The sequence below is a fragment of the Shewanella sp. FeAMO genome (assembly GCF_053653955.1).
The window spans coordinates 1-230,686 of the sequence record NZ_CM132201.1 but is presented as its reverse complement, the minus strand read 5'-3'; the positions used below and the strand labels follow the sequence as shown (position 1 = coordinate 230,686).

204 protein-coding genes, 2 tRNA genes, 3 rRNA genes and 2 pseudogenes (2 of these 211 running past the window's edge) are annotated in these 230,686 nt (G+C 53.2%); 101 read left to right on the top strand and 110 right to left on the bottom strand.

Annotated elements, in window-relative coordinates:
• A pseudogene (locus ACWAU4_RS01055) lies at positions 1-49 on the top strand (transposase); its annotated part reaches 290 nt to the left of the window's first position; the annotation flags it as partial.
• Here ACWAU4_RS01055 and fabR read toward each other — a convergent pair.
• A protein-coding gene (gene fabR / locus ACWAU4_RS01050; RefSeq protein WP_025010659.1) for an HTH-type transcriptional repressor FabR crosses the window boundary here: on the bottom strand, positions 1-603 show its 5' portion. The gene continues 12 nt to the left of window position 1, outside the view; 603 of the gene's 615 nt are visible here — the first part of the coding sequence; it begins with the start codon at positions 601-603; the stop codon falls past the left edge of the window. The pseudogene ACWAU4_RS01055 and the gene fabR sit on opposite strands and share 61 nt — an antisense overlap.
• A 143-nt stretch (positions 604-746) precedes the next feature.
• On the opposite strand from fabR, the gene ACWAU4_RS01045 reads away from it, so the two are divergent.
• The 3 genes from ACWAU4_RS01045 to mnmH all read left to right on the top strand — a co-directional run bounded on the left by ACWAU4_RS01045 (position 747) and on the right by mnmH (position 4,141).
• Positions 747-1,853 (top strand): acyl-CoA desaturase, encoded by a 1,107-nt coding sequence (locus ACWAU4_RS01045; protein WP_025889498.1) that lies wholly within the window; start codon positions 747-749, stop codon positions 1,851-1,853.
• A 132-nt stretch (positions 1,854-1,985) separates the two neighbouring features.
• Positions 1,986-3,029, top strand: coding sequence for a selenide, water dikinase SelD (gene selD / locus ACWAU4_RS01040; protein ID WP_045283933.1), 1,044 nt, complete (start codon positions 1,986-1,988; stop codon positions 3,027-3,029).
• Entirely contained in the window at positions 3,026-4,141 is a 1,116-nt protein-coding gene (gene mnmH / locus ACWAU4_RS01035) for a tRNA 2-selenouridine(34) synthase MnmH (protein ID WP_025010657.1), read from the top strand. The genes selD and mnmH overlap by 4 nt, the downstream gene beginning before the upstream one ends.
• 89 nt (positions 4,142-4,230) lie before the next feature.
• Here mnmH and ACWAU4_RS01030 read toward each other — a convergent pair whose 3' ends face one another.
• The 17 genes from ACWAU4_RS01030 to gspC all read right to left on the bottom strand — a co-directional run bounded on the left by ACWAU4_RS01030 (position 4,231) and on the right by gspC (position 20,596).
• Entirely contained in the window at positions 4,231-6,102 is a 1,872-nt protein-coding gene (locus ACWAU4_RS01030; protein WP_101060225.1) for an MFS transporter, read from the bottom strand.
• Positions 6,093-6,707, bottom strand: a complete 615-nt coding sequence (locus ACWAU4_RS01025; RefSeq protein ID WP_045283931.1) for a TetR/AcrR family transcriptional regulator — start codon at positions 6,705-6,707, stop codon at positions 6,093-6,095. The genes ACWAU4_RS01030 and ACWAU4_RS01025 overlap by 10 nt, the downstream gene beginning before the upstream one ends.
• A 314-nt stretch (positions 6,708-7,021) precedes the next feature.
• Positions 7,022-7,459: a GNAT family N-acetyltransferase gene (locus tag ACWAU4_RS01020; RefSeq protein ID WP_208241256.1), complete on the bottom strand. Its 438-nt coding sequence runs from the start codon at positions 7,457-7,459 to the stop codon at positions 7,022-7,024.
• Positions 7,460-7,463: 4 nt separating this feature from the next.
• Complete coding sequence (gene cysQ / locus ACWAU4_RS01015; RefSeq protein ID WP_025010653.1) at positions 7,464-8,276, bottom strand: 3'(2'),5'-bisphosphate nucleotidase CysQ; 813 nt, start codon at positions 8,274-8,276, stop codon at positions 7,464-7,466.
• A gap of 61 nt (positions 8,277-8,337) precedes the next feature.
• The gene (nudE, locus tag ACWAU4_RS01010; protein WP_025010652.1) at positions 8,338-8,901 is read right to left on the bottom strand and encodes an ADP compounds hydrolase NudE; all 564 of its coding nucleotides are present in this window, start codon (positions 8,899-8,901) and stop codon (positions 8,338-8,340) included.
• Between the two features lie 215 nt (positions 8,902-9,116).
• Positions 9,117-9,878, bottom strand: a complete 762-nt coding sequence (locus tag ACWAU4_RS01005; protein WP_071238913.1) for a type II secretion system protein N — start codon at positions 9,876-9,878, stop codon at positions 9,117-9,119.
• Between the two features lie 9 nt (positions 9,879-9,887).
• Complete coding sequence (locus ACWAU4_RS01000; protein ID WP_025010651.1) at positions 9,888-10,367, bottom strand: type II secretion system protein M; 480 nt, start codon at positions 10,365-10,367, stop codon at positions 9,888-9,890.
• Positions 10,368-11,558, bottom strand: coding sequence for a type II secretion system protein GspL (gene gspL, locus ACWAU4_RS00995; RefSeq protein ID WP_454290415.1), 1,191 nt, complete (start codon positions 11,556-11,558; stop codon positions 10,368-10,370).
• A 48-nt stretch (positions 11,559-11,606) separates the two neighbouring features.
• Positions 11,607-12,599, bottom strand: a complete 993-nt coding sequence (gene gspK / locus ACWAU4_RS00990; protein ID WP_454290414.1) for a type II secretion system minor pseudopilin GspK — start codon at positions 12,597-12,599, stop codon at positions 11,607-11,609.
• Complete coding sequence (gene gspJ / locus ACWAU4_RS00985) at positions 12,599-13,336, bottom strand: type II secretion system minor pseudopilin GspJ (RefSeq protein ID WP_025889490.1); 738 nt, start codon at positions 13,334-13,336, stop codon at positions 12,599-12,601. Before gspJ ends, gspK begins: the two co-directional genes overlap by 1 nt.
• Positions 13,317-13,700: a type II secretion system minor pseudopilin GspI gene (gene gspI, locus ACWAU4_RS00980; RefSeq protein ID WP_045283929.1), complete on the bottom strand. Its 384-nt coding sequence runs from the start codon at positions 13,698-13,700 to the stop codon at positions 13,317-13,319. The genes gspJ and gspI overlap by 20 nt, the downstream gene beginning before the upstream one ends.
• Positions 13,687-14,262 carry a type II secretion system minor pseudopilin GspH gene (gene gspH, locus ACWAU4_RS00975; RefSeq protein WP_025010648.1) on the bottom strand — a complete coding sequence of 192 codons (576 nt, stop codon included), beginning with the start codon at positions 14,260-14,262 and terminating at the stop codon, positions 13,687-13,689. Before gspH ends, gspI begins: the two co-directional genes overlap by 14 nt.
• A gap of 1 nt (position 14,263) precedes the next feature.
• Positions 14,264-14,698, bottom strand: coding sequence for a type II secretion system major pseudopilin GspG (gene gspG, locus ACWAU4_RS00970; RefSeq protein ID WP_025010647.1), 435 nt, complete (start codon positions 14,696-14,698; stop codon positions 14,264-14,266).
• 49 nt (positions 14,699-14,747) lie between these two features.
• Entirely contained in the window at positions 14,748-15,971 is a 1,224-nt protein-coding gene (gene gspF, locus ACWAU4_RS00965; RefSeq protein WP_025010646.1) for a type II secretion system inner membrane protein GspF, read from the bottom strand.
• A 3-nt stretch (positions 15,972-15,974) separates the two neighbouring features.
• Positions 15,975-17,540 (bottom strand): type II secretion system ATPase GspE, encoded by a 1,566-nt coding sequence (gene gspE / locus ACWAU4_RS00960; protein WP_044733376.1) that lies wholly within the window; start codon positions 17,538-17,540, stop codon positions 15,975-15,977.
• Positions 17,533-19,656, bottom strand: a complete 2,124-nt coding sequence (gene gspD / locus ACWAU4_RS00955; protein WP_144165326.1) for a type II secretion system secretin GspD — start codon at positions 19,654-19,656, stop codon at positions 17,533-17,535. The genes gspE and gspD overlap by 8 nt, the downstream gene beginning before the upstream one ends.
• Before the next feature lie 25 nt (positions 19,657-19,681).
• On the bottom strand, positions 19,682-20,596 hold the full coding sequence (gene gspC / locus ACWAU4_RS00950) for a type II secretion system protein GspC (protein WP_025889485.1): 915 nt from the start codon (positions 20,594-20,596) through the stop codon (positions 19,682-19,684).
• A 258-nt stretch (positions 20,597-20,854) separates the two neighbouring features.
• Between gspC and hslR the strand changes: the two genes are divergently transcribed.
• The 21 genes from hslR (at position 20,855) to ACWAU4_RS00845 (ending at position 41,792) form a co-directional block, all read left to right on the top strand.
• Positions 20,855-21,253 carry a ribosome-associated heat shock protein Hsp15 gene (gene hslR, locus ACWAU4_RS00945; RefSeq protein WP_045283928.1) on the top strand — a complete coding sequence of 133 codons (399 nt, stop codon included), beginning with the start codon at positions 20,855-20,857 and terminating at the stop codon, positions 21,251-21,253.
• A 19-nt stretch (positions 21,254-21,272) separates the two neighbouring features.
• Positions 21,273-22,136: an Hsp33 family molecular chaperone HslO gene (gene hslO / locus ACWAU4_RS00940; RefSeq protein WP_025010642.1), complete on the top strand. Its 864-nt coding sequence runs from the start codon at positions 21,273-21,275 to the stop codon at positions 22,134-22,136.
• Positions 22,137-22,302: 166 nt separating this feature from the next.
• Positions 22,303-23,844, top strand: a complete 1,542-nt coding sequence (locus ACWAU4_RS00935; RefSeq protein ID WP_144226601.1) for a phosphoenolpyruvate carboxykinase — start codon at positions 22,303-22,305, stop codon at positions 23,842-23,844.
• 362 nt (positions 23,845-24,206) lie between these two features.
• Positions 24,207-24,503 (top strand): Flp family type IVb pilin, encoded by a 297-nt coding sequence (locus ACWAU4_RS00930; protein ID WP_144133197.1) that lies wholly within the window; start codon positions 24,207-24,209, stop codon positions 24,501-24,503.
• A 70-nt stretch (positions 24,504-24,573) separates the two neighbouring features.
• Positions 24,574-24,876 carry a Flp family type IVb pilin gene (locus ACWAU4_RS00925; RefSeq protein WP_025010639.1) on the top strand — a complete coding sequence of 101 codons (303 nt, stop codon included), beginning with the start codon at positions 24,574-24,576 and terminating at the stop codon, positions 24,874-24,876.
• Positions 24,877-24,914: 38 nt separating this feature from the next.
• On the top strand, positions 24,915-26,300 hold the full coding sequence (locus tag ACWAU4_RS00920) for a Tad domain-containing protein (protein WP_037474985.1): 1,386 nt from the start codon (positions 24,915-24,917) through the stop codon (positions 26,298-26,300).
• Positions 26,300-27,148, top strand: a complete 849-nt coding sequence (locus ACWAU4_RS00915) for a hypothetical protein (protein WP_071238906.1) — start codon at positions 26,300-26,302, stop codon at positions 27,146-27,148. The genes ACWAU4_RS00920 and ACWAU4_RS00915 overlap by 1 nt, the downstream gene beginning before the upstream one ends.
• 2 nt (positions 27,149-27,150) lie before the next feature.
• Positions 27,151-27,807: a hypothetical protein gene (locus tag ACWAU4_RS00910; RefSeq protein WP_208125378.1), complete on the top strand. Its 657-nt coding sequence runs from the start codon at positions 27,151-27,153 to the stop codon at positions 27,805-27,807.
• Position 27,808: 1 nt separating this feature from the next.
• Entirely contained in the window at positions 27,809-28,000 is a 192-nt protein-coding gene (locus tag ACWAU4_RS00905; RefSeq protein WP_025010636.1) for a hypothetical protein, read from the top strand.
• A 14-nt stretch (positions 28,001-28,014) separates the two neighbouring features.
• Positions 28,015-28,923, top strand: a complete 909-nt coding sequence (gene cpaB, locus ACWAU4_RS00900; protein ID WP_107353027.1) for a Flp pilus assembly protein CpaB — start codon at positions 28,015-28,017, stop codon at positions 28,921-28,923.
• Positions 28,920-30,221 carry a type II and III secretion system protein family protein gene (locus ACWAU4_RS00895; protein WP_028780579.1) on the top strand — a complete coding sequence of 434 codons (1,302 nt, stop codon included), beginning with the start codon at positions 28,920-28,922 and terminating at the stop codon, positions 30,219-30,221. The genes cpaB and ACWAU4_RS00895 overlap by 4 nt, the downstream gene beginning before the upstream one ends.
• Before the next feature lie 9 nt (positions 30,222-30,230).
• Positions 30,231-31,937: an ATPase, T2SS/T4P/T4SS family gene (locus ACWAU4_RS00890; protein WP_025010633.1), complete on the top strand. Its 1,707-nt coding sequence runs from the start codon at positions 30,231-30,233 to the stop codon at positions 31,935-31,937.
• On the top strand, positions 31,930-32,781 hold the full coding sequence (locus tag ACWAU4_RS00885) for a type II secretion system F family protein (RefSeq protein ID WP_025010632.1): 852 nt from the start codon (positions 31,930-31,932) through the stop codon (positions 32,779-32,781). Before ACWAU4_RS00890 ends, ACWAU4_RS00885 begins: the two co-directional genes overlap by 8 nt.
• Positions 32,782-32,795: 14 nt before the next feature.
• Positions 32,796-33,653, top strand: coding sequence for a type II secretion system F family protein (locus tag ACWAU4_RS00880; protein ID WP_454290413.1), 858 nt, complete (start codon positions 32,796-32,798; stop codon positions 33,651-33,653).
• 2 nt (positions 33,654-33,655) lie between these two features.
• On the top strand, positions 33,656-34,003 hold the full coding sequence (locus tag ACWAU4_RS00875; protein ID WP_208125376.1) for a DUF192 domain-containing protein: 348 nt from the start codon (positions 33,656-33,658) through the stop codon (positions 34,001-34,003).
• The gene (locus ACWAU4_RS00870; protein WP_025010629.1) at positions 33,988-34,455 is read left to right on the top strand and encodes a tetratricopeptide repeat protein; all 468 of its coding nucleotides are present in this window, start codon (positions 33,988-33,990) and stop codon (positions 34,453-34,455) included. Before ACWAU4_RS00875 ends, ACWAU4_RS00870 begins: the two co-directional genes overlap by 16 nt.
• Positions 34,452-35,132: a TadE family protein gene (locus ACWAU4_RS00865; protein ID WP_028780577.1), complete on the top strand. Its 681-nt coding sequence runs from the start codon at positions 34,452-34,454 to the stop codon at positions 35,130-35,132. The genes ACWAU4_RS00870 and ACWAU4_RS00865 overlap by 4 nt, the downstream gene beginning before the upstream one ends.
• Positions 35,133-35,156: 24 nt before the next feature.
• Positions 35,157-39,191, top strand: a complete 4,035-nt coding sequence (locus ACWAU4_RS00860) for an IPT/TIG domain-containing protein (protein ID WP_208125375.1) — start codon at positions 35,157-35,159, stop codon at positions 39,189-39,191.
• Positions 39,192-39,240: 49 nt separating this feature from the next.
• The gene (locus tag ACWAU4_RS00855) at positions 39,241-39,654 is read left to right on the top strand and encodes a hypothetical protein (RefSeq protein ID WP_025010627.1); all 414 of its coding nucleotides are present in this window, start codon (positions 39,241-39,243) and stop codon (positions 39,652-39,654) included.
• Between the two features lie 36 nt (positions 39,655-39,690).
• Positions 39,691-41,430 (top strand): hypothetical protein, encoded by a 1,740-nt coding sequence (locus tag ACWAU4_RS00850; protein ID WP_208125374.1) that lies wholly within the window; start codon positions 39,691-39,693, stop codon positions 41,428-41,430.
• Positions 41,431-41,450: 20 nt separating this feature from the next.
• On the top strand, positions 41,451-41,792 hold the full coding sequence (locus tag ACWAU4_RS00845) for a DUF5713 family protein (protein WP_144165319.1): 342 nt from the start codon (positions 41,451-41,453) through the stop codon (positions 41,790-41,792).
• A gap of 62 nt (positions 41,793-41,854) precedes the next feature.
• Here the strand turns inward: ACWAU4_RS00845 and urdA are convergent, their stop codons facing one another.
• The 5 genes from urdA to ACWAU4_RS00820 form a co-directional block, all read right to left on the bottom strand.
• The gene (gene urdA, locus ACWAU4_RS00840) at positions 41,855-43,609 is read right to left on the bottom strand and encodes a urocanate reductase (protein ID WP_025010623.1); all 1,755 of its coding nucleotides are present in this window, start codon (positions 43,607-43,609) and stop codon (positions 41,855-41,857) included.
• Between the two features lie 42 nt (positions 43,610-43,651).
• Positions 43,652-44,416, bottom strand: a complete 765-nt coding sequence (locus ACWAU4_RS00835; protein WP_208125373.1) for an outer membrane protein OmpK — start codon at positions 44,414-44,416, stop codon at positions 43,652-43,654.
• A gap of 266 nt (positions 44,417-44,682) precedes the next feature.
• The gene (locus ACWAU4_RS00830) at positions 44,683-45,906 is read right to left on the bottom strand and encodes a sensor histidine kinase (RefSeq protein ID WP_208125372.1); all 1,224 of its coding nucleotides are present in this window, start codon (positions 45,904-45,906) and stop codon (positions 44,683-44,685) included.
• Between the two features lie 2 nt (positions 45,907-45,908).
• Positions 45,909-46,571: a response regulator transcription factor gene (locus tag ACWAU4_RS00825; protein WP_144133209.1), complete on the bottom strand. Its 663-nt coding sequence runs from the start codon at positions 46,569-46,571 to the stop codon at positions 45,909-45,911.
• A 1-nt stretch (position 46,572) separates the two neighbouring features.
• Positions 46,573-47,313, bottom strand: a complete 741-nt coding sequence (locus ACWAU4_RS00820; protein ID WP_025010620.1) for a helix-turn-helix transcriptional regulator — start codon at positions 47,311-47,313, stop codon at positions 46,573-46,575.
• Between the two features lie 343 nt (positions 47,314-47,656).
• Here ACWAU4_RS00820 and ACWAU4_RS00815 point away from each other — a divergent pair, with 343 nt between their 5' ends.
• A complete protein-coding gene (locus tag ACWAU4_RS00815; protein ID WP_101060204.1) occupies positions 47,657-48,352 on the top strand; it encodes a hypothetical protein in 696 nt (231 codons plus the stop codon).
• A 67-nt stretch (positions 48,353-48,419) separates the two neighbouring features.
• Here ACWAU4_RS00815 and ACWAU4_RS00810 read toward each other — a convergent pair whose 3' ends face one another.
• Together ACWAU4_RS00810 and ACWAU4_RS00805 are read right to left on the bottom strand one after the other, a co-directional pair.
• Positions 48,420-50,072, bottom strand: a complete 1,653-nt coding sequence (locus tag ACWAU4_RS00810; protein WP_208125371.1) for an HAL/PAL/TAL family ammonia-lyase — start codon at positions 50,070-50,072, stop codon at positions 48,420-48,422.
• Between the two features lie 352 nt (positions 50,073-50,424).
• Positions 50,425-51,729 carry an IS1380 family transposase gene (locus ACWAU4_RS00805; RefSeq protein WP_454290565.1) on the bottom strand — a complete coding sequence of 435 codons (1,305 nt, stop codon included), beginning with the start codon at positions 51,727-51,729 and terminating at the stop codon, positions 50,425-50,427.
• A 454-nt stretch (positions 51,730-52,183) separates the two neighbouring features.
• On the opposite strand from ACWAU4_RS00805, the gene ACWAU4_RS00800 reads away from it, so the two are divergent.
• A complete protein-coding gene (locus tag ACWAU4_RS00800) occupies positions 52,184-54,004 on the top strand; it encodes a M14 family metallopeptidase (RefSeq protein ID WP_208125370.1) in 1,821 nt (606 codons plus the stop codon).
• Between the two features lie 32 nt (positions 54,005-54,036).
• Positions 54,037-54,453: a GFA family protein gene (locus ACWAU4_RS00795; RefSeq protein WP_208125369.1), complete on the top strand. Its 417-nt coding sequence runs from the start codon at positions 54,037-54,039 to the stop codon at positions 54,451-54,453.
• 74 nt (positions 54,454-54,527) lie between these two features.
• Here the strand turns inward: ACWAU4_RS00795 and ACWAU4_RS00790 are convergent, their stop codons facing one another.
• The 14 genes from ACWAU4_RS00790 to ACWAU4_RS00725 all read right to left on the bottom strand — a co-directional run bounded on the left by ACWAU4_RS00790 (position 54,528) and on the right by ACWAU4_RS00725 (position 71,582).
• Positions 54,528-55,865: a coproporphyrinogen III oxidase family protein gene (locus ACWAU4_RS00790; protein WP_025010617.1), complete on the bottom strand. Its 1,338-nt coding sequence runs from the start codon at positions 55,863-55,865 to the stop codon at positions 54,528-54,530.
• 257 nt (positions 55,866-56,122) lie between these two features.
• Positions 56,123-57,709, bottom strand: coding sequence for a methyl-accepting chemotaxis protein (locus tag ACWAU4_RS00785; protein ID WP_025010616.1), 1,587 nt, complete (start codon positions 57,707-57,709; stop codon positions 56,123-56,125).
• 429 nt (positions 57,710-58,138) lie between these two features.
• Positions 58,139-59,119: a formate dehydrogenase subunit gamma gene (locus ACWAU4_RS00780; RefSeq protein ID WP_044733397.1), complete on the bottom strand. Its 981-nt coding sequence runs from the start codon at positions 59,117-59,119 to the stop codon at positions 58,139-58,141.
• 53 nt (positions 59,120-59,172) lie between these two features.
• Positions 59,173-59,742, bottom strand: a complete 570-nt coding sequence (gene fdh3B / locus ACWAU4_RS00775) for a formate dehydrogenase FDH3 subunit beta (RefSeq protein ID WP_025010615.1) — start codon at positions 59,740-59,742, stop codon at positions 59,173-59,175.
• 29 nt (positions 59,743-59,771) lie between these two features.
• The gene (locus ACWAU4_RS00770) at positions 59,772-62,624 is read right to left on the bottom strand and encodes a molybdopterin-dependent oxidoreductase (RefSeq protein WP_025889567.1); all 2,853 of its coding nucleotides are present in this window, start codon (positions 62,622-62,624) and stop codon (positions 59,772-59,774) included.
• A gap of 18 nt (positions 62,625-62,642) precedes the next feature.
• A complete protein-coding gene (locus ACWAU4_RS00765) occupies positions 62,643-62,840 on the bottom strand; it encodes a twin-arginine translocation signal domain-containing protein (RefSeq protein ID WP_025010614.1) in 198 nt (65 codons plus the stop codon).
• A 372-nt stretch (positions 62,841-63,212) separates the two neighbouring features.
• Positions 63,213-64,217 carry a formate dehydrogenase subunit gamma gene (locus ACWAU4_RS00760; RefSeq protein ID WP_454290412.1) on the bottom strand — a complete coding sequence of 335 codons (1,005 nt, stop codon included), beginning with the start codon at positions 64,215-64,217 and terminating at the stop codon, positions 63,213-63,215.
• Between the two features lie 45 nt (positions 64,218-64,262).
• Positions 64,263-64,859, bottom strand: a complete 597-nt coding sequence (fdh3B, locus tag ACWAU4_RS00755) for a formate dehydrogenase FDH3 subunit beta (protein WP_025010613.1) — start codon at positions 64,857-64,859, stop codon at positions 64,263-64,265.
• Between the two features lie 27 nt (positions 64,860-64,886).
• Positions 64,887-67,736, bottom strand: coding sequence for a molybdopterin-dependent oxidoreductase (locus ACWAU4_RS00750; RefSeq protein ID WP_044733399.1), 2,850 nt, complete (start codon positions 67,734-67,736; stop codon positions 64,887-64,889).
• An 18-nt stretch (positions 67,737-67,754) separates the two neighbouring features.
• The gene (locus ACWAU4_RS00745; RefSeq protein ID WP_025010612.1) at positions 67,755-67,952 is read right to left on the bottom strand and encodes a twin-arginine translocation signal domain-containing protein; all 198 of its coding nucleotides are present in this window, start codon (positions 67,950-67,952) and stop codon (positions 67,755-67,757) included.
• Between the two features lie 75 nt (positions 67,953-68,027).
• Positions 68,028-68,684 (bottom strand): TorD/DmsD family molecular chaperone, encoded by a 657-nt coding sequence (locus ACWAU4_RS00740; RefSeq protein WP_025889566.1) that lies wholly within the window; start codon positions 68,682-68,684, stop codon positions 68,028-68,030.
• A gap of 10 nt (positions 68,685-68,694) precedes the next feature.
• On the bottom strand, positions 68,695-70,359 hold the full coding sequence (locus ACWAU4_RS00735) for a 4Fe-4S binding protein (RefSeq protein ID WP_208136419.1): 1,665 nt from the start codon (positions 70,357-70,359) through the stop codon (positions 68,695-68,697).
• Positions 70,360-70,509: 150 nt separating this feature from the next.
• A complete protein-coding gene (locus tag ACWAU4_RS00730; RefSeq protein ID WP_025010610.1) occupies positions 70,510-71,124 on the bottom strand; it encodes a DUF3306 domain-containing protein in 615 nt (204 codons plus the stop codon).
• Positions 71,124-71,582 (bottom strand): DUF3305 domain-containing protein, encoded by a 459-nt coding sequence (locus ACWAU4_RS00725; protein WP_025010609.1) that lies wholly within the window; start codon positions 71,580-71,582, stop codon positions 71,124-71,126. Before ACWAU4_RS00725 ends, ACWAU4_RS00730 begins: the two co-directional genes overlap by 1 nt.
• 278 nt (positions 71,583-71,860) lie before the next feature.
• Between ACWAU4_RS00725 and ACWAU4_RS00720 the strand changes: the two genes are divergently transcribed.
• The gene (locus ACWAU4_RS00720) at positions 71,861-72,691 is read left to right on the top strand and encodes a formate dehydrogenase accessory sulfurtransferase FdhD (protein WP_025889561.1); all 831 of its coding nucleotides are present in this window, start codon (positions 71,861-71,863) and stop codon (positions 72,689-72,691) included.
• A gap of 24 nt (positions 72,692-72,715) precedes the next feature.
• The gene (locus ACWAU4_RS00715; RefSeq protein WP_025010607.1) at positions 72,716-73,621 is read left to right on the top strand and encodes a helix-turn-helix transcriptional regulator; all 906 of its coding nucleotides are present in this window, start codon (positions 72,716-72,718) and stop codon (positions 73,619-73,621) included.
• A gap of 42 nt (positions 73,622-73,663) precedes the next feature.
• On the opposite strand, the gene rlmF is transcribed toward ACWAU4_RS00715, so the two are convergent.
• Complete coding sequence (rlmF, locus tag ACWAU4_RS00710; protein WP_454290411.1) at positions 73,664-74,743, bottom strand: 23S rRNA (adenine(1618)-N(6))-methyltransferase RlmF; 1,080 nt, start codon at positions 74,741-74,743, stop codon at positions 73,664-73,666.
• The gene (locus ACWAU4_RS00705) at positions 74,736-75,143 is read right to left on the bottom strand and encodes a flagellar basal body-associated protein FliL (protein ID WP_025010605.1); all 408 of its coding nucleotides are present in this window, start codon (positions 75,141-75,143) and stop codon (positions 74,736-74,738) included. Before ACWAU4_RS00705 ends, rlmF begins: the two co-directional genes overlap by 8 nt.
• 105 nt (positions 75,144-75,248) lie before the next feature.
• On the opposite strand from ACWAU4_RS00705, the gene ACWAU4_RS00700 reads away from it, so the two are divergent.
• Positions 75,249-75,827 (top strand): chorismate--pyruvate lyase family protein, encoded by a 579-nt coding sequence (locus ACWAU4_RS00700; RefSeq protein WP_025889557.1) that lies wholly within the window; start codon positions 75,249-75,251, stop codon positions 75,825-75,827.
• A gap of 62 nt (positions 75,828-75,889) precedes the next feature.
• Here the strand turns inward: ACWAU4_RS00700 and ACWAU4_RS00695 are convergent, their stop codons facing one another.
• The 4 genes from ACWAU4_RS00695 to ACWAU4_RS00680 form a co-directional block, all read right to left on the bottom strand.
• Positions 75,890-78,709 carry an immune inhibitor A domain-containing protein gene (locus tag ACWAU4_RS00695; RefSeq protein WP_454290410.1) on the bottom strand — a complete coding sequence of 940 codons (2,820 nt, stop codon included), beginning with the start codon at positions 78,707-78,709 and terminating at the stop codon, positions 75,890-75,892.
• Positions 78,706-78,993, bottom strand: a complete 288-nt coding sequence (locus tag ACWAU4_RS00690) for a hypothetical protein (protein ID WP_454290409.1) — start codon at positions 78,991-78,993, stop codon at positions 78,706-78,708. Before ACWAU4_RS00690 ends, ACWAU4_RS00695 begins: the two co-directional genes overlap by 4 nt.
• A 99-nt stretch (positions 78,994-79,092) precedes the next feature.
• On the bottom strand, positions 79,093-81,222 hold the full coding sequence (locus ACWAU4_RS00685) for an MGH1-like glycoside hydrolase domain-containing protein (RefSeq protein WP_454290408.1): 2,130 nt from the start codon (positions 81,220-81,222) through the stop codon (positions 79,093-79,095).
• 32 nt (positions 81,223-81,254) lie between these two features.
• Positions 81,255-81,842 (bottom strand): YhgN family NAAT transporter, encoded by a 588-nt coding sequence (locus ACWAU4_RS00680; RefSeq protein WP_028780556.1) that lies wholly within the window; start codon positions 81,840-81,842, stop codon positions 81,255-81,257.
• 186 nt (positions 81,843-82,028) lie between these two features.
• On the opposite strand from ACWAU4_RS00680, the gene ACWAU4_RS00675 reads away from it, so the two are divergent.
• A complete protein-coding gene (locus ACWAU4_RS00675) occupies positions 82,029-83,663 on the top strand; it encodes a ZIP family metal transporter (protein ID WP_454290407.1) in 1,635 nt (544 codons plus the stop codon).
• 78 nt (positions 83,664-83,741) lie between these two features.
• Entirely contained in the window at positions 83,742-84,521 is a 780-nt protein-coding gene (locus ACWAU4_RS00670; protein WP_208182494.1) for an NRDE family protein, read from the top strand.
• On the opposite strand, the gene ACWAU4_RS00665 is transcribed toward ACWAU4_RS00670, so the two are convergent.
• Positions 84,484-85,053: a Tll0287-like domain-containing protein gene (locus tag ACWAU4_RS00665; RefSeq protein WP_054745070.1), complete on the bottom strand. Its 570-nt coding sequence runs from the start codon at positions 85,051-85,053 to the stop codon at positions 84,484-84,486. The genes ACWAU4_RS00670 and ACWAU4_RS00665 overlap by 38 nt on opposite strands.
• 62 nt (positions 85,054-85,115) lie before the next feature.
• Positions 85,116-85,541, bottom strand: a complete 426-nt coding sequence (locus tag ACWAU4_RS00660; RefSeq protein WP_096142427.1) for a YybH family protein — start codon at positions 85,539-85,541, stop codon at positions 85,116-85,118.
• A gap of 443 nt (positions 85,542-85,984) precedes the next feature.
• Between ACWAU4_RS00660 and ACWAU4_RS00655 the strand changes: the two genes are divergently transcribed.
• Complete coding sequence (locus tag ACWAU4_RS00655; protein WP_025010597.1) at positions 85,985-86,542, top strand: lysophospholipid acyltransferase family protein; 558 nt, start codon at positions 85,985-85,987, stop codon at positions 86,540-86,542.
• A 64-nt stretch (positions 86,543-86,606) separates the two neighbouring features.
• Entirely contained in the window at positions 86,607-87,227 is a 621-nt protein-coding gene (locus ACWAU4_RS00650; protein ID WP_045283906.1) for a LysE family translocator, read from the top strand.
• Between the two features lie 30 nt (positions 87,228-87,257).
• Here ACWAU4_RS00650 and ACWAU4_RS00645 read toward each other — a convergent pair whose 3' ends face one another.
• Entirely contained in the window at positions 87,258-88,538 is a 1,281-nt protein-coding gene (locus ACWAU4_RS00645; protein WP_025889546.1) for a mechanosensitive ion channel family protein, read from the bottom strand.
• A gap of 129 nt (positions 88,539-88,667) precedes the next feature.
• Positions 88,668-89,102, bottom strand: a complete 435-nt coding sequence (locus ACWAU4_RS00640) for a hypothetical protein (protein WP_054745069.1) — start codon at positions 89,100-89,102, stop codon at positions 88,668-88,670.
• 511 nt (positions 89,103-89,613) lie between these two features.
• Here ACWAU4_RS00640 and ACWAU4_RS00635 point away from each other — a divergent pair.
• Positions 89,614-90,297, top strand: coding sequence for a DUF3157 family protein (locus ACWAU4_RS00635; protein WP_208192665.1), 684 nt, complete (start codon positions 89,614-89,616; stop codon positions 90,295-90,297).
• 129 nt (positions 90,298-90,426) lie between these two features.
• Here the strand turns inward: ACWAU4_RS00635 and hutH are convergent, their stop codons facing one another.
• Genes hutH through hutC form a run of 3 tightly spaced genes read right to left on the bottom strand, consistent with a single transcriptional unit; the run spans position 90,427 to position 94,408 of the window.
• On the bottom strand, positions 90,427-91,968 hold the full coding sequence (hutH, locus tag ACWAU4_RS00630; protein WP_454290406.1) for a histidine ammonia-lyase: 1,542 nt from the start codon (positions 91,966-91,968) through the stop codon (positions 90,427-90,429).
• Positions 91,968-93,638, bottom strand: coding sequence for a urocanate hydratase (gene hutU, locus ACWAU4_RS00625; protein ID WP_208125362.1), 1,671 nt, complete (start codon positions 93,636-93,638; stop codon positions 91,968-91,970). The genes hutH and hutU overlap by 1 nt, the downstream gene beginning before the upstream one ends.
• A gap of 47 nt (positions 93,639-93,685) precedes the next feature.
• On the bottom strand, positions 93,686-94,408 hold the full coding sequence (hutC, locus tag ACWAU4_RS00620) for a histidine utilization repressor (RefSeq protein ID WP_025889536.1): 723 nt from the start codon (positions 94,406-94,408) through the stop codon (positions 93,686-93,688).
• A gap of 146 nt (positions 94,409-94,554) precedes the next feature.
• Here hutC and hutI point away from each other — a divergent pair, with 146 nt between their 5' ends.
• On the top strand, positions 94,555-95,781 hold the full coding sequence (gene hutI, locus ACWAU4_RS00615) for an imidazolonepropionase (RefSeq protein WP_144224349.1): 1,227 nt from the start codon (positions 94,555-94,557) through the stop codon (positions 95,779-95,781).
• 320 nt (positions 95,782-96,101) lie between these two features.
• On the top strand, positions 96,102-97,328 hold the full coding sequence (locus ACWAU4_RS00610; RefSeq protein WP_208125361.1) for a DUF3644 domain-containing protein: 1,227 nt from the start codon (positions 96,102-96,104) through the stop codon (positions 97,326-97,328).
• 2,297 nt (positions 97,329-99,625) lie between these two features.
• On the opposite strand, the gene ACWAU4_RS00605 is transcribed toward ACWAU4_RS00610, so the two are convergent.
• Positions 99,626-101,812: an OsmC domain/YcaO domain-containing protein gene (locus tag ACWAU4_RS00605; protein ID WP_107111055.1), complete on the bottom strand. Its 2,187-nt coding sequence runs from the start codon at positions 101,810-101,812 to the stop codon at positions 99,626-99,628.
• 389 nt (positions 101,813-102,201) lie between these two features.
• Between ACWAU4_RS00605 and hmpA the strand changes: the two genes are divergently transcribed.
• A complete protein-coding gene (gene hmpA, locus ACWAU4_RS00600) occupies positions 102,202-103,392 on the top strand; it encodes an NO-inducible flavohemoprotein (RefSeq protein WP_144133272.1) in 1,191 nt (396 codons plus the stop codon).
• A gap of 21 nt (positions 103,393-103,413) precedes the next feature.
• Here the strand turns inward: hmpA and ACWAU4_RS00595 are convergent, their stop codons facing one another.
• From ACWAU4_RS00595 to ACWAU4_RS00585, 3 genes are all read right to left on the bottom strand, one after another.
• On the bottom strand, positions 103,414-104,325 hold the full coding sequence (locus ACWAU4_RS00595; RefSeq protein ID WP_025010789.1) for a cation diffusion facilitator family transporter: 912 nt from the start codon (positions 104,323-104,325) through the stop codon (positions 103,414-103,416).
• A 41-nt stretch (positions 104,326-104,366) separates the two neighbouring features.
• Positions 104,367-104,771 (bottom strand): hypothetical protein, encoded by a 405-nt coding sequence (locus ACWAU4_RS00590; RefSeq protein ID WP_208125360.1) that lies wholly within the window; start codon positions 104,769-104,771, stop codon positions 104,367-104,369.
• A gap of 140 nt (positions 104,772-104,911) precedes the next feature.
• Positions 104,912-105,775 carry a DJ-1/PfpI family protein gene (locus tag ACWAU4_RS00585; RefSeq protein ID WP_208125359.1) on the bottom strand — a complete coding sequence of 288 codons (864 nt, stop codon included), beginning with the start codon at positions 105,773-105,775 and terminating at the stop codon, positions 104,912-104,914.
• A 222-nt stretch (positions 105,776-105,997) separates the two neighbouring features.
• Here ACWAU4_RS00585 and ACWAU4_RS00580 point away from each other — a divergent pair, with 222 nt between their 5' ends.
• Positions 105,998-106,969, top strand: coding sequence for a GlxA family transcriptional regulator (locus ACWAU4_RS00580; protein ID WP_208125358.1), 972 nt, complete (start codon positions 105,998-106,000; stop codon positions 106,967-106,969).
• 101 nt (positions 106,970-107,070) lie between these two features.
• On the opposite strand, the gene ACWAU4_RS00575 is transcribed toward ACWAU4_RS00580, so the two are convergent.
• Positions 107,071-108,669 carry an AbgT family transporter gene (locus ACWAU4_RS00575; RefSeq protein WP_028780867.1) on the bottom strand — a complete coding sequence of 533 codons (1,599 nt, stop codon included), beginning with the start codon at positions 108,667-108,669 and terminating at the stop codon, positions 107,071-107,073.
• 629 nt (positions 108,670-109,298) lie between these two features.
• On the opposite strand from ACWAU4_RS00575, the gene ACWAU4_RS00570 reads away from it, so the two are divergent.
• From ACWAU4_RS00570 to ACWAU4_RS00555, 4 genes are all read left to right on the top strand, one after another.
• Complete coding sequence (locus tag ACWAU4_RS00570) at positions 109,299-109,868, top strand: LemA family protein (RefSeq protein WP_025010793.1); 570 nt, start codon at positions 109,299-109,301, stop codon at positions 109,866-109,868.
• A gap of 21 nt (positions 109,869-109,889) precedes the next feature.
• Positions 109,890-110,924 (top strand): DUF3137 domain-containing protein, encoded by a 1,035-nt coding sequence (locus ACWAU4_RS00565; protein ID WP_208125357.1) that lies wholly within the window; start codon positions 109,890-109,892, stop codon positions 110,922-110,924.
• Between the two features lie 176 nt (positions 110,925-111,100).
• On the top strand, positions 111,101-111,748 hold the full coding sequence (locus ACWAU4_RS00560) for a lytic transglycosylase domain-containing protein (RefSeq protein ID WP_243756862.1): 648 nt from the start codon (positions 111,101-111,103) through the stop codon (positions 111,746-111,748).
• Positions 111,749-111,773: 25 nt separating this feature from the next.
• Positions 111,774-112,205: a hypothetical protein gene (locus ACWAU4_RS00555; RefSeq protein ID WP_044733421.1), complete on the top strand. Its 432-nt coding sequence runs from the start codon at positions 111,774-111,776 to the stop codon at positions 112,203-112,205.
• Positions 112,206-112,370: 165 nt separating this feature from the next.
• Here the strand turns inward: ACWAU4_RS00555 and ACWAU4_RS00550 are convergent, their stop codons facing one another.
• The gene (locus ACWAU4_RS00550) at positions 112,371-113,228 is read right to left on the bottom strand and encodes a 23S rRNA (adenine(2030)-N(6))-methyltransferase RlmJ (protein WP_025010798.1); all 858 of its coding nucleotides are present in this window, start codon (positions 113,226-113,228) and stop codon (positions 112,371-112,373) included.
• Between the two features lie 131 nt (positions 113,229-113,359).
• Between ACWAU4_RS00550 and ACWAU4_RS00545 the strand changes: the two genes are divergently transcribed.
• From ACWAU4_RS00545 to ACWAU4_RS00530, 4 genes are all read left to right on the top strand, one after another.
• Positions 113,360-114,118: a class I SAM-dependent methyltransferase gene (locus ACWAU4_RS00545; protein ID WP_071237275.1), complete on the top strand. Its 759-nt coding sequence runs from the start codon at positions 113,360-113,362 to the stop codon at positions 114,116-114,118.
• Between the two features lie 177 nt (positions 114,119-114,295).
• Positions 114,296-116,041, top strand: a complete 1,746-nt coding sequence (locus tag ACWAU4_RS00540) for an ankyrin repeat domain-containing protein (protein WP_208125356.1) — start codon at positions 114,296-114,298, stop codon at positions 116,039-116,041.
• Between the two features lie 211 nt (positions 116,042-116,252).
• Positions 116,253-116,780, top strand: a complete 528-nt coding sequence (locus tag ACWAU4_RS00535) for a DUF2937 family protein (protein WP_454290405.1) — start codon at positions 116,253-116,255, stop codon at positions 116,778-116,780.
• A gap of 81 nt (positions 116,781-116,861) precedes the next feature.
• Positions 116,862-117,335 (top strand): peroxiredoxin, encoded by a 474-nt coding sequence (locus ACWAU4_RS00530; protein ID WP_028780860.1) that lies wholly within the window; start codon positions 116,862-116,864, stop codon positions 117,333-117,335.
• Positions 117,336-117,342: 7 nt separating this feature from the next.
• Here the strand turns inward: ACWAU4_RS00530 and ACWAU4_RS00525 are convergent, their stop codons facing one another.
• From ACWAU4_RS00525 to modA, 6 genes are all read right to left on the bottom strand, one after another.
• Complete coding sequence (locus tag ACWAU4_RS00525) at positions 117,343-119,268, bottom strand: methyl-accepting chemotaxis protein (protein ID WP_454290404.1); 1,926 nt, start codon at positions 119,266-119,268, stop codon at positions 117,343-117,345.
• A 90-nt stretch (positions 119,269-119,358) separates the two neighbouring features.
• Positions 119,359-120,675 carry a two-component system sensor histidine kinase EnvZ gene (envZ, locus tag ACWAU4_RS00520; protein ID WP_044733425.1) on the bottom strand — a complete coding sequence of 439 codons (1,317 nt, stop codon included), beginning with the start codon at positions 120,673-120,675 and terminating at the stop codon, positions 119,359-119,361.
• Positions 120,672-121,397: an osmolarity response regulator transcription factor OmpR gene (gene ompR / locus ACWAU4_RS00515; protein ID WP_025010803.1), complete on the bottom strand. Its 726-nt coding sequence runs from the start codon at positions 121,395-121,397 to the stop codon at positions 120,672-120,674. Before ompR ends, envZ begins: the two co-directional genes overlap by 4 nt.
• A gap of 135 nt (positions 121,398-121,532) precedes the next feature.
• The gene (gene modC, locus ACWAU4_RS00510) at positions 121,533-122,621 is read right to left on the bottom strand and encodes a molybdenum ABC transporter ATP-binding protein ModC (protein ID WP_208125355.1); all 1,089 of its coding nucleotides are present in this window, start codon (positions 122,619-122,621) and stop codon (positions 121,533-121,535) included.
• Positions 122,615-123,307 (bottom strand): molybdate ABC transporter permease subunit, encoded by a 693-nt coding sequence (modB, locus tag ACWAU4_RS00505; protein WP_044733466.1) that lies wholly within the window; start codon positions 123,305-123,307, stop codon positions 122,615-122,617. The genes modC and modB overlap by 7 nt, the downstream gene beginning before the upstream one ends.
• A 16-nt stretch (positions 123,308-123,323) precedes the next feature.
• Positions 123,324-124,091 carry a molybdate ABC transporter substrate-binding protein gene (gene modA / locus ACWAU4_RS00500; protein ID WP_071237269.1) on the bottom strand — a complete coding sequence of 256 codons (768 nt, stop codon included), beginning with the start codon at positions 124,089-124,091 and terminating at the stop codon, positions 123,324-123,326.
• 160 nt (positions 124,092-124,251) lie between these two features.
• On the opposite strand from modA, the gene ACWAU4_RS00495 reads away from it, so the two are divergent.
• The 4 genes from ACWAU4_RS00495 to ACWAU4_RS00480 all read left to right on the top strand — a co-directional run bounded on the left by ACWAU4_RS00495 (position 124,252) and on the right by ACWAU4_RS00480 (position 126,333).
• Entirely contained in the window at positions 124,252-125,037 is a 786-nt protein-coding gene (locus ACWAU4_RS00495) for a TOBE domain-containing protein (protein WP_025010805.1), read from the top strand.
• Between the two features lie 126 nt (positions 125,038-125,163).
• Positions 125,164-125,658 (top strand): transcription elongation factor GreB, encoded by a 495-nt coding sequence (gene greB, locus ACWAU4_RS00490; RefSeq protein ID WP_025888206.1) that lies wholly within the window; start codon positions 125,164-125,166, stop codon positions 125,656-125,658.
• A 129-nt stretch (positions 125,659-125,787) separates the two neighbouring features.
• On the top strand, positions 125,788-126,093 hold the full coding sequence (locus ACWAU4_RS00485; protein WP_025010806.1) for an NINE protein: 306 nt from the start codon (positions 125,788-125,790) through the stop codon (positions 126,091-126,093).
• A gap of 9 nt (positions 126,094-126,102) precedes the next feature.
• Entirely contained in the window at positions 126,103-126,333 is a 231-nt protein-coding gene (locus tag ACWAU4_RS00480) for a TM2 domain-containing protein (RefSeq protein WP_025010807.1), read from the top strand.
• Between the two features lie 39 nt (positions 126,334-126,372).
• On the opposite strand, the gene ACWAU4_RS00475 is transcribed toward ACWAU4_RS00480, so the two are convergent.
• On the bottom strand, positions 126,373-126,612 hold the full coding sequence (locus tag ACWAU4_RS00475) for a hypothetical protein (RefSeq protein ID WP_093981636.1): 240 nt from the start codon (positions 126,610-126,612) through the stop codon (positions 126,373-126,375).
• 285 nt (positions 126,613-126,897) lie between these two features.
• On the opposite strand from ACWAU4_RS00475, the gene ACWAU4_RS00470 reads away from it, so the two are divergent.
• Entirely contained in the window at positions 126,898-127,872 is a 975-nt protein-coding gene (locus ACWAU4_RS00470; RefSeq protein WP_208125354.1) for a ribonuclease T2 family protein, read from the top strand.
• 4 nt (positions 127,873-127,876) lie between these two features.
• Here the strand turns inward: ACWAU4_RS00470 and ACWAU4_RS00465 are convergent, their stop codons facing one another.
• The 6 genes from ACWAU4_RS00465 to plsB form a co-directional block, all read right to left on the bottom strand.
• Entirely contained in the window at positions 127,877-128,674 is a 798-nt protein-coding gene (locus ACWAU4_RS00465; protein ID WP_107111066.1) for a VOC family protein, read from the bottom strand.
• 391 nt (positions 128,675-129,065) lie between these two features.
• A complete protein-coding gene (locus ACWAU4_RS00460) occupies positions 129,066-130,142 on the bottom strand; it encodes a PepSY-associated TM helix domain-containing protein (protein ID WP_208125353.1) in 1,077 nt (358 codons plus the stop codon).
• Between the two features lie 15 nt (positions 130,143-130,157).
• Positions 130,158-132,230: a TonB-dependent siderophore receptor gene (locus ACWAU4_RS00455; RefSeq protein WP_208125352.1), complete on the bottom strand. Its 2,073-nt coding sequence runs from the start codon at positions 132,228-132,230 to the stop codon at positions 130,158-130,160.
• A gap of 166 nt (positions 132,231-132,396) precedes the next feature.
• Positions 132,397-132,470, bottom strand: a tRNA-Gly gene (locus tag ACWAU4_RS00450).
• A gap of 98 nt (positions 132,471-132,568) precedes the next feature.
• Positions 132,569-133,816 carry a tryptophan permease gene (gene mtr, locus ACWAU4_RS00445; protein WP_025010813.1) on the bottom strand — a complete coding sequence of 416 codons (1,248 nt, stop codon included), beginning with the start codon at positions 133,814-133,816 and terminating at the stop codon, positions 132,569-132,571.
• On the bottom strand, positions 133,816-136,242 hold the full coding sequence (plsB, locus tag ACWAU4_RS00440) for a glycerol-3-phosphate 1-O-acyltransferase PlsB (RefSeq protein ID WP_208125351.1): 2,427 nt from the start codon (positions 136,240-136,242) through the stop codon (positions 133,816-133,818). Before plsB ends, mtr begins: the two co-directional genes overlap by 1 nt.
• 266 nt (positions 136,243-136,508) lie before the next feature.
• Between plsB and lexA the strand changes: the two genes are divergently transcribed.
• The 6 genes and pseudogenes from lexA (at position 136,509) to ACWAU4_RS00410 (ending at position 142,273) form a co-directional block, all read left to right on the top strand.
• Positions 136,509-137,129, top strand: coding sequence for a transcriptional repressor LexA (gene lexA, locus ACWAU4_RS00435; protein ID WP_025010814.1), 621 nt, complete (start codon positions 136,509-136,511; stop codon positions 137,127-137,129).
• Positions 137,126-137,617, top strand: coding sequence for a cell division inhibitor SulA (locus ACWAU4_RS00430; protein ID WP_037475197.1), 492 nt, complete (start codon positions 137,126-137,128; stop codon positions 137,615-137,617). The genes lexA and ACWAU4_RS00430 overlap by 4 nt, the downstream gene beginning before the upstream one ends.
• Positions 137,618-138,085: 468 nt before the next feature.
• Positions 138,086-139,207 (top strand): annotated as a pseudogene (gene coxB, locus ACWAU4_RS00425) (cytochrome c oxidase subunit II); the annotation flags it as partial.
• An 18-nt stretch (positions 139,208-139,225) separates the two neighbouring features.
• Positions 139,226-140,836: a cytochrome c oxidase subunit I gene (gene ctaD / locus ACWAU4_RS00420; RefSeq protein ID WP_025010816.1), complete on the top strand. Its 1,611-nt coding sequence runs from the start codon at positions 139,226-139,228 to the stop codon at positions 140,834-140,836.
• Position 140,837: 1 nt separating this feature from the next.
• Complete coding sequence (locus tag ACWAU4_RS00415; protein WP_412496982.1) at positions 140,838-141,401, top strand: cytochrome c oxidase assembly protein; 564 nt, start codon at positions 140,838-140,840, stop codon at positions 141,399-141,401.
• Positions 141,398-142,273, top strand: coding sequence for a cytochrome c oxidase subunit 3 (locus ACWAU4_RS00410; RefSeq protein WP_025888193.1), 876 nt, complete (start codon positions 141,398-141,400; stop codon positions 142,271-142,273). Before ACWAU4_RS00415 ends, ACWAU4_RS00410 begins: the two co-directional genes overlap by 4 nt.
• Here the strand turns inward: ACWAU4_RS00410 and ACWAU4_RS00405 are convergent.
• Complete coding sequence (locus ACWAU4_RS00405) at positions 142,270-142,488, bottom strand: DUF2909 family protein (RefSeq protein ID WP_025010819.1); 219 nt, start codon at positions 142,486-142,488, stop codon at positions 142,270-142,272. The two genes, ACWAU4_RS00410 and ACWAU4_RS00405, sit on opposite strands and share 4 nt — an antisense overlap.
• On the opposite strand from ACWAU4_RS00405, the gene ACWAU4_RS00400 reads away from it, so the two are divergent.
• The 5 genes from ACWAU4_RS00400 to ACWAU4_RS00380 are packed head-to-tail and all read left to right on the top strand — an operon-like array spanning position 142,460 to position 146,350.
• The gene (locus tag ACWAU4_RS00400; RefSeq protein WP_107006021.1) at positions 142,460-143,206 is read left to right on the top strand and encodes an SURF1 family protein; all 747 of its coding nucleotides are present in this window, start codon (positions 142,460-142,462) and stop codon (positions 143,204-143,206) included. The two genes, ACWAU4_RS00405 and ACWAU4_RS00400, sit on opposite strands and share 29 nt — an antisense overlap.
• A gap of 51 nt (positions 143,207-143,257) precedes the next feature.
• Complete coding sequence (locus tag ACWAU4_RS00395) at positions 143,258-143,800, top strand: thioredoxin domain-containing protein (RefSeq protein ID WP_054745309.1); 543 nt, start codon at positions 143,258-143,260, stop codon at positions 143,798-143,800.
• Positions 143,800-144,783, top strand: coding sequence for a COX15/CtaA family protein (locus ACWAU4_RS00390; protein WP_412496980.1), 984 nt, complete (start codon positions 143,800-143,802; stop codon positions 144,781-144,783). The genes ACWAU4_RS00395 and ACWAU4_RS00390 overlap by 1 nt, the downstream gene beginning before the upstream one ends.
• Positions 144,784-144,796: 13 nt before the next feature.
• The gene (gene cyoE, locus ACWAU4_RS00385) at positions 144,797-145,702 is read left to right on the top strand and encodes a heme o synthase (protein ID WP_028780842.1); all 906 of its coding nucleotides are present in this window, start codon (positions 144,797-144,799) and stop codon (positions 145,700-145,702) included.
• 3 nt (positions 145,703-145,705) lie between these two features.
• Positions 145,706-146,350, top strand: coding sequence for an SCO family protein (locus ACWAU4_RS00380; RefSeq protein ID WP_208125349.1), 645 nt, complete (start codon positions 145,706-145,708; stop codon positions 146,348-146,350).
• Positions 146,351-146,386: 36 nt separating this feature from the next.
• On the opposite strand, the gene ACWAU4_RS00375 is transcribed toward ACWAU4_RS00380, so the two are convergent.
• Positions 146,387-147,418 carry an IS630-like element ISSen5 family transposase gene (locus ACWAU4_RS00375; protein ID WP_208124907.1) on the bottom strand — a complete coding sequence of 344 codons (1,032 nt, stop codon included), beginning with the start codon at positions 147,416-147,418 and terminating at the stop codon, positions 146,387-146,389.
• A gap of 191 nt (positions 147,419-147,609) precedes the next feature.
• Here ACWAU4_RS00375 and ACWAU4_RS00370 point away from each other — a divergent pair, with 191 nt between their 5' ends.
• Genes ACWAU4_RS00370 through ACWAU4_RS00340 form a run of 7 tightly spaced genes read left to right on the top strand, consistent with a single transcriptional unit; the run spans position 147,610 to position 155,428 of the window.
• A complete protein-coding gene (locus ACWAU4_RS00370) occupies positions 147,610-147,927 on the top strand; it encodes an STAS domain-containing protein (RefSeq protein WP_025010824.1) in 318 nt (105 codons plus the stop codon).
• A complete protein-coding gene (locus ACWAU4_RS00365) occupies positions 147,905-148,267 on the top strand; it encodes a response regulator (protein WP_025010825.1) in 363 nt (120 codons plus the stop codon). Before ACWAU4_RS00370 ends, ACWAU4_RS00365 begins: the two co-directional genes overlap by 23 nt.
• Before the next feature lie 21 nt (positions 148,268-148,288).
• A complete protein-coding gene (locus ACWAU4_RS00360) occupies positions 148,289-150,355 on the top strand; it encodes a chemotaxis protein CheA (RefSeq protein ID WP_123115444.1) in 2,067 nt (688 codons plus the stop codon).
• Between the two features lie 12 nt (positions 150,356-150,367).
• Positions 150,368-150,919, top strand: coding sequence for a chemotaxis protein CheW (locus tag ACWAU4_RS00355; protein ID WP_025888185.1), 552 nt, complete (start codon positions 150,368-150,370; stop codon positions 150,917-150,919).
• Positions 150,920-150,937: 18 nt separating this feature from the next.
• Positions 150,938-153,523, top strand: a complete 2,586-nt coding sequence (locus ACWAU4_RS00350; protein WP_412496979.1) for a methyl-accepting chemotaxis protein — start codon at positions 150,938-150,940, stop codon at positions 153,521-153,523.
• A gap of 10 nt (positions 153,524-153,533) precedes the next feature.
• Positions 153,534-154,406: a CheR family methyltransferase gene (locus ACWAU4_RS00345; RefSeq protein ID WP_335901561.1), complete on the top strand. Its 873-nt coding sequence runs from the start codon at positions 153,534-153,536 to the stop codon at positions 154,404-154,406.
• Between the two features lie 2 nt (positions 154,407-154,408).
• Entirely contained in the window at positions 154,409-155,428 is a 1,020-nt protein-coding gene (locus ACWAU4_RS00340) for a protein-glutamate methylesterase/protein-glutamine glutaminase (RefSeq protein ID WP_243890766.1), read from the top strand.
• On the opposite strand, the gene ACWAU4_RS00335 is transcribed toward ACWAU4_RS00340, so the two are convergent.
• On the bottom strand, positions 155,418-156,473 hold the full coding sequence (locus ACWAU4_RS00335; protein ID WP_025010830.1) for a polysaccharide deacetylase family protein: 1,056 nt from the start codon (positions 156,471-156,473) through the stop codon (positions 155,418-155,420). The two genes, ACWAU4_RS00340 and ACWAU4_RS00335, sit on opposite strands and share 11 nt — an antisense overlap.
• Positions 156,474-156,492: 19 nt before the next feature.
• On the opposite strand from ACWAU4_RS00335, the gene ACWAU4_RS00330 reads away from it, so the two are divergent.
• Positions 156,493-157,833, top strand: coding sequence for an MATE family efflux transporter (locus ACWAU4_RS00330; protein ID WP_144224322.1), 1,341 nt, complete (start codon positions 156,493-156,495; stop codon positions 157,831-157,833).
• A 56-nt stretch (positions 157,834-157,889) separates the two neighbouring features.
• On the opposite strand, the gene nfuA is transcribed toward ACWAU4_RS00330, so the two are convergent.
• Both nfuA and ACWAU4_RS00320 read right to left on the bottom strand, forming a co-directional pair.
• A complete protein-coding gene (gene nfuA, locus ACWAU4_RS00325) occupies positions 157,890-158,468 on the bottom strand; it encodes a Fe-S biogenesis protein NfuA (RefSeq protein ID WP_028780834.1) in 579 nt (192 codons plus the stop codon).
• 195 nt (positions 158,469-158,663) lie between these two features.
• Positions 158,664-159,200: a ComF family protein gene (locus ACWAU4_RS00320; RefSeq protein WP_243756812.1), complete on the bottom strand. Its 537-nt coding sequence runs from the start codon at positions 159,198-159,200 to the stop codon at positions 158,664-158,666.
• Between the two features lie 226 nt (positions 159,201-159,426).
• Between ACWAU4_RS00320 and bioH the strand changes: the two genes are divergently transcribed.
• Both bioH and ACWAU4_RS00310 read left to right on the top strand, forming a co-directional pair.
• Positions 159,427-160,206, top strand: coding sequence for a pimeloyl-ACP methyl ester esterase BioH (bioH, locus tag ACWAU4_RS00315; protein ID WP_208125344.1), 780 nt, complete (start codon positions 159,427-159,429; stop codon positions 160,204-160,206).
• 38 nt (positions 160,207-160,244) lie between these two features.
• On the top strand, positions 160,245-160,748 hold the full coding sequence (locus ACWAU4_RS00310) for a hypothetical protein (RefSeq protein ID WP_044733444.1): 504 nt from the start codon (positions 160,245-160,247) through the stop codon (positions 160,746-160,748).
• Here the strand turns inward: ACWAU4_RS00310 and ACWAU4_RS00305 are convergent.
• Positions 160,700-162,700 (bottom strand): LTA synthase family protein, encoded by a 2,001-nt coding sequence (locus ACWAU4_RS00305; protein WP_062793569.1) that lies wholly within the window; start codon positions 162,698-162,700, stop codon positions 160,700-160,702. The two genes, ACWAU4_RS00310 and ACWAU4_RS00305, sit on opposite strands and share 49 nt — an antisense overlap.
• Before the next feature lie 336 nt (positions 162,701-163,036).
• Positions 163,037-165,379: a Tex family protein gene (locus ACWAU4_RS00300; RefSeq protein ID WP_208125343.1), complete on the bottom strand. Its 2,343-nt coding sequence runs from the start codon at positions 165,377-165,379 to the stop codon at positions 163,037-163,039.
• A gap of 319 nt (positions 165,380-165,698) precedes the next feature.
• Here ACWAU4_RS00300 and ACWAU4_RS00295 point away from each other — a divergent pair, with 319 nt between their 5' ends.
• Positions 165,699-167,849 carry a TonB-dependent receptor gene (locus ACWAU4_RS00295; RefSeq protein ID WP_208126062.1) on the top strand — a complete coding sequence of 717 codons (2,151 nt, stop codon included), beginning with the start codon at positions 165,699-165,701 and terminating at the stop codon, positions 167,847-167,849.
• 283 nt (positions 167,850-168,132) lie between these two features.
• Here the strand turns inward: ACWAU4_RS00295 and ACWAU4_RS00290 are convergent, their stop codons facing one another.
• Positions 168,133-168,696: a NapC/NirT family cytochrome c gene (locus ACWAU4_RS00290; RefSeq protein ID WP_025010834.1), complete on the bottom strand. Its 564-nt coding sequence runs from the start codon at positions 168,694-168,696 to the stop codon at positions 168,133-168,135.
• A gap of 384 nt (positions 168,697-169,080) precedes the next feature.
• On the opposite strand from ACWAU4_RS00290, the gene ACWAU4_RS00285 reads away from it, so the two are divergent.
• The 6 genes from ACWAU4_RS00285 to ACWAU4_RS00260 all read left to right on the top strand — a co-directional run bounded on the left by ACWAU4_RS00285 (position 169,081) and on the right by ACWAU4_RS00260 (position 175,815).
• On the top strand, positions 169,081-169,449 hold the full coding sequence (locus ACWAU4_RS00285; RefSeq protein ID WP_146144481.1) for a hypothetical protein: 369 nt from the start codon (positions 169,081-169,083) through the stop codon (positions 169,447-169,449).
• Positions 169,450-169,517: 68 nt separating this feature from the next.
• Positions 169,518-169,973 carry a DUF2057 family protein gene (locus ACWAU4_RS00280; RefSeq protein ID WP_208125342.1) on the top strand — a complete coding sequence of 152 codons (456 nt, stop codon included), beginning with the start codon at positions 169,518-169,520 and terminating at the stop codon, positions 169,971-169,973.
• A 248-nt stretch (positions 169,974-170,221) separates the two neighbouring features.
• Positions 170,222-170,560, top strand: coding sequence for a hypothetical protein (locus ACWAU4_RS00275; protein WP_243756811.1), 339 nt, complete (start codon positions 170,222-170,224; stop codon positions 170,558-170,560).
• Between the two features lie 115 nt (positions 170,561-170,675).
• On the top strand, positions 170,676-170,999 hold the full coding sequence (locus ACWAU4_RS00270; protein WP_208125341.1) for a heavy metal-binding domain-containing protein: 324 nt from the start codon (positions 170,676-170,678) through the stop codon (positions 170,997-170,999).
• Positions 171,000-171,025: 26 nt separating this feature from the next.
• Complete coding sequence (locus ACWAU4_RS00265) at positions 171,026-172,663, top strand: efflux RND transporter periplasmic adaptor subunit (RefSeq protein ID WP_208125340.1); 1,638 nt, start codon at positions 171,026-171,028, stop codon at positions 172,661-172,663.
• Positions 172,664-172,671: 8 nt separating this feature from the next.
• Positions 172,672-175,815, top strand: coding sequence for an efflux RND transporter permease subunit (locus ACWAU4_RS00260; protein WP_208193832.1), 3,144 nt, complete (start codon positions 172,672-172,674; stop codon positions 175,813-175,815).
• Positions 175,816-175,875: 60 nt separating this feature from the next.
• Here ACWAU4_RS00260 and ACWAU4_RS00255 read toward each other — a convergent pair whose 3' ends face one another.
• From ACWAU4_RS00255 to ACWAU4_RS00240, 4 genes are all read right to left on the bottom strand, one after another.
• On the bottom strand, positions 175,876-177,066 hold the full coding sequence (locus tag ACWAU4_RS00255) for a BaiN/RdsA family NAD(P)/FAD-dependent oxidoreductase (RefSeq protein WP_190534050.1): 1,191 nt from the start codon (positions 177,064-177,066) through the stop codon (positions 175,876-175,878).
• Positions 177,067-177,144: 78 nt separating this feature from the next.
• Positions 177,145-178,161, bottom strand: coding sequence for an NAD(P)H-dependent glycerol-3-phosphate dehydrogenase (gpsA, locus tag ACWAU4_RS00250; protein WP_025888167.1), 1,017 nt, complete (start codon positions 178,159-178,161; stop codon positions 177,145-177,147).
• Positions 178,162-178,168: 7 nt separating this feature from the next.
• Positions 178,169-178,654, bottom strand: coding sequence for a protein-export chaperone SecB (gene secB / locus ACWAU4_RS00245; RefSeq protein ID WP_025010842.1), 486 nt, complete (start codon positions 178,652-178,654; stop codon positions 178,169-178,171).
• Between the two features lie 206 nt (positions 178,655-178,860).
• Entirely contained in the window at positions 178,861-179,295 is a 435-nt protein-coding gene (locus ACWAU4_RS00240) for a rhodanese-like domain-containing protein (RefSeq protein ID WP_025888165.1), read from the bottom strand.
• Between the two features lie 228 nt (positions 179,296-179,523).
• Between ACWAU4_RS00240 and gpmM the strand changes: the two genes are divergently transcribed.
• From gpmM to ACWAU4_RS00220, 4 genes are read left to right on the top strand one after another with little or no spacing between them, the layout of a single operon-like run.
• A complete protein-coding gene (gene gpmM / locus ACWAU4_RS00235) occupies positions 179,524-181,065 on the top strand; it encodes a 2,3-bisphosphoglycerate-independent phosphoglycerate mutase (protein ID WP_101058651.1) in 1,542 nt (513 codons plus the stop codon).
• Positions 181,066-181,075: 10 nt separating this feature from the next.
• Complete coding sequence (locus ACWAU4_RS00230; protein ID WP_208125339.1) at positions 181,076-182,212, top strand: murein hydrolase activator EnvC family protein; 1,137 nt, start codon at positions 181,076-181,078, stop codon at positions 182,210-182,212.
• Between the two features lie 32 nt (positions 182,213-182,244).
• On the top strand, positions 182,245-183,450 hold the full coding sequence (locus tag ACWAU4_RS00225) for a S41 family peptidase (RefSeq protein ID WP_045283938.1): 1,206 nt from the start codon (positions 182,245-182,247) through the stop codon (positions 183,448-183,450).
• Positions 183,451-183,464: 14 nt separating this feature from the next.
• Positions 183,465-184,214, top strand: a complete 750-nt coding sequence (locus ACWAU4_RS00220; protein WP_025888163.1) for a divergent polysaccharide deacetylase family protein — start codon at positions 183,465-183,467, stop codon at positions 184,212-184,214.
• On the opposite strand, the gene ACWAU4_RS00215 is transcribed toward ACWAU4_RS00220, so the two are convergent.
• The 6 genes from ACWAU4_RS00215 to ACWAU4_RS00190 all read right to left on the bottom strand — a co-directional run bounded on the left by ACWAU4_RS00215 (position 184,215) and on the right by ACWAU4_RS00190 (position 190,278).
• Positions 184,215-184,667 carry an Rrf2 family transcriptional regulator gene (locus ACWAU4_RS00215; RefSeq protein ID WP_025888161.1) on the bottom strand — a complete coding sequence of 151 codons (453 nt, stop codon included), beginning with the start codon at positions 184,665-184,667 and terminating at the stop codon, positions 184,215-184,217.
• 9 nt (positions 184,668-184,676) lie between these two features.
• Positions 184,677-184,931, bottom strand: coding sequence for a YkgJ family cysteine cluster protein (locus ACWAU4_RS00210; protein WP_025010846.1), 255 nt, complete (start codon positions 184,929-184,931; stop codon positions 184,677-184,679).
• 241 nt (positions 184,932-185,172) lie between these two features.
• Positions 185,173-185,249: transfer RNA gene (locus tag ACWAU4_RS00205), tRNA-Asp, on the bottom strand.
• A gap of 37 nt (positions 185,250-185,286) precedes the next feature.
• Positions 185,287-185,402 (bottom strand): 5S ribosomal RNA (gene rrf / locus ACWAU4_RS00200).
• Between the two features lie 101 nt (positions 185,403-185,503).
• Positions 185,504-188,396: ribosomal RNA gene (locus tag ACWAU4_RS00195) — 23S ribosomal RNA — on the bottom strand.
• Between the two features lie 337 nt (positions 188,397-188,733).
• Positions 188,734-190,278: ribosomal RNA gene (locus tag ACWAU4_RS00190) — 16S ribosomal RNA — on the bottom strand.
• The 16S, 23S and 5S rRNA genes sit together here with 1 tRNA gene alongside, the layout of an rRNA operon.
• A 452-nt stretch (positions 190,279-190,730) precedes the next feature.
• Between ACWAU4_RS00190 and ACWAU4_RS00185 the strand changes: the two genes are divergently transcribed.
• Positions 190,731-191,282 (top strand): gamma carbonic anhydrase family protein, encoded by a 552-nt coding sequence (locus tag ACWAU4_RS00185; RefSeq protein WP_454290403.1) that lies wholly within the window; start codon positions 190,731-190,733, stop codon positions 191,280-191,282.
• Here the strand turns inward: ACWAU4_RS00185 and ACWAU4_RS00180 are convergent.
• Positions 191,279-191,542 carry a DUF1488 family protein gene (locus tag ACWAU4_RS00180; protein WP_028780916.1) on the bottom strand — a complete coding sequence of 88 codons (264 nt, stop codon included), beginning with the start codon at positions 191,540-191,542 and terminating at the stop codon, positions 191,279-191,281. The two genes, ACWAU4_RS00185 and ACWAU4_RS00180, sit on opposite strands and share 4 nt — an antisense overlap.
• Positions 191,539-192,360, bottom strand: coding sequence for a shikimate dehydrogenase (aroE, locus tag ACWAU4_RS00175; protein ID WP_208125338.1), 822 nt, complete (start codon positions 192,358-192,360; stop codon positions 191,539-191,541). The genes ACWAU4_RS00180 and aroE overlap by 4 nt, the downstream gene beginning before the upstream one ends.
• A gap of 125 nt (positions 192,361-192,485) precedes the next feature.
• Between aroE and ACWAU4_RS00170 the strand changes: the two genes are divergently transcribed.
• Entirely contained in the window at positions 192,486-192,917 is a 432-nt protein-coding gene (locus tag ACWAU4_RS00170) for a group II truncated hemoglobin (protein ID WP_208125337.1), read from the top strand.
• A gap of 33 nt (positions 192,918-192,950) precedes the next feature.
• Here ACWAU4_RS00170 and hemF read toward each other — a convergent pair whose 3' ends face one another.
• The 3 genes from hemF to ACWAU4_RS00155 all read right to left on the bottom strand — a co-directional run bounded on the left by hemF (position 192,951) and on the right by ACWAU4_RS00155 (position 195,100).
• Positions 192,951-193,865, bottom strand: coding sequence for an oxygen-dependent coproporphyrinogen oxidase (gene hemF / locus ACWAU4_RS00165; protein ID WP_208125336.1), 915 nt, complete (start codon positions 193,863-193,865; stop codon positions 192,951-192,953).
• A 25-nt stretch (positions 193,866-193,890) separates the two neighbouring features.
• The gene (locus ACWAU4_RS00160; protein WP_107006259.1) at positions 193,891-194,454 is read right to left on the bottom strand and encodes an L-threonylcarbamoyladenylate synthase; all 564 of its coding nucleotides are present in this window, start codon (positions 194,452-194,454) and stop codon (positions 193,891-193,893) included.
• 82 nt (positions 194,455-194,536) lie between these two features.
• Complete coding sequence (locus ACWAU4_RS00155; protein ID WP_025889805.1) at positions 194,537-195,100, bottom strand: DNA topoisomerase family protein; 564 nt, start codon at positions 195,098-195,100, stop codon at positions 194,537-194,539.
• A 162-nt stretch (positions 195,101-195,262) separates the two neighbouring features.
• Between ACWAU4_RS00155 and ACWAU4_RS00150 the strand changes: the two genes are divergently transcribed.
• Positions 195,263-197,020 (top strand): collagenase, encoded by a 1,758-nt coding sequence (locus tag ACWAU4_RS00150; protein ID WP_208125335.1) that lies wholly within the window; start codon positions 195,263-195,265, stop codon positions 197,018-197,020.
• 205 nt (positions 197,021-197,225) lie between these two features.
• On the opposite strand, the gene ACWAU4_RS00145 is transcribed toward ACWAU4_RS00150, so the two are convergent.
• The 3 genes from ACWAU4_RS00145 to ACWAU4_RS00135 are packed head-to-tail and all read right to left on the bottom strand — an operon-like array spanning position 197,226 to position 199,905.
• On the bottom strand, positions 197,226-197,702 hold the full coding sequence (locus ACWAU4_RS00145; protein ID WP_025889803.1) for a DUF494 family protein: 477 nt from the start codon (positions 197,700-197,702) through the stop codon (positions 197,226-197,228).
• 2 nt (positions 197,703-197,704) lie between these two features.
• Positions 197,705-198,808: a DNA-processing protein DprA gene (dprA, locus tag ACWAU4_RS00140; protein ID WP_454290402.1), complete on the bottom strand. Its 1,104-nt coding sequence runs from the start codon at positions 198,806-198,808 to the stop codon at positions 197,705-197,707.
• Positions 198,805-199,905: a LysM peptidoglycan-binding domain-containing protein gene (locus ACWAU4_RS00135; protein WP_025889800.1), complete on the bottom strand. Its 1,101-nt coding sequence runs from the start codon at positions 199,903-199,905 to the stop codon at positions 198,805-198,807. Before ACWAU4_RS00135 ends, dprA begins: the two co-directional genes overlap by 4 nt.
• A 126-nt stretch (positions 199,906-200,031) precedes the next feature.
• Between ACWAU4_RS00135 and def the strand changes: the two genes are divergently transcribed.
• Genes def through ACWAU4_RS00110 form a run of 5 tightly spaced genes read left to right on the top strand, consistent with a single transcriptional unit; the run spans position 200,032 to position 205,689 of the window.
• Complete coding sequence (gene def / locus ACWAU4_RS00130) at positions 200,032-200,541, top strand: peptide deformylase (protein ID WP_025011820.1); 510 nt, start codon at positions 200,032-200,034, stop codon at positions 200,539-200,541.
• A 27-nt stretch (positions 200,542-200,568) separates the two neighbouring features.
• The gene (gene fmt / locus ACWAU4_RS00125; RefSeq protein WP_144166260.1) at positions 200,569-201,522 is read left to right on the top strand and encodes a methionyl-tRNA formyltransferase; all 954 of its coding nucleotides are present in this window, start codon (positions 200,569-200,571) and stop codon (positions 201,520-201,522) included.
• Positions 201,519-202,817, top strand: coding sequence for a 16S rRNA (cytosine(967)-C(5))-methyltransferase RsmB (gene rsmB / locus ACWAU4_RS00120; protein ID WP_144128917.1), 1,299 nt, complete (start codon positions 201,519-201,521; stop codon positions 202,815-202,817). Before fmt ends, rsmB begins: the two co-directional genes overlap by 4 nt.
• Positions 202,818-202,826: 9 nt before the next feature.
• Positions 202,827-204,236, top strand: a complete 1,410-nt coding sequence (gene trkA / locus ACWAU4_RS00115; protein ID WP_025011823.1) for a Trk system potassium transporter TrkA — start codon at positions 202,827-202,829, stop codon at positions 204,234-204,236.
• Positions 204,237-204,246: 10 nt separating this feature from the next.
• Complete coding sequence (locus tag ACWAU4_RS00110) at positions 204,247-205,689, top strand: TrkH family potassium uptake protein (protein ID WP_208125334.1); 1,443 nt, start codon at positions 204,247-204,249, stop codon at positions 205,687-205,689.
• A gap of 6 nt (positions 205,690-205,695) precedes the next feature.
• On the opposite strand, the gene speG is transcribed toward ACWAU4_RS00110, so the two are convergent.
• Both speG and hemG (ACWAU4_RS00100) read right to left on the bottom strand, forming a co-directional pair.
• Positions 205,696-206,229, bottom strand: coding sequence for a spermidine N1-acetyltransferase (gene speG / locus ACWAU4_RS00105; RefSeq protein ID WP_454290401.1), 534 nt, complete (start codon positions 206,227-206,229; stop codon positions 205,696-205,698).
• Between the two features lie 139 nt (positions 206,230-206,368).
• A complete protein-coding gene (gene hemG, locus ACWAU4_RS00100; RefSeq protein ID WP_054745270.1) occupies positions 206,369-206,908 on the bottom strand; it encodes a menaquinone-dependent protoporphyrinogen IX dehydrogenase in 540 nt (179 codons plus the stop codon).
• 228 nt (positions 206,909-207,136) lie between these two features.
• Between hemG (ACWAU4_RS00100) and ACWAU4_RS00095 the strand changes: the two genes are divergently transcribed.
• Positions 207,137-207,442, top strand: coding sequence for an ArsR/SmtB family transcription factor (locus ACWAU4_RS00095; RefSeq protein ID WP_025011827.1), 306 nt, complete (start codon positions 207,137-207,139; stop codon positions 207,440-207,442).
• A 3-nt stretch (positions 207,443-207,445) separates the two neighbouring features.
• Here the strand turns inward: ACWAU4_RS00095 and hemG (ACWAU4_RS00090) are convergent, their stop codons facing one another.
• The 4 genes from hemG (ACWAU4_RS00090) to pepQ form a co-directional block, all read right to left on the bottom strand.
• Positions 207,446-207,973: a menaquinone-dependent protoporphyrinogen IX dehydrogenase gene (hemG, locus tag ACWAU4_RS00090; protein ID WP_025011828.1), complete on the bottom strand. Its 528-nt coding sequence runs from the start codon at positions 207,971-207,973 to the stop codon at positions 207,446-207,448.
• Complete coding sequence (locus ACWAU4_RS00085; RefSeq protein WP_454290400.1) at positions 207,973-209,430, bottom strand: TrkH family potassium uptake protein; 1,458 nt, start codon at positions 209,428-209,430, stop codon at positions 207,973-207,975. Before ACWAU4_RS00085 ends, hemG (ACWAU4_RS00090) begins: the two co-directional genes overlap by 1 nt.
• A gap of 64 nt (positions 209,431-209,494) precedes the next feature.
• Entirely contained in the window at positions 209,495-210,109 is a 615-nt protein-coding gene (locus ACWAU4_RS00080) for a YigZ family protein (protein WP_454290399.1), read from the bottom strand.
• Entirely contained in the window at positions 210,102-211,424 is a 1,323-nt protein-coding gene (gene pepQ, locus ACWAU4_RS00075) for a Xaa-Pro dipeptidase (RefSeq protein ID WP_096142804.1), read from the bottom strand. Before pepQ ends, ACWAU4_RS00080 begins: the two co-directional genes overlap by 8 nt.
• Before the next feature lie 236 nt (positions 211,425-211,660).
• On the opposite strand from pepQ, the gene fadB reads away from it, so the two are divergent.
• The 5 genes from fadB to ACWAU4_RS00050 all read left to right on the top strand — a co-directional run bounded on the left by fadB (position 211,661) and on the right by ACWAU4_RS00050 (position 219,344).
• Positions 211,661-213,811, top strand: coding sequence for a fatty acid oxidation complex subunit alpha FadB (gene fadB / locus ACWAU4_RS00070; RefSeq protein ID WP_208125332.1), 2,151 nt, complete (start codon positions 211,661-211,663; stop codon positions 213,809-213,811).
• 21 nt (positions 213,812-213,832) lie between these two features.
• Complete coding sequence (gene fadA / locus ACWAU4_RS00065; protein ID WP_044735608.1) at positions 213,833-214,996, top strand: acetyl-CoA C-acyltransferase FadA; 1,164 nt, start codon at positions 213,833-213,835, stop codon at positions 214,994-214,996.
• A gap of 331 nt (positions 214,997-215,327) precedes the next feature.
• The gene (tusA, locus tag ACWAU4_RS00060; RefSeq protein ID WP_454290398.1) at positions 215,328-215,573 is read left to right on the top strand and encodes a sulfurtransferase TusA; all 246 of its coding nucleotides are present in this window, start codon (positions 215,328-215,330) and stop codon (positions 215,571-215,573) included.
• Positions 215,574-215,596: 23 nt separating this feature from the next.
• Positions 215,597-216,067, top strand: a complete 471-nt coding sequence (locus tag ACWAU4_RS00055; RefSeq protein ID WP_144221316.1) for an MOSC domain-containing protein — start codon at positions 215,597-215,599, stop codon at positions 216,065-216,067.
• Positions 216,068-216,167: 100 nt separating this feature from the next.
• Complete coding sequence (locus ACWAU4_RS00050; protein WP_454290397.1) at positions 216,168-219,344, top strand: amidohydrolase family protein; 3,177 nt, start codon at positions 216,168-216,170, stop codon at positions 219,342-219,344.
• 52 nt (positions 219,345-219,396) lie between these two features.
• Here the strand turns inward: ACWAU4_RS00050 and ACWAU4_RS00045 are convergent, their stop codons facing one another.
• Together ACWAU4_RS00045 and ACWAU4_RS00040 are read right to left on the bottom strand one after the other, a co-directional pair.
• The gene (locus ACWAU4_RS00045; protein WP_146226013.1) at positions 219,397-219,645 is read right to left on the bottom strand and encodes a hypothetical protein; all 249 of its coding nucleotides are present in this window, start codon (positions 219,643-219,645) and stop codon (positions 219,397-219,399) included.
• A gap of 103 nt (positions 219,646-219,748) precedes the next feature.
• Complete coding sequence (locus ACWAU4_RS00040) at positions 219,749-220,312, bottom strand: DNA-3-methyladenine glycosylase I (protein ID WP_234555090.1); 564 nt, start codon at positions 220,310-220,312, stop codon at positions 219,749-219,751.
• Between the two features lie 109 nt (positions 220,313-220,421).
• Between ACWAU4_RS00040 and glyQ the strand changes: the two genes are divergently transcribed.
• The gene (gene glyQ / locus ACWAU4_RS00035) at positions 220,422-221,327 is read left to right on the top strand and encodes a glycine--tRNA ligase subunit alpha (RefSeq protein WP_028780936.1); all 906 of its coding nucleotides are present in this window, start codon (positions 220,422-220,424) and stop codon (positions 221,325-221,327) included.
• A gap of 11 nt (positions 221,328-221,338) precedes the next feature.
• Positions 221,339-223,408 (top strand): glycine--tRNA ligase subunit beta, encoded by a 2,070-nt coding sequence (gene glyS, locus ACWAU4_RS00030; RefSeq protein ID WP_165564222.1) that lies wholly within the window; start codon positions 221,339-221,341, stop codon positions 223,406-223,408.
• 54 nt (positions 223,409-223,462) lie between these two features.
• Here glyS and ACWAU4_RS00025 read toward each other — a convergent pair whose 3' ends face one another.
• From ACWAU4_RS00025 to dnaA, 5 genes are all read right to left on the bottom strand, one after another.
• Entirely contained in the window at positions 223,463-224,515 is a 1,053-nt protein-coding gene (locus tag ACWAU4_RS00025; RefSeq protein WP_234555092.1) for an HDOD domain-containing protein, read from the bottom strand.
• A gap of 130 nt (positions 224,516-224,645) precedes the next feature.
• Positions 224,646-227,063 carry a DNA topoisomerase (ATP-hydrolyzing) subunit B gene (gyrB, locus tag ACWAU4_RS00020; RefSeq protein ID WP_165564221.1) on the bottom strand — a complete coding sequence of 806 codons (2,418 nt, stop codon included), beginning with the start codon at positions 227,061-227,063 and terminating at the stop codon, positions 224,646-224,648.
• Between the two features lie 16 nt (positions 227,064-227,079).
• On the bottom strand, positions 227,080-228,162 hold the full coding sequence (gene recF / locus ACWAU4_RS00015) for a DNA replication/repair protein RecF (RefSeq protein WP_234555093.1): 1,083 nt from the start codon (positions 228,160-228,162) through the stop codon (positions 227,080-227,082).
• Positions 228,163-228,181: 19 nt separating this feature from the next.
• On the bottom strand, positions 228,182-229,282 hold the full coding sequence (gene dnaN, locus ACWAU4_RS00010) for a DNA polymerase III subunit beta (RefSeq protein WP_234555103.1): 1,101 nt from the start codon (positions 229,280-229,282) through the stop codon (positions 228,182-228,184).
• Between the two features lie 15 nt (positions 229,283-229,297).
• Positions 229,298-230,686, bottom strand: a complete 1,389-nt coding sequence (dnaA, locus tag ACWAU4_RS00005; protein ID WP_039035678.1) for a chromosomal replication initiator protein DnaA — start codon at positions 230,684-230,686, stop codon at positions 229,298-229,300.

Genomic DNA, 230,686 nt, shown 5'->3' with positions numbered 1-230,686 from the left:
ACGCTTTTGCTGCAACGCTTCTGCGCCCGTTGCCACCATTCGCAGCTGAGTCACCAGTCGGTCGGCCAGAATCTTGCGATCGGCACGTTTCATATCCAGGGCGGCGGCGCCGGCATTGAACACCAGAGTCACCAATGCCTCGGCCTGTGCCCTGGCCAACTCAGGGCTGCGGCCGGCGGTGTCCTCGGTGTAGTGTGCCAGTTCCGAGATAAAGTGTTCAATCTCCCGCGCCACAGCGGCACGAAAGGCGGCCGAGGTGCCCGAGCGTTCATGCAGCAGGATCCTGAATACGTTGGGGTTGGATTCCAGTACTTCCATAAAGGTGTCGACCGAGATGCGGATAACACTGCCGCCGGCTTCGGCGCGCTGACGTCCCTTACGCATCATCTGTCTCAGCGTCAGGCCACCTTCATCGACCATGGTCAGCCCCAGTTCATTCATATCCTTGAAATGACGGTAAAAAGAGGTTGGCGCTATATTGGCTTCCCTGGCCACTTCCCTAAGACTCAGGCTGGAAAAACTGCGCTCGGCACTCAGTTGATTGAATGCTGCATCCACCAAGGCGCGGCGGGTTTTCTCTTTCTGCTGTGCTCTGATACCCATCTTTATTCCATTCACTGGATCTGTTGCGCAAATAATACAGGCTTTACTCAATAATCACATCCTCGGCTGGTGTCACTGTGATTGTGCTCCAATAGCAACTTAGCGTACACTTGTTAGCTTAAAGCGTTTTGGAAGTCATCATAATGAAAAAACCTCCCCTCATCTGGACCAACCTGATCCTCTTCCTGCTGACGTTTGCCGGTGCCTGTATTCTGGTGCCTTGGCGAGGCATCAGCCATGGCTTTGAGCTCAGCGAGTGGCTCACCTTCGTACTGTTGGCCTTCGCCAGTGGTTTGTCTATCACCGCCGGTTACCATAGGCTGTGGTCACATAAGGCTTATAAGGCTCACCCGGCCGTGCGTTTCCTGTTTGCCTTGGGCGGTGCGCTGGCGTTGCAGAACAGTGCCTTGCATTGGGCTTCGGATCACCGTATCCATCACAAGCATGTGGATGACAATGACAAGGATCCCTACTCAGCGAACATGGGTTTCTGGTACAGCCATATTGGTTGGATGCTCAGGGAATATCAGGCACAACGTTATCACGACTATAACAACGTCAGAGATCTGCAAAACGATGCCATAGTCATGTGGCAGCATAAGCATTATCTGCTGCTGGCGCTATTGATGAATGTGGGCCTCCCCGCTCTGCTTGGTTGGTTGAACGGCGATATCCTGTCGATGTTGCTGCTGGCTGGGCTGCTCCGCTTGGTGGTAGTGCATCACTGCACCTTTTTTATCAACTCGTTGGCGCATATCTGGGGTAAGCAACCCTATACAGACCGTAACACCGCCCGAGACAACGGTGTGCTGGCACTGTTTACTTATGGTGAGGGTTACCATAACTTCCACCATATCTTTGAAAACGATTACCGCAATGGTATCCACTGGTGGCATTACGACCCCACCAAGTGGTTGATCCGTTTCCTGTCCTGGTTTGGCCTGACCAAAGACCTGCGCAAGAGCCCTCAGGAGCGCATCGAAGCCGCCAAACTGCAGATGCAACTCAAGCGCGCCCAGAATAAAGTAGCCCATCTGCCCAATTGCGAGGAAATCCTGGAAAAGCTGCAGGCAGAATACGAGGAATTGAAGAGCCACTTGCTGGCCTACTTTGAAGCCAAGAAGGCACTGCTTGAGGCCCGCAAGCAGCAGTTGGCGGATAAGCATCTGCTGTCTCAGGTGGCGGAAATGCGTTTACGTTTTCGCGCCCAACGAAAACAATGGCGCCAACTGCGAGCCAGCATAGCCTAAAACCTTGTCGTAGCCTCCCAAGGCCTGGCGATCGGCTTAACAGAATTTACCTGAGTTGTGAAACGGTCGGCTTGTACTGCGGCCGTTTCTGTTTATGATCAGGGGTTATTTCAATCACTCAGGGACCCGGCTATGTCAGATCAGTCAGTAAAACTCACGGAATACAGCCACGGCGCAGGTTGCGGTTGCAAGATTTCTCCCAAAGTCCTCAGCACCATTTTGGCGTCTCAACTGCCGGACTTTAAAGATCCCCGCCTGTTGGTCGGCAACCAGAGCCGGGATGATGCGGCCGTGTATCAGTTGGATGATCACACGGGCATTATCAGCACCACAGACTTCTTTATGCCGATAGTCGATGACCCTTTCACTTTCGGCCGTATCGCTGCCACCAATGCCATCAGCGATATCTATGCCATGGGCGGCAAGCCTATTATGGCAATTGCCATTCTCGGCTGGCCGGTGAACAAGCTGTCACCCGAGATTGCCCAGCAGGTAGTGGATGGCGGACGCCAAGCCTGCATGGATGCCGGGATCATGCTGGCCGGAGGCCATAGCATAGACGCGCCTGAGCCTATTTTCGGCCTGGCAGTCACCGGCACAGTGGCGCTGGAGCACCTCAAGCAGAACGATACCGCCAAGGCGGGTGACAAGCTCTATCTCACCAAACCTCTGGGAATTGGCATACTGACCACGGCACAAAAGCAGAAGAAGCTGGCGCCACAGGACGTCAATATCGCCCCCGAAGCTATGTGCCAACTCAATAAGATAGGTGCCGAAGTCGCCAAGATAAGCGCGGTTCACGCCATGACAGATGTGACGGGCTTTGGTCTGGCAGGCCACCTGCTGGAAATGTGTCAGGGTTCCAACCTCAAGGCCAGCATAGATACTGCCAAACTGCCGTTGCTGGAAAAAGCCTCCGAGTATCTGGCTATGGGCTGTATCCCGGGCGGCACCCACAGAAACTTTGACAGCTACGGTGAGCACCTCCCCGAGGTTTCCGAGCAACAAAAAGCCTTACTGTGCGATCCGCAAACCAGCGGCGGCTTACTTATCGCCGTCGGCGCCGAGGGTGAGGCAGAACTGCAGCAACTGCTGACCGGTCAAGGGCTGGAGCTACACTGCATAGGTGCGCTCGACTGCCGCGACGATAGTCAGCAGTGGGTGGAGCTTATATGAGTCGACAGATAATCGCGCCTGCAGAGTACCGGGAGATCTTCCTATCCGATCGTCCCCTGGTCGATCTGCGGGCGCCGGTTGAGTTTGCCAAGGGTGCCTTTCCTGCCAGCACCAACCTGCCATTGATGAACGACAGCGAAAGGCAGAAGGTGGGCACCTGTTATAAAGAGCATGGACAGGCTGCCGCCATAGAACTCGGCCATTCGCTGGTCAAAGGCAAGATCAAGGCCGCACGTATTCAAGCCTGGCTGGATTTCTTCAGCGCCCACCCTGATGCCAACCTCTACTGTTTTCGGGGTGGTCTGAGATCTCAGCTGACCCAGCAATGGATCCGCGAGGCCGGTCTTGAAGTGCCCTATATTCAGGGCGGCTACAAAGCGATGCGCCAATACCTTATCGATACCATAGATAACACCCCGCAGCAGCAACAGTTGTTGATCCTCAGCGGTATTACCGGCTCAGGCAAGACAGAGTTTATTCTCAGTCGCAGCGAGTCAGTGGATCTGGAGGGCACTGCCAATCACAGAGGGTCGAGCTTTGGCAAGAATGTCACGCCGCAGCCCAGTCAGATCAATTTTGAAAACAGCTTGGCTCGGGAACTGTTGAGGCATCAAGAGAGGCAAGAGTCCTGCCTGCTGCTGGAAGATGAAAGCTTCCTGATTGGCCGCCGCGCCATACCCAAAGTCTTCTTCAGTGCCATGCAACAGGCCCAGGTATTGGTGCTGGAAGAGCCACTGGAGGCCAGACTCCCTCGCCTTCTGGATGAGTATGTGCACAAGATGCAGCGGGGTTTTGAACAGCATTATGGCGCCGAAGAAGGCATGGCGGTGTTCGGCGCCTATCTGCGTCAGAGTGTCGAGGGCATACGTAAGCGCCTTGGGCACCAGCAAACTGATCAACTGTTGCAGTTGGTCGACTCAAGCTTGCAGACCCAGCTGCAGCGCAACACTACAGAGCAACATCTGGAGTGGATCTCACTGCTGCTGGAGAAGTATTACGACCCCATGTATCAGTACCAGCTGGAGAAAAAGGCCGAGCGGATCATCTTCCGCGGTGACCGCCAGGCCATTCATCAGTGGCTGGATGAGAGGCGGTCAAACCGCTCCGAATGAATTCAAAAGCAAGAGAGATTCAATCCGAAGAGCCCGGCAACTGCCGGGCTCTGTCCGTTATCTCCTACCTTCCTCAACAGCAATACCGCTCAGCTGTCGGGTTTGGCCAGCAGATCGGCTACCCGCTGCTGCAGTGAGTGACGGCTCTCCTCCGCGCCGGGTACCTGAGATGCGATATTGACCTTAAGCCTTGACCAGAAACGTCTTGGTCGGGTCGTCAGGGCATGTCCATCTTTGTGGCTAAAGAAAGATCCCCACAAACCTTTGAGCGCCATAGGCACCACAGGCACAGGATCCTTTGCCAGTATCTGTTCGATACCGGGCCGAAACTCATGCAACTCACCATCGGGAGACAACCTGCCCTCAGGGAAAATACACACCAATTCTTCATTGGCCAGCGCCTGGTGGATACGCTCGAAGGCCCGGGTATAGGTATCAATGCACTTTTTCGGTGAGCAGATAGGGATCACCCCGGCGTGGCGGAACAGATACTTGAGCAAGGGCATTTCACTTATGCTCTTGTCCATCACAAAACGCACCGGACGAGTGGATGCTCCCAGCAGCACCAAGGCATCGACGTAACTGACATGGTTACACACCAGCACGGCGGCCCCCTGCTTGGGAATATTTTCCCGGCCTTCAACCTTGAGACGATACAACAAATGGCTCAGCAGGTAACTGATAAACCTCAGCGTAAACTCAGGCACCTGGCTATAGACATACAACGCCACCACGGCGTTGAATACCGCCAACAGAGTAAATAACTGAGGAATCGATAGGCCGACCAGCTCCAGCAATATTATCGACAATATCGCCGAGCACACCATAAACAGGGCATTGACTATATTATTGGCGGCTATGGCCTGGGCACATTCACCGGGGGCCGAGCGAGACTGAATAAAGGCATAAAGAGGCACAATAAACAGGCCGCCACTGACCCCTACCATAAACAGTGCGAACATCAGCCTGAAGTGTTCACTGCGGCCGACAAACTCGGCTATGTCGTAGAGATATCCCGCCGGCAGTTGGCTGTAGTCAGGAATGGCCCACAGCAGATCCAAGCCAAAGAAGGTTAACCCTGCTACCCCGAAAGGCAGCAACCCCAGCTCTACATGGCCAAAGGAGAAGCGTTCGCAGACAAAGGAGCCGACCGCAATACCTATGGAAAACAGCGCCAACAGCAGCGACACCACAGTGGCGTCCGAGTGCAGCGAGCCTCTGGCAAAATTGGGGAACTGGGTCAGGTAGGTGGCACCCAAAAACCAGAACCAGCTGATCGCCAGAATCGCCATCCAGATTGACGGCGTTTGCCGTACCCGCTTGATACTGGCCAAAGTACCGGACAAGGGGGCAAAGCGTACCTTGTCTATCGGCAACGGCGCCGGCAGTGATGGAATCGCCCGGCTGGAGAGGAAACCGGCCAAGGCCAGCATACATACAGTTATCGCCGCCCACATCAGGCCGTTGTCACTGGTTACCAGCAGCCCGGCACTCAGGGTGCCTATCAAAATAGACAGGAAGGTGCCCATTTCCACCCAGGCATTACCGGTTACCAACTCATCCTCTCTAAGCGCCTGCGGCAGCAGCGAGTATTTTACCGGACCAAAGTAGGCCGATTGGGTGCCGGTAAGAAACAACAGCAGCAACATCAACAGATAGCTTTGCGCCATAATCGCCGCGGCGGCGCAGGACATGATGATAAGCTCCAGCAGCTTTAACCTGCGGATCATCAGCGCCTTGTCCATATTGTCTGCCACCATGCCCGCATGGGCGGAAAACAGAAAGAAAGGCAGGATGAAGATCCCCGCCGCCAGATTAACAAACAGATCGACACTCATCGGCAGGTTATCGACCTGGCTGTAGGTCACCAGCAACAGCAACACATTCTTGTAGATGTTGTCGTTGAGCGCCCCCAAACATTGAGTGGCAAAATAGGGTAAAAATCGTTTGCTCAGGAACATGCTCCCTCCTCCTGTTGCATTGCCGTCCACCACAAGTGCACCTGAAATGTCAGTAACTGCAACCAAGAAGCCTGACTGAAAAGCTTATCGTCCAGCGCCAGGCCGGTCAGCCCATGGATACTGCTCCAGAAGCTGCGACTGGCGAGTGCCAGCTTGGATGAGGACAAGTTTGGCAACAAGTCACCGAGTTGCTGCTCGAGTAAGCCTATCAGCTCAGCAATCAACTGTTGTTGCGATTCGGGCAGAGGTTCTTCCGGCCCCAGATGTAAGGCAAACACCAAGCGAAATGCCTGTGGTTGGATATGGGCAAACTCAGCATAGGCCTTACCTAACGCCAACAGCTGCTGCTCAGCGGATGTGAATGTTTGTTGGCACACCAACTGCATTTGCTCAAGCAGACGCCCCAAGACCCTGGCGGATACACTCAAGAGCAGATAGTTATAGCTACCAAAGAGGTTGATTAGGGTACTGGGGGCATAGCCCACTTGGGAGGCGATCCGCCTAAGACTCAGGCTGGTATATTCCTCCTGCGTCAACAACTGTTCAACGGCATCCAGTGCCATGAGGCGGATCTCTTGATGACTGTGTTCCTTGCGTCTTGCCATAGTGTCCATTCCTGAGAAGAGATGGCAGCAGACTAACAGCCTTCAAAATAAAAAACAATGTTCACAATATGATATTTTTTAGACACCCGTGCTGAATACCATTAATTAACCTTGGAAAATATCTTCAAAAAAAGCTAACGAAAATCGGGCGATCAGCCTCTGGAGCATAAGAGCCCCAAGCGTATCAGGGCTCCAGCACAAAGGCGCACTGTGCAAAACAGATTCAAAGGTTCGGGAATATGGCTCTATATTGAATCGAAGGGCGTTTTCAACCACGGCCCAGGCGCGTTCACTCAAACCACAAGTGCCAGCGCCTATTGACCCTGCCAGCGCAGCAGTAACCTGTGCTCACCGACGCCGAAATAGTCGGCTTCCTGCCCCAGGTTTTCAAACCCCATGCGGCTGTAGATATGGCGGGCGGGATTATCCGGCGCTACCGTCAGTAGCAGTTCATCGACACCATGGCGGCAGTCTTCCAGGCACGTACTGAGCAAGCTTTTGCCTATCCCTCGGCCCTGTTGTGCAGGAGACACGGCCAGTGACAGCAACCAGTGTCGCCCCGGCTGTTCAGCGCTCACCCGCAGCAGATAACCGGCCAGTTTCCCGTCGACAAAGGCCCCCAGAAAACCTGTGGGCCAGGCATCCAGTGCTTGACGGAAGAAGAAGTCCGGGTAGCAGTGCTCACCGAAGGTTGCCAACTCCAAGGCCAATACGGCATCCAGATCGGCTCTGGATATTGGTCTTATCTGCATCCGATTAATCTCCGGCCAGTATCTTGTCCCACTCGAGGTTAGGGGAGCCGACCACGATAAAGTTGGGGTTTTCCAGCGATTCGCGCTCGTTGTAGGTCAAGGGCTGCAGCTCGGTATCCATCAACTGGCCACCGGCTTCTTCTATGATAATCTGCGCCGCCCCTGTGTCCCATTCACCCGTGGGGCCCACCCGCACATAGCAATCTGCCCTGCCCTCTGCAACCAGGCAGCTCTTGAGTGCCGCACCGCCGAGCACCACGAGTTCACAATGCTTGGGTTGGTTGAACAGCTTGAGCACAGACTGAGGGTCCTGACGCCGACTGACCGCTAGGCGCAACGAATTGTCCTGCTCTTTCGGCAACTGCTTACTGTGAATTCTCAGCTCTGCCTGGAGGGTACGTTTGTAAGCGCCAAGACCTGCTATGGCGTAGTAACATACTTCAGTCATGGGCACATAAACCACACCCATGATGGGGCGGTTATGCTCAACCAGGGCAATGATGACCGAGAAGTCGCCGCTGCCGGCGATGAACTCTCCGGTACCATCCAAGGGATCTACCAGCCAGTAGCGGCGCCACTGGCTACGCTCAGAGAGGGGAATATCGGCGGCTTCCTCGGACAAAACCGGGATCTCCGGGGTCAGCGCCTTTAAGCTGCTGCAGATAATCTCATGGGCCGCGATGTCGGCCGAAGTGACAGGGGTGTTGTCTTCCTTGGTTTCCTTGCTGAAACTGCCTTGTTGGTAGATCTGGCGAATTTTCTGTCCCGCTTCCGTTGCAATGACAATAACGTGATCTATCAACTCTTCTGGCTTCATAACTACTCCAAACGCCTTCCATCGGATAAGCAAAAGTCAGTGGCCGGGTGTGGCCAATTTTTTAGGGTGACTCAGTCAGTTTCAGCTGTTTCATCGCCAAAAACAAGGCGCTGACGCTGCGTCCTTCTGAAAAATCATTCATATCCAGCAGTTCTTGCCAACGCTCCAGGGGCCAGGGAACCAGTTCTATCGGTTCAGGTTCATCGCCTTCCAGGCGACTCTCGTAGAGATCTTCGGCCAGGAAAATCTGCATCTTACTGGCGAAATACCCGGGAGCCAGGCTTAACTCTTTCAGTTTAGTCAGTTTGCGGGCGCCATAGCCTATCTCTTCCTGCAATTCACGGTTGGCGGCTTCGGCGGCTGTCTCTCCCGGGTCGATCAGTCCCTTGGGGAATCCCAGCTCATAGTTATGGGTACCCGCGGCATACTCGCTGCCCAGCAGTAACCATTCACCATTGAGAACCGGCACCACCATCACGGCGCCGCGGCTGGCGCCTTTCATCCGTTCGTAGTGGCGTTCCTCTTGATTGGAGAAACGCAGATGTACCTGTTCTATTTGAAACAGACGACTGCGGGCAACAACTTCGGTGTGCAATATTTCCGGCTTCTTCTGCCGCTCTGTCATAGAGGCCTCTGACGCTGACAAACTGAAAATGTGACTCAGGCTACAATGTTATACCAATTCACACGAAATAACAGAGCCGCAGAGTTTGTCAGGACGATGGGAATTTTCAGATTAGTCGACTTGGATGCAAGCGCTGGCGGGTTACCGCAGGGGTTTTAAACGGGAAAGCTCAACTGAACAAACGGCAGCCGAGAGAAACCCGGCTGCCAGCCTCTTTAAAGGCCCGGGATCTTGCCGTTGTAATTGATAGGGAAATATCCCTGGGCATCTCGCTTGCCCAGAAATGGCAAAGCTTTTTTTAGATCTTCAGACTGAGCCTGAGTCTCACGAATGCGGGCCTTGACCTCAAGTTGTTCATTAGCCTTGAGCAGCAAGGTGCCGGCCACGCCTATGGCGTTTTTCTCTTCATCAGTCGCCAGTTGCACCTGACCGGCAACACACTGCAGGCCGAGTTCTATGTCTCCCAAAGGATACTGGCCAAACTGATTCCTGATGCCGACCCGGTTGAGAAAGACTTTGCCACTGAGCGCCTCACACCAAGGCTGCCCCTGCGCCAGGGTGTCGAGCAACACTGAGATATCACCGCTTACCTGAGTGCGAAATGGCAGACGACTGCCGGCCATTAAAAACTCGGCCGGAGCTTCAAAACGCAGCTTCTCGGCGCTGATACCGCCGGCAGCTAAGGTGACTTGGCCCTTGGCATTGACGGCACTGGCGCGGCTGCCCAGTTGGAAGTCCAGTTTGGCTCTGCCGGTCAGCAGCGCCCAGGGGCTGAGCTCCCAACTCAGTTGCTCCAACTGACGTTGCTGCAACTTAATCACATCAATACTGCCACTCCAGATGGTGCCGCTGACACCGCCAAGCTGCAAATTGGCCGGCAGGGGGGCCAGCGAAACCGCCAAGCGTGCAGGGAAGAGTGCCAGCATAAACGCCAGGTAGATCAGCACACAGAGTATTATTTTACTAATCAGTTTCAAGACAACACCTTACGACTGAGATAACTGGATTCGTCTAACTTTCACCATGCCAGGGCTATCACCTTCGGCCAGATCCAGGCTATCCAGCGACAAGCCCTGTTTCTGTACCAGATCACCAAGATAGGAGATCAGGCTATCGAAGGGCACTTCATCCATCCAGATCTGGATCTGTTTTCCCTGCGGTGCCATGCGGGTGATCTCCAGGTCATAGCTGGCGGCGCTCTGGGTCACCACTGTGCTGAGACTCCCCTTGAGAGCCGGTCTATTACCGCTCTGTTTAATACCGGCAATCTTATTGGCCGTCTGTTTCACAAAGCTGAGCATCTGGGTCTGAGCATTGAGGCTATTCTGCGCCTTCTGCTCGGCATTGCTTATCGGTGTCCAGATCCCCCAGTAAAGGATACCAACAGCCACTATCACCGCCATGGCAGCGACCAGCTGTTGCTCCCTCTGTGCCAGTGATTCCCACCAGTTACGCAAATTTTCCATTTATTTGCTCCTTAGGGTCAGGGTACTGGTGACCGCATTTTCAGTACTGTTCATCGCCCCGCCCTCGAGACGGAATTTACGCCCGGCCAGCTCTTTAAACTGCTCTATCTGGGCATAGCTCTTGGCCGTCACCTGCATACGAATTTCACTGCGTCCGGCATCAAACCTCAGGCTGTTGGGCTTGAGATCCGGCACTTGTTTGAAAGCACCTTCGAGCCCATCCAGCATGGCAAAGAACTCACCACCCGAACCACTGCCCTGCAGGGTTCTGAGTTGAGATTCCAGCTGCGAGCGCAAGTTAACTATCCGCGAACTGCCGGGAACCACCTGACGATAAATACTTTCGCTCTGGGCCCTCAGTTCATCGGCCTCTGTCTGCATCTGATGGATATTGAGTCCCTTGTTGACCAAACCGAGCAGCAGCGCGACAGCGGCGACGATAGCCACCCGCTTCCATAGCAGCAGGTGCTTGCTGTATTCACGCTTGGGAACATAGGGGCCGGACAGCAGATTGATAGGCGACTTGTGTAGCCCCTTGGCCAACACCAGCATGGGCATTTCCAGTGGCATCTGCCGACACTCAAGCTCTGGCCATTGAAATTCGGTATAGCAGGCCAGACTCGGCGCCGTTTGCTGCTCTTCGAGCAACCCGGGCAGCAAGGGCTGCAGCCAGTCTTTGGGCATACTCATACCCATGCCTTCGCCGGTACGCAACAACAGCTGATCTTCATAGGCCATCAGGGCCCAGTCACTGTCTTCCCGTTCCAGTGCCAGACAATCCGGCACCATTTTACGCACCTTGAGCCCGGCCTCATCCAACCAGGAGAGCCAGTTTTGCATCTGCTCATGAGCAACCACAGCCACACTCAGGCTCTCGCCATCGCGGGGACCAACCACAAAGTGCAGTTCATCAACATTTTGGGCTAGGGTGTCTTCAAGCAGGAAAGGCAACGCCTTTAGAGCCTGGCGTTGCCCCTTCTCCGGCAGATTAACCGAAGTGAGCTGAAGGGCACTGGCCGGCACCAGTACGTCGACCGGGCGATTACCGGCTCGCTGCGCCAGAGTCTCCAGTGACCGCGCATCAGCCAGCTCTCCCGAGGCAATAATCTCCTGTTCCTGCTCAGACCATACGACCCAGGCGCAGGGCGAGCCCAGGTTTTTGCCTAAACGGATAAATAAGCGTTCACTCACTATTGTTCTCCACAATCCCTGGCCTTGGTGGCTTAGGGGCTTGTCCTGTTATTCTTGTCCGCCATATTGCCGGGTCAACACTTCGAGCTGATTACCACCCACTATGTGCAGCATGCTCTCCAATCGGAACAGGGCATCATCCACCCTGGCCTTGGCGTCCAGTTTGAAAAACTTACTGTCGACCACGAAACTGGACTTGAGCTGATCATTCTTACTGGCAATAGTGGTCAGCGATCCCAGCGCCCAGAAATCTTCTATCTTGTCGAAGCCCCCCGCAGGGCGCTGGTTAATAATACTTTCGGCCTCACCTACCGAGATTTGATTTTCCAGCATTCCCGCCAGCAGTGCTGCCTGCTCGACCTTGATGGTGTTGACGTTCAGCAACTGTCGGTCATTTCCCGGTATGGCGCAAACATAGGGCCTTAAAATGCGATAAGTCTCTTGGTTAAAGCCAAAAACGGCCCGTAACTCACTGCTGTGACTCATTAAGGTATTGGCCGCCCGATAAGGGACCACCCTTGCTTCATACTCGGCATCTTCGGCACCAAAGGGCGAGGCTATCGAGTCCTCGTCCAGATAATCTTTCAAGGTATGGGTCAAACGCTCGGCGCCGAACTCATCCATCCCCAAGGATTCCAACAATCCCTTGAACTGTCTGGCGGCCAGCGGCATCTTTTGCGGCTGACCATCTGCCGCCTCTTTGCTGCTGACACTCAAGGCATTGAGGTTAAAACAGCTGCGAAGGTCGGAAATGGTGCCACCAATCTCGCCGTTCTCCGCCGGAAAAACCACATCCGCCATGGCCCAGTATTGTTGCAGATGCACCCGACCTTCCGAGTCATCCAAATCCTGCTTCAATACCTTACGCGCCAATTCTTCGGCCGAAATAGCGTACCAGTAAGCCTGGTCATACTGCGCCAGATTCAAGGTTCTGCGCACCGACAACTGGTTGCGCCCGGTGATACTGGTAGCCAGCACGGCCACAATCGCCACTATCAGCAATACCACTATCAGGGCGACGCCTCTTTGCTTGCCTCCCATCAGAACTCCTCCTTGCCTTGGCCTGAGTTATTGCCGTCCTGGCCGTCGGAGTCCTGCTTGTCGTCGTTCTGATTGCCGTTGTTGTCACCCTTGTTGGTGTCGCCACCATTGTCGTCCTGTTTGTCGGCCGCAGGTGCCCCGACAGGCAACAGGAATTTGCGGGTGATAATGCCTCTGTCCTCTGTCTCTATCTCTATGGCGATCGCCTTGGGCAACTTGCTGGCCTCAACCTTGCGTTGCCACTTGTCCTCGACAAAAAACGCGTATTTGACCGATAACACCTTGTCCATCAATACGGTTTTAATCGGTTCGGCACCAAACTCCGGCTCGGGGTAAGGGTAGTACCAACGCTCGAGCCGCCCCTCCTGCACTACATAGGCCACAGACTGCAGACTGCCTCTTGGCAGCAAGCCGCCCGGATTGAGCCACCCCAGGCGGAAAAACACCAGCGCCTCGGACTCAGAGTCCAGAATATCTGTCCCGGTCTGAAACACTGTGCTGCCGCGGCCACCTTCCAACAGCCTGGGAGTACGGGCAACCATCTGCCCTAGATCCCGCTCCAACACCCCAAAGCCCTGCTGCAGGTACTTGAGCTGTTTTGAAAAGTCGCGGGTGACCTCATCGTTTTTCAGCACAGTTTGTAATACGGCGTTAGCCGCCAGGCCCAGCATGGCGAAGATCGCTATGGCGATCAGCATCTCCAGCAGGGTAAAACCGCTATTCCTGCTTGAGTACATACGAATTCACCTGAGCGACGATCCGCCCGAATCTGTCATCATCACTGACACTGATACGGATCATCCGAAAATTATCATCTGTGGTCTTGACCACTTCTTTGCGCCAATACCAGGTTTGGCCGGCCAGTTCGCTGCGACCATCTTTACGCCCAAGGGCCGGAAAACCCTTTTCCAACCTGGCATCTACCATCTGGTTATCTGCTACCCACTGCGCCAGGGTGCGTTCCTCCAGTATCGGCATATTGGCAATCTGATCGCCTATGCTTTTGGTAATAGCCACGGCCGCAATGGCAAACACCGCCAAGGCGACTATGACTTCCAGCAGCGTCATCCCCTTTTGCCGGGCAGGTTTATTCAAAATCATCGAACCTCCCCAGTTTGAGGCGACCCAGGCTATCACCGCTGACCAGTACCTCTACGGTTTCGCCTTGGCTATCGCGGGCGATAAAGCTGAGCTCGAAAGCGGTCATTTCGCCACTTGGCAACAGCATGATCTGCGGCTCGGGAAACTTCTTTTTGTCCGCGTCCGATTCCTCAATAAAGGGCTCGTCGAACCAGGAGTCCTGCTCTTCATCCTCCTGCACCAAAGGCAGGCCTTCGAGTTCGACCGACAGGCTGATGCCTTCCGGCAACTGCTTTTCGGCCAGCAGTCGGTCCTGTTCCAGCGGTTGCCATTTGTTCTCTTTAAACAGCACGAAGTGGTACTTGTCCTTGTCCACCACTATGCCGATAAACTGACCACTGAGCACAGTTTCATCCAGCACTGTCTCGGTGGCCGCCATAAACCTCTGCGCCTCACGGGTTAACTGCTGCTTGGGGCCACTGTTCCCCATGGTCATGGTCACAGCCGTAGCTGCCAGCCCCATCAGCAGCACCACCAACATCACTTCCAGCAGGGTAAAACCCCGTGAGTGCCTGATTTGCATCTTATTGGAAGTCTTGCAGATTCCAGTTGCCTATGTCGTCTTCTGTGCCGGGTTGGCCGTCAGGGCCTGAGCTGAAGACGTCGATCTTGCCGTGTTCACCCGGGCTCATCAGCAGATAAGGGTTGCCCCAGGGATCCATAGGCAAGCGCTTAACGTAACCGCCGTCACGATAGTTGCGTGGCTCAGGAGAAATATTGGGCTTCTCGACCAGAGCTTCCAGCCCCTGTTCGGTTGTGGGGTACACGCTGTTGTCCAGCTTGTACATATCCAGCTGGTTTTCCAGCGCGACTATGTCAGACACCGCTTTTTGCTGGTCGGCCTTGTCCTTGTTACCCATCAGATTGGGCACCACCATGGAGGCCAGGATCCCCAGGATCACTATCACCACCATCACTTCCAGCAGGGTAAAACCTTTCTGTCTGTTGTTGCTTTGCATTAACTTACTTCCTCCTAAAAAACCTCAAATGGCTGCGGTGAAATGAGACTCAGCCACTAATCATATTGTTGAGCGCCAATATCGGTTGCAAAATCGCCAGAACAATAAACAACACTATCCCGGCCATACTCACCACCAACAGAGGTTCAAACACCCCCAAGGCGATATTGACGTTGGACTCGAACTCCCTGTCCTGGTTATCTGCGGCGCGCTCGAGCATCTGCTCCAGCTCACCACTCTTCTCGCCCGAGGCTATCATATACAACATCATGGGCGGGAACAGCTTGGTATTAGTCAGTGCCGCCCCCAGACTGGTTCCCTCACGCACTCTGGCCGTGGCCTCTTCCACCGCCTGACGCACCCGTACATTCAACAAGACCTCACTGGCAATCCGCATGCCATCGAGCAGCGGCACTGAACTGGCACTGAGGATACTCAAGGTTCGGGCAAAGCGTGACGTATTCAGCCCCTTGCTGACCTTGCCAACCACAGGCAAACGCAGCAACAGCTTGTGATACTTGAGTTTGAAGGCGGGCTTGGTGAGCATCTTCTGAAACAGCAGCGCCAGCAATACTATGGCGCCCAGGACGAACAGTCCGTAGTGTTGAACAAAGTCAGAAGCGGCGATCAAAAACTGAGTGGTACCGGGTAACTCCTGGCCCATATGTTCAAATTGGCCAACCACCTTGGGCACCACGGCCGCCAGCAGCACGGCGATAACACCGATAGCCACTGTGGTCAGCACTATGGGGTAAATCATCGCCTGGGTCAGCTTGGTCTTGAGTTGTTGGCGCCGCTCTGTGTAATCTGCCAGGCGATTGAGTACGATTTCCAGATGGCCGGACTTTTCACCCGAGGCCACCATGGCGCGGTAGAGATCATCAAATACATGGGGAAACTCGGCCATGGAGTCGGCCAGAGAATAGCCTTCCACCACTCGCGAGCGTACCGCCATTACCATGGAGGCGAGACGGTCTTTCTCGCACTGTTGGCCTACGGCCTTGAGGGCCTCTTCCACCGGCAAACCGGCGGCGACCAGAGTCGCTATCTGGCGGGTGATCAGCGCCAGTTCGGCCACGGAGATCTTCTTGCGCCGGTTCAACCAACTGCCACTGCTGGCCTTGGCTTCCTTTTCTGTGACCGGGGCAATATCCAACGGCATCAGCTTCTGTTCACGCAGCTGACTGCGGGCCTGTCTGGCGGTATCGGCTTCGATAACCCCTTTGACCTGCTTACCGGCTTGATTGAGCGCCTTATACTCGAATGCCGCCATGAATTACTCCTCGCGGGTCACGCGCAGCACTTCTTCCAGGGTAGTGATCCCCGCCAGCACCTTGACCATGCCGTCATGGCGAATGCTTGGGCTGTGCTGACGAATATATTTTTCAATCGCCAGTTCGCCACGGCCGCCGTGAATGAGTTCGCGGACGTTGTCGTCCACCAGCAGCAGTTCATGGATCCCGGTACGGCCACGATAGCCGTTATGGCCACAGCTCTTGCAGCCCTTGGCGCGATAGATCACCGCTTCTTCATCGCCTATGCCCAGGAGCTCACGTTCGCGAGCATCCGGGGCATGGGCTTCCTTACATTCGTTGCATAGAGTCCGCACCAGGCGCTGGGCCAGCACTCCCAGCAGACTGGAAGACACCAGGAAAGGCTCAACGCCCATGTCCTGCAAACGGGTAATGGCGCCGGAAGCCGTGTTGGTGTGCAAGGTAGAGATCACCAGGTGGCCTGTGAGTGAGGCCTGCACCGCGATCTGGGCTGTTTCCAGGTCACGGATTTCCCCTATCATCACCACATCAGGATCCTGACGCAGAATGGCCCGCAAACCGCGGGCAAAGGTCATGTCCACCTTGGTGTTGACCTGGGTCTGGCCTATGCCTTCCAGCTCGTATTCTATCGGGTCTTCAACTGTGAGTATGTTGATGTCGTTGTGATTGATTTCGGTTAGACCGGCATAGAGGGTAGTACTCTTGCCCGAACCCGTAGGGCCGGTAACCAGAATAATGCCGTGGGGTTTACGGATCAGCTCATCAAACTGGCGGCGGATGCTGTCTTTCATCCCCAGCTGTGCCAAATCCAGATTACCGGCGTTCTTGTCCAACAGACGCAGCACGACCCGCTCGCCGTGGCTCGATGGCATGGTCGATACCCGCACATCCACGGCGCGACCACCGATACGCAGCGAGATCCGGCCGTCCTGCGGCACCCGCTTCTCGGCGATATCCAAACGGGCCATTACCTTGATCCGCGATACCAGGAGTGAGGAAAGCTTACGGTTCGGCTTGAGCACTTCCTTGAGCACACCATCGACCCGGAAACGCACCACAAGCTGCTTCTCGTAGGTTTCAATATGAATATCCGAAGCCTCTTCTTTGATGGCTTCAGACAATAAGGCGTTGATCAGCTTGATGATAGGTGCATCATCTTCCCCTTCCAGCAGATCTTCGGTCTGCGGCATCTCTTCTGCCAGGGTAAAGAGATCCATCTCATTGCCTATGTCTTCCATCAGCTGCTGCGCCTCGGAAGAGTTACTCTGATAGGCCTGGGTCAGGTAGCGCTCAAACTCATTGGCTTCCAGCTTGTGCAGCGGTAACTCCTGACCGGCATAACGACGCACCTCAAACAGCACAGACAAAGGTGTTGCCTGGGTGTAATACAGAGTCAGCCGTTCCTCCGGGTCTTTGCTGAGCACCAGGTTGTATCTGTGGGCAAAGGCAAACGGCAGCCGCTCACGGCTGTTTGAATGAAACAGCTCGTCACTCTCGGCCTCGGCGACCAGCGCCAGCTCACTGGAAACCTGAGCCAGCTCTTCTGTTGGCGGCTGGACTTCACTCATCGGCTTCGCCCTGTTTGTTCTCATCCAATGTCTTCAGGGTGGAGTCCGTCTTGCGCATCTTGGTATCCAGCCCCTTACCTTGCTTATAGCGCTCGAGGATCTCATTGACCTCGGGTGGCAGATACTCTTCCTGGCTCCATTCTTCCAACATAGGCACATTGGTGTTTGGCATAAGGTTAATGCCGCGCTTCTGTTGCTCCAGCTGCAAGGCACGGAAGTAGTTATACTTACGGCCGGCAATGCCTTCCATGGTGACACCATCACGAATAATGGTCGGCTTGATAAACACCATCAGGTTCTTTTTCTTCTTGCCGCTGCTGGACGATTTGAACAGGTGTCCCAGAATTGGAATATCACCCAGGAAAGGCACTTTCTGTACGCTCTCCTGCACCTCTTCATTGATCAGTCCACCCAGCACCACGATTTGGCCCGAGTCGGCCATCACAGTAGTGGTCAGGCGACGGGTGGCAAAGGTCACGTCCACATTGGTCTTGCCGTTGATGCCGGACACTTCCTGCTCAATGGTGAGCTTGACCGCGTTGCCTTCGTTGATCTGTGGCACCACCTTGAGCTTGACCCCGACTTCCTTACGTTCAACGGTTTGGAACGGGTTACTGTTGCCATTGGTAGAGTTTTGCGCACCTGTGAGGATAGGCACTTCGTCACCAACAATGAAGGAAGCTTCCTGGTTATCCAGGGTGGTAATAGAAGGCGTCGCCAACACGTTGGAGTTGGTATCGCTGGACACGGCCTGAACCAGAGCGCCAAAGTCTCCCATGGTCACGCCCCAGGCCATACCGTTCACCTTACCGAGCGCCTGAGCCAACAGGGTGATATCACCCTTGGTGTCAGGGTTTTGGGTACAGGTCAGGTTGTCACCCGAACCGGTACAGGTCTGGGAAGCCTTCTGATCCTGCGCCGCCCAGATACCCGCACCAATTTCACCTATGGTGGGGCCAAGGTTATTGAACTGAGTACCGCCACCGGCCTCGGTGGCCCACTGAATGCCGAAGCCAACGTCATCCCCTTCGGCCACCTCGACTATGATGGCTTCCACCAGTACCTGGGCGCGGCGGATATCCAACTGGTTGATCACACTCTCAAGGGTGCGCATCTGATCCGGCTCGGCGCTGATCACCAAAGCATTGGTGTCTTCATGGGCCATGATATTGATTTCGTTGCGGCGTTTGCCACCGGCGCTGCCGGGGGCTGGTGCGACACCATCTTTACCTTCCAGTTTTTGGGCAAAGCCGGTCAGGACTTCCACCAGGTCTTCGGCCTTGGCATAACGCAAGTAGCGAACCTTGGTGTTACCCGTGCTGGCCTGCTCGGCGTCGAGACGATGAATAAGCTCCACCACCCGCTGACGGCTGCGTTCATCGCCACTGACCACCACGGCGTTGATACGCTCGTCGGCCACCACTTTGGGCGCCTGGCCCGGCAGTTGTGCCTGGTTGGCACTGGCGCGATAGAGGGTATCTATGATACGTACCATTTCACCGGCAGAGGCGTATTCCAAAGGCACCACCTGCACTTCGGTGTCACCCTGTTTATCCACCCGACGTACAATCTCCACCAGCTTGTTGACCACATTGGCGCGGCCGGTGATCATCAAAACGTTGGAAGGATCATAGTTGACCACGTTGCCGCCACCGGCGTTGTCATTGAGCTGACGCAGCAAAGGCGCCAGCTGTTTGGCTTCTGTGTTGTACAGCGCCACAATGCGGGTCACCATCTCATCGCCAAGTCCCGGGGTATTGTCATCGGCAACCCGAATGGAAGAGGTCTTGGCGTCTTTGTCTTTAATTACCTTGATGACATTGTTTTCCAGCTCGACCACGGCATAACCGTAGACCTGCAACACGTTGAGGAAGAACTGGTAATACTGCTCATCGTTGAGCATGTCATAGCTGCGGACATTGATTTTGCCGCGAATAGTAGGATCGACAATGATGGTCTTATTGAGGTTCTTACCAACTATGTTGATAAACTCCTGAATATCAGTGCCTTTAAAGTTCGCCGCATATTGCTCAGACCAAGCGCTTTGTTGGGTCAGCAAGGCCGCTGTGGCTACCAGACCAGCGATAAGCTTGGTTCGAATCCGTTTGTTGTTCATTATTGTACTTTCCCCTAAACCTGCTTTATTGCGGCAAACTGAACATGATTTCAACCAACTGACCTTCGCGCTCTACCATCACAGAGACCTCGGTCAGATCCGGCAGCTGGCCCATCACCTCCAGCGCCTGGCTCATATCAGTTAAATCATAACCATTGATGGATTTTGCCAGGTCATTGGGCTGGAACCCGGCATCCTTGAATAATCCGGCATCTTTACCCGGGTTGAGTCTGTACCCTTGTACTTCACCATCCTTTTGTACCGGAGAGATCGCCAGGTAATCGGTAATCTTGCTGGGATCGGCCAGCAACTCATCGCGGGAGGCCACCAACTCGCGGCCGATGTCGGCATCACGGCGGTCAACCTTGGTCACATCACCACCGCTGCGGGCCTGTTGCAGTTGGGCGTTGGCTTGTGACTGAGTGGTATATTGCAGGCCGTCGAGCATCAGAGTCTCGTAACGGCCGGCATTGGTAATAATGATGCGGTCGGCATACACCTCTTTCAGCGATGCCGAGGTACCCTTAATCTTGTCGCCCAGGCTGTAGGTTTCCTGACTGCCTTGAGACTCGATGATAGCCAGGCCTTTCTGCTCGGCACTGGATGCCACCACCCCGGTCAACAAAATCGACAGTGAAGTTTTTGGGGCATCTGTGATCATTTCGGCGGCTGGCTCAGACTTGGGCTTGGTGCTGCTGGCATCTTTCTTGCCGAACAGTGCCAAGCCGTTGATAGTGCCGATATCGACATTCTGGGATTGGGTGCCAGAAACCGGGATTGGTGTCCAGTTGGCTGTCGGTTTGCCTGTTGGGATCAGCTTCCAGCTGATCTGTGCCATCAAATACAGAACCAACAGCATCAGTAGCCAAAACACGGCAGAGCTGGCGGGTTTTTGCGGTATGCTGCCCGTCTTGGCGATAATCTTATCCAATAAATCCATATTTTCCGGACCCTCTAATCAGGTCTCTGTTCTGATTATGATAGTGACTGAACCCTTCGCCATGCTAACCCACACTCTTGTTTGCAACAAGACCATAACAGGGAGTAGATTGGCGAAAATTGTACGATTATGCTACCTTTGCGCGCCTGGAAAGGGTGTGAAGCGCTCCACTGTTTAACCCCGTATCGACGGCTTGGACAAGGGATTTATCCCCGAGTTGTGAGCTCATCCCCTTTTTCATTTATGACAGGAGTATCCATGGCCAATAGCAATGACAACGCCGAGGCGATCCGGCTCGATAAATGGCTCTGGGCAGCGCGTTTTTACAAGACCCGCGCCCTGGCCAAAGAGATGATCAACGGCGGTAAAGTACATTACAACGGCCAAAGGACCAAATCCAGCAAACTGGCAGAAGTCGGTGCGCGCATTAGGTTACGCCAGGGATATGACGAAAAAGAGATCGTCATAAAAAAAGTTTCCGGTGTCCGTCAGGGGGCAGCTATCGCCCAGAGCCTGTACGAAGAAACACCGCAGAGCATACAAAAGCGGGAAAGTAATGCTGAAGCCAGAAGGCTCAACATACTGCATAATCCGGCGCCCGATACCAAGCCGGACAAGAAACAGCGGCGGCAAATCATCCGCTTCCGCGAGACCTGAATTAACTGTGAGAAACCCAATGAACCAAGATACTCTCCATCGCTATCTGTTTGATAACGCCGATGTAAGGGGTGAACTGGCCCAGCTCAGTGATAGCTACCGCCAGATAGTTAACACCCACGATTACCCGGAGCGCCTTAAGGTACTGCTGGGTGAATTGCTGGCCGCCACCTCGTTGCTGACAGCCACCCTGAAATTTGAAGGAGATATCAGTGTGCAACTCCAGGGTCAGGGTGGCCCCGTGTCACTGGCAGTGATCAATGGTAACAACCGCCAGGAATTGAGGGGCGTTGCCCGTTGGCAGGGCGAGATTGCCGCCGATACGCCACTGGAACAGCTCTTTGGTCAAGGCTATATGGTTATCACCCTTACCCCGACAGAAGGCGAGCGTTACCAGGGCGTAGTGGCTCTGGATAAGCCCAGCATCGCCGAATGTCTGGAGAGCTACTTTGCCCAATCTGAGCAATTGCCCACTGGCATCTGGTTATTTGCCGATGGCGAACATGCCGCCGGTATGCTGCTGCAAGTATTGCCGAGTGAGCAGAGTGAAAATACCGAGTTTGAACACCTGACTCAGCTGACTGCGACTATTAAGGCTGAAGAACTGTTCAGCCTGCCGGCCACCGAAGTCTTGCATCGCCTCTACCATCAGGAGCAGGTGCGACTGTTCGATCCGGTGAGCGTCAGCTTCAAGTGTACCTGCTCCCGTGAGCGCAGCGCTGCAGCCATCCGCACCCTGGCAAAAGAAGAGATAGACGCCATCATCCAGGAAAAAGGCCTGGTAGAGATGGGCTGTGAATACTGCAACAGCCACTATCGCTTCGACGCTATCGATATCGAAGCCATCTTTGCCAACGCTCAGGCACCGGATACTCCCCAATAATGGGGCGATAAATCTGTCGTTTTTCAAGAGGGCGAGTGATCGCCCTCTTTTTTTCACCATTTTCCAGATCTTGCTCACACTTCAGCCAGCGCTTAAGTTACAATCGCGCCAACCCGGCAGCAGACCGGGACCATACCAGACCTCACAATAGATGGAGACCTTACCTATGGCGGCAGAAGCAAACCGCATCCAACTCAATCTCAACAGTGCCCAACTGGTCGAGCAGGCTATTCTGCGCGGCGAAGGCACTCTGACAGCCAACGGCGCCCTGGTGGCCCAGACCGGCGAGCGCACCGGCCGTTCACCCGCCGACCGTTTTATTGTCAAGGAGCCGGGTACCGAGGCCGATATCGAGTGGGGCGCGGTCAACCAGGCGTTTGAACCTCAAAAATTTGCTGCCCTATGGGAAAGGGTAGAGGCCTATCTGGCCGACAAGCAAGTATTTGTCTCTGAGCTGGAAGTCGGCGCCGACGCCGATCACTACCTGCCTATCAGAGTCACGACTGAATACGCTTGGCACCAATTGTTTGCCCGTAACCTGTTTATCGTGCCAGAGCACTATAACCAGAGTCAGAAACCCGAGTGGCAGATTATCAATGCCCCAGGATTTGTCTGCTCACCCGAGCGTGATGGCACCAACTCAGACGGCACAGTTATCATCAACTTCGCCGAGCGTAAGGTACTGCTGGCCGGTATGCGCTATGCCGGTGAAATGAAAAAATCCATGTTCTCGGTACAGAACTTCCTGCTGCCGGCCAAAGACGTACTGCCGATGCACTGCTCGGCCAACGTCGGTAAAGATGGTGACACTACCCTCTTCTTCGGTCTCTCAGGTACAGGCAAGACCACACTGTCTGCCGATCCCAAGCGCTTCCTTATCGGTGATGACGAGCACGGCTGGGCCGAAGGCGGCGTCTTCAATATTGAAGGTGGCTGTTATGCCAAGTGTATCGATCTCAGCCAGAAGAATGAGCCGGTGATCTGGGATGCCATTCGCTTCGGTACTGTGCTGGAAAACGTGGTACTGAACGCGCAGCGCGTGCCCGACTACAAGGATGCCAGCCTGACCGAGAACACCCGCGCCGCTTATCCACTGGAGCACATCGCCCAGCGCAAGGAAGACAACCGTGGCAACGAGCCGCACGCCGTGGTGTTCCTCACCTGTGACGTTTCCGGTGTCCTGCCCCCGGTAGCCAAACTCAGCAAGGAGCAGGCAGCCTATCACTTCCTCTCAGGTTATACCGCCAAGGTGGGTTCCACCGAAGTTGGCTCAACCGCCGCGATTCAGTCAACCTTCTCCACCTGTTTCGGTGCCCCCTTCTTCCCTCGCCCTGCCGGGGTATACGCCGAACTGCTGATGAAGCGTATCCAAGCCTTCGGCAGCCAGGTTTACCTGGTGAACACAGGCTGGACCGGTGGCCCTTACGGCGTGGGTAAGCGTTTCGACATTCCTGTCACCCGCGCCATTGTTGATGCCATCGTCAGCGGTGAACTCAAAGAAGTGCCGACCGAACATATCGAGCAGTTGAACCTGGATATCCCGGTTGCCGTCCCCGGTGTTGACAGCACGTTGCTGAACCCGGTCAACACTTGGGCCGATAAGGAAGAATATGCCAAGTACGCCAAGCAGCTGGCAGAATCCTTCCAGAGCAACTTCGCCAAGTATCAGGTGTCTGATGCCATCAAGGCCGCTGGCCCTAAAGCCTGATAACGACAGTTGATGATGAAAACGGCTCCATTAAGGAGCCGTTTTCTTTTCCGAGAATTATATGTTCAATACCAAACCTAAGAGCCACAATACATTAATCGTTTCATCATCCATTAGGCATTAACTTAGTATTAGCATAAGTTGAGTTATCAAGTTAATCAGCCTGTCTTATTACTGTCATATATATACTTTAAGTTGCTCACTCCTGATTAATCATTAAACAATTCCCATATAAAAATAAGGGTATAACCAGTTACCGTACGACGATACAAATATACACTTTTGGGTAATTGTTATGACTAATATGTAACGGGAAAATTACGCGACAATTTTGTCTCAAGCAAATGCATCAAGGAGTGATAATGTACAAAGGTAAAATTCGCGGTCAAGGTATGACCGAATATATCATTATAGTAGCGCTTATTGCTGTCTCCGCCATTGGCGTATACAGCTTCTTCGGTAAAACCATTCGAAATCAAGTGGCTGGTCTGGCAACAGAGATGTCTGGTGTTGATTCGTCAGCTCAGATTGGTGCTGCCAAAACTGCTGCGGGGACAACCTCTACTGTTGCCAACGGTGATTATAACTTGGGTAACTATAACGCTGCTGCAAATAAGGCTGCGACTGGTGGTTCTTCTGGTGGTTCAGGCGGTAATTAATACCTCTCTTACCTATAAAATGGGGAATACGTCTGGTGATTCCCCTTCTCATTCGTTAAAGGATTAACTCATGGCATCTAATAAACAGATGGGCCAAGGGATGACGGAATATATCATCATAGTGGCTCTGATCGCGATTACTGCAATTGGCGTATACAGTTTTTTTGGAAAAACAATACGCAACCAAGTGGCCGGACTTTCAAGTGAAGTTTCGGGGCAAGACTCCTCTGGACAAATATCCAATGCCAAGACAGCTGCCGACGATGCCAGCAATACAGCCGATAGCAACTACAACCTGAGCAACTATAACGAAGGGGCCAATAAGGCTGCCGGTGGTTCAGGTCAAGGCGGTGGCGACAGCGGAATCGACTAAACCAATACCAAGACCAGAGAGCAGGCAGGAGCAAAGGAATGATGCCTTCCCGTCAACAGGGGCAAGCCATGATAATGTCATTGATTCTTATGGCATTTGCACTAATGGTAATCCTCTTTAGTTTCAATGTGTCCCAACTGAATATCAAGGGCACTAAATTACAAAATACCGCAGATAATACAGCCTACAGTGTTGCCACTCTTGCTGCCAGGGACATGAATTTCAAGGCGTACACCAATAGAGCTGCGGTTGCCAATCAGGTCGCAGTAGCCCAACTCGTTGGCCTTTCATCTTGGTTCAATATGGCTGAAGTATTTTCACAGAATGCTTGCCGGGTATTGTGTGCAGTTCCCTACGTTGGCCAAGTGGTCAACGGTATCGCGCAAGTGGTAAAGGGGCTGAATCAAGGTGTGCAGCCTGCCATCAAAGTACTGGTCAATGTAGAAAATACCGTACTTAAAGCCATAAGTATCGCTCAGCAATCCATGCACTATGCAGGGGTAACGGCAGCGTTCGATAGCGCTGGCGATATTGTCAAAGCCAATGATCCAAATGCTCGTATGGATTTGATGCAAAACCCGCTATTGATACAAGATCTAAAGAATGTATGGGTAGACTTTCAAACTCTTCAAAAAAGACAAAACAGAAATAAGGGTGGCAGTCAGTATAAGGACTTTATAGGTGTCACTCTTAAATCCCGAGATCCTTTCAGCAACAAACGCACCTATAAACTGCCTTTCCCTTGGTCATTCCACTTTTTTCCGATCAAAGCCAAGACTTATAAAGCCGGCGGCAGCGAGCTTGTCAGCAACGGGAATCGTCCAGAATCATGGACATCCATGGATACCTTGAGTGTGCACTTTTCCAAGTTCAGATGTAAACGTTGGCGCTGCAAATGGCGTACCAGAGAAATTCCTGCCGGTTGGGGTGGAACCGTGTCCGACAATAGAGCCATTCTCAGCAGGTTGAACGATAGAACTTACTGGGGAAGCAGCAGAGGACATAATAGAAGCGCATCCAACTTTGCAGCCGCCGATCAAGTGACCCGTGGCAGCTATGATGGCGTACAACCTTTCTATTCCCTGTCGAATTCCGCAAAAGGGAAAAGTGAAACCAGCAATATTCTGGTCGTGGTATCCAAAAAACAAGACAAAGTGAGAACCAGCAACAGCGTACCTCTCGGAGGGGACATGGTTGACCCTGCGACCAATGAAAAAATGCTGGGTGACAGAATGACCGCATTGGCCGCGGCACAAGTCTACTACTCGCGGCCAAGAGATCTGATGAAATCAGGTTCTGCCTGGGCCAGAAAAGATAGTAAGCATGAGTACGGCAACCTCTATAACCCATTCTGGCAAGTGCGCCTGAGCCAATCTACTCAAGGGGAGAGGGCCGCAGTTCAGGCTCTGACAAGGTTACTCTAATGCAGTTCATTCATCGACAACGGGGCCAGGCCCTGGCTGAATCAATCATAGGGATGAGCTTTGTGATAATCCCATTGCTACTGTTGCTACCTTTCGTCTCAAAAATAACCGGGGTCCAACACAGAGCTAATCAGGCGGCTCAATATGCTGCTTGGGAACGCACGGTATGGAAGGAGCAGGCACCGTCACGCATGGTCACTGGCAAGGGAATTTTCCTGGCAAAAAAAACGGAACAACAGTTATCAGCCCAACTACCATGGCGCTTCTATCAAGGAAAAGGCCAGGTAATAGATAGTCGTCCACCTAAGCAATGGAACTGGGAACAGAATGTTCACCCCTTGCTGAAACACCAGACTCGCCATGATGGTTCTCTATCTGGCTTGATCAAGGATAAGGGGGAAGGAAAGAACCGTCTAAGCTTCGCCGAGCCGAGCTCCAAGATACCGGGTACGGTGAACTCTTTGATAGGCAAAGCACTTGGGGTGCTGGCCTATACCGGCTTCTCCCTTGAGCAAGATCAGTTCTACCGCACTCGCGTGGAAACTGACCTGGTACAGATGCACCTCGAGCCATTCGACAGCATGCAGCTGACTTATAAGGGCAACAGCGCCTTACTCGCCTCAGGATGGAATGCAGCTGGCCCTGAGCATCTGCGTCGTAGAGCCGAACGCCTGGTACCAACCAACTACGCAGATGTCAGTTGGGTGAGAACCGCCCAAAAGGTTGCCAGCTTCATTCCCTTTGGTAAAGAACTGCACCCCAACTCCCTGAAGCTGGGCCATGTGGAAACTGAAGTACTGCCTGCCAACCGTCTTTGTAATTATGGTTCTAAAGGATGTGGAGGTTAACTATGAAACAACTCCTTTTGGGCTGTTGGTTTCTCAGCCTTCCTCTGCTGGCCGCTGAATGGCCTGAAATACAGTTTCCCGATTCCGCCACCGTGGAAGTGGTAGCTGAAGAAATGGTTTATCAAGGCACTCCCATGGCAACTTGGGTGATGCGGGATAAAAGCAATCAGATGATGACCGCAGCCTTCTTCAAACGCCAATGGCAGGGCAAAAGTGAACGCTTTGATGAACAGATGTTTGGCCAGGACTACATCATCAATAGCTTGCAACCACCTTTCCTGTTAACGGCCCGAATAAGGAAAGACTTTGATGGTGTTCTAGCTTACATAGGCATAAGTAAAGATCCCGGTAGCCCAGTCCATAGTAAGTTGGCATTTCCAATGCCGAGCGGTAGCACTGTGTTGTCTGATGTCAGTTCAAAGGATCTCTTCAAGAGTGGCCGAACCTTGGTTTTCAACAGCAACCGCACACTGGCAGATACCTTCCATTACTACCAACGTCACTTTCAACGTCAGGGTTGGAGCGAAGTTGGTACCTATCTGGATAGCGAAATCGGCACCCTGATGTTCACCAAGGGAAGCAACACTCTGGACATTAGCATAAACCGAAAAAATGGCTTGGTTTACGTGGTCGCTAACCAAGTTATGGAAGGGATTTAAGGTGTTAAACAAAAACCAAAAAGGACAAGCAAGCTTTGAGTATCTCGTGGTGTGCGGTGCCTTGGTCGCCGCACTCTTGACCCCAATAGAATCTCAAGGCGACCAGAATGTGGTCGAGCTGTGCCTGGAGGCTCTCAGAGCTTGGTATACCGCATTCGCCTATGCCAAATCACTGCCTGCATTACCTCTTTAGTATTGAGACAAAAGATGAAACTGAAATCGATAGACTTTAACTGGATCCTGCTGCTGGTTGCCATCGCCTTGGGTGGTGTCGCAGCCTTTGCAACCAAATCATATTTCGAGCAGCGGGAAGCCGAGCTCAGAGCTGAACTCAGTGACAGTGATGTCATGATGGCTGACGTGCTTGTAGCCAATCAACCTCTTGAAAAAGGTATGATCATTTCTGAGCAGAATATGACCGTACGGCAAATACGAGCCGATATAGTCCCCTTGGAGGCCTACCATCCCAGTCAATTCGGTGAGGTGGTCGGCAAGATGCTATTACACCCGATGGCTCCCGGCAGACCCCTGCTTACTGCTTATGTACCCGGCCATGGTGTCAGTAAATTTTCCGACATGCTTGATGAAGGCCAACGTGCAGTGACTATCGAGATTGATGTCATTAACTCAACAGCCGGAATGTTGGTTCCATCTGATCATATCGATCTATTGTTGGCGTATGACGAACCGCTGGGTGACAACAACAACAATCGCAAGAAGTTACAGCTACTTCTGGAAGACGTCACTGTATTGGCAACCGGCAGACGCAGCCAGGAAGTACCTGATGAACTGGCAGACACCCTATTTGAAGATCCCGCCTCCTACAATACTGTGACCTTGGCTTTATCCGTGGATGATGCAGCCAGGGTGTCCTTGGCCCGCAACAAAGGTTCATTTGTCACTCTATTGCGTAATCAACAGGAAACTTTGCCACTGGAGTTTGCTTCCCTGTATCAGGATGAAATATTTGAAAAATCAGCTTCTGACAATAGTCGCCTGGTAGAGATTATTGTCGGTGGCGGCGGCGTTCAAACCCAATATCAAGAATACCCAAATCCAGATGCAGCCGAGCCTAAGCTGCAAATCACCCAACAAGAGACAAGAACCGCATTATGAGAAGTTTCATCCTCTTTCTGGCAGCCTTGCTGTTGCCATGGCAGACCTTTGCCCATAACAACCCTCCTCTCTCGCTTTATGTCGGCGCAGTGGAGCTCTATAAGGTCAACAATGTTGAACGCGTTGTGGTCGGAAATGGTGCAATTCTCAGTGCCAAAGTCATTGATGATAAAGGAGTATTGTTAATAGGTGAGTCTGAAGGTGTCTCAGACCTTCAGCTGTGGCAAAAAAATGGGAAACTCATCAAGCGCAGTGTCACTGTTTATGCCAAAAACCAACTGACCAGCATCCAGAATATCCAGCACCTACTGGCTTCTTTCCCCAAGCTAAGCGTGACTCAATCCAATGAGCTACTGGTCGTTCAGGGAGAAGTCGATGAGAAACATAAAGGCGTCGTTGAAAAAATACTGGCCAGTCACCCAAACCTGATTTCACTTGTTGAGTTCAAACAATATGCCCCGGACATGGTTCCCATGGTGAAAATGCAGGTGCAGATAGTCGAGTTCAATAAATCTCGTCTTAACAACATTGGTATTCAATGGGATTCAGTTATGTCAGGCCCAGCCTTTGGTGCAGCTAAAGCCTTTACTGCCAACCCCATTTTCAGTGTGACATCTCCTGGCAATTATGTCGGCACCATCAGTGAGGCTATTTCAGACAGCATTGGTGTTCTGGATACCAGAGGATGGAGTTATTTCGGCATAGTTACCGGAATTGGATCCAAGATTCAGTTGATGGCCGAAAAGGGGGATGCCCGCATGCTGGCGCAACCCAACCTCACCACTCGAAGTGGTGAGGCTGCCAGCTTCCTGGCCGGAGGCGAGTTCCCCATCCCTATGACCTCAGCCCTGGGCGTCGTCACCGTAGAATTCAAGGAATATGGGATCAAGTTGGATATCGAACCTGAGGTGGACGAACATCAAAATATCATTAGCCGAGTGCGAGCCGAAGTCAGTGCGATTGACCCTTCAGTTGCTATTGATGATGTTCCCGGCCTACTCACCCGTAAAGCAGAGTCCGTAATCAACGTCAAAAACAAAGAAACCATGGTGATTTCAGGGCTGGTCAACAGCGAAATGTCAAAGTCCGTTTCCCGTTTTCCACTGCTTGGTGATATTCCCATCCTGGGAGAACTATTCAAGTCACGTAATTTTAGGGAAAACAAGACCGAACTGGTTATTTTCGTTACCCCTACAATAGTTTATCCGGGTCATGAAGAGCACGAAGCACAGTTGGCCCGGGGTAAAGAACTGGCGGCAGAAGCTGACCAGCTAGAAGCCTTCTACATCCTGGACTAGGAGCGGTATATGTTCAGTATTATGGTGAGCACCAATAAAGGTACCCGGGTCGGTGAGTTTCAATGTATTCATTCCCAGTGCCAAATAGGCAAAGATCCAGACAACCTTATCGTCTTGAGAGGATTCAAAGTTTCACGCTTGCACGCCACGCTCATACAGGATGAAGAAGGCATCTTCGTGGAAGACAACAAGAGCCGCACCGGTATCAGGGTGAATGACGAAAAGCGGCAGCGTTTCGGTCCACTCAAGACAACAGACAGGATACAGGTAGGGGATTATCAGCTTCGCGTGATTAATCAAGATCCCGAATACCAGTTCGACAATAAAGATTCGTCAGCAGAATGCCCACCGGAGAATCCTGCTGACAAGCAGGTTGCAGACGTTGAAAGCACTAGGAACATGAAACCACTGGCTATGACCAATGCCAAGCTGGATCATATTCAATTCAGAAATGAGTGGCGCCGACGGGTACACAGAGAACTGCTGAAACAGATGGATCTTCGCAGGGTCAACGTCAACGAGATGAGCGACCAGGAGCTACGCCAGCAGAGTGAGTCTCTTATCCAGCAAATCATTAGCCAAATGCAGCTTCCTGCAGAGATTGAAGTCAACTCTCTAATAGAAGAAGTTCTGGATGAAACCATAGGGCTTGGCCCCTTGGAAGGCTTGGTTGCAGACCCTGAAGTGTCTGAAATCATGGTTAATAGTCATGATCAGATCTTTTATGAAAAAGCCGGCCAGCTGTTTCTTTCAGACGTTGCCTTTTCAGATGATCAGGCCGTATTGGGCGCCATAGAGCGAATAGTCACACCAATAGGCAGACGCATAGATGAAAGCTCACCCATGGTGGATGCGCGCCTTAAAGATGGTTCCCGGGTTAATGCAGTAATACCACCTTTGGCTCTTAAAGGCCCATGCATCACCATACGTAAATTTATGCAGCAGCGACTGAACTGTAGTGATCTGGTGCGCTTTGGTTCTATGAGTCAGGCAATGGCTGACTTTCTGGAAATTGCAGTTAAGCAGAAGCGAAATGTCGTTATCTCTGGTGGTACAGGTTCAGGGAAAACAACCCTGTTGAATGTTCTCTCCAACTTTATTCCGGAAAGCGAGCGAATTATCACAGTTGAAGATGCCGCCGAGTTGCAACTCTATCAACCAAATCTGGTTTCACTGGAAGCTCGCCCAGCCAACCAGGAAGGTAAAGGCGCCATAGAGATCCGTGACCTGGTCAAAAACTGTCTTCGGATGCGTCCTGACAGAGTCGTTATCGGTGAATGCCGTGGAGGTGAGGCACTGGACATGCTTCAGGCCATGAATACGGGGCATGACGGCTCGCTGACTACAGCCCACTCAAACTCACCACGAGACTGTATCTCAAGGCTGGAAGTCATGGTGATGATGGCTGGCATGGAATTACCGGTACAAGCCATTCGTGAACAGATATCTTCAGCCGTCAATATCATAGTCCAGCAATCACGTTTCGCCGATGGTTCTCGTCGCGTTACCAGCATTTGCGAGGTCACCGGCATTGAAGGCTCCATAGTGCAACTCTCGGAGATATTCCGTTTTCAACAGACGGGTTTCAACGAGCACGGCAAAGTACAGGGTTACTATACGGCAACCGGTTCTGTCCCGGAGTTTTATGAGCGCTTAAGGCAACAAGGAATCAAGGTCAAACTGGATATTTTTGAGCGGGAGTCTCGCCATGAGTAGTCCGTTGTTCATCATAGGTTGCATTGGTATCAGTGCGGTGCTGCTGGTGTGGTCATTGAGACATCTGTCGTCTAATTGGGCCAGAGAATATCAGGACAAATTCACCACATCAGCCAGTACAAACCTTGCCGATATGTTCATGTTCATCGAACCGCAGCAACTGTTTTTGATGAACATTATTACTTTGGTATCAGTGCCATTTCTAGTTTGGTTGCTGTTTGGTTCTTTGATACTGGGTATTGTCCTCAGCATAATATTGGCTCTGCTGCCACGCTTTGCATATCGCTATCTACGTAAGCGTCGCCAACGTAAGTTTGTCGAACAGTTGCCTGATGCACTTAATATGATCGCCTCTTCAATGCAGTCCGGCGCCAATACCACCTCAGCCATTGAATTTATGGCTGAGGAAATGGATGCCCCCATACGGCAGGAATTTCAGTTGTTTCTGCGGGAGCAACGCTTGGGGGTAGAGTTCAATACCGCTCTGAACAACATGTATGCTCGAATTCCTGAACCCGAATTTCAGTTAGTGATTGCCGGTATGCAAATATCCCGAGAAGTAGGGGGAAACCTGGCTGAAGTACTGTCAAGGCTGTCCAGTACACTGCGAAAAAAGCTGGAGATGGAAGGCAAGATAGACGCGCTAACATCACAAGGTAAGCTTCAGGGATTAGTGATGACCTTGCTACCAGTGTTTATCGGGGTAGTACTCAATCACATGGAGCCGGATGCCATGGGACGCATTTTTACCGAGCCCTTGGGCTGGCTCACCATCGCAGTCGTCGTATTGATGCTGTTCTGCGGTTACATATCCATTCGTAAGATAGTCACTATCGATGTGTAGTAGGAGCCGCAATCATGGTTAATCTGATCATCCTCTGCTACGCCTGTGCTTTGGGCTTCACCATTATCAGTTGCACAAGGATTTATCGCCGGGTTCCTCCCGATAACAGGGAGTTCATGGATCCGCTTTCACCTGGGTTAAAAATAATTTGGCCACTGGTGCAAGTATTGGCTTTCTACATCAGTGAGAAGCTCAGTGTCGACTATCTGGAACGGGTTTCCAAGAAACTACAGATATCCGGCCTGTCATACATCATGAGCGCCGAGCAATACTTCGCCATCAGGATCCTCAGCACGCTATTTGCAGTGGGACTGATGCTGGCAGCAACCGCGATGCTGGGAGAGGTCAACAGCCGCTACCTGCTCTTTGCTGCCATTGTTGGTTATTTCCTCCCCGTGATGACACTGAACGATCTGCGTAAGAAGCGTCAGCTAGACATTGTTAAAGTGCTGCCTGTGTATCTGGACTATCTGACCATGTCCATCGAAGCCGGTTTGAATATGACTGGTGCGCTAACCCAAGCGGTTGAGCGCGGTCCAGAAGGGCCTTTAAAAATTGAAAAGGTTATCCGCGATATGCGCGCCGGGATGTCCAGAGCTCAGTCTTTTAGGAATATGGCCGAACGGGTACAAATAACCGAAATCAACAGCTTGGTAAGTGCCTTGGCTCAAGCAGAAAGAACCGGAGCAAGCCTGGGTAAAACACTTAGAATTCAAGCAGACCAGCGCCGAGTAGAACGTTTCCAACGTGCCGAAAAGAAGGCCCTGGAGGCTCCAGTAAAGTTGGTCTTCCCACTCATAGTGTTCATCTTCCCTGTCACCTTCATGATTCTTCTCTTCCCGATAGTTATGAAGTTTATGTACGAGCTATGAAGATGGAAACCAAGACACTTATTACAGCCTCAGGCTATGAATTGGAGCAAGTATTTCTGGCCAACAATCCCTGGCTGCGTCTAAGAGGGTTACTGGGAAGGCCAAAATTAACACCTTCTCAGGGAATGTTAATCAGCCCCTGCAGCTCGGTACACACTATAGGAATGCGTTATCCGCTGGACATAGTGTATCTGGATGCCCAGCACACAGTCCTCAAAGTGGTTTCCGAACTCAAACCCTGGCGCAGCAGTTTTTGCCATGGCGCCCATCACACACTTGAGCTGGTAAATGGAACAGCAGCCAAGGCCCAAATCCATGAAGGAGAAACACTCAGATGGAAAAGTTCCTAATCACGCTTATGTGCACCCTGATGTTGATTATGCAAGGGTGCGCTTCTCAAACACAGCACCAGGGCAACCAGGCTATCATGGAGATACAAGCCAGAGCTGAACATGCCTACAAGCTGGCGATGATGGATCAGGCCGAAAGTCTGTACCTCGAAGTGTTGAGATCTGTTCCCAATTACGCTCCCGGTTGGTTTCGTCTGGGCAACATCTATACCCGAACCGGACGTCAAGATGCTGCCATAGCGGCCTATCAACGTTGCATTGAGCTTGAGCCAGACAATCAAAAAGCTTGGTATAACATGAGCCTGGTACGCTTGAAACAATCTGCTCAGGTATTGGAAATAGCCCAACAGCATGGTGACACTAGTTCTGTGGTTCATAGGCAAATAAAAGCGTTGCTCCAAGCCATCTACGAACTGCAACGTGAACCCAGCCCGGAGCAGGCCGCGAGATGAAACGGTTAACATCGCAAACAGGCCAAGCGATGATGGAGTTTAACCTCGCTCTGCCCTTTCTGATGCCACTGGTATTGGTTGCCATGATGTTGCTAGTTCAATGGGGATTTATCTATTCCGCCAAGAGCACCTTGGATGCTGCAACCGTCAAAGCCGTGCGCTCAGGAGCCCTCAATCACGGTAGTTTGAGTGCCATACGTAAAGGGCTGAGCGAAGGTATGATGCCCCTTTACAATCAGGATCCCAGCCTGACAGGTACCTTGGGAGCGTTAGCCAAAGCCAGGATTGCGGTGACAACCCAAGCCAAGATAACCATTCTCAGCCCGGATAAGAAGGTCTTCGATCGCTTTAAAGTAAGGTCCACCTACCAGGGCAAGAGCCTCTATGAAATCCCCAACAATAACCTTATGTACCGTAATCCGGCGTTACAAAACCTTGGGAATAACCGACAACTGAACATCCAGGATGCGAATCTTCTACAAATAGAAGTTCGCTGGTGCCAAAAGTTAATCGTTCCCTTTGCCAACTATGTACTCAGAGAGATTGTCAGTTCGCCACTATACATGCCCAGCAAGGAGCAACTGGAGTGCAATCTGCTCAGCCGAGCTACCGGGGATATTTATCTTGCTATGGTCTCTGATGGCCTTATGCGTATGCAAACTCCTTTCAGGATGTAACCAACACTTATAGGGAAGTAAATCATGTCCAAAAAAACTTACCTGGCTCTGCTGATAGCCGGGATAATGCTGACCGGTGGTTGTAATGGTGAGCTAGAGCCAGATGAAGGCCCGGGTCAGGAAGTTCCAACTGACCCAACAGATCCAACCGACCCGACGGATCCAACTGACCCAGACCCGGTTGACCCACCCAGCCATGAAGGTAGCTGGGAAATACGTGATGAGGACAATGACGGTATTCTGGATGAGAGGGATGATTACCCTTTTGATCCAACAAAACATCAATTTCCTCAAATTATTGAGCAAGAACCCAACGATAACCCCTCAATCGCAACCCAGGCAGGAATGGCTCCCCCATTTACGGTGCGAGGAGCCATTTCTCAAAAATCAGACAATGGCGATCTGTTTTCCTTTGAAGGAGAAGCCGGTCAATTCTATACCTTGATGCTCAGCTATGAGGATCCGGATTTCAAACCCAATATCTACTTTTCTGATGCTCAGGGTAATGCACTCAACTTTGGTGAGTTGGAAATAGATCCTGTGCTCAAGAAAGTCGCTATCAGCGTTGAAATTCTCAAAGATGGCCTTTATCACATTGGCGTCAACGATATTAACTTTGATGGCCGTCCGAGCTTCAGCTACAGCGCCCGTATTTTTGCTGATCGTGACAGTGATGGAGTTTATGATCAGCAAGAACTGGCACTGGGCATGGATCCAGAGAGTGATGACTCAGACCAAGATGGTATACCCGATACTCTGGAGTACCTGTACGGTTTAGCAGCCGATGACTTTGATCCAGATGGCGATGGTATTCCCAACTGGTATGACACAGATAGTGATGGTGATGGCCTGAGTGATGGATTTGAGGGTGGCGCCGATGCAGACGGCGATGGCCAGGGGAACTTCCTCGATTTGGATTCCGATGGCAATGGCATCGCTGATGCCATTGAGGCCGGCGACAATCCCAAGCACCCTTTGGACAGAGATCTTGATGGAGTCCCTGATTTTCTGGACTTGGACGATGACAATGATGGCGTCCTGGATATCAATGATCAGGACAGGCTGACCGCCGTCAGTATCAGCTCCGTAGCTATCCTGGGGCAGGCCTATACAGTCCATAACGATACCAAAGTCAGGTTTTTCCGCGAAGGCGATACACTGAACGTAGAATTGGATTCTCCCTTATCTGCCGGTCAACACTTTTTGGTTATCACCCGGGAAGGTTTACCTCCAATCAACTTACCTTTAACTCAAGCCTCAGGTCTTATCACTACAGTACTGCCCAAAGGTGCCAGTGAAGTTTTTGTCTCTGATGGTACTCTGCGCACCAATGCGAGAGCTTTGAAACTTCAGCCTGCAGGCACCCCGGTTATCAGCACAGCCGGCGCAGTGATGCTTGACGAAAACGCCCAGGTGACTCTCTATGGTGACAGCCTAAATGGCAATATCACAGTGACAGCCAATGGAATACCTTTAGAGGTCATTTCAAATACAGCCCATTCTGCGAGAGTGAACGTCCCAACAGGACTTGTCGACGGTACGCTGCAAATCAATAACGCTCAGGGACAGAGCAACCAAGTACAATACTATGTACTCAAAGAAGCAGAAGTTACCCTCACCTCTGTAGGCGGTGTTGATCCCTTAGGTGTACGTGTAGAAACACTGCTGAATACCACAACGACACTGGATTACAACGGTCGGGCAAACATTAAAGTCTTTAAGAATCGGCTGACTCCTGTCACAGCCTTTGTTCCTACTGCAGATAATAGTCAGGGATATGTTTATCTAAACAGTTACTTGTTACCAGGCGAACAACAACTGACATTGGATATAAACAGTACGACTTTTAAGTACGTGCTGGACTTTATTGGCATTGACAAGATCCCACAAGCTTCGTTGGTTAATTTTCGCGACACCATAGTGACTTATCCTGAGTTCATAGAACTGCAGGAACACTTCGCTGGCATGCTGCAAAGTTCTCCAATGGCACTGGAGCAATTATCTCAAGCAACAAACCTGTTGCTAATAAGCAACAGCAACAAGATATATCAGCGTTATAGTCAGAACCAGGTTAGCAACACAGCCAAAGCCCAGTCATTCAATGCTTCTCCAATGGCTATGGCCATGGTCAAGCGGGCTTCAGCAACCGGAAGCATTAAACCAAACATCACCAATTATGGTACGGCTTACTTTGACTATAGTCTTGCGGCCACTAACTTCCTCGATAATTGGCTACCGTCGGATCCAAGCTGTCCCAATAACAGCGAGATCACCCAAGAACAGAAAAACAAACTCCAATACGATGGCTGCTCAGAGCTGCAAAATCGTACCCGGCTTTATTTGAGTACCATGATTATCCCTCTGGGTGAAAATGGACAGTATGATGAGTCCAAGCTGGATAGTCCGCTGCGCAAGCACGCTCAATCAGCTTGGGATGGCAATATAATAGGACCGCAATCTGGAACATACTTTGGTCTGGAGTTTTGGTCCAAAGATCAGTACTACAATGTTTGTCCCTATCAAGATTGCCTTTACCAAGTTCTCGCTCCGGGTGTAGATACTCCTTTGGGGCCTTCACCATTTAGCTTTCGTAATCAGTCTGCCTATGATGAGGCCAACCTCAAAGCTCGCCAATACTTGGCAATTCGCACCGTCATAGACGGTATCTTGCTTAAGTTTTTTGACCTTATTTTAATCGGGGTAGGTTATGAACCGGCAGGATTCGACCCCGTGGTCATCACCAAGTTAGTGATCCAGTACTCACCCAAGCTGATAGAGGAAACTGAAAAACTTTATAAGGATGACAATGTTACTGGAACCGACCTTGCCAACTTCCTGGAACAGCTTGCGATAGAATTCTATAAAAATGAAATAGAAGTCTTTTACGATCCTGCCAATAGAGGCAAATTGGGCCCCATCACTACAGCAGTGCTGCAAAGTATGGGAGTAAAGCCCGAAGACCTGGCAGCCTTGGCTGCCGGAGCCGCGTTACGCAAATGGGCTCCTTTTATTGGCCAAATGGAAGCGATAAAAACTGGCGCCCAGGTCGCAGACATACTGATCGACCAGCTCAAGACCATTACAGATATGGTCGGCGTACCGGTGAAGTCTGACTTTACCCTCACTTGGGGGATGCAAATTGTCGACATAGACCCTGCCATTATGAAAGCCGAGCCTATAGACAAGCCGTTGTCTATCATCGGCACAGGGTTTGGCATTAACGAACGTTGGTATTGGTTTGATGAAGAACCCTTAACCGAACTGAAAGATGAGGGCAACAATGCTTATGAAGAGCGTGAATATGAATCTGTCTCCGAGGATGGCACTCTGCTGAAAATAAGCGTTCCAGGCTCTATGTTGAAAAACGCTGTCGGTCCTATCGCCGTTGCTGTTGAGCACAGAGGGCAGCGCGCTGAGTCACCTGTAAAAATCAAGATTGGTGATGGCCTTGAGATCATACGTTTGAAAGCAAGTAGCGGCCAACCCGGTGACTTAGTCGTCATCGAAGGCTTGGGATTCAGCCAAACCAAAGCAAATAATAGAGTCACATTCGCCGGTAAGAATGGTGAACGTATCGTTGCCTTTATCAACAAGGTCGAGCCAGGGAAACTAACGGTGAAAGTCCCCAATAATGTTGTCTCGGGTAATGTCACTGTGGAAGTAGATAACGAGCTCAGCAATGGACTCAAGTTTGAAGTCCCCCATCTACTGGAAATCACTTTCGGTGATAACGGCAACTTCAACGACGATATCTTTAAACTGGTTGTCGATGATAAAGTACTGACCGATGGCAGTAGCCCGCAACGCCAGGTTGGCCCCTTATCAATACCGCTTACCTCAGGCACCCACACAGTAAAACTGGTAGGGATCCGGGCTGAAGATGAGATAGGCACCTATTACATCCAGTTTGAAGGCGATGTTCTCTCTGTCTCGGGGGATGAATTGGAAGGCCGTGACCTATTGAAAGATAGCGTCAAACAATTCCAGGTCGAAGTCGGAACTCCCCAACAGAAGGCTCGTAGTCAATATCAGCCGTTGCGCAATCTGCAGCAGGAATAAAATCAAGGGAAGAGCCGTAAGGCTCTTCCCTGTTTCAAGGAGTTGAACAATGAAAATTCCATTTGCATATCTTTCACTTGGAGTAACCCTTTTCACGCTGCCAGTGGCGGCCAAACCAAATGAGAAGCTGACTCAACAGTGCTTGGATAGTTTTGAAATCATCAAAAACCAGGATGTACAAGCCTTTGTGGCACTAATGCCCTACGAAGCGAGTGCCAAGGAACAAGAGCATGCGGCCCAAATACTGGCCCGTTCACACAAGCGTTGGTATCAAGATAAGACTCTCGGCACCATTACGCCCCAAGATGTGAGTTACAGCGAACCCAGCAAAAGCAAGCAACAGAAAGGTGCGCTTCAGGAAGCGCGGGTTAAGCTACTGATAGAAGGAGAAAACTACCGTTCTTCTGTCAGCTGCAAATTTCTCCAAACCGATAAAGGCTGGTTTCTTTCCAAGTTGCCTTAACCCGTTTTGACGAACTTAACTCAAGGATGAATCAATATGCGTAAACTTTCCCTCCTGTCGGTAGCACTCAGTGCTACGCTGCTCTCTGCCTGTGGCGGCTCCGATTCAGATGACAATCAACCACCTGTTACGACTGATATTAGTGTTCAGGGCCAGGTTAGTTATTTGGGTGCTGTGCCGGGGGCCGATGTCTGCGCCGATCTCAATCGTAACCTGTCTTGCGATGCTGATGAGCCCACAACAACTACCGACAACGATGGCAAGTATCAGCTCGATTGGCGCAGCGATGACCCAACGCCCGACTATTATCTGCTGGCCAGCTGGTTACCGCAGGCCAGTGACAATACCTCAGCCAAACAGCAACACAACAAGCAGGGTGTCGCTGCCCAGACTGCTGATGACGGCAGCCTGGTACTCTTTGCCCTGAACCAGCATACGGGTGCCATCAACCTAGTGACCCATTTGGAATTCAGTCGTTTACAGCAGATGTTGCAAGCGGGCATTGGTGACGCCCAGCGTGATAACCTGCTTCAGGAACTCAGGCAGCTATATTCCCAGCTGTTCGCCCCGGAGAGCGAGAACCCTTACCAGCTTGCTGCCGAAGTCACAGCTGCGCCGGCCTTTGCCGAGGCATTTTGGTTACTGCAGCACATTCACGCTTTGACTGAAGCTCAGATAGAAAAGCTACTCGGTGAAGGCAATCATGAGGCCATTCTGGCGGCCGAGCAGACCCTCGCCATGACCCTGAATGAGCTGCGACAGTTGATCGCCGCCAGTGGTCAAACAGCGGAGACATTCCTGGCCACAGATCCCCAAGAGGTGCGTAACAAGGTAAACAACGCCATGGTTGCCCTGGGTTACCTGGAACCTCTTGATGACAAAACCATGAACGACAATGATTGGGTGATAGTACTCAATGGCTTGATGGAAGATGATGAGCAAGCTCATCTGCTTGATCTGGGGCTGACTGGCGGATCGGAGGTGTTCACCCTGCAATATGGCGACCCCTCCAAGTTTCTGACCGGAAGTGTCAACCAAGGCAAGGTTCTGGCCCAGGATGTCACTCTGGGAGATGAGGTCGCCAACGAGTGCTGGAATACTCAAATGGAGCGCTGGATAAATGCCGATCGCAAGGATCAGGGCTATAGCCCAAGCGCGCCGGTTATCGAAGGCAATCAACTACATACCTTCTATGATGGTACTCAGGTACCAATCACTATGCAGGTGGACAAGTACCAGGCCGGCGCCGAAGACTGGCAAACCTTGCTGGCAGCGACCCCGGCCGCGCTGCAGTTGGCCAAGCTAGAATGGCCTGGGCAGGTTTACCGCATCTGGACGGCGCAGCAAGCCGATGTAATGTGCCGGAATGAAGAGTTTGTTTCCTGGGAGATGCCGGTTGCCAACGCCGAAGATCTCGACTCCAGGGCGCTGATTACCCTCTTCTGGCCTATAGCAACAGAGGATGAAATTACCCTGGATGGCGAGCAGCGTTTCACGCTGAACTTTGGCGATACCCCTGAAAGCTACGAGTGGCAGCTAATCCAAAGCCCGAGTGGTGCGCCTTTGTTGCAGATCACAGAGCTGCTGGACAATCCAGAGCTGGCCGACAAGGTTCTGCCCAGCCAATATCTGATCCAAGGTGACCAACTCATTGAAGTGAATATTTACCGCGCCTTTGATTTCGATACCGGCAGGCAGCAATTGCGACTTACCTACGAGCAAAGCTTCAGCGATTCCCTGTATCAACATCTGAAACAACTGGCGCAGGCCAATTGAGCAAGTAATGAGGAAGACTAATGTCTGTTACCAACCCCGTCATCCAGCAGCGGCAATTGTTGGCACCTATGTATCTGGACGGCTATTTTCCGGATTTTCTGGTCGATAAACTCAAAGGCGTATTGCTGCAACTGTGCAGCGAGATAGAAGCCCTTAAGCCCGAGGATGAAGGCGCCTTGCTGCAACTGACTCACGCCGCTACGCTGGCCATCAATGAGCTGCAAGATGAGTTTGAAGCCAACGGCAGTGAACTGGAGACAGTCGCCCGGGATTGCATCGCCGATGAGTTTTACATCATCAGCCGTGCTTATGGCTTCGACAGTCTGGATATCGAACAAGCCATCTCCCCCAGAGATTGGTGATAAAAAAACGGCCCTTGCGGGCCGTTTTTGTTTTCAGGGGAGATTATGAGTAGCTCGAAGGCTTAGTTGGCGGCAGCCTGCTGACCGGCGATACGGCCAAAGACAATGATGTCTGTATAGGCGTTGCCACCCAGGCGGTTGGTACCGTGAGTCAAACCTGTCACTTCACCGGCGGCAAACAGACCTGGGATCACCTTGCCTTGTTCATTCAGTACGTGGGTCTTGGTATCTGTTACCAAACCACCCATGGTGTGGTGTACCGATGGCGTAGCTTTCAGGATCCAGTATGGGCCCTTGCTCAAGTCCACCAGCCCGGCTCTGTGATTGAAGGCTTCATCCTTACCGGTTTTCGCATAGTGGTTCACATCTTTGATGGTCTTCTTGAGGTTTTCCAGCGGAATGTTGAACACCTTGGCGGCTTCTTCAATGCTGTTCACTTCATACATCAGACCACGGCTGGTGAAGTCTTTGTATTCACCTTGGTGCATACCAATGGTACCGGCCACATCGTCGATGTCCTTGTTCCACAGCACATAGGTGTAACGACCGGGTTGTTCCAGAATCGCATGGGAGATCACATCGCGACGTTCCAGCTCTTCCACAAATCGCTCACCGTTTTGGTTGACCAGAATCGCACCGAAGAAACGGGAGTCGGCGATCAGGGCAATGGCGCCAGTCTCTGGGTTACAGATCGGATAGGTTTGGATATAGCCCAGGTTGCGGGTGTCGGCGTGGATCTTCTCACCCATGACAATACCGTCACCTGTGCCACCTGCAATACCCGTAGTACCGTAACGCTCATCCAGCTCTGGGTTGTATTGCTTACGCATGGCCACGTTGGCAGAGAAACCACCGGTAGCGACAACAACACCGCGCTTGGCATGATAAGTGATCTTCTTGCCGTTTTTGGTCGCTTCAACACCGACGACCCGACCATTGTTGTCCATCAGCAGACGCTCGGCGGTAGTGTTGGTGTGAATAGGCAGACCGACTTCTTCGGCCTTCTTGGCAAATTTGCCAATCACTTCGGCACCCGTGTGGCCTTTGGGGATCAGGGCGCGCTTGACGCTGTGACCACCAAACTGGAACAGCTGGTTGGGATAGTACTCAACCTTGACATAGTCACGCAGCCATTCGGCGGCATCGACGGCATTGTCTACCATCACCTTGACCATCTCAGGATCACCCTTGAAGTCGCCCCCTTTGAGTGTGTCCTGGATAAACAGCTCTTTGGAGTCAGTAATTCCCATGCTCTTCTGTACCCAGCTACCGGCTACGTTCATCTCGGCGCCGGAGATCAGCGAGTTACCACCTATGATAGGCATCTTTTCGATAATGACGGCAGAAGCACCGGCTTCCATGGCCTCCAGACCGGCACTGAAACCGGCACCACCAGAACCTATCACAACCACATCATAGGTGTATTCGGCCGGAGTCAGGGCTTCACCATGCTTGGCGGTGGCCGTGGCGGCCACCAGAGTCACACCTGCGGCTTCAACACTGGCAGCCACGGCTTTTTTGAGGGCATTGGAAGTCACGGTCGCACCGGAAACCCCGTCAACATCTACAGAGTTGTTGTCTATGATGGCCTGTTTCACATCTTTGAATGCGGCGGCGGCCAACACAGGGTTTTCTTTCTGTTTCAGCACATCGATAGCCACAATACGGCCATCCTGAATGCTGGTTTCTACCTGGATCTCACCATGCTTGCCCTGGGCAGTCCCCTGACTCTTGATGATCTCATGGGTCACCTGACAGCCGGTAATCACCACGGCAGTGGATACGGCCACGCCCAAAACGGATTTGTTCAACTGCATATTCAGTTCCTGTCGATTAAAAAAGGGAGCCTGGCTCCATTGTTAAAACTGGTATCCAAAAGCCAACCCATATTCGATACCGTCGTTGTACTGTGCACCCCAACTGTCGTACTGAGTCAGGTGCAACTTGCCGTAGAAGGCATCGGTAAATTGGGTCTGCCAACCCAGAATGATCTGGTGCCCATAGCTGTCGTAACTGAACAGCTTTTGGTGGTCTTCATCCCTGTCTATCTGCGCTTCGTAGTTGACGGACAAGTTGTGCTTCAATCCGGCAAAACTCAGCGGGTATTTGGCATTGAGCACCAGGGCATAACCTGAAATGTCATTGAAGTTCTCATCTGTTGGTGAGAAATGACCAAAGGTATAGTTGAAACCAACCCCGTAGTTCAGCGCCAAATCGCCAAACTTACTGTTGTGCGTAACCCCCAGATACAGGTTGTCTTCGACCAGAGTCTCACTGGCAGAGATAAAGTTCTGGGCCCAAAAGTTAAAACCGCTTTCACCCAGCTTATACTCTATGATTGCCAATGATTTTAAAGTGGTTTTACCATCTTCATTCTTCTGGTTTTCCGCGACTTCACCCGGGTTTTCCAGCTTGATATTGGCGAAATAACTGCCCCAATCGGCCAAACCCAAATGATTCAGCTTGAGAAAGGGTTGGTTAAAGACGCCAGGGTTATCATCCTTGGTATCACTGGTATAAAACTTATAACCAAGATCCAGACTTGTTTTGGTTACATCGGCCTGCACATTGGCAGAAAATGCCATAGCCAGTGCCACCCCACTCAACAACCATTTTGAGCTCATAATATTTCCTCAGACAAATACAATGCCAAGTAATTGAAAACTTTAAACACATGAATTGGACGAGAAAATAATAATTAATTGCCACCAATAGCAGCTGTGATCTTGGTCGATTACAATCCTTAAAAAAATAAACTCTGTGGTTTAAGGAAGTAGATAACAGGAGACCACAAGTTAAGTGAAAATTCCGTCAAACAAATTAAAAAGAGACAGACCAAGCTATCTCTTTTTAAAATATTAATAGCCAATCTATAAATATAAGCCTAAGCTCACACATTCCTATAATCTGTAATTTCTATCTCGGCAATAAACATCTGCGGTGGCCGATATTCCTTGAACTGCCAACCCAGCTGTTTCGCCAGTCGCTTGACCAACATCAGCCCCAGACCAAAACCTCCCATGCCATCCTGTAAGCTTGAGTTGCTGACTCGGATGCACTTGCCCCGCTGCTCCACCTTGACTTCGCCGGTGCCATGCTCGAGCGCATTGCGCAGCAGATTATTGAGCATGATGCACAGAGGCTCTTTCAGCACCAGTAGTTGGGTATCGTCACAATCCAATTGAATAACCCCCTGCTTGCCTTGGGCGTGCTCCTGCTCAGTTGCCAGCTGCCGCAACAACTCGGCCGGAGCCAAGCGCTGTTTTTCCAGCCGAGTGCTGCTCTTGTTGGTGAGCCACAACAGGGTTTCTATGATGGACTTCATCTGCGCCGTCGCCTGGCTGGCAGCCAGTACTGGCCCGGTCAACTTGCCCTTTTGCAAGGTGAGCAGCTCAAAGGATGACTGGCAGATAGCCACAGGAGTGCGCAGCTCGTGGCTGGCAAAACGCAGGAAGTTGAGTTCCCGCTGCTGGGCCTTTTGTAGCTGCTGCAGCGAAGTATTGAGCGCATCCACTATCGATTGCAGCTCGGCATAGCCTTGTTTGGGAAAACTGAAGCCATTCATGCTTTGCCAGTCGTGCTGTTTGATCGCCTGACTGATTTTGTGCACCGGGGTGATCACTTGCTTTTGCATATGAAACGCCAGGCTGGCCACCACCCCGAAGGTCATCACTATCAGCAATAAAATGGCGGTCATGTTCTTGGGCGCAAAAACAAGATCATGGGTGGCATCATAATGTAGCCATAGATACAGCGGCTGGCCTGAAGCCGTGTAATGCACACTCAGGGCATCGATATAGGGGCCATCAAGATGCTGATAACGAATACCCGTTTCTGCAGTGGGAGGCTGAAAGTCATTGATAGCTTTGATCTTATCCGGTACCCGCTGCCAGTCGGCAAACACACTGATGTTGTCGGTATCCAGCTCTGTGCTGCCCTGAAGGAACACCGCTTCAGCCGCCTGCCCTGCGTTACGCAGAGTGATCTCATGCATGGAAAACATGCCGGTGCACATCATGCAAAGGGGGATGATGCTATTGATGGCCAGAGTGACCGCCAGAAAAATAAGCCCGTAAATTTGATAGCTGCGCTTGAGGCTGAACTTGGGCATCATCTTCAGTCACTCCTCAGGCAGAGTCCTACCCCGCGAATGGTGTGGATCAGTTGACTGTCGAACGGCTTATCCACCACCCGCCGCAACAGATGCAGATGGCTGCGCAGGCTGTCGCTGTCAGGTGGGCAGTCGGGCCAGAGCATACGCTCTATCTCTTCCCGCTCCACGGTTTCCGGGCTGCGGCGAGCCAGCAAGGCCAGTATCTGCCAGCCGGTGCGGCTCAGGGACAACAACTGCCCTTGGCGATAGGCCTCGTGTTTGCCAAAGTCCATCTCCAGCTCACCCAGTTGTAATCTTGGTGGTGCCGGACGGCGCTGAGCCACGACTCTTAGGCGGGCCACCAGCTCCTCCATGGCGAAGGGTTTGATCAGATAATCATCGGCGCCGGCATCGAAGCCGCTCAACCTGTCATCCAAACCGCTGCGGGCGGTCAGCATGATCACCGGCGTGGCCATACACTGGGCCTTCCAGCCCTGGCATGCTCGAACACCGTCCCCGTCGGGCAAGTTAAGATCCAGCACCACCACATCGAAATGCTGCTGTCTCAGCAGTTCATTGGCCTGAGCCAGGGTTTCGGCATAGTCACATTCAATGCCTTTTATCGCCAGGTACTGAATAATATTGTTTGCCAACAGACGATTATCTTCGACCAGCAGAATTAACATGTCAGATCAACTCAAATTGATGGGCCAGATGGATCAGATTTGCCCTGTTGCTGGCACCCAGTTTCTTGCGCATTGACTCCATATGGTATTCAACCCCACGAACACTAATGTGCAGTCGATCAGAGATCTCATGATTTTGTAGTCCGGTTGCGGCCATTCGCAGCACTTTTCTGGCATTGGCCTTGAAGATCCGGCTCTGCAGAAAGGGGTTGAACCTCTGCCTGTCATGTTCAAACAGCAGACTTTGCACCAAGATCAAGGTCTGCTGTACCCGTTCCGGATCCGGCTCGGGACGGCCCGATGCCAGCAATATGAAACGACCAAACCAGGTCGGGTTGGCATAGCTGGGGACAGGAAAGCTCAGAACAGTGTCGTAACCATGTTTGGCAAACAGAGTTTTTACCGGGTCGTGCTCTTGCCAGCGATACCGCCAGGCTTTATCTGCGCTTAAAGACTCGGCAAAGTTACTGTCGCTGCGGGCAAAATGTTCCAGATAGTACTGTTGCAGGGTCGCTATCCTACCGGAGGAAGCCAGTGAGGCTATTGGCCTTCGCAGCCACACAGGGGCGAACAAGCCTTGATTTTCCGGGTGTTCCAAATACTCCCTGGCATTGCTTGGCAGCCCCTGAAACCAGAACCCCTGGAACCCCAGCCTGGCGATCAGCGGGCCGACGGTTTGCAGTACTTGTCTGAAACTGCTCTGTGCTTCCGTGAGTGCAGCCTGATTCAATACTGTACTCATGCGATTACTCCTCAAGAATAAGAATCAAAGCCAACATAACTCAGGCTACGAATTGAACAAAGACAGTTGAAACAGATATTTAGAATAGGCTGCAAAAATGTAACCCCATGTAAAAACTACGGAGTTTTTGACGTTATTTTCACGTCACCTCCACTATGCTGATAAGGCCAGCTTCGAGCCGCTGTTTATAGCGCATGCCTGCCGCCAATGGCAGCGATAGTGGCCTCGAGCTCACTGAACCCCTGTCTGTTTGCTGTTGAATTTCCGAACAATGAAACCGTTGACCCTGAAAGCCAAGGCTGTTAATTATATTCGTACTCAGTAAAGTATAAGGATATACAAGATGAACAAATGGATATTATTAGCATGCTTTTCAGCAGGTTATACTTCATCTACCGCAATCGCAGAACCTGTCTCGGGTACGCTGCAACGCATTGAAGCCCATGCGGAATATTTTGGCTTTCAAGATCCGCAAGCCTACCTTCACTTCTCCGCCGAACTGAACCGGCTGATGGCCGGTGACAAGACACTGGGCGAGCCGATACTGTCTTCAACCACTTACAGCCAAACTCTGGGGGCCGGAATGGCCTTCTCGGCTCTTTCCAGTCAGCAACGAAGCGAACTCAGGGAGCTGGTTCAGGCGCGTAGAGCCAATATGGCCAAGAGCCTGGGGGTGAGCGAAGCGGCGCTGCAACAGAGGGTTGCGCAATATGCTGCCTATTCACGGCTGAATGCCAGGCTGCATGAGATCCCCATTGCCAAGGTAGTTCAAAACGCCTCACTCAGTGACAGCCCCAGACATCTGGAACTCAGTACAGAACAGCTGGCTGAATTGGGAGAGCCAGACTCACCTATAGCCCAGTTGGCCATTACTCAACTGGCGGCGCAGGCAGGTGTGCCCCAATTCACTCCGTTCGTGGTGCACTTCAGCGCCCGCGGTTCAGAGCAGAGATTTATCTACAATGACTTCTCCGGAGCCTGGAGCATTTCCGCCGAGACGGTGTGTCCAAGCCGCGAATGTGGCTCGAAAACCCAGTGAGCAAAGGCTATTCCCGATTCCCTAAACAAAGAGCCCCGGTGGTTAATCCTACCGGGGCTTGGTTTCCTTAGAACTTCATCAGGAACTGAGTCGAGGCCTCGACATCCGGGGTAAACAACCTGTCCTTGTCGTAGTAAGCCACCTGTTTGCGCAGCGCCTTTAACAGTTGCTCATTCTGGGGTGACAACTGCCTGTGGTTCACTTTCTTCTGCAGATCCATCGCCTGGGCCACCTGCATCAGCTCAAAGCCATAGATGCGTGCCACGCCATCCACCACCTTGCTGAGATTCTTGCCGGCCTGGAAGTAGTTGCTGAAGTTATCCTCGATACCGCCTTGGTTGGCTATACCATAGAAGGACACGGGATTGGCCGCATGGGCTATCTCGACAAACAGGGCGGTGAAGCCATTCTGCAGGGTATAAAAGGCCTGGCCATTGGCATCATCAGGGTCGACCAAGGCTCTTGGCAAACCCGTGAAGTAAGGGTCAATCAACTTGATCTGGCGATTACTGGAGTATTTGCCCAACTGCGCCATGGCATTGATAAAGGCCTCGGTTTGGGACGCCAATTGGATGGTATCGAAGTTGGCCGAGGAGTTAATCGCCCCCGATACCGTCCCTTGGGTAAAATACTGTGCCACTTGAGGGGCATCGGCGTAACGTCCGGGTTTGGCATTGATGTAAACCGTAGGATTATCATCAGAGCTGTTAATCTGAATATTCACCAAGGTTTCCAACTGCTGCAGCTGCGACATGGCATGGGCCACAGGCCAGTGAGCACCGCGATAAGATAGCGCATCCTGCAACGGCCGCTTCTCGTCACGCTGGAATAGATATCCCCCCTCCAGATTGGCCAAAATCTCTTGACCTACCTTCTCGACATTCGGCATAGGTCTGGCCGCCAGGGTATGAGGCAGCAGAGGGCTGATATTGCCGTTGATCCCTTCAAGGGCCGCGGCAATGAGTCTGGGAGAGAATTGAATGATCTGGCGGGCATCACCAATGGCGTTGACCACCTGTGCCGTTGCCAGGGCGTTGTTGGACAGAATCGAGAGTGAGTCCTTGCCAAAGGGCACCATCGGCTTGATCCCGGCTTGCTTCATCGCCTTGGCGGCAGACATCCGCTGACCTTTGTAGAACACATCCCACTCGCCCATCATGGCGGCGCCTATGTGTGAGGCCAACAGGATGTCACTCAACCCCACAGAGCCATCTTCCGGCACCACGGGAATAATGTCTTCGTTGATAAACTCCTGGTAGATGCGGGCCACGTCCGGCTGCACACCCACATGGCCCGTGGCTATCTGATTCAGGCGAATCGTCATCGCCATTTTCACGGTTTCCGGCGCTATGGGTTGGCCACTGGCCGCCGAGTGGGTAAACAGCATATTGCGGTTAAAATCTTCCGACAGTTTGCGGGCTTCGGCACTCAAAGAACCGTCTTTACCAAATACCGGGGTATCCTTGTTCTTGCCCACCCCAACGGTGAGCCCGTATACGGGAGTGCCTTTACGGGCAGAATCTATCAGGAGTTCATGGCTTGCATGAATTGTCTTTTGCGCTTCTTTGCTGAGAGCCACCTGCACTTGTTTATCTTTCAGCTGCAGTAGCTGCTCTATCTTGAGTGACTGACCATCCAGGGTAATCACCTCTGCCGCAGAAGCGCACCCCAGGGGTAAAGCCACTGCCGAAACTATCAATATATTGGATAAGCCTCTCATCAACACTGTTCTCCAAGAATAAAACGACTTAATCAGAACTTATTAATGTGAACGCCAAAAGCACTATTGATAATTTAAATGGCTGCCACATTAAAGCACTACTTTACTTATATCCTGAATCCGTGAATTAATCCGCCAACACCGCGCAGCCGCACCCAAATCGGCGAACGCTCTTTAATAATATGATCTCATCTGTATTCTGACGGCTACTGCGGGTCTGTCGCCGCGATTTTTGCTCTTGACCAGCCTGATCGCTGGTTGTTTTTTGATCATTTTTATCCCCAAGACCATAGTACCCCCTGAGCCTCTTGGCTCCGCGGCGTTTTCTCGGCGGGTTTCTCGGCGGGTGCGGTCAGACCGATCCGTACACGCTACCAAACGCCTTGAAACCCGGGCAGTGTCGGCCAAAGCGCAGGGTCAGTCGGCGGCCGCTGCTGACCAGGCGACAGGCCATGTAGATCAGTTCCTGCATCACGGTTTTGATGCGGCGGCGTTTGGCCTTATGGCGCACCGGTGCATCCGGTCCCAGCAGTGCCCGCTGCCCCATCCAGCGCAGGATGTTGTAGCCCAGCACTGCAAAGGCCATCACCAGATCATTGGTGTCGAACTTGCCAGAAGGCAGGCGCTCAAGATCCAAATCGCTCTTGAATTCGCTGTGGAACTGCTCGCAGGTGGCATGATCGCGGTAGAGGTCGATCACCGTCGCATTGTCCGCGACCTCGGGCTTGAGTGAGGTGGTCCAGCCTTCCAGACTGATCTCGGGTTCCAGAAACAGTTGCCCCTTGGCATCGCTATGGCGCACGGTGACCTTGACGATCAGGCGGTCGGCGGTGCCATCCAGCGGCTCACTCACCAGCGTTTCCATTTTTCCCGGTCGGGTGTAGCACCAGAGTGATCCGGCCGCATTGGCCTTGTCGACCCAGTCCAGTCCATCCTGCTTGCGGGGGTTCCACTTGATCAGATAATCGACGCCGTGCGATCGGAAGTACGCGCGGTTCTCGGCGGCATCATGGGCGCTGTCGAGACGCACCAGCAGCGGCGCATCGGTCATGCGACGGGCCCGCGGCAGCACGCGGTCGAGGGTGTGGATAAACTCATTGTTGGCGTGCTGGTTCCCCGGTCGCAGCTCACAACCCAGGCACCAGCCATCCGTGCCCAGGTAGGCCGCGATGGGAGCGTAACCGTCATGCCCCTTGTAGGTATAGGCCACGCCCTCTTTTTTACTGTTGCTGTTGTCCATGGGGAAGACGTCTATATCCAGAGGTACATGACCGGTGGCGAGGCTGCCGATGGACACCGAAGCGTTACACAGAAATTCGACGCTGGCCTCATCCAGCAACGGGATCAGCGCACGGGCATCCTCGTCAAAACGCTGCCGCAACCGGGCCGATGAGGGTGACTGCTTGATCCCCATGGCCGCTTTGAAAAAGGGATCATGGCGTGCGTGCTCGACCGCTTCGAAGTCGCTCTTACCAAGGCAGATCAGCCCCAGATAGGTGCGGATGAGATCAATGTTGGCGATGCCGTGACGCTTGACGATGGAACGGGAAGTTTTGGCCAGGGAGGTCATCCTGTTCAGGCTGTGCCCAACCAGCGCCAGACCGCCATGCGGTGTGATAATCTCGGTGTTGGACTGTTCGAGCTGGAAGGTGCGCATAGCCATGGTAAAAAGTCACTGCCTGGGTGAATGCAAAACAACGCCCATTCTACCGCCGCAGGCTCCGTAGTTATAGGCTTTCGGGGGAATTGGCGGGATTTGAAGTCACGGAATCAGGTTATATAAGTTATTTATCCAGCCGCTAATAAACACTGGTATAAATATAAAATTCTTTTTTAGTTAACTCAGTTAGGAAATTACAACACAGAAAATAACTTAAAAAGCGAGATTGGGTATTTATTCAGACTGGATTGCAAATATGTAAATTACTGCCCTTGAGTGCCGTTTTTTGACATTACTTTGACAAAACAAAATTTAGGGAGGTGCAGTTTGCTTTCATTGCTATAACCACAACAGAAAGGGAGAGTCACTCCGGGTGACTTGCAGGGCTCGGCAAATTGGTGAAAGATAGAGCGCTTCAACAATAACAATTATCCTGTATCCGGAGCCTTTCATGCGCATGCTGTCCCTGCTCTGGCTCGCTGTCGCGACGTTACCCGGCGCCGCTCTTGCCGAACCAGCCACCCAAGCCAACACCTATATCAATGATGCCATTTTGCCGCCGCTCAAACCCTGGAGTGGTGCCAGCGAGGCCTTAATGCGTGCAGCCGACGACGGCTGGGCCACGCCTTTTGAGCAATCCGGCGGTATTGAAAGCCCAAGCTATCAGCAGACCTTTGCCTGGCTGGATAGGCTGATGACCCAAAGCAACAAGCTTAACAAGGTGAGCCTGGGCAAGAGCCCCCAGGGGCGGGATATCTGGATGATAGTGGCCAGCGCCGAAGGTGCTGCCACCCCGGCACAGCTGAGACGTAACCACAAGCCCAATGTTCTGGTGCAAGCCGGGATCCACTCGGGTGAAATTGACGGCAAAGATGCCGGCATGATGTTATTGCGGGATATCATAGTCGGCGACAAGGCCGAGCTGTTGGAACAGGTCAACCTGCTGTTTGTGCCGATTTTCAGTGTCGATGCGCACGAACGCTCCAGCCAAAGCAACCGGGTTAATCAACGTGGCCCACTGAACATGGGCTGGCGAACCACCAGCCAAAACATCAACCTCAATCGTGACTACGCCAAGGCCGACAGCATGGAGATGCAACACATGCTGACCGCCATCAACGACTGGCAGCCGCAGCTGTATATCGATGTGCATGTCACCGACGGTATCGACTACCAATATGATGTGACCTTTGGTTACAACCTGTCTCAGGGGCTGAGCCCCGCCGGCTACAATTGGCTGCAGCAGGAATATCGCCCGGCGATAGAACAGGCGCTGACCCAGGCAGGTCATATCCCGGGGCCTCTGGTCTTCGCCTTGGACAATACCGATTTGAGCAAGGGCATGTCACTGTGGAATGCCTCGGCCCGCTACTCCAACGGTTACGGCGATGCCAGACACCTGCCGACCATATTGATTGAAAACCACAGCCTCAAGCCGTTTCGGCAACGGGTACTGGGCACTTATGTGATGCTGGAGCAAACCCTCAAGACTGTGGGGGCCAAAGCGACCAAGCTGCGCGCAGCGATAGAGAAAGACAAGTACCGCTATCCACGGCTGGTGACCCTGACCTGGAAGTCACAAAAGCAGGAGCAGGGCTGGGATTTCAAAGGCATAGACTATCAACTGGAACAGAGCCCTATTTCGGGCAAACAAGTGGTGCGCTGGACCGGCGAGCCCAAGCTTTATCCCAACCTGCCGGTAATAGGCAACACAGAGGCGGATATCCGTGTCAGCCGCCCGGCCGCTTACTATATTCCGCCCCAGTGGCAGGAGGCGATTGCCAAGCTATCGCTGCACGGCATTCGTATGAGCCGCCTGGAGCAACCTCAAACACTGAAGCTGCAACAGTATCGCCTCAGCGAACCCCAGTTTGCCGCCAGTGACTATGAAGGCCGCCAGAGAGTCAGTGCCAAAGCCAAACTGGAAAAGGTTGAACTCACCTTGCCCACCGGTACCGTCAAAATAAGCACTGAGCAGCCGCTTGGCGATCTGGCGATGATACTGCTGGAGCCGCAATCGCCCGACTCATTGCTGCAGTGGGGCCTGTTCAACACCATATTCACCCGCACCGAGTATATTGAGGACTACGCGGTTGAACCTTTGGCACAACAGATGCTGGCCAACTCCAAAGCGCTCCAGGCCGAATTTGACCAGGCGCTCAAAGACCCGGCCTTTGCCGCCGATGCCAAGGCCAGGTTACGTTGGTTCTACGAGCGCAGCCCTTACTATGACAAGGCTTACCAGGCTTATCCCGTTTATCGCGCCAGATAGGCCCTGACAATAAGCTATCCAGGAGTAGAGCGATGAAGCAACAGAATGAGTTACAGGGAGGCTGCCTATGCGGCGCCATACGTTATCGCCTCGAGGGTGAACCGTTCGATGCCGACCACTGTTACTGCAGTCAATGCCGTAAGAGCACAGGGGCTGTAGTGGGCAGTTGGATGGACTTCAAACTGGAGCAACTCACTTGGCAGGGTGAAGCCGTGCGGGAATACGCCTCTTCGGCCAAGATCCGCCGCGGCTTTTGCCCAAACTGTGGCACCAGCCTGAGTTATCGCAGTCTCGACCATCCCGAATTTATCAGCTTGAGTATTGCTTCTTTGGATGACCCAGACAGGGTGGCACCCAGATATCATATCTACTGCGCCGACAAACCCGCCTGGCTGGAGATTAGCGACGACTACCCCCGTTATCCCGGTAATCGCAGTCAAGGCGACTAGCCGACGGCAGAAGCGTTATTGCGCAATAAAAAATCCGCCCTGTGGCGGATTTTTATCATTCATTGAACCAAAGATTACATATCACAAGGCTTCAGCGGCTTACGCAGCTGCGCCCGGACATTATCCATACCGGCATAAAACTCTTTCATCATCAGCAGACCCATCATCTTGCCGTTGTCTGTAATGATCAGCTCATCCGGGTTGCTGGGATCATTCTTGATGGCGCCAATCAGCTTCATCGAGCTCATCTCTTTGAACAGGGCTGTGTCCAGATTAACGCCGAAGGTGTCGCGGAAATACTTGCGCGACAGACGACCGGAGAACATCCCCAGCAGGAAACGATACTGCATTACATCTTTCTTGCTGTACTGCTTTTGTTGCTCAACACCCATCTTGCCGCTGGCGATCCGCTCCTGATACTTGCGCAGCGAGAAAGTATTCACATGCAGGGTATCGTTGAGGAAACTGAATGAGCCTGAACCCACACCCAGATATTCGTCGTAGTCGATAACGTACTCGTCAAAGCCCTCATCGTTGGCCTTACCAAAGGCCCAGGCCGACAACTGGTTGTACTGGCCATTGAGGGTATTGAGGATCATCCGGTACTGGTTGGCCATATCGGCCTGAGGCGCAGCCAGTTTCCCTTTGACGCTCTTGCGGGTCTGGTGGGTGATCATCAGGGGATAAGTGGTGATTTGGCGTGGATCCAGTCTGGAAGCCATATCCAAGTCATGCTGGATCACTTCGTCTGTCTGACCGCGGAAACCGAAGATCAAATCGACATTGATAATAGGAAACAGCTCTTTGGCAGCCATGATCTTGTCGAATGTTTGCTGGCCGGTGCCGAACTTTTCCAACCTGTCTGTCATCTTGAGGATGTCATCATTAAAGCTCTGCACCCCGATGGACATGCGGTCAACCAATCCCTTGAGCTGTTTAAAGCCGGGGCTGTCCAAGTGTTGGGGATCCGATTCACAGGAGACTTCCTTGATGGAAGGGAACAGGGTCTTGGCATACTCGATGGTTCGCGCCAGTTCATCTTCCAGCACGGTCGTAGTGCCGCCGCCTATGTACATGGACTCGAAGTCATAGCCCAACTGCTTGACCATATCCATCTCTTTACGCAGCGCCACAAAATAGGCACGGGCCTTGTCTTCCTTGAACAGGAAGCGGTGGAAGGTACAGTAAGAGCAAAGCGTGTGGCAGAAAGGCACATGGGCATAGAGCATGTATTTCTTGCCCTCTACCGGAGCCGGCATCACATCAGCAGAAATAGTGTCCAGCCTCAGGTTCTTGTCAACATAGTACTGCATCACCCGCTCCATGGCCCCCAGCATCCAGTTGGGTACTGTAATATTGGCTTGGTATGGAGTGACCAGTTGGCGATCGAGAGTTTGGATAATTGATGACATAAGGCTTCCTGTTAGTTTTGCTAATCCTTAGATACCACAAACAGTTAGGTGATTTCCAAGGTACTGCCAGCTGTTTGTAGACTACCTCCTGCACAGGAGTCAAAACGTGAACTGGCTAGAAGTTAACAATACCTATCAGTATCGAGAGTGGCGTTTTGTTAAGCAGATCATGTTTTAGCATTAACGGATGAAAAATCAACCTTTCGAGGGGTGCCTCTACACCAGGCAGCAAAAAGGGGTCCGCAGACCCCTTATTTTCAGCTGAGCTTAAACTGTCTGACCACACTGGAGAGCTGATCTTTGGCAGCGGCCAGTGCCGCGGTGCTGCCGAGTGTCGCCTTACCACTCTGATTCAGCTCTTCCACCATTTCGCGAATGACACTGAGGTTGCGGGTAATCTCTTCAGAAACCGAGCTCTGCTCTTCGGCAGCCGTGGCTATCTGGCTACTGAGGCCATTGATATCAAATACATGCTCGGTCAGCCCCTGCAAACTTTCGGCCACCAGAGTCGTGGTATCGGCCGTTGCCTGACAGCTCTGGCGGGTACGATTCATGGCATTCACCGCCGAATCTGCTCCCTGACGCAGCTGTTCCAACATATTGTTGATCTCTGAAGTGCTGGCCTGGGTGCGTGCCGCCAACGCCCTGACTTCGTCTGCCACTACGGCAAAGCCACGTCCCTGCTCACCGGCTCGGGCCGCTTCGATGGCCGCATTCAGCGCCAGCAGGTTGGTTTGCTCGGCAATCTCACCTATCACATCCAGCACACCGGCAATTCTACGGGTGCTTTCATCCATCTCGGCAATGGTCTGGGAGGCACTGTCGACTTCGCTGACCAGCGCCATCACATTGTTGGAAGCCTGTTCGACCGCCTGACGGGACTCATCCCCTTGAGCTCTGGCCTTATCGGTCAACTGTGCGGCGGAGGCAGCATCGTTGGCAACCCCTTGAGCGGTAGCGCTCATCTCTTCAACCGCGGTGACAACCTGGTCGGTTTCCAAGGCGTGGGCCTGCAATGCCGCCGAGTTGGACTCAGACTGCACATTGAGCTCACCGACCTGCTGCGCCATATGTTCCGAGGCTTGGGCGATTTCACGGATCATGACTTGTAATCTGTCGCTGAGCTGATCCAGATCGGCCGCCAGAGTGCAGAGTTCATTCTTGCCCTGGATCCCTATCTTGTGGGTCAGGTCGCCGACCGCCAGCTTGGCGACAGATTGTTGGATCCGGCTGACAATGGCCACCAGATGGCGGCTCATAAGGAGTGCCATCAGCAAGGAAGCCACTATGGCAAACAGGATCAGACCGAGCAGAATAGCTTCGGCATTATCCACCTCGGAAACCGTCATCTGCCCCAATTCCTGGTTACGCTCGGTTATCTGCGCCACCAGCAGATTGATCTCGGCACTCACCTCAGGGCCCAGATCTCGTCTTACCGGAGTGAGAACCGGCTCTGTGCCGGTTCGCTCGGCCAGCGCCAGCTCATCGAAGTAGAGACGGGTGTATCTGTCGATTCCGGGTTTGAGAACGGCGATTCGCGCACCACCATTCTTCATAAAGGCTGTGTCGAATTTACTCAGGCGGGCTATCAGGTCATGCACTCTGTCTTGATGCTGGCGTACCCCTTGAGTGTTGTGCACCAGGGAAGCCAGTCGCAGTTGATAGAACTCTTCGCGGATCCCGGCGAAAGTCTCGGTCAGATTGTTGTTGTTCACCAGACGTTCGCTGACGTCATTGAGTTGGAAAAAAGCACGATAAGCAAAGATGCCGATCACTATAAGTAGCACACTGGACAGCAAAGACGGCAGCATGGATAACACACTGGTTCTGGTATTGTTGATCATGATGGTATCTGATTGAATGAAGAAAAAGACGCGTAACTTTGTTACGTTTGTAGAACCATTTTACATATTGGTGATTAAATAAGCAATCCATCATAATGTCATTAAAAATTGAAATAACTCTTAATAAACATGATGTTGTTTTATTTGAATTGTATTTTTTACACTTTGGAAGTCAAATCGTTAACTATTTTACGGATCAAGTCAGAAATTTTGTTACAAAAACAGTTAAACAGCAGAAGAATTAAGCTAAGGATTAAAATAATTTAATGATTAAAAACAGTTAATTAATGCCAATCACTCAAGAAAATGGCACTTTGACCACCTATTTAGAGGTATAAGTGCCATAAATAAAATAATCACCGCTTTATTTTTCATTATTGATAAAAAAAGCCGTGTCGACTGACACGGCTTTTCTGCAAAGGGCTGGCCTCAGTCTCTGTATTTCAGAGTACCGTTGGCCTTGATCTCGTCATACCACAGGTTGTGGTGCTGAGTTGCCCAGTTTTCATCACAGTAACCGGAAACCATACACTCCATACCACCTTCAGACATAACAGTTGCCATGAAGATATGCACTATGGAGAAGGCACAGATGATGATGGCACTGATTGAGTGCAACACCAGAGCTATCAGGCTCAGGGTACGGCTGGGTTCAAACAGGTTGGGGAACAGCAGCAGCATGCCTGAGGCAGAGATGATCAGCCCAAAGAAGGCAAAGGCCCAGAACCACATCTTCTCACCGGCGTTGGCAAAGCCGGCATCAGGGTGTTTGCCCTTGAAAGGACCGAAGTTGATGTACCCGCCCACGACCATAAACCACTTGACGTCATACATCTTGGGTAACTGGTTCTTGGCCCACAACAGAGTCATCAGCGCCCAGCCGAACATGAAGGGAATCGCCATCACGTCGTGCACTTGCTTGGCACCATTGACCATGGATGCCCAGAAGCCTTCACCCAGATAAGGCTGGAAGAAGAAACGCCCGGCCAACAGCACCAAGCCGGTGAGGATCAGCAGCAAGCAGGGAATCGCCCCCAGCCAGTGAATGCTCACATCAAACTTGGACCAACGATGTACCATCTTGCCGGAGAAACCATGGTGCAGTTTGGAAATACCGTTAACCATGATAAACAGGGCAAAAATGATGATCATGCCGAACAGGGCCAGCATCAACCCGGGGGCCAGCCAGTCGCTGCGCAGTTCCAGTACCCGCAGATCATAGGTGTTGATCGGCTGGTTGTGGAACTGGCTCTGGGACGTGGTGTAACCCGTTGCCCCATCCTTGAGTTGTGCCCAGATCTGGGCGTCGCTCGCTTGTGGTTCCACAGGTGCATCAGCACCATTGGCAAAGCAAACCGCACTGAACAAGAGCGCAATAGCCAAGCCTATGTGTTTGAACCATTTGTTCATATTAACCTCTCTCACCGACCCGGTAGTACCGGGTCGGATATTCGTGCCGTCTGTTACTTCCAGGCGCCGTTTTCGGCACCGCGATAAGCCACACGCTCGCGGTAGATGCCGGAAACCACTTCCGCATCACCGGCCAGCAGGGCCTTGGTTGCACAGAGTTCGGCACACATAGGCAGCTTGCCTTCTGCAATACGGTTGGCACCGTATTTCTGACGCTCGGCATCCGAATGGTTTTCTTCAGGACCACCGGCACAGAAGGTACATTTGTCCATCTTGCCACGGGAGCCGAAGGCACCTGATTTCGGGAACTGAGGTGCGCCGAATGGGCAAGCATAGAGACAGTAACCACAACCGATACAGGTATCTTTGTTGTGCAGCACTATGCCATCTTCGGTGCGGTAGAAGCAGTTGGCAGGACATACGGCCATACAAGGCGCGTCGCTGCAATGCATACAAGCCACAGAGATAGAGGCCTCGCCGGGCTGACCATCTTTGATGGTCACTACACGGCGACGTTGGATACCCCACTCGAGAGCGGAGTCGTTTTCGTTTTTACAAGCGGTGACACAGCCATTACATTCAATGCAGCGCTTGGTATCACACAGAAATTTCATTGTAGCCATAGTGGCAATTCTCCTCGCTTAAGCTGCACTTATGCTTTGACGATCTGACAAAGCGACGCCTTGGTTTCCTGCATCTGAGTCACTGGGTCATAACCATAGGTCAGCGCAGTGTTACAGGATTCACCCAATACGTAAGGCACTGTGCCTTCCGGATAGTTGGGTTCCAGGCTCTCGCCGTGCATGATCCCGGCAAAGTGGTAAGGCATCCAGGTCACACCAGGTTTAACCCTTGGGGTCACCATGGCTTGAACCAGAATTCGGCCGCCTTCGGCGCCTTCCAGCCATACCTTCTCACCGTCACGGATACCGCGGTCGGCAGCATCACCAGGGTTGATCTCAACGAACATCTCCTGCTGCAGCTCGGCCAGCCATGGGTTGGAACGTGATTCTTCACCACCACCCTCGTATTCCACCAGACGACCGGAAGTCAGTACCAGTGGGTACTTGCCACTGACATCTTTCTCCTGAATAGACTTGTACAGAGTCGGCAGACGATGTACCTGCATGTCGTCATAAGTTGGGTACTTGGCTACCAGATCGCGACGGGCTGTGTACAGCGGCTCGCGGTGTACTGGCACCTGATCAGGGAAGGTCCACACGATACAACGGGCCTTGGCGTTACCGAATGGGATACAACCGTGCTTGATGGCAACCCGGACAATACCGCCTGAAAGGTCGGTCTTCCAGTTCTTACCTTCGGCTTCGGCTTTCTCTTCAGCAGTCAGCTCGTCCCACCAGCCCAATTGCTTGAGCAGCTTGTCGGAGAACTCAGGATAACCGTCCTGGATTTCAGCACCTTTGGAGAAGGAGCCTTCGGCCAGCAGGTTCTTGCCTTGATATTCCACACCGTAACGGGCACGGAAGTTACCGCCACCGTCTTTGACGTGCTTGCTTGTGTTATAGAGGATCTGGGTACCTGGATGCTTCATCTCAGGTGTACCCCAACATGGCCAAGGCAGACCATAGGTTTCGCCCTTGCATGGCCCACCTTCGGCTTCCAGAGTCTTGTTGGAGAAAGTGCCCCAATTCATTGTGTGTTGCTTCAAACGCTCAGGGCTTTGGCCGGACATACCGATAGTCCACATACCGCGGTTGATTTCGCGAGTGATGTCTTCGATCAGAGGCAGACCATTCTCTTTCTTGATACGCTTGGTGTACTGCTCGGCGAAGCCCAGTTTCTGTGCCAGACGATACATGATTTCGATATCTGTCTTGGACTCAAACAGCGGCTCGATAACCTGCTCACGCCATTGGATAGAACGGCCTGAGTTGGAGATGGAACCACGGGTCTCAAACTGAGTCGCGGCAGGCAGCAGGTAAACGCCATCCTTACGACGGTGCATAACACCGGCCATAGTTGGGAATGGGTCAACAACAACGACTGTATCCATCTTGTCCAGTGCATCACGCACGTCACGCTGACGGGTTTCAGTGTTGACAGACTGACCCCAGAAGAAGGCCAGGCGCACGTTGTCTTTCTGTGCCAGCTTCTGCTTGTCTTCCAACACACCGTCGTGCCAACGGGAACAAGGAATACCCGGAGTCGTCATAGGTTCGCGGCCCAGGTAGGTACCCTGGTCGAAGCGGCTCTTCATCCACTCCATATCCAGATCCCATACGTGGGTCCAGTGTTGCCATGCCGCAGAGGTCAGGCCGTAGTAACCTGGCAGGTTATCGAACAGCAGACCCAGGTCGGTAGCGCCCTGTACGTTATCGTGACCACGGAAGATGTTGGTACCACCACCGGAAACACCCATGTTACCCAGAGCCAACTGCAGGATACAGTAAGCACGGGTGTTGGCATTACCTACGTGGTGCTGGGTACCACCCATACACCAAACCACAGTGCCTGGACGGTTATCGGCCATCATCTTGGCGGCCTGGTACAGGTACTCTTCGCTACAGCCAGTGATGTTGGCCACTTCTTTAGGTGGGAACTTCTTGGCTTCTGCACGGATGGTTTCCATCTCGAACACACGTTCTTTGATGAAAGTCTTGTCTTCCCAGCCGTTTTCGAAGATATGCCACAACATACCGTAGATAAACGGAATGTCGGTACCCGGACGGATAGAGCAATGCAGATCGGCATGAGCCGCGGTGCGGGAGAAACGTGGATCAACCACGATCAGCTTGGCATTGTTCTTCTCTTTGGCGATCAGAATGTGCTGCATGGAAACAGGGTGTGCTTCTGCAGGGTTGGCACCAATGAAGAAGATGGCGCGGGCATTCTGAATGTCGTTGAAAGAGTTGGTTTGCGCACCATAGCCCCAGGTGTTGGCCACACCGGCTACAGTGGTAGAGTGACAAATACGGGCAGAGTGGTCGACGTTGTTGGTACCCCACATGGCGGCCAGCTTACGATACATGTAGCAGCCTTCGTTGGAGAACTTGGCACTACCCATAAAGTAAACAGAATCCGGACCAGATTCCTGGCGGATCTTCAGCATCTTGTCACCAACTTCGTTGATGGCCTGATCCCAGCTGATACGCTTCCACTTACCGCCTTCAAGCTTCATTGGATACTTGAGACGCTTCTCACCATGGCCGTGCTCGCGCAGTGCAGCACCTTTGGCACAGTGACCACCGGCGTTGAATGGGTGATCGAAGGCAGGCTCCTGACCAGTCCAAACACCGTTTTGTACTTCGGCATACAGACCACAACCTACGGCACAGGCACTACAAATAGTACGCTTGACTTCGATAGGCGCATCATGAGGTACATCTTTGGCTTCGGCACGACGCATCATGCCGGCACCCAGCATAGAGGCGGCAGCGATACCACCGGCAGTAATACCGGCATTCTTCATAAACTGACGACGGCTGATCCCCAGTTTTGGTTTGTCAGCCTTAGGGGCGACATTGGATGTGCGAGTTAACTTCATCGCTTGAGATCTCCTGGATTAGCTACGCAGGCTGTTGTAATAGCTGCGGATATGCGCTGTTTCGTGATAGCCCTTTTTTGCGGACTTCGCTTCAACAGGCTCATTGGCCTGAGCGGCGCTCACCCCTGTAGCAGCAATCGCGGCACCCGCGGCACTGCCTATGGTGATAGCCTTCAGCAGGGATCTGCGGTTCAGATCTGGCTTCTGGTCTTTCATCTTCGCTCCTGATAATTTTCACCCGCGTTGCGGGTGACACGACTCTCTTTTGTGCACTCCAGCCTATTAACAACTCAAGCTGCGCTTATGTACAAAAAAGGTAAAAATTCCGTTACATATGAATAGAGTCCTTCTATAAGCGTGGGCAATATAAGGCTTTGCAACTGGATGGATTTTGATCTGGGACAGTTTGAATGTAAGCCCCATGGGAACGGCTGTTCAAAGCGTTAACTGCTTCAAACTTTCAATAAAAGGAAAATAGCGAAAGTATCAGTGACGCGCGGATTTTGAAGTAAACAATGTTAAAAAACAGATCATAAAAAAACACCCCGGCAGGCCGGGGTGTTTGCAGTCTTTAATCAGCTCAGGGGCTCAATTATCTCGATATTTGAGCGTACCGTTGGCTTTGATTTCGTCATACCAAACATTGTGATGCTGCATCGCCCAGTTCTCATCACAGTAACCGGACTTCATACACTCCATACCGCCCTCGGACAGTACGGTTGCCATCCAGATATGCACTATGGTGAAGGCGATAATGAGCGTGGCACTGACACCATGCACCAACAACGCCGCCATTGAGGCTTCACGGGGCAAACCCAGGTTGGGCAACACCATCATGATGCCGGAAATGCTGATAAACAGACCGAAAATGGCCAGGGTCCAGAACCACATCTTCTCACCGGCGTTGGCAAAGCCCGAATCCGGGTGCTTACCCTTGAAGGGGCCGAAGTTGATGTAGCCACCCACCAGCATGAACCACTTGAGGTCATAGCTCTTGAACAGCTGATCCGGCATCCATTTCACCACCAGTACCGCCCAGGAGGCGATAAACAGTGGCCCGACCCAATCGTGGATCGTCTTGGAGCCATAGATCAGTGCCGCCCAAATATCGCCACTGACATAGGGTTGCAGCACATGCTTGCCCAACATGATGTTGAGTCCGGTGAAGATCAGGATAAGACAGCTGATCGCCACTACCCAGTGGATGATCAGGTCCGCCTTACTCCAGCGGAACACCAACTTGCCGGAAAAACCATGGTGCAGCTTGGATGGTCCATTCACCAGGTAAAAGAGCACGAACGCCCCAAACACACCGACTACGGCAATCGCCATAATGGGTGTCAGGTACTGATTGCGCAGCTCCTTGCCCTGATTACCGGCCACGTTGATCAGCACGCCGGTTTCAACCCCCTTGGCAGTGGTATAGCCGGATTCACCGGATTTTACCGCGCGCCAAAGATCGGCCTCACTGGTTTGCGCCTGCGCCTGTTGCTGGCTCGACTGTTCATCGGCGGCCATGGCTGTGGAAGCAAACCCCAGCCCGGCAACCAATACCAGCAGAGCGAACAGACTGCGCAGTGATTTGATTAACATAGTCACTCCTCGTCAGGGTGGGCCTTAGCCCACCCCCGCTCTGTCTCAGTTGATCTCACCGGTCTTGGGATTGTAGCCCCAAATCACATTGGGGTTACCCCTGGCGGCCATCCGCTCACGATAGATGTTGGATACCACTTCCGCGTCACCGGCCAGCAGTGCCTTGGTGGAGCAAAGCTCGGCACACATAGGCAACTTACCTTCGGCGATACGGTTGGCACCGTACTTCTTACGCTCAGCTTCAGAGAAGTTTTCCTCTGGACCACCGGCACAGAAAGTACACTTATCCATCTTGCCGCGACTGCCGAAGGCGGTCTTTTTCGGGAACTGAGGCGCCCCGAAAGGACAGGCATAGAAGCAGTAGCCACAACCGATACAGGTATCTTTGTTATGCAGCACTATGCCATCGTCAGTACGGTAGAAGCAGTCTGCAGGACAAACGGCCATACAAGGCGCGTCGGTACAATGCATACAGGCAACTGAAATGGACGCTTCACCGGGCTGACCATCATTGATGGTCACCACGCGGCGACGCTGGATACCCCACTCGAGCGCGGAGTCGTTTTCGTTTTTACAGGCTGTGACGCAACCGTTACACTCGATGCAGCGCTTGGTGTCACATAAGAATTTCATGACTGCCATAATGGCTTATCTCCTCATCAAGTACGGTTAGGCTTTGGTGATCTGGCACAGGCTGGATTTGGTTTCCTGCATCTGTGTCACCACATCATAGCCGTAAGTCAGAACCGTGTTGGCCGATTCACCCTGAACGTAAGGTACAGTACCTTCCGGATAGTTCTTCACCAGGCTCTCGCCTTCGAAGATACCGGCGAAGTGGTACGGCATGAAACATTCACCGTTGATCACCCTTGGCGTTACCATGGCCTTGACCTTGATCTTGGCGCCTTCTGGGCTGTGTACCCAAACATCGTCGCCATCGCGTAGACCGCGGTCGGCTGCATCGCCTGGGCTGATCTCGATAAACATCTCCTGCTGCAACTCGGCCAGCCAGGGGTTGGAACGGGTTTCTTCACCGCCGCCTTCATATTCCACCAGACGACCAGAGGTCAGTGCCAGCGGGAAGTCTTTGGCGAAGTCTTTGTCCTGAATTGACTTGTACAGGGTCGGCAGACGCGCCACCATACGGTCTTCGTAGGTGGGGTACTTGGCGACCAGGTCACGACGAGGCGTGTACAGAGGTTCACGGTGCAACGGAATGTCGTCCGGGAAGTTCCATACGATACAACGAGCCTTGGCGTTACCATAAGGGATACAGCCGTGAGCTATGGCCACACGCTGAATACCACCGGAAATATCGGTTTTCCAGTTTTTGCCTTCGGCGTGTTTCTTCTCTTCTTCGGTCAGGTCATCCCACCAACCCAGCTGCTTGAGCATCTTGTCGGTAAACTCAGGGTAACCATCCTGAATCTCACTGCCTTTGGAGAAGGAACCTTCGGCAAGTATGTTGTTGCCATTGTGCTCAACACCGTAACGGGCACGGAAGTTACCACCGCCGTAGCGGACTTCACGGTCGGTACGATAGAGGATTTGGGTACCTGGATGTTTCATCTCAGGCGTGCCCCAACATGGCCATGGCAGACCATAAGTTTCACCCTTGGCTGGGCCGCCGGGTGCTTCGAGGGTATCAAAGTCGAAGGTACCCCAGTTTTCCTGGTGCATCTTCAGACGCTCAGGGCTCTGACCTGTGTAACCTATGGTCCACATACCGCGGTTGAACTCGCGGGTGACATCTTCAACCAGCGGTTCTTCACCGTTGACCTTGATGTGCTTACAGAACTCTTTCTCAACGCCCCACTTCTTGGCCAGCTTATACATGATCACATGGTCAGGCAGCGATTCGAACAGAGGGTCGATGACCTGAGAACGCCACTGCAGTGAACGGTTGGAAGCTGACACAGAACCATAGGTTTCGAACTGAGTCGCTGCCGGCAGCAGGTAAACGCCATCTTTACGCTGGTGCATAACACCGGCCATGGTTGGGAATGGGTCAACGACTACCACAGTGTCCATCTTGTTCAGTGCTTCACGCACCTCACGGCCACGGGTTTCGGTGTTGACAGACTGACCCCAGAAGAAGGCCAGACGGATATTGTCTTTCTGGGCAATCTTGTTCTTGTCTTCCAGCACACCGTCGTGCCAGCGGGAACAAGGGATACCGGCTGAAGTCTGTGGCTTCTGGCCCAGATACTCGCCTTGGTCGAAACGGCTGCTGACCCAGGCAGGATCCAGATCCCACACATTGCTCCAGTGCGCCCAGGCGCCGGAAGTCAGACCATAGTAACCAGGCAGGTTATCGAACAGCAGACCAAAGTCAGTGGCGCCCTGTACGTTGTCGTGACCACGGAAGATGTTGGTACCACCACCGGAAACACCCATGTTACCCAGAGCCAACTGCAGGATACAGTAAGCACGGGTATTGGCGTTACCTACGTGGTGCTGAGTACCACCCATACACCAAACGATAGTGCCGGGCTTGTGCTCGGCCATCATCTTGGCGACGCGACGCATCTGAGCTTCACCGACACCGGCAACATGCTCAACCTCGGCAGGGTTGTACTTCTTCACCTCTTCGCGGATACGTTCCATGCCGTACACACGCTGATCGATAAAGCTCTGATCTTCCCAGCCGTTTTCGAAGATATGCCACAGCAGACCGTAGATGAAAGGAATGTCGGTACCGGGACGGATATGCACGTACTCGTCAGACTTGGCTGCAGTACGGGTGAAACGTGGATCAACCACTATGACTTTGGCACCGCGCTCTTTACCTACCAGAATGTGTTGCATCGCCACAGGGTGAGCTTCACTGGGGTTGGAGCCGATAAACAGCATGCACTTGGCATTGTGCATATCGTTGAAGGAGTTGGTTTGCGCACCATAGCCCCAGGTGTTGGCCACACCGGCTACAGTGGTAGAGTGACAAATACGCGCCGAGTGGTCGACGTTGTTGGTGCCCCACATGGCTGCGAGTTTGCGGTACAGGTAAGACTGTTCGTTGGAGAACTTGGCACTACCCATGAAGTACACAGAGTCAGGGCCGGATTCTTCGCGGATCTTCAGCATCTTGTCGCCGACTTCATTGATAGCCTGCTCCCAGCTGAGACGCTTCCACTTACCGCCTTCGAGTTTCATTGGATACTTGAGACGTTTCTCACCATGGCCGTGCTCACGCAGTGACGCACCCTTGGCACAGTGACCACCACGGTTGAATGGATGGTCCACGGCAGGCTCCTGCCCGGTCCAAACACCGTTTTGCACTTCGGCGTAGATACCACAACCTACTGAGCAGTGAGAGCAGATAGTACGCTTCACTTCAGTGGGTGCATCGTGAGGAACATCTTTGGCTTCGGCTTTACGCATCATTCCTGCGCCCAGCATAGATGCTGCGGCAATCCCACCGGTAGCCAAACCGGCAGACTTAAGGAACTGACGACGATTCAGACCCAGAGCGGGCTTTTCAGCCACTGCGACCTGGTCTGTTTTGCGGGTTAATCGCATCACACACTCTCCTTATCGTTATTTGTTACGCAGTGAGGCGTAATAATTGCGCACATGGTCAGTCTCACGGTAGCCCTCACCCTTTGGCACTTCTGGTGCTTCAGGCTTGGCCGCCAAGGCTTGACCACTGACAGTCGCAACCGCGCCTGCCGCACTGCCGATCGCCAATGCCTTGAGCAGTTGACGACGACCCATGTCGGAAGCTTGCTTCTTCATAGTGTCTCCTCGTGTTGAAGGTAGACGGGGGAAACTCCCCCGCATGCTTTAGCCCGTGTTGCCACGGGCAAATTCTCAGGCCAACTCGCTGGCCTTGGGCTGGATCTGTACCGCTGGGGTTTCCACCACGGGCGTGCTCAGCACCAGCTGTTCAAACTCATTGATTTCGGTTTCAAAGAAGGCCCGGCCGAGTTGTGCCACCACGGCGTAAAACGCGGCGGAGGGACAACGGGACAAGGTATCAAAGAAACGTATGATCCAGCTGCCGATATGGCGGCGGTAGAAGGCCAGTTGCTGGTGGGCCGGAGCCTCCAGCAGCAATACGCTCATCACCTCGCACAAGGCGGCAACATGATCTTCCGGCTCCTTGACGTTTTCTTCGCGCTCGAAGCCCAGCTGCATCAGATCCTGACGCAGCAAAGCCAAGGGCTTGTCCATCAGCGAACCTGTCATAAACCAGCTGCCATAGGGCAGGATTTCCCCCGAGCCCACGCCGAGGAAGATGTTGAAATACTCATCTTCCAACTGGTTACTGTCGAACTGGACGGCCGCCAACTTGAGCGCCAACCAGGCCTTGGTCATATCACTGTCGTCATTGGCGTCGACTTCGAGGTCGCCAAGAAAACTCAGCAATTCCGGGCTGGGGTGGCGCCTCAGCAGCGCCGCCAGCAGCTGATAGATATCTGCTCTAAGCTGATCGTTTTCTGATACTTCTCTTACTGTTTCGGTCATAGCGGATCTCTTATCTCAGTTGCTTTTCCGGATCCTGGAGTATGTCTTCAAACATATCCTTAACCCGGCAATCACCACACATCTTCAAACGCTCAATGTTGGCGCTGAAGGCGCTGTGGCTTCCGACCATATCCAGCATCCGGTGCACCATAGACTGGGTCGCGAACGGCGCTCCACAACGAATACATTCGAACGGAGCTTCTTCTTTCAGGATCCGGTGCTGCTGCCGTGCAGCCTTATCCAGATTGACCTGAGGAGTCAGGCTGATCACCTTCTCCGGACAGGCGGCCTCACACAGACCACACTGCACACAATCCTGCTCGACAAAATACAGTGCCGGAGTGTCACCACCGTCGGTCAGCGCCTGGGTAGGACAGGTCGCGACACAAGACATACACAAGGTGCACTTGTCGGCATTGATATTCACCAAGCCATAAGGAACATTGCCCATGGCAAGTTGGGTATCAACATTAGCAGCCTGCTCATTGAGGTGATCGATAGCGGCATACAGCTGGGTGCGCTTGTTACCCTCAGTGAGCGCCGCAGGCACTATCACAGGCCAGTCCAGACTTACATCCAGTATAGGCCAGAGATTGGCAAGCTCGGCTTCGTCGATAACCCGAATCCTTTGTGGCTGCCCCATCTCATCCAAAATGGCATTGGCCAATCCCAGTTCACCCTTGAGCATCTGAGTCAGAGTCGGTGCTGTGGCACTGGTGTTGAGGATCAACACCTGGCGCGCACCCCAGGCCAAAGAAGCCATCCAATGATCCATGCTGGCAACCGTGACTTCTTCAAGTGCTACCGGCAGAACCTCGCCCGGCAACTCGTCGTTGATCAGGGCGCCGCCCTGTCCCATGTCATGAAACAGCACCACAGGCGCGGTTTGGGCCTGCTCGCGGAAGCGGGAAATCAACTTGTTCAGGTATGAATGCAGCGCCTGAGGGGTTGGCTGGTCGTAGGCAATGGCCCCGGTTGGACAGGCATTGGTACAGCTGCCGGCGCCGTGGCACAGATAGGGGTCTATCTCAATCTGCTTGGCCACGCTCTTGATAGCATCGGCCGGACAGAAGTTGAGGCAGCGGTTACAACCATTATTGCCGTTGCGATTGTGGGCACAGAGATCGGCGTTGACCTTGACATAGCGAGGCTTGTCAAACTGGCCGATCATCTGGGGCAACTCTTGCAAGGCTTCGGCCAGTTTCTGCGGGTCCTGACCCACATAGAAATAGCCGGGCGGCAGCATTTCCAGCTGAATTTGCGGCTCGCGGCTCAGGTCGAGGATCAGATCAAAATGCGGCTTGCGCAGTGCAACCACACTGAGCTCGGCGGCGCCATTGTCATGTTCGACACTCACCTGGAATTGACCGAGGAAGCCTTTGATACCAATCAGCTTGTTGTAGTAGCTCTCGACATCTTCGGCGGCAGCCATTACGGCTTCGAGATGGGCCTCTTCCTGGCTGGTGATAGGCTCGTTGGCCAAGACCACTCTACCGGCCATGGCAGACAGTTTGTCTGCCGCCAGCCGAGCCAGATCCTCGGGGCCTATTACCAGGACATTCCCCTCTGTGGTGTAACTTACGGTCGGCGGGATCAGGTTTTGCAGAATCTGAGTCTGCTGGCTGACCTCACGACGCACCTGCCGCAGCGCTTGCTGGGCGGGATTATTGCTCACACTATTGTTCACTTTGCGTTCCTGAACAGTTTATGGCGGTGGCCGTATTCTTTATCTTGCTGCTTTTATTATTGATTTACAGCTTGCTATAGCCTGAACACAGCAATTCACATACCAAAATTATGGGCATTAAAGGCTGTTAAACTGACGTCAAACAACCGGCTTATGAGTTTCGGCCACTGCATCTGTGGCATTTTGGGCCTCTGCAGTCACATCCCCGTCCAAATTGTCCGTTGGCGACTGTGGCGCAGATTGTTCGGCCAACTGTGGCGTGTCGGCCTCGGCATCCCCTAGGGAAGCATCGGTTTCGGCCAGGGCTTCCTCAGCCTCTTCCGGCTCCTCTTTTTCCAGTACGTGACGGAAAACTTTCTTGGCCAATTCAGCCGAAGCTTCAGCGGTTAGCTTGGGTTGATTGCTGTAATCGAGTGCGTACTCGAGTAAGCCGTCGATTTCATTGAAGTGAGGTTGTTTCCAAAGGGTACGCAGTGCGGCGGTCTTGACTGCCGGGTCGACATTCTTGGCCATAAAGCTGGCGAAACTACCGCCAACCTCGATACCGCTGGGGTCGGGCAAGTCTTCGGCAGTCAACAGTTTTTCTTCCTGCAACTCAGTCTCTGGCTGAGTTTCGAGCACAGCCTGAGTTTCCGGCTCTGCCTCTGCAACAACTTCCGCTTCTTGCAGCGGTTCATCGATAGGGGTTTCACCGTCCAGAACTTGCTGCTTACGCAGTGCCCAGCGGCTGAGGAATCCACTCTTTTCGGCCATCAGTGCCTCCGAATGTTGTCTTCGGCCAATTCCTTGCGGCGGTTAACATGTTTACGTCTGTGGGCGGTGATTTCCACTTCACCGTGGCGGGTAATGAAGGCTTCAATCCAGCAGGCAATCGCCTCCGGCATCGGCATGTTCAGTACCGGGGTATCCCCTTCGAGACAACCGGCTGCGACATTTTGGTCGGCGGAGATGGCGGCTGGGATCCAGTTGCCCTCGACATCTTCGTCGCAAACTATGTAAAGCATGGGATTGTCCATATCCAGATTAAGGCGGTAACTGGCACGCTCATCACGAAACAACTCCAGCAGGACCAGCTTGGCTCCCGGAGGCGCCTCATGGGTGGCGGGCACGATTTGGTCCAGCTCCCAGCTGATGGATGTCCAACGACCGACCTGTTTCTCCACTTTTTTCAGTGAAACGTACATGGGCCATACGCTTTCGGAATGTTGCATACTGACTCTCCCTCCCGATGGGATTATTTTCGGGCATAAGTAAGATCCCCAAGACTTTGCAATTTTAGTGCCAGTTGCCATTTGAGAAATAAGTTTGAACTTGATCATCTATTTAAGGCTAAAAATAGGACATTTTGTCCAATATGCAATCTGGTTTGGGACATTCATGACCTGAGTGCCGCCGGCGCTTGCTGCGGATCACGCATTTTGCAGCCTGAATCCTGTGACGGTATAAATATTGCTATGCTGTGGCCCATGCTCTCTGTGAAGGTTCGATAATGACCAGTGCCAAACCCCAATTGATCAAGACCAATACCCAGGTGCCTTTGACCATTGCCGTGACTGCGGTCGATGAAAATGGCCAGTTGCAGGAGAAGTATGTTGCCTGTGAAAGACCACTGACGGTTTACCTCAACTGGCGACCGATAGTCACCCTGATGACCTTGGGTGCAAGAGCCGAGGCCCTGGCACTGGGTTACCTGAAGAATCAAGGCTTTATCAATGATGTATCGCAACTGGAATCTGTGATTGTCGACTGGGACGTGGCTTCCGCTGCCGTGATCACCCGTGAGCAGACTGAGAATCTGGACGCCAAGCTGGCCGACAAGACAGTTACCACAGGCTGTGGCCAGGGCACTGTCTTCGGCGGCTTTATGGAAGGATTGGACGACATAGTCCTGCCGCAACCGAAACTGAAGCAGAGCATGCTCTACTCCCTGTTGAAAAACATCAGTGAATACAACCAAACCTACAAGAATGCCGGCGCAGTTCACGGCTGTGGCCTGTGTGAAGCGGATAAGATAAAGTCCTTTGTCGAAGATGTTGGCCGCCACAATGCGGTGGATACCCTGGCCGGTGAGATGTGGCTGGAGCAGGACAGAGGCGACAACAAGATTTTTTACACCACGGGGCGGCTCACATCCGAGATGGTTATCAAGGTCGCCAAGATGGGGATCCCTGTGCTCTTGTCCCGCAGTGGTGTCACCCAAATGGGCCTGGAACTGGCACAAAAGCTGGGGATCACCATGGTCGCCCGCGCCAAGGGACGCCATTTCCTGGTGTACAATGGTGCCGACAATATCGAGTTTGATGCCAGCAATCCACGCTGATACCCAAGATACCAAGGAGATGTGATGACGGAGCCCAGCGAACTTGTCTATATGAGCGCCAAGCAGGTGGCCGAGTATCTGGACCTCAACGAAAAGAAGGTCTATGCCATGGCCAACGAGCGTATGCTGCCGGCGACCAAAATCACAGGTAAATGGCTGTTTCCAAAAATATTAATCGACCGTTGGATCATGGACTCCTGCCACAGTGGCATGTTAACCGACCGACTGTTGATCACCGGCAGTGATGACCCCTTGCTGTCGATGCAGGTGGCCAGATTGATGGCCCAGGTAGGCAGTCGAGAACTGATCAGCTACAGTGCCACAGGTTCCCGCCTGGGGCTGGAGCTCTTGTCCAAGGGCTACGCCGATGTCTGTACCTTGCATTGGGGCAGTTTAGAGGAGCGCAATATCCGTCATACGGCGTTGCTGAAGGGGTATCCCAACCACCAGCAATGGATCATGGTTCACGGCTATAACCGCCAGCAGGGGCTAATTGTGCGGCCGGATATGCACCACAGGTGTCAGGAAGAAAGCAAGGTACTGCAACTCTCCTGGCGTTGGGTTACCCGCCAAGGCGGCGCCGGCAGCCAGCAACATCTGGAACATTGGCTGTTGAAACAGGGCGCCAAGCTTGAGCAGCTCAACTCAGTACTCACCGCCTTCAGTGAGCGGGAGTTGGCCGGTTATATTGCCCGAGGCGATGCCGATATAGGTTTCGGCTGTCAGGCTGTCGCCATGGAAAGCGGCCTGAGCTTTGTGCCCTTGGTGACTGAGTCTTTCGACTTCGTCATGCCACAGGGGATCTACTTCCGCCGCCAGTTGCAGCAGCTGTTCAAGATGCTCGGCGGCAGCCACACCCGGCAGATGGCCGCCCTGCTCGGCGGCTATGACCTCACCGACTGTGGTCAGTTGCTTTGGAGTCCGGAGTAACTCGGATTTTCAATCCACTTTGAGGCCTGCCAGCGGCGGGCCTCAAGCCTTGAACTTCCACCATTGGCGTCTGGCGGCGGCATCAAAGAAACTCCAGGCCAATACCCGGGTCTGCTTATTGCCCTGCTGCATCTCCAGTATCTTGACTTCTTTGGTGCCAAGTTGCTTTAACGCCTGCTGACAAGGTTTGAGGTTGTCACCCTTGGACACCAGCGAAGAAAACCACAGCACTTGTCCGCCATAGTCGCGGCTTTCGTGAATCATCCGCAGCAGGAACCCCAGCTCACCACCATCGCACCAAAGCTCGGCCTGACAACCGCCGAAGTTCAGCTTGTGCTCCTGACGCTGATGTTGTTCACCGCGACTTGCCGCCAAATTGCGCTGTTTGCGTTCACTGCCGCTAAGGGCATCGGCAGCCGAGCCATGAAACGGCGGGTTACAGAGGCTGAAATCAAAACACTCTCCCGCCTGCAAAAGACCATGAAATATCTGTTCCGGTTCGGGCTGTAGCCGCAGTTCAATGGCGCTGACCAACTTGGGGTTGTGCTGTAAAACGCCGGCGACATTATCCAGCGCCACGGGGTTGATATCGGCCCCGACAAACTGCCAGCCATAGACACTTGAGCCAAGCAAGGGGTAGACGCCGTTGGCTCCCGTGCCTATATCCAGGCCGCGAATACGCCGGCCTTGGGGAATTTTACCGCCTTCGGCCAGCAGGTCGGCGATATGATGCAGATAGTCCACCCGCCCGGGGATGGGCGGGCACAGATAGCCCTCGGGCAACTGCCAACCCTGGATATGATAATGGTGCTGCAACAAGGCGGCATTGAGGGCCAAGACAGCTTGCGGCTCGGCAAAGGGAATCGAAACCTGGCCATAGTCTGTGGTGATAAGGTGAGGCGCAAGCGCAGGATAACTGGCGGCCAGGGCGGTAAAATCATAGCCCTGGCGGTGCAGGTTGCGCGGATGGAGGCCCTTGTCCTTGGCTTTTCCGCCCGTTTTAACCGAGGTTTTGCCGGCCGTCGTCTCTTGGGTCTTTTTCTTTACTCTTGTCCTAACCTTTATCTCGGCCCTGGCCTTGCCTTTCGAGGCGTTGAGCCGATGCTTTTTTACCTCAGTCATACAGGTATTTGGTAAACAGCAGATTCACCACCAGCGCCCGACCGGTTTCCTGCTCCAGCAAACGATTGACTGTGTCGTAACACTCACGGCGGATCTCTTCTCTGCCGGTAAGCGACTTGACCCTGTCCTCGGGTTGGTTACCGAGAATCTCCACTATCGCGGCCCGCAGCAGGGGATCATGGTGTTGCAAGGCCACCAGGTCCTGGGGATCTTTCACCATCAGCTCAACACTGATGCGCACAAACCCCAACTTCTTGCGGTTGGAGATATAGTTGGTCACTATTTCAGGCTCGAAGCCATAGTAAGCATAAGTATCTTCGGCGGGCTTTTCATCGGCCGCCATCACAGGCTGCAACATGCCTGCCAGCATAAAAAACAACAGTGTCAAAACGCGTTTCATATTGAGTATCAAGCTCCCGTGACTTGTGCCGACGCCCCTTGCGATCTATCTGCCTGTGGGCAAGCGTGATAGACTCCCGGGTTGTAATATTGTACCGGGTATCCGATGAGTGTGACCAGTTTAAGCTTTCCTTATGGTGAATCAATTCAGTGGTTTTCGCCAGAGCAATCACAGCAACTTCCCGCAGCGCCATTGCACGATTGGCTGCTGGCGACCGGCAGTCTCACCAAGAGACTCAAGAGTTGCTGCAACCACTTTGAGGTCAAACTGCTCGGCGAAGCCATGCTGCCCTCATCCACTCGGGAGTGGCAGGGTAAGGAACATAAAGCCATCTGGATCAGGGAAGTATTGCTCTGCCTGGACGGTACTCCCTGGGTCTTTGGCCGCACCCTGATCCCGGCAAAGCTGCTGGAGCAACAGCAGAGACTGGGCAAGTTGGGCACCCGCCCACTGGGAGAGTTGTTGTTCGGCGATATCGGCTTTGAACCCGGCGCCATAGAAGTCGCCAGTTTCGACAGCCAATCCAGGATTGCCTCCCTCGCCGATTCACTGTCACAACCCACCACTGAGGCAATATGGGGCAGAAGACGTTATTTTCACTTCCAGGAGCAACAGCTGATTGTCGGTGAAATTTTCCTGCCGGCGGCGGTTGCCGCCATTAACCAAGGCCCACTAGCCCCCTAATCAAACAAAGCCTTTGCTGAACTCCCCAAAACATAAGGGACGCCAAGGCGTCCCTTATTCTGTCAACGCCTGCGCCGCCAGGCGATTAGCGCCAGCCCCAATAGGCTCAGGCCACCGAGACTGCCACCACCGCCGCCGGAACTGCTTTCAGTCGTATTGGGTGCAACCGGGTTGGAGACCACCAAGGTGCGACTATTACTGCTCTGATTATTCTGTGAGTCAGTCACTGTCAGGCGCACACTGTAGCTGCCCGCCGCACTGTAGGTATGCGAGGGAGAAGCAACTGTGCTGCTCTGGCCATCACCAAAGTCCCACTGATAACTGAGTTCTCCGCTGCCACCGCGGCTGAGATTATTGAACTGCACGGTTAAACCTGTACCACTGATATCGAACAGCGCCGACAGAGGAATGCTGACAGTCAGTTGCAAGCTGGTCACGGTCTGCCGGTTATTGGCGTCTGTCACCGTCAGTGTGACTGTGTAGGTGCCGGACTCACTGTAGCTGTACTGAGGCGTCGCTTGAGTGCTGCCAACGCCGCCGACACCAAAGTCCCACTGATAAGTGTAAGGTGCAGTACCGCCACTGAGATTGGCGCTGAAACTGACATCACCACCTTCCTGCTGGGCCGAAATGCTGGCGCTGAGTTCTGTGCCGTTGCTGTCGCCGCGTTTACTCACCAACAGCTGCGCCTGACTGCTGTCTTGCTCCTGGGTCAGCAGCTGCACCATAAGACCCAGCTTGGGCAGCACCAGGCCAGCCTGAGGCTTGAGTGGTGCACTATAGTCATCGCTGTCATCAAACAGACTATTGTTACCAAGATGGGTATCACCGAAGAAAGCCGACTGTGGATAGAGACTGAAACTGGCATCACGGACCTGCACCTCAGAGTCCCGGTTACCTATCAGGTTTTGATCCGCATCTACCACCCCAATGAGGCCGTATCCAGGATGCTCGGCCACCTTGTTATCGCTGTAGGCCAAGTTTTCGTACCAAACCAAGAGCCCCGGCTCATAGCTATCCTGCTGCAGTCCGGCATCAACGCCCTGATAGTTGCGCAGTTGCAGCAGATAACGCCGCGGCGCGCCTGGGCGAGTATCGTCGGTGCGAACAAAACCGGAAAGCACCACAGTCTCCAGAGCCGTCTCGGCATCATCGCTATAGACCAGATTGCCGTCACTCTCGAGACGTATATCGTCGACAGCAAAGCCATAGCCACCGACCGCCTCATCGGTACGATACACCAGGCTTATCTGCTTGCTCATACCGGCATAGGCGCTGAGATCAAAGCTTATCTCCTGCCAGCCCTGTTCCCCCTCACCACCGGACAAGGCCGCCGAGTCACCACTAATAATATTGGCGGCATTGTTGATGCTGTTGCTGCTCTTGGTATGGCTTCCCGCCAATGGCACCCCATCCACCAACAGCTGCACATAGTCGTAGTCCTGCTCTATCTGCCAATGGGCCTTCATCTTCAGGGTCAAACTGGTACTCATGGGTAGTTGCAACTCGAACGACAATGCATTGTTGAGCTGATCGCCCTGATTCGAATAGTACTGGTATTGCCCCTGATAGGCAGGGGTGAAGGAAATAGAATCGGACGGCAGCTTGATGGCCAACTGGTTTACACCACTGCTATTGGCATGCTCCAGCGTCACTTGAGTACCGTTGCTATCCAGCGCCTGATAATCCAGGGATTGTTCGTTGACCCAGCGGCCCTTGTATCTGTCCTGCAGGAATGAGCGGGCATAGGGGCTGAAACCACTTGGCTGCGAGCCTCTCGGAGAACCTGCCCAGCTGCCGCCGGACATCAGAGACCAGAGGCCCACAGGCGAGCCATCGCTGGCTTCGGTACTGGTGTCATACTCATCCGGTAAACCGAGGTCGTGACCAAACTCATGGGTACAGACACCGGTTCCGGCATCCAGCGGCTGAATGGTGTAACCGAACAGACGCATATTGCTGCCCGGGATAGCCTGGCCATATTGACCTGGCGCCGAGGGAACAAAGAATCTGTGTGACCAGATGGCATCATCACCGAGCACGCCGCCACCGGCCTCTTCACCTATGCTGGAATGGAAGATCATCACATGATCCAAAATCCCATCGGGTTCATCCAGGTTGCCATCACCGTCGATATCATAAGGATCTTCAATATCATACTGCGCCAGCTCATCGGCGCTCATGGTAGCAACTGCAGCCGCGACCGCCTCTTCCACCAATTCGGTGGCAGCCTTGTCGTCATTGTTGTTATTCGGGTCGTTGGCACCATAGTAGGCGGCATTCTGGCTGGCTCTGAACCAACCTTTCACATCACCGTTGAAGAAAAAGCTCTGGCCGGAAACGGCTTGATAGTACTGATAGGCTGAGGGCAGTGTTTGCCCCTGGGGCCCAGGGAAACCTGCATCGGAAAACAACAGACCACGGTAATGGGCTACCGGGTAGTTGGCGTAATACATCTCGGTATCGCCTGGACTCAGGCGATTGTTGTTATAGGGCAAGTCGGGAAAATCCACCAGCACGGCCAACACCTTGACCCGCTTGGTTACATCGGTATCGGCCACCCGCGACTGTGCCCGCATTAACTTGCTTTGACGCAGGCTATTACTTCGTGCCTGTTGCAGCAGTTGCTGTTCTCTGGCCTTGAGCACTTGTGCGGCCTTGCTGCCTGCACCAGTAGATTTGGCCGTATAGGCCGCCAGCGCCTGCTGCCGTTCCTCTTCAGAGGCCTCGGCATCAAGTTCACCGCGTTTCACCAGCCAATAGAGGATCTGCTCTTTATTGATCACTCCGGGATCCGCCGGAGCCGTAGCGGCTAAAACATTCGTTGCCCCAAATAGGCAAGATGCCCCCAAGGCCAGGGCCAGTAACGACTTCAAACTCATGACTTGGGCTCCTTAATACACTTTTCAAACTTCTGATTGCGCTGCTGGATATACTCAGAGACCTTGGCTTCGGCCTCTTGCTCACTCATTTGCGGAGTGATGATGTTGCGCTCTATCAGACTGGCTTTAATTTTAGCCCGATTTACTACAGGTGCCCCACTGCCACAGGGCAACAAAGGTTTAACCTCTCGGTTTCCTTCCTGAACGACATCGGTTCCCGTGCCTTCCCCGGCCTGACAGGCACCCAGAAACAAACAGATAGCAAGAGTTGATGGCAGTCGCACCGGTCGCACCTTATCGTTAACAGAGATAGTACAGAAGATTAACAGCAGCACATGAGATTGCACAGCAGAAAGTCGCGACCAATTCGCCTCATTCAGGGATTATTCAGCCTCAGACAACAAACCTTCACTATAAAGCAACAACAAGACCGAAGCTGACCAGCTGAAGTTGGTGCAATGCAGTCCTTCTCCACTGAGCGGATGGTAATTTTCCCGTATCGGCAGATCCCGGCTATCGGCGGCAGTGGCCGCCAGCAAACGCCGCGACATTGCACTTGCCTGTTGCCGGTAACCGTAATGCTGCAACCCCTTGATGGCAAAGAAGGCCTGATCCAGCCATACCGGCCCGCGCCAGTATCTGTCGGGGGCAAACTCTGGGCTGTCGCGGCTCACGGTCGGAAACGGCACCTGGGTGCCGAAGCTTTCTGGCCTAAGTTGCCGCTTTACCAGCGCTTCGGCCTGCTCAGGCGAAGCGACACTGGCCCACAGCGGGATCCAACCTTCAGTGCCCTTATTGTCGCTGAGCAATCGCCGCTTGCCCTCGGCATCGAAGCGTACATCGTAGAAGAAACCGCTGGCAGGGTCGTAAAACGTCTGCCGAATCGCTTGTCCCAGTCGCTGGGCCTGTTGCCGCAGTTGCATTGCTTCGGCTTCCCGCCCCAGCAGACTGGCCATTTGCGCCAGATACTGCTTATCGGCATAGAGAAATGCATTGAGATCGACACTCTCCTGATTGAGTGAGTAGCCGAGCAAACGCCCCTTGGCGTCGCGATTTTCCAGTACTTTCAAGCTGTTATCTGCATCGAATCTGGGCGCATTGTCCATCCCGGACTCCCAGGCTGCTGCCTGAATGATGGCATCACGATTAAGCGACCCGGGCTCACCGTGCAGCGGATGCAGATTGGCGCCATATTCTGCCAGGCCATTGCCGTCATGATCCCGGTTGCGATACCACCAGGCATGCAGGGCCATCAGTCTTGGGTAAAGCTCGGCGACAAATGCCTTGTCACCGTCCTGAAGGTAAATCTCCCATACGGCCCAGGCCGCCAGCGGCGGTTTGCCATTCCGCTCATTCCAGTTGCCGCCGTCACCGCCGCGGGCCGCATCTTGGTTGTAAAACACCGCATCCGGCATGCTGCCGGCATCCTGGGGCCTGACGGGATCCTGCTCATCAAATTGATAGTCAAACATCGCCCGCACATTGGACTTGGCAAGCCAGGGCTCGACTCGCGCCAAGGCCACCGCCTGTTTCCAGCTATCCCAGGCCCAGAGACCATTGAACCATTGGTAGGTGACCGAAGGCGTTACCCCGTGGTGACGCAGGGCCCCGGCCGGGCTGCGCCAGTTATGTGCCAGGGTGCTGATGGCCCTGGCCGCCATGCGCTTTTGCCCCAAGTCACCATCGGCTAACTTGGCCAGACGCCAACCCCAGCGACTATGGTTGCGCTCGGCGCTCTGCAACAACTTAGGCCACTGCAGCGGCTTTGCCTCAGCTGCGGTGTGAAAATATTGTTGGGCACTGAGAAAACTGCGCCGCTCAGAGGGGGCCAGGTTCAGCACTTCAGAACTGGCTCGGTACCCCCGAGCCCCCCGCTCTTCCAGGAAGGTGGGTTCACGGAAGCTTATGCGGAATTTGGCATCATCGAGCAGCAGCGACCAGGTTTTTCTCAGTGGCCGAAACTGCCACTCCAGTTGATTGGTCGCAAATTGTCTGCCGGCAATCCAGGGCTTGCCTACCGCCTTGTCGAAGGGCTCTCCCTGCCACTGCAATTGCCACTGACCGGCTTGGGAGCCGGTATTTTCCAGTACAGTCTCAATCAGAGAACTGCGCTCATCGGCGAAATAGAGCCTGGTACTTAGGCTGAGATCTTTCCAGCGATATTCCTGATACAGGCCATCCGGGCGACTGAACAGGCGTCTCTCCGCTTCGGCAAAATTCTTAGCCTGCCCTGTGCTCAACTCCAATACACTGAGGTGCTGCAAGCTGGGCGCCAGATGTAGGCTGTATTCCTGGGCGATGATCAAGGGGCCGGTGAAGCTGCCATAAAATGCAGGATCGTCCGGCAGGTGGTATCCATGCCAAGCGCCCATATCCATGTAGACAGCGGGGATCTTCAGATTCCCGGCGACGTCCCGCTCCTGTGCTTGTTGCGGCGTGCCTTGATAGGGCAAGAGATTGTCATAATCTCCGGCGGCCAGACTCAAAGCACAGATCAGGGCACAACTAAGCACTTCTACCTCGACTCAACAAAACGGTTAACAACTCAGGGATTCAAATATCGGGAGACACCATCGAGGAACATCTGCACCGAAATCATCACCAGCACCATGCCCATCAAGCGCTCGACCGCCGTGAGCCCCTTGTCACCCAACACCCGGGTAAATAGCTTATAGAACATCAGGATAACCACACTGGCGCCCCAAGCCGCTACCAGGGCTATGGTCCAGTCCGTCATACGGCTGCTATCCGTATGGGCCAGCAGTATCAGCGCCGCCAGAATCGAAGGGCCCGCCATCAAGGGAATCGCCATCGGCACAATGAAAGGCTCTTCACCGGCGGCCAGGCCCACCACCCCACCGGGTTGGGGGAAGATCATCCTGATGGCTATCAGGAACAGGATAATGCCACCGGCAATACTGACCGATTCTGACTTGAGGTTGAGGAAACTCAGGATGGCTTCACCGGCGTAAAGAAACAACAGCATGATCAACAAGGCAAAAATCAGCTCTCTGATCAGCACTCGGCGGCGTTTCTTGGGCTCTATATGACGCAATATAGAGGCAAAGATAGGCAAGTTGCCCAAGGGATCCATAATGAGAAACAGCATTACGGCAGCCGACAGAGTATCCATAAATATCCATTCACCAACAAAACAACATAGAGTCGACTATTGTATAACTTTTTGGTCACCGGCAGTGGACTTTTATCCTTGGTCTCGGGTGGAAAATCCTTCAAGGTAAATTCCAGGTAACGGCACTGCTCATTTGCGCAGCTGCTGGTATACTATGGCGTTCTCTAAACTTCAGCCGTGAAATTCATGCTCTATCTCGTCGCCAGTTGTATCGCCCTGCTCCTGGGTCCACTGTTTTATCGCTACTTCTCTTCAGGAAGCGGTTTGCAGAAGGGTCTGGACGGCTTTATTTTTGTTTCCCTCGGCGGCCTGGTACTGATCCATATCCTGCCGGAACTGCTGGAACACGGCGGCATACTGGCGATCATCTTCGTAATCCTCGGCCTTTGGGGCCCGAGTGCCAGCGAGAAGTTGTTTCATCGCTATTCAGAGATCACCCATAACCTAACCCTCACGCTGGGGATCGGCGGCTTGTTGCTGCACACCATCACAGATGGTGGCGCCATGGTGCTGGCACAACAGGAAGGCAACTCCAGCCTGTTGGCGCTTGGGGTAATCATGCACAGGCTGCCTGTGGGCCTGGCGATTTGGTGGTTACTCAAACCCCAGGTCGGCACCCGTTGGGCCAGCCTGGTTTTGTTGGCCATGATGGCGCTGACTTCTGTGGGCTACTTCGCCGGTGAGCAGCTGCTCAGCCATCTGAGCCTGGATAATACCGTTTACCTGCAAGCCTTTGTCACAGGTTCTATTTTGCATGTGGTGCTGCATCAGCCCCATGGCCATGGGCAGCAAACCCCAAGCAGCAAATATGAATACCATGCCGGCATAGGCAGCCTGCTGGGGATAGGCCTGCTGGCATTGCTGCTGATGATGGATTCCGGCGGCCACCAACACGCTCATCATGACCACAGCACAGATCAACTGCTGCACTGGCTGTTGTTACTGGCCCCGGTATTGCTGGCGGCCTACGCCCTGGCCAGCATACGTTTTGCCGCGGGGCTGTCACCTACTCAAGCCTCACTACCGGGGCGCTGGCTGCAACGCCTCGCCGGCCCCGAAGCCTTGTTGCTGACCTTGATACTGCTGGGCTGGCAATTTGCCCTGCTGCAAGCACTCGCTCTTGTCGCGTTGGGACTGTTTTTGAGCCGTGCCCACGTCGAATTGACCGATCCCCACGCCAAGGTGCCGCAGTCGCCCTGGCATTTCGGTTTTACCCATCTGGTGGATAGAAGCGCGCCCTGGATCTTGCTCAGTCTGATCCTCGCCAATCTGATAGGCCATCCGTCAGTGCCGCTGTCGCATCCGGTGGCGCAAGTGCTGGTGCTGGCCTTGCTGTTTCTGCCGCTGCGTTTCTGTAATCTGGGCGCCACCGTGTTGGCTATGTCGCTAACCTACAGTGGCTGGAGCCCCTTGGCAGTAGCCTTGACCCTGATAGCCGCACCTGTGCTTAACCTGTCACAACTCAAGTTGATGAGCTGGAGCCAACGGCTCGGTATGTTACTGCTGCTACTCATTTTGCTTAGCGGCATTGCCTGGTGGCAACCACAGTGGCGTGAACTGGGCGATCTGCCGAAAGAGATAAGCTACCCGGCGCTGACGCTGCTGTGTCTGCTCTACTCCAGCAGCTTGCTTCGTCAGGGGCCACGCAAGTTTTTGCGGGGAATGTGGCTGGCCAAAGGCCACAGCCATGATCATGGCTCGGGACAACACAATGACTCAGGCCACAACCATGGTTCACATAGCCACGGTTCGAGCAGCCATGACTCACACAGCCATGCTCACCATAATGGCCATGAGCATCAAGACAAAGGCTCTCACTGATTTAACCCTGTCAATTGGCGCCTTTGTTGGCTAACTTGTGGGATAAGCCCGCATTTAGACCAGGCATAAGGACAGCCCATGTGCATTCTGTTTCTGGCGCTGGATCAGCACCCGGATTATCCGCTGATCCTCTGCGCCAATCGCGATGAGTTTCATCACAGGCCCACGGCCCCGGCACACTTTTGGCCACCACAGCAGCAACTGCTGGCGGGTAAGGATCTGCAGGCCGGGGGTACCTGGCTTGGCTGTAATCGCCTGGGAACGGTGGCCGGCCTCACCAATATCCGTCAGCCGATCACTCAGCCGGATGGTATGCGCAGCCGCGGGGAGTTGGTACTCAAGGCGCTCGATAGCCAAACGCCAATAGAGCCGCAATGGCTCAGCGAGCACAGCGACAACTATAATCCTTTCAATCTGGTTTTCGGCCAGGGCAAGCACTTTTGGTGTTATCACAGCCCGGATAAGTCATTGCGCCGCTTGAACAGGGGCTTTCACGCCATCAGCAATGGTGCCTTGGATGATATCTGGCCCAAGATGGCCCGCGGCGAGCAGGCGTTGGAGCGATTGATAAGCCAATCGGCCAAGCCGGATATAGATAAGCTGCTGGCAATAATGCGTGATGAGACCCCGGCGCCGGACACCAGCCTGCCAACCACAGGTGTCAGCCTGGAATGGGAGCGGCGTCTGTCGTCCATCTATATTCGCCACCCGGAATACGGCACCCGGGCCACCAGCCTGATATTCCTCTCCCGCGAGGGTCAGCTGAACTTTTACGAAGCCAGGTATGATGGCAAGGGGCGGCAATTGAGGTTGGAGCAGTTCAGTTTTGCGCTGACAAACGCGGAGCCACTATGCTGATAGCGCCGCGGATCTGCCCCGGCTGATAACCTCTGGCGCTGTCATTCGGGTAGTACTTATCCAATGCGGTTTTGACCTCGGGCGCCAATTGGCTACCGTGGCAGGTGAGGCAAAGCGGCGCTACACCCTGGGCCTTCATAAAGCGCAGCTGTGACTCTGTCTGGGCAACCTGGCTCAGAGTCTGCGGGTCTTCACCGGCTGCGGCCCGCGTATCAAATGACAGCAAAACCTGTCGCTGCCAAGCCTCCGGCTCGGCCGCCGGATTACGGGGTTTCAGACTGACACGTTTCACCTGCCAACCACTCTCGACCGAGAGCTGGCGGGCAATTTCCGGCGCCTTATGGGAACAAACCTCGATGGCTGCCACCGGGCCACCTTCGGCCAGAGCTTGCTGCAGTTGCGGCTTGAGTGTTTGGGCAAAGCGCTTGGCCAGCGAGGCTGCCTCAGTTTTGAATTCTGCCGTTGCCGGCTCGGCTATGGCTTGATTCACCAAGGCGAAAGCCACCAAGGCGATAAGTGTAGGTTTCAACATAGGGCACTCCATTAGATTTTTTTAATGGATAGATATTAGATAAATCTAATTCCCTATGCAAGTCATGATGAGTGATCGTGAGTGATTACCCAGTGGTCGTCTTTCTTCTCCAGCAACAGGGTAAAGACCCCGGATGGGCTGTCCTTTTGCCTTAGCAGTACCCAACGACCGGCCACCAAGGCGGAATAGTTACTCAACATCTGCACATCCTTGAGCTCCAGCTTGAGCTGGCCCATAGTCGCGCGATCCGGATAGCTGCGCTTATAGGCGGCCAGCATCTTGTCCCAGCCATATCTGAACTCGCCTTTGGAGACAAATCTCAGCTTGGGATCGTGCCAGTAGCCCAACATATAGGCATTGATGTCGCCTTGATTCCAGGCTTGTTGCTGACGATTGAGCAACTCGGTAATTTCATCTGTCGGTACCGCTTTGGCCGGGGCGATCGCAAGCAGCAGTACAGACAGGAGCCCAAAGATTAATTTTTTCATACTCCCTCCTTTGCACCTCCCTGAACAAGACCCGGAAACTGTGTCGCCACAATCACTGGGCTTCTATGTATGATACTAACCTATCTGTTTGGGAAGTGCTTCTTGCAAAGGACCAGGGCCATTTGCTGCGAACCATGCCTTGCATCCAGTCCTGTAAGCCGACGCAGAGCACATATGAGATTCGTTCGCATCTTACCTTGTACGATAGGGACAGATCTGGGTAAATCATCGTCTTGGTATGATGTGGACGGCCAGGCTGTGTTCAGGAAGAAGAACCCAGGCTTGCACAAACGGGATAATGCTGAAATCATGTTTTCCCTCGGCCACTGCTTAAGTGAAGGTTTATGTTAAGTCAATGAAAGTCTTCGCCAAGCACAGGACTGACGTCTCCCTGACCACTTTTGGACTATACCTTTAATCAACCCAAGGTTTGGCATCTCTCTATGTTTAAAAAAATCTGCCAATGGCTGCTTTCTCTGTTCGGCTGGCAAATTCGCGGACAACTGCCAGACTCCCCGCAGTATCTGGTGATAGTGGCCCCCCACACCAGTAACTGGGATTTTATTCTCGGTGTGCTCGCCCGTGGGGCTCTGGCGGTCAAGATCCACTTTCTCGGCAAGCATCAACTCTTCATTCCTCCCTGGGGCTGGTTTTTCAGAGCCATAGGCGGCAGCCCGGTAGACAGACGCAAGAACAACAATCTGGTCGATGCGGTCAGCGAGTTGTATCGTCAGGATCCCAACTTCAAGCTGGCGCTTGCTCCGGAAGGCACCCGCAGCCCGGTGAAGCGTTGGAAGACAGGCTTCTACCATATCGCCTCCAAGGCAGGGGTACCGATTGTGGCCGTGGGGTTGGACTTCAGCCAGAAGGCGGTAGTGATCAATCAGCCTTTGATACCGAGTGCGGACATGCAGCAAGACATGGATCAGCTTATCGCCTTCTACCGCGGTATTCGCGGCCGCTTCCCCAAGGCGATTCCGGACTATTCAGCGGACAAGTGAGTCTTGTCCGGCAGGCGTCACGGGACTATAGTGACGCTTACCCGGAAACTTTGTATACAAAATTATGGATCACCAGACCTTCCTGCTGTACCTGTTTGCGATCTTACTGATAGCCATCTCCCCCGGCCCGATCGCCATGTTATCTATCTCTCACGGGATCCATTTTGGTAAACGCCGCAGTCTGGCCACGGCCTTGGGGAGTGTCACAGCAGCCTTGCTGTTGATGCTGGCTTCCATCGCTGGACTGAGCGCCCTGCTGCATGCCAGCGAATACGGCTTTACCCTGCTCAAATGGTGCGGTGCCGCTTACCTTATGTATCTGGGGATTAAACTGCTGCTCACCAAGCCCCATGCGGCCGAGCAAAGTGTCGGCCCCAAGGGACATGGCCATCCTCTCAGTCTGTTTCGACAGGCGTTTCTGGTGGGGATCAGCAATCCCAAGGATCTGCTGTTTTTCGCCGCCCTGTTTCCACAGTTTATCGACGTAAGCGCACCCCAGGGACCTCAGTTGGCAGTATTGGCTTCCACCTGGGCCTTGGTAGACTTCAGCTTTGTGATGATTTACGCCTCTATGGCCAGTGTGCTGGCCTCATGGCTTAAGCGCAGCCAACGGCTGCATTGGTTGGATCGCGTCAGTGGCGGGGTGTTTGTCACCCTCGCCACTGTATTGGCCGTTAAAGATTAAGGAAGGGCTTTAGGGAAGGTGTAAATAAGCCTACGTGGGTTTATTTGCACCGGCTCCATTATCTTTTAAGCTGCGAATATCATTGCCGGTTGGGCCCTGGAAGGCACGCAGATCGAATTGTGGCAAGATGGCAAAGATATGATCGAAGATATCTGACTGAATATCTTCATAATATGCCCAGCGGGTATCATTGGTGAAGATATATAACTCGATCGGCAGACCTTCGGTGGTGGGTGCCAACTGCCGCACCATCAGGGTCATCTCCTTATGCACCTTGTCGTGGTGCTTGAGATACTCCAGCAGGTAGGCTCTGAAGGTTCCCACATTGGTCAGCCTGCGGCCATTGACCGGCATTTCGATATCCGACACCTTGGCATTACATTCAGTGATCTCATGGATCTTTTTCGGCAGATACTCTTTCAACAGGTTAATCTTCTCCAGCTTCTTCCTGTCCTCTTCGGTCAGAAAACGTATGCTGTTGATATCTATGTTGACCGAGCGCTTGATTCGGCGGCCGCCGGACTCAGACATACCACGCCAGTTACGGAAGGCGTCTGATACCAGCGCATAGGCCGGGATCATTGTGATGGTCTTGTCCCAGTTGCGAACCTTGACCGTTGTCAGCGACACCTCTTCCACCGCGCCATCGGCGCCGTATTTATCCATCTGGATCCAGTCGCCGGTGCTGACCATGCGGTTAGCCGCCAGCTGAATACCGGCAACAAACCCCAAAATGGTGTCCTTGAACACCAACATCACCAAACCTGTGGCGACACCCAAGCCGCTGAGGAAGTAGACAGGAGACTGGTTGGCGAGCACAGAGATGGAAATAATGATGGCAACGAAGAACAGGAACAGCTTTATCAACTGCACAAAGCTCTTCACCGGTAGACGACGGCTAATCAGCTTAACGTCCGCCACCTCGTTGACCGCATCCAATGCCGAATAGGCAGCGCGGATCAGCAAGACGACCAGCCAGACACTCAGCAGCCTGTCGACCAGACTGGCCAGCAGTTTATGGTCTGTCAGTGCTATGGGGATCAGCAGGTTGAGCACCAGGGCCGGCACCAGCATGGCCAGCTTTTCCAACACTCTGTGGCGCATAAAGATGTCGTCCCAGGTGACCTTGGAACGTTGAATCACCAGGTTCATCGCCCGCACCACACCGCGACGAACAATGAAATAAGCCAGTCCCGCCAACAACAGGCAGGCAAGCACCATGAGCGAAGTGGACAAACCGTCGGCTGGCTGGCTATCGATACCCAGCTGCGATAACCAGTGTGACAGTTCGAATCTCAAGTCTTTGTCCAAGTTATCCAAAATTAACCTCTCAGAGAAAAATCACTCATCCCGACTCAAACCTGAGTCAGGTTGCAGAGTAACATACAGGTGTTAACTTTGGCTGAACAGTCGATCCCGTCCGCACAGGAAAACGTGCGCTCAATCACCTTTTAGGGCGAGCACCACTTCAGCACCCAATGGCTGCTGGAAGTGCTCCAGGTGATCTATGGGAAGCCCGGAAATCAATAACTCTCTGTGATTGTGCCAGTCGAGCTTCAACTCATCGTGGCGACCAGATACCACCAGCAAACTCGGAAAATGCTCACCCGACTCAAGATCAGTCAAGTCCAGATGGCTCTGCCAATGTCCGTGCCCGTGCAGGCTGCAGTTGGAGAAACTGATGTCGGCCTGCCAATCTTTATCCGGCGACCAACTACTCAGCAGTATCGATTCCTGACAGTGCTCGCTATGGTCAGGTAGTGTGCCCACCCAACCTGCCACATGGAACAGACTCCAAGAGGCCAGCAACAGGTAAAAGCATCCCCCGCCAAATTGCAGAGCCTTCGACAACCAGGCCTTGGTATTCGACGGCATACCCTCTCCAAACTATCAAATAGACTAAGAGCGGGATCATATAGGGGGGTATGCTGTAAGTAAACGCTGACCAAAGAGTTACAAACTTGGCGATTGTTTCATTGAATGGTTTAATTCGCCACAAAGCCGGGTGGATGTGTCATAGGACTCTCTACCGCAGCCAAAGCATAAAAGATCATAATGCCCTTACCCTTCAGGCATACCCAGAGCCAAAGTCGCCGACAAGAAAATTCTGACACCCTTTGCAGCCAAGGCTGACACATTAGCGAGCAACAACCTCACCTCATTGCTAAGGACTGGGTCATTTGCTGCGAACCAAGCCTGGTATCCAACCCGGTAAGCCAACGCAGAGCACACATGGGACTTATTCGCACCTTCCCCAAGCACAGGCACTTGAACATACAGTCCCAGCTTACTGTATGCCAAGCAACCAAGTTTGTGTTTTTCGTCATTGCCAGCCCAGGTTAGCCCGGTTATTGTTGACGCAGGATTCAGCCGAGCGAATTTTTTCATGTCGAAACAAAATCTTTTCAAACCCAGCTTTGCCGTCAGCGCCCTGGCACTGGTACTGAGCTCAAGCTTTGCCATCGCCGAGCCGGCCCAGGTGGCCGAAGTCACTCTGGAAAATGGTGCCAGAGTCATACTCAAAGATGACTTCACCTGGGAGTATGTGCTCACGGAGGCGGTGATCAGCGCCGCCGAACCCGAAACGACCACTGAAGAAGTGGTTGCCGAGATGCCGAATACGGCCGCCCATACCACAGCCGCCACAGCGGCTGCAGTGGAAATGGCCACCAAGCCAGATCCAAGCAAAACCGCCGTGGTCGAACAGTTGACCCAGAGCGCCATGACCACTCCCGGACTGCTCGGCAAGACAGCCAGAGAAGGGATCAGCGTTTCGCTGCAGCAAGTGCAGTGGAAAGGCGACAAACTGGGCCTGACCTTCGAGCTTGACAGTAACAGCAGTGAAGATATGGTCGAAGTCCTGATCAGTGCCAGCTTCTATAACGATCAGGGGCGCAAGATGAAAGAAGAGGAGCTGCAGGTCTGGCGTGCCATCAAACGTATGCCGGAAACCTATCTGCGCAAGGGCCAGCAGCGGCAATCCTCGGTGATCTGGGTTGAAGGAGTAGATAAAAACCAGTGGCAGAAGCAACTGCTGAATCTGAAGATCACAGAATTGGATACCTGGTAACGCCAGCCTCTAGGCATTGTGTTAATTTGATAAACAAAGAGCGCCAAATGGCGCTCTTTGTGTTTCTTATACGGACTCTTTTACCGTCAGATGCCAAAGGGCCTGCTGACCCTTTCAACTATTCCCGGCTCAGAGGCTGCTTGGCAGCAGTTCCTTTGGCAGATAGGCGTTATAGCGCCCACTAGCCAGCAGCTCAGTAGCCTTGGTGATATCCGGACCGAAGTACCTGTCCTTGTCATAGAAGGTAACCCGCTCGCGCAGTTCAGCCTTGGCCTTGGCTACCGCCGGGCTTGGCTGCAGCGGTGCCCGGAAATCCAGCCCTTGGGCCGCAGCCAGCAGTTCCACTGCCAGTACTCCGCGGGTGTTTTCCGCCATATCCTTGAGCCTGCGGGCGGCAAAGGTCGCCATGGAAACATGATCTTCCTGGTTGGCCGAGGTCGGCAAGCTGTCGACAGAGGCCGGATGAGCAAAGGTCTTGTTTTCACTGGCCAGTGCCGCGGCTGTCACCTGGGCAATCATAAAGCCCGAGTTAACCCCACCGTTTTCCACCAAGAATGGCGGCAGCTTGGAAAGATTGGAATCGATCAGCAGCGCAATGCGGCGCTCACTGATGGCCCCCAGCTCGGCAATGGCCAGCGCCAGATTATCCGCCGCCATGGCCACGGGTTCGGCATGGAAGTTACCGCCTGAGATGATCTCGCCGGTATCTTCAAACACCAGCGGGTTATCTGTCACGCCGTTGGCTTCAATTTCCAGCACTTCGGCCGCCTGACGGATCTGCGTCAGGCAAGCCCCCATCACCTGTGGCTGACAGCGCAGGGAGTAAGGGTCCTGCACCTTTTCACAATTGGCGTGTGACTCGGCAATCTCGGAGCCGCTCCCCAGCAGATGACGGAATACTGCCGCCGAGTCTATCTGGCCCTTTTGACCGCGCACCGCATGAATTCTCGGGTCGAACGGGCTGCGACTGCCCATGGCCGCCTCGACACTCATGGCGCCGACCACAGAGCCGGCGGCAAACAGGTCCTCGGCGTGGAACAAGCCTTCCAGTGCCAACGCCGTCGATGCCTGGGTGCCGTTGAGCAGGGCCAGGCCCTCTTTGGCAGCCAATTCAATCGGTTTCAGACCGGCGATACTCAAGCCCTCGATGGCGGGCATGATGCGCCCCTGATAACGCACTTCGCCCTCGCCTATGATCGGCAGACACATGTGCGACAGCGGCGCCAAGTCGCCCGAGGCGCCCACTGAACCCTTCTCGGGAACACAAGGGTAGACACCGGCATTGACCAGGGCGATCAGGAAGTTGATCACCTCGAGACGGATCCCGGAAAAACCGCGGGACAGTGAGTTGATCTTCAACACCATCATCAGCCGCACGGTTTCATCGCGCATCAATTGGCCGGTACCGGCGGCGTGGGACAACACGATAGAGCGCTGCAGCAGTTCCAGATCCGCCGGGGCAATCTTGGTGTTGGCCAACAGGCCAAAGCCGGTGTTGATGCCGTAAACCGTTCGGCCCTCATCCAATACTTTTTGCACCACGGCGGCGCTGCTGTTGATAGCTGCCAGCAATTCCGGATGCAATTGCAGCTGGGTTGGCGCGCGGCTGATGCTGCGCAGTTCAGACAGTGTCAGGCTTCCCGGTGTCAGAGTGATTTGAGTGGTCATCATCAGTCCTCCAACATAGGCAGATCCAGGCCCTGCTCTTTGGCACAGTGCTTGGCAATCTCATAGCCGGCATCGGCATGACGCATCACGCCCGTGGCCGGATCGTTCCACAATACCCGGGATACCCGCTTGGCGGCGGCATCGCTGCCGTCACAGAGGATCACTACCCCGGAGTGCTGACTGAAGCCCATGCCGACACCCCCACCATGGTGCAGCGACACCCAGGTGGCGCCACCGGCAGTATTGAGCAGCGCATTGAGCAGCGGCCAGTCGGAGACGGCATCCGAGCCATCGAGCATGGATTCGGTTTCCCGGTTGGGACTGGCTACAGAGCCGGAATCCAGGTGATCCCTGCCTATGACCACAGGCGCCGACAGCTCGCCGTTTTTCACCATTTCGTTGAAGGCCAGCGCCAGCCGGGCGCGGTCTTTGAGGCCAACCCAGCAGATACGGGCCGGCAGCCCCTGGAAGGCGATACGTTCACGGGCCATATCCAGCCAGTTGTGCAGGTGTGGGTCACCCGGGATCAGCTCTTTCACCTTCTGATCTGTCTTGTAGATATCCTCGGGGTCACCACTGAGCGCCGCCCAGCGGAACGGGCCAATGCCTTCACAGAACAGCGGCCTGATATAGGCGGGAACAAAACCGGGGAAATCGAAGGCATTGGCCACGCCTTCGTCAAACGCCATCTGGCGGATGTTATTGCCATAGTCCAGGGTCGCGGCGCCGCGGCTTTGCAGCGCCAACATGGCCTGAACCTGCACCGCCATGGAAGCCTTGGCGGCCTTGACCACAGCGGCCTCGTCTTTGAGGCGCATCTCCTTGGCCTGCTCCAGCGTCCAACCCTGAGGCAGATAGCCATTCAGCGGATCGTGCGCCGAAGTTTGGTCTGTCACTACATCCGGAGTAATACCGCGCTCAACCAGCTCACTGAAGATATCGGCGGCATTGCCCAGCAAACCGACGGAAACCGGCTTGCCCTCGGCCTTGGCGGCTTCCAGCATCGCCAGTGCCTCGTCCAGGCTATGGGCCTTCTTGTCCAGATAACGGGTACGCAGACGAAAATCGATACGGGTCTCGTCCACTTCACAGGCCAGCACAGAGAAACCGGCCATGGTACCGGCCAGAGGCTGGGCACCGCCCATACCGCCCAGGCCACCGGTCAGGATCCAGCGGCCCTTGGCTTCACCATCGAAATGCTGCTTGGCCACGGCCACAAAGGTTTCGTAGGTGCCCTGGACTATGCCTTGAGTACCTATATAGATCCAGGAGCCGGCAGTCATCTGGCCGTACATAGCCAGTCCTTGCTTATCCAGCTCGTTGAAGTGTTCCCAATTGGCCCAGTGGGGTACCAGGTTGGAGTTGGCGATCAGCACCCTGGGGGCATCGCTGTGGGTCTTGAATACTCCCACCGGCTTGCCGGATTGCACCAGCAAGGTTTCATCCTCTTCCAGACGCTTGAGCACCTCGACAATTTTGTCGAAACACTGCCAATCGCGGGCGGCGCGGCCTATACCGCCGTAAACCACCAGATCCTCGGGGCGCTCTGCCACATCCGGATGCAGGTTGTTCATCAGCATTCTGAGCGGCGCCTCGGTCTGCCAGCTCTTACAGTTCAGAGTGGTGCCGGTCGGCGCAATGATTTTGCGCGCCGGATCATGTCTCTTATCCATAAACTTCCATTCCTCTGTTGCTTGTCTTGTGGTTTATTTTGTTGTTTTTATTTAGCTTTATGTTCGCCTCTGAAGGTCAAATGCCCTCCGAGACGGAAGCGGCTGCCGGGATGGATCAGCCGGGCAAAACTCACCACGCCCTGGCGTGACCAGGTGCGGCGTAGTATCTGTAAACAAGGCTCGCTGGCGGGAATCGCCAAACGGGCGCGTATCTGTTCATTGGCGACTATCGCCTCTATGGTGTGGCGTGCCTCGGTCAAAGGCGCCACCTGCGACAGATATTCATGAGGGGTCTGCAAATTGAAATCCTGCTGCAGATAGTCGGGGATTAACTGAGGGTTCACGAAGCGCTCCTCGAGCTGTAGCGGCAGCCCCTCTTCACAGTGCACCAGCACCGAGTAAAACACTCGGCTGCCGGTCTCCAACCCCAGGGCGATGGCGATAGGCGCCAGGGCCTCTATGGCGGTCAGCTCCAGCACCTGCACGCTGTAACCATGGCCGCGGGCCTTGATCTCATCGGCGATATTACGGATAGACAACATGGATGACTGCGACTTGAACTCGGCCACAAAGGTACCCAGCCCCTGACTGCGCTCCAGCACGCCGTTGTCCACCAGCTCGGTCAATGCCCGTCTGGCCGTCATCCGGCTGCACTCAAACAGCTCCGCCAGTTGATTTTCGGAAGGCACCCTGGAGTGCTCCACCCATTCGCCTGACTCAATGCGGTCTGAGATGTACTGTTTAATGCGGGCGAACTTGGCTGTGCTCATCGAATCGACTCTGTGTTGGTTTCAATCTGCTGAAAAACTCGGCTATAATCCTAACTTGTATATACAAGTAAATACAAGTTAGCTCACAAAATCACGGCAGTTGCCGCCACCGCGGCCGGCTTTAAGGCAAACAACAAGGAGCAAGCATGTCCTGGGATCAGGTTTGGATAGATATCAATATTGCCACTATGGACCCCTCTGTATCAGAGGCTTATGGCGCCATCACCGACGCGGCCCTGGCAGTAAAAGATGGCAAAATAGCCTGGATTGGCAAGCGCAGCGAACTGCCTGCCTTCGACGTGCTGGCAACTCCGGTTTATAAGGGCAAAGGCGGCTGGCTGACCCCCGGGTTGATAGATGCCCATACCCATCTGGTGTTTGCCGGTAACCGCGCCAACGAGTTCGAGCTGCGTCTCAAGGGCGCCAGCTATGAAGAAATCGCCCGTGCCGGTGGCGGCATTATCAGCACGGTTAAGGCCTGCCGTGAGGCCAGCGAGGCCGAACTGTTCGACGAGGCTCGCCGCCGCCTCAACGCCCTGGCCAAAGAAGGGGTTACTACGGTGGAGATAAAATCGGGCTACGGGCTGGAAACCGCCACCGAACTCAAGTTGCTCAGGGTCGCCCGCGAGCTGGGCAAACACCACCATGTGGATGTGGTCACAACCTTCCTGGGCGCCCACGCCTTCCCAGCCGAATATCAAGGCCGGGAGCAGGAATATGTGCAACTGGTAATCGAGGAGATGCTGCCTCAGGTATTGGCGGAAGATCTCGCCGATGCCGTGGATGTGTTTTGTGAAAATATCGCCTTCGACCTGCAGCAGACAGAAGCCATTCTCAGCGCCGCCAAGGCCAAAGGGCTGGATATCAAGTTGCACGCCGAGCAGCTCTCCAACATGGGCGGCTCAATACTGGCCGCTCGTCTGGGGGCCAAGTCTGTGGATCATATCGAATATCTGGATGAAGCCGGGGTCAAGGCTCTGGCCGAGAGCGGCACCTGCGCCACCTTGTTGCCCGGCGCCTTTTACTTCCTGCGGGAAACTCAGCTGCCACCGATAGCCTTGCTGCGCCAATATCAGGTGCCCATGGTGCTGGCCAGCGACTTCAACCCGGGGACTTCTCCCATCTGCTCAACCCTGTTGATGCTCAACCTGGGCTGCACCCTGTTCCGCCTGACGCCGGAAGAGGCCTTGGCCGGTGTCACCCGCAACGCCGCCCGCGCCCTGGGTCGCGAGCAGCGCATAGGTATGCTGCGCCAGGGAATGGATGCCGACTTCTGCCTGTGGCGGATCTCAACCCCAGCGGAACTCGCCTACAGCTACGGCGTGAATCCGTTGGTGGATGTCATCAAGGGGGGCAAACTTATTCATCAATAAGTTTGGCAAGTGATTGGATGGCAGGTCACCGACCTGCTATAGCTTGTGCGCAAGCTTCCCAGCGCAAGGGAATAGCTGCACAGCTTAAACTCATCAGTTTTAACTGGACTAATCTGAATCCAATCTGTCAGTTTCGTTTCCTTGACGTGACAATAGCTGACAGATTGCTCGAGATTGGTTCTGCCCCATTGTGATTCATCAGTGTGATTTTGGGCTAAATCTGGCATGCAAAGATTGACCAAATTTTAGTAATGCTGAAAAGTGTCTATTGTTCTAGGGGCTTACCAATAACTTGCTTCTATCAAAATCTACAGAAGGATGTGAATAAATTGGCAAGGAATAATAACCAGATCACGTTGGCTGATGTTTTAAGGGAGTTTGAAGACAACGGCACTACCTTTACCGCTGAGATGGTAGCCCAACGCACCACGTATAGTAAAAACTCCATCAACAAGTACATTAATGAGAAGTTGCTTGATAAGTACATTTTTCATGCTGGTTCTCGTACCAAATACCGTATTGAAGGGATAAGCGCCTTATCAAATGACGCATTCCTTGCGGTAATGAGTCAGTCAGCAAAGGTTAAGCAGAAAACACCTGAAGAGTACTTTCACGACAAACTGGTTAGTCGGAGCCTCGATGCATTCACTTTGGCGCTGGAGGTATATAACCGCCCAAGTATGAAAAATCGTGTTGAAGCCTTTGCAATCATGATGGTCAATGCTTGGGAACTACTACTTAAAGCAGAAATCCTCAAGGCTGAAGGGTATGAAAGAATCTTTTACGATGGGGATAAAAGTATATCCATTTCAGATGCGGTTAAACGGAGGCTGCAAGAAAAAGATCCCGTCAGAATCAATTTAGAGACGATTATTGATTTACGTGACCACGCCATCCATTTGCTGATACCAGAGTTACAACCACAATTATCCCGACTTTTTCAAGCAACTGTTCTGAACTATCAAACACGTTATAGAAACGAAATGGGGAATGCGCCTCTTGCTGGACAAAGTGTGGGTATGCTGAGTTTGGTAGTAGATGGCCCCGCTCCAGAAGTAGCATTAATTCAAAAGTTGTATGGTAAACATGCTGCTCAATCAGTAGCCAAATTCATTCAACGTTTTGACGAAACAACGAAGAAAATTGATTCTACAGAGTTCTCAATCCCTGTTGATTACAGGCTTGCTCTCGTTAAACGAGAAGATGACAGTGATCTGTCGCTTAGTGTTGGTGATACCGGTGAAGGGGCTATTATCATCACGAAGACTAAAGATCCAGATGCTACTCACCCCTATCATATGAGCAAGGCCATTGACGAAATAAACAAACGGCAGGCAACCATTTCAATTAAGAGTGGCGCTTTTCAGGCCGTGTTGAATAAACACAAAATTAATAATCAGACAAAGTCCGATATGCGTTGGGTGATTGATGGAAGGCCTCGCTATTCTGAAAAATTCATCAGATGGTTTGTAGACAACTTAAAGCAACCCCAGTGGCTGGAATCGGCTAAGGAATTTAGGCGCAACCAACTTAGGAACAAGCGCTGATATGTTAGATACAAAAAACATACAGGACATCCTAAATACTTTCTGAGCTGCAAGGAAGCTCGTTGCAGGGGCCAGTCTCTGACAAGTAACGACAGAAAAGATTTGGCTGTCCTGTCTTTCCCCAACTACTCAGTGCTAATAGAATTGCACCAATTCCCCCCTCGGTGTCGCCGAAAGCCGTTGGCGCAAATAACGTGGCTGAGGCATGGATGCCGAAGCAGCGACAGTCGAATCAGGGATGAGCGTCTGAAGCGGTAGTTATTTGCGCCATTAGGCCGAGGGGCTTTCGACACCGTGTGGGGCGGCAAGGGAGATCCAAGAGGGGATTGCTGTTGATCCCTTCTTGGTCGGGTGTGGGGCGAAGCTCCACGACTTTAGGCCGCTGGCACAGCGGCTATCATAGCTTCGCTTCTAGCTAAAAGTTCCTAAGTTAGTACTGCCCTAGCTTCCGGCCACGGTGTAGCCCATCACCTGCGGTGCGCTCTCGCACAGGCGATCCTGTGACACGCTACAAGTACGTCCGTGTAAGCTCTGCCTCGCCATCCCTGGCTCGGAAGGTCACAGTTCCGCCTGTGCCTGGAAATGAGGCGTATATCTGCAGATTTATCAAATGTTTCAAACCACTCAGTGCTAACAGAGTTGCACCAATCCCCCTTCGGAGCCGCCGCTGGTGTTGTTGCAAATTGGCGTAGCCGAGGCAGGGATGTCGAGGCTCGAAGGTCGAGCACGGATGCGAGTCCTGAGTGTAGCCAATTTGCTTCATAAGCCAGCGGGGATTTCGGCTACGTCGGGGGTCGCTGGGGGTTTGGAAAGGGGGCGAGTCGATACAGCCCCCTTTTCTCGGGTGTGGGGCGAAGCTCCACGACTTTAGGCCGCTGGCACAGCGGCTATCATGGCTTTAAGCCAAAAATCACCAATAAACTTGGTCTTAGCTGCTCGCAAAATTGCAGCCCATCACCTGCGGTGCGCTCTCGCACAGGCGATCCTGCGACACGCTGCGAGTACATCCTTGTAAGCTCTGCCTCGCCATCCCTGGCTCGGAAGGTCACAGTTCCGCCTGTGCCTGGAATTAGGCGTATATCTGCAGCTGAATACGACACTTTGGGATGAGGAATTGCACCGACTCCCCCTCGGTGTCGCCGAAAGCCGTTGGCGCAAATAACGTGGCTGAGGCATGGATGCCGAAGCAGCGACAGTCGAATCAGGGATGAGCGTCTGAAGCGGTAGTTATTTGCGCCATTAGGCCGAGGGGCTTTCGACACCGTGTGGGGCGGCAAGGGAGATCCAAGAGGGGATTGCTGTTGATCCCTTCTTGGTCGGGTGTGGGGCGAAGCTCCACGACTTTAGGCCGCTGGCACAGCGGTTAACATAGCTTCCAGCTAAAAGTATCTAAGTTAGTATTAGCCGAGCTTCCGGCCATGATGCAGCCGATCACCTGCGGTGCACTCTCGCACAGGCGATCCTGCGACACGCTGCGAGTACATCCTTGTAAGCTCTGCCTCGCCATCCCTGGCTCGGAAGGTCACAGTTCCGCCTGTGCCTAGAAAATGGGTGTATGTCTGCAAACACTTCAGATGTTTCAAGCTACTCAGTGCTAACAGAATTGCACCAACTCCCGCTCGAAGCGGCCGCAGGGCGTTGATGACAATCGCGTAGCGAGGCATGGCCGTTCACGGGCGTCCTGCCCTTCACGGCATTGGGACTCCTGTCCGGCAGATGCCTATTCTGCGCCAGTTAATCAGGGGCGAGTGTCGCCTAGCGACGAGCTAACGAGCGCGAAACAGGATGTTGAGCTGGGCCAGAGTCACATGGATGTGACTCTGAGCGTCTGGCGCGATAGCGAATTGGCATCATAAGCACAAGGGGGTTTCCGCTGCGTCGCGGGTCGCTGGGGGTTTGGAAAGGGGGCGAGTCGATACAGCCCCCTTTCCTCGGGTGTGGGGCGAAGCTCCACGACTTGAAGCCGCTGGCACAGCGGCTATCATAGCTTCGCTTCTAGCTAAAAGTTCTTAAGTTAGTGCTGGCCTAGCTTCCGGCCACGGTGTAGCCCATCACCTGCGGTGCGCTTTTCGCACAGGCGATCCTGTGACTCGCTGCGAGTACGTCCTTGTAAGCTCTGCCTCGCCATCCCTGGCTCGGAAGGTCACAGTTCCGCCTGTGCCTGGAATTAGGTGTATATCTGCAGCTGAATACGACACTTTGGGGTGAGGAATTGCACCGACTCCCCCTCGGGGTCGCCGAAAGCCGTTGTTGCAAATAAGGATTATCAAGGGGCATACACGCCCCTTGAACTTAAACTACTTCTTGGCGGCCAGCTTAGCCCTTGCGGCATGCAGCTTCTTGTAGCTTTCGATCAGCCGCTGGTGTTTTTCCAGGCCTTCGAGCTGCATATTGGTTGGGGTCAGGCCGTAGAAGCGCACTGTGCCATTGACCGACCCTATGGCGGCATCCAGGGTTTCCTGGCCGAACATACGTCCTAAGTTGTACCGGTAGTCGTCCAGCTCGAGTTCATCGTCCAGGCTGATCTCCAACACCGCCTGCAGGCATTGATAGAAGAGGCCACGAGCGACAGTATTGTTGTTGTACTGCAGGAAGGTTTCGGTCAGCTCCAGCGCTTCTTCCAGTTCACCTATGGCCAGACAGATTAGCAGTCTAAGTTCGAGTATCGTCAGTTGGCCCCAAACGGTGTTTTCATCAAACTCTATGCCTATCAGGGTGATGATATCCGTGTAGATATCCAATTGGCTGTCTTCGAGGCGCTCAGACAGGCTTTGCAGTTGGCTGTCGCTGAGGCGATGCAGGTTAAGAATATCTTCTCTGTAGTCCAGCGCCTTGTTGGTGTTGTCCCAAATCAGATCCGATACCGGATACACCTCAGAGAAGTCTGGCACCAGGATCCGGCAGGCATTGCCTATCTCGGTAAACTCGGCGATGTAGACCTCTTTGCCCATCTCTTCAAGAATCCCGAACAGGCTCTGGCTCTCTTCGGCGTTGCTGCCGGAGAAGTCCCATTCGACAAACTCATAGTCCGGCTTGCTACTGAAGAAACGCCAGGAGATCACTCCGCTGGAGTCGATAAAGTGTTCAACAAAGTTCTCCGGCTCCTGCACCGCCATGCTGTTGAAAGTAGGCTTTTGCACATCGTTTAGGCCCTCGAAACTGCGGCCCTGCAGCAGTTCGGTGAGGCTGCGCTCCAGCGCCACCTCAAAACTGGGGTGGGCGCCGAAGGAGGCAAATACGCCGCCGGTGCGGGGGTTCATCAGGGTCACACACATGACGGGGAACTGGCCGCCGAGGGAGGCATCCTTGATCACCAGCGGAAAGCCCTGCGCCTCCAGCGCCTCTATGCCGGCCACTATCGAGGGATACTTGGCCAGCACGGCTTTCGGCACCTCAGGCAGAACCAGCTCCTCTTCTATAATGCGGCGCTTCACCGCCCGCTCGAAAATCTCGGACAGACACTGCACCTTGGCCTCATCCAGATTGTTGCCTGCGCTCATGCCGTTGCTGAGATACAGGTTTTCAATCAGGTTGGAGGGGAAATACACAGTCTCGCCATCGGACTGACGCACATAGGGTATGGCGCAGATACCGCGTTCGACATTGCCCGAGTTGGTGTCGATAAGATTGGAGCCGCAGAGCTCACCATCCGGGTTGTAGATTTCCAGGCAATAGTCATCGAGGATCCCGGCTGGCAGCTCATCGTTGGGGCCGGGCTGGAACCACTTCTCATTGGGATAGTGAACAAATTCGGCGTTGGCGATCTCGGGGCCGAAATACTGGTCGTTGTAGAAGAAGTTGCAGCTGAGACGCTCGATAAACTCGCCCAGAGCCGAGCAGAGCGCGCTCTCTTTGGTTGCGCCCTTTCCGTTGGTAAAACACTTGGGAGAAGCGGCGTCACGGATATGCAGCGACCAGACGTTGGGCACCAGGTTACGCCAGGAGGAGATCTCTATCTTCATCCCCAGTTCGGCCAAGGTGTTGGTCATGTTGGCTATGGTCTGCTCCAGCGGCAGATCCTTACCCAGAATAAAGGTGCTGTGGCTGTCATCCGGCTTAAGCATCAGCATCGCCTGGGCGTCCTGATCCAGGTTATCCACGGTTTCCAGCTGGAACTCGGGGCCGGTCTGAACCACTTTCTTCACAGTGCAGCGGTCGATGGAACGCAGTATGCCTTCACGGTCTTTGTCAGAGATGGTGTCCGGCAGTTCCACCTGAATCTTGAAGATCTGGTTATAACGGTTTTCCGGGTCGACTATGTTGTTTTGCGACAGGCGAATGCCTTCGGTAGGAATATCGCGGGCGACACAGTACACCTTCACAAAATAGGCGGCGCACAGCGCTGATGAAGCCAGAAAGTAGTCGAACGGGCTCGGTGCCGAGCCATCACCCTTGTAGCGGATTGGCTGGTCGGCAATGACACTGAAGTCATCAAACTTGGCTTCGAGTCTGAGGTTGTCGAGAAAATTTACTTTGATTTCCATTGGATAGTTCCGAGTTCCGGCGGGGTTTCCCGCTCTCCCGATGACACTCGCCGCTGCGGTAAAACCGGCGACCGGCTGTGATCTGGGTCAAATTGAGCAAAATTGGGGGAATTATCCGCTTTTTAACGGCAAAAGTCATTGTTGGCCACTGAAGGCGACTCGGCTCCGGCAGCAGAGAAACGAACCAAAGAAGCAAACCAGAGATACGAACAAGCCAGAATCAGGATCTAGATACGATAAAACATAGATATACATCACGCACACGAGTGTTTTTGCGAACCATACTGAATGCCTGACAGATCCAGTCAGGATTTTTATTGATCCAAATCAAATGCATGTTTATTTTATCGCTGAACATATAACTTAAATGAATCTTTGAGGTTGTCTTTATGTTGGATCAACACACTATCCAAGTGGTCAAGAGTACTATTCCCCTGCTGGTTGCCGCCGGCCCAGAGCTGACCAAACACTTCTATCAGCGCATGTTCCACCACAATCCTGAATTGAAAGATGTGTTCAACCTGGCTCATCAGCATAAGGGCGATCAGCCTGTAGCCTTGTTCAATGCCGTCGCCGCCTATGCCCAACATATCGACAATCTGGCTGTTCTCGGTGAAGCCGTGGAAAGAATTGCCCAGAAACACACAGGCTTTCTGATCAAACCCGAGCAATACGCCATAGTCGGCAAGCATCTGCTTGCCACTCTGGAAGAACTCGGTGGCGATGCCGTCACGCCAGAGGTACTGGGCGCCTGGGAGAAGGCTTATGGGGTGTTGGCCAATATCTTTATTGGCCGCGAAGCACAGATTTATGCCGATGCCGCAGGCAAACAAGGAGGTTGGAGCGGCACCCGCACCTTTGTTGTCAGCAACAAACGCCGCGAGTCTGCCGCCATTACCTCCTTCGAACTCACGCCCAAGGATGGCGGCCCTGTGGCCGATTTTAAGCCGGGGCAATACCTGAACCTCAAACTCAGCCATCCGGCGCTGGCCCATACCGAGATACGCCAATACTCATTGTCGGATGCCCCCAACGGCCGCAACTATCGCATCAGCGTTAAACGTGAAAACGAAGGATTGGTTTCCAACCTGCTGCATAATGAATTCGATATTGGCAGCGAGCTTGAGCTGATCCCGCCGGCGGGGGATTTTTTCCTGAATACTGAGCCTGACACCCGGGTTGTGCTGCTATCTGCCGGAGTTGGCCTGACGCCTATGCTGAGCATGTTAAACAGCCGCCTGCAGCAAGACTGCGCCGAGACACTATGGCTGCATGCCTGTGAAAATGGCGCCCAGCATGCTTTTACCGAAGAGATACGCCGCAAACAGGCCGAGCAGACAAATCTCAAGGCACTGACCTGGTATCGCCAGCCGCTTGAGACTGATATTCAGGGACAGGATTATGACCTGAATGGCACCATGGTGCTGGAACCGATAGCGGCCATGCTGCCATCCGAGGGCCAATTCTACTGCTGTGGCCCCATAGGCTTTATGCAGAGCATCAAGGCGCAGTTGCTGGCTCTGGGTATTGAGGAAGCGCAGATCCACTATGAAGTGTTCGGCCCCCATCAAGGGCTCTGATGCAGCCATACGGGCGCCGCTTCAGGCGCCCTGTTGCAGTAAGCCTTCTTCTTCGGGCTGCTCTTCCAGCGGCTCCACATGGATAAACACCGCCGCATGGGGGATGGCAGCCATCAAGGCCTGCTCGATACGGTCACAGATGGCATGGGAATGGCCAACGCTCATCTCCTTGGGCAAGGTCAGATGGAAGTCGATATGACGCCGTCTGCCCGCCTGACGGCCACGCAAGTCGTGAAAGCCGCCTTCATTGGGACAGTGGTGCGCGATTATCTCGGCGGCCTGGTTCAGCTCCTCTTCGCTGATGCTGTGATCCAACAGCGGCTTGAAGGCCTGATCCAACATGCTTATCGCTTCTTTGAGAATAAACAGCGCCACCCCTATGGCTACTATGGGATCCAGCAGCGCCAGATTATGGCCAAAATAGCCACCCACCCAGATGAGCAGCAGCCCCACGGCTACCCCGAGAGAGGTGAGCACATCGGCCTTAAGGTGCAGGGCATCGGCCTCAAGCGCCACCGATTGTTCTTCCCTGGCCACCCGGTAGAGATAGGCACTGACGCCTGTGTTTACCAGTGCCGACAACAGCATCACCAATACCCCCCAGCCCAGGCCTTCTACCTCTGAGGGGCTGAGCAACTTGCCGACGGCCTCGAAAATAATCCAGCCGGCCGCCGCCAAAATCAACAGCGCCTCAATAACCCCGGAAACATTCTCTATCTTGTCGTGGCCGTAGGGATGATCCCAGTCAGGCGGCACATCGGCGCGGCGCACGGCAAACAGGGCGATCAAGGCCGCCACCAAATCCATGGCGGAGTGAATCGCTTCTGAAATGATACTGACCGAACCACTGACAATACCCGCCGCCACCTTCATGATGATCAGCGAAATATTGGAGCAGACCGAGACCATGGCGGCTCTGGCTTTTCTGGACATCTATTGTTCCCCCTTAATACGGCTTGGGAATTGGACTATCGTCAGTCAAGGGTGATTACCTGGGCTCGTGCGCCCTCGCCCCGGTCAATCAACAGCAAAATCAGGCCAAACAACACTTGTGTCGGCAATAGCAACACTAGCCAACTGCTCCACAGCAGGCTGTCGTCGACCCGAATGGCAAACTTGAGTTGCAACGCCAGCAAAGCAAGCAGCCAGAGCGCAAAACAACGAAAACGGCAAAAGAAGCTGCCAAGGCCCATGAGCCACAGCAACCAAATAGGCTCCGGCCACCAACCGGCCCCCTCTGGAGTCAATTGCCCGGGCAGTTCGGCGCCGCTGAAATAGAGTTTACCGACCACGGCCGTGTCGCCTATCTCGGCGGCCAGGGTAAAACTCGCGGCCAACCAAGCCATTAGCAGCAACAGACGTGCAGATGAAAAACGCATGCGGGCCCAACCAACAAACCAAAGGGCCCGATAGTGTATGACAATAGAAAAAGTTCAACAATAGCTTATAGTTAGAACAAAAACGGAACCATTTTCGTCCTCATTTACAACGCCTTGAAGCTAAACCTTAAAGGCCTGTCTCAGGGATGCTTGATCCCCAAGTTGCTTGCCAGGGCCTGCAGTTGGCTGCGGGAGTTGGGGGCAACCGCTTGCAGGTAATCCATATATCCACCGCGCACCGCTTCCAACAAGGCTGGAGAAGCAAGCTTGGGCGAACCACTGTTAAAAGGGGGGTGGGGATCATATTCAAGCACCAGCTGTTTGCCGCAGGCTGTCTGCTCATCTGTCAGCAGCGACAGCAGCAGCAAACCAAAATCGATCCCTGAAGTGACCCCGGCGCCTGTGACTCGATTGCGGTCGTGAACCACTCTATCGACTACAGGCTCGGCGCCAAAGTAGCGCAAGTCCTGCAACACGCCCCAGTGAGAGGTGGCCTTATACCCCTTGAGCAAACCGGCGGCCCCGAGAATAAATGAGCCGGTACAGACGCTGGTGACCCAGTCTGCCTTGGCGCCGACCCGAGCCACCCAGTCAATCATTTCGGTGCGCTCCAGCTGTTTGTATGGATTACTGGTTCCCGGAACGCAGAGAATGTTTGTCTGCTCAATCTCGGCAAAGGTTGCGGTCGGCATTAACCCCAAACGCTTGTTGGCGCGGCTCTCGGCATAGACCACCTCCTTGTCGTACCAGACAAAGTCCACATCAAACTGCTCACCGGCTAGCACTTCAGCCGGCCCTATGAGATCCAGGGCTGTCATGCCCTCATACAATACAAAAGCGATATGTGGCTTGCCGCTCGTGCTGGCTTTGGTGCCGGCGGGTAAAGAGTTTGCTGCCGGCCGTTGGCCTGAGGCGCCCGCGGCCAACGCTTGAGGTGCCACGCCGCCCAGAGAGGCTGCGGCCAGCGTTCCCAGGCAGGATAAGGTGAAGTCTCGACGGTTCATAAACACTCCTTTGAGTCAGAAAGTCCCGTTGAGATTAGTAACCTATTGCAGGCCGCAACAGCCGGTTACCGGCCAATTGCCGCAAGAGTCTGGCCAACTTGGGCAGGCTGTGATCCAGGCAGTCACTTTGGCCACAAGCCGCTGTACAGGGTTTTGAGCTTGAACTAGATTGCCTTGCACACATACGCTATTGGGCCGCCGGAATGGCGCCGGGCAGGAAACATGTCTTCAGCTCTTTCTCAACCTCAGCACAGGATTGCGATTCTGGTACTGAGGGATTTTGTCGCCTTCGATCTCGCCATTCCTTACCAGATGTTTCCTCTGGTTTCCCTGAGCGGCGGCCACAAACCTTACCAGGTAAGCTTTTGCGGCCCGGAGCAATCCATCTGCAGCGGCGCATTGAGCATCTCGGATATCGCCCCGCTTGAGCTGCTGAGTCAAGTGGATACTGTGATAATCCCCGGCATCCGCGACCCCTTGCTGTTCAGCGAGTCCGAAGTTCTTCAGGCGCTGCAGCAAGCCGCGAGGGCCGGAGTGCGACTGGCATCTATCTGCACCGGCGCCTGCGTATTGGCCGCCGCAGGCCTGTTGGATAACCTCAGGGCAACTACCCACTGGCAACTGACGCCCGAACTGGCCAAGCGTTATCCCAATATAGAGGTGGAAGAGGACATGCTGTTTGTCGACAACGGCCAGCTATTGACCTCGGCGGGATTGGCCGCGGGCCAGGATCTGTGTCTGCATATGATAGCCAGTGACTTTGGTGCCCAGGCCGCCGAGACCACGGCCGACTTCTTTGTGATGCCGCTCGAGCGTCAGGGGTGTCAGTCGCAAAGAATTCATCGCCAATGGCTGCCGCAGCAGCAACAGCTGGCCAATTTGCAACTCTGGTTGATGGACAATCTGCACCTGCCTTTGACCTTGGCACAACTGGCAGAAAGAGCCTGTTTAAGCCAGCGTAGCCTGAACCGTAAGTTCCGGGAGCAAACCGGACTGGCGCCTATGGCATGGCTGGGGCAGGCGCGGATCCGCCGGGCGCAATCCTTGCTCGAGTCGAGCCATATGTCGGTGGAACTGATTGCCTCCAGCTGCGGTTTTGCCAGTGCCGCCGGTCTGCGAGACGCCTTCAAACGCGCCCTGGGGGTGAGCCCCAGCAACTGGCGCAAGACTTACTCTGGCTTTAGCCGTCCTTAAGCCGCGGCGCCGAATAAAGCCAAAAGATTAAAAAAGGGGCTAGCGTATATCACCTAAGCCCCTTCCCACAAACATCCTCAGTCATTCACTGTTACAGACCATCAGCCCGCCGGTGAATAGTAGGTAGCCGCACCTGGGCCAACCGGCAGCCCCAGGCCGAATACCCAGAGGAAGAAGAACAGGGTCCAACCGACGAAAAATACCAGCGTGTATGGCAACATGGTGGCCACCAGAGTACCTATCCCGAGGTCCTTCTTGTAGCGCGCGGCGACCGCCAGGATCAGGCCAAAGTAACTCATCATGGGCGTGATCAGGTTAGTCACTGAGTCACCTATTCGATAGGCCGCCTGAATGGTTTCCGGCGCATAACCCACCAACATCAACATGGGCACAAATATCGGCGCCGTCACTGCCCACTGGGCCGAGGCACTGCCGAGCATCAAGTTAATGAAGCCACACATCATGATAAACAGCAGGAAGACTATCGGCCCGGTCAGCCCCAGGGCGCTGAGAGCATCGGCGCCGGTCACCGCCAACACGGCGCCCAGATTGGTCCACTTGAAGAAGGCCACAAACTGCGAGGCGAAAAACACTAATACGATATACATGCCCATGGTGCTCATGCTGTGGGACATGGCGTTGATCACATCGGTATCTTTTTTCATGGTGCCCACCACCTTGCCGTATACCAGCCCGGGAATGGCAAAGCAGACAAAGATAAACACCACGATTCCCTTGAGAAACGGCGAGCCGGCCACTTCCCCCGTCTCGGGGTGACGCAGTGGGCCCCACTCGGGTACCACGGTCAAGGCCAAGACTGCGCCGAGCAGCAGCGCCGCCAAACCAGCCATTTTCAGCCCCTTTTTCTCCAGTTCGGTGACGGTTTCCATCCGCTGATCCTCCAGATCGACACTGGCTTCAGAGACATCATAGCGACCGAGCTTGGGTTCAACGATTTTCTCTGTCACCAAGGCGCCGAGGAAAGAGATCACAAAGGTGGAGACAAACATGAAGTACCAGTTGACCTCGGGGCCCACAGTGTAGTCAGGGTCTATCATCTGCGCCGCCGCTTCGGTGATCCCGGATAACAGGGGATCCACGGTTCCCAGCAGGAGGTTGGCACTGTAGCCACCGGATACCCCGGCAAAGGCCGCCGCCAACCCCGCCAAGGGATGCCTGCCAAGAGAATGGAAGATCATCGCCGCCATGGGGATCAGCACGACATAACCCAGCTCGGCGGCGGTATTGGAGACGATTCCGGCAAAGACAATAGTCAGGGTAACCAGGCGCTTGGAGGCTCCCATCACCAGCGCCCGCATGCCAGCGGACAAGAGTCCTGAGCGTTCGGCAATCCCTACCCCGAGCAAGGCCACCAATACAGTGCCCAGCGGCGTAAAACCGGTAAAGTTGGTCACCAGGTTGGAGACTATCATCCGCAGCCCTTCGGCATTCATTAGACTGACCACATGGATCAGGCCATCGGCGCTACGGCCACTGGCGCCTTCGGGACGAGGGTCCACCACAGTGACTTCAAAATAACCGGCAATGCCGGAGATCAGGATGACGGCTGCGCAAAACAACGCAAATAGTGTGATGGGATGTGGCAAAAGGTTGCCAAGGCGCTCCACCACATTGAGGAAGCGGATAAACCAGCCACTCTTGGCGGTTTCGAGCGGTTGCTGAGAATGATTGGACTGCATCTGATTTCCCTGTCTGCCGGCTCGGCTGCCGGTTCTATTTTCATGGCCGTAACATCTACGACAAGCGGCCGGCCATTTTGCCGTGACACTTTTAACTGAAACTTAACCTGGAAGAATGGCGGGAAATTAGAGGCAAAAAAAAGGACCCAGGGCGGGTCCATAAAGGCAAATTCGCTGAACTAATTCGCTTTGCCCCAACGTTGTGTCATTACAATTTACAATACGCTGTCTGAACCTTGCCTGAACATAATAAAAGCTGTTTGTAAATAGTATGATTCCATTTCTTCGCTTTGACGCACGGTAAACAGTTTTCCCATGGCCTATAGCGGCTTCCGACAGACTTGAGTCAAAAACTGCTGTTTTTTTACCACTCAAAAATAGATAAATATTTCAAATGAATCATTTAGATAATGTTTCCATGCACTAAAAACGTACAGTCCAAACCTTTGATTTACAGGATTTTGCTTAAATCTATCTTTAAAGCCATATAAGTGATGGTTTTCATTGACTTGGCAAGACTCGCCATCAAGGGGCCAGCACAGGTTCAAAATCACAACAAAGATGCATTTGCGGCCATTTTATGGTTAGCTGGCGCAGTTCAGAAAAAACTGCATGGAACTTTAGCAAATATGGATGGATTTTTGTTGATACTGGCGATCGCCGTGATACTGATTTATCTCTGGTATGTCAGCCTGATAAAAAAACGCAACACGGCTCGTGAAGCCCTCTCCGGCATAGATGTCCAGCTCAAGAAAAGGGCCAATCTGCTGCCCAATATTCTCACCATAGCCAAGCGCTTCATGGACCATGAAAAACAGCTGCTGACCGAGATCACCGAATTACGCACTCAACTGACCCAAAGCTACAATCCGGCCGACACAGATGCGGTAAAACAACATCTGGATTTGGCCAACCAGCTCAACAGCCGTGTCGGCCAGTTGATGGTGTCGGTAGAAAACTACCCTGAACTCAAGTCAGACAACACCATGTTGCAGGCGATGCAGACCTATAACGAAGTGGAGGCCCATATTTCTGCGGCGCGGCGTTTCTACAACTCGGCGGTCACTGAACTCAACAATGCGGTGGAAATTTTCCCGGGTTCAATCATAGCCTCCATGGCCAAGGTGCAGGCTCTGCCCTTCTATGAGGCGGATGAAAGCGCCAAAAGTCCGGTCAATGCCGGCGACTATTTGAACTGAGACAGAGTAAAAGATTGACCCGTGAATATTATCACCTTCCTGATGGGGGCCAAGATTTCCCCGGTACGCCCGGGAAAAGGCTTACAGGCCCCCAGCGAAGACCTGCCCAAGCTGCAGCAATACTATCGCCAGCATATACAGCCCAAGGCCAGTAAGTATGAAAGACTGAGGATCAAGAGCCTCAAGCAGTGCCGAACTAGGGTAGCCCTGTTTGTACTGACACTTGTGGTGACTCTGCTGCTGGTTTGGCACTATTGGTACGACCTTATGTACTACAGTTCCCTTGGCCCGGAAGCTTCGTTTGCCCTCGCCCTTACCCCGGTTTTGCTGATGTTTTTCTGGTGTAAGAAACCCATCAAGGCGTTTCAAACACAGGTTAAAAAAGATCTGTTCCCGCTGATCTTCCGCTATTTCGGCGACGACTTTACCTTTAGTCCCAACGATGGTTTACCTCTGCGACCATTTCGTGATGCCGGCATTTTGCCCAAGCACGACATAGCGCATTCCAGTGATTTTATTACCGGTAGCTATAAACAGGTCGAACTGGGGATCAGTGAATTAGTGCTGAAGTCAGAATATCGGGATAGCAAGAATAAGAAGCGTACCAGCGAGGTATTCAAGGGACTGGCCATGACCTTTACCGTGCCACAAAACTTCGGCTGCCATGCGGTATTGATCCGCGACCGCGGCCTGCTGGGGAAACTCTCCTCCAGCTATTCGGGGCTGAAGCAGATGAAGCTGGAAGATCCCGTGTTTGAAAAAGAGTTCGATGTCTTTGCCGACAATCAGATCAATGGCCGGGTGTTGATGAACCCCTTGTTTATGGAGCGTTTGCTGGATTTGAGCAAGAAGTTCGGCCGGGATCTGCGCTGCGCCTTCCACGGCAGGCAGCTGTTGATCCTGTTTCCCAGTAACAAGGATAGATTCGAGACCGCCTCCATCTTTGAGGGAGCCACCTTCGAAAAGGAGTTCAGCCAGATCCACAGTGAAATGCAGCAACTCTTTGCTATCATTGACATATTGAAACTGGAAACACGGGCGGGTAATCAGGCGTGAAGCACACTTCCGGCCAAGGACTCATCTCTTTGCTACTCTGGCTGCTGAGCTCGGCGCTGCCCTTTGCTGCGTTTGCCGGCACCGAGATACCTATGCCTTCGAAAGAGGCCACTATGGGTGAAGATTCTTCAGCTATAGGTAAAGTTCCCTCAGCTATAAGTAAAGAGCCTTCAGTCATGGGTGAAAAAACTTCAGCTGTGACTAAAGAGCCTTCGACCAAACCCCGTATAGTGGCGCGTTACTCCGAACACGGCATCAGTGACAGCAGTCTGCCGAAGCGTAAAGTCTATCAGTACCGCCAGGCCAACGGTGTGATGGCGTTCAGCGACAAGCCCCCTGGCAGCCAGGAATATCAGATCATTCTCTATGATTGTTTCGCCTGCCGACCGGACTCCAAGGTAAACTGGCAGGCAATCCCTCTGTTTGACAGTGACTATGCCGCCGAAATCGCCCTCGCCGCCCAAACTTACAATCTGGATCCTGCGCTAATCCGGGCGGTGATCCACGCCGAGTCGGCCTTCAACGCCAAGGCCCTGTCTCGTACCGGCGCTATGGGGCTGATGCAGTTGATGCCGGATACCGCCAAAGAGCTTGGTGTCAGCAACGCCTTTGTGGTATCACAGAATATCGATGCCGGTAGCCGCTATCTGGCGCAGATGCTGGCCCGTTTCGATGGCGATATGACCCGGGCGCTGGCGGCCTACAATGCCGGCCCTACCACAGTGACCCAATATCGCGGCGTGCCACCCTACCCGGAAACCCGCGCCTATGTGAAACGGGTGAAAATTTTGCTGGAGCGCTACCGCAATTTGAGCCGCGCCTGAGAGGCGCAACAACAAGGAAGTGAAGATGTTTAACCTCAAGTCCCTCGGCTTTTGTGCCTGTCTGCTGATGCCCTTTTCCACCGTAATAGCCTGTGATGACAGCCAACTTGGCCCGGTTCCCGCAACCGCCGAAGCGATAGCGGCAGTAAAGCAAGTCATGCAAAGCCACAAGGGCGAGCTAGACAACAGCATGAACGACGAGGAGATGCTGGATAAGGGCAGCCAACTGACCCGCACCATCTTCTGTGAGGCGGGCTACAGCCTCAAGGCCACTTGGGCCGCCTGGGCTCAGGACCAGTGGAACGAGCAGCCGGCTTACGATGGCCCCAACGGCATGGCACTGCGCAATATGATGAGTATCAGCGCCTATTTGATAGAGACCAATCCACAGCAGGCGCTGGCGCTAGGGCTCATAGATGAGGCGACGCTGGCCGAGCTGAAAGCACTGTCGGAATAATTCACCACAGCCGCTTGTCACCACAGTCGCTTGTCACCACAGTCGCTTAGACGCCGTAAAGGCCACTGTTAACAGGCCGGGCCGTTAGTACACAACTCGGTATCCGACTTAGTACCCAATTAATACCCAGTGACCCGGCCAACTGTTTTTATGATGGAACCAAGCTTACTCGCCCACTTCCCAGGAGACAGTGACGCTGCCGCCACCCTGATTGAGCCTGGGATGGAGCCAGGCCAGCAGCTCTTCGGCCTGGGTATCCAACTGCCATGGCGGGTTGATGACCCACAGACCCGCCGCCGTCATACCGAATTCATCCGAATCCGGCTTAATACTCTGCTCTATCCGTAACTGGCGCCGAATGCCGCTGTCTTTCAGCTTCGTCAGCATGGCTTCAGTCTGGGCCCGATTGACGACCGGATACCAGAGCAGATACACCCCGGTGGCAAACTTGCGATGAGCTTTTATCAGGGTATCGGCCACATCCTGATAGTCACTCTTGAGCTCATAGCTGGGATCCACCAGCACCAGTGCCCGACGCTCCAGTGGCGGCACGGCGGCCAACAGGCCCTGCAGACCGTCGCCGTGAACCAGCTTCACCTGACGGGCACCTTCAAAATACTCCTGCAGCAATTCGACATCGGTATTGTGCAGCTCGTGCAGCAGCATTCTGTCCTGCTCTCTAAGGTGCATATCCACTATCGCCGGAGATCCGGGATACCAGGCCAGCTCATCAGTGGCCTGCTCCTCGTTGCCTTCGTTGAAATGGCGCACCGCCTCCAGATAGGCTGTCATCGCCTGCGGCACACTCGTTTCCTGCCAGAGCTTGCCTATACCTTCCAGATATTCCCCTGTCTTTTGGGCGAAATCATCTTCCAGCGCATAGCCACCGGCACCGGCATGGGTATCGATATAAACCAAAGGTTTATCTTTCTTCTGCAACAAGCTCAGCGCCTGCAACAAGATGGAATGTTTGAGCACATCGGCATAGTTGCCGGCATGAAAACCGTGACGGTAGCTGAGCATGGGTTCCCCAATGACTGACGGGTAAATGACCGCGGCATTATAGCTGCTCTGCCTGCGAGTTGCAGCCGAACGTATTCAGTCAGGTTGGCATTTGGCATAATGGCGCCAATTCAGCCAAGGACTCAAACACAGTGAAGCAGCCAAGCCATAGCATTTATTTTGATACCCGGGAGCCGCGTCTGTGCGCCATTGCCGAGCGCTGGGGCCTGAAGCATTCAGAAGACTCTGTGTTTGCCTTGGGGTTTGAGCAGGAAATGCTGACCCTGTTCAAGCGTGACGAACCCAAGCTTGGCGGTATCTGTGTCGATTTTGTCGGCGGCGCCGTGGCCCACAGACGTAAGTTCGGCGGCGGCCGCGGCCAGGCCATAGCCAAGGCGGTCGGTCTCAAGCAAGGCGCCTGCCCCTCAGTGGTAGATGCCACGGCCGGTCTTGGCCGTGACGCCTTTGTACTGGCAAGCCTTGGCTGCCAAATGACGCTGATTGAACGCAATCCCTTGGTGGCGGCGCTACTGGAAGACGGTCTCAGCCGCGGTTATCAGGACAGCGAAATCGGCCCCTGGATGCAGCAAAGAATGACGCTGCTGCACGACTCCAGTCTGGAGGCGTTGAGCCAGATAAGTCTGCAACCGGATGTGGTCTATCTGGACCCCATGTATCCCCACAGAGACAAGTCGGCATTGGTAAAAAAAGAGATGCGGGTATTTCAGACCCTGGTCGGCGCCGATACCGATGCCGACGGCTTGCTGGCCCCGGCGTTGGCACTGGCGAGCAAGCGGGTAGTGGTCAAACGGCCGGACTACGCCGAAGACCTGGCCGGGGTTAAACCCAGCACTGTTATCGCCACCAAGAAAAACCGCTTCGATGTCTATGTCAAAGCAGCGATGAACTGAGTCGACAAGGAACATAGAGCCGCGCCATTTTGTGGCTCGCCGCATATTTTGCTCCGCACTTTTGGGCAAGACTTATCGGATCCGCCCCATAAACAGAGTTCAGGAAATATCACAATGCAGTTAAGGATGATGTTTGTATGTGTTTTGATGGGAATCTTTCTCTTTGGCAAACCAGCTATGGCCGCAAGCGCTAAGCCCGACACAGCTGCAGCCACAACTGCGGCGCACAAGCTGAACAGTTTGGATGAGGAGGGTCTGTCGCCACTGATGCGAGCTGTATTGGATGGCCAACTGGACTCGGTAAAGCAGCTGATTGCTCAGGGCGCTGACATCAACCTTGAGAACCCTGCCGGCTGGAATGCGCTGTTGATGTCACCCACTCCTGAGATGGCAAAGCTGCTGATTGAGCAAGGCGCCGATATTCACGCCAGTAGTCAAAATGGTTTCAACTCTCTGCTGGTTGCCGCCAAGTTGGGGGATCTGGCCCTGATCTCTTTTCTGCTTGAGAAAAATATCGATATTAACGCCTCAAACCAATATGGCTGGACGGCTCTGATGGTGGCCGTCGAGTTTGGCCATCAGCAGGCGATCTCTTTGCTGCTGGAGAACGGCGCCAATCTCGAACAAAAGAATAACGGCGGCTGGGGGTTACCGGAGATAGCGGCCCACAATAATCATCTGGATATCTTCAAGTCATTATTGAATAAAACCGGCCAGGTGCTCTCCAGGGAATATGCCGAAGAGATTTCCATCATTGCGCTCAAAAACGGTGCCACAGAGATTTTGGATTACCTGGTAAAACAGCAAAGAGTCACCCTTGGCAACAAGGAGCAGATGCTCAAGACGGCCGTGTCGGCCGGCAGCCTGGCTTCGGTTAAGTACCTGGTATCCAAGGGCGTCGACATCAATGCCCTACTGGTAATAAATGCCGAGCGCAGCAGTACACCGCTGATGATATCTGCGAATCGGGGCGACCTGGATATAGTGAAGTATCTGTTGGATAAGGGTGCGAAACTCGAGACCCAGGACACAGACGAAGTGACCGCTCTCGCTTACTCCGTGCGAGATGACAACCTAGAGGTTGTGCGCTATTTGGTGGCCAAGGGCGCCAATTTAAATGTCAAGGGAAGCTATAAAGAAACCCTGATGCATCAACTCGTGGGCACAGATGATGCCAAAGTCTTTAATTATCTGGTGGAGAGTGGTGCCGACATTAATCAAACCAACGACTCTGGCAACAGCCCCTTGTATTACGCAGCTTGGTTTGGCCAGCTGGATTATGTCACTACTCTGGTTCGCCACGGCGCCAATATCACCAAACAAGATATTGAGAGAGCCGTTATGAGTAGCCAACTGGAAATAACCAGACAATTACTCGACAACGCGCCGCCAGGCCTACTCACGGCTGAAACCTTGGTTGAGTTATTGTACTCGGCTGCGGGGAAAGAGAGCGTAGAGATGGTCAAACTACTGGTTGAAAGAGGCGCCGACATTAACGGGCATTCTGGGAGTCGCCAGGAAACCGCTTTAATGGCGGCATCAATGTACCGACACCCGGACACGGTCAAATACCTTATCGGCATCAATGTCGATGTGAATGCCAGAGATAGTGACGGCCGCCCGGCGTTGATGTACGCCGCCAATCCAATTCAAGGAGCAGGTGAAAAAAGCAATCTTGAGGTGGTAAAAGCCTTGGTTGAGTCAAAGGCTGACTTGACCTTGGTCAGCCACTCGGGGGAAACCATGCTGGAGCAGATGGTGAGAACCAGTGATATCCAGGACTTTAACTATGTTTTGAGCAAGCTCGGCGCTGACATACTTCCGCAGGGCCATAAGGCACTTAAGCGTGCTATCAGCTACCAAAAGCAGGAATTTATTGATTCCCTGTCCCAATATGGGATCAAGCCTCCGGTGGAACAATAACCCACATCATTGCGCTTGAGGAGGCTCTGCTATGCCAAGCCAGTGTTCAGCGGCAGGCACTTGTCAAAACCGCCCGTTTGAGTCAGCATCCATTTTGGTTGCAGCCTTGTGTGCTATGGGCGACAAAGATAGAGCGGCAACAAAGCCAGAACCGGTCAGTTAAGATACAGGGCGGCTGCGGCAATCTGGTTTGGCCGGAACTCAGGGAGGCATGATGCTTAGAACCATACGCGACTATCTCAGACTGCTGCTGTTCTTTGTGGGGGTGCTGGCGGGGATTCAGCTCCCCGGCTTTGTCGATCAATATGGCAAGAGCCTGCAGGCCCACCTGAGCGAGATCCAAACCCAATTGGCCGGGTTTCAGCGCGATGCCGACCGTTTCTTCGGTGGCGATCTGGATAAGCTTATCGCCCACTATGTGACCAACAAAGATCCGGTATTTACCTCCGGCGGCGACAAGCTCAACGCCATGGTAGAACGCCGCTCCGAGTTGCAGCAGGCCTTGGCCGATTTCCGCGAGAGTTTCTACAGCCCCTACCTGCAACTGGCGTTTGCGCCACAGGCGGATATCCGCCGCGAAGTGTGGGGCAACTACAGCCACAATATTCTACTCAAGGGCGATGCCATTGCCATTGGCCTGCTCAGTGGCCTGCTGCTCGCAGCCTCGGCCGAACTGCTGCTCAGCTTATGCTGGCTGGCGTTACGAACGCTGTTTCGGCGCCGGCCGGCTGCCGCCTGATTGCCCCTGTAGAATGTCTGTGTTTGTCCACTCCATTAACGGCTATGATGGTTTGTAATTCCCACTGAAAGGACAAATACCATGATTGCACAAGGTCAAGCTCTGCCGGATGCCACTCTGAGCCAACTCGGTAAAGAGGGCATGATCAACCACAAGGTTAAGGAACTGTTTGCCGGCAAGAAGGCCGTGCTGTTTGCAGTTCCAGGTGCTTTTACCCCCACCTGCTCTGAGGCTCACCTGCCGGGTTATGTGGTGCTGGCCGATGAACTCAAGGCCAAGGGCGTCGATATCATTGCCTGTGTGTCGGTCAACGATGCCTTTGTGATGAAAGCCTGGGGTGAAGCCCAAAACGCCGGTGAGATCATGATGTTGGCCGATGGTGATGGTGCCTTCACCAAGGCGCTGGGGCTGGAAATGGACACTGGCGCCTTCGGAGGCTTACGCTCGCAGCGCTATGCCATGGTGATAGACGATGGCGTGGTTTCTTTGTTGAATGTGGAAGCGCCCAAGACTTTCGAAGTCAGCAAGGCCGAAACCATACTGGCGAGCCTCTAATAGCGACTCAGGCGGCTTTAATGCCGAGATTCTGTTCTATCTCGGCGACACCTGCAGCCACCTGAGAGGCGATTGCCTGCCCCTGCTCTGAGGCGGTGATCGCCTGGCTGCGCAGCTGTTCCATGGCGCTGGAGAAGGATTGCAGATGCGCCAGCTGTGACTGGGCATACTCAGTACCCTGCTGAGTCCCACTCGCCATGGCAAAAGCCTGCTGTCTCACCTCCTGCGCCAGCTGTTTCAGGCTCTCGGCTCTCTGTCTCTGCCTGTCGGTCGCCTCGGCTATGCCATCCATACTCTGCCCCAGACTCTTGTTGGCATTGGTAAGCCGATTGAGAATGGCACCTATCTCATCGAGCGAGCTCTGGGTGCGACTGGAAAGGCTGCGCACCTCATCGGCCACCACGGCAAAGCCTCGGCCCTGCTCACCGGCACGGGCGGCTTCTATGGCGGCATTGAGCGCCAACAGATTTGTCTGCCCGGCGATATTGCCTATCACGTCGATAATTCCCGCCACAGCCGCCACTGAATCATCCAGACTGGCAAGCGCTTGATGACACTCGGCAACGGCGGTGCGGGTTGAATCTGTGGCTTCCAGCATCTGCTGCGCTTCGAGTTCACTCTGGTGCATCTGTTCGGCAGTATTGCCGGCACGGGTGGCCAGCGAAGCTGAGCTGTCACTCACCAGTCCGGCCAATTCACTGAGCTCCAGCGTTTGCTGCCGAGCCTGATCCACCACTTGTTGGGTCTCGCGGGTACTGCCGGCCATTTCACTGATTTTTTGCACCAGGGCCGATAGGCTTTGGGAGATACGCGCCAATTGCTGCCGCTGCTGTTCATCCTCGGACTCGAAACGATTCAGCAGAGCATTGAAATGGGCGGCTATCTGGCCGGTTTCACAGCGACGACTGATATTGAGGCGCTCGCGGGTATTGGACTCACTCAGCTGGCTGAAGGCGGTGTTGAGCAGCTGCAACGGCTTCACCACCCTGAGCTGCTGCAAAATCAAATAAGCCACGGCAAATAAGGCCAGCACCCCCAAAGCCAGATAGAGCCATAGCTGCAGCTCGTGTTTGAGCTTTTCGGTACGTTGTTGCTGCTCAGCAGCCATGGTCAGCAAGTTCTGCTGCAACTTGTGCATATCGGCGCGCAGCGCATCCTGCATCTGACGGTTATCCAACAGTTGCTGCTCGGTATTGGTCACTTCCTTGGCGTAGCGACTGCTGAGACTCAGAAGTTCGGCGCGGTAGCTCTCGCCTATCTCCTCACGCTCGGGTTCATCGTCACCCAGGGCAAATTCATCCGCCTCTACAGTGCGATAGAGACCAAGCAGTGGCAAGGCGCTGAGTCTGTCATGCCAGTCGGCCAACTGGGTTATGGTGCTGTCGAGGTAAGGCTTGAGTCTTTGCTCCCGTCCGAGCAGGTAATCCTGGGTCAGCTGTGACAACTGGTAAACCAGTGGCGGAAGCTCCCGACTGAGCTGCAAGTATTCATGCGCCACTTGTGGCGCCGTTGCCAGCCCTTGATCGCCGTAATCCGCCAGGCGCTTGTTGTTATCCAACATTTCGGTTTCGGCATGGGCCAACAGCTGCCTGGGATTTCCGGCCAACTTGCCGGCGGCGCGGTATTTGCCATCCAGAGCCGTCACCAATTGCGCCAGCTCCTGTGCCAACTGTGAATCTACCGGCAAACGGTCATGAATATCATTGAGCTGGGCTCTGGCTTGTTCCAATCGCCCTGCATCGCCACTGGCGAGATACTTATCCAGATTGGCACGGATATCCACCAAAAATTCTTGCTGCAAGCCTTGCAGCGTCTGGCTCTGCAGTTCTGCCTCTTGTCTCTGTTCACTGCTCCAGAGCACCAGTGAGGCGAGCAAGGCCGCCAACAAGAGCAACAACGCCGAAGCGCCGAGAGAAAGGGTGGAAATCTTCATGGCAAACTGCGCCCAATTGATTGAACTGAGCGCAGTTTATGACTGGAGCATGACAGTTGAATGACAATCGGCCATAAAGCGTATGGCGTGTTAATCTCTCGGCAACCACACCTGAGCGTGCAGCCCACCCTGGGGGCGATTGCTGAGAATGACCTTGCCCTGATGCCTGTCTATGATGCGTTTGATGATCGCCAGTCCCAACCCTGAGCCGACGCTGCCGCGGGCACTGTCACCTTGGGTAAAGGGCTGGAACAGCTTGGGGATCTGGCTCTCGGCAATACCCGGGCCATTGTCTTCCACACTGAAACCTATGCGGTGTTTTTCCACTTGGGAAGCGATACGGATCCAGCCGCGGCCATAGCGGAAGGCGTTTTCCACCAGATTGCCGATCACCCGCTTGATGGCCAGGCTCTGCATCGGCACTTCGGGGCACTCGGCCAGTACCAGCTCTATTTCACCGACTCTGTTGCTCTCGGCCTGGGCCACTTCGCGAATTAAACGGTTGATCTGTTCCGGCTCGCGAATGCTCTCCTGATCCTGGCGGATATAGGCGATAAACTGATTGATGATGGCATCCATGTCTTCAATGTCTTTGACTATGCCCTCCTGCAGGTAGGCATCGTCGTCCACCATCATCTCGGAAGCCAGACGAATTCGGGTCAGGGGTGTTCTAAGGTCGTGGGAAATCCCCGCCATCAGCAGCGCCCTGTCCTGCTCCAGCTGTTTCATACTCTGGGACATACGGTTGAAGGCATTGGTCACTTCGACGAGCTCACTGGAGCCGGTCAACGGCAGCGGGTCAGGGAAATTGCCTCTGGAAACTGAGATAGCCGCCTTTTGCAGCCGCCGCAGCGGCCGGTTCTGTTGCCGGGCAAACCACCAACCACCGGCGACACTCAAGGCGCCTATCACCAGCAGATAGAGGTTAAGGGGCGACAGGGCATTTTCGTTCCAGCCATTGAGGGGAACCTTGATCCAGATGGAAGGGGCCTGAGGCGGGCGGATCCAGATCTGCAGCAGATTGCTCTGGGCAATACGCACTTCGGCCGGGCCGCCGAGATATTCCGACATCTGCGCCGACAGGAAGCCATAGTAGGTCGCCCGCTCGATACCGGCTTCCCTGGCCTGTTTCTGGTTATAGACATGCATGCCATCGTCGCGCACCTTGGCATTGAGGGCATCCACTATGGTGAGGTGTTCACGGCCCACCTCAACCCCATCGACAAACAACAGATTGATCTGGCGGGCGATAAGCTGGTTGATCTGCTGGTAGCTGGGCTTAATGAAATAAACCGTCACAGTCAAATAGGAGACCAGCTGATTGATCAGCAGCAGGCAGCCTATCAGCATGACTGTTTGGCTGAAGGCACTCCTGGGCAACAGGCGTTGCCACCAGCGCAGCTTCATTTACGGGCGGCACCATCTGGCACAAACACGTACCCCAGGCCCCAAACCGTTTGGATATAGCGCGGGTTGGCGGGATCCTTTTCAATCAGCCGCCTAAGCCGGGAAACCTGAACGTCGATGGAGCGCTCCAACGCCGAATAGTCGCGGCCACGGGCCAGATTCATCAGCTTGTCGCGGGACAAGGGCTCCCTAGGGTGGGTCACCAACACCTTGAGTACGGCAAATTCACCACTGGTGAGGGCGATGGACTCTTCGTTGTGGTACATCTCGCGGGTAGCCAGGTTGAGGCTGAACTCGCCGAAGCTGACCATCTCTTCCTGCTGCGAAGGCGCACCGGGGATCTCCTGCACCTGACGGCGCATCACCGCCTTGATCCGTGCCAGCAATTCTCTGGGGTTGAAGGGTTTTGGCAGATAGTCATCGGCGCCGAGCTCCAGGCCTATGATGCGGTCGACTTCATCGCCCTTGGCGGTCAGCATTACTATCGGCAGTGGGTTGCCCTGTTGTCGCAGGCGGCGACAGATGGACAGGCCATCTTCTCCCGGCAACATAAGGTCAAGCACCAGCAGGTGAAAGTTCTCCCGCTCCAGCAAGCGATCCATCTGCTCGGCATTGGCGGCGCTGCGTACCTGATAGCCTTGTTCCATCAGATAGCGCTCCAGCAAGGCCCGCAGCCTCATATCATCATCGACAACCAGAATCTTGGAGGTTTCTTGTCCCATGGGCTATTCCTCGAGTGCCAAGCCTGAAACTTGCACAATAGTATCTGAAAAAGTGGCCAAATATCTTAAATTTAGCCATTTTGATACCAAAAATCACCCGAGACTTTGTAACAGTAGTTGATCTTCTGTTGCACCTCAGTGAGAACGGGCCAAATCGGCGGCCGTGAGGCTGACCCCTTTGATCTGGGCGAAGAGCGACATGCCGGGCTTCAACGCCAGCTCCTCAAGGGCCCAGCGGGTAATATTGGCCCACAGCGGCATACCCGCCAGCCTCAGTCTTAGCTGCACATAGTCGCGGCTGTCGACCCGGCTCACCTCTTCCAGGGTTACCGGCAGGATGTTGCGAATACTACTGCCGCTCGGCACCTGCAGGCACACAGAGACCTGGTTGCTGTGAACCCGCACCCGTATCGGCTTATCCTGTTTGGGCAACAGTTCATTGACCCACAAGCTGTTGCCGTCAGCAAGCTGCAAACGTGTCATGGCATATTCGGGATGACTCTCGGCCACAGTGGCATACAGCAAGGAGCTTTGTTCCTGAGCACTGAGCCAGGGTCTCAGCTCGTCACTGTCCCACACCTGTTCCAGCGGGCCGCTGAGGACGCAGCGGCCCTTGTCCAGCACCAGCATCTGATCCGCCAGTTGCAGAATTTCATCCAGACTGTGGCTGACATAGATAATCGGCAGCTTAAGTTCGGCGGTGAGCCTCTGTAAGTAGGGCAACAGCTCGCGCTTGCGCGGCAAGTCGAGCGATGCCAGCGGTTCATCCATCAAGAGGATCTCTGGGCGGGTCAGCAAGGCCCGGCCTATGGCGACCCGCTGCTTTTCCCCACCGGAGAGAGTGAAGGGAAAACGATCGAGCAGTTTCTCCAGCCCCAAGAGTTGTACCACGGTATCAAACTCGCGACTGTCTTTATCCTTGCGGCCATAATTGAGATTGCCGCGCACCCGATAGTGGGGAAACAACCTGGCATCCTGAAACACAAAGCCGGCGTTACGCCGCTCAGGTGGCAAGTTGATCTTCTTCTCTTTATGAAACAACCAGCGCTCTCCCAAGCGGATCTCACCGGCATCCGGCGTTGCCAGGCCACCGAGAATATTGACCAGCGAGGTCTTGCCGGCGCCCGAGCGGCCAAAGACGGCGCTGACCCCGGAGAGAGGTAATTCTGTGTCCACATCCAGTAGGGTTTGCCCCAGCTGTTGCCTGATAGCTATTTTCAGCATTGTCCCAGCGTCCTCTGTTGCGCCCGCTTGCTGAGCCATTGGGAAGCTATCAGCGAGGCCAGTGAAATTAATATCGCAATCACACACAGCCTGGCGGCCTGGGCTTCGGCGCCCGGGGTCTCGATAAAGGAGTACATGGCCAAGGGAATGGTGCGGGTTTCACCGGGTATGTTGGAAACAAAGGTAATGGTGGAGCCAAACTCCCCGAGGCTGCGGGCAAAGGCCAGCACCATGCCCGAGACTATGCCGGGTGCGGTCAGCGGCAAGCTAATGGTGAAGAAGACCTTGAGCCGGCCGGCGCCCAAGGTGCGCGCCGCCTGCTCCAGACGCACATCCACCCCTTCGAGCGCCTGACGAATGGCACGAACCATTAACGGGAATGACACCACCGCAGCTGCCAGTGCGGCGCCGCGCCAGCTGAAACTAAAGCTGAAGCCAAAAGTGTCATAGAGCCAGCCACCGAGAAAACCGCTGCGGCCCATGGAGACCAGCAACAAATACCCTATGACCACAGGTGGCAGCACCAGTGGCAGATGGATCAGGCTATCGAGCACAGACTTGCCGGGGAACTCCAGCCGCGCCAGCACCCAGGCACACAAAATGCCGAGCGGCAGGCTGCAGAGCACGGCCACAGTGGACACCTTGAGACTGAGCAGCAAGGCGGCCACTTCATAGTCGGTCAACAAGCTCAAAGTCAGGATCTCAGTTTACGCCGAAGCCGTATTTGGCAAATACCGCCTTGGCAGCGTCGGACTGCAGGAATTGATAGAAACCTTCGGCGCCTTTGCTGTGCTCTTTACCCACCAGCGCCATGGGATAGCTGATTGGCTTGTGAGTCTCTTGGGGGAATACCGCCAGCTGTTTTACCCCTTTGGCCACTTTGGCATCTGTGGAATAGACAATCCCCAGAGATGACTCGCCGCGTTCGACCAACGCCAAGGCGCCGCGAACACTATTGGCTCTGGCCAGCAGAGGTTCGGCCTGTTGCCACAAAGCTAAATTTTCCAGCGCCTGCTTGGCATAGCGACCGGCCGGCACATGATCTGGATCGCCAACCGCCATCCGACTGTTACCCAATGCCTGTTTGAGATCCCAGGAAGCCGAGATTTCAACCTGGTTCAGCGCACTGCTTTTCGGCGCGATCAGCACCAGAGTGTTACGCAGCAGAGTGACCCGGCTACCAGCGTCGATGGCCTTGTTTTCATCGAGATAGTCCATCCATTTCTGGTTAGCCGACAGAAACAGCTCAGCGGGCGCACCTTGGGCAATCTGGCGAGCCAGCGTCGAAGAGGAAGCAAAAGAGAACACGGTTTCAGTGTCATGCTTGCGGTCATATTCGGCGCCCAGTTCATTCATGGCATTGGTGAGTGAGGCGGCGGCAAAGACGGTGACTTTTTCCTTGGCACTGACGTTAAAGGCCAACAACAGCCCCAGAGCCAGGCTCAGGGCAGGACGGAACAGGGACTTCATAACGACTCCTTGATGAGATATATGCACTATTTTGACACTGCCAACGTTATATACATAGTTATATAACGATAAGCAAGCCTGTGATCGTCAGTGAGTGATCCCTGTGGTCTTTATCAACGCAATAAGGGAGAATAACCCCGACACTGATAAGGAATACGCCATGGATCTCAAAGCCCTGTTGACTCTCAACAATGCCGATAAACTGTTTGCCAATCCCAAACGAATTGCGCTGTTGAAACAGATACGCATTACCGGCTCCATCAGCCAGGGAGCCAAACAGGCAGGCATCAGTTACAAGGCGGCCTGGGATGCGGTCAACGACATGAATCTGCAAGCCCCTCAGCCTGTGGTCAGCAGTGAAAAGGGTGGTAAAGGCGGTGGCGGCGCCAAGTTGACCGAGTTTGGCGAGCGTCTGCTGAAGCTCTACGAACTGATGGATCAGATGCAGGACATGGTGCTCAAGGCGCTGTTGGATGCGGCCGTACCCATGGATAACCTGCTGGATCTGATGGCACACTTCTCGCTCAAGACCAGCGCCCGCAATCAACTGGCCGGTGAAGTTATTGCGCTCAAGGATGATTCTCTCAATGACAATGTCAGGGTCAAGTTGGCCGGTGGACAGGAGATAGATGCCGCCATCACCCATGCCAGCACTGACAAACTGGGGTTGCATATCGGCAAGAAGGTATTGCTGCTGTTCAAGGCTCCCGCTGTCAGTATCCACTCGCTGCAGCAGCCCCTCAGCAGTGGCAACCGCCTCAAAGGCCAGTTGTTGCAAATCAAACGCGATACCCAGCGCAGCGAAATTACCCTGGATATCGGCGGCAACGACCGCCTCTACGCTTCGGTATGTAACGACAGCATTGAGGGCTTGCCATTGGCTCTGGGCGATCATCTACAAGCCTGCTTCGAGCCGGGGCAGACACTCATCGCCTGTGTTAAATGACAAACAAAGGCATCCTGTTTATCCCATTGGCAAGAAGGCGCACTTGCAAGCACGCCTGAGTTCTGTAAATCTTCTGCATTATTGGCATCGGCGCCTGGCGCCATCAGCAGTTGACCGAATAAATCGATGAAAGCCCATTTGATTACCCGTAAGGGCTGGGAAGCCCTGGATAAAGAACTCAAATACCTGTGGAAGGAATACCGCCCCGAGATCACCCTAAAAGTGCAAGAGGCCGCGGCCCAGGGCGATCGCTCCGAAAACGCAGATTACACCTACAACAAACGCTTGTTGCGGCAGATAGATCGCCGAATCCGCTATCTGGTTAAACGCTTGGAAGAGTTGAAGATTGTTGACTACTCACCGCAGCAGGAAGGAAAGGTGTTCTTCGGTGCTTGGGTCGAACTGGAAAATGACCAGGGCACTGTGGTGCGCTACCGGATTGTCGGCAAGGACGAGATAGACACTAAGAAAGGCTATATCACTATAGATTCCCCTATGGCCAGGGCCCTCATAGGTAAACAGGTTGACGATGAAGTTCAGGTGCAAACGCCATCAGGGGTCAAAGAGTGGTACATCAATGTGATCCAATACCAAGCGTTTGAAACAGAAACGCCAGAATAATCTCAATTTAACATTTTGTTATTGATAAAAATCCCTTGAAAAGGGTAGACTCCACCTGTTTGGCTCGAAGATGTGCAGGGAGATGCCTGCCGGGCCAGATTATTCAGCTTTCAACAAAGGAACAAGGAAGTGCAGACTCTCAGCAAATCCGATAAGAGTTATGGCGTAGCCGTGTGTCTTTCAGGCATTTTCGGCATCTTGGGCATACATCACTTTTACTGTGGCCGTATACTCCATGGCCTGTTCGATCTCGGTCTGGCAATAGTAGGTATTACGCTTATTTCAACCGACGAACCTACGTTGGTATTCACCGGAATGGCGGTACTTGCAGTCGATATTATCCACACTGTGATAGTCACTTTTATGTTACTGGTGGGAAGCTACAAAGATGGGCAGGGTAAGCTGATCACTTACCCGGGACAAAAGTTAACTTAAGGACAAACAATGACAATCGAAAATGAGCAACTGAGCGACAAGGGTTTCGTTCCCACTCTGCTGCTGTGCTTCTTCCTGGGTGGCTTCGGCGTACACCGTTTTTACACCGGCAAAATCGGCACTGGTCTGCTGATGTTGGTGACTCTGGGTGGCCTGGGTATCTGGACTCTGATCGACTTCGTTCGTATCGCCATCGGTAGTTTCCGTGACTCCGAAGGCCGACTGATCAAGTCAGCCTGATCCCTGAATGCCAGTGGTGCAAACCACTGGCATCCATACTCACTCCTGCGAAAGCACTCTTCCCTTACTTAGCATCTCTTCCGCTTCCTGGCGTTCTTGCTCCCTTTGTGCCTGGGTGGTACATCTTCTGATCGGCATTCTTGAACCTGTCACTGTGACTTTTTCACAGCGGTAACCATCACTGCGCTCCACATCTGCTTGAGCCTGCTGCGTTTCATTAGTACTGCTGCAAGCTCCCAGACAAAGCACCATAACCGCTGCGGGAATACATCCTTTCATTAACTTTTTCCTGTAAATTCTGCTGTCATTGCCAAACTACACAATTAATCGACAAGCAACAATTACGTTTCATTTGTTAAACAATGACAAAGATACAAATTGGCGCGGCTTATTCGTTGCCAAAGCATCGACTATTTCGGCTATAGCGCGTTTTATCTGAATCTTGGCCCCAAAACCAAAGATCCATTTTTTAACATAAGTTGCGCGCCAAACCGGCATGGATACAAAGTGTCACATGGCAAAACTAAAATCCGCATGATGACAGTTTCACCCAAGAGGAATCTTATGACCCGCTTACTGATACTACTGCTGTGGCTGTTGCCTGTAGGCATAATGGCTGCACCATTTTCCGGTGAGTTGTTAATAGACAAGGCTTGTCCGCTGTTTCAATCGAAGAACAAGGGCACTAATCCCGGGCAGCTTTACAGCAGCCCAGGGCAGAGACTGGTGATAGTTGAGCGCCTCGGCCAAGACTCTCCCTCTTGGTTCAGGGTCAAGACCTCGGCGGTGCAATCACCACTGCGCTGGATTGCCGCTGATTGTGGCCAACTGCAAGCAGGCGCAATGCCAACTGAACCTCAAACCAAAAACGCCTGCAACCTGGCCGACAAATACGATAGCCATCTGCTGGCTCTGTCGTGGCAAAACGCCTTTTGCGAGTCAAGAGGTTCAAGTAAGGCCGAATGTCGCAGCCAGAGCGCCGATCGCTTCGATGCCAGTCATTTCAGCTTGCATGGCTTATGGCCCAATAAGCGTTCCTGCGGTATCAGCTATGGCTATTGCGGCAAGGTCAAACACAAGCCCGATAACTTCTGCGATTATCCCGCCATTGAGTTGAGTGAAGCCTTATCCCAACGCCTGGGGCGCGTGATGCCCAGTCACGCCTATGGCAGCTGCCTGGAGCGGCACGAATGGTGGAAACACGGCAGCTGCCGGGATGAAAGTGCCGAAGCTTATTTTTCATTGGCACTCAGGCTAACGACAGAGGTGAATCAGGCAACGCCCTTGCTTAATCTGCTGCAGCAAAATATCGGCGCAAAAATAGCGACCGCTTCTTTGAGACAAGCGTTTCAGCAGAGCTTCGGCCCAGAGAGCAACCACAAGCTGAGTCTTAAATGCCACCAGGGCATGCTGACCGAAATTCAACTCAGCCTTCCAGCCAAGATAGATAACAGCAATCTGAAGGCGCTGCTGGAGCAGGCGCCCAGAATTGCCCCAGGCAACTGTGGCAACTATATGCTCATCGATGCCGCCAACTGAGAGATTAGAGTGCCATTGTCAGCCGAATAATGCTGAATACAGCTCCCTGTGGGTCGTTGATCACCGCAAAGCGCCCCACATTGGGAATATCTGTTGGCGGCACACAAACCTTGCCGCCCAGTTCAGCCGCCCGACTGGCCATCACATCACAATCATCAACACTGAAATAGATCATCCAGTGGGGCGGCACATCGCCCCACTGCTCTGTCATTTCCAGCATGCCGCCAATGCCTTCATCACCACTCTCGCCATTGAGTAACCATTCTGTGTATTCAAAGTCGGCAGCGTTCTCGCTGCGGCGCATCTGCCAGTCGAACACCTTGGGATAAAAAGTTTTGGCCAGTTCGGATTGCCGACAGGCGAGCTCTACCCAGCACAGAGTATTGGCTTCCCATTTACGTCCGGCACCAGGATGTTCGACACCTTGCCAAACCGAAAAATGGGCCCCTTCCGGGTCAGTAAACAGGGCCATTTTACCTGCGCTGCCAACTTCATGAGGGCCCATCAGAAGCTGGCCTCCGGCGGAGCTGACAGCTTCGATACACGCATTAATATCCTCCACCGCGAAATAAACCGCCCAGTGGCTGGGAACACCCTGCTGCTGCAATTCGGCGGGCAATTGATACATGGCACCTATATCCTCATGGGCCTGCTGCAACATGGTATAGGCGCCTTCCGGCATGGGGATATCTTCGGCCTGCCAACCAAAGAGTCGACAATAAAAGTGCTTGGCACTATTCCAGTCCTGCGTCCCCAACTCGACCCAGCAGGGTTCACCATGTCTGTATGCTGTAATCTTCATTACCGATTCCCTTTCAATGTGAAGCTGTGGAGGCTGACCAAGGTCGGTTCCGTTTAAGGTAAACGCTAACAGAAATTATACCAAGCTGTATAGAAAGTGTTCGGCGAGAGGAAAGGGTTAAGCCGTCAAGATGTAAAAAAAGCCGTAGTCTGTTAGTTGGCATAAGCTTCTCCCTGTCACTCCTCCCTGAGCGACGCAGTGTGCCAACTAACAGACTACGGCGGAACAATGAGACTCGATATCTCGTGCGTAAAAAGGATGCAAAAGGGTAATGGACCAAGCCCACTTTGCAGACTCGATACTAAAGAAAGCCCCCTTGGGGGTCTATCAGACAAATCCCAAGGGGGCTTGGATTTATTCCCAACGAAGGGAGACTTTTTGGTGTCACGCCTTATCGGCAAGCTGTTCGCTTACGGCCCCGCACCCGGCTGCGCCACATCCAAAAACCGGACAGCGCCATCAAGCAGGGCAAGAAACCCAACAGACACCAAAGAATTCGGGTTGTCAGGCCACCAAAAGTGCCGTAGTGCAATGGTCTGAAACTATCGACAAACTGGTATAGCGTCCCGGCAGTACGGACATCAAAACTGCTGCTGAGCTTGCCGGTCTGATCGTCGAAACTGATGATGGAACCAAAACGGCTGCGCAGTGGCCCCTTGTTATATTGGTGACCAAAGAAGTGCACCCCCGGATAACTGGGGTCGGGTAAGCGTACATAGGTAGTGACAAACCCGGGCAACGCTTCTTGGGTGGCGGCCAGTATGGCATCGAAATCCAGCTCTGCATTGTAGTAGCGCTTGGTCAGCACAAACTGGCTGTCGTCGTGACCACCGAACTCTTCATCAATGAAGTGATCTATGTTCCACCAGGCTCCGGTAAACCCCAGGATAAGGAAAACCGGCACACCGAGAATTCCCAACATTTTGTGGCCATCACTGAGCAGCAGACGTAAGCCGCGGCCAAACCTCAGGGTAAACAGAGTACGCCAAAAATGACGATGCAGAACTATGCCGCTGAGCCCAAGCAGGATCAGCAGCACTGACACCAATGCCGACAAGAGTAATCCCGCATGATCCAGCAGCAAGGTATAGTGCAGTTCAAGCAGCCAGTCGGTCAGCATATGTGTCATGGACATGGGCGGGCTGAGCAGTTGCCCCGTGGCGGGATCCAACCACAGCTTTTGCCACTCATAGCTGCCCATCTTGGCAACATAGAGACTATCGGCTTCCCCATTGGCGGCAAACTCCCAACCGAGTATTTCATGCTCAGGCAGAGCCTGATCCGCATGCTTCAGCAGTTGTCCGAAGCCCAGCCGGGAATCGGCGCTGGCCAGCACCTGTTCAGGGCTAAGCCAGGCATCCAATTCGGCCTTGAACACCAATAGGCTGCCACTGAGCGCTATGATAAACAGCGGCATAGCGACAATCAGCCCCAGCAGCCCATGCCATTTCCACAGGAATCTACGCATAACAGCAGGACTTCCTTACCAGTGAACACTCAGACTGAGCTTGAACTGGCGACCCTCGCCAGGCATAACCCGCAATAAGCTGTCAGAGCCGGAATAGTAATCTTCATCCAGCAGATTGGTGACGATGAACTTGAGATCATAATCATCCCAGCTGTAGCCCAGATTGAGATCCACCAGAGTGTAAGCCGGCAGGAAGAAATCATCGCCACTGCTCAATACCGACTGGGCGTTGCCCTGCTGCTTACCGTAGTGATTCACCCCGGCCGCCATACTCATGCCGGAAAGCAAACCCTCATCTATGTTGTATTTGAGCCAGCCGCCCAAGGCATAGCGGGGCACATTGGCAACCCAGTTGTCGTATTCGGCGTCCACCGCATGGGTATAAGCCGCATGACCGATAAACTGCAGCGAGTCGCTGACCAACCACTGCATGTCCAGTTCAGCCCCTTTACTGTTGAGTTCTCCGGAAGCTAGATAGGTAAAGTTACCACCTGCGTCCACATTGGCGATGGCGATATTCTTCTTGGTCAGATCATAGAGTGACAAGGTAGCATTGAGATCGCCATCGAGCGCCTTGGCCTTGAGGCCAACTTCCCACTGACTGCCCTCTTCCGGAGCCAGCACTTTGCCATTGGCATCGACATAGGACTGAGGCGTGAAGGCTTCCGAGTAGCTGGCGAAGGCAACCCAATCGTCGTTGAAGGCGTAACTCAGCCCAGCTCGTGGACTGAGCTTATTCTCATATTCATCCACAGATGCTTGCTTGTATCTGTCGACCCTGGCCCCCAGCGTCATGCTCCAGTGGTCACCCCAGTCGATTTGATCCTGGAAATAGAGGCCGAAGATACGGTTTTCCACTTCTGATTCAGGGCCAAAGTTATTGAGTTCCTGATCCGGGAATACGCTGTAATCCGGATTATAGAGATTGATCACCGGGTACTGGCTGCCGAGGGCGCTGCGGGTCTTGAGATCCGACAGGAAAATATCCAACCCTGTAGTAAAGGTATGCTCTGTATCCCCGAGATAGAAACTGCCATTAAAGCCACTGTCTATCGCCCATGTCTGCCACTGGGTTTGATAGCTGAACTTGTACAGTGTCATGTCACCGCTGGTTGCATCATAGCTGCTGGGATAATAGAGGTTATTCCAGTCGCTGGAGGCATCCTGATACCTGAGGTTCTGACGAAAACTGATGTTATCCGTCAGTTGATAGCGAAACTCATAGCCTATTCGGTAGGTTTCATCCTCTATGGTGCCGGGATCCTTGATATTACCGTAGAAGAGTTCTGAAGGCAGTTGCCCAAGCTCTGATGGCAACACTGTCCCCTGAGCAGGTAATGGCATTCCGGGTTGATTGCTGTCCTTGGTGTAGCTGGTTAGCAGGGTCAACATGGCTTTGTCACTCAGCTCGAAAGTGACGGATGGTGCAATAAAGACTCTATCCTGGCCATCGACATAATCCGTCTCATTGGTACCTTCCCGGTAGGTCAGCCCCAAACGGCCATAGATATTGCCTTCTTCATTCAGCACTTGGTTGAGATCGGCATTCACTTCACGATAGTCGTTGCTGCCAAGGCGTAAATCCAGATTGCCAAAGTCGCTACCGGTTGGCCTCTTGGTGACCAAGTTCACCATACCGGCTATGGCTCCCGAACCATAGAGGGTGGATGACGGGCCCTTCATCACTTCCAGGGTTTCCAGGTTGGATTGCTCGACGTTGGCCCCCAAGCCGTTATCATTCAGCCTGAGACCATCCAGATAGATCTCTTTCGAAGCATCGAAACCGCGGATCCGGAAATAGTCATATCCCTTGTAATAACCACCAGGTTGCACCCCGGCAACGTTCTTAAGCGAATCCTGCAGTAACACGGCGCCCTGCTCGTCGAGGAAATTCTTCGACAATATCTGAATATTCTGCGGTGCCTTGAGCAGATTGAAATCACCCTTGGTAGTGGATGGGGAGGTGGCCTTTGTGGTCACGATAATCCTTTCGATACTGGTATCGGCGGCTTCCTCTGCACTCACTGCACTTGCCGACATCAGTGCCACAGTCAGCCCCGAGAGTATCGGTAAGCTGGATCTGGACATGGATTGAGATTTCCTTGGTTGAATGAATCAGCGCACGATACTAACACCAATGATAACGATTTGCGTTAACTTTAATAAGGCAAACGTCAGTTAAGTGTAAAGTCGCCAAAAGGCTCACAAAGATACAAAAAGTAACAAAGGTAATCACAAGAAGGATGGGCGATTTTGGAGCGGGTGATGGGAATCGAACCCACGTATGCAGCTTGGGAAGCTGCCGTTCTACCATTGAACTACACCCGCACGAAATACTCGGCGTGGACGGTATAAATTACTGACTTTTATAGTCTTGTCAAGGTGGGGCTCTCTCATTCCCTTGAAAAAGAGAGCCGCTCCTCACTTCAGGAATACTTGGGTAACATGCCGGCCATGGCCAACAGATGACAGGCGGCCGTCAGCACCCCAAACAGCACCACTATGGCTATCAAAGGCGTACCACCCGGTACGCGAAAACCCGGGTTATCGGCAAACTGTTGCCTCGAGCGCCAAGCCATCAAGGCCGGCACTATTACAGCCCAAACCGTGGCCGCCAAGGCAGCGAAGCCGATGGCAACCAGGAAGCCATCTGGAAACAGCATACCTAGCAGAGTCGGAGGCAGGAAAGTCACCAGGGCGGTCTTGACCCTGCCGCTGCGACTGTCGTCAAAACCAAACAGATCTGCCAGATAGTCAAACAAGCCCAAGGTTACCCCAAGGAATGAAGACGCCACGGCCAGATTGGCAAACAGGGTGAGCATGGTGTTGAGCAGCGAGTTATCCATCACCTTGGACAAGGCGCCGACCAATACCCCCATATTACCGCCCTGGGCAATAATGGCGCCGAATTCACCGCGGGAAATATTACCCATGGTTGCCACCAGCCAACACAGGTAGATAGCCAAGGCGATAAAGGTGCCGACAAAAATCGCCTTGATTATGGTGCCCGGCTGTTTGCCGTAGTATTTCACCAGAGACGGCACATTGCCGTGGTAACCAAAACTGGCCAGACCGAAAGGAATGGCTGCCCACAGATATGAGCCATAGCTGCTCTCGCCATCAGGTAGCAGCAGCTTACTGGTATCAACGCCGATCAACAGATTGCCTATCGCCAGAAAGAAGCTGATGATCATCCCTCCCAGCATTATGGTAGTGATCCGATCCACGGCCTTGGTGCTGATAAGCACCACCAGTGCCAGCACCAGGGCAAACACCAAGGCGGCAAAGCTCTGCGGCAGGCTGATATCCATACCTTCCAGGCTATGATTGACTATGGAGCCGCCGCCACTGATATAGGCATAAGTGAGAATATAGAGCACGAAGGTTATCGAAGCGCCGTTAAGCACCCGCCAAAACTGCCCCAGGGTCTCCTTGGTGAGGGTGTCAAAGCTGGCACCGGGTTCAAAATGTAGGTTGGTTTCCAGCAGCAGCAGCCCGGACATGAACATGCAAAACCACACCCCCAGCAGCATAAGCACAGAATAGCCAAACCACATGCCGGCGCCTTCTACCGGCAGGGAAAACATCCCGGCACCGACCGTGGTCCCGGCGATGATCATGGCGCCGCCCAGCAAAGACGCCTTGGCAGGCGCCGCATTCATATGATTGGCCATCAGGCCTCCTGTTCGGCGGCGACGCTGTCGACTATGGTTTGCTTGACCTGTGGACGCAGCAGCTGGTTGGCATAATCCCGGGTTCGCTCTATATCATGGCGGGTATCTTCCTTGGTGAGATACCCCAGCTCTTTGAGCTTGATACTCAAGATGCCGTAGAGTTTCTTGTCGTAAAACTCGGGGGCCGTAATCCCATGCAGCGCGCCCAGACGACTGGCCAATTTATGGCTTTCGCGCTCCAAATCGCCACGCTCAATACCTGGGTGAGCGGCCAGCAAGTTAAAGATGATGGCGTAGCGCTGTAGGGTTTCGCTCATGGTTTCGGCCAACAGCGCCAACGGATTTATCCCGGCTTCCAGCACCCGGAAACCATTGGCTTCTTCGGCGACCAAACCTTTGGCAATGAAACGATCCAGCAGCTGATCGGCATAGGCACTGACATCGGCCTTACCCATAAACAGCTCGGCCTGCAGCAGAGGGTAGAAATCCTCAAGCACCGCCTGCATCTGAGCGCGGCTGCACTGCTCCAGGCGCACCAGGCAGCTGGCCAGCAAAGAAGGCACCATAAACAGGTGAATGATGTTGTTGCGATAGTAAGTCATGGTTACCGCAATCGACTCGTCGATTGAGATGATATCGCCCAGTTCATCTTCCTGAACCGTGAACTTATTCAGCTCCAGACCTTGTTGCAGCAACTGCTTACCGTCGCCCTCAGCTACAGAAGTGTACTGGGTATATGGCACTTCCTTGAGCAGATCCAGATACAAGTCCAACTGACGTTCCAACTGGCTTCGCTCCAGCGCATTCTGCTCTGATGACAAGAGTACCAGGCTGGTAAGAGTCACGGCGCTGGCAGCGGCGGCATCGTTGATATGAGTCATCACCCTATTGGCCAGAGTATTAACCGCCGGGGTCAGCCAGCTGGGTTTCTGCTCGGGATCGGCCGCCACTTCTTCGCGCCAGTTGGGCGCCGCTTCACTGAGGAAGTTTTGCAGCGTCACAGGCTCACCAAAGTTCACATACCCCTGACCGAAATTGCCCAGCTTACGCAAGGCGCCAACCACCTGCCAAACAGATTCTTTCTGCTTTTTCTTGCCGCTGAGTTCTTTGTGGTAAGTGGCCACTTCCATGACATGGTCGTAGCCCAGGTACACGGGCACCAGAGTCACCGGCCGTTCAATGCCCCGCAGCACAGAGTTGACTGTCATCGCCAGCATCCCTGTCTTGGGTGACAACAGCCGCCCGGTACGAGAGCGGCCACCTTCGGTGAAGTATTCGACCGAATAGCCTTTGGCAAACAGCTGATCCAGATACTCGCGGAACACAGCGGTATAAAGCTTGTTACCGTTGAAGCTGCGGCGGATGAAGAAAGCACCACCGCGGCGGAACATGGGCCCGGCGGGCCAGAAGTTCAAGTTGATACCGGCGGCTATATGGGGCGGAACCATACCCTGAAAATAGAGAATATAGGAGAGCAGCAGGTAATCCATATGACTGCGGTGGCAAGGCACATAAACTATCTCATGCCCATCGTGGTGCAGCTGGCGTATCTGCTCGGCGCCCTTGATGTTGATCCCCTTGTAGAGCTTGTTCCACAACCAGGTGAGGATCCGCTCGGCAATACGCACCAGGCTGTCGGAATAGTGGGCAGCAATCTCATCGAGGTATTCTTCCGCCATCTCCCTGGCTCTAGCCTCGGGGATCTTCTTGGCAGCGGCCTCTTCTTTAATCGCCTTTTTCAGCGTTTCCGAACGCAGCAACTCATTGAACAGAGCCTGACGGTTGGGCAGCACGGGCCCAGTCATCACCTTGCGTTGCCGGCGGAAATGTACCCTGGCCACCCGTGACAACTTATGGGCAATAGCCTTGTCGGTCCCATGTTCATCGGCCATCAGCCGCAACGACACGGCATTGGAAAACTGCACAAAGTTGTCGCGCCCCAGAAACAGGATCATCAGAAACTTGCGCAGCCAAGTGGGATTTTCCCGCTCAAATACGGCGGCACGCATGCTGTCATCTTCCTTACCCGGAGTGCGGCCCCAATAGAGGCTCACTGGCACCAATTGAATATCCAGTTGTGGATTGGCCTGATGCAGGTTCAGCAGAGAAGTGAAACAGCTGAGAAATGGCTTGTTGCTCTTGCGCTTGCCGAATAGGGGCTTGGCTCCTTCCAGGCAGACGACTCGGGGAACGGTAATATCATCAACCTTGAGTGCCTCATAAGGACAAGGCAAACCAAACTTACGGGTGACTTCCGCCAATGCCGCAATATCACTGACAGATTCCGTCTTCATTACATAGGCCATCGGCTTAGCCGGATCCAGGTTCAAATCGGCGAAAGGATCCTGAGGCACCACAGTGGTATGCACCAGCTTGCTTTGGAGCCAGCGAAGAGATTTAAACCAGAATGAATCTTGTTTGGACATGTTTTTTTCAGTGTCTGAGCCACAATCAATAGCCCAATAGAATACCAGAATTTCCTGAACCTTAGCTAGGGAAGGTGCGAACCGGCCCCGGCAGTTCCTCTGGCCAATGCCTTGAACTCCCCATGCTGCATGGGCCAAGCCGTTAAAACCAAAGCACCGAATGGCTTACTTAGCCACTCCCTAAAAGTTTCAGTTTTGGTTAATACTTGCACTGATAAAAATACTGTATATACTAACAGGTACTGTATGAAAAAACAGGAATCACCATGAGACCACTGACACCGCGCCAGGCACAGATTCTGGAACTGATTAAACGCAATATAGCCGACACCGGCATGCCGCCAACCCGGGCCGAAATTGCCACCCGGCTGGGCTTCAAGAGCGCCAATGCCGCCGAGGAACACCTCAAGGCATTGGCCAAGAAAGGCTGTATTGAGATCATGCCAGGCACCTCTCGTGGTATTCGCCTGCCTCATGATGAACAAGCGGAGTCAGAAACAGGCTTGCCCCTGATTGGTCAGGTTGCCGCCGGTGAACCCATACTGGCTCAGGAACACGTTGAGCAGTATTACCAGGTCGACCCTGGCATGTTCCACCCCAATGCCGACTTTCTGCTACGGGTACGCGGCGACAGCATGAAGAACATAGGTATTCTCGAAGGTGATCTCCTGGCGGTTCACAAGGTACAGGAAGCCCGTAACGGTCAAGTCGTGGTGGCCAGGGTTGAAGACGATGTAACTGTGAAACGCTTTGAAAAGAAAGGTAATGTGGTTTATCTACATGCCGAGAACGAGGCTTACTCCCCAATAAAAGTCGACCTGACTTTCCAGCCATTGACCATTGAAGGACTGGCGGTAGGGATAATACGCAATGGAGACTGGCTATGAGCATAATGACTGGCAACGCCCCAAGACACCCAGGCCTGTGGACAGACACCGGTATTGCCGGCAATCAGCCTTGGCAACATACCGGTATCTCCAGCTTGGCCAGCCATAGCCAGGGACGTCAGGAATTATTGCGCCTCTGCCCTCAATTGGCGCAATTGAGTCAACAGGGACGCTGGATAGTCTTGATTAACGCCCCGGCCAGCATAGGTTACAAAGAAACCTTAGCAAGGGCCGGTGTCAGAATGGATAGAGTACTCTTGGTGCGCACCAAGGATGAAGTAGAAGCCTTGTGGGCAACGGAAAGAGCCCTGACCAACGGCACCTCCAGTGCAGTGATCAGTTGGATAGACAGCCTGGATGCCCGTGATAACCGCCGATTGCAGCTGGTCGCCCGTAACGCCAGAGCCATGGGCATAGTGTTGGAAACGGGACAGCAGGCGAAAGAGGTGGATAACCACCTCAACGAACTTACCCACTCCATCCATTGATTGTGTTTAAAGGCCATCCCTGGGATGGCCTTTTTTCTGTGCCTTTTTGGTGCAATGCCTTCCCCTGTCAATCGGCGGCAAACCGCGCAGCTCTGCTACTCACACAGAATTCACCTCTGGATTAACAGACGCTTTTTTTTCATATAGTTAGAAAACATCGTGATCTTGATCAATATTTAATCTACAAGTAATGTAAGAACAACGATTGTGTTATCTCCATGCAATTCGTCGTAGGTTGACCGCCCCATTTCGATTCATAGCGAGTGGTGCCGTCGCCGGAAATGCTGAGTATATTCAGCGGTAAGTGCAACAGTGGTCACCACCTGTATACCTAGAGCTAAGTGAAACCGCCGCCGCACTTTGAAGTCATCGTTGCTTTTTTGGGAACTGAAGAGTTTGCATAGAGCAAAGACTTACTGTGTGACTCTTCTTTGTAGTTGCGAATGCAATTGACAGAGGAGATGTCTTGTGAAGCAATGGCTGTGTGTTTTGCTGACCTTGTTGTGCGTCAGCTTGTTGTCTCCAGGCGCTCAGGCAGATATGCCCTTGAATATGACTCAAGGGGTAACTGAGATCAGTGGCAAGGTGTATCACCTGCACATGATAATTCTTTATATCTGTTGCGCCATAGGTTTGGTCGTATTCGGCGTGATGATCTACGCCATGATCAACCATAGGAAGTCCAAAGGGGCAGTCGCGTCCCAATTCCATGAAAGTACCAAGGTAGAAATTGCCTGGACGCTTATCCCCTTTTTAATCCTGATCCTGATGGCAATCCCCGCAACCAAAACGCTGATTGCCATGGAAGATCCCAGTGATGCCGACCTGACGGTCAAGATCACCGGCTCGCAATGGAAATGGCACTACAGCTATTTCGGCGAAGACATCGACTTCTTCAGCATATTGGCAACGCCGAGATCCCAGATAGAAGGCCAGGAAGCCAAGGGCGAGCACTACTTACTTGAAGTCGACAAGCCTTTGGTATTGCCCATCAATCGCAAAGTCCGATTCCTGATGACCTCAGATGATGTGATCCACTCCTGGTGGGTGCCCGCCTTTGCCGTCAAAAAAGACGCCAATCCCGGTTTTATTAACGAAGCCTGGACCCGGGTGGACAAACCGGGGATCTACCGCGGCCAATGTGCCGAGCTTTGCGGTAAAGACCACGGCTTTATGCCGATTGTGGTGAAGGTACTGGCAGAAGATGAGTTTGACGCCTGGATGGCGGAGCAGAAACAAGCCGCGGCTACGGCCGCCGAAGAAGCTCAGGCGGCCCTCAGTGAGACCATGAGCCATGATGAGGCCATGGCGCTTGGCGAACAGATCTATATGGCGCGTTGCGCCGCCTGTCATCAGCCCAACGGCGCCGGACTTCAAGGGGTGTTCCCGGCGCTCAAGGGCAGTGCTATTGCCATAGGCCCAATGGCTGCCCATCTGGACATAGTGATCCATGGCAAGACAGGCACCGCCATGCAGGCCTTCGGCAAACAGATAACCGCCAAGGAACTGGCTGCTGTGGTGACCTATGAGCGTAATGCCTGGGGCAATAATACAGGCGACACAGTGCAAGCCGCCGACGTCAATAACCACGGGCAGTAGGGGGAGAAGATGAACTCATTCAGTCAAGATGCCGAAGCCGGCGTTCAGGAAATCGCTGAACAGGAACACCAGCATCATCACGCCCCCAAGGGGATCATGCGCTGGTTGCTGACCACCAACCATAAAGACATAGGCACACTCTATCTCTGGTTCAGCTTCATCATGTTCCTGATAGGGGGCGCCATGGCCATGGTGATCCGTGCTGAGCTATTCCAGCCCGGATTGCAACTGGTCGAACCCAACTTCTTTAACCAAATGACCACAGTTCATGGCCTTATCATGGTTTTTGGCGCCGTGATGCCGGCCTTTACCGGTCTGGCCAACTGGTTGATCCCCATGATGATAGGTGCGCCGGATATGGCGCTGCCGCGGATGAACAACTGGAGCTTCTGGATTTTGCCCTTCGCCTTCCTGATCCTGCTTAGCTCATTGTTTATGGAAGGTGGCGGCCCCAATTTTGGCTGGACCTTCTATGCCCCATTGTCGACAACTTATAGCGCCGACAGTACAGCCTTGTTTGTTTTTTCAATACATATCATGGGGATAAGCTCAATTATGGGGGCGATCAACGTGATAGTCACCATAGTGAATCTGCGCGCACCTGGCATGAACTGGATGAAGCTGCCCCTGTTCGTCTGGACCTGGCTTATCACCGCCTTCCTTCTGATAGCCGTTATGCCTGTATTAGCCGGGGCTGTGACCATGGTACTCACAGACAAATTCTTCGGCACCAGCTTCTTCGATGCCGCCGGCGGCGGAGATCCTGTGATGTTCCAGCATATTTTCTGGTTCTTCGGCCACCCCGAGGTGTACATAATGATATTGCCGTCATTCGGCATCATCTCGGCCATCATTCCGGCATTCAGTCGCAAGCCTTTGTTTGGCTACGCCTCAATGGTCTACGCCACCGCCAGCATCGCGATCCTCTCCTTCCTGGTGTGGGCACATCACATGTTCACCACAGGTATGCCTGTCTTTGCCGAACTCTTCTTTATGTACTGCACCATGCTGATTGCCGTGCCAACCGGGGTCAAGGTATTCAACTGGGTTGCCACCATGTGGCGGGGATCCATCAGCTTTGAAGCCCCTATGATGTTCGCTTGTGCCTTTATTATTCTCTTCACCATAGGCGGCTTCTCCGGCCTGATGTTGGCAATCACCCCAGCCGACTTCCAATACCATGACACTTACTTTGTGGTTGCCCATTTTCATTATGTGCTGGTCACCGGCGCCATCTTCTCCATCATGGCCGCCGCCTATTACTGGCTACCCAAGTGGACCGGGCATATGTACAGCGAGACCTTGGCCAAGTGGCATTTCTGGTGCTCGGTCATTTCGGTCAATGTGTTGTTCTTCCCGATGCATTTCCTCGGGCTGGCCGGTATGCCCAGACGCATCCCCGACTACTCGGTACAGTTTGCCGATGTCAATCAGATTGTCTCCATAGGCGGTTTTGCCTTTGGCCTGTCACAGCTGATATTTCTGGTACTGGTGATCAAGTGTATTCGTGGTGGCGCCCAGGCTCCGGCCAAACCTTGGGAAGGAGCCCAGGGGCTTGAGTGGACACTCCCAAGTCCGGCGCCTTATCACACCTTCAGCACTCCGCCGGAGATTAAGTGATATGGCAAACTCCCGCCCCGACAACCGTAAACTGGTACGCCTGCTGCTGCTTGGCGCCGTAGCCATGTTCGGCTTCGGCTTTGCCCTGGTGCCGCTCTATGATGTGCTTTGTCAGCAGTTGGGGATCAATGGCAAGACCAACACCAGCGCCGCTACTTATATTGCCCAAGTGGATAACAGCCGCTTGGTCACTGTGGAGTTTATCTCTCAGGTGGCCAAGGGAATGCCTTGGGAGTTCAAGCCGGAAGTGACCAGTATCAAGGTGCATCCCGGCCAGTTGACCCATACCCGCTTTCTGGCCCGCAACCTGTCACACCAATACAAGATAGGTCAGGCGATCCCTTCCGTTTCACCGGGACAAGGCGCCGCCTACTTCAATAAAACCGAGTGTTTCTGTTTCAATCAGCAGCCGCTGGCTGCCGATGCCAGTGCCGAGCTGCCGCTGGTGTTTTACGTGGATCCGGACCTGCCGGACTCCATCAGCACTCTGACCCTCTCTTACACCCTCTATGACATCACGGATAGACAGATATCCGATGCCCTGGAGCAAGGAGCAGCGAAATGACCAGTAAACATGAACACTATTATGTTCCGGCTCAAAGCGCCTGGCCGATTGTCGGCGCATTGGGGCTTTTCCTTATCGCCTATGGTGCCGGTACTTATGTATCCCAGCTCAAGTCTGACGGTGGCCACGGCAGTTACGTACTGCTGGCAGGAATTGCCGTCATTCTGTTCATGCTGATTGGCTGGTTCAGAAACGTGATCCATGAATCCATGAGTGGTCTCTATTCGCCACAGATGGACAGGTCATTTCGTCAGGGAATGAGTTGGTTCATCTTCTCTGAGGTGATGTTCTTTGCGGCCTTTTTCGGCGCCCTCTTCTATGCCCGTATGGTGGCCGTGCCTTGGTTGGGTGGCGCATCCAACAATGCCATGACCAACGAAGTGCTCTGGCCTGGATTCAGCGCAGGCTGGCCCTTACTGAAAACCCCGGACGGCACTGAAACCCAAGCCATGGGTTGGAATGGTTTACCTCTTTTCAACACCATTATTCTGCTCACCTCCTCTATTACCCTGCACTTTGCCCACCTGGGGTTAGAGAAAGGCAAACGCACCGCCTTAACCCTCTGGCTTGGACTCACCATCTTGCTGGGACTGGCCTTTCTAATCTTGCAGGGAGAGGAATATGTCCATGCCTACACTGAGCTGGGGCTGACGCTGCAGTCCGGTGTCTATGGCAACACCTTCTTCCTGCTGACAGGTTTCCACGGTATGCATGTGACTCTGGGCACGCTATTCCTGTTGGTGCTGTTTTTCAGGGTTTTAAAGGGGCACTTCAGCGCTGAGCGTCACTTTGCCTTTCAGGCCGGCAGCTGGTATTGGCACTTTGTCGATGTGGTTTGGCTATGCCTGTTTGTTTTTGTGTATGTGCTTTAGTAAGGCCGGGGATTAGGGGAAATAATCCCCAGCGCCAATGCCAGCAGCAACAAAAGAACCACCAGCGCCGAAAACAACACCCGGCGGCCAAGAAAACGGCTCATGGGAACAGATGAATCGCCGCGCACCATGATCCACAGGGCGCGACCAAGGTTGAAAATGATGAACAGCAGTAGCAGTACCAATATGACTTTAAAGAAAAAACTGACTGACATTCACTCTCCCATCCCTTGGGGGCGTTACCTTGCACTGTTATTTACTTTGGGGCTGTTTCTACTCATGGTCAAGCTGGGATTCTGGCAACTGCAGCGCGCTGAAGAAAAGCAACTATTGGCTCAGGAGATTGCTGCCAAAGCAGATGCGGGGCCAAGCAGTTTTTCAGCTCTGCTGAGGCAAGACCCTGGCAGCCGGCTCACAGGGCAGAAACTGCAGCTGAGTGCCAATGTATTGAGCGGTAAGCAATTGCTGCTGGACAACCAGGTGTACCAAGGACGAGTGGGCTACCTGTTGCTGCAACCTCTGCAAGTTGAGCCGGAGCAACCCTGGTTATTGCTGGAGCTGGGGTTTATCCCAGCTCCAGAAAAACGCAGTGAACTGCCAGAGATATTGCCATTACCGCCACGCCTCACCCTCGAAGGCCGATTGTGGCAAAAGGGCAGTAACCCACTGAGCCAGGAGCTCTTGGCCGAAGCCGGTTGGCCCAAGCGAATACAGAATCTCAACTGGCCGCAGCTCGAACACTTGCTTGGGCACAAACTGATCCCGGCCGTGTTGCAGCCGGTTCAGCTGGAAGGTGTGGACTTGCCAAGACCCTGGCAGCCATTGCCCATGCCGGCTGAAAAACACTTGGGTTATGCCCTGCAGTGGTTTTCCATGGCTGCAGCCCTGTTGTTACTGCTTGTCTGGTGGCGCTGGAAACTGAATCGACACTAACCATAGGGCGAGCTGAATTCAGAACGCCCAATTACAGCAAGAGGAGCCAGGATGAACTCCCGAACCCAAAGACCACTCTTGATACTACTGCTGGCCTTTGCCCTGCCTGTGATACTGGCAAAACTGGTACTGAGCTTCGAGCTATATCAAGGTGGGGCCACCAATAAGGGCCAGTTGCTGCCGACTAATCTGGGTTATCAGCAACTTGGACTCGACAACCCGCTTCCCGGCCGTTGGCAAGTCCTATACCTGATACCGTCCAACTGCGATGAACTATGCCAGGAACGACTCTACATATTGCAGCAGAGCCATACGGCGCTGGGCGCCGAGATGGACAGGGTCGACACCCTGATTTTCGTTAACCGGGAAAGCGACACGGAAGCTCCGCTAAACAACGACTTTCATCGAGTCACTCTGGATAAACCTCTGACCGCCGAGAATCCATTGCAGCAGCAGATGTTGGTGATAGTCGACCCTCTGGGCGCTTGGGTGTTGGCCTATCCGGGGGTAGTGGATCACCAGAGCCAACTCCTACAGGGCAAGGCCTTGGTCAGCGACCTGCGCAAGCTGTTGAAACTCTCGAGGGTGGGCTGATGAAACTGAACTTGCTACTGAAGATGACCCTCATCTGCACTCTGACGGTCATCCTGTTGGGCGCCTACACCCGGCTGTCGGATGCCGGCCTTGGCTGCCCCGACTGGCCCGGTTGCTATGGCCATATCAAGGTGCCTTCTCAGGCCCATGAATTGGCTCATGTCGAACGCCACTTTCCGGGACAAGAAATAGAACCCAAGAAAGCCTGGCTGGAGATGATCCACAGATATGTGGCCGGCTCGCTGGGGATTCTGGTATTACTTATTTTGATCCAGAGTTGGCGTGGCAGCGCAACCCCGAAGACGCTGCCGGGACTGATCGCTGCCCTGATCGTATTTCAAGCGCTGCTGGGAATGTGGACTGTGACCATGAAACTGATGCCCGTCGTGGTCATGTCTCACCTGCTCGGGGGATTCACCCTGTTTTCGCTGTTGCTGCTGCTGTATCTCAGGCTCCGGCCGCTGCAAATCCCGGATGGCGATCCCAAAGCCCGCACCTTGGCGCCTTTGGCCATGGTGGCGCTGGCCATGGTGGTACTGCAAATTATGCTTGGCGGCTGGACCTCCTCCAACTACGCCGCCCTGGCCTGCACAGAGTTGCCTATCTGCGAAGGTGACTGGAGCAGCAACCTACGTCTGGCAGATGCCTTCTCTCCTTTTCAGGGTCAGCATCCCAGCTTTGAGTTCGGCGTATTGGATTATCACACCCGGATGACCATACATATTGCCCACCGAATAGGTGCCCTGCTGACCGCGATAGTGGTACTTACCCTGGCATTCATGCTCTGGCGCAGAGCCGACTCGAGCATGCTGAAACGCTCGGCTCTGGGACTCACCTTAGTGCTGGGATTACAGCTGTCATTGGGCCTGGCCAACGTATTGCTGCATCTGCCGCTGCCGGTGGCGGTTGCCCATAACGGCGGCGCAGCCCTGCTGCTGCTGACTTTGGTATTCATCAACTATGCGCTTTGGCGTAAAGCCTGAAGAGGGACTGTTTATGGCCAAACTACTCTCCATAGCCCAGGATGCGACCCGCACAGAGATCTCCTGGCGCGATTACCTGGAAATGACCAAGCCCAAGGTGGTGGCGCTGATGCTGCTCACCGTCCTGGTGGGCATGTGCCTGGCGTTGCCCGGTGCCGTCCCCCTACAGCCCTTGCTTGCCGGGCTAATGGGAATTGCCATGATGGCGGGCTCGGCGGCCGCCTTGAATCACCTTATCGATCGACGCATTGATGGCCTGATGGCCCGCACTTATAACCGCCCCTTACCCAAGGGACGAGTGAGCGTGAGCCGAGCCTTGAGCTTTGCCGTCTTGCTTGGATTGGCGGGCTTTACCCTACTCTATTGGCTGGTGAATCCACTCACCGCCTGGTTGACCTGTGCCAGCCTGATTGGCTACGCCCTTATCTATACCGCCTATTTAAAGCGGGCAACCCCCCAAAATATCGTGATAGGTGGCCTTGCCGGTGCCATGCCGCCACTGCTGGGTTGGACGGCGGTAACCAATGACTTTCACGGCCACGCCTGGCTGTTGGTGATCATTATTTTCACCTGGACTCCACCTCATTTCTGGGCCTTGGCCATTCACCGTCAAAAAGAGTATGCCAAGGTGGATATCCCCATGTTGCCTGTAACTCACGGGGTAGAATTTACCAAGACCTGTATTCTGCTCTACACCCTACTGCTGGCCATCGCCTGCTTATTGCCGGTTTTGGTTGGCTTGAGTGGCCCCGTCTATCTGCTGGCTTCCACCATTCTCAGTTGCCTGTTTATCTACAAGGCCTGGCAACTCAAGTTTGCCGACCGCCCCGGGCTGGCGATGGCCGTGTTCCGTTTCTCTATCTATCAGCTGATGCTGCTGTTTATTGCCCTGCTTGTGGATCATTACCTCTGGAGTTGAATCATGAAGAAACGCATCTTGGTGGCGGGTATTTTGCTCATAGGTCTTGGCGGTTTGGCCAGTGTGCAGCTGTTTCACCAGCCTTCGTCTCAGCAGCAGGCTCTGCAAACCAGCTTTCAATATGAAACCCCAAGGCCACTGCAACCTTTTGAGTTGCAGGACCAAAACGGTCATCAATTCGATAATGACAAGCTAAAACAGAAATGGAGTCTGATTTTCGCCGGTTACACCTCCTGCCCGGACGTATGTCCCACCACCCTTGGCAAACTCAGTGCCGTCTACCCGAAACTGGCACAAGTGGCACCAATACAGGTGATACTGCTCAGTGTCGACCCTGAGCGTGACAGCCAAAGCAAACTCAAGGATTACCTGGCCTTCTTTAATCCCGAGTTCATAGGTTTGCGGGCCGAGCACTCGGCATTATTGCCCTTCAGCCGCGATCTGGGCCTGGTGTATTCACTGGTCGGCGATGGCCCTGACTACCAAGTGGATCACAGCGCCTCTTTAATCCTGATCTCGCCCGACGGCCGCCGCTACGCCACCATCAAGCCCAGTTCACAGACACCCGGACAACTGCCGCAAATCCGCAACGATGAACTGCTGGCCGACTTTCGCACTCTGGTTACTCAGTATCAAGGGCCTCACTAACCCCCTAAAGAGCCTAAATAGCTGATCCGAATACTGCTACATTTTCGCGATGCCATGTCCGTTGCCGGGAAAAGGCGAAACGGTTTCCATAAAATGCCATACCTTACCAAGAAGTTCCCGCATGTTTCGGCAACTGTGATTACGGGTTACCGTTTCATGTAGTGCCAACCATAAGCGCTCTATCTTGTTGACCCAAGGTGAGTATACCGGTTGAAACAACAACCTGAACTTGGGGTTGCTCTTGAGCCAAGCCAGTGTTTTACGGCTCTTGTGAATGATGTAATTATCCAGAATTAGCGTGATAGTTTTGGCTTTGCGGTAATGTCGTTTGAGCTTTTCCAGCACCGCAATAAACAGCTCCGATGCCTTGCTGGCGCTGCTCACATAAAGCACTTTTCCTGTCTTGGTATGTAGCGCTCCTGCCAAGTAGTGCTTGCGGTTGTTACCCGGGGTGACAACACGTTTTTGCTGCCCTTTGGGCATCCAGTCCGCCCCGATTTTGGGGTTGAGGTCGATGTCTACTTCATCTTCATAGAATACCGGGTGCTCAGCACTGCACTGTTCAAGTGCCTGATTTATAGCGGCAATTTTCTCAGCTTTGTATGGGTCTTTAATGCGCAACGTCGGGGCTGAGCGGCGCCAGACTATGCCTGCTTCGGGTAACAGGCGGCGAATGGTTGATGCAGCTACGCATAGCTTAAGCTGTGCATTAATCACCTTGGCAAGCAGCTCACTGCTCCAGCGGCTACGCTGGTAACCAAAGTCTTCCGGACAAAGCTGGATAAGCAGTGACAGACAGAGCAATATCGGGTTAATAGGCAAGATGGTTGGCCGCCCCGGCTTCTCTGATTTCAGTCCATCGATGCCACATTGGGTGTACCAGCCCAACCATCGGCCTATGCTGGAGCGGGCTGCGCCGGTGATGTGCTGAACTTGGGTAACCGGCAGCCCTTGATGCAACATCAACATCGCAATAAGACGCCTGGCAAAGTGCTTATCGTTGGTTTTTTGAATCAATTTTTGCATGCGCTTGCGCTCAGCGCGGCATAGTGGTGCTAAGATAGCCATTCTCAGTCCTCGGCGAGTGGTGGGTTTGTTTGGCGATAGATCTGATCGCTCAAACAGGACTGAGTTCCCTTCCTGTGATCTACTATTTGGAACAGCTATTTAGTCATTCATATACCATTTTTTCTTTTGAAAAGAGGCAGAAGTGAAATTTGCCGACTATCTTTTGTGTGTTGGGAAAACAGGGAAGCACTATGTCCATCGACACACTGGCATTGGGTTCAGAAATAAGCATTCGCAATATTCAGCCACTCTACCAAAAACTATTGGAGCTCTTGCATCGGGTCGATGAATTGATCCTGGATGCCGGTGAGTTGCACAAGGTGGATACTGCCGGCGCCCAGTTGCTGTACCTGTTTGCTCTGAGTTGCGACAAGCGAGGGTTGAAACTGTCATGGCAACAGGCTCAACCCGCCTTTATCGCTCAACTGACGCGCCTGGGTATCAGGATCCCGACACTCGATTCGGATTTTGAAAAGGAAACGCTCAATGAAGACAATCCTCGCAGTTGATGATTCAGCCTCCATGCGGCAAATGGTGAGCTTTACTCTCAAGACAGCAGGTTTCGACGTGACCGAAGCCAACAATGGCGAGGAAGCGTTGAAAGTAGCCCAAGGCAGAGAGTTTGACCTGGTGATATCGGACGTCAACATGCCAATTATGGATGGTATCGAGCTGATACGTAACTTGCGCGAGCTGCCCAACTACAAGTTTGTGCCCATGTTGATGCTGACCACAGAGTCGACCACAGACAAGAAGCAACAGGGACGAGCGGCCGGAGCCACCGGTTGGATAGTCAAACCCTTCAACCCGGATCAGCTGTTGGCCACGGTTCGCAAAGTATTGGGTTAGCCTCCGGCAAGGAGCGGATATATGGACATAGATCTGAGCCAATTCACCCAGGTGTTCTTTGAAGAAAGCCTCGAAGGCCTGGAGGTCATGGAATCTGAGCTGCTGAAACTGAACGTGCAGCAACCGGATCCGGAAACCATAAATACCATTTTTCGTGCCGCCCATTCGATTAAGGGAGGCAGCGCCACTTTTGGTTTCAACCAGGTCGCCGGATTCACCCACTTGCTGGAAACCCTGTTGGATGAAATCCGTGATGGCCGCCGGGAAATGACCGCCAATCATCAGGATATGTTGCTCTTGTCGGTGGATCTGCTGCGCAACATGCTGCAGGCCTTGATGGCAGGTCAAAGCTTTGAATCGCCCCAGCAACAAGAGCTGGAAAACCGCTTCAATCAGGAGCTGTCCGCAGTTGCCGGGATCGAAGATGCGTCGGATAACGCCAGCCAAAGCAATGAAAAGTCAGCAGCCAAAGTATCAGAAACCAAAGATATTGGGCTCAGCTGGCAGATAGATTTCCATGCCGGCGCCGACATTCTCAGATGCGGCAACGACCCCATTTTGATGTTCAACGAACTCGCCGAGCTGGGTGAGCTAAAGGTCAGCCTGCCAGCGCAGGAACTGCCTGAGTTTGAAGACCTGGACCCCGAATCCTGCCGTCTGTATTGGCAGCTGCAACTCGACACAGAGGCGCCACTTGAGCGGATAAAAGAGGTGTTTGAGTGGGTCGAGGACGACTGCGAAATCCATTATCAGCAGTTGCCCGCCAAGACACAGCTTGTGGAAGGTGTCTCACCGCAGGAACAAGCCCCTATCTCGACTTCTGCCCCAGACTCCCAAGGGGCAGCCACCACAGCCAAAGTGGAGTCCGGCAAGGCTGTTGCCAAAACGGCGGAAACCAGTTCTATCCGGGTCAGCACCGACAAGATAGACATGCTGATCAATATGGTGGGTGAGCTGGTGATCACCCAGGCTATGCTGGGGCAGATAGGCCAACAGGAACGCATTGACGATAACGCTCTGCTGTCACTGCAGCAGGGGCTGGAGCAATTGGCCAATCACACTCGGGATCTGCAGGAAAGCGTGATGCAGATCCGCATGCTGCCTATCAGCTTCGCCTTCAACCGTTTCCCCCGCTTGGTACGCGACATAGGTCAGCAGTTGGGCAAGAAGGTCGAGCTGATCCTCAAAGGTGAGGAGACAGAGCTGGACAAGACAGTGATGGAGAAAATTGTCGACCCCATGGTGCATCTGGTACGTAACTCTTTGGATCACGGCATTGAATCCCCTGCCGTGCGCAGCGCCAAGGGTAAACCGGAAACCGGCAGGATCACCCTCAACGCCTTCCATCAAGGCGGCAATATCGTCATAGAAATAACCGACGACGGCGCCGGATTGGATACCGGCAGAATTCTCGCCAAGGCCAGAGATAAAGGCTTGGTCGGCGCTGAAGAGGAACTCAGCACAGAGGCGATTCAGCAACTCATCTTTAAACCCGGCTTTTCTACCGCCGACAGCGTCTCCGACCTCTCTGGCCGGGGCGTGGGTATGGATGTGGTTAGACGCAACATTCAAGCACTCAGCGGCAGTGTGGAGCTGGCCTCGACGCCCGGCAAGGGTAGCCGTTTTACCATTCGCTTGCCTTTGACCCTGGCCATTCTCGACGGCCAGTTGGTGAGGGTCGGCGAGCATACTTATGTGGTGCCGCTGGTCTCCATCTATGAGTCGTTGCAAGTGGAAAGCAGTAAGGTCAACAAACTGTCTGAAGAGCACGAAGTGATCCGCCTACGAGACGAGTACCTGCCGGTCATCCGCGTTTATCAGGAGTTCAATCACCAGGCTCAGGCCAAAGAGGTCAAAGAGGGGCTGGTGATGGTGGTGGACAACAACAACCAAAAAGTCGGCCTGCTGGTCGATGAGTTGCTGGCGCAGCAACAAGTGGTGATCAAGAGTCTGGAAGACAACTACGCCAAAGTGCCCGGGGTGTCCGGTGCCACTATTCTCGGTGACGGCCGGGTGGCGCTGATAGTGGATATTCCCGGACTCGTGACCATGTCTGGCCTCAATCAAACTCAGGAACATGCAGCCTAGAAGGGAAGCGCAATGACAGAATCCAACCCTGCAACATCGGCAGCTGCGGAAGATCAATCACAGCAATACCTCACCTTTATGATGGCCGATGAGGAATATGGCGTCGATATTCTCTCGGTGCAGGAGATCCGTGGCTGGGAAGCAACCACGGTTATTCCCAATGCGCCGCCCCATGTCAAAGGGGTCATCAATCTGCGCGGCACCATAGTCCCCATCATAGATCTGCGTCAAAGGTTCGGTATCAAGACCCTGGCATATGGCCCAACCACAGTAGTGATAGTGCTGAAAGTGCGCCTGGATAAACAGCACAAGGTGATGGGCATAGTGGTGGATGCCGTTTCCGATGTTTTCAGTATCACCCAGAGCGAGATCCGCAGTGCGCCCGATTTTGGCCAGGACACGGACATGCGTTTCATCCATGGGCTCACCTGTGTGGCCGATAAGATGGTCATACTATTGAATATCAATATGTTACTCGGTAATGAAGTGCTGCCGGATGCATCACAACTTTCCAGTTTGCTGCAGCAACTGGACTTGGAACAGCCTCAGGCTGCCAACCTTTAAGACATCGAGGAAAGAAGAATGGATGCCGCCAATGCCAACATAATCAACAGCAATCCCTGGAATCTGCTTGGCTTAATCACGGGCATCGCCGTGATGGCGCTCATGCTGCTAGGCCAGGATCCCAATATCATTATTATTCTGCAGGGCGTCACCCTGGTTTGCATACTGCTTGGGCTATTGCACTCACTCAAGCACAAAGGCACCCTGGATAGCGCCATCAACCAACTGCAGCGGTTGCTGAAAGACGGCACGCAGCAGTTTGCCGAGCTTGATCTGCCGGGCTGGAAGCCACTGCTGGACGAGCTCAGTCGTTGGCGTCAGAGCCAGCAACAGCAGCAAGCCATTCTCAAGGCGCTGGATATCTGCCAGGCCAATGTGATGGTGGCCAATCCGGCCGGTGACATTCTCTACTTCAACCACTCGCTGCAACAAACCATGCAGGACGCCGAGGCCGACATTCAAGAGGTATTGCCTAAATTCCAGGCCGACAAGCTGCAGGGCGCGAATATGGATGTTTTCCACCGCAACCCTGAGCATCAAAGGAAATTGATCGCCGGCTTGGAGCAGGTTTACTCGACTCAGATCAAGGTAGGTCGTCGTACCTTCAGCCTGATAGCTTCGCCGGTATTCGACGAAAACAAGCAGCGTATTGCCACTGTGGTCGAATGGCAGGATCTCACCGAAGCCCTTAGCAAACAACAATTGGAGCAGCAAAGCGCTACAGAAAACACCCGCATCAAGCAGGCTCTCAATGTCTGCCAGGCCAATGTGATGGTCGCCGATACCGACTACAACATCATCTACCTGAACGACTCACTGAATGAAATGCTGGCCGGCAATGAGCAAAAGCTTCAACAGGAGTTGCAGGCCTTCAACATGAGCAAGCTGATTGGCAGCAATATCGATATCTTCCATCGCCATCCTGAGCATCAGCGACAATTGCTGGACCAGCTCACCGACAGCTATAACACCCACATCAAGGTGGCCGGGCTGACATTCAACCTGATTGCCACCCCGGTATTTGAACAGGGCAAGCGTACCGGCACAGTTGTGGAGTGGCAGGATATCACCGCCAGCCTAGCCAGAGAGCAGCAGGAAAAACAGCTGGCGGCCGAAAATGCCCGCATTCGTCAGGCATTGGATAATGTCAGTTCAAATACCATGGTGGCGGATAACGACGGCAATATCATCTACCTCAACCAAGCTGTGCAGCAGATGTTTCAGGCAGCCGAGAAATATATTCTCCGCGACCTGCCCAAGTTCAATGCCAGCAAACTGCTGGGACAAAATATCGATGGTTTCCACAAGGTCCCCAGCCACCAGCGCAATATTCTCGCCGGATTGACCGAGACCTACGACAGCCAGCTGCAAGTTGGCGGCCGTACCTTCAGAATCATTGCCAACCCGATACTGGACCCGGAACAGGGACGAATTGGCACTGTGGTTGAGTGGGCCGACCGTACCAATGAAGTGGCCATAGAGCAGGAGATTGACGCCATTATCACGGCGGCCAACGACGGCGACCTGAGCCGCCGCCTGGATATTCACAACAAGGAAGGCTTCTTCCTTAACCTCTCCAACGGCCTCAACCGCTTGGTAGGCATAGCCGACAATGTCATCTCCAAAATCGCCGATATCTTCGATGGCCTGGCCAAGGGGCAACTGGATCGAAAACTTGACGGCGAATATCAGGGTCAGTTTGCCAAGCTGCAGCAAGATGCCAATGCCACCATCAGTAAGTTGACCGAAGTGATTGGGGGCATCAATGACTCGGCCAATACCGTCACCTCAGGAGCCGAAGAGATAGCTCAGGGCAACGCCGATCTTAGCCAGCGTACCGAAGAGCAGGCCGCCTCCCTGGAGCAAACCGCCTCCAGCATGGAAGAGATGACAGCCACTGTGAAGCAAAGCGCCGAAAATGCCACTCTGGCCAACAACTTAGCTCAGGAGGCCAGCGAGAAGGCAGGCGAAGGTGGCAAGGTAGTCAAACAGGCAGTCAGCGCCATGGAGGAGATCAACACCTCGAGCAAACGCATTGCCGACATCATCAGCGTGATAGATGAAATCGCCTTTCAGACCAACCTGCTGGCGCTGAATGCTGCGGTCGAGGCTGCCAGAGCCGGAGAACAGGGCCGTGGTTTTGCCGTAGTGGCCGGAGAGGTACGTAACCTGGCACAGCGCAGCGCCGGTGCCGCCAAAGAGATCAAGGAGCTGATCCGCGACAGCGTCAACAAGGTCACAGATGGCACCCAGTTGGTCAATCAATCCGGTGAAACCCTGCAGGAGATAGTGCAAGCCGTGTCCAAGGTAGCCGGCATGATCAACCAGATCAGCATAGCCGCAGAGCAGCAGTCGGTTGGGATCCAGGAGGTCAATAAGGCTGTATCGCAGATGGATGAAATGACTCAGCAAAACGCCGCCTTGGTGGAACAGGTCTCGGCAGCAGGCGATGCCATGGCCGAACAGGCCAGAAGCATGAAGCGTCAATTGGGCTTCTTCAATACCGCCAATCTGGAAAAGGGCGCCGGCAAGCCCCTGACCCTGATCGCCGGGGATAAGTCCCCCAAGATCCGTGTCAGTTCAGAAGAGTGGAGCGAGTTCTAGGAGATACTGATTGAGCTTCGATGAAGAGAAGGCATTCCCGATGACAGCCGCGGATTTCGGCATTATCCGCGAGCTGGCCTACCAACACACAGGGATAGTGTTACCCGAGCGCAAGCGCCATATGGTGTATTCCAGGCTCAGCCGCCGGCTGCGATTGTTGCGGCTGGCCAACTTCGGGGAATACTGCCTCAAGCTGCAAAGCGACCCTCTGGAACTGGCGCCATTTATCAACGCGTTGACCACCAATCTGACCTCCTTTTTCCGTGAGCGGCACCACTTCAACTTTCTGGAAACCGAACTGGTGCCCTATTGGCAGCAGCGCAAGCAACGCAGGCTGAGAGTTTGGTCGGCAGCCTGCTCCAGCGGTGAAGAGCCCTACAGCATAGCCATGACCTTGGCAGAGCACTTTCCCGCCGCCTCGGGTTGGGATCTGAAAATATTGGCAACCGATCTCGATACCAATGTGTTGGCCAGAGCCGAAGCCGGAGTTTATTCCCTGGCCGGAATGGAGGCCATCCCTGAACGGTGGCACCACTATCTGCAAGGGGCAGCGGAAGAGTTCAGTATTAGCAACCAGATCAAAAAGTTACTCTTCTTCAAGCAGCTCAACTTACTGGAGCCCTGGCCGATGCAAGGCCCATTCGATGCCATCTTCTGCCGTAATGTGCTGATCTATTTCGACCAGAGCACCAAGCAGAAGATAGTGGCCGGTTTCAGAAAACTCCTGGCCGATGATGGTGTGTTGTTTATCGGTCACTCAGAAAGCCTGACCAATATCTCCCGTGAGTTTGAAACCGTCGCTCAAACCACTTATCGCCTGCGGCATCAGGATTCGACTCTGCCGCGGCTGCCCCATGTCTCAGGAAGCAAGGAGCCATACTGATCATGGTAAAAGTTCTGATTGTTGACGACTCGGCACTGGTACGCCAGTTGCTGAGTCATATGCTCAGCCAGGCCCAAGACATAGATGTCGTCGGCTGCGCCGAGGACCCCTACGAAGCCAGAGAGATGATTAAAGCGCTGCAGCCAGATGTACTGACCCTGGATGTGGAAATGCCCAAGATGGATGGCCTGGCCTTTCTGCGCAACTTGATGCGCCTAAGACCCATGCCTGTAGTGATGGTATCGTCTTTGACCGAGCGCGGCGCCGACGTAACCCTGGAGGCCTTGTCCCTCGGGGCGGTCGACTTTATCGCCAAGCCTAAACAGGACTTGACCAACAGGCTACTGGACTATCAGCAAGAGCTGATCGATAAGGTGCATCTGGCTGCCGCCAGCCATGTCACCCCTCAACAAAGCAGCACTGCGCCACTGAACGGCGATGCCAAACTCAAAAACCGCATCATAGCCATAGGCGCTTCCACCGGCGGTACTGAGGCCATTCAACGGGTAGTCGCACCGCTGCCGGCCAATACCCCCCCCATAGTCATAGCCCAGCATATTCCCGCGGCCTTCAGCGCTTCATTTGCCCGCCGCCTCAACCAACACGCAAGAATGGAAGTGATAGAGGCTCAGGGCGGGGAAAGATTGAGTCAGGGCGTTGCCTATCTGGCACCGGGCCATGCCCACTTGGTACTCGAGCGCCGTGGGGCCCATATCTACACCAGGCTGCTGGACACGGAAACCGTCAACCGCCATAAGCCCTCGGTGGATGTGCTGTTCAACAGCATTGCCGAGATTGCCGCTAAGTCGGCGATAGGGGTGATACTCACGGGCATGGGTAAAGACGGTGCGGCAGGCCTGCTGAAAATGCATCAGGCGGGAGCCCACACCATAGCCCAGGATGAGGCCAGTTCTGTGGTTTGGGGTATGCCTGGCTCGGCAGTGGCACTCAATGCCTGCAACGAGCAGTTGCCACTGGCGAATATCCCGGCCAGGCTGTTGAAATTACTGACTACTCCTTGATCCAGCTGCCGTCATCCTTTGGCCTAACCCATGCCTGGGAAAACCAATAATAGCTGCCGTGACGTTTGCTGGGGGCGGTACAGTTGTATCTGGATCGCCCCGGAGGCAAGTCCAGTTCAGCCTGAATACGGAAACGATTCGCCGACAACCATTGAGGTTTCTTGGCGCCCTGCCCCTGTACATAACACATGAGCTGCGACTGATTGATATCGCTCATGTCCAGAGTCACCTCAAGTTCGGGCCGCCACTGACCCATAGGTAACTCAGGGTTACTGGGGGAGATGGCCTGCACCGGCATATTCAGGCTATGCAGTTTCACCTTGAGAGCATTCATATCGGCATAGGCGCCAGCCACGGGGAAACGCGGCAAAGAGGTCAAAGCAGAGTGAGGGCCTGCCGCACCGGACTGCTGCCCCAAGCCAACAAACCCAAGACGCTGCAACAAGGCCTCCAACTGGCTGTTATATTCGCCGTAGGGATAGGCGAGTATCTTCAGGTTGTCGCCGGTTTCTTTGGCAATTCGGGCCTCGGTCTCAAGCAGGTTGGCTTCGATTCGCGCCAGCCACTGCTCCTCGGTTTCGGTGGCATTGCGGCGGATCAGATGCTCATGCCCCCAACTGTGGTTGGCAATCTCGGCGCCTTCTGCCACCAGTGTTCTGAGCTGCTCCCAGCTCATCATCTCACGGTAACCCTTTTCTATCGGCTCTATCGCCACAAACAGTGTGTAGGGAAAGCCAAACTCTTTCAGTATTGGGTGAGCGGCCTCGGCAATGCTGAGGTAACCGTCATCGAAGGTGATGGCAACCGTTCTCGGTGCCAGCGTTTTGGACTGACGAATCGCCTCTATTACTTGGGTCAGCGGCACCACATTGAAATCATGATCCGCCAGATACTGCATCTGCTCCCGAAACTGGGCCGGAGTCACACTGGTACTGGCCGGCGAGCTGTCAGAAACATGGTGATACTGTAGAATGACTGCCGCCAGGACGGGTGAACTTATTAGCCCAAGACAACTGCAGAGCAAAAAGCACAGCTTTTTCAACATCATTAACCTCTGAGAAATTATGACCACCAGCATTGGCCTGTTCGACAGGCAAAAAAACCGCCAGCTGTTTGCTCTGGCGCTTCCAATGATACTGTCCAACATAACTGTGCCGCTACTGGGTCTGGTGGATACGGCTGTCATAGGGCACTTGAGTGACGCCTATTATCTCGGGGGCGTCGCCGTTGGTTCGACCATTATAACACTGCTGTTCTGGTTGCTAGGGTTTCTGCGTATGGCCACCACGGGCATGGTTGCCCAAGCCTATGGCGCCGATGACAAGCCTCGGCAACTGCAGCTGTTGATGCAGGCCGGCGCGCTGGCACTTTTCCTCGGCTTGATGGCTCTGTTGTTGCAAGGGCCGATACTCAGCCTGGCTGCCAGTTTATCCGATGCCAGTGAGCAGGTCAGTCACTACGCCGCGAGCTACTTTTCCATTCGTATCTGGTCGGCCCCGTTTGCATTGCTGAACCTGGCTCTACTTGGCTGGTTGCTGGGCCGTCAGCAACCCAAGGCCGCCATGTGGCAGTTGATCATCGCCAACTGTGCCAATATAGCTCTGGATCTGCTGTTTGTTATAGGTTTGGGTTGGGGCGTAGAAGGCGCGGCCCTGGCATCCGTCATCGCCGATATGACCGCTTGCGCAGTAGCCTGCACCATGGTGTTGCGCCAGTTAAAACTGTTCAATGTGCCGCCTATTGCTGAGCTGCTCGGGCAGTTACATCCCCGCGACTTTGGTCGCCTCTTGAGCCTGAACCTGGATATCTTTATCCGCAGCTTGTGTTTGCAGGCCACCTTCGCCTTTATGACCTTCAAGGGTGCCGGGCTCGGCGATGAAACTGTCGCGGCCAATGCCGTGTTATTGAATATGTTGCTGCTGATCTCCTACGCCCTGGATGGCATCGCCTACTATGCCGAGGCCGAAGTGGGCCGCACCACGGGTCAAAAACACCTGGATGCGCTCAAACAGGCGGTTTCCCTGGCCTTTAGTTGGTCGGCCATCATAGCGCTGGGGTTCAGCGGCTGTTTCTGGATTTTCGGTGAGCAGCTCATCGGCATGCTGACCAATATTCCCGAGGTGCGTCAGGTCGCATTGATCTACCTGCCATGGCTTATCGCCCTGCCGCTGCTGGCATTTGCTTCCTATCTATTTGACGGTGTCTATATTGGTGCCACCAAGGGTAAAGTGATGCGTAACAGCATGATTTTCGCCAGTTTGGCAGTATTTTTCCCGGTCTGGTTCATGTTGCAACCCTTGGGTAACCATGCTCTATGGGCCGCCATGAGCGCCTTTATGCTGGCGCGTAGCCTGAGCCTGGGGCTGCACTTCCTCTGGCGTCGGCGGCAATTTATTCCTGCCTGATGGCAATAAAAAAGGACAGTGTTGAACTGTCCTTTTCTTTGGAACCTGTACCAGTATTACTGGTAAGAATGGTCGCCATGCTGGTGATCTGTTACATCACGAACACCGGTCAATTCGCCGGGGAAACGCTCCAGCAACTGAGTCTCGATGCCGTCTTTCAGGGTCACATCGACCATGGAGCAACCGTTACAACCACCGCCGAACTGCAGTACCGCCACGCCGTCATCTGTGATCTCCACCAGCATGATGTGACCGCCGTGGCTAGCCAGCTGGGGGTTGATCTCGGCCTGGATCATATACTCCAAGCGTTCGGTCAGCGGAGCATCGTCAGACACTTTACGCATCTTGGCATTGGGCGCTTTCAGGGTCAGTTGTGAACCTAACTGATCGGCCACCAGATCAATGCTGGCTTCTTCCAGGAAGGGAGCGCTCTTTTCATCGACCATGGCCTTAAAGCCATTAAATTCCAGCTCGATATCGTCGGCTTCAACCGCATCCGGTGGGCAATATGAAACGCCACATTCAGCCTGAGGAGTCCCAGGGCTGATAACAAAGACCCGAATATGAGTGCCTTCCGGCTGACCATCCAGGAGTTTAACAAAGTGCGCCTGAGCTGCTTCGGAAATGGTAATCATGACAACCTGCTCCGTCAGGGTAAACCTGAGTAAATTAGTAAGAATTAGAGCTATCATACTCCGACTGTCATGCGCTTTGTAGTCCCGAAAGCGATAGAGCTGAGTTTTTTGTTGTCGGGATCTCGATTTTATCTTCCACAATTCCAGGCAGGATCTTGATCTTTAGTTGGCACCATACTTACCGCCTTTAACCGCTCAGGAGCTAAGGTTCAATCCGGGCGCTTCGGCTCTGGCCAAACACCAAACCTGAACATCCGGCGACCAGGGAGCCAAAGCCTTGGCGGCTTCCCGGATAGTGGTGCCTGTCGTCACCACGTCATCCACCAACACCAATCGTTGCCACTTTGGTGCCCCGCTCACGGCAAACGCCTTGGCCAGATTACGCCTGCGGGCCTTACCACTGAGGCCGGCCTGTGGCGCAGTATCCGCTATCCGCAACAACAAAGAATCCTCCAGCGGCAGCCCCAACTCTTGGCTCAGCATAGATGCAATCACCCAGGCCTGATTAAAGCCCCGCTGTTGCAGCCTCGCCGGATGCAAAGGAACAGGCACCAAGGCCTGTGGCCAACAGATAAGTCCGGCTGCCGTCAATGCCTTTACCCTGCAAGACAAGGCCTTAACCAGTGCGGGTAGAGGGGCGAAATCCTGCTGGTATTTGACTCGGCCGACAAGCGGCCCCAATGCCGAGTGATAGCTGGCCGGGGCCACCACAGGGATAGGACTGTGTTTCATACAGGAACCACAAAAGCGTGCAATGACGGTCAACTCCCGGCCACAGCCGAGGCAAATAGGTTGTCGGTAGCAGGTGGCCGCAAGACAGCAGGCACACAAACCCTGACTGGCTGACGGGATCTGCTGGTGACACAGTAGGCAACGGTTGGGTAAACTGGCGGCCAATAGGGCCCGGCATCCTGCCGATAGAGGGCTCCACATAACAAGTCTTCCATGAGGTGTTTCAGTGAGTCTGCATATCGAAAGCCAGGGACAGGGACGAGATCTGATCTTGCTCCACGGTTGGGGCGTCAACAGTGCCGTTTTTCATCCCCTGCTGCCTGGCTTGTCTCAGTATAGAGTCCACAGTGTCGACCTGCCGGGATTTGGTTTTAGCCAGGCCATTGACGGGGAACTTGACGACTGGGTGGAGGCTCTGGTGGCAGCTCTGCCAGAGCAGGCAGTATGGTTGGGTTGGTCGCTTGGTGGCCTGGTTGCCACCCGAGTAGCTCAGCGCTTTCCAGAACGAGTTGCTGGGCTTATCACTGTCGCCTCCTCTCCTTGCTTTATGGCCAGGAGCGATAACCAATGGCCTGGAATAGCACCTAATGTGCTGACTCAGTTTGCCGAGCAACTGCAACAGGATCTGCAGCGAACCATAGAAAGGTTTCTGGCAATCCAAGCCATGGGCAGTGATAGCGCCCGCGACGATATTCGCACCATTCGCGAGCTGGTTCTGGCGCGGCCGCTACCCAATGAACAGGCTCTTGCGCAGGGTTTGGAGATGTTGGCCAAAGTGGATCTGCGCCCCGGACTGGAACGGCTCTCCCTTCCCTGGCTCAGGGTTTGGGGCAGGCTGGATGGGCTGGTGCCCAGAAGAGTCGCTAACCTATTGCCGGGTAACGCATCAACCACAGATTTACTGCTGGCCAAGGCATCACACGCCCCCTTTATTTCCCATCCTCAGGAGTTTATTCAGGGGCTAAATAGCTGGCTAACAGAGAAAGACTTTAATTCCTTGCCCTGATTGACTATTATTTGGACAGCAATGTAAGGAATGACCCTATGCAGCTCGTCTCACACTATCCACAGGTACCGATCGCGACCAGTAATCCCGCGACCGATGCCGCTCGGGTAGAGAGTCAGCAAAGACCGCCGGTCATTCCGCCGCAGCAACCCAGTAAAGGCCATGAAGAAAGGGCCTTCAACCCGCAGCACGAACGCACTGCAGACTCGGCGCAGCAACAGGCCAGACTGGCCGACAGAGTCCAGGAGCGCCAACAGCAATCCGGTCAACAACAGCAGCAACAGGAACAACAGCAGCGCCAAGGCAGTAAGCCACTGCAGCTGAATCTGGTCAGCAAGCCGGCCCTGGATCGCCGCGATATCCGTAACCGTCAGCTAGAAGCCGCGGCATTTCCCAAGCCCGCCATCGAATCAAGTACCGAACGCCATCCCATGCCGAATGAAGCGCCGCAGTTTTATCGTGAGCTGGGGCAGAGAATCGACACCTTCTACCATCAGCGTACTGAGCCCCTGCCCGATGCCGGCATTTCAGCATTGGTTTGATCCGTCTTTGGCGGCAACTTATATAAACCTTCCTGATACGCCATGCTACCCCAAAGCGCTAGCCCAAGAGCCTTGCGAGCCATAGGTTCTGCGAGCGGTGCTGTATGCAGTTGTTCCTTAACTGGATCATAATCAAAGGTCGCAGGCGCCTTCTCCGGCTGTAATATGGTGACCTTATTGCCCTGCATATAGGCAAAGTTCTTGTCGTACTGCATCAAGGCCCTGCCCGGCCAGCTATCGGGCACCTTTGACAGGTCCCGCCCCAACATGGGGTAAGTGGCATCTATGCCGGCTAAAGACAACAGAGTTGGCGGCAGATCTATCTGACTCACTACCCGCAAGTCCCGTTTGGCCGTTATTCCATCACCCAGCAACAAGCCCGGGATCCTGAATCTGGGCACAGGCACCAAGGAGGCCCCGGAAACCCGGCTGTCATGATCGGCCACCACCAGGAACAGGGTATCACGCCAATAGTCAGCCTCTTTGGCCAGGCGGAAAAATTCACCTATGGCGTAATCGGCATATTTGGCAGCATTGTTGCGGGTCTGTTTCGGTTGTTCATACAGCTCGATACGGCCATCAGGGAATTCAAAGGGATCATGATTGCTGGAGCTGAACACCAGGCTAAAGAAAGGCTTGCCCTCGGCATGGAGCCGCTTGAACTCTGAATCGGCCTTGCGCATTAAATCTTCATCCGAAGCGCCCCAGGAGCCGACAAAGGCAGGTTTACGATAATCTTTCTGGTCGACGATAGTGCTGAAACCATTACCGAGGAAGAAGCTGCGCATATTGTCAAAGTGGCTTTCACCACCGTAGATAAAAGAGGTGGAATACCCTTTAGCCTGCAGTAATTCCGCCAGGCTGAAGAAGCCGCTCTGGCTCTTGCCGAGTTTCACCACAGAGCGCGCCGGCGTGGGGGTAAAGCCTGTGGTCACCGCCTCTATACCGCGGACCGAACGTGTACCCGTGGCATACAGGCTCTCGAAATACCAGCCCTCATCGGCCAGGGCATCCAGATTGGGTGTCAGTGGTAAGCCTCCCAGGCTGCCAACGAAACGAGCTCCCAGGCTCTCCTGCAATATGATGACTATATTCTTGGGTTTACCGCGATAGCTGGCCTGATTTTGGCTCAGGCTGGGATATTTGTCTGATATGAAGTCAGCAGGCGCACGGCCACTCTCCTGGCGGATTATCTGATAGATCTCCTTTCTGTCCATATCGCCATAGATCCGCGATGCGTCGGCCTCGTTATTCATTTGGCTGATGGCAAAGGCCAGAGAGTAACCGGAATTGACCACCAACGAGTTGACGAGCGGATCATCGGCGAAGGCCACCATGGCTGGGTTCAACGGCCTGTGACCGAGACTGGATCTGGCCCCCGCCAGTGACAAGACAATGATTAGCACACCGAGTACCGGGCGCCAATACCACTTGGGGAAACGACAATTGCGACCGAGGTAACCTGAGAGTTTCCAGCCGCCCCAGAGGATGACTCCGGACAAGACCACAGAGAGGATCAGCTCCAGTTTGCGGCCGCTCCAGAGCATGGAGAGCACTTCTTTGGGGTAGATAAGATATTCGACGTAAAGACGGTTAGGCCTGACACCGTACTCTTCAATAAAGGAGGGTGTGGACAGCTCCAAAAACAGCAAATACCAAAGCCCGAGAGTCAGCCATAGACGTTGTATCCAAGACCAGCAACGCCCAAGCCAATGATCGCCGCCAAACAAGGCAGTACCCAGTGCCACAACGCCCCAGAGCCAACAAAGCATGGCCACATCGACCCGCAGCCCCTGCAACAACATATGGCTCCAACCACCAACGGCGGTTACCCGTTCATATTGCCAAAGCCCCAGCCCAATTCGGCTCAACATCAGGCATAACAGAGCCAATAAACTGAAAGTCAGCACACCGCGAAACGGCCCCGTAAACTTAAGATGGGAAAACTTCATGCCCTAAAATCCTTGCCACTCTTGTATCTCGGTGGTTGATATAAAAATTGAGGTTTAACCGCACGCCAACTCTTTGCCCGAGCCGATTTGCCGCGTCATTATGACAGAAAGGCTACGATAAAGTTTCATTAACATTTGTTTGTAATTGCCGATAACGCCAGAGGGTGAAACAGTTCGCAAAAGACCGGGAAAAGCGGCAGAGCTCAAGATTCGTAGAAAAGAGCAGCATTGGCTCGAGTGTTGGTTGCAGAAAATGGAGTGTAAAAAAATCCCCCGATAATTATCGAGGGATTCATCTACTGTCGGACCGTTAATAGATATTCAACAACTTGTCGATCAGTTTTTCTTCAGCTTGGCAAAGGCATCGGCAAAGGCATTGCCCATGGCAGCATTCACTGGCTGCGGCTTGGCGGCCGGACGTTGTTTGCCCTGACCAGGCTTATTGCCCTTGGTCTGCGGCTTGCCGGTTCTTTGTTGTGGCTTACCGGGCTCAATCTTTTCGTCCAGGCGCATCGACAACCCAATACGCTTACGCTCAACATCCACCTCCATGACCTTCACCTTGACCACATCACCGGCCTTGACCACGGTATGAGGATCGCTGACAAACTTGTCGGTCAGAGAAGAGATATGCACCAGGCCATCCTGATGCACGCCGATATCGACAAAGGCGCCAAAGTTGGTGACATTGGTCACCACACCTTCGAGGATCATCTCAGGCTTGAGGTCCTTGAGCGCCTCAACTCCATCTTTGAATTTGGCTGTCTTGAACTCACCCCTTGGATCCCGACCCGGCTTATCCAACTCCTTGAGGATATCTGTCACTGTCGGCAGGCCGAATTCATCCGTGGTGAACTCGGCCGGATTGATACTGCTCAACAGTTCACTGTTACCTATCAGCTCGGCAACCGGTTGGCCCTTGAGCTTGGCAATATTTTCCACCAGTGAATAGGCCTCGGGGTGAACGGCTGATGCATCCAGTGGGTTGCTGCCTTCACGGATCCGCAGGAAGCCGGCGGCCTGTTCGAAGGCCTTGGGTCCCAGGCGTGGTACTTTGAGCAGCTCTTTACGGTCGTTGAAGCGGCCATGCTCATCGCGGTATTCCACCAGATTTTTGGCCAAGGTGCGGTTAAGACCGGCCACCTGACTCAGCAGTGGCATGGAAGCCATATTCACATCGACACCGACGCCGTTTACACAGTCTTCAACGACGGCCTCCAAAGAAGCCGACAGCTGGCTCTGGCTGACATCGTGTTGATATTGGCCCACACCGATAGACTTAGGTTCAACCTTAACCAGTTCCGCCAGCGGATCCTGCAAACGTCTGGCGATGGATACGGCGCCGCGCAGTGAAACATCGAGATCAGGAAACTCATTGGCCGCCAGCTCAGAGGCCGAATAAACAGAGGCTCCGGCTTCACTGACCATCACCTTGGTGATACCGGGATTGCTGTCTTTGACCATGGCAATCACTTCAGCTGCCAGCTTGTCGGTTTCACGGGAAGCCGTGCCGTTACCTATGGCGATCAGCTCCACCTTGTGCATATTGACCAGATTGGCCAGGGTGCGTATCGACTTGTCCCACTGGTTTTGCGGCGCATGAGGGAAGATAGTGGTATGGCCCACCAGCTTGCCTGTGTCGTTGACCACAGCCACCTTAACCCCGGTACGCAGCCCGGGATCCAGTCCCATGGTGGCCTTGGCTCCGGCAGGAGGTGCCATCAGCAAGTCGCCCAGGTTACGGGCAAAAACTTTAATCGCCTCGGTTTCCGCCGCTTCACGCATTCTGGCGATAAACTCGGTTTCCATCTGCAGGGCGATTTTGATCCGCCAAGTGGCTGTGATAACCGTCTTCAGCCAGTTATCCAAAGCGCTGTCACTCAGCTTGAGACGCAAGTGCTCGGCGATGAGCACCTCACAATAGCTACCGGCTTTGGCTTCTGCCTCAGGGTCGGCATTCATAGATAGACTCAACACGCCTTCATTACGGCCGCGCAGCATAGCCAACGCCCGGTGAGAAGGCACTGAGCTGAGTTTTTCAGTGTGCTCAAAATAGTCGCGGAACTTGGCGCCTTCCTTCTCCTTTCCTGCAATCAAGCGGCTTTCAATGACAGCCGACTGTTGCAGATGGCTACGCACCTTGGCCAGCAATTCGGCATCTTCGGCGATCCGTTCCATCAGGATATAACGGGCACCATCCAACACCGCCTTGGCGTCGGCAAAACCGGCTTCCGGATTAAGATAGGCCTCGGCAGCCTGTTCAGGATCCATGGAGGCGCTGCCGACAGCAGCATAGAGGGCATCGGCCAAGGGCTCGATACCGGCTTCAATGGCAATTTGGCCCTTGGTACGGCGCTTGGGTTTATAGGGCAGATACAGATCTTCGAGCCGGGTCTTGCTGTCGGCTTCGTTGATGGCGTGCTTCAGCTCGGCTGTCAGTTTTCCCTGGGCTTCAATCGAGGAGAGGATCACCTGACGCCGATCGTTGAGCTCCCGCAGATAACCGAGACGAGTGTGCAGGTTACGCAGCTGGGTATCATCCAGCCCCCCCGTCACCTCTTTACGGTAACGGGCCACAAAAGGCACTGTAGCGCCTTCATCCAGCAAGCTGATAGTTGCAGCAACCTGCTGCTCACGAACGTTCAGCTCCTGGGCAATAATCTGAGCAATATTATGCATAGTAAGGATCTGTTGGATTGACAAAATTCAGTTGCGCCAACCATACCACAGGCTGCCTGAAAGTTTCATAGCCGGAGAGTGAGATTCCAGCCATTAGTCGGCTAATCGCATTCCCGATTAAGCGTTTGACTCGCTCAGGTTTAGCACCTTGACACTCTTTACAAAAATTCATCACAGCTATGGACAGGGAAAACCTGCCTACTTATACTTCACAATCGTTATATAAATGACAATTATTTGTATTTACAAAGTTGGCAGGGAGCGCCGGAAACCGCAAACCAATAAGCCGTCTTCCAAGGTGGCAAACATAGGAATAATGATGAAATTCACTCGCTCCCTCGTCGCTCTGTCAGTACTTTCCGGACTGGCAGCCCAGGCGGCCTACGCCAAAGATCCCCAAATGGAAACCATGGTCATCACTTCCAGTCGGATGGAGAAACCACTCAGTGCCATCCCCAACACAGTGACAGTCATAGACCAGGAACAGCTCAAACAACAGTTGGCCACTACCCGGGACTTATCGACCATTTTGGGAAACCTGGCCCCCAGTTTCTCCCCCAGCCGCCAGAAAATGACCAATACCGGTGAAACCCTGCGCGGCCGAGCTCCCCTCATCATGATAGATGGCGTGCCTCAGTCAAACCCTCTGCGCAGTGGTGGTCGCTCGGGTCAAACCATAGATCCCATGATGATAGAACGAATTGAAATCATCCATGGCGCCAATGCCATGCACGGCCTTGGCGCTCAGGGGGGCATAATCAACTACATCACCAAGAAACCCAGCGGCGACAACGAAAGCCGGGTAAGTTTTGATCTGTCCTCCCCCACCGGCTTCGAGTCCGATAGCCTGAGTTTTGGTGCCAACTATGCCTTCTCCGGCCAAAGCGGCAACCTGGATATGCTGGGTTCAGTGGGATACCACAGCAATGGTGTTTACTATGATGCCAACGACGATGTCATAGGTGTCGACACCACCCAGGGCGAGTCGATGGACAGCCAGAGCAAGGACTTCTTCCTCAAGTTGGGCTATGAGTTCAGCGAGTCGCGACTGGAGCTGATGGTCAACCACTACGATATGGACAACAATGGTGATTGGATGCCGGTCAAAGGCAATGTCGCCACAGATACTCCAACATCGGCGGTGAAACAGAAACAACCCTGGCAGGCAGCCAACAACAAGGTCACCACCAGCAGCCTCACCTACAAGCATCGCAACATCGCCGGGCAGCAGTTGGAGCTGCAACTGTTCAACCAGAACTTCAAGGGTGTCTATGGCGGTGGCTGTTTCGGCAGCTTCTATGATCCGGCCTTCGAAGGTGCAGCGAATCTGACAACCTGTGATACCGGCGCCAATGGCGAGCAGTACTTCTATGACCAGTCACGCAACAAGTCCAACAAGTGGGGCCTCAAGGCGTCGATGATCGCCAATAATCTGGCCGACAGCGGCGTGGATCTGGCCTATGGTGTAGACCTTTTCAGCGATACCACAGAGCAGGATCTGGTGCAGACCGGACGCTCCTGGGTACCCGAGACCCGTTACGACAATATCGCCCCCTATGCCCAGTTGAGCTTCTCACCTGTGGGTGCACTGACCCTTTCCGGCGGCGTTCGTTATGAATATGCCAAACTCAAGGTCGATGACTTCCAAACTCTGTGGGCCTCTGGCCACAAACAGGTTGCCGGTGGCGAACCGGATTTCAATGAAACCCTGTTCAATATAGGTGCCAGCTATAACTTCACCTCAGCGCTGCGCCTCTATACCAGTTACAGCCAAGGTTTTGGTATGGCCGACATAGGGCGAATTCTGCGTGACGGCAACAGCTTCCCGGACCAGAACCCCAGCGTGGAAGGTTCCTTGACGCTGGAGCCCGTGGTCACAGATAACTATGAACTGGGCTTGGACTATCAAGGCGAGTTGTTGGCAGCCAAGCTGGCACTGTATCGCTCCGAGGCCAAACTGGGTGCCCGCTTGGCCCTGAATGAAGACGGCTTCTACAATGTGAAACGGGAAAAGAGCGTGATCCAGGGGCTGGAAGCCAATGTCACGGCTTACCTGGGTAATGACGACGATCTGGGGCTGAACCTGGCGCTGCAGCAAGGTGAGTATGACTCCAATAAAGATGGCAGCACAGACACAGATCTCGACGGCGCCAACATAGCACCCAATCGTCTCAACCTTTTCTGGGAACACAGGTTCAATGCCGATATGAGTGGGCGCATTCAGGCCAACTACTATATGGACCGTAGCTTCAAGAAGGCCAATGGTGAAGAGTACGCCGAGTTTGACGGCTATGTCACAGTTGATGCCTCCTTCTCTATGCCGCTTTACCAAGGCACTTTGACATTGGGGCTACAGAATCTGCTGAATAAGGACTACTACAGTTACTACTCACAGACTATGGCTAACGACAATCGTTACTTCAAGGGCATGGGCCGTACTGTCAGCATAGGCTTCAGCTTGCCTTTCTAATCCAGCCTGTTAATGACAAATTGAGGGTCGCCAATCGGCGGCCCTTTTTATTACACGAGGCATAATTTCAAGCGACTTTATCCGCGAGCCCTGTCAGCGGCGGCATCAGCTCGATAGGGCAACAGAGCCTAAGGAAGGTGCTATCAGTCCTCGTGGCATTCTCTTGTGTAGAGAGTGGCTGACACAGTAATTGGCAGCTGGCACTTTTACAAGCTGCAATGTTTTTTGAAATCAGGGCATAAAAAAACCGCTGCAAGCAGCGGTTTTTCCAGCTCAAAGAAGATTAGCCCTTGGGATAAGGATGCGCTACACCCTTGTGGCAATCCACACAGGTCTTTCTGCTTTCAGGATCTTTCTTGAAGTTCATGCTGTGCATTCTAACAGCCATTTTCTTCATGGTTTCAGGCTGGTTTTCATAGATGCGAGTATGACAATGCTGACAGTTGGCTGAGTCATTGTCACGGAAGTAGTGCAGTGCTTTGTCAGCCTGCTCTTTACGGTTGGCATCCAACCATTCCTGAGTATTGAAGCCATCGATAGTCAGGAAACCGTAAAGATCCTTGGAAACGATGATCTTTTTCACCAGATAGTCAACCGGGCCGTGAGGCAGGTGACAGTCTTGACACTGAACAGTTACACCGGCACGGCCGCCGCCGTGGGCAGAAGCCAGCACTTCATCTTTCAGTGAGTGGTTGCTGTGGCAGGTCATACAGAACGCATCTGTACTGGTTGCATGCAGCGTCTGCTGGGTCGCGAAGTAACCCACAACACCTATCACTATGCCGACAACCAGCAGCGACAGGATGGAATACTTTGCGCTGGGTTTAAAGATTGCACGCCAGTTCATCACTCTTCTCCAAAATAAAATTCTTATATCTATATTGAGCTATTCGTTGTTCTGAAATTTGATTATAAACCAGTTTTCTTTCATTAATCTGACCTGAAAAGTGCAAAATGAGACTTAGCTCTAACTCTCAAGGCCTATTGACGACTGGATTTTAAGTCGGCGCCATATATGCACTTTTCCTAAACCTAATGCATGGCACAGGCTTAATCAAGCATAGTCAATCGAATAATTAACATACAGCCAATTCTCGAAACAATAAATGTGATCCAAGCGACACCTAGGAGGTAATGCACAATTTATTTTGGACAAGAGGAAACTATTTAACCAATATGTCTGTCTATTGAGGCAAGCACCTATCGCGTGCTTTGCCAGACCAAAAGGATAATGATGAGAAGCTTGCTGCTGATACTGACACTGATAATGACGCTGGGACAGGCCATGATGCCTGCTGCTGCGTCTATAGCCGTGTCTGAGCATCAGCCGATGGCGACCATGAGCCCATCTGCATCCGATACCATGACCATGGATATGGATTGCTGCCAAGGCCAGCAACATTGCCCCGACTGCGATCTGGGTATGGATTGCGGCACCATGGGCAACTGTGCCAGCCACTGCACACCAGGTGTAAGCCTGCTTACTACCAGCCACCCTTTGGTGATGACTGGAAGCCAGCAGATTACCCTGCCAAGCTGGAGCCTGCAAACCGCCATACTCTCACAGCAAACACCCCCTCCCAACTCAGTACAGATGTAACTCTGGCCATCAGGCCGTACAGCTTTAATTAATGTTTTTACATCTGAATATTTTTGGGAGTTCCCACTATGTCTGCATACAAAATTTCTGCATCTCGTTTTAGCGCCGCCCTGTTAGTGCTTAGCGGCCTGTTTATGGCTCCTGGCAGTTTCGCTGCTGAATTAAACTTGCCGGATAATCTGGCGATCAAGGCTATCGATGGCCAGGCAGTATCCAACTTTGACAGCCACAAACTGGCTGCCGGTGAACATGTCGTTGAGATCCAGTACCGGGATATTTTTGCCGTCAATGCCGATGACTCGGGCGCTTGGGTCAAATCCGGCCCTCTTTACCTGACACTGACAGTGGCTGGACAACAAAGCCTACAACTGCAGTTACCGACTCTGGATACCGAGGCCGAAGCCAACGCCTTTATTCGCAGCCCACAGTTGCAAGTAGTGGATGAAGCCGGCCAGGCTGTTCCTGCCGAGGTAATGACCCATGGGGGCCTGATGGCCGACTGGTTGGCACAGCTGCGCCGCTGAGTTTTCAGAGTGGAGTGAGGCAGAAGGTCAGCCTGCAAACCAATGATTGCCCGAGAATAGCTGAAGATATTTTCGCACTTCTTCAGATGTGAATCACATCAAGGCAAGCATTTTAAAGCATGGTAGACTAATGGGGTTCATTCTCTCTGGAGTTCAAGCTCAAGATGCTATCGGTTCGCCGCCACATCCTGGTTCTGTTTACCATGCTCGCATTGCTCGGGCAGGGTATGCTAACCAATGGACACTGGATGGTACCCACAGCTGAAGCGCATTCCGGGGAAATGCACTCCACGGCGCACCCAATGGCTGCCACCATGGATTGTCACCCTCAACAGACACAGAGCAGTCACTGCTGCGATGACCCGCAAGTTGATACAGTGCTTCCCGACACTGTGAGTCATTGCTGTGAAAGCAAAGGATTCTGCAAGAGTGACTGTAACCATTGTCTGGTGATATCCGTAGCGGGTACCCTCATCGCCGTCGGTTCCTGGCCGGTGATGTCTCTGCCCGAAGCCGCCGTGGCCACGCCTATGCCTCATTTCCACTCTGTTTCTGTCGGCCAGACTATCAAACCACCCATAGTTTGATGCCCACGGCACACTTGTGCCCAAAATCTGCCAATAAATACAATTTTTTATGGGATAAGCCCTAGGAATGCCAGCCGGCGCCTGGTCAAAGCCGTATCCCAAACGGAGTGAATCAATGAAAACCTTTATCAGTGTCCTGATTATTGCGTTACTGTCTGTCACCCTGGCCCGTGCCAGCTTCGCAAACGAACGTGAACATCATCACGGCCAGCAACAAGCCGCCGTAACGGCCGAATATGCTTGCCCCATGCACCCTGAAGTGACGGGTAACAAAGGGGATTCCTGCCCCAAGTGCGGTATGTTCCTGGAAAAACAGCAACAAGCCGGCTACCACTGTCCCATGCATCCTGAAGTGACAGGCAAGAAAGGTGACTCCTGCCCCAAATGTGGTATGAATCTTGAGCCTGTAGCAGGCCAGAAACACCACCACCACCACTAATCAAGCTGTAGCTGGAGATGAGGCATATGAGCGATTCAAACCGTAAACGCCAACGACTGGCCTGCGCGCTTAGTCTGGTGTTGGCTGTCGGCCCGCAATGGAGTATGCAGGCAATGGCCCAGGGCAATCAGCCCCAAGGGCAGGAACAACACAAAGATCATCAACATGGGACGGCAACTCAGGAGTATTACTGCCCCATGCATCCGGAAGTCACCAGCCATGAGCCGGGACGTTGCCCCAAGTGCAACATGTTTTTGGTCAAAGATGAGGCTACTGAAGCCTTGGTAGAACCAACACAGGCCCTGCAAAAAACCTATGTTTGCCCCATGCATCCGGAAGTGACCAGTCACGAACCGGGACGCTGCCCCAAATGCAACATGTTCCTGGTCGAAGAGGAAGAAGAGGAGCCCGGTTCCCATGCCGGTCACGCCGAAGCTACAGAAGCCCAGGCTACAAAAACCAAAGCTGATGACCATAGCCAGCACGCCATGCAGCAGACAAAGCCCGCGTTGGAGATTAAACCTGCACCTCTGGATCAGGGCAAGAACATCAAATATGTCTGCCCCATGCATTCTCATATCATCAGCGATGTGCCAGGCACCTGCCCCATCTGCGGCATGAATCTGGAAAAAGTCGAGATGGGCAGTCACTCGAAAACCGTTGAAATAGATGTCTCAGGCCAGATGCAACAAGCCTTGGCCCTCAAGGTGGCCAAGGTAGAAAGGGACACGTTGTGGAAGTTCGTCAAAACAGTCGGCCAGATAGACTATGACGAGAGCCAGATCAGTCATATCCATGCCAGGGTCAATGGCTGGATTGAAAAGCTTAAAGTAGAGTCTGTCGGTGACAGGGTCGAGAAAGGCCAGCTGCTGTACGAGATCTATTCACCGGATCTGGTCAATGCCCAGGACGACTATCTGTTGGCCCAAGATACCCTGAAACGCTCAGGCAACAGTGCCAACTACCAAGAGCTATTGCGTAAGGCCGGGCTACGTCTTGAACTGCTGGGCATGAACCAAGAGCAGATCAAACAGCTGGCCAAGACTGGCAAGACCCAATACCGGGTTCCTTTCTACGCCCGCGAAAGCGGCATAGTCAAACAGCTCGCGGTGCGTGACGGCATGTATATACAACCTCAGACCGAGGTCATGTCACTGGTCGACCTCTCCAAGGTCTGGGTCATCGCCGACGTGTTTGAAAACGAGCAAAGCTGGCTGGAAGTGGGTCAGGCCGCCGAGGTCAATATCCCCGCCATGGGACTCAAGGGCATAGAAGGCAAGATTGACTATATCTATCCCGAGCTGGATCCCATCACCCGTAGCCTGAGGGTCAGAGTGGTACTCAACAATGATCAAGCGATGGAGCTAAGGCCCAAGACCTTGGCCAAGGTTTCCCTCTATGGTGGCCCCAAACGCGATACTTTGGTGATCCCCCAGGAAGCTTTGATCCAAACAGGCAAGGAGAACCGGGTCATAGTCAAACAGGATGATGCCAGTTTCAGCGCCAGAAAGGTCACTGTCGGCATGCTGAGTCAGGGTAAGGCAGAGATCCTCGAAGGCCTGCATGAAGGCGAAAACGTGGTGATTTCCGGACAATTCCTGCTGGATTCAGAGGCCAGTCTCAAGGGCAGCCTGATGCGCCTGAGCTCAGGCCACCAGCACTAGGAGGCAACATGCTGAAAAAAATCATTGAAGCCTCCATCAAACAAAGGGTGATGGTGCTGATTGTCACCCTGATGGTGACGGTTTGGGGGATTCAGGCGCTGCGTACCACGCCGCTCGACGCCCTGCCGGATCTGTCCGATGTGCAGGTCATCATCAAAACCGCCTATCCGGGACAGGCGCCCAAGCTGGTAGAGGAACAGGTGACCTATCCCCTGTCCACCGCCATGCTGGCCGTGCCCGGGGCCAAGACGGTGCGCGGCTATTCCATGTTCGGTGACTCCTATGTCTATGTGATCTTTGAAGATGGCACCGACATCTATTGGGCCCGCTCCCGGGTATTGGAATACCTGAGCCAGATAAGCAGTCGTTTACCCGAAGGGGTGCAACCCTCACTGGGGCCCGATGCCTCCGGGGTCGGTTGGATCTATGAATATGCCCTGGTAGACCGCAGCGGTAATCTGGACCTTTCGCAACTCAAGAGTTTGCAGGACTGGTATTTGAAGCTGGAATTGCAGAGTGTTGCCGGGGTATCGGAAGTCGCCACAGTCGGAGGCATGGAACAGACCTATCAGATAGTGCTGGAGCCGGACAAGCTGGCGATTTACAAGCTGGACATCGCCTCAGTCAAGCAGGCTATTACCAAGGCCAACAACGAGGCCGGCGGCTCTGTGGTGGAGATGGCCGAAGCCGAGTATATGGTACGCGCCAAGGGCTATCGTCAAACACTGGCGGACTTTCGTGAAATCCCGCTGGGGATCACCAGCCCCTCAGGCACACCACTGCTGCTGAAAGACGTTGCCACCGTACGCAAGGGCCCGGCATCCCGCCGCGGCATAGCCGAGCTCGATGGTGAGGGCGAAGTCGTCGGTGGCATCATAGTCATGCGCTATGGGGAAAACGCCCTGGCGACTATCGAGGCGGTGAAAACCAAGCTGGAAGAACTCAAGGCGGGTCTTCCCGAAGGCGTGGAGATAGTTCCCACCTACGACAGATCGCAACTGATTGAAAATTCGGTCGACAACTTGCTGCACAAGGTGCTGGAAGAGATGGTGGTTGTGAGCATTGTTTGCTTGCTGTTTCTGCTGCACGCCCGCTCGACCCTGGTGGCCGTCATCACCCTGCCACTGTCGATACTGATCGCCTTTATTGTGATGAACAAGATGGGGGTTAACGCCAATATCATGAGTCTTGGCGGTATCGCCATCGCCATCGGGGCCGTGGTGGATGGCGCCATTGTGATGATCGAGAATATGCACAAGCACCTCGAGCATTTCAAACAGGACCACCAGCGCCAACCCGACGCCAAAGAGCATTGGAAAATTGTCGCCGAAGCCTCCATTGAGGTGGGCCCGGCACTCTTCTTCTCCTTGCTGATCATTACCCTGAGCTTTGTGCCTGTATTTGCCCTCGAAGCCCAGGAAGGCAGGCTGTTCAGCCCTCTGGCCTATACCAAAACCTTTGCCATGGCCGCCGCGGCTGTGTTGTCGATCACCTTGGTGCCTATCCTGATGGGCTTCTTTATCCGCGGCAAGATACCCTCGGAAAGCAGCAACCCACTGAGCCGGGTGTTGATAGCCATCTACAAGCCTATGCTCAATGCCGTGCTGCGCTTCCCCAAGCTGACCCTGCTGGCGGCTCTGGTGGCGCTGGCCAGTGCCTGGTATCCGGTGAGTCATATGGGCAGCGAGTTTATGCCCGAGCTTGAGGAAGGGGATCTCCTGTACATGCCAACAGCCTTGCCTGGCATCAGTGCCAGCAAGGCCGCCGAAGTGCTGCAGCAAACCGACCGGCTGATCAAAACCGTTCCGGAAGTGGCGCGGGTGTTTGGCAAGGTTGGCCGCGCCGAAACCGCCACGGATCCTGCGCCATTGACCATGCTGGAAACCACCATAATGCTCAAACCCAAAGAGCAGTGGCGCGAAGGCATGGATCTCGACGGCATTATTGCCCAGCTGCAAAGTACGGTAAAAGTGCCCGGTCTCACCAACGCATGGGTACAGCCGATCAAGACCCGAATCGACATGCTGTCTACCGGTATCAAGACGCCTGTGGGGATTAAGATCACCGGCGCCGATGTCAATCAACTGCAGGAGATAGGGGCCCAGATAGAAGCGATTCTATCGGCTCAGCCTCATACCAAGTCGGCCTATGCCGAGCGGGTGGGTGGCGGCCGCTACATAGACATCACGCCGAAACTCGAGGTGACCTCCAGATATGGCATGACCCTGAGCGATATTCAGGACGTAGTACGTTACGCCATAGGCGGCATGAATATCGGTGAGTCGGTTCAAGGTGCCGAGCGCTATCCCATCAACCTGCGCTATCCAAGAGAGTTGCGTGACAATATCGAAAAGCTCAGAGAGCTGCCGGTGATCACCAAGAGTGGCCACTATCTGCCGCTGCGCAATCTGGCCGACATCGAAATCACTGATGGCGCGCCTATGCTCAAGAGCGAGAATGGTCGTTTGATCTCCTGGGTATTTGTCGATATCGGCGGCACGTCCATCGGTGAGTATATCGAAGCGGTCAAGCCGGTATTGGAGCAGGAACTGGATCTGCCGGCCAGGTACAGCTACAGCTTTGCCGGTCAATATGAATATATGCAGCGGGTCGATGCCAAACTGCAGCAAGTGATCCCCATGGCACTGGCGGTGATCTTCATTCTGCTGATGATGACCTTTGGCTCATCCATGCAGGCCAGCATCATAATGCTGTCGCTGCCGTTCGCCTTGGTGGGCAGTACCTGGTTGTTGTATCTGCTGGACTACAACATGTCGGTCGCTGTCGCGGTGGGCATGATAGCCCTCGCCGGGGTCGCCGCCGAGTTTGGTGTGGTCATGCTGGTGTATCTCAACAATGCCATCAAGCATAAGCAGGACAGAGGTGAATACCACAGAGTGGAAGACCTCAAGGACGCCCTGATTGAAGGTGCAGTAATGCGGATCCGCCCCAAGGCGATGACAGTGGCGACCATCTTCTTCGGTCTGCTCCCTATTATGTGGGGCGCAGGTTCGGGCAACGACGTGATGCAGAAGATTGCCGCGCCCATGGTCGGTGGCATGGTTACCGCCCCCGTGCTGTCGCTCTTTGTGCTGCCGGCGCTCTATCTGCTTATCTACCGTCGTCACTTGAGCAAGACTAAGGCTGAATAAGCAAACAGATGCTCGCAAAACGGCTGCCAATGCAGCCGTTTTTTATTGGATTGATATCAGTTACACCACTTCACCGGCGGCGTAGCCGGAACTCCAGGCCCACTGGAAGTTATAGCCGCCGAGCCAGCCACTGACATCCACCACTTCACCGATAAAATAGAGCCCGGGATGACGCTTGGCCTCCATGGTCTTGGAGGATAACTCATCGGTATCCACTCCGCCCAGAGTCACCTCGGCGGTACGATAACCCTCGGTGCCGCCGGGTTGGATCTGCCAGCAGTGGAAATAACTGTCCAGCGCAGCTATATCAGCCTTGGACAGTTGGTTAAGGTTCTTGCTGGGTAATTCACCCAGCTCCAGCAGTCTCTCAACCAAGCGCTTAGGTAACAACCGAGATAATCCATTCTTAAGCGACAATTTTGGTGATTCAGCAGTAATTGTTTTGCACCAATCGACAAAATCCAGGTCCGGTAGTAAATCAAAAAGCACACTCTGGCCTGGCTGCCAGTAGGAGGAGATCTGCAGCACAGCCGGCCCGGACAAACCTCTGTGGGTGAATAACATGGCTTCTCTAAACTGCCTGCCGCACTCGGCTTTGGCGATAACCGGCAAGCTGATACCGGACAGGCCTTCAAACCTGGCCTTGTCTTCAGGTTGCAAGGTAAAGGGAACCAGCCCGGCAGTGGTCGGCAGCACCTTGATGGCAAACTGCTCGGCGATGCGGAATCCAAACGGCGTAGCCCCGAGCTTGGGCATGGACAAGCCACCAGTGGCTATCACCAGTGATTCACAACGGTATTCCCCTTCACTGGTTTGTAGGCTGTAACCGTCATCTGTGGCTGCCACAGACAGAATTTCGGTACGCAGCTGAATTTTGACTCCGGCCCAATCGCACTCTGTGGTCAGCATATCAACAATGTCTTTAGCCGAGTCATCACAAAACAGCTGTCCGAGAGTCTTCTCGTGATAATCGATGCCGTGCCGCTCGACCATGGCGATAAAGTCCCACTGGCTGAAACGAGCCAGCGCCGATTTGACGAAGTGTGGGTTACTGCAGAGATAGGCGCCCGGTTCAATGTTCTGATTGGTGAAGTTGCAGCGACCGCCGCCACTGATCAGAATTTTGCGCCCCAGTTGTTTGGCGTTATCCAGCAAGAGGACATCCCGGCCCCGATATCCGGCAGTGAGGGCACACATTAACCCTGCGGCGCCAGCGCCGATAATGATCACCTGATGCTGTTTAACTGACATAACGCTCACTCTCGGGCCCAACAAGGGGCAATAAAAAAGGACGCTATTCTAGCATCCTTTTCCGGGATTGGAGATGGCTCAGTCTGCCGAGGTTTCCGACTTCTTCTCTCTGGCCAGCAGTTCTTTGGCCGCATCAATAGGCGATTTGCCCTGATACAACACCTGATAGATCTGCTCGGTGATCGGCATCTCTACCCCCAAGCGCTTGGCCAGGGTGTAGACCTCTTTGGTGTTGCGGTAACCTTCAACCACCTGACCGATTTCAGCCTGGGCAGTATCGACATCACAACCCTTACCCAATGCCAAACCAAAGCGACGGTTGCGCGATTGGTTATCGGTACAGGTCAGCACCAGGTCCCCAAGACCCGCCATTCCCATAAAGGTAGAAGCATGGGCGCCCAAAGCTTCCCCCAGACGGCTCAACTCCACCAGACCTCGGGTGATCAGGGCTGTACGGGCATTGGCACCAAAGCCTATACCGTCGGACATGCCGGCACCTATGGCGATGACATTCTTGACCGCGCCACCGAGTTGCAGGCCGATAAAATCGTCATTGGCATAGACTCTCAGACGTTTGGGGCTGTGCAACAGCTCCACCAGATCCTGGGTAAACTGGGCATCGGTACCAGCCACTGAGATGGCGGTTGGTAAACCTGCCGCCAGCTCTTTGGCAAAAGTCGGTCCGGACAATACCGCCAGCGGATACTTCTCCCCCAGCACATCGCGGGCAACATCCTGCAACAGGCGACCACTTTCCGGCTCCAGCCCCTTGGTGGCCCAAATGATGCGGGCATCATCACGCAGCAGAGGCTTGGCCTGAGCCAGCACATCAGCAAAAACGTGACTTGGTACCACCACCAGAATATTCCGCGACGCCGCCAATGCTTTGGCCAGATCGGCTTCCATCACCAGGGAGTCTGGAAAGGCTATCCCGGGAAGAAAGGCTTGGTTGCTGCGCTCGGCAGCGAGTTTGGCCACATGCTCGGGCTCATGCCCCCACAACAGGGTGCTGTGTCCATTGCTGGCCAAAGAAATGGCAAGGGCGGTGCCATAAGAGCCCGCCCCCAATACCGTTATTTCGGCAGTGTCTTTCATCGGCTGATTACGCGTTCGCTTCTTCGGCCGGAGCTTGCTCTGCGGCGGCTTGACGCTGCTGCACATACTGAGCGAACAGGGCGTCGAAGTTCACAGGAGCCAGGTTCAGCTGTGGGAAAGTACCACGGGATACTAGGCTTGCCACAGTTTCACGGGCATAAGGGAACAGGATGTTAGGGCAGTAAGCACCCAGAGAATGAGCCAGTTGAGGATCACTCAGACCTGAGATAGAGAAGATACCGGCTTGTTGTACTTCACACAGGAACGCAGTTTCTTCACCATTTTTGGCAGTCACAGTCAGTGACAGTACCACTTCAAATACATCATCGGCCAACTTGGCGCTGCGGGTATCCAGATCCAGCTTAACTTCAGGATTCCACTCTTTCTGGAATACCGCTGGGCTGTTAGGGGTTTCGAAAGAAACGTCCTTGATATACACACGTTGAATGTTGAACTGTGGGGCTTGTTGTTCGTTGTTTGCTACTTCAGCCATAATTCCTACCTATCCATTTAGTCTCGGCTTGCAATGAGCCGGTGTTTGGGGCGTATGTTACTCGGGTCGGTTGCGACTCCCAGTCATCATCCCAGCTATTCATCTGTTCAGCGCCGGAACAGAACTCAGGATGCCGGTTGCCACTTCAGCATGGCCCACTCTACTAATAGAAGGACGCAGGATGCAATGACAACCGCCGACACTCATTATCTTTTGCTTTTGGACACAGGCATATTTGCTGCCTGCCAATCACCCATACCACCTTTGAGGTTAAAGACTTTTTCAAAGCCTTGCTTAACCAAAATCTGAGCCGCTTGAGATGAGGTCATGCCAGCGTTGCATACCAGTATAATGGGTGTGGTTTTGTACTTTTCAAGGTTAGCGATTTGATTATTTTTGATGTCGGCCATAGGTACATTCTGGGCATTGATAATATGCGCCTTACGGAAGTCGGCATTGGCACGCACATCTATCACCTTGGCATCTTCTTTATTCATCAGGAAAATCGCCTGCTGATGATCAACGGTTTTAACCTTGGAGAAGCCGGATTTGAACAGGGTTACCACCACGGCTATAAACAAACCTACCCAGGCCAGGCTCAGCATGGGGTGGGCTTTAAGAAACTCTACATATTCCTGCATTTTTAACTGCCTGTTATCTATTGGGCCATTTAGGACAAGCGCAGAGTATACCCAGAGGCCAGGCAGATTGCAGCTGTTTCACAGCAGTTTTGCCCCTTGAGTCGGCGTTAAGGCGCGGTCCGCCCTATTATCACAATCGGGGCAAATGGCTTTTGCCCTCAGGACAGACGTAGTAATATTTAACCAATTTCAGATTTGACCGATTCTTTCAACTTTACAGGTATCAACATGAAGACAAGCAAACGTCCTTTGGCACTGCTTATTCTGGACGGCTGGGGTTATCGTGAGGGCACGCATATGAATGCCGTCCATCACGCCAACACTCCGGTTCTCGACAGACTCAACGCCGAATACGCCCACAGTTTGATTTCCGGCTCAGGTAAAGATGTAGGTTTGCCTGACGGGCAGATGGGCAACTCTGAAGTGGGCCATATCAATATTGGTTCCGGCCGTATCGTTTATCAGGAACTGACCCGCATCAGCAAGGCCATTGAAGATGGCGAATTTGAGCAAACCCAAGCACTTATCGAGGCGGTCGACGCTGCCATCAAGGCAGACGGCGCAGTACACATCATGGGACTGTTGTCACCCGGCGGTGTTCACAGCCATGAAGATCATCTTGAAGCCATGTGCCGCATGGCCGTCAAGCGCGGTGCCAAGCAGGTTTACCTGCACGCCTTCCTCGATGGGCGTGACACCCCACCACGCAGCGCCAAAGCCAGCTTGGAACGCTTCGACAAACTGTTTGCCGAATTGGGCCGAGGTCGCATAGCCTCCATCGTTGGCCGCTACTATGCCATGGACAGGGACAACCGTTGGGACCGAGTCTCCCAAGCCTACGATCTGATCACTCAAGGTCAGGGGAAATACAGTGCCGACTCTGCCGTAGCCGCGCTGGAAGCTGCCTATGACCGCGATGAAAACGATGAGTTTGTTGCCGCAACTGCGATTCTGGATCAAGGTAAGGCCACAACACTGCACGATGGCGATGCGCTGATTTTCATGAACTTCCGTGCCGACCGCGCCAGACAGATCACCCGCGCCTTCGTCAATCCGGATTTCGATGGTTTTGAACGCGCAGTGACGCCCAAGGTTAACTTTGTCATGCTCACCGAGTATGCCGCCGATATCAAAGCCCCGGTAGCCTTCCCATCGGAAGACCTAGTCAACACTCTGGGCGAAGTACTGCAGAATCGCGGCCTGACCCAGCTGCGTATTTCAGAAACCGAGAAATACGCCCACGTAACCTTCTTCTTCAATGGCGGTAAAGAACAACCATTCGAGGGTGAAGACCGTATTCTGATCAATTCACCCAAAGTCGCTACCTATGACTTGCAACCTGAGATGAGTTCGACAGAGCTGACAGATAAGTTGGTTGAAGCTATTGAATCAACTAAATATGATGTCATTATCTGTAACTACCCCAACGGTGACATGGTAGGTCATACCGGCAAGTTTGATGCTGCGGTCAAGGCTTGCGAAGCTGTAGATGCCTGCATAGGCCGAGTAGTGGACGCACTGGCCAAGGTAGATGGTGAGTGCATTATCACTGCCGACCACGGCAACGCCGAGCAGATGGTGGACGAAACCACAGGCCAGGCTCATACCGCCCACACCAGTGAGCTGGTGCCCTTTATCTATGTCGGTCGCAAGGCCACAATCGATGAAGGTGGCCGCCTGAGTGATATCGCACCAACCATGCTGACACTGATGGGACAGAGCATTCCTGACGAAATGACAGGGCGTCCGTTAATCCATACAAAAGAGTAACACTGACCCGGTGCAGAAGCGTATTTTAGCCAAAGCCAGCATACTTGCTGGCTTTCTCGTGTTTTCCTCTCAGCTGCAGGCATCCGATCTGGAGCGGCGTCAGTCCGAGTTAAAGGCACTGCAATCCCAGATCACCGCCCAGCAAAACGCTCTGAGAGACACAGGCAAACAGCGGGAAAAACTGCTGCAACTGCTGAAAAAAGACGAGCAGGCTATCGCAGATGCCGCCCGTAAGGTCAACCAAACTGAAAATGCTCTCAGCGATGCCGAAAAGCGTCTGTCCGAGCTGAAGCTAAGAGCCGCACAGCTGGACAAGCTCAAAGAAAGCCAACAGCAAACCCTGGCCAAACAGCTAACCAGTGCTTATCTCGCCGGGAATCATGATTACAGTAAGATGCTGCTCAACCAGCAAGACCCGGCCACCATAGAACGGATGCTGGCCTACTATGACTTTCTCAACAAGGCCAGAATGCAGGCCATAGAACAACTGAAACAAACCCGCCAGGAATTGTCGGCGGTACAGCAGAGCGAGCAGCAGGAACGCAATCGACTCAACAAGCTGGTACTGGATCAAAAGGCTCAATCCAAGCGCCTCAATCAAGAACAGGGTCAGCGACAACAGACATTGAAAGAACTGCAACGCACCATCAGCAGTAAGGCCTCAGAACTGGAGCAACTGCAGATAGAAGAAGCCTCGCTGAAACGGGTTGTAGAGCAAGCTCTGGCTGCCATGCGTGATAGCCCAAGCATGGATGGATTGGCCAAGTCCCGCGGCTCACTCAATTGGCCCACCAAGGGCAGGATCAAAAACAGCTTTGGCAGTCAGCGCTCCGGCAATGTGCGCTGGAAAGGTGTCATGTTATCGGCCCCGGAGGGCCAGTCTATCAGCGCCGTAGCCGCCGGCAAGGTGATCTATGCCGACTGGCTGCGCGGTTTTGGTATGGTGTTGGTTGTCGACCATGGCAAAGGCTTTATGAGCCTTTATGGCCACGCCCAGGCATTGCTGAAAGATGCAGGAGATACGGTCAAGGCCGGCGAAGCTGTAGCACTGGTAGGACGTTCCGGAGGACAAACCGAGCCTGGCCTATACTTTGAAATAAGGCATAAGGGGCAAGCTGTCGATCCGGCAAATTACTGTCGGCGTTAATCATCAGCCCCCTGCACTTCAAAGGGGGCAACATGGGCAACTCTATTCGCAACCTGCTGTATATCGGTCTTGGTATAGTCATGGGAATCTCTCTCAGCCTGGCTAGCCACGAAAACTTTCCCAAACCCAACCACACTCACGAGCTTTCATTGCTGCTGGATGTGATGGATACAGTGGAAACCTACTACGTCAGGGACATCAGCCGCAGGGAACTTGTCGACGCCGCCATTGAAGGCATATTTCAACGTCTCGACCCTTATTCCAGTTTTCTGAAACCCGAGCAGATGAACAGCCTCAGGGACAGCAACCGAGGGGAATACTTCGGCTACGGCTTTGAAGTGTCCACCGAAGGGGAAAAACTCAGAATTATCGCGCCCTTCCCCGGCTCTCCGGCCGAACAAGCCGGGATCATGGCCGGCGATATTGTTACTGCCGTCAATGGAGAGAGTATTGCCAAGCAGTCTCTGGAAGAAGTGCTTAGCCAAATAAAGCACTTCAGCAGCAGCAACCGTGAGTTATCGCTGCAGCTGCATCATGCTCACTCGGATGTCAGCTTTGAAGTCAGCCTTAAACCGGCCACTATCAGCGTCCACTCTGTGCTTGGGAAAATGCTGACCAACGACATTGGCTATATTCGCCTGGCAAGTTTTCAGGAAGATTCGACCCGCGACATAGTCCATCTGTTGAGCGAGTGGCAACAGCAGCCACTAAATGGTTTGATTCTGGATTTGCGCAACAATCCCGGAGGCTTGCTGGATCAAGCGATTCGAATTGCCGATCTGTTTCTGGATAAGGGCCGTATAGTCGCCACCGAAGGGCGCTTCTTCGATGCCAACTCAGATTACTATGCATCTCCGCAAACCATGCTGACCGGCGTGCCCATATTAGTGCTGATCAATCGCGGTTCAGCTTCAGCATCCGAAGTGCTAGCTGCGGCGCTGCAGGAGAACAACCGTGCCAAGGTGATAGGTGAAACCAGCTTCGGTAAAGGTACAGTACAAAGCCTGATCCCAACACTTGTCGATGGTAATGCCATCAAGCTGACCATAGCCCGCTATACCACGCCCAAGGGCCTGGATATCAACGCCAAAGGGGTGGAACCCGATATAAAAATCGCACCCAATACTGTTTCCGATAACAAAACTGTGCCTATAATCGACCTCATATCTCCCCATGCAGATACCGCCAGCGATAGAGCCATTAACTCGGCGGTGGCATGGATACAATCAAATAAATAAAATTAATATAAAACGTGCGCTATTGTTTCTACTTACTACTGCTGGTCGTAAGTTGCTCTCCCGCATGGGGAGCCAGACTGGCAATCGTTATCGATGATATAGGTTACCGCCATACAGATGAGGCCGCCCTGTCCTTGCCTTCAGCTGTGACCTTGTCTGTATTGCCACATACCCCACTTGGGCAACAACTGGCTCGCCAGGCTCACAGCAAAGGCCACGAAATCATGGTGCACCTCCCCATGCAGGCGCTTAACGGCAAGGCCATGGGGCCAGGTGGGCTCAACAACCAGATGTCAGAAACCGAGTTCAAAGCAACCCTCAAGAGAGCTTTGCAGAGCGTGCCCTTTGCCAGGGGAAGTAACAACCATATGGGGAGTTTGTTGACTCAACTTGAGCAACCTATGAGCTGGTTAATGGAAGTATTGCATCAGGAAGAGCACTTCTTTATCGACAGCGTTACCACACGCTACACCAAGGCGGGAGATAAGGCCGATGCCCTCGGCGTTCCGCTGCTGAGACGTCAGGTGTTCTTGGATAATCAGCTAACCGAGCAGGCTTTCGAAAGACAATTGGACTTGGCAATAGCTAAGGCCCAAAGCGAAGGTGAAGCCTTGATGATAGCTCACCCTTACCCAGAGAGTATGCAGTTCCTCAAGAAGAGACTGCCAGAGCTGGCAAAGATAGGGGTCACTCTGGTGCCAGCTTCCAACTTACTACCAATCTCATGGGCTCAGAAGCAGAATACAAGCGGTGAAAAACTCTGACTAGAGTTGCAGTACAGGGATCTCCAGATCCGGCAGCAAGGCTCGCAACTCCTGTTGGTTGCTGACAATGTCTGCCAGCGTATAACGGTCGAGCACAGCCAGATAGGCATTCACAGCTTGAGCCAGAACCCCTTTCAGCTGACAAGCAGGAGTCAATCGACAATAAGGCTTGCTGCAATCAATAGGCGCCAGTGAGTTTTCCAGTGCCCTCACCAGTTCGCCGACATTGATCTTCTCCGGAGCCATCCCCAAACGAAAACCACCGCTCTTGCCGCGTATTGTTTGCAAATAACCCAGCTTACCCAGGTGATGTACTATCTTGGAGACATGATTAGGTGAAAGATCAAAAACCTCTGTGATCTCTGCGATTCGAAACAAAGTCTCACGCTCCGGTTGAATCGCCAGGTACATAAGAGTTCTTATTCCAAAATCTGTATAACGCGTTAACTGCATCTTTCACCTTCAGGAAGAGGTTTCCACCTCTAAAGAGCCTATCAGCCAGAGCGCCTCTTCGTTGCTGTTACCACATACATCGACCGATGCCGAGAATTCGCTGCACACATCGGGACGTTCAGAGGAACCAAAGAGGCGACATAGATTGTTGTCATCCAGTTGCACACAGCGAACCCCTGCGGGTTTACCTCCCGGCATCCCGGGTATGGCACTACTGATGGAGGGTGCAATACAACAGGCCCCGCAACCGATACGACAATCCACAATCATCACCTGTAATAGAATATGACTATTATAACGACAAAAAATTTTCGGGTAAGTACTCAAGTCACAGACTCAAGCGAATCCTACAGCCAAAGCGAATATAACAATAGCGCTTATGCATTCTCTATAGTCAACCTCAAGGACCTGGGTTCTACAGGTCGCAGGGATGATTCCCAGTAAATTTGCAGAAAAGAATCAAACGAAAAAAGCCTCATCTTTCGATGAGGCTTTCTCTTTAAGTTGGCGGAGCGGACGGGACTCGAACCCGCGACCCCCGGCGTGACAGGCCGGTATTCTAACCAACTGAACTACCGCTCCTTTAGTATCACGCCTTGGCGCACTACTAAAATTGGGCGTCTGGCGATGACCTACTCTCACATGGGGAGACCCCACACTACCATCGGCGCGATTGCGTTTCACTTCTGAGTTCGGGATGGGATCAGGTGGGACCACAATGCTATTGTCACCAGACATATTTGGTAATCTGGAAAGCTGTGCTCTTCTTCAGAGCCTGAGTTCAAACTTCAATCAAGTATCGACTTCTTCAAGTCCGTAAAACCCATCTGGGTTGTATGGTTAAGCCTCTCGAGTCATTAGTACAGGTTAGCTCAACGCCTCGCAACGCTTACACACCCTGCCTATCAACGTCCTGGTCTCGAACGGCTCTTCAGAGGGCTCCAGGCCCTAGGGATGACTCATCTTGGGGCTCGCTTCCCGCTTAGATGCTTTCAGCGGTTATCGATTCCGAACGTAGCTACCGGGCAATGCCATTGGCATGACAACCCGAACACCAGCGGTTCGTCCACTCCGGTCCTCTCGTACTAGGAGCAGCTCCCCTCAATCATCCAACGCCCACGGCAGATAGGGACCGAACTGTCTCACGACGTTCTGAACCCAGCTCGCGTACCACTTTAAATGGCGAACAGCCATACCCTTGGGACCGACTTCAGCCCCAGGATGTGATGAGCCGACATCGAGGTGCCAAACACCGCCGTCGATATGAACTCTTGGGCGGTATCAGCCTGTTATCCCCGGAGTACCTTTTATCCGTTGAGCGATGGCCCTTCCATTCAGAACCACCGGATCACTATGACCTGCTTTCGCACCTGCTCGACGTGTCTGTCTCGCAGTTAAGCTGGCTTATGCCATTACACTAACCGTACGATGTCCGACCGTACTTAGCCAACCTTCGTGCTCCTCCGTTACTCTTTGGGAGGAGACCGCCCCAGTCAAACTACCCACCAGGCACTGTCCCTAACCCCGATTAGGGGCCCAGGTTAGAACATCAACACTACAAGGGTGGTATTTCAAGGTTGACTCCAACAAGACTGGCGTCTCATCTTCATAGTCTCCCACCTATCCTACACATGTAGGGTCAATGTTCAGTGCCAAGCTATAGTAAAGGTTCACGGGGTCTTTCCGTCTAGCCGCGGGTATACGGCATCTTCACCGCAATTTCAACTTCACTGAGTCTCGGCTGGAGACAGCGTGGCCATCATTACGCCATTCGTGCAGGTCGGAACTTACCCGACAAGGAATTTCGCTACCTTAGGACCGTTATAGTTACGGCCGCCGTTTACCGGGGCTTCGATCATGAGCTTCTCCGAAGATAACCCAATCAATTAACCTTCCGGCACCGGGCAGGCGTCACACCGTATACGTCATCTTGCGATTTTGCACAGTGCTGTGTTTTTGATAAACAGTTGCAGCCACCTGGTATCTGCGACTCCCGTCAGCTCAGAGAGCAAGTCTCATCACCAACAGGAGCGTACCTTCTCCCGAAGTTACGGTACCATTTTGCCTAGTTCCTTCAGCCGAGTTCTCTCAAGCGCCTTGGTATTCTCTACCCGACCACCTGTGTCGGTTTGGGGTACGATTCCTGCTAACCTGAAGCTTAGAAGATTTTCCTGGAAGCATGGCATCAACCACTTCATCCCCGTAGGGACTCGTCGTCAGCTCTCAGTGTATGTGTGCCCGGATTTGCCTAAGCACACCACCTACTACCTTAAACGCGGACAACCAACGCCGCGCCGGCCTAGCCTTCTCCGTCTCTCCATCGCAGTTAGCAGAAGTACGGGAATATTAACCCGTTTCCCATCGACTACGCCTTTCAGCCTCGCCTTAGGGGTCGACTCACCCTGCCCCGATTAACGTTGGACAGGAACCCTTGGTCTTTCGGCGAGGGGGTTTTTCACCCCCTTTATCGTTACTCATGTCAGCATTCGCACTTCTGATACCTCCAGCGTGGGTTACCCCTTCGCCTTCAACGGCTTACAGAACGCTCCTCTACCGCACTGATGCAAGCATCAGTACCCGTAGCTTCGGTGAATTGCTTAGCCCCGTTACATCTTCCGCGCAGGCCGACTCGACTAGTGAGCTATTACGCTTTCTTTAAATGATGGCTGCTTCTAAGCCAACATCCTAGCTGTCTAAGCCTTCCCACATCGTTTCCCACTTAGCAATTACTTTGGGACCTTAGCTGACGGTCTGGGTTGTTTCCCTTTTGACGACGGACGTTAGCACCCGCCGTCTGTCTCCCGGATAGCACTCTTTGGTATTCGGAGTTTGCAAAGGGTTGGTAAGTCGGGATGACCCCCTAGCCTTAACAGTGCTCTACCCCCAAAGGTGTTCGTCCGAGGCGCTACCTAAATAGCTTTCGAGGAGAACCAGATATCTCCCGGTTTGATTGGCCTTTCACCCCCAGCCACAAGTCATCCGCTAATTTTTCAACATTAGTCGGTTCGGTCCTCCAGTTGATGTTACTCAACCTTCAACCTGCCCATGGCTAGATCACCGGGTTTCGGGTCTACACCTAGCAACTATACGCGCAGTTAACACTCGGTTTCCCTACGGCTCCGCTATTCGCTTAACCTCGCTACTAAATGTAAGTCGCTGACCCATTATACAAAAGGTACGCAGTCACGGTCTCAAGAACCGCTTCCACTGCTTGTACGTATACGGTTTCAGGTTCTATTTCACTCCCCTCACAGGGGTTCTTTTCGCCTTTCCCTCACGGTACTGGTTCACTATCGGTCAGTCAGGAGTATTTAGCCTTGGAGGATGGTCCCCCCATATTCAGACAACATATCACGTGTGCCGCCTTACTCGATTTCATCTCTGGTTAGTTTACATGTACGGGGCTATCACCCTGTGCCGCTGTGCTTTCCAACACATTCCACTAACACCCCAAAGACTTAAGGGCTAATCCCCGTTCGCTCGCCGCTACTTGGGGAATCTCGGTTGATTTCTTTTCCTAAGGGTACTTAGATGTTTCAGTTCCCCTCGTTCGCCTCACTACGCTATGTATTCACGTATTGATGACAGCTTATGCTGCCGGGTTTCCCCATTCGGACATCGCTGGCTCAAATGCTTGTTACTAGCTCACCAACGCTTTTCGCAAGTTACTACGTCCTTCATCGCCTCTGACTGCCAAGGCATCCACCGTATACGCTTGGTCGCTTAACCATACAACCCGGATGAGTTTTCATCGGATTGTATTGCAACCAGCTTAGGTTTACTTGTCTCACCTCCGGGTTAAGGAAGTGGACTCGCCTTGAAGAATTTCCAAAACACTTGATTGAAGTGTTTGAGAACTCAATTTGTATGCATCAAATCCACTCCGAAGAGAGGTTTTGATGTCTACTATCAGCTTTCCAAATTGTTAAAGAACACATTGACCTACCAGGGTCAACGGCCTGCTCTATGAACAAGCAATCTGTGTGAACACTCAAAAGGTACACGGATGTACCGAATGTCGAAAATGCAGGAGCAGTTTTCGACCAAGCACCAATTATCGCTTAGGTAAGGAGGTGATCCAGCCCCAGGTTCCCCTAGGGCTACCTTGTTACGACTTCACCCCAGTCATGAACCACACCGTGGTAAACGCCCTCCCGAAGGTTAAGCTATCTACTTCTGGTGCAGCCCACTCCCATGGTGTGACGGGCGGTGTGTACAAGGCCCGGGAACGTATTCACCGTGGCATTCTGATCCACGATTACTAGCGATTCCGACTTCATGGAGTCGAGTTGCAGACTCCAATCCGGACTACGACCAGCTTTATGGGATTAGCTCCACCTCGCGGCTTCGCAACCCTCTGTACTGACCATTGTAGCACGTGTGTAGCCCTACTCGTAAGGGCCATGATGACTTGACGTCGTCCCCACCTTCCTCCGGTTTATCACCGGCAGTCTCCCTAAAGTTCCCGGCATGACCCGCTGGCAAGTAAGGATAGGGGTTGCGCTCGTTGCGGGACTTAACCCAACATTTCACAACACGAGCTGACGACAGCCATGCAGCACCTGTCTCACAGTTCCCGAAGGCACTGAGGTATCTCTACCAGATTCTGTGGATGTCAAGAGTAGGTAAGGTTCTTCGCGTTGCATCGAATTAAACCACATGCTCCACCGCTTGTGCGGGCCCCCGTCAATTCATTTGAGTTTTAACCTTGCGGCCGTACTCCCCAGGCGGTCTACTTAATGCGTTAGCTTGAGAGCCCAGTGTTCAAGACACCAAACTCCGAGTAGACATCGTTTACGGCGTGGACTACCAGGGTATCTAATCCTGTTTGCTCCCCACGCTTTCGTGCCTGAGCGTCAGTCTTTGTCCAGGGGGCCGCCTTCGCCACCGGTATTCCTCCAGATCTCTACGCATTTCACCGCTACACCTGGAATTCTACCCCCCTCTACAAGACTCTAGTTTGCCAGTTCGAAATGCGGTTCCCAGGTTGAGCCCGGGGCTTTCACATCTCGCTTAACAAACCGCCTGCGCACGCTTTACGCCCAGTAATTCCGATTAACGCTCGCACCCTCCGTATTACCGCGGCTGCTGGCACGGAGTTAGCCGGTGCTTCTTCTGCGAGTAACGTCACAGATGTAAGGTATTAACTTACACCCTTTCCTCCTCGCTGAAAGTGCTTTACAACCCGAAGGCCTTCTTCACACACGCGGCATGGCTGCATCAGGGTTTCCCCCATTGTGCAATATTCCCCACTGCTGCCTCCCGTAGGAGTCTGGGCCGTGTCTCAGTCCCAGTGTGGCTGATCATCCTCTCAGACCAGCTAGGGATCGTCGCCTAGGTGAGCCTTTACCTCACCTACTAGCTAATCCCACCTGGGCTTATCCATCAGCGCAAGGCCCGAAGGTCCCCTGCTTTCCCCCGTAGGGCGTATGCGGTATTAGCAGTCGTTTCCAACTGTTATCCCCCACAAATGGGCAAATTCCCAGGCATTACTCACCCGTCCGCCGCTCGTCATCTTCAAAAGCAAGCTTTTGAAATGTTACCGCTCGACTTGCATGTGTTAGGCCTGCCGCCAGCGTTCAATCTGAGCCATGATCAAACTCTTCAATTAAAGTTTTGGTTGAACCCGAAGGTTCGACTCAATGAATTCTGTTCGTATGAACACTCTTCATCGAGTTAAATCGTTTTGTCGATTTCTCAATGCCTGTGAGTGTCCACACAGATTTGCTTGTTTATCTTGTTAAAGAGCAATCCCTTAGGCGCTGTGGCCATCGGGTCAGGGCTGCGTATTCTACGCTTTCCTGCTGCGGCGTCAAGAGGTATTTACCATCTTTTTTCGCCTGTCGTTGAAAGGACTCGAAAGCCTCATTTCTTCGACCCTGTCACGTCTTTCGCGTTGCCGCTGCGCCGTGTCAGTGGGAGCGCATTATAGGGAGCCTGAACTTTTGTGCAAGAGCTTTTTAAAAGAAAACTGCTGTTTTTGACTTACTTGCTGAGAATTTGTCCTGACCTGCCACTTTTTAATCTTTATAATGGCGAAAACCAATCATATAAGGACTTTTTATGGCCAATTCTCTCAGATCTTACCAAGGTACCAAGCCAAAGTTGGCCGAAGGCGTCTATGTTGATGAAGCTGCAGTTCTGGTAGGTGACATCTTTTTGGATCAGGACGCCAGCGTTTGGCCCATGGTGGCTGCCCGGGGTGACGTCAATCATATTCGCATCGGCAAACGCAGTAGTGTTCAGGATGGCACTGTCTTGCATGTTACCCGTAAGTCGTCGGCCAACCCAGAGGGACACCCATTGCTCATCGGCGATGATGTCACCATAGGGCACAAAGCCATGCTTCATGGTTGCAAGGTAGGTAATCGTGTATTGGTTGGCATGGGAGCCATTATTTTGGATGGCGTCATCATCGAAGACGATGTGATTTTAGGTGCTGGTTCCTTGGTGCCTCCCGGCAAGGTGCTAAAGAGTGGCTTTCTCTATATAGGCAGCCCGGCCAAGCAGGCTCGCCCCTTGACCGAAGCCGAACGCCAATTTCTGCCACAATCGGCAGACAACTATGTCCGCCTTAAAGATGAGTACCTGGCCGAGCAAAGTAGTACTGACTAAGGTAACTCTATCTCACCGGCTCCATTGAAGCACTCCTGCTCAATCAGCGCCTCGGCTTCATCTTCGAAGTCGAAGCGCCACTGTTCAAACAGGCTCAGGATCTCTTGTTCTTCGAGAAAAACCTTGCCACTTAGTTGCTGCATACGTTGTAAACCAACATAGCAAGGAATACTGACCCCTTGCTGCTGGGCCATAAACATGAGCCTGTTTGATTCGGCTTGCCACTGACACAAGTCGCTGAAGATGATCCCCTGATTCATGAGGCCTCTCCTTTCAATTCTTGCCGCAGACTCTCGAGTACAGGCTCAACTTTGGGCATGACACCTCGCCATAAATAGAAACTTCTAGCCGCCTGCCCCACCAACATTCCTAAGCCATCCAGTGTTTTTGCCGCCCCTTGCTCGGCAGCCCAGCGATTGAACGCGGTTGTATGTGCCGAATACATCATGTCGTAGCAATAGCTATGATTGGCAACCACGGTTACGGGAATATCCGGCAGCTCACCATGCAAACTGGCTGAGGTGGAATTAATTATGAGGTCATAGCCCTCATTGAGCTCTTTGCGCCTCAACGCCTGCAATTGCTGTGGCGCAATAGCCGCCAACACCTCGGCCGTACTGTATGTTCTGTTGTAGATATCAATATGGCCGACACCGGCCGCCAGCAGAGAAAGCAGACAACCTCTGGCAGCCCCACCAGCGCCGAGCAGCAAGACCTTTTTATCTTTCAGCGTCAGGTAACAACTAAGATCGGCCACCAAGCCGTAGCCATCGGTATTGTCACCCCGAATTCTGCCATCATCCAGTTTAATCAAGGTATTCACCGCGGCGGCGGTTTCGGCTTCCTGGCTCAACTCATCACAGAGTTGAAAGGCTTGTTCCTTGAAAGGCACAGTGACATTGGCGCCCATCCCCCCGGCAGCAAAAAAAGCCGTGACACTACCGCTGAAGTCATCGATTGGTGCCAGAATCGCTTGATAGCTTAGGGTTTGCCCGGTCTGAGCGGCAAAGGCTGCATGGATAGCGGGTGATTTACTGTGATGAATGGGATTGCCAAAGACGGCATAGCGGTCGGTCATCTGTGCTCCAGAGCAATGGAAGATATATCAGTCTACTCAGCTGCCCAAGGCCAGGCAAGGCTGCCGACCTATGGGGCTTTCAGTGTATACTGACGCCAAAATCGACAACAAAATTCAACACAAAAATGAACTGGCTAAAGAAAATGATCAATCGCAAACCCGAGGCCGAGCGGGACCCCACCCAGTCCAACGCCTATGATCTGATTGGTGGCGACGAGACGATACGCGCCATAGCCAAGAGCTTTTATCAGCAAATGCAAACGCGGCCGGATACTCAGGAACTCCTGTCCATACATCAGGCTCCGCTGGCACAATCGGAACAGAAACTATATGAGTTTCTCAGCGGTTGGTTGGGAGGGCCTCAGCTGTATCAAGCCAAATATGGCCACCCGGCGCTGAGAGCCAGACACATGCCGTTTGCCGTTGATGAAAGAATGCGCGATCAGTGGCTGTCATGCATGAGGGCCTCGCTGGAGGCCAATCTGAAGGATCCTGAACACAGGAAGGTGATTTTCAATGCTATCGCTCAGTTAGCTGACCATATGCGTAACCAATAAGCCAAATAAAGGCTCATTGGTTACCCTCACTAACTATTCGGTGAGCCAATCCCTGGGGTGCAAAAAGTCACTGTATAGCTTGGCTTCGGCAGAGCCGGCTTCAGGTTCATAGGCGTATTGCCAGCGAACCAAGGGCGGCATCGACATGAGTATTGACTCGGTTCGGCCGCCGGTTTGCAGCCCAAACAGCGTTCCTCTGTCATAGACCAGGTTGAACTCTACATAGCGACCTCGGCGATACAGTTGGAACTCGCGCTCACGCTCGCCATATTCGGTATCCTTACGCCGCTCAACAATGGGGGCATAGGCAGGTAAGAAGCCATTTCCGACAGCTTGCATGAAAGCAAAGCAGTGCTCAAAGCCACCTTCATTGAGGTCATCGAAGAAAAGGCCGCCGACACCTCGGGTTTCGTTTCTGTGTGGCAGGAAGAAATACTCATCGCACCATTTTTTGTACTCGGGATAAACCGCTTCGCCGAATGGCTCACAAATCGTTTTGGCTTGCTGATGCCATTCGCGCACATCCTCGAGGAAAGGGTAATAGGGGGTCAGGTCGAAGCCACCACCAAACCACCAGACGGGATCGGCACCTTCTTTACGGGCGATAAAGAAGCGCACATTGGCATGGGTGGTTGGGATATAGGGATTAAGCGGGTGGATAACCAGTGAAACCCCCATAGCTTCAAAGCTTCGTCCGGCCAGCTCAGGCCTGTGTGCCGTAGCCGAGGCCGGCATGGCTGCGCCTTCTACATGGGAGAAGTTCACCCCGGCCTGTTCAAACACGCCACCGCCGTTAAGTACCTTACTGATCCCGCCACCGCCCTCGGCCCGTTTCCAGGAATCGGTAGCAAACTCAGCTTTGCCATCCAGTCGTTCCAGTCCTTCACAAATCTGTTGTTGCAGTTGCATCAAGAATGCTTTTACCTGGTGGGAATCAGGTGCCGTCATGCTCGCTCCTTCTTGCTTGGAATTATTAGCCATTACGCAGGATCTGGCCGCTGCGAATATCTATGATGGTGGAAGGCTGGCGCTGCTGCCCCAACTCCCCTTCGATAAGGGCATCTATCTGCCCGGCAAAAGTTGTTTCAATATCATTCACAGTCAGTGCCGGCGGCTCACCCGCCAAATTGGCACTGGTGGATACCAACGGCTTACCCAAGGTATCACACAATTCCCTGACAACCGGATGGGCCGACACCCTGACGGCTATAGAGTCAAAATGGCCACAAAGCAGTTGGCTCATTCCCTGACGCACCGGCATGACAAAGGTAAAAGGTCCGGGCCATTTGGCAAAAGCCTGCTGCAGTTGCTCATCACTCAGTTGAGACTCGTCCAGATAGGGTTGCAACTGCCGATAGTCACTGGCGACCATGATAAGCCCCTTGTGCCAGGGGCGCTGTTTGATGTCGAGAATTCGGGAAACGGCGGCTTCATTATCGGGATCGCATCCCAAACCATAAACAGCTTCGGTGGGATACGCTATGACCCCTCCATCCAGAAGCAGTTGCTTACTCCCGGCGGCGAGCAAGTGCAGCATTGAGTGTACCTTTTATAGAGACAAAGACGGCTGGGCGCCCTCGGCGACAGCGGAGGTGATTATAGTCACATATTGAGCCGGATCACAGAGTTCGCTTGTACTTACATTCCTTACGGGGACATTCCAGTCTGTCGCCTGCAGCGCCCTTACGTTCTACCAGAATACCGAAACCGCATTCAGGACAAGCTTCTGCCCGAGGAGGAAAATTCACCAAAAACTTGCACTTGGGGTAGTTGCTGCAAGCATAAAAGCTCTTGCCGAACTTGCTGGTCCTATGCTCAAGCACTCCGCTATTACACTGAGGACAAGGCACTTTTTCAGCCTCTTCCTGCTGATCGTGTCGCTCGATATGAGTGCATTGTGGATACTGGGTACAACCAATAAAAATACCAAAGCGCCCTGACTTGACCGCTAACTCATGGCCGCACTGGGGACACTCGGAGCCGGGAATAGGCTGGGAGTCGATGGATTCGTGCTGCACCAAAGGCCGGGTGTAATCGCACGCTGGATAATTATTACAGCCAATGAAGCCACCATGCTTACTGTGACGCACGGAGAGCTCACTGCCGCACTTGGGACAAAGTTCATATTCTTTCTCGAGCGCGTGCGCCCGAGCATTGAACAACTGCTGGTCTATCTTGGCCATGACACATCTCGCTGTTAAAAGAGTTAGGCGAACATTTTACCAGCGCCACACGGATAAAGGGAGCCTGCAACAGGAGTCATCAAACAGCAAAGACAAATGGGGCTGGGATCTCAGTGCGGATGAAGATATATTGTATCCAAAATAACAAAAAGGACCCTCTCTATGCCTCTGCTCACAACTCCAGGAAAATCTCTCGCTTCCATACTGATGACGCTAATGATCAGCGCCTGCGCCGGCCACACACAGACCACGAATCTGTCTCCCGCCATAGCGACAGCTTCCCATGAACAATTACTGCAACACTCGGATGCCCTCTATAACCCAGTGCAATTGCAGCATGTGCTCGCGTCACTACAAAACACAACGGATATGACACAGTGGCAGCAAGGGCTGTTTTATTTGAGGGGATACAGTTATTTCGGTCCCTTCGATAAATTGACCGACACAGATTTTCAGGCCATAGCCAACGCGTTGGCAAGGTTGCCGCAACAGGCAAACTTTTCTATGGATGAGCAGTTTGCCGTAACCCTCTATCTCTATTTCACCAGCGACCAGCAAGCCGGAAAACTTGCACCACTACTGCCGAGGCTCGCCCGCCAGCTGTCTCGATTGGGTAAACAAACTGCCAGTGAAGCCAGAGATTATGCATTATGGGAGACAATTCGAGCCTATGGATTTCTACTTAACCAGAGCCGACAGCGGCTCGATGGCCAGTTGAATAAGCTGCTGTTGCAACAGCACCTCGACGCAGATCTTTTGGGTTTTGTAGCTGGCGACAGATCACCATGGGAGCGGGAAAACGCATATTGGGCCCTGGCCATGTATCGCCTGGCACTGACCCCCAGCAAGGGCAAACAAGCTGACGATGCCCCGACTCCAGAACAACTGGCTCTGGATAAACAGCTCGAAGTCCTGGCACTCAAAGATATTGCCACCAGAGGTGATGCCGGTAAAGACAGCTACACCTTGGGATACCATGTAAACCACTTTGGTGGTCAACTGAGTTGCCAAGAGAAGACTCAGCTTTGCCGCATACCGGACTTACTCTCTGTACTACCGCAAAGACATGAATGTTCAGAGTCTCTATTTATCGTCGCCCAGGATCTCAGCACCGCTGAATTTGCCGAGAGCTGCCAGCGACTAACGTCCCAGGAAAGCCATTTCCACTCTTTGCTCAAAACAGAGCAACAACCTACAACCAACGATCACAACCAGGCGCTGCAAGTTGTAGCTTTCAAAAACTGGAGCCAGTACAACGCCTATGGGCAGTTGCTGTTTGATATAGGTACAGACAACGGCGGCATGTATATAGAAGGTACACCACAGCAACCTGGCAACCAAGCCAGCTTCTTTGCCTTTCGCCAATTCTGGATCGCTCCCGAGTTCGCCATTTGGAACCTGAACCATGAGTACATCCACTATCTGGACGGACGCTTCGTCAAATATGGTGGCTTTGGCCATTTTCCAGGCAAAATGGTGTGGTGGGCCGAAGGCTTGGCGGAATATATCTCCAAGGGAGAAACTAATCCTAAGGCGATTGATTTGGCCACTGAAGCCCTGGAACAGAAAAAGGCTTTGGACTTGGCGAGTATTTTTGCCACCGAGTACCAGGACGGCCAAGATCGTACTTACCGCTGGAGCTACTTGGCTATCCGCTTCCTGGCAGAGCAAGAACCTCAGGCACTCGTTCGCCTGAGCCAAGCCTTGAAAATGGATTATTTTGCCGGTTATGAGCAAGAATTGACGGCCTTAACATCAAAGGAGCCTGCTTTCCAGCAGTGGCTGCAACAACTGGCCCAAACAGCCAAAAGCAGTGACGCGGATACAGCCCCATCAATACGCAAGCTCAATAGGTACAGCTATCGTGACTACCTGCGGCCGGCACACTTGGCCAGCAGCGGCCGTCATCAACACTACTGACAATGTCGTAATCGGATGCTTGATTCAGATAAGAAAGAGTTTAGGGAGGTGCCGGCAAGTCTGGCGCCTGTATTTCCAAAACATAAGAATATGAACAAAAACCGGCTTAGTTGCGGAATGGTAGAAATAAAAGGGGTCGCTTAATGAAAGCCAAACCGGGCAGCTAAATCCGGAAATTAAGCTGCTGCGGCATAGCTAAAACAAATCAGGAGTGTAATCGACCTTCTTCGGGTTGCTCGAAGATAAGATCTTCCATCTGCTCATAGGCAGACTCATTACCGGGCGCATTGAACAATACCATCAGAATCACCCACTTGAGGTCTTCCAACACCATAGCAGGCTCGTCCAATTCCATCACCCTATCGATAACCATCTCCCGGGTTTGCACATTCAGCACCCGAATCTGCTCCAGGAACAACAGGAAACCACGGCACTCGACGTCCAGTTTCTCCATTTCATCTTTGGTGTAGATGCGGAAGGAATGTTGAGTATGCCCTCTAAGGTAGGGAGTATCACTCTCCTGCAGTTCGGCCAACCGCTCAAGCCAGGAAAGCGCCTTGATGATTTCGGACTGATGGAAACCGGCACGGGTGAGTTCTTTGGTCAACTCATCTTCGTCGACCAGCATTTCAACTTCACTATGAACATAGTTTTCAAACAGATACATGAGGATATCAAACATGGCTATTTCCTCTTAAGTCTAACGTAACCACCGGGTACTGCGGCAACCCAACCTTGCAACTCAAGTTCAAGCAATTGTTCCAACACCAGATCCAACGTTATTCCACTATGCTCCACCACAACATCCAAAGGTGTGGTCTCATAATCTACACTAGCTAACAGCGTTTTAAATGGCAACTCAGAGTTATCACTTGGTTTTATATGGTGACTCTTGTGCAAGTCTTCAAGGTGGCAGCTACATAAAGGCGCCAACTCTTCCACTATATCGGCCACAGATTCCACAAGTTTTGCCCCATTGCGAATTAAATCGTGGCATCCCTGGTGTTCATCGCCCATAACGGAACCCGGAACCGCAAAGACTTCTCTGCCTTGTTCTGCCGCCAAACGGGCGCTGATCAGTGAACCACTGCGCCGACGGGCTTCTACCACCAAGGTTCCCATTGCAAGGCCGCTGATTATACGGTTTCGTTTGGGGAAATTCCCGGAAAATACTCCGACAGAAGGCCAAAGTTCACTGATAACAGCGCCATGTACTTGAATATCATCATAAAGGGCTCTATGCCTTCGAGGGTAAATTTCGTCAATTCCGGTTCCCAGTACTGCGATAGTCTTGCCGGTTGACGATAAGGCTCCCCGGTGAGCAGCGCCATCTATGCCGGCAGCCATACCACTGCATACGCTGATGTTCAGGGCATCCAGTTCGGCGCCCCACTGCCAGGCGAGCGACAAACCGGCGCGGCTGGCATCGCGGCTGCCGACCATGGCCAGCGCGGGTTGCAGCAGGGTTTCAACCTGTCCTTTGACGAACAAAATCGGAGGAAAATCTGGGATATGTTTCAACAATGGCGGGTAAAAGGGATCGTCGGGGCAGATTAGATATCTGTCCTCTGCACCCTGCTGCCATTGCAAGGCTTGGTCAACTTTTTCAGGAGCCAACTCCAAGCGTTGGAGCTGTGTCTGGTTTATTGGCAAAGACTGGGGTTCATGTTCCAGCCTCTGTCTCAACTCAGCCACATCCATGTGCAAGAGTAATTGTCTTATCCGGAGGGGTCCCAGTCCAGATACCGCAGCGACAACCAGCCAATCAACCAGACTATTATGCGTCATTCACCTTTCAGTAATATGTCAGGCTTGACCAAAAGGTCATCAACCCTGACAGGGCTCTCGTTCACCATGATGAGCCCGAGAGCTGTCTTGTCGAATACCTTGAACACCATTACCTGACCGCGATAGAGGTCGGGCAGTTTAACGGCATTGTCTGAGCCCATCTTGGCCATCAGGTTGTCGTAAGCAGAGCGTTCGGTCGGTGGCACCGGGATACCATCGCCGTTGATCACCACTTCGGCACCGTCCTTGTAGATAGAGAACACATCGCCGGGCTCTACGCCTTCACGGCTGCCCCGATCCAGATAAAACACATCCAGTTTACCCATGGCGCGAATTTTACGTTCAGATGCCAACACCTTGGCGCCCTCGGTATCGCTGGCCTTGGGAATAAAGTAGGCAGACAACAAGGAGTCGTCTTCTATCGCCAACACTCTGAAACCAGCTTTGGTTTCGCGGAAATTGTTGAGCAGCTTCACCTTGGAAACCTCACCCGACTCCACCACTCGGCCGCTGGCACTGAGGATCACTTCCTGACCCAGCAACTCACCGGTTTCCTTATTGGTAAATTCGCGCCCGGGCTGATACATCCCGACCTTATCGCCTTGTGGCAGATTGGCCTGGATATAGATGATGTCGTCCATCACATGGTGACGGGAATCTCTTTCTCCCCCCAGCACCATAGGTTGTTCCTTGAACCACTCGGGGTCGACCACCCGGTTTTGCACCAGGTAGGGTTGAATCAAGGCCAAATCGACCGCGGGAATGGCACCGCCTTTGGGTTGAACCCTTCCGGCCGGGCTCTTGCGAACATGAGGTTTATTGACCAGCCGGGGTTCACCGTCGATAAACACCAGTGTTAATCGATCGCCGGGATAAATAAGGTGTGGATTGGCTATCTGGGGATTGGCGCCCCAGAGTTTGGGCCAACGCCATGGGTCTTTGAGAAACAATGCTGATATATCCCAAAGGGTATCGCCTTTCTTGACCACATAAGTATCAGGATGACCGGGTTTTAATGTCAGGGTATCTGCTGCAACGAAGGCGCAATTAAATGTCAGTAACGCGAGTAAAATTAACCGTTTCATGGGGGCTTCCATGTTGTCTGGCTCATTAGTGAGAGCTTTTGCTGTTATTGATAGCCGCTAAGGATTAAAATTAACGCAATAGCACAAGTCAGTATAACCAACTGGCACGGATTTGACAGACTTGTTAAGAGTTTATCTATGGCCCTGTTAAAAGTATTACGATTCCCAGACGAGAGATTACGCACGATTGCCCAGCCCGTGACAGAATTTGATTCTGCACTGCAGACGCAAATCGATAATATGTTCGAGACCATGTACGAAGAAAAGGGTATTGGTCTGGCTGCAACTCAAGTCGATTTTCATAAGCAATTGATTGTGATGGACTTGCAGGACGATGTCGAACGTCCAAAAGTCTTTATCAACCCCCAAATTATCAGCGCAAGTGGCGACTTCTGTAATGAAGAGGGTTGTCTGTCTGTACCCGGTATTTATGCCAAGGTGGATAGAGCCGAATTTATTACCGTGACGGCGCTCGACCGTGATGGCAATGAATTTACTATTGAAGCAGACGGTTTATTTGCCATCTGTATTCAGCACGAGATGGATCATCTAAAGGGCAAGCTTTTCGTTGATTATCTGTCACCACTGAAACGTCAGCGGATCAGACAAAAGCTGGAAAAAGCGGCACGTCAGGAAGCTAAAGCCTGAATTAATCCCGAATAATTAGGATCTATTTTGAAACCACTGAAGATCATTTTTGCCGGTACTCCGGACTTTGCAGCGCGCCACCTGCAGGCGCTGCTGGACTCAGAGCATCAAGTCATCGCCGTCTATACCCGAGTGGACAAGCCCGCCGGACGAGGCCACAAGCTAACCCCCAGCCCGGTCAAGGCACTGGCGTTGGAACACGATATTCCCGTCTATCAACCCAAGTCGCTGCGCAATGAAGAAGCCCAGCAGGAGCTGGCAGCTCTGGGTGCCGATATCATGGTGGTGGTCGCCTATGGCCTGATCCTGCCATTGGCAGTGTTGCAGGCTCCCCGCCTGGGATGCATCAATGTTCACGGCTCTATTCTGCCGCGCTGGCGCGGTGCGGCGCCTATCCAAAGAGCATTATGGGCCGGGGACAAAGAAACCGGGGTCACCATAATGCAGATGGATGTCGGTTTGGATACCGGAGACATGCTGCTCAAGACCTCGCTGCCGATAGCCGATGACGACACTTCAGCAACCCTGTATGAAAAACTGGCCCAACAGGGACCGGTGGCACTGATCCAAGCTCTGCAAGCTCTGGCCGAAGGCAAGCTAACCGCCGAGCCGCAGGATGAATCACTGGCCAACTACGCCGAAAAGCTCAGTAAAGAGGAAGCCCGTATCGACTGGCATAAGGCTGCCCGCAATCTGTGGCAGGAGATCCGCGCCTTTAACCCATGGCCGGTGAGCTACTTTGAATGCCAGGGACAAAATATCAAGATCTGGCAGGCTGAAGTGGAAGAGTCCGCCGAGCAGTTTGAGCCGGGCACAGTGGTGCGCGCCGACAAGCGAGGATTAGCCATTGCCACTGCCGATGGCTTATTGGTGTTGAAAAAGGCGCAACTGCCAGGGAAAAAACCGCTGGATATCGCCGATATTCTCAACGCCAGGGGCGAATGGTTCCAGCCCGGTAAGAATTTGGCTCAAGCATCATGAGGCAGAATCTCAGAGCCCTTGCCGCCAAGGCCATCTTTCAGGTACTGGAACGGGGCATGTCCCTCTCGGTTGCCCTGCCCGAACAACAGCAGCAGCTTCACAGCGGCAAAGACAAGGCGCTTTTGGCCGAACTTTGCTACGGCGTAATGCGCACCCTGCCACAACTGGACAAGAGAGTCAGCGACTGCCTCAGTAAACAGTTCAAAGGGAAACAGCGTATCGTCCACCAGCTGCTTCTTGTGGGTTGTTACCAATTGCATTACACCCGGATACCGGCCCATGCAGCCATTTCGGAAACTGCCGAAGCCTGTCGTCAGCTGAAGTTTGAAAACCTGGTCAAGGTAGTCAACGGCGTTTTACGCAATATCCAGCGAGACAATAGCCCACTGGCCACAGATAACCCTGTGCTGGAACACAATACGCCCAACTGGATCCTCAAGGCGCTCACTGCCGCCTATCCGGAAAACTGGCAACAAGTGGTGCAGCAGAGTCACCAGCGGCCGCCACTGTGGCTGCGCAACAACCGTTTATCCCAAAGCCGTGAGCAATATCTGCAACACTTGGCTGAAGCCGAAATTGCCGCCACTCCAGGTCAGGGGGAAGACAGTATATTGCTCGAGCAAGCCTGCGATGTCACCACTCTGCCAGGCTTTAGCGAAGGCTCAGTGTCTGTGCAGGATGGTGCTGCTCAATGGGCCGCCACCCTGCTGGCACCTCAAGCGGGCGAAACCATTCTCGATGCCTGCGCCGCTCCGGGAGGCAAGAGTTGCCATCTGCTGGAGCTGTGTCCGGACATAGAACTGGTGGCGGTCGACAACGACAACAAACGGCTGCAGAGAGTTGCCGAGAACCTGCAAAGGTTGCAACTGAATGCCAAGTTGGTGCACGGCGATGCCGCAAATATTGCTTCATGGTGGCAGGGTGGCAAGTTTGATCGCATATTACTGGATGCTCCCTGCTCGGCTACCGGCGTTATTCGGCGCCATCCGGATATCATGTGGCTGCGTAAGCCGCAGGATATTGAGGAGTTGGCCAAGGTGCAGCAACAGATATTGGATCACTGCTGGCAGTGGTTGAAGCCAGGCGGTGTACTGTTATACGCCACCTGCTCTATCCTGCCACAGGAAAACCGCGATCAAGTTGTCGCCTTCCTGGAGCGTACGCCGGATGCCCGGCTGGAAGCTATCACTCAGGCAGACCAGTCAGATGCGATAGGCTGGCAAATCTTGCCCGGACAGGACAATATGGACGGGTTTTATTACGCGCGAATCGTTAAGTCGAAACTTCAGGGATAAGACGAGGCCATGAAAATAATCATCTTGGGCGCAGGTCAGGTCGGTGGCACCCTTGCAGAAAACCTGGTGGGTGAAAACAACGATATCACCATAGTCGACAGTGACAGAAACCGCCTTAGGGCACTGCAAGACAAATATGACTTGCGGGTGGTTGTCGGTCACGGAGCCCACCCAGGCGTCTTGAAAGAAGCCGGCGCCGAAGATGCCGATATGCTGATCGCTGTAACCAACAGCGACGAATGCAACATGGCCGCCTGTCAAATTGCCTATACCCTGTTTGGCACACCAACCAAGATAGCCCGTATTCGGTCAGAGCAGTACTTGGGGATGCAGGATAAGCTGTTTATCGACAGTGAAACCAAGAGTAATGAACCTCGTACCCGGGGTGGTTTCATCATAGATGAGCTGATTGCCCCCGAACAGTTGGTAACCGCTTACATACAACGCCTGGTAGATTATCCCGGGGCTTTACAGGTTCTGGAGTTCGCCGAAGGAAAACTGAGCCTGGTGGCTGTTCGCGCCTATTATGGCGGCCCATTGGTGGGCAACGCGCTGGCTGCACTGCGCGAACACATGCCGAATATTGATACCCGGGTAGCGGCGATTTTCCGTCAGGGACGGCCGATTATGCCCAGGGGAACCACTATCATAGAAGCCGATGATGAAGTGTTCTTTGTCGCCGACAGTCGCCATGTGCGGGCAGTAATGAGTGAGATGCAGAAGCTGGATAACAGTTACCGCAATATCATGATCGCCGGTGGCGGTAACATAGGTTTGGGACTGGCCAAGAAGCTACAGCGTAATCACTCGGTCAAGTTGATAGAACATCGTCAGGACAGAGCCGAGGCGCTGTCGGAAAAGCTGGAAAATACTACGGTATTCTGCGGTGATGCTTCCGATCAGGAACTCCTGATGGAAGAGCACATAGATCAAACCGATGTGTTTATCGCCGTCACCAACGACGACGAGGCCAATATCATGTCGGCACTGTTGGCCAAACGTATGGGTGCCAAGAAAGTGATGGTGCTTATTCAGCGTGAAGCCTATGTCGATATTGTTCAGGAAGCCAATATAGATATCGCCATTTCACCGCAGCAAGCCACCATCTCGGCCTTGTTGACCCATATCCGCCAGGGGGATATCTGCAACGTATATTCACTGCGCCGAGGCGCTGCCGAGGCGATTGAAGCCATTGCCCACGGTGATTCCAGCACCAGCAAAGTCGTGGGTAAACAGATAGGCGAAATCAAGCTACCACCGGGTACCACCATAGGCGCCATAGTCCGCGACGATGAAGTCTTGATGGCCCACGATAAGACAGTTATCGAACAGGGAGACCATGTCATTCTCTTCCTGGTGAACAAGAAGTTTATCGGCGAAGTGGAAAAACTGTTCCAGCCGAGCGCTTTCTTCTTCTAAGGCTCTGGCCATGCTGAATTTTCGCCCACTACTATTCATCCTAGGCCTGTTTTTGTCCATGCTGACGGCCTTTATGTTTATTCCACTCTTCTTCGCCCTGTTTTACGGCGAAGAAACAGTGGCAGCCTTCATGGCATCGGCGCTGGTCACAGGTACTGTCTCCAGTATCTGTATGCACAGGGGCCAAGGACAGCAGCTTAATTTGAATATCCGCGACATGTTCCTGCTGACCAGTCTCACCTGGTTTATTGTCAGCTTGTTCGCCGCCATGCCCTTTACCCTGTATCACGGTATTGGCTATACCGATGCCTTCTTTGAAACCATGTCGGGGATCACCACCACAGGCTCCACTGTACTATCCGGGCTGGACAGCATGGATCACAGCATTCTTGTCTGGCGTTCGCTGTTGCAGTGGCTCGGTGGCATAGGCTTTATTGTGATGGCGGTGGCCATTCTGCCGTTTCTCAACGTAGGGGGGATGCGGCTGTTCAGAACCGAATCCTCAGATTGGTCCGACAAGGCCATCCCCCGCACCCAGAGCCTGGCCAAATATCTGTTTCTGGTGTATTTGGGGCTGACAGTATGCTGCGGTTTGGCATATCACTTGGCGGGGATGAACTGGTTTCAAGCGCTCAACCATGCCATGACCACGCTCTCCACTGGGGGCTACTCGACTTCGGACAGTTCCATGGCAGCCTTTCCTAAGGCGGCGCACTGGGTCGGCGTGGTATTTATGGCGGCCGGTGGCCTGCCGCTGCTGATGTTTGTTCAGAGTCTGCAGCAACGTAGTATCAAGGTCTGGAATGATGCACAAGTGAAAGGCTTTATTCTTTTTCTGCTGCTGGTGTCTTTCTCTCTGGCTTATTGGCTCTACAGTTCGTGTGAAATAGCCTTTATTGACGCCCTGCGGCTCTCGAGTTTCAACGTGGTTTCCGTGGTCACTACCACAGGCTATGGCCTGACCGACTATGGCAGTTGGGGGGCGCTGGCAAATATCGCTTTTCTGTTCCTGATGTTTGTCGGCAGCTGTTCAGGTTCAACCTCCGGCGGCATCAAGATATTCCGCTTCCAGATCGCCGGCGCCATCATGCGCGAACAGTTGAAGCAGCAGTTTCATCCCAACGGCATTTTCCGCGAGCGCTACAACAACCGACCTATCAATGAAGAGATTGTGCGCTCCTTGGTGACCTTCGCACTGCTGTTTATGCTGGTTATCGTGATGCTGACGCTGGTGTTGGTACTTTGTGGTCTTGACCCTGTCACCAGCCTGTCCGGCGCAGTCACGGCAGTGACCAACGTCGGCCCAGGGCTTGGCCCTGTTATCGGCCCAGCAGGCAACTTTTCCAGCCTGCCGGACTTGGCCAAATGGGCACTGTCGATAGGCATGTTACTGGGCCGCTTGGAGATCCTGACTGTCGCCGTCTTGTTCCATCCCAGCTTCTGGAAATACTGATATTATCTATGGGTGAATTTTATTCAGCTGTAGATAATCGGTCTGCAGGACATACATGCGTTTGACATCCGAGTATTGGCCGTTGATAAAGATCTCCTGCACCAGATGGCCTTCCTCTTTAAAGCCGCACTTCTGATAGAGTTGTAACGCCTTGTCATTCTCCAAGGCCACATGCAGATAAACCTTGTATAGGTTCAGTATGGTAAAGGCGTAGTTGAGCGCCTTGTTAACCATGGCCCTGGCGTAGCCTCGCCCCTGAAACTCAGGCGCTATGATTATCTGAAACTCGGCATTGCGATGAATGTCATTGATCTCCACCAGCTCAACCAGACCTATGGTCTGCTGCTGAGCATTTTCTGCGATAAAGCGCCGCTCTGTCTTGTCATGGATATGCTTGTTGTAGAGCTCTTCAAGCTCATCAAACGATTCATAAGGCTCTTCAAACCAATAAGCCATTATGATGCGATTGTTATTTAGTTGATGAATAAATCTCAGGTCTGTTCTTTCCAACGCACGCAGGCGAATCTCACCGTCTTTCATGACCCCCCCTAAAAGTCGTACCAATAAAGCCGCCCATATTAAGCGGGCAACAGGCACACAGTGCTGACCTTGCAGTCACCTTTTCCACACATACAAAAAAGCGCAGTACCATGACTGCGCTTGGAAAACATCGGCTCTATCAGGAAGCCAAGTCACTCAGGTACTCGGCATAGTGCTTTACGTCTTCCCAGTCCGTGTAGTCGATAACCGTCTTGGGATCGGTTGGCCCGCCGGTCATCTTCATGATCAGCCGGATCATAAAGCTGTCCAGCCAGCCCCAAGAGGGGTAATCCACCTTACCGGCGATAATCTTCACATCCTTGGGCTTCCAATCCGACAGGGCAATGAACTTCTGCAGATACTTGTTGTTTTCCGGGATCCGTTTCTCCGGCTTGCGGGCCACCACATTAACAGAGAAGAAGCTGAGTCCTTTCTCTGCCAGCACCTGTTGGTGTTTGCTGCAAAAAGCGAACACACTCTTGTCGTAGGTGCCATAAAGCACACAAGCACCGAGGACCACGACATCATATTTTTGCCAGTCGATGTTTTCCGCCTCGGCTGCAGCCAAATCCATGCTGTCACACTCATGACCCAACTGCTGTAGTCTTTCAGCTATACAGCGACTGATCTTGGCAGTGTGGCCACCACGGGAGAAGTAGAGCACAAGAATGGATTTCATAAGTTCGCCTATTGAGTGTCTGTAACTTAAATTGTGTAGCTTGTCGCCCGGATTGAACAAGTTGAGAGATCACATAATCGGCTTCAACTCTTGAGAATATTGCCGCAAATTGCGCTGTATCGGTATTTTTCAGGCTAGAATTGCGATCCAGATAAAAGACTGATGATTGTGCTCATCTCCCCATTCAATTAGAATAACCTAATCAAAAGGCGAAGAGGTTCCAAGCTGATGCAAAAAGATATTGATGTCGCAGCCATGCTTTCCAATGCGGAAAACGCTGCCAAATGGCTCAAGGCCATCGCCAACCCTTACCGCCTGATGATCCTCTGCCTACTACTGGATCAAGAGCTGAGCGTCACGCAACTGAATGAAACCGTGCCCCTGAGCCAGTCCGCTCTGTCACAACATCTGGCAGTACTGCGTGCCGAAGATCTGGTGGCAACCCGCAAGAGTTCGCAGGTTGTTTACTACTCGCTCAAGAACCAGCAGGTCACAGAGGTCATCTCTATCCTGCACCGCAAGTACTGCGCTTAGGTCTTAAAGCTCAGCAAACTCGGCAGCAAATGTCTTCACCCGCTGCCAATCGGTGAATTCATAAGTACCGCTGGTATCTGTTGGCCCCTTGGTTATCCACATAATCAGCCGAATCATGCTACGGTCAAATAAACCGTAGTTGGGATAAGCTATCTTGCCGGCAAACACGCCTTGCAACTGTGGCTGCCACAGGGATAACTGCAAGAACTTCTGCATATAAGGGTTGGTTTCCGGTGTATTCTTTTCCGGCTTGCGGGCCACAACATTCACGGTAAAGAAGGCGTTCTTCTTGGCGTTCAGCAGCGCATGATGGTTATTGACGAAACGATACAGCTCAGGCCTATGCTTACCATAACGTATGCTGGCACCCACCAAGATTTTATCGAATGTCGGTAACGTATCGGTTTCCACCTCAGCCAGCGATACCATAGAGACTATCTCACCCGCTTGGCTCAATTCATCGGCCATGGTCTGGCATATTGCCTTGGTCTGGCCATCAACGGTCGAGTAAATAATCAGAGTCTTGCTCATCAGTTCTTCCAGAAAGTCGGGGTAAACAACACCAATAAGGTAAAGATTTCCAAGCGCCCAAACAACATGGCAACCACAAGCACGTATTTAGCTCCGTCACCTATGCTGGCGTAGTTGCTGGCAACTTCGCCAAGGCCTGGCCCCAGGTTGTTGAGGCAAGCTGCGGTGGCACTGAAGGCCGTAATCGCATCCATCCCCATGGCCATCAGGACCAGCATACAGATGACAAACACCAGAGCATAAGCGGAGAAGAAGCCCCAAACAGCGTCTATCACCCTATCCGGCAACGCCTTGGAACCGATACGAATGGAGAACATGGCCCTGGGATGAATTAGACGCTTAAGCTCGCGCGAGCCCTGCAGTAACAGTAGCACCACGCGGATAACCTTGATCCCGCCGGCAGTAGAACCACCGCTGCCGCCGATAAAGCTGGAAAACATCAACAGAATAGGCAGAAACAGCGGCCAAACATGAAAGCTCTCGGTACCAAAACCGGCTGTGGTGGAAATGGATACCGCCTGAAACAGCGCATGATCCAGAGTTTGTCCCGGTGAGTCGTAGATACCCGAGTGATACAAGGTGGCGAAACAGATAGCGGTCAGCAGTAACTGAATAGCGATAAGCGCCTTGAATTCGGCATCACGAAAATAAACCCTGAAGTTGATCCCCCGGCGGGAAAATGCCGCAAAGTGCAGGCTGAAGTTCACGGCCGCAATCAGTAGAAATACCACACAAATTAAATTGATGGTCGGGCTTTGAAAGTAGCCCATGCTGGCATCATGGGTGGAGAAGCCGCCGATGGCGATAGTAGAAAATGAATGGCTGATGGCATCGAAGGCACTCATACCGGCGAGCCAGTAAGCACCGGCACAGGCCAGGGTCAACATCAGATAGATATACCAGAGCGTCTTGGCAGTTTCGGCAATCCTGGGGGTCATCTTGGAATCTTTTACGGGCCCGGGGATCTCAGCCCGGTAAAGCTGCATCCCCCCAATCCCCAACACCGGCAGAATAGCTACCGCCAACACAATAATTCCCATGCCACCTAGCCATTGCAGCAAGTGACGATAAAAGAGTATCGCCTTTGGCAGGTTATCCAGGCCGACAATCACAGTGGCCCCTGTGGTTGTCAGTGCCGAAAAAGATTCAAAAATACTGTCGGCCAGCGACAAGTCCGGCTGTTTCGATAGCAAAAAGGGCAAGGTACCTATGGCACCAAGTACGGTCCAGAACAGCACCACAATCAAAAAACCCTCTCGGGTCTTGAGTTCTGCCTTATGGTGGCGATTGGGATACCAGAGCCAGAAACCGATAAATAGACTGATAAAGAAGGCCTTGATAAAGGCTGTACCACCGCCGTCTTCATAGATAAGGGCCACCAATGCCGGAGGCAGCATAGTGATGGAGAAGAGCCCTATCAGTAACCCGGTAATACGGGTAATTGTTCGGTAATGCATGCCGTTTTTCAATCAGTCCATTGGCCAATAAAACCCAGCATTGTCGCACAAGTTATCAGAGTGTTCACTGTGAAAAATCTATCTTTAACTGGCCTTGGCTCATGGGAGCCAGCTCCTTATTGATGCTTCCGGTAACAGATAAGGGCACGGCCAGTGTCAGCCGAATCAGCTCTGAAAACTCCCGCCCCTCTATCAACACGTCGAGCCTCTGCAGCAGATGTTCGACATCGGCCAATTGGTCGTAACGGCAAACCAGACTGCCTTTTTCCCTAAGCATTTTGGTCTTGGTCGCCAGCTTGGGCAACATCTGCTTGAGCCCACTACTGTAGGCACGAACCAGCCCACCCACACCCAACTTGGTGCCGCCATAGTAACGCACGACAACCGCGCCAATCTCGCCTATGCCAGCCCCCTGCAATACCGCCAACATGGGGCGACCGGCACTACCACCCGGCTCGCCATCATCACTCGAACCCATGGCCGACTGCCCCATGGGTGCACCACAAATAAATGCCTGGCAATAATGACTGGCACCGGGATAACGCTGCTTTATCTGTTGTAGTTGCTGTTTAAACTCTTCCGGCGAATGACAGGGAAATACCAGAGAGAGAAAGCGGCTGTGCTTTATCTCCTCTTCATATTCCAACTCCTCGGCCGCAATGGGATAACTTTCAATCAATGAGACCAGACTCTCGAGTCATATTTTCGTTGCCATGGGCGTGAATTATGACATTGTCTTCGATGCGGATCCCACCAAACGGGCGCAAACTGGCGACCATGTCCCAATCCACTAACGCCTTGCGGCCATCTTGTTTGAGTGGCGCCAACAGGCTGTCGATGAAGTAGAGCCCGGGTTCTATGGTTACTACATGCCCGGGCGCCATAGTCCTGGTGCAGCGCAGAAACGGGTGCTCTTCCGGAGGGGCCACATGAGTGCCGCGTTCGTCATTGAAGAAACCACCTACATCATGCACCTGCAATCCCAACATATGCCCCAGCCCGTGAGGGAAAAACGCCCGGGTAATGCCCTGCTCCAGCAGCGTCTCTTGTGAGCCTTTGGCCAGACCGACTTCAAGTAACAGAGTCGCCAGCTGTTGATGAGCCAGCAGATGCAGCTCGGTATAACGTTTGCCGGGTCGCAAGTGCTCAATCAGTTGAAGCTGCAGTTGATTCATCGCCTGGATAAGATCGTGGAACCGATTTTTTTCAAAAGCATAGGTACGGCTGATATCGGCGGCATAGCCGTGGAAAGAAGCACCTGCATCGATCAGAAAAGACAACCTCTGCTGTGGGCTTTCATGCTCCAACGCAGTGTAATGCAAAATGGCAGCATTTTGGTTGAGGGCTATGATGTTGCCATAAGGAACCTGATTCTCCCCTTGTGCTATGGCACTTAGATATTGCTGCTGGATTTCAAACTCACTGGCACCACTGTAGAAGGCGTTCTTGGCCGCGCGATGGCCCTTGACCGCAATGCGGTTAGCCTGACGCATACATTCCAACTCGTAATCTGTCTTACAGGCACGATAAAAGTGCATGTAACTCATTACGGCTTCGGGATTACAGTTGTTAAACCCGAGCACAGAAGCCACTTCCAGGTGTTCACCTATATAGGCCCAGCGACCTTCGGCCACAGGCAGGAGGTCCGCCACCTTATCGGCCTTGGTCAAAATACGGATATCAAAACTGTCACACCAAAAACTTTGCGGCAGATCTGTCACCTTATGCCAGAAGTCTTCGGGACGGTAGAAGATCAGTACAGGCTTGTCACGACCATTGACCAGCAGCCAACAGTGAGGTGTTTCCAGTAAAGGCACCCAGGCCTTGAAATGGGGATTCACCTTGAAGGGGTAATCGATATCATCCAGAAATTGCCTGTGGGGTTGACCCGAATGAATTGCCAATCCAGACAGTCCCTCACGGGCACAAATCTCGGCAACCCTTTGATTAAGAGTGTTTATATGTGATTGATAATGCTGAGCCAGTTGCATAATAAGCCGTTCCTGTTATCTGAAATCAAGGTTCCCCTTGCTATTGGAAGCTGTTCACAGTTACAACAAAAGCCAATGTGCAGTGTATCACAAAGCTGAAATTTGCAGCTAACCGGCAAGCAATTAAACGATCGTTTAAATTGGGTGTTGTATTTTTCCTTTTTTCGAAGCACACTGAGCAACAACTGGTCAAATGATGGCCTGAGCTGCCCTACTCCTAAGCAATAAGGATGCAAGCAATGATCTACCAAAATTCGATGATTCAGGTTGAGTTACTCGAGAATAATATCGCCCGCCTTTGCTTCAATGCCGAAGGATCGGTAAACAAATTCGACCGCGCCACCCTGACCTCTCTGGATGAGGCACTGGACGCCATCAAAGCAGAATCCAGCGTTAAGGCACTGCTGCTGACATCGGCCAAAGATGCCTTTATTGTCGGTGCCGACATTACTGAGTTCCTTGGGTTGTTCGCCCAGGAAGATGAAGTACTCGTGTCATGGTTGCAGCAAGCCAATGCGGTATTCAACAAGCTGGAAGACATGCCTTTCCCAACTGCTTCTGCTATCAATGGTTTTGCCCTGGGCGGTGGTTGCGAAACCATTTTGGCCACAGACTTTCGCATTGCCGACACCAGTGCCCGAATCGGCCTGCCGGAAACCAAGCTGGGGATCATCCCGGGATTCGGTGGCACAGTGCGCCTACCCAGAGTGATAGGTGCAGACAATGCACTGGAGTGGATCACTACAGGCAAAGACCAACGCCCGGAAGCCGCTCTCAAAGTAGGCGCTGTAGACGCCGTAGTGGCTCCAGAGCAGCTCCAGGCCGCAGCACTACAGATGCTACAGGACGCGCTGGCTGGCAAACTTGACTGGCAGAGCCGCCGTCAACGTAAACAGTCGCCACTGACACTGCCCAAGCTGGAAGCCATGATGTCGTTCACCACAGCCAAGGGCATGGTGTTTTCCGTTGCCGGCAAGCACTATCCGGCACCAATGGCGGCGGTTAACGTTGTGGAAAAGGCAGCCGGTCTGGGGCGCGAAGAAGCCTTATTGGTAGAGCATCAAGCCTTTATTCAACTGGCCAAAACTGATGTGGCCAAGGCGCTGATCGGCATCTTCCTCAATGACCAACTGGTCAAAGGCAAAGCCAAGAAGGCCGCCAAACAAGCCAAAAACATTGAACAAGCTGCAGTATTGGGCGCAGGCATTATGGGCGGCGGTATCGCCTACCAAAGTGCCAGCAAGGGTACGCCGATTGTGATGAAGGACATAGCGCAGAAAGCGCTGGATCTCGGCCTTAACGAGGCGGCCAAGTTACTGACGGCCCAGGTAGAGCGTGGTCGCTCCACCCCGGCCAAGATGGCCAAAGTGCTCAACAACATCACCCCATCGCTCGACTACAACGCCGTCAAAGACGCCAACATTGTGGTCGAAGCGGTAGTAGAACATCCCAAGGTTAAGGCGACTGTGCTGGCCGAAGTCGAGCAGCAACTAGCTGCCGATGCCATCATAGCGTCCAACACCTCAACCATCTCGATTAACCTACTTGCCAAGAGTCTGAAAGACCCTTCCCGCTTCTGCGGTATGCACTTCTTCAACCCCGTGCACAAGATGCCACTGGTGGAAGTGATCCGTGGCGAACACAGCTCGGAAGAAACCATCTCCTCTGTAGTGGCCTATGCCAGCAAGATGGGTAAAACGCCGATAGTGGTCAACGACTGCCCCGGCTTCTTTGTTAACCGGGTACTCTTCCCCTATTTTGCCGGTTTTAACGGCCTGCTGGCCGATGGTGCAGACTTTATCGCCGTCGACAAGGTGATGGAGAAACAGTTTGGTTGGCCTATGGGCCCGGCTTATCTGCTGGATGTAGTCGGTTTGGATACCGGCCATCACGCCCAGGCCGTCATGGCCGAAGGCTTCCCGGACCGTATGGGCAAAACAGGTAAAGACGCCATAGATATCATGTTTGGCCATGAGCGCCTGGGGCAGAAGAACGGTAAAGGTTTCTACCAGTATTCTGTGGATAAGCGTGGTAAGCCGAAGAAAGACAAGGATCCTGTCAGCTACGAATTACTGCAGACCGAATTCGGTGAACTCAAAGAGTTCAGCAGCGATGAAATCATCGCCCGCACCATGATCCCCATGATTATTGAAACCGTACGCTGCTTGGAAGAAGGCATAGTCGCCACCCCGGCCGAAGCCGACATGGGTCTGGTATATGGTCTTGGCTTCCCACCATTCAGAGGCGGTGTGTTCCGCTATCTGGATACCATGGGCGTTGCCAACTTTGTCGTCCTGGCTGACAAATACGCCCACCTGGGGGGACTCTACCAGGTGACCGATGGCATGCGTGAACTGGCAGCCAACAACGGTTCTTACTATCAGGCCTAATTTGCGGAAAGGATTTTAACCATGAAACAAGCAGTTATCGTAGATTGCATTCGTACACCCATGGGCCGTTCCAAGGCCGGTGTATTTAGAAATGTTCGTGCAGAGACACTCTCTGCCGAGTTGATGAAAGCCCTGCTGGTACGTAACCCCCAGTTGGATCCCGGCACCATAGAAGACGTTATCTGGGGCTGTGTGCAGCAGACTCTGGAGCAAGGTTTTAATATCGCCCGTAATGCCTCTCTGCTCGCGGGTATCCCCAAGCAGGTTGGCGCAGTTACCGTAAACCGTCTCTGTGGCTCCTCCATGGAAGCCATTCACCAGGCAGCCAGGGCCATCATGACTGGCATGGGTGACACCTTCATCATTGGTGGTGTTGAACATATGGGTCATGTTCCCATGAGTCATGGGGTCGACTTCCACCCTGGCCTGGCAACCCGGGTTGCCAAAGCAGCCGGTATGATGGGACTGACGGCGGAAATGCTCGGTCGCATGCACGGTATCAGCCGTGAAATGCAGGATGAGTTTGCCGTGCGCTCGCACAAACGTGCGCATGCAGCCACAGTTGAAGGCCGTTTTGCAAGAGAGATCCAGGCTATCGAAGGCCATGATGCCAATGGTGCCTTGATCAAAATTGATTATGACGAAGTGATCCGCCCTGAAACCAGTATGGAATCACTGGCGGGCCTGCGTCCCGTGTTTGACCCGGCCAACGGCACTGTTACCGCTGGTACCTCTTCGGCCCTGTCCGATGGCGCATCGGCCATGCTGGTGATGGAAGAAGAGAAAGCCAAGGCGCTGGGGCTGCCTATCCGAGCTCGTATCAAGTCGATGGCGGTTGCCGGTTGTGACCCATCAATCATGGGCTATGGCCCGGTTCCAGCCACACAAAAGGCACTGACTCGCGCAGGCCTCAGCATAGCGGATATCGATCTGGTTGAACTGAATGAAGCCTTTGCCGCGCAATCTCTGCCTTGCGTGAAAGACCTGGGTCTTATGGAGCTGGTCGATGAGAAGGTTAACCTCAATGGTGGTGCCATCGCTTTGGGTCACCCTCTGGGTTGCTCGGGAGCCCGAATCTCTACCACTTTGATCAATCTGATGGAGAGTAAAGACGCGACTTTGGGTCTGGCAACCATGTGTATTGGTCTCGGCCAAGGTATTGCCACTGTATTTGAGCGTGTCTGAGTAAATATCGCCAACACAGAGGGGCATAGAAAAGCTGCCCTTCTCAATGAAAAACCGCTTATTTCTTAAGCGGTTTTTTTATGTAAAAGCTGTTTATCCCCATTACAGAGATACCCCTTTAACTAACCTGATGTCCACAAATACGAGGTTAGCTCTCTGACGATAAAGCGCTTTGATTGAATGAGAAGTAGAACCCCGAGCTGAATAACGAGTAAGACATTGTTCCACGTGGAACAATGCGGTAGAGCACAAAAAATAGCTGCCAACTTGGTTTGACCGCTGCCTTGGAGTAATATTAGCCACTTCTGTTGTTCTCGTTGTAAGAGGTTATATGAGTCAGGTCTTCGCCAGTGCCCAACATCAACTGGATGCTTTAGGTTTGAGGTGTCCGGAGCCTGTCATGATGGTTCGCAAGAAAGTCCGTTATATGGCCGAGGGAGAAACTCTGCTCATTATCGCCGATGATCCGGCTACCACTAGAGATATTCCCAGCTTTTGCCAGTTTATGGACCACACCTTGGTGGCCAGCCAAACGGATAGCCTGCCTTATCAATATTTGATTAAGAAGGGTCTCTAATTAACTCCATCAGGAAGGAACCTATGATTACCCTACTCGCTATCGCCCATAAAAAGCAAAGAAATGCCCCGATGGATTTATTGCCTTATGCCGAAGTCAGTTTGGCCCAGGGTGTAGAGGGCGACGTTTTCGGTAAACCGGGAAAGCGTCAGGTGACGCTGTTGTCTCAACAACAGTGGCAACAAGCCTGTGCTCAATTGCAGACAGAGCTTCCCTGGACGAGCCGCAGAGCCAACTTGCTGCTGGATGGTCTGGAGTTTGCACCTGAGTTGGTGGGTAAATACCTGAAGATTGGTGAGCAACTGGTACTTGAACTTACCGGAGAAACTGACCCTTGCGGCAAAATGGAGCAAGCACACCCTGGGTTGGAAGCAGCATTAATGCCTGGTTGGCGTGGTGGCTGTACCGCCAAAGTGATCAATCCGGGGAAAATCAGGCCTCAAGACCCGGCTCAGTTACTCGATAGCTGGCCAAATCGCAACTTAGACTTATAAAACATGGAAAACCAATTGATACAGTATTGAGGTTTTACTGTTAACAAATTTGTGAGATAACAGACAGTCGGTAACCGATAACTAAAATAAGGCCGCTGTCATGTTGAGACCTAAACTAACCCCTCTGTACACAGCTGTTTCATTGCTCTTTTCAGCTTCGGCATTCAGTGACGATCAAGCCCCCAAGTGGGATGTCAATGCCCCGCTGAACGCTCCTCTTGAACAAGCCAAAATTCAGGTATCTGAAGGTACCTGGATGAATCTGAGCCTGAGTCCGGATGGCAAATATCTGGTTTTTGATCTGCTGGGTGACATCTACAGAATTCCCGCTCAGGGCGGCGAAGCCAAACCTCTGGCACAAGGCATAGCCTGGCAGATGCAACCTGTCTACAGCCCAGATGGCAAATACATTGCCTTTACATCGGATCAAGATGGCGGCGACAACATCTGGGTAATGAATGCTGACGGCAGTAATCCGCGTCCGGTAACCAATGAAACATTCCGCCTACTCAACAGCCCGGCCTGGAGCCCAGACTCCCAGTATCTGGTGGCGCGAAAGCACTTCACAGCCAGTCGCAGTCTAGGAGCCGGGGAAGTCTGGCTTTATCATATTGCCGGTGGCGAAGGAGTTAAACTCACCGAGCGGCCAAATGATCAGAAAGATTTGGGTGAACCCGCCTATTCCCCTGACGGCCGATATATCTACTTCAGCCAAGATGCCACCCCAGGCAAGACCTTTCACTACTCCAAAGACTCGGTCAAAGGCATATACAAGATAAAGCGCTACGATACCCAAACCGGGGATATCGAAGTGCTTATCGAAGGCACAGGTGGTGCTATCAGGCCTACTCCGAGCCCGGATGGTAAACAGTTGGCCTATATCAAACGCGACGGTTTTCAGTCAACCTTATACCTGTTGGATCTGGCTTCCGGTAAAGAGCAAAAGCTCTATGGCAACCTTGACAGAGACATGCAGGAAACCTGGGCGATACACGGTGTCTATCCCACTATGGCCTGGAGTCCAGATAGTGCAGAGATCTATTTCTGGGCAAAAGGCAAAATCCACAAACTCGAATTGGCTTCCAAGCAAACGGCAGAGATCCCATTCAATGTCACCACAGAGCTTGCTGTGCAGCCGACGGTGCGCTTTAAGCAGGATATAGATCAGCAACAACTGGATGTCAAAATGCTGCGCATGGCTCAGGTGTCGCCAGATGGAACCAAAGTCATCTACGAAGCTCTAGGAAAAATCTGGATAAAACAGCTGCCGGACGGCAAACCGAAACGCCTGACCCGTTTGGATGAACAGTTGGAAGAGTTATTCCCTCAATGGTCCCGTGACGGTAAGCGAGTGGTGTTTACCACATGGAATGATCAGCAACAAGGCAGCGTTAGAACCATCAGTGCCCGAGGAGGAAAAACCACAACACTTACCCAAGAGCCGGGGAAATATATCGAGCCAACCTTCTCTCCCGATGGCAAACAGGTGGTGTTTCGTAAAATTGCCGGCGGCTATATTACCCCAAAAACCTGGAGTCAGGATCCCGGCCTCTACTTGGTTGACAGCAATGGTAAAGAACTAAAGAAACTCTCAGCTCAGGGCTTCCAACCACAGTTTGGTGCCGACAATGACAGAGTCTACTTTATGGAGAGTGGTGAAACGCCGCAGCTAGCCTCGATATCACTTAGTGGTTTCGATAAACGGGTACACTACTCCAGCAAACACGCCACAGAATTCAGGGTATCTCCCGATGGTAAACAGCTCGCGTTTGCCGAGCGTTTCCGGGTTTGGGTCACCCCATTCGCCAAGCATGGTGAAACCGTTGATATCGGGCCTAAGGCGACTAATTTACCGGTAACACAGCTCAGTACCCGCGCCGGTGAGAGTATCAGTTGGGGCGCCAACAGCGATCAACTCTATTGGACCCTTGGCCCAGAACTCTATCAAGTGAGCCTGGATAACGACTATCGAGAGAAGAATGCTAAGGACAAGGTCCAAGTTACTGAGATTGGTTTTCAGACAGAGATGGATGTTCCACGTGGAACAATCGCTTTCGTCGGCGGTAAGATCATCACAATGGACAATGATAGGGTCATAGATAAGGGTGTGGTGTTGGTGAAAGATAACCATATCCAAGCCGTGGGTGAAGCCGACATGGAAATTCCGGATGATGCCATGCTAGTGGATATCTCAGGTAAGACACTGATGCCGGGTCTGTTTGACGCCCATGCCCATGGCGCTCAAGGTGAAAGCGAAATCATCCCCCAGCAGAACTGGCAGTTATATGCCGGCTTGGCCTTGGGGGTTACCAGCATCCATGATCCCTCCAATGACACTACCGAAATTTTTGCTGCCAGCGAGCAACAAAAAGCCGGAAAGATTGTTGGCCCGCGAATCTTCTCAACCGGCACCATACTCTATGGTGCCAACTTACCTGGCTACACCAGCCACATAGACTCATTGGATGATGCCAAATTCCACCTCGAACGACTTAAAAAAGTCGGTGCTTTCAGCGTCAAGAGCTATAACCAACCCAGACGCAATCAGCGTCAACAAGTCATAGCCGCAGCCAGAGAACTGGAGATGATGGTGGTTCCAGAAGGAGGAAGCCTGCTGCAACATAATCTCACCATGATTGCCGATGGTCACACCACAGTGGAACACTCCCTGCCGGCAGCAGCAATCTACAACGATATTAAGCAGTTCTGGAGCCAAACCCAAGTGGGTTACACCCCCACGCTGGTGGTGGCCTATGGCGGCATTTCGGGTGAAAACTATTGGTACGACAAGACTGATGTCTGGGCTCATCCACGATTGTCAAAATATGTTCCAGCCGATCTGTTGCGGGCTCGCTCCATGAGAAGGCCTACCGCACCGGATGAACATTACAACCACTTCAATGTGGCCAGAGTCGCCAATGAGGTGAATCAATTGGGGATTCATCCCAACATTGGTGCCCATGGTCAGCGCGAAGGCTTGGCTGCTCATTGGGAGATGTGGATGTTTGCCCAGGGCGGTATGAGCAATATGGAAGTGCTGAAGACAGCAACGCTTTATCCCGCCAAGACCTTCGCTATGGACCATCAGCTTGGTTCGATAACGCCGGGCAAATTAGCCGACCTTATTGTTATCGACGGTAACCCACTGGAGGATATTAGGGTCACAGACAGGGTCACTCATACTATGGTCAATGGTAAACTCTATGATGCCGAAACCATGAATCAACTCAATGGTGATAGGAAGCAGCGCCAGCCCTTCTTCTTTGAAGATATTTAAAAAAGATTAAGCCCGACGTAAAATAAAAGGATGTTCCACGTGGAACATCCTTTTATTTTATAAGCAGTAGTAGCAATACCAAAGATAACAATAGGTAGCTAACAAGCGCCGGCAACAGGAAGCGGATGAGTGTAGGCATGATGGCTTGTTTGCCAAAGCTGAGTCGCAGTAAAGTATCACCCACCCGAACGGCCCACAAGTTCACCAGCGCCAGAGTTGGCAATGTAAATAGCGCTCCAATAAACACACTAACACCATCACTAAGCGTCAATAAACGACCCAAAGCAAATGCGATAAACATCCAGAATAGCATGCACAATGGCAGATAGATTATCGTCGCAAAGGGCCCAGGCCCCGGACCAGAACTAAACAGTAGCAGCAAAAAACGGCGACGCCGGGAAAACTTAATCATGGGGATAACAACAGCAATCCAACAGATGATCGTTGACCATGCCTACAGCCTGCATAAAGGCATAGCAAATCGTCGGGCCACAGAAGTTAAACCCCAGTTTTTTCAGCGCCTTGGACATAGCCTCTGACTCGGTTGTCTTAGCCGGAACCTGAGTCAGGGTTTCAAAGCGATTCACTTTGGGTACCCCGCCGACAAAACCCCAAAGAAATTCTGAAAAATCATTGCCTTGTTCCACAAATGCCAGATATGCCTTGGCGTTTCGAACTATGGAATTCACCTTGGCTCGATTGCGTACTATCCCTGGGTCTTGTAGCAATTCCTCTATCTTGGCTTGATCGAACCCGGCAATAACTTGGGGATCAAACCCGGCAAAGGCGCGTTCATAGTTGGCCTGCTTTTTGAGAATGGTCAGCCAAGATAAACCAGCCTGCTGACCATCGAGACAGAGCTTGGCAAACAGTTCCTTGGCATCATAAACCGGCCTTCCCCATACCTTGTCGTGATATTCCTGATAGAGAGGATCATCGGTCACCCAGCCACAACGAACTATATCCATTACTCAAAATCCCTTAAATCGTTAAATCCGATAAAAAATAACCTACATAAGCCTATATCGACAAGGTATAATCGAAACCATTTTCTATTAATAGCTGACAGCAGTAGATATGACGACGAAACACGACGTGAAGACATTCCAGGGTTTTATCTTAACCCTGCAAGAATACTGGGCGCAGCAAGGTTGCGCCATAGTTCAACCCCTGGACATGGAGGTCGGTGCCGGCACCTTCCATCCACAAACCTTTTTGCGTTCATTGGGCCCAGAGCCGATGAGCAGCGCGTATGTCCAACCATCGCGCCGCCCTACCGACGGCCGCTATGGTGAAAACCCCAACCGTCTTCAGCACTACTATCAGTTTCAGGTCGTATTGAAACCTTCACCGGATAATATTCAGGAGCTGTACCTGGGCTCACTGCAAGCCCTGGGTGTAGACCCCAGTATCCATGATATCCGTTTCGTTGAAGACAACTGGGAATCACCTACCCTGGGTGCTTGGGGCCTGGGCTGGGAAGTTTGGCTCAACGGTATGGAAGTCAGCCAGTTCACCTATTTCCAACAGGTTGGTGGCCTAGAATGTAGCCCGGTAACCGGCGAAATCACCTATGGTCTAGAACGTCTTGCCATGTATATTCAAGGCGTAGACAGCGTCTATGATCTGGTGTGGACCGACGGCCCAATGGGAAGGATCACCTATGGTGACGTGTTCCACCAAAACGAAGTGGAGCAGTCGACCTACAATTTTGAACATGCCGATGTCGACTTCCTGTTTGGTCTGTTCGATCAGTGCGAAAAAACCTGTCAGCACCTGCTTTCACTGGAAAAACCTCTGCCTCTGCCCGCTTATGAACAAGTGATGAAGGCCTCACACGCCTTCAACCTGCTCGATGCCCGTCACGCCATCTCTGTGACCGAGCGTCAGCGCTACATCCTGCGGGTGCGCACCATGGCCAAAGCGGTAGCCGAAGCTTATTACCAGGCGCGTGAAGCCCTGGGCTTCCCAATGTGCAAGTGAGGTAGAAACTAATGAATTTTGACAACTTACTCATAGAGATAGGTACCGAAGAGCTGCCACCAAAAGCTTTGCGCACTCTGGCAGAGTCTTTTGTAAACAACTTCTGCGAAGAACTGGACAAGGCCGAACTCAGCTATAGCAAGGCACACTGGTATGCCGCGCCGCGCCGTTTGGCGCTCTACGTAGAGCAACTGGCCCTGGCACAACAGGATAAAGTGGTTGAGAAAAGAGGCCCAGCGGTCAGTTCAGCCTTTGATGCCGACGGCAAGCCAACCAAGGCCGCCGAAGGCTGGGCCCGCGGCAATGGTATCAGCGTTGCCGAAGCCGAGCGTCTGGTGACAGACAAGGGTGAATGGCTACTGCACCGCGCCAAGGTTGAAGGTGTGACCACTGAAAGCCTGATCCCGACCATGGCACAGCGCGCCCTGGACAAGCTGCCTATCCCCAAGCCTATGCGCTGGGGCAGCAACAAGACTCAATTTATCCGCCCCGTGCACACAGTTACCATCTTGTTGGGTGACAAGCTGGTTGCCGGTGAGCTGCTGGGTATCACCTCGGCGCGTACCGTTCGTGGTCACCGCTTTATGGGTGAAGCCAGCTTCGAGCTGGATCATGCCGACAACTACCTCAGCAGCTTGAAAGAGCGCGGCAAGGTGATTGCCGACTATCAGGCCAGAATGGATATCATCAAGACAGACGCCGAAAAAGCCGCTGCCGAGTTGGGTGGCCGTGCCGATATCGCCGACGAACTGCTTGAAGAAGTCGCCTCCTTAGTTGAGTGGCCAGTGGTACTGACAGCGGCTTTTGAAGAGAAGTTTTTGCAGGTGCCTGCCGAGGCCCTGGTCTACACAATGAAAGGCGATCAGAAATACTTCCCGGTATTTGATGGCAACAATAAGCTGATGCCCAACTTCATCTTTGTGACCAATATTGAGTCCAAAGATCCGGCGCAAATCATTGCCGGGAATGAGAAAGTTGTCCGCCCTCGCCTGGCCGATGCCGAATTCTTCTTTAACACAGATAAAAAGCAATCACTCGAGTCCCGCATTGCCAGCCTGGAAACCGTGGTATTCCAGAAACAATTGGGCACCCTTAAAGACAGAGTGGAGCGCATCTCCTGTGTGGCCGAAGCCATTGCGGCCAAAATCGATGCCAACCAAGCCGATGCCAAACGGGCCGGTCTGTTGTCCAAGGCCGATTTGATGACCAATATGGTTATGGAATTTACCGACACCCAAGGCACCATGGGTATGCATTACGCGCGCCTCGAAGGGGAAACCGAAGCGGTTGCCCTGGCACTGGAAGAACAGTACAAGCCCAAGTTCTCCGGTGATACTGTGCCTACAGCGCCGGTATCCTGCGCCGTTGCACTGGCAGAAAAGCTGGATACCCTGAGCGGGATATTCGGTATCGGCCAGGCACCTAAAGGCGCTGCCGACCCCTTTGCCCTGCGCCGCGCGGCCATAGGTGTACTGAGGATCATTGTTGAGAACAAACTGCCACTGGATCTGGTCGAGCTGATTGCCAGCGCCATCAAGGCCCACGGCAGCAACCTCAGTAATCAGAACTGCGCCGAAGAGGTGCTGGAATTCCTGATGGGCCGTTTCCGCGCCTGGTATCAGGATAAAGGCATCAGTACCGATGTCATTCTGGCGGTTCTGGCCCGTCGTCCGACTCGTCCGGCCGACTTTGACAGCCGTATCCAGGCCGTCAGCCATTTCCGCAGCTTGGAACAGGCCGCCTCTCTGGCCGCAGCCAACAAGCGAGTTTCCAATATTCTCGCCAAGGTTGAAGGTGAGTTGCCAAGCGAAGTCGATACAGCCCTGCTGCAGGAAGATGCCGAGAAGGCCCTGAATCAAGTTCTGAGCTCACTTCAGCCACAACTTGAGCCCTTGTTTGCCAAAGGGGAATATCAACAGGGATTGACCCTGTTATCGACGCTGAAAGAGCCGGTAGATACCTTCTTTGAAGATGTGATGGTAATGGCCGACGATGAGGCGCTGCGCCGCAATCGTCTGGCACTGCTGAACCAGCTGCGAAATCAGTTCCTGCGGGTGGCCGATATATCACTGTTGCAGTGATGGCAGTTGCAGTGATGCCAAACAGCTAAAAAACGCGCCGAAAGGCGCGTTTTTTCATTTTATTTCAAGCAGTTTCTGATGCCACTGTTCAAACATTTCCCGGCTGATATTGGCTTCTTTCAACAAGGCGTCCAGCAATTCCGGGGGCAACTTATCCTCTTGCACCAGCATAGAACATTCACTGAGCAGATTGGCTTGCCAAATCAGCTGGCTTAAACGATTTTCCGGCTTGGCACCGACATTGGCCAAAGGTTGCAATACAGTCTCAAATGCCTTGGGCAACTGCCAGCAGCTCACCAGTAGACTGCTCAATGACAAGGAGCGCGCCGTCATCACCTGACGAAACAGCCAGGACTTGGGCTGCTCGCTAGGCTCGACTTGAATAAATGCATCGAGCAACAGCTTGAAGATGGCTATCTTGCCGACATCGTGCAGCAGGCCCACCATAAAAGCAGTATCCGGTTCTTCGGTTTCCAGTTCTCCCGCCAGGAAAGCCACCTGCAGTGAATGGCGCCACAAATGGGCTCCAAAGCGGCGAAAGTAGATGGGTTTGATATCTATCATCTCTTTCATCATGCAGGTAGTCACTATCCGTCTCAGTCTGTTGCTACCCAATTGAACCAGAGCCTGCTGAAGACTGGTTATCTGCCGCTCGCTGCGGCGAAATGCCGCCGAGTTACAGATGCGAATAACCTCGGCACTCAACACGGGATCTTGCTGAATAAGCGCGACTATATCCTGATTATCAAATTCAGGATCGCTGAGTTTGTTGTCCAGCTCCAGTATTCGGCCAGGGATCTGCAGTACAGAATCGGCTATCTGCTGCGGTGAGGCCAGAGCCTGCTCAATGTCGCTCATGACCCGCTTTTCGAGTTTATTGGCAACACCACCGTTATTTTGGCTGCTGACGGAGAACAGTAAACTGTAAAACAGAGCCGTAGCATCGACGGCGGCCACCAGCTCATCGCTCTCGGCGGTGATCTCCCGCGAGCGACTCAAGATTTGCTGCTCATACTGAATATTGGGCGGGGCTTCGTTGAAGCTTTTCGGTCGCTCTACTTCAACGTTTTCCCTGAGATTAAACAGTTTCCTGAAGAGTCCTATCAATTGATTTCCTGCGCAATTATTTTACCCAAGATGGTTCAGTATAATCACTATTTAACAAAGTAAACGCGGCGAACATCCAATAAAAAAGGAAGGCCAGAAGCCTTCCTTTTAAAAACAATAAGCAGTTTGATTAAACGTCGAGGTTAGCCACGTTGAGGGCGTTGGCCTCAATAAAGTCGCGTCTTGGCTCAACCTGATCGCCCATCAGAGTGGTAAACAGCTGATCGGCCGCAATCGCATCTTCAATGGTGACTTGCAACATGCGGCGGCTCTCGGGATCCATGGTGGTTTCCCATAGCTGTTCGGGGTTCATTTCACCCAGTCCTTTATAGCGCTGGATATAGAGACCGCGCTTGGACTCGGCTATCAGCCAGTCAAGTGCTTCAACAAAACTGCTGACCTCTTTGACCCGCTCACCACGTTTAACATAGCCACCATCTTCAATTAGATCACAGATCTGCTCACCGAGCTTGGCAATGCGCTCATAATCGCTGGAATGGAAAAAGTCATAACCAAACAGATAATGGGTATCTATACCGTGTTTGCGCACAATGAGCTGCGGTAGATACACCTTACGCTCAGGATCCAGCACTGTTTCCATCTTGTAGATAACGCCGCCGTTCTCTTCATCTTCGAGATCCTGCAGCAGGCCTTTGCACCAAGTGGTCATAGCGGCTTCGTCTGCCAACATTTCGGCGGTCACCCGCGGACGATACAGCATGCGGTTGGTCACATTGGTTGGATAACGTTTTTCCAAGCGCTCAATGATAGCTTCCACTTCACGATATTGGTAAACCAGACGCTCCAGACCTTCACCAGACATGGCCGGTGCATCCTTGGATGGATAGATGCTGCCGCCATCAAGAGCCTGAGTGGTCAAGTATTCAGTCAATGCAGGTTCATCTTTCAGATACTGCTCCTGCTTGCCTTTCTTCACTTTGAACAAAGGAGGCTGAGCAATATAAACAAAGCCACGTTCAATCAGCTCTGGCATCTGACGGAAGAAGAAGGTCAACAGCAGCGTACGGATGTGCGAGCCGTCGACGTCAGCATCTGTCATGATGATGATGTAGTGATAACGGGTCTTGTCCGGATCATATTCATCGCGGCCGATACCACAGCCTAGGGCGGTGATAAGAGTCGCCACTTCCTGAGAAGACAGCATTTTGTCGAAGCGAGCCTTCTCTACGTTAAGAATTTTACCCTTGAGTGGCAAAATAGCCTGGTTCTTTCTGTTCCGGCCCTGTTTGGCACTACCGCCGGCCGAATCACCCTCCACTATGTAGATTTCAGAAAGACCTGGGTCTTTTTCCTGACAGTCTGCCAATTTACCCGGCAAACCACCCAAATCCAGGGCTCCTTTACGACGGGTCATCTCGCGGGCTTTTCGGGCCGCTTCACGGGCGCGGGCAGCGTCGATAATCTTGCCAACAATCATCTTGGCATCAGCTGGGTTTTCCAGCAGATAGTCATTCAGCTTCTCACCCATGGTCTGTTCCACGGCACCTTTGACCTCACTGGAAACCAGCTTGTCTTTGGTCTGGGAGCTGAATTTGGGATCTGGAACCTTCACAGAAACCACCGCAGTAAGGCCTTCACGGGCGTCATCACCCGTGGCGTTGGTCTTGCCCTTCTTGTTGAAGCCTTCCTTCTCCATGTAGTTGTTCAGGTTACGGGTCAATGCCGCCCGGAAACCTGCCAAGTGAGTACCACCATCACGCTGGGGAATATTATTGGTAAAACAGAAAATGCTTTCCTGAAAACCGTCGTTCCACTGCATAGCCACTTCAACAGTGATGCCATCTTCCCGCTCTTGAGAAAAGTGGAAAACATCCTTATTCACCGGGGTCTTATTACGGTTCAGGTACTCTACGAAGGCCTTGATACCGCCTTCATAATGGAATAATTCATCTTTATTATCGCGCTCGTCAACCAGACGGATACCCACGCCTGAGTTCAGGAATGACAGCTCGCGAATACGTTTGGCCAGCAGCTCATAATGAAACTCGGTATCAGTAAAGGTTTCATGGCTGGGCCAGAAACGAATTTCAGTACCAGTCTTGGTCGCTTCACCGATTTCCTTGATAGGCTCTTGCGGCTCACCATGTTTGTAAAACTGCTCATAAACCTTACCATCGCGGCGAATGGTCAGTTGCAGTTTTTCCGACAGAGCGTTAACCACGGATACACCCACACCGTGCAAACCACCGGAAACTTTATAGGAGTTGTCATCGAACTTACCGCCGGCGTGCAGTACTGTCATAATAACCTGAGCCGCCGAAACTCCTTCTTCAGGGTGAATGGCAACCGGAATACCACGACCATCATCTTTTACAGAGACAGAACCATCAACATGAATGGTGATAACTATGTCACTGCAATGACCCGCCAAAGCTTCATCGATAGAGTTATCGACGACTTCGAATACCATGTGATGCAGACCCGTGCCATCGTCGGTATCACCAATATACATCCCAGGTCTTTTACGTACCGCATCAAGGCCCTTAAGGACCTTAATACTCGAAGAATCGTAACTGTTCTCTGACATATTATTCTCTCATCGGTTATTCAATGACCGTTACCCGCCCCAGTTCCACCTGAAAAATTCGGCTGGGGGGCGTGCTTAATGAATCTGATATTGCCGCCGGGTCAATCGCAGTGACAAACACTTGCGCCCCGGTTTCGCTCAACTGCCGCAGCAATAACTTCCTGTGTTTCGCATCCAGCTCTGACGGCAGATCGTCGACCAGATAGATACTATTCTTATCTATTTGTTGTTTAAGCAACTTTCCCTGTGCTATTCGTAATGCACACACCAACAACTTCAGTTGACCACGAGACAAAGCATCCTGAGCGGGCAGATTACCCACTCTGAGTCTCAAGTCAGCTTTATGGGGGCCACTGACTGTGTGCCCCATGGATAGATCCCGGGAATAAGACGCCTGCAACAGGGCCGCAAACTCAGTTTTACTATCCCAACCACGGGTAAAAGAAACCTTGATATCAACCTGTGGTAGAAACTCCCCGATTATACCCTTAAGTAGCTCATTTAACGAGTCTACATATGCCTTTCGTATCTCGGTGACCAACTCGGTATAACGGATAAAATCCCGGTCCCAGTATGCGATTTGCTGGTAGGCAGCGCCATCCTTAAGTAATTGATTACGTTGCTTGAGGATCCGCCTTACATTGACCCAAGCCTGATAAAACTGAGGATCACAATGAAACGCGCCCCAATCGATAAACTGACGCCTGGCCTTGGGGCCTTCAAATAATAGCGAAAAGCTCTCTGGGGTGATTACCTGAATAGGCAGGGTGTCGGCCAGCACAGACAGGCGCTTTATCTTCTCGCCATCCATTCTGACCTCGGTTTCGCCGCTGCGAAATCGTCGCAGTCCCAACTTACTGTCACCGGATGGCAGGCTCAAATTGGCAAACAGGGTCAACTGGTCCTGCTGGTTATTGATCACCCTCTGAGACAGATGACTGCGAAACGAGCGCCCCATCCCCAGAAAGTAAATCGCTTCCAGGACACTGGTTTTGCCACTGCCATTTTGGCCGTAAATAAGATTCAGCCCAGTGCCGGGGAGCAGTTGGGCTGAATCGATATTACGAAAAGCTTGGATATTAAGACGAGTTAGACTCATTTATGGCCCAAAGTCGCCCCTAGAGGCGCATCGGCATCACCACGTACATGGAGTCTTCCTCGACGTGGTTTTCAATCAAGGCGCTGGAGTTACCATCACTGAGGGTAATCCTGACTTCATCGGCCTTGAGGCCATTGAGCACATCCAGCAGATAAGAGACGTTGAAGCCGATTTCGAGCGGCTGACCGGCATAATCCACATCGATGATCTCTTCGGCTTCTTCCTGTTCCGGGTTGTTGGCGGTGATCTTGAGCAGCGCATTTTCCAGCTGCACCCTGACACCACGGAACTTCTCATTGGACAAGATAGATGCCCGCAATAGCGCTTGTTTAAGCTGATTGCGACTGGCCAGCACTATCTTGTCGCCGCCTTTGGGCAATACCCGGCGATAATCCGGGAAGCGACCATCCACCAACTTACTGGTGAACACGGCGCTGGCTGTGGTAGCACGAATGGCGTTATCACCAATGGCAATATGGATATCCTGATCTTCACTGTCCAGCAGGCGAGCCAGCTCCATCACCCCTTTACGAGGCACGATCACCTGATTTTCCGGCAAAGAGGCTGCTATTTCTCTGTGACTCAGAGCCAAGCGGTGGCCGTCTGTTGCAATGGCACGCAGTACATTACCCTCGGTTTCCAGCAGCAAACCGTTGAGATAGTAACGCACATCCTGGTTGGCCATGGAAAACTGAGTGGCATCTATCAGTGACTTGAGTGTGCCCTGCTTGAGGTTAAATTCGATGGCAGGCTGGAAACTCTCGACATTGGGGTATTCTTCCGCCGGTAGCGTCGCCAACGAGAAACGGCTGCGACCGCTGCGAAGCAGCCACTTGTTTTCCTGCTGTTCGATTTTGATTTCGCTCTGCTCAGGCAGTGACTTGACGATATCGAGCAGTTTCTTGGCCGGCACTGTGGTGCGCCCTTCCTGCACTTCGCCACTGACCTCAGCACAGCCAACCAGTTCCACCTCAAGATCTGTACCCGTCATCTTGAGTGAGTGATTACTTACTTCCACCAGGAGGTTTGCCAGAATGGGCAAGTTATGGCGTCTTTCCACCGCGCCACTGACCAACTGGAGCGGCTTTAATAGGGCATCCCTATCGATCGAAAATTTCATGGTCCTGTTCCCTGATTAAGAAGATAAGGTTCTAATCAAGTTGGCATAATCTTCTTTAATGTCGTGACTCTCTTCCCGCAGCTGCGCAATCTTGCGGCAGGCATGCAACACAGTTGTATGGTCACGACCACCAAAGGCATCACCTATCTCAGGCAAGCTCTGATTGGTTAATTCTTTAGATAACGCCATGGCCATCTGCCTCGGTCTCGCCACACTGCGGGAACGGCGCTTGGACAGCATATCGGCCATCTTGATCTTGTAATATTCAGCCACTGTTTTCTGAATGTTGTCTATAGTGACTAATTTTTCCTGCAGAGCCAAGAGGTCACGCAAGGCTTCGCGCACAAAATCAATGGTTATTGGCCGACCGGTAAAGTTGGCATTGGCGATAACCCGGTTCAATGCCCCTTCCAATTCACGCACGTTGGAGCGTAAGCGCTTGGCAATGAAAAAGGCCACTTCATCCGGCAAGTTGATCCCACTCTCCTGCGCCTTGCGCATCAAAATGGCGACCCGGGTTTCCAGCTCAGGCGGCTCGATGGCCACGGTAAGACCCCAGCCAAAGCGCGACTTGAGCCGATCTTCCACACCATCGATCTCTTTCGGATACCGATCCGATGTCAAAATGATCTGGTGATTGCCCTCAAGCAAGGCATTAAAGGTATGGAAAAACTCTTCCTGAGATCTGTCTTTATTGGCAAAAAACTGAATGTCATCGATAAACAGGGCGTCTACGCTACGGTAGTAACGCTTGAAGTCTTCAATGGCATTATTTTGCAGCGCCTTGACCATGTCCTGCACAAAACGCTCTGAGTGCATATAGACCACTTTGGCGTTGGGATTATTCTTGATAATGCCGTTGCCTACGGCGTGCAGCAGGTGAGTCTTACCCAGGCCGGTGCCGCCATACAAAAACAGCGGGTTATAGGCGCCACCCGGGTTTTCTGCCACCTGCAATGCGGCCGCCTTACCCAGTTGGTTGGACTTACCTTCAACAAAGTTATCGAACTGATAAGTAGGATTAATATTGCTGCGATAGCTGTGGTTTACAGCCGGCTCGGCAGCAGTATTAAAAGTAGCACCTTTGCCGGCTGCGCTCTTGGGTGCGCTGACAGAGGCCTTGGTCGCAGTTGGGGCCTGTACCTGAGGCTTGGCCGACGGACGACTACCTATGTCAAACCTGAGTTTGGGTGCATCATTGCCCAAATGCTCAGTAAAAAACTGATTGATAATGTTGAGATATTTATCTCTAACCCAATCAAGCACGAACCGGTTTGGCGCATAAAGCACCAGGGTATCCCCATCCATTTCGGCTTGTAACGGTCTGATCCACATACTGAATTGTTGAGCAGAAAGCTCATCTTGCAGTCGTCCGATACATTGCTGCCAAAGTGAAACCGCCAC

Excerpts from the sequence above, each read along its gene's own strand:
- fadB (WP_208125332.1), top strand. The coding sequence starts at position 211,661 with ATGATCTACCAAAATTCGATGATTCAGGTTGAGTTACTCGAGAATAAT.
- tusA (WP_454290398.1), top strand. The coding sequence starts at position 215,328 with ATGAGTCAGGTCTTCGCCAGTGCCCAACATCAACTGGATGCTTTAGGT.
- ACWAU4_RS00925 (WP_025010639.1), top strand. The coding sequence starts at position 24,574 with ATGGCATCTAATAAACAGATGGGCCAAGGGATGACGGAATATATCATC.
- ACWAU4_RS00480 (WP_025010807.1), top strand. The coding sequence starts at position 126,103 with ATGACAATCGAAAATGAGCAACTGAGCGACAAGGGTTTCGTTCCCACT.
- gspD (WP_144165326.1), bottom strand. The coding sequence starts at position 19,656 with ATGAACAACAAACGGATTCGAACCAAGCTTATCGCTGGTCTGGTAGCC.
- ACWAU4_RS00370 (WP_025010824.1), top strand. The coding sequence starts at position 147,610 with ATGTCCATCGACACACTGGCATTGGGTTCAGAAATAAGCATTCGCAAT.
- ACWAU4_RS00135 (WP_025889800.1), bottom strand. The coding sequence starts at position 199,905 with ATGGAAGCCCCCATGAAACGGTTAATTTTACTCGCGTTACTGACATTT.
- ACWAU4_RS01020 (WP_208241256.1), bottom strand. The coding sequence starts at position 7,459 with ATGCAGATAAGACCAATATCCAGAGCCGATCTGGATGCCGTATTGGCC.
- gspK (WP_454290414.1), bottom strand. The coding sequence starts at position 12,599 with ATGGGAGGCAAGCAAAGAGGCGTCGCCCTGATAGTGGTATTGCTGATA.
- ACWAU4_RS00265 (WP_208125340.1), top strand. The coding sequence starts at position 171,026 with ATGAGCGATTCAAACCGTAAACGCCAACGACTGGCCTGCGCGCTTAGT.
- ACWAU4_RS00845 (WP_144165319.1), top strand. The coding sequence starts at position 41,451 with ATGTCTGTTACCAACCCCGTCATCCAGCAGCGGCAATTGTTGGCACCT.
- ACWAU4_RS00540 (WP_208125356.1), top strand. The coding sequence starts at position 114,296 with ATGGCCGCAAGCGCTAAGCCCGACACAGCTGCAGCCACAACTGCGGCG.
- ACWAU4_RS00575 (WP_028780867.1), bottom strand. The coding sequence starts at position 108,669 with ATGCAGTCCAATCATTCTCAGCAACCGCTCGAAACCGCCAAGAGTGGC.
- mtr (WP_025010813.1), bottom strand. The coding sequence starts at position 133,816 with ATGGCCAATCATATGAATGCGGCGCCTGCCAAGGCGTCTTTGCTGGGC.
- ACWAU4_RS00745 (WP_025010612.1), bottom strand. The coding sequence starts at position 67,952 with ATGAAGAAGCAAGCTTCCGACATGGGTCGTCGTCAACTGCTCAAGGCA.
- ACWAU4_RS00160 (WP_107006259.1), bottom strand. The coding sequence starts at position 194,454 with ATGCTGCACTTGCTCGCCGCCGGGAGTAAGCAACTGCTTCTGGATGGA.
- ACWAU4_RS00750 (WP_044733399.1), bottom strand. The coding sequence starts at position 67,736 with ATGCGATTAACCCGCAAAACAGACCAGGTCGCAGTGGCTGAAAAGCCC.
- ACWAU4_RS00915 (WP_071238906.1), top strand. The coding sequence starts at position 26,300 with ATGCAGTTCATTCATCGACAACGGGGCCAGGCCCTGGCTGAATCAATC.
- ACWAU4_RS00525 (WP_454290404.1), bottom strand. The coding sequence starts at position 119,268 with ATGAAGATTTCCACCCTTTCTCTCGGCGCTTCGGCGTTGTTGCTCTTG.
- ACWAU4_RS00760 (WP_454290412.1), bottom strand. The coding sequence starts at position 64,217 with ATGTTAATCAAATCACTGCGCAGTCTGTTCGCTCTGCTGGTATTGGTT.
- fdh3B (WP_025010615.1), bottom strand. The coding sequence starts at position 59,742 with ATGGCTACAATGAAATTTCTGTGTGATACCAAGCGCTGCATTGAATGT.
- hutH (WP_454290406.1), bottom strand. The coding sequence starts at position 91,968 with ATGATGACCACTCAAATCACTCTGACACCGGGAAGCCTGACACTGTCT.
- glyS (WP_165564222.1), top strand. The coding sequence starts at position 221,339 with ATGAATTTTGACAACTTACTCATAGAGATAGGTACCGAAGAGCTGCCA.
- ACWAU4_RS00910 (WP_208125378.1), top strand. The coding sequence starts at position 27,151 with ATGAAACAACTCCTTTTGGGCTGTTGGTTTCTCAGCCTTCCTCTGCTG.
- ACWAU4_RS00340 (WP_243890766.1), top strand. The coding sequence starts at position 154,409 with ATGGTAAAAGTTCTGATTGTTGACGACTCGGCACTGGTACGCCAGTTG.
- mnmH (WP_025010657.1), top strand. The coding sequence starts at position 3,026 with ATGAGTCGACAGATAATCGCGCCTGCAGAGTACCGGGAGATCTTCCTA.
- cyoE (WP_028780842.1), top strand. The coding sequence starts at position 144,797 with ATGGCCAAACTACTCTCCATAGCCCAGGATGCGACCCGCACAGAGATC.
- ACWAU4_RS00805 (WP_454290565.1), bottom strand. The coding sequence starts at position 51,729 with ATGCGCACCTTCCAGCTCGAACAGTCCAACACCGAGATTATCACACCG.
- ACWAU4_RS00770 (WP_025889567.1), bottom strand. The coding sequence starts at position 62,624 with ATGAAGTTAACTCGCACATCCAATGTCGCCCCTAAGGCTGACAAACCA.
- ACWAU4_RS00155 (WP_025889805.1), bottom strand. The coding sequence starts at position 195,100 with ATGGCCAAGATAGACCAGCAGTTGTTCAATGCTCGGGCGCACGCGCTC.
- gyrB (WP_165564221.1), bottom strand. The coding sequence starts at position 227,063 with ATGTCAGAGAACAGTTACGATTCTTCGAGTATTAAGGTCCTTAAGGGC.
- ACWAU4_RS00170 (WP_208125337.1), top strand. The coding sequence starts at position 192,486 with ATGAACTGGCTAAAGAAAATGATCAATCGCAAACCCGAGGCCGAGCGG.
- ACWAU4_RS00470 (WP_208125354.1), top strand. The coding sequence starts at position 126,898 with ATGACCCGCTTACTGATACTACTGCTGTGGCTGTTGCCTGTAGGCATA.
- ACWAU4_RS00830 (WP_208125372.1), bottom strand. The coding sequence starts at position 45,906 with ATGATGCCCAAGTTCAGCCTCAAGCGCAGCTATCAAATTTACGGGCTT.
- rsmB (WP_144128917.1), top strand. The coding sequence starts at position 201,519 with ATGAGGCAGAATCTCAGAGCCCTTGCCGCCAAGGCCATCTTTCAGGTA.
- ACWAU4_RS00675 (WP_454290407.1), top strand. The coding sequence starts at position 82,029 with ATGCTCTATCTCGTCGCCAGTTGTATCGCCCTGCTCCTGGGTCCACTG.
- ACWAU4_RS00650 (WP_045283906.1), top strand. The coding sequence starts at position 86,607 with ATGGATCACCAGACCTTCCTGCTGTACCTGTTTGCGATCTTACTGATA.
- selD (WP_045283933.1), top strand. The coding sequence starts at position 1,986 with ATGTCAGATCAGTCAGTAAAACTCACGGAATACAGCCACGGCGCAGGT.
- ACWAU4_RS00535 (WP_454290405.1), top strand. The coding sequence starts at position 116,253 with ATGATGCTTAGAACCATACGCGACTATCTCAGACTGCTGCTGTTCTTT.
- gspI (WP_045283929.1), bottom strand. The coding sequence starts at position 13,700 with ATGATTTTGAATAAACCTGCCCGGCAAAAGGGGATGACGCTGCTGGAA.
- fadA (WP_044735608.1), top strand. The coding sequence starts at position 213,833 with ATGAAACAAGCAGTTATCGTAGATTGCATTCGTACACCCATGGGCCGT.
- nudE (WP_025010652.1), bottom strand. The coding sequence starts at position 8,901 with ATGACAGAGCGGCAGAAGAAGCCGGAAATATTGCACACCGAAGTTGTT.
- ACWAU4_RS00880 (WP_454290413.1), top strand. The coding sequence starts at position 32,796 with ATGGTTAATCTGATCATCCTCTGCTACGCCTGTGCTTTGGGCTTCACC.
- modC (WP_208125355.1), bottom strand. The coding sequence starts at position 122,621 with ATGCTGAAAATAGCTATCAGGCAACAGCTGGGGCAAACCCTACTGGAT.
- gpsA (WP_025888167.1), bottom strand. The coding sequence starts at position 178,161 with ATGAAAGACACTGCCGAAATAACGGTATTGGGGGCGGGCTCTTATGGC.
- ACWAU4_RS00560 (WP_243756862.1), top strand. The coding sequence starts at position 111,101 with ATGGGTGAAAAAACTTCAGCTGTGACTAAAGAGCCTTCGACCAAACCC.
- ACWAU4_RS00655 (WP_025010597.1), top strand. The coding sequence starts at position 85,985 with ATGTTTAAAAAAATCTGCCAATGGCTGCTTTCTCTGTTCGGCTGGCAA.
- ACWAU4_RS00705 (WP_025010605.1), bottom strand. The coding sequence starts at position 75,143 with ATGAAACGCGTTTTGACACTGTTGTTTTTTATGCTGGCAGGCATGTTG.
- ACWAU4_RS00810 (WP_208125371.1), bottom strand. The coding sequence starts at position 50,072 with ATGAGAGGCTTATCCAATATATTGATAGTTTCGGCAGTGGCTTTACCC.
- ACWAU4_RS00790 (WP_025010617.1), bottom strand. The coding sequence starts at position 55,865 with ATGTCATCAATTATCCAAACTCTCGATCGCCAACTGGTCACTCCATAC.
- ACWAU4_RS00185 (WP_454290403.1), top strand. The coding sequence starts at position 190,731 with ATGGCCAATTCTCTCAGATCTTACCAAGGTACCAAGCCAAAGTTGGCC.
- ACWAU4_RS00590 (WP_208125360.1), bottom strand. The coding sequence starts at position 104,771 with ATGCGTTTTTCATCTGCACGTCTGTTGCTGCTAATGGCTTGGTTGGCC.
- envZ (WP_044733425.1), bottom strand. The coding sequence starts at position 120,675 with ATGAAGCTGCGCTGGTGGCAACGCCTGTTGCCCAGGAGTGCCTTCAGC.
- ACWAU4_RS00725 (WP_025010609.1), bottom strand. The coding sequence starts at position 71,582 with ATGCAACATTCCGAAAGCGTATGGCCCATGTACGTTTCACTGAAAAAA.
- ACWAU4_RS00870 (WP_025010629.1), top strand. The coding sequence starts at position 33,988 with ATGGAAAAGTTCCTAATCACGCTTATGTGCACCCTGATGTTGATTATG.
- ACWAU4_RS00765 (WP_025010614.1), bottom strand. The coding sequence starts at position 62,840 with ATGAAAGACCAGAAGCCAGATCTGAACCGCAGATCCCTGCTGAAGGCT.
- hemG (WP_025011828.1), bottom strand. The coding sequence starts at position 207,973 with ATGAGCAAGACTCTGATTATTTACTCGACCGTTGATGGCCAGACCAAG.
- ACWAU4_RS00855 (WP_025010627.1), top strand. The coding sequence starts at position 39,241 with ATGAAAATTCCATTTGCATATCTTTCACTTGGAGTAACCCTTTTCACG.
- lexA (WP_025010814.1), top strand. The coding sequence starts at position 136,509 with ATGAGACCACTGACACCGCGCCAGGCACAGATTCTGGAACTGATTAAA.
- ACWAU4_RS00920 (WP_037474985.1), top strand. The coding sequence starts at position 24,915 with ATGATGCCTTCCCGTCAACAGGGGCAAGCCATGATAATGTCATTGATT.
- hemF (WP_208125336.1), bottom strand. The coding sequence starts at position 193,865 with ATGACGGCACCTGATTCCCACCAGGTAAAAGCATTCTTGATGCAACTG.
- cpaB (WP_107353027.1), top strand. The coding sequence starts at position 28,015 with ATGAAACTGAAATCGATAGACTTTAACTGGATCCTGCTGCTGGTTGCC.
- trkA (WP_025011823.1), top strand. The coding sequence starts at position 202,827 with ATGAAAATAATCATCTTGGGCGCAGGTCAGGTCGGTGGCACCCTTGCA.
- ACWAU4_RS00885 (WP_025010632.1), top strand. The coding sequence starts at position 31,930 with ATGAGTAGTCCGTTGTTCATCATAGGTTGCATTGGTATCAGTGCGGTG.
- ACWAU4_RS00410 (WP_025888193.1), top strand. The coding sequence starts at position 141,398 with ATGACCAGTAAACATGAACACTATTATGTTCCGGCTCAAAGCGCCTGG.
- ACWAU4_RS00260 (WP_208193832.1), top strand. The coding sequence starts at position 172,672 with ATGCTGAAAAAAATCATTGAAGCCTCCATCAAACAAAGGGTGATGGTG.
- ACWAU4_RS00295 (WP_208126062.1), top strand. The coding sequence starts at position 165,699 with ATGAAATTCACTCGCTCCCTCGTCGCTCTGTCAGTACTTTCCGGACTG.
- urdA (WP_025010623.1), bottom strand. The coding sequence starts at position 43,609 with ATGCAGTTGAACAAATCCGTTTTGGGCGTGGCCGTATCCACTGCCGTG.
- ACWAU4_RS00215 (WP_025888161.1), bottom strand. The coding sequence starts at position 184,667 with ATGCAGTTAACGCGTTATACAGATTTTGGAATAAGAACTCTTATGTAC.
- ACWAU4_RS00045 (WP_146226013.1), bottom strand. The coding sequence starts at position 219,645 with ATGTTTATCGCATTTGCTTTGGGTCGTTTATTGACGCTTAGTGATGGT.
- aroE (WP_208125338.1), bottom strand. The coding sequence starts at position 192,360 with ATGACCGACCGCTATGCCGTCTTTGGCAATCCCATTCATCACAGTAAA.
- ACWAU4_RS00335 (WP_025010830.1), bottom strand. The coding sequence starts at position 156,473 with ATGTTGAAAAAGCTGTGCTTTTTGCTCTGCAGTTGTCTTGGGCTAATA.
- ACWAU4_RS00730 (WP_025010610.1), bottom strand. The coding sequence starts at position 71,124 with ATGGCCGAAAAGAGTGGATTCCTCAGCCGCTGGGCACTGCGTAAGCAG.
- ACWAU4_RS00290 (WP_025010834.1), bottom strand. The coding sequence starts at position 168,696 with ATGAACTGGCGTGCAATCTTTAAACCCAGCGCAAAGTATTCCATCCTG.
- hutC (WP_025889536.1), bottom strand. The coding sequence starts at position 94,408 with ATGAGCACAGCCAAGTTCGCCCGCATTAAACAGTACATCTCAGACCGC.
- ACWAU4_RS00700 (WP_025889557.1), top strand. The coding sequence starts at position 75,249 with ATGAGTGTGACCAGTTTAAGCTTTCCTTATGGTGAATCAATTCAGTGG.
- hutI (WP_144224349.1), top strand. The coding sequence starts at position 94,555 with ATGTCCTGGGATCAGGTTTGGATAGATATCAATATTGCCACTATGGAC.
- ACWAU4_RS00715 (WP_025010607.1), top strand. The coding sequence starts at position 72,716 with ATGACGGAGCCCAGCGAACTTGTCTATATGAGCGCCAAGCAGGTGGCC.
- ACWAU4_RS00095 (WP_025011827.1), top strand. The coding sequence starts at position 207,137 with ATGCAAAAAGATATTGATGTCGCAGCCATGCTTTCCAATGCGGAAAAC.
- ACWAU4_RS01000 (WP_025010651.1), bottom strand. The coding sequence starts at position 10,367 with ATGGAAAATTTGCGTAACTGGTGGGAATCACTGGCACAGAGGGAGCAA.
- ACWAU4_RS00280 (WP_208125342.1), top strand. The coding sequence starts at position 169,518 with ATGTCTGCATACAAAATTTCTGCATCTCGTTTTAGCGCCGCCCTGTTA.
- ACWAU4_RS00285 (WP_146144481.1), top strand. The coding sequence starts at position 169,081 with ATGATGAGAAGCTTGCTGCTGATACTGACACTGATAATGACGCTGGGA.
- ACWAU4_RS00460 (WP_208125353.1), bottom strand. The coding sequence starts at position 130,142 with ATGCGTAGATTCCTGTGGAAATGGCATGGGCTGCTGGGGCTGATTGTC.
- ACWAU4_RS00585 (WP_208125359.1), bottom strand. The coding sequence starts at position 105,775 with ATGAACCGTCGAGACTTCACCTTATCCTGCCTGGGAACGCTGGCCGCA.
- ACWAU4_RS00475 (WP_093981636.1), bottom strand. The coding sequence starts at position 126,612 with ATGAAAGGATGTATTCCCGCAGCGGTTATGGTGCTTTGTCTGGGAGCT.
- ACWAU4_RS00580 (WP_208125358.1), top strand. The coding sequence starts at position 105,998 with ATGTCTTCAGCTCTTTCTCAACCTCAGCACAGGATTGCGATTCTGGTA.
- secB (WP_025010842.1), bottom strand. The coding sequence starts at position 178,654 with ATGGCTGAAGTAGCAAACAACGAACAACAAGCCCCACAGTTCAACATT.
- ACWAU4_RS00275 (WP_243756811.1), top strand. The coding sequence starts at position 170,222 with ATGGTACCCACAGCTGAAGCGCATTCCGGGGAAATGCACTCCACGGCG.
- ACWAU4_RS01030 (WP_101060225.1), bottom strand. The coding sequence starts at position 6,102 with ATGTTCCTGAGCAAACGATTTTTACCCTATTTTGCCACTCAATGTTTG.
- ACWAU4_RS00890 (WP_025010633.1), top strand. The coding sequence starts at position 30,231 with ATGTTCAGTATTATGGTGAGCACCAATAAAGGTACCCGGGTCGGTGAG.
- ACWAU4_RS00780 (WP_044733397.1), bottom strand. The coding sequence starts at position 59,119 with ATGAACAAATGGTTCAAACACATAGGCTTGGCTATTGCGCTCTTGTTC.
- ACWAU4_RS00850 (WP_208125374.1), top strand. The coding sequence starts at position 39,691 with ATGCGTAAACTTTCCCTCCTGTCGGTAGCACTCAGTGCTACGCTGCTC.
- ACWAU4_RS00145 (WP_025889803.1), bottom strand. The coding sequence starts at position 197,702 with ATGTTTGATATCCTCATGTATCTGTTTGAAAACTATGTTCATAGTGAA.
- gspE (WP_044733376.1), bottom strand. The coding sequence starts at position 17,540 with ATGAGTGAAGTCCAGCCGCCAACAGAAGAGCTGGCTCAGGTTTCCAGT.
- ACWAU4_RS00110 (WP_208125334.1), top strand. The coding sequence starts at position 204,247 with ATGCTGAATTTTCGCCCACTACTATTCATCCTAGGCCTGTTTTTGTCC.
- ACWAU4_RS00815 (WP_101060204.1), top strand. The coding sequence starts at position 47,657 with ATGAACAAATGGATATTATTAGCATGCTTTTCAGCAGGTTATACTTCA.
- ACWAU4_RS00395 (WP_054745309.1), top strand. The coding sequence starts at position 143,258 with ATGAACTCCCGAACCCAAAGACCACTCTTGATACTACTGCTGGCCTTT.
- hmpA (WP_144133272.1), top strand. The coding sequence starts at position 102,202 with ATGTTGGATCAACACACTATCCAAGTGGTCAAGAGTACTATTCCCCTG.
- ACWAU4_RS00055 (WP_144221316.1), top strand. The coding sequence starts at position 215,597 with ATGATTACCCTACTCGCTATCGCCCATAAAAAGCAAAGAAATGCCCCG.
- ACWAU4_RS00820 (WP_025010620.1), bottom strand. The coding sequence starts at position 47,313 with ATGAGTACAGTATTGAATCAGGCTGCACTCACGGAAGCACAGAGCAGT.
- recF (WP_234555093.1), bottom strand. The coding sequence starts at position 228,162 with ATGAGTCTAACTCGTCTTAATATCCAAGCTTTTCGTAATATCGATTCA.
- gspJ (WP_025889490.1), bottom strand. The coding sequence starts at position 13,336 with ATGTACTCAAGCAGGAATAGCGGTTTTACCCTGCTGGAGATGCTGATC.
- gspG (WP_025010647.1), bottom strand. The coding sequence starts at position 14,698 with ATGCAAAGCAACAACAGACAGAAAGGTTTTACCCTGCTGGAAGTGATG.
- ACWAU4_RS01045 (WP_025889498.1), top strand. The coding sequence starts at position 747 with ATGAAAAAACCTCCCCTCATCTGGACCAACCTGATCCTCTTCCTGCTG.
- ACWAU4_RS00355 (WP_025888185.1), top strand. The coding sequence starts at position 150,368 with ATGACAGAATCCAACCCTGCAACATCGGCAGCTGCGGAAGATCAATCA.
- nfuA (WP_028780834.1), bottom strand. The coding sequence starts at position 158,468 with ATGATTACCATTTCCGAAGCAGCTCAGGCGCACTTTGTTAAACTCCTG.
- ACWAU4_RS00305 (WP_062793569.1), bottom strand. The coding sequence starts at position 162,700 with ATGAAGTTTTCCCATCTTAAGTTTACGGGGCCGTTTCGCGGTGTGCTG.
- ACWAU4_RS00150 (WP_208125335.1), top strand. The coding sequence starts at position 195,263 with ATGCCTCTGCTCACAACTCCAGGAAAATCTCTCGCTTCCATACTGATG.
- plsB (WP_208125351.1), bottom strand. The coding sequence starts at position 136,242 with ATGTCCAAACAAGATTCATTCTGGTTTAAATCTCTTCGCTGGCTCCAA.
- ACWAU4_RS00040 (WP_234555090.1), bottom strand. The coding sequence starts at position 220,312 with ATGGATATAGTTCGTTGTGGCTGGGTGACCGATGATCCTCTCTATCAG.
- ACWAU4_RS00365 (WP_025010825.1), top strand. The coding sequence starts at position 147,905 with ATGAAGACAATCCTCGCAGTTGATGATTCAGCCTCCATGCGGCAAATG.
- ACWAU4_RS00530 (WP_028780860.1), top strand. The coding sequence starts at position 116,862 with ATGATTGCACAAGGTCAAGCTCTGCCGGATGCCACTCTGAGCCAACTC.
- ACWAU4_RS00380 (WP_208125349.1), top strand. The coding sequence starts at position 145,706 with ATGAAGAAACGCATCTTGGTGGCGGGTATTTTGCTCATAGGTCTTGGC.
- ACWAU4_RS00800 (WP_208125370.1), top strand. The coding sequence starts at position 52,184 with ATGCGCATGCTGTCCCTGCTCTGGCTCGCTGTCGCGACGTTACCCGGC.
- ACWAU4_RS00350 (WP_412496979.1), top strand. The coding sequence starts at position 150,938 with ATGGATGCCGCCAATGCCAACATAATCAACAGCAATCCCTGGAATCTG.
- ACWAU4_RS00635 (WP_208192665.1), top strand. The coding sequence starts at position 89,614 with ATGTCGAAACAAAATCTTTTCAAACCCAGCTTTGCCGTCAGCGCCCTG.
- ACWAU4_RS00835 (WP_208125373.1), bottom strand. The coding sequence starts at position 44,416 with ATGAGCTCAAAATGGTTGTTGAGTGGGGTGGCACTGGCTATGGCATTT.
- ACWAU4_RS00935 (WP_144226601.1), top strand. The coding sequence starts at position 22,303 with ATGGCGGCAGAAGCAAACCGCATCCAACTCAATCTCAACAGTGCCCAA.
- hutU (WP_208125362.1), bottom strand. The coding sequence starts at position 93,638 with ATGGATAAGAGACATGATCCGGCGCGCAAAATCATTGCGCCGACCGGC.
- gspF (WP_025010646.1), bottom strand. The coding sequence starts at position 15,971 with ATGGCGGCATTCGAGTATAAGGCGCTCAATCAAGCCGGTAAGCAGGTC.
- ACWAU4_RS00400 (WP_107006021.1), top strand. The coding sequence starts at position 142,460 with ATGACTTTAAAGAAAAAACTGACTGACATTCACTCTCCCATCCCTTGG.
- ACWAU4_RS00660 (WP_096142427.1), bottom strand. The coding sequence starts at position 85,541 with ATGAAAAAATTAATCTTTGGGCTCCTGTCTGTACTGCTGCTTGCGATC.
- ACWAU4_RS00085 (WP_454290400.1), bottom strand. The coding sequence starts at position 209,430 with ATGCATTACCGAACAATTACCCGTATTACCGGGTTACTGATAGGGCTC.
- ACWAU4_RS00320 (WP_243756812.1), bottom strand. The coding sequence starts at position 159,200 with ATGAAACACAGTCCTATCCCTGTGGTGGCCCCGGCCAGCTATCACTCG.
- ACWAU4_RS00895 (WP_028780579.1), top strand. The coding sequence starts at position 28,920 with ATGAGAAGTTTCATCCTCTTTCTGGCAGCCTTGCTGTTGCCATGGCAG.
- def (WP_025011820.1), top strand. The coding sequence starts at position 200,032 with ATGGCCCTGTTAAAAGTATTACGATTCCCAGACGAGAGATTACGCACG.
- ACWAU4_RS00225 (WP_045283938.1), top strand. The coding sequence starts at position 182,245 with ATGGGCAACTCTATTCGCAACCTGCTGTATATCGGTCTTGGTATAGTC.
- gspC (WP_025889485.1), bottom strand. The coding sequence starts at position 20,596 with ATGGATTTATTGGATAAGATTATCGCCAAGACGGGCAGCATACCGCAA.
- ACWAU4_RS00390 (WP_412496980.1), top strand. The coding sequence starts at position 143,800 with ATGAAACTGAACTTGCTACTGAAGATGACCCTCATCTGCACTCTGACG.
- ACWAU4_RS00865 (WP_028780577.1), top strand. The coding sequence starts at position 34,452 with ATGAAACGGTTAACATCGCAAACAGGCCAAGCGATGATGGAGTTTAAC.
- greB (WP_025888206.1), top strand. The coding sequence starts at position 125,164 with ATGAAAGCCCATTTGATTACCCGTAAGGGCTGGGAAGCCCTGGATAAA.
- ACWAU4_RS00695 (WP_454290410.1), bottom strand. The coding sequence starts at position 78,709 with ATGAGTTTGAAGTCGTTACTGGCCCTGGCCTTGGGGGCATCTTGCCTA.
- ACWAU4_RS00360 (WP_123115444.1), top strand. The coding sequence starts at position 148,289 with ATGGACATAGATCTGAGCCAATTCACCCAGGTGTTCTTTGAAGAAAGC.
- ACWAU4_RS00455 (WP_208125352.1), bottom strand. The coding sequence starts at position 132,230 with ATGTCCAGATCCAGCTTACCGATACTCTCGGGGCTGACTGTGGCACTG.
- ACWAU4_RS00570 (WP_025010793.1), top strand. The coding sequence starts at position 109,299 with ATGGATGGATTTTTGTTGATACTGGCGATCGCCGTGATACTGATTTAT.
- ACWAU4_RS00270 (WP_208125341.1), top strand. The coding sequence starts at position 170,676 with ATGAAAACCTTTATCAGTGTCCTGATTATTGCGTTACTGTCTGTCACC.
- ACWAU4_RS00310 (WP_044733444.1), top strand. The coding sequence starts at position 160,245 with ATGCAGCTCGTCTCACACTATCCACAGGTACCGATCGCGACCAGTAAT.
- ACWAU4_RS00555 (WP_044733421.1), top strand. The coding sequence starts at position 111,774 with ATGTTTAACCTCAAGTCCCTCGGCTTTTGTGCCTGTCTGCTGATGCCC.
- gspH (WP_025010648.1), bottom strand. The coding sequence starts at position 14,262 with ATGCAAATCAGGCACTCACGGGGTTTTACCCTGCTGGAAGTGATGTTG.
- ACWAU4_RS00595 (WP_025010789.1), bottom strand. The coding sequence starts at position 104,325 with ATGTCCAGAAAAGCCAGAGCCGCCATGGTCTCGGTCTGCTCCAATATT.
- hslO (WP_025010642.1), top strand. The coding sequence starts at position 21,273 with ATGAACCAAGATACTCTCCATCGCTATCTGTTTGATAACGCCGATGTA.
- ACWAU4_RS00785 (WP_025010616.1), bottom strand. The coding sequence starts at position 57,709 with ATGATCAACAATACCAGAACCAGTGTGTTATCCATGCTGCCGTCTTTG.
- speG (WP_454290401.1), bottom strand. The coding sequence starts at position 206,229 with ATGAAAGACGGTGAGATTCGCCTGCGTGCGTTGGAAAGAACAGACCTG.
- ACWAU4_RS00495 (WP_025010805.1), top strand. The coding sequence starts at position 124,252 with ATGGATCTCAAAGCCCTGTTGACTCTCAACAATGCCGATAAACTGTTT.
- hslR (WP_045283928.1), top strand. The coding sequence starts at position 20,855 with ATGGCCAATAGCAATGACAACGCCGAGGCGATCCGGCTCGATAAATGG.
- ACWAU4_RS00415 (WP_412496982.1), top strand. The coding sequence starts at position 140,838 with ATGGCAAACTCCCGCCCCGACAACCGTAAACTGGTACGCCTGCTGCTG.
- ACWAU4_RS00665 (WP_054745070.1), bottom strand. The coding sequence starts at position 85,053 with ATGTTGAAACCTACACTTATCGCCTTGGTGGCTTTCGCCTTGGTGAAT.
- dnaN (WP_234555103.1), bottom strand. The coding sequence starts at position 229,282 with ATGAAATTTTCGATCGATAGGGATGCCCTATTAAAGCCGCTCCAGTTG.
- ACWAU4_RS00050 (WP_454290397.1), top strand. The coding sequence starts at position 216,168 with ATGTTGAGACCTAAACTAACCCCTCTGTACACAGCTGTTTCATTGCTC.
- ompR (WP_025010803.1), bottom strand. The coding sequence starts at position 121,397 with ATGGGACAAGAAACCTCCAAGATTCTGGTTGTCGATGATGATATGAGG.
- ACWAU4_RS00430 (WP_037475197.1), top strand. The coding sequence starts at position 137,126 with ATGAGCATAATGACTGGCAACGCCCCAAGACACCCAGGCCTGTGGACA.
- ACWAU4_RS00875 (WP_208125376.1), top strand. The coding sequence starts at position 33,656 with ATGGAAACCAAGACACTTATTACAGCCTCAGGCTATGAATTGGAGCAA.
- ACWAU4_RS00670 (WP_208182494.1), top strand. The coding sequence starts at position 83,742 with ATGTGCATTCTGTTTCTGGCGCTGGATCAGCACCCGGATTATCCGCTG.
- ACWAU4_RS00640 (WP_054745069.1), bottom strand. The coding sequence starts at position 89,102 with ATGCCGTCGAATACCAAGGCCTGGTTGTCGAAGGCTCTGCAATTTGGC.
- ACWAU4_RS00795 (WP_208125369.1), top strand. The coding sequence starts at position 54,037 with ATGAAGCAACAGAATGAGTTACAGGGAGGCTGCCTATGCGGCGCCATA.
- ACWAU4_RS00930 (WP_144133197.1), top strand. The coding sequence starts at position 24,207 with ATGTACAAAGGTAAAATTCGCGGTCAAGGTATGACCGAATATATCATT.
- ACWAU4_RS00255 (WP_190534050.1), bottom strand. The coding sequence starts at position 177,066 with ATGTCAGTTAAACAGCATCAGGTGATCATTATCGGCGCTGGCGCCGCA.
- ACWAU4_RS00375 (WP_208124907.1), bottom strand. The coding sequence starts at position 147,418 with ATGGCTATCTTAGCACCACTATGCCGCGCTGAGCGCAAGCGCATGCAA.
- modA (WP_071237269.1), bottom strand. The coding sequence starts at position 124,091 with ATGAAGTCCCTGTTCCGTCCTGCCCTGAGCCTGGCTCTGGGGCTGTTG.
- gpmM (WP_101058651.1), top strand. The coding sequence starts at position 179,524 with ATGAAGACAAGCAAACGTCCTTTGGCACTGCTTATTCTGGACGGCTGG.
- cysQ (WP_025010653.1), bottom strand. The coding sequence starts at position 8,276 with ATGAAGCCAGAAGAGTTGATAGATCACGTTATTGTCATTGCAACGGAA.
- ACWAU4_RS00330 (WP_144224322.1), top strand. The coding sequence starts at position 156,493 with ATGACCACCAGCATTGGCCTGTTCGACAGGCAAAAAAACCGCCAGCTG.
- ACWAU4_RS00240 (WP_025888165.1), bottom strand. The coding sequence starts at position 179,295 with ATGCAGGAATATGTAGAGTTTCTTAAAGCCCACCCCATGCTGAGCCTG.
- ACWAU4_RS00300 (WP_208125343.1), bottom strand. The coding sequence starts at position 165,379 with ATGCATAATATTGCTCAGATTATTGCCCAGGAGCTGAACGTTCGTGAG.
- ACWAU4_RS00550 (WP_025010798.1), bottom strand. The coding sequence starts at position 113,228 with ATGCTCAGCTACCGTCACGGTTTTCATGCCGGCAACTATGCCGATGTG.
- fdh3B (WP_025010613.1), bottom strand. The coding sequence starts at position 64,859 with ATGGCAGTCATGAAATTCTTATGTGACACCAAGCGCTGCATCGAGTGT.
- ACWAU4_RS00680 (WP_028780556.1), bottom strand. The coding sequence starts at position 81,842 with ATGGATACTCTGTCGGCTGCCGTAATGCTGTTTCTCATTATGGATCCC.
- ACWAU4_RS00180 (WP_028780916.1), bottom strand. The coding sequence starts at position 191,542 with ATGAATCAGGGGATCATCTTCAGCGACTTGTGTCAGTGGCAAGCCGAA.
- ACWAU4_RS00825 (WP_144133209.1), bottom strand. The coding sequence starts at position 46,571 with ATGTTAATTCTGCTGGTCGAAGATAATCGTCTGTTGGCAAACAATATT.
- rlmF (WP_454290411.1), bottom strand. The coding sequence starts at position 74,743 with ATGACTGAGGTAAAAAAGCATCGGCTCAACGCCTCGAAAGGCAAGGCC.
- dprA (WP_454290402.1), bottom strand. The coding sequence starts at position 198,808 with ATGACGCATAATAGTCTGGTTGATTGGCTGGTTGTCGCTGCGGTATCT.
- ACWAU4_RS00720 (WP_025889561.1), top strand. The coding sequence starts at position 71,861 with ATGACCAGTGCCAAACCCCAATTGATCAAGACCAATACCCAGGTGCCT.
- ACWAU4_RS00405 (WP_025010819.1), bottom strand. The coding sequence starts at position 142,488 with ATGTCAGTCAGTTTTTTCTTTAAAGTCATATTGGTACTGCTACTGCTG.
- hemG (WP_054745270.1), bottom strand. The coding sequence starts at position 206,908 with ATGAAATCCATTCTTGTGCTCTACTTCTCCCGTGGTGGCCACACTGCC.
- ACWAU4_RS00605 (WP_107111055.1), bottom strand. The coding sequence starts at position 101,812 with ATGGAAATCAAAGTAAATTTTCTCGACAACCTCAGACTCGAAGCCAAG.
- ACWAU4_RS00465 (WP_107111066.1), bottom strand. The coding sequence starts at position 128,674 with ATGAAGATTACAGCATACAGACATGGTGAACCCTGCTGGGTCGAGTTG.
- ACWAU4_RS00740 (WP_025889566.1), bottom strand. The coding sequence starts at position 68,684 with ATGACCGAAACAGTAAGAGAAGTATCAGAAAACGATCAGCTTAGAGCA.
- glyQ (WP_028780936.1), top strand. The coding sequence starts at position 220,422 with ATGACGACGAAACACGACGTGAAGACATTCCAGGGTTTTATCTTAACC.
- ACWAU4_RS01025 (WP_045283931.1), bottom strand. The coding sequence starts at position 6,707 with ATGGCAAGACGCAAGGAACACAGTCATCAAGAGATCCGCCTCATGGCA.
- ACWAU4_RS00860 (WP_208125375.1), top strand. The coding sequence starts at position 35,157 with ATGTCCAAAAAAACTTACCTGGCTCTGCTGATAGCCGGGATAATGCTG.
- ctaD (WP_025010816.1), top strand. The coding sequence starts at position 139,226 with ATGAACTCATTCAGTCAAGATGCCGAAGCCGGCGTTCAGGAAATCGCT.